The following is a 230,686-nucleotide window of genomic DNA, read 5'->3' as shown; positions in this document are numbered from 1 at the left end:
CACCCGATGGAGGCGAGCTGCTCATCGCTCAGCGGCTCCGTCATCAGGACGTAGTCATACACCGGGACCGTGTGGAAGCGGTAGCGCTTGAGGAGCGACGGGAACACGTTCGTGCACAGCGCGACGCGCTCAGCGGTGACGGTGCCGCGCTCGGTGCCGAGCTGGATCGGGGTGTCCGCGCCGCCGTCGAGCCGCTTCACGGGGGTCTGCTCGTGGATCTCGACGCCGATGCTGGCGGCGTGCCGTGCGAGCTCCGCCGCAAGCTTTGCCGGGTGCAGGTTGGCGTTCTCGTGCGGGGAGAACTCGCCGCCGAGGAAGGTGGGCGAGGCGATGCGATCCTGCACTTCGGCGGCGTTCAGGGTGACCACCGAGGGATCGTCGCTCTCCCCGAGCCACGCGACCTGGTGCGGCGCGTTTGCCACGGACAGTTGCCCCGTGCGTTCGAAGTCGACGTCGAGCTCATGCTCCGCGATGAACGCTTCCATCGCGTCGAGGTTTTCGTAGCCGAGGCGGCGCAGCGTGCCGGTCTCTTCGGGCCAGCGCGCCTCGGCGTTCGGCTCACCGTGCGTGATGCTCGCCTCGCAGAAGCCGCCGTTGCGGCCGGATGCCGCCCAGCCGATGCGCATCGCCTCGAGCAACACGACGCGGCGTTCGGGGTGCTCGGTCTTGAGCTTGATCGCGGTCCAGAGCCCGGCGTAGCCGCCGCCGACCACGGCGTCGTCGACCCGAGTGTCGCCGGCGAGCGGCGGGTAGGTGGCCGCGGTGCCGGCCACGTCGTCGATCCAGAAGCACTCGAGCTTCGTGTCGGCGAGCGCATCCTCGACGATCTTCGCCGCCGGGCGGTTGGTTTCAAAAATAGTGGGGTGCATGGGGTCCTCGTCTTCGATGTCCTGCTCGATCCTCGCACAATTTCACGCGGATGTAAATGCCCATGTCAACGCCATTGACATGGGCTTGTGTCAGAGTGCAGGATCGGCACCTCACCGCCCCGGTCCGGGCAGGACGCAGCGCCCCCGCTCACCGCCCAGGGCACCGCGCCACCGCGAGGCGCTACTCCGCCGGCGGCTTCATGATCGCCCCGGCCGCGAGGCCCACCGCCAGGCCCGCGGGCAGCCACAGCCAGAACTGGCTGATCGCGCTAATGACGAGGCCCATCACGGCACCCATGATGAGGCCGACAATGATCTGCTTCCGCCGCGCCTTCGGTGAGGGCTCCGGGGTCTTGCCCGCGCCACGACCGCCCTGCGGCCCGCCGGATTTCGCTCGCTTACTCATGCGTCCAGCCTACGCGCCGCTGCCTGATCGGCGGCGTCAAGCGCTTCGAGGGCCGCGAGCTGCGCCGCGTCCGCCCCGCGAGCCCGGGCAAGCCCGACGAGCCGCCCTGTGGCGCGAGCGATCTTGGCCGGGCTGGCCGACGGAACGGCACCCGCGCCCCGCAGCGCCGGATCCACCGCATCGAGTTCGGCCTCCGCGGCCCCCGGCAGCAGCTCCGCCTCCCACTCGCGCCATGCCCGGCGCACGCCGGCCGCGAGATCCGCGGCGACCACGCGATCGTCGGCGATCTCGATGCGCGCCGCCCCGGCGGCGTCCCGCAGCACCACCACGGTGCGCTCGGTGGCCATCGTCGCGCGCGGCTCGACCCGATCGGCCGCGTCTCCGACGAGCGCTCGCAGTTCCGCGCGCAGCGGGTCCGGGAGCTCCTCGGACAGCGGCCATTGGAGCTCGCGCACACCGCCCGGCTGTCGCACCTTGATGTGCCATCCGGCGTCCGCTCCGCCCTCACGCACGCGCAGCGCGACGCCAGCCCGGGCCAGTTCCTCGTCGGTGGTGTCGAAGTAGCGCGCCCGGAGTCCGAACGTCGCCGCCGGATCGGCGACAAAGCCGACCGCCAGGAATTGCTCTGGCGTCGGCAGCTGCGCCGCCACATCGACCTCGTACTTGCGCTCGATCTCGAGCGATTCACGCGCTGCGTCTGAACTCACGCTCTCAGCCTACGCCGTGGGCGGCGGATCCTCGGCGGGCGCGGGTTCGGGTGCGAGCGTTGGTGTGGGCTCGGACGCAGGCCCGGGCTCGGGCTCGGGCTCGGGTGCGGGCGCCGCCGCCGGCCCGTGTCCCCCGGACAGCCACACGATCCCGGCCCCCGCCCCCACGACGAGCACGATGCCGAGCACCGCGATCGGCGTCAACAGCTGGTTCAGGAACAGCGCACCCAGGATCGTTCCCACGACCGGGTCGAAGGCGAACAACACCCCGAGAACACGCGCCGAGGTCAGCTTTCCCGCGATCGTATCGACGGTAAACGCCAGTGCGGTGCCGAGCACCGCGGACGTCAGCAGCGCGAGCAGGTGCTCGGGTCGCACGAGAGGCATGACGGGCACGGAGAACGGCAGCGTCAGGATCGCGGCGACGGTGACCGAGAGGGCGACGCTCGGCAGACCGCCGTCGGACTGGCCGACCTGCGCCGCGAGCAGGGTGTACAGCCCGAAAGCCGTCCCCGCGAGCGCCGCGAAGAGCAGTCCCAGCGGGTCGAGCGCCCCGCCGAAGCCGGCGATGAGCGCCACCCCGAGCAGCGCCACGACGGCGAGCGCGCCCTCGCGTGCGCGGCGGGACGCGAGCAGCGCCACCATGCACGGTCCGAGGAAGTCGATGGTGGTGGCGATGCCGAGCGGCAGGCGGGAGAACGCGAGATACAGGAACGCATTCATGGCGGCCATGGCCACACCGTAGAGGATGATGCCCACCCACTCGCGCCGCGTGCGCCCGCGCAGCCGGGGACGGAAGATCGCGAGGAGGATCACCGCCGCGATCACCATGCGGAGCGCACTCGTACCGAGCACCCCGAACGCCGGAAACAGCCCCACCGCGATCACGGCGGAGAACTGCATCCCCAGCGACCCGACCAGCACCAGCAGCATGGCGCGAATCGTTGCGGACCGAGTGAAATGCTGCGCTGTCGACGATGAGCTCATCAGACCAACTCTAGTGCCGGATACACTGTCCGAGTGACCGCTGCGCAAGACTTCGAGGCGGCCCTCTCCCGGGCCACGGATGCGTGCGCGGACACCGCCGCGGGTCTCGCCGCCGCCGGGATCCCGCCCGAGCATCTCGCCCGCGTCGTGACGCCACGCAAGATCTTGCTCTGGGCGCGCCCGGACACAATGCAGGAGTTCGGTTCCGCGTGGCGTCTGGGCACCGTTCTCCTCGGCACCGACGCTCGGCTCTACGCGGCGGGCCGCGCCACTCGCGCCGCCGAGCGCGGACGTCCCGGCTACCAGTCTGTGTCGCGCGAGGAACGCCGCGAAATCGCGGCGGCGGCGCTGCGGGGCGGCATTCCCGCGGGCGAGCCCGTGAACTTCGATGCCACACCGATCCCGCTGCGTGACAGCGAGATCCTCCCCGACGCGCGCCTCGCCGAGCTCCTCGCGGATCCGGAGCTTCCCGTCGGCTACAGCGCGGGCGAGATCCGGGTGCGCTGGCGTGCGGGTGCCCCGCTCGAGGGCGCACCGAGCCTGGCGGATTTCCTCCGCGAGCGCGCCGAGTTGCTGCGGCACCCGCGGCCCGAGTAGCGCCGCCGCGGCCCACCTCACCACCCAGCTTGCCCTGCTAGCATCGCTCCCCGGAAGCCAGACGGGCCGGGAAAGGGGGCAACATGCGCGCACGATCGTTGCGAGTTCCGCTGCTCCTGCTCATCATTTTTTCCCTGTTCATGCCCAGCTTCTGGATGATTGACATCATGCAGGCCCAGGGCGCGCTGCGCGATCCGGATCCGACGCAGTTGACCCTGCGCTTCGATGAGTCCCGGTCGAAGCAGGAAACGCTTGAGGACGCCGACGTCGACGCTCTGCTCGAACAGGCAGCGTTCGCCCCGGTCGACGAGATCGACGAACCCGACGGCGTCATGACCGTATTGGCACCCGCCTTCGGTCCCGGCTCCGCCATTGCCGCACTTGAAATCCGGCTCCCCGCACTGACCGCGGGCGAACTGCACCGGATCACGCGCTGCGTGCTCCCACCCGATCCGTTCCGCGAGGTCCCGACCACTCCCCCGTTGATCGCGGCCTGAGCGCCCCGTACGGGACACCCGGTGTCCCGTGCCCCGCGGCGCTCGACCGCTGCCCGGCACGCCCCTCGCCGCCCCAGTCTTGGGGGGCGTCTCGCGTGCGCGGGCTTTTCCGATCAGCTCCTCACGGGATGGACCCCCATGCTTACTCCCCCACGCACCCCTCGTTCGCGGCGTCGCCGCCTGATGACCACCCTCGCCGTTACCCTCGCCAGCGTGCTCCTCCTCACGGGGGTGGGCATCGCCATCGCCTACCACGCCGTGACGAGCAACATCGTCCGCTCAGACTTCACGTTGCCCCAGGTTGACGACCTGGAGACCGATCCGGGCGAACAAAACATCCTGATCATGGGCATGGATAGTCGCGTCGATCAGAATGGCCAGCCCCTCCCCGAGGAGATCTACGATGCCCTCCACGCGGGCACCGCGGATGACGGCGGCTACAACGCAAACGTGCTCATGCTGCTGCACATCCCCGAGGACCGCTCGCAGACGGTGGGAATCTCGATCCCCCGCGACGACTACGTCGAGCTCGCCGGAGCGCCGCTCGGGATCACGCACTCGAAGATCAAGGAGGCCTATGGGCTCGCCATGCAGGAGCGCATGAGCGAGCTCGTGAACGACGCATCGATGAGCGATGCCGAGCGGTACCAGGCGGCGCGCAGCGCTGGTCGGCAAGCCCAGATCGAAACCGTGTCCCACTTCCTCGGCGACGTCAGGATCGACCACTTCGTCGAGATGACCATGGGTGGCTTCGCCTACATCTCGCAGGCAGTTGCCCCGATCACGGTGTGCCTGAATCAGGCGACCGAGGACGTGTATTCCGGGGCGAACTTCGTCGCCGGCGTGCAGGAGCTCGATGCGGCGCAGGCCATGAGCTTCGTGCGGCAGCGCCGCGACACGGGCTTCGACGGCCCGTACCTCACGGATCTCGACCGCTCGCGCCGCCAGCAGGCCTTTCTCGCGAGCGTGGCCCACGAGCTGACCCAGCGGAGCACCCTCACGAACCCGAAAACCGTGTCCGCGCTCGTCGACGTGACCCAGAATCACGTCGCGCTCGACACGGACTTCAACGTGCTGGAGTTTCTGCGGATCGCCGTGGAGGCCTCGAAGTCCGGGGCCCGGTTCGTCACGCTGCCGATCGTCGACTTCGAGTTTGTCGACGGGGCCTCGGTGAACACGGTGGACCTCGATGAGGTACAGGGCGTGGTCGCCGCGATCTTCGCGGGAACGTACTTCGCGGCACCTGATGCGGGGGGCGATCCAGATTCGGGCGAGGGTGCGGGCTCGCAGGCGGGCGCGGGCGAACCGGGCGCGGAGCTGCCGGACGCCGGCGAGCCGGACGCGGGCGAGCCGGCGGAAGCCCCGGTCGATCGTCCGGAGCCCCCGGCCCCCGGCTTCGCCGTGGTCGAGACCTGGGACGAGCCGATCCTTGCGGGATCGCTCCCGTGTGTGAACTAGGGCGACCGTGGCAGCTCGGTCGAGCCGCCTCCGCCTTCCCGCGGCGCGGCCGACCGGCTTCGGTGGGGTCCCCACCGAAGCCGGTCCTCTCCGGAGTCTCACCACGGTGCTCCTCGCATCGGTGTGCCTCCTCGTGGGGCTCGGCATCCTCATGGTGCAGTCCGCCAGCCAGGTCACCGCGATCGCCGCGGGCGGAAGCCCGTTCTCCGGGCTGATCCGGCAGGGCGGCTACGCGGTCGTCGGGATCGCGCTGCTGCTGGTGCTGAGCCGCACCCCGACCGCGCGGCTTCGGCGACTCGCCTGGCCGCTGCTCGGCGTCGGGCTCACACTGCAGCTGCTCGTGTATACCCCGTTGGGCTACGAGGCCGGCGGGAACCGCAACTGGTTGCGGCTCGGCCCCCTCTCCGCGCAGCCCGCCGAGTTCATGAAGTTCGTGCTGCTCGTCTGGGTCGCCACGATTCTCGCGGCGAAGCGCCCACTCTTGCGGGAATGGTGGCACGTGGCGATCCCGATCCTCCCCGTCGTGGCCCTTTCGATGGGCATCAATGTGATCGGCGGGGACCTCGGAACACTCATGATTATCGCCGCGCTCGTGTTCGGCTGCCTGTACTTCTCGGGGGTGCGCTTTCGGTTTCTCGTGACCATCGCGGCCATTGCCGCCGCAGGCATCGCCGTCATGACGCTGATCAAGCCGAACCGGGTGATCCGGATCGTGCAGTTCATGGAGATCGACTGCCTGACCGACGCGGAACACGCGCAGGGCATGTGCTGGCAGTCACTGAATGGATTCTGGGCGCTGGCGCACGGCGGGATCTTTGGCGCGGGGCTCGGCAACTCCACCGCGAAGTGGGCCTGGCTCCCGGAAGCCGACACCGACTTCATTTTTGCGATCACCGGGGAAGAGCTGGGGCTGCTCGGGGCCGCGGCGGTCCTCGCCGCGTTCGTCGCCATCGCGCTCGCCCTGGTCGGCCTGATCGGCCGCCTGGACGACCCCTTCGCCACCGCCGTGCTCGGCGGGGCGACCGCGTGGATCAGCGCGCAGATGGCTGTGAACGTGGCCGTGGTGCTCGGGTTCATTCCCGTCCTGGGAGTGCCACTCCCCTTTGTTTCCGCCGGCGGCACCTCCCTGATCTCCACGCTCATGGCCGTGGGCGTGGTGCTCGCGTGCGTCCGCGAACAGGCGGAGCGGGAGGCCGCACCACCCGAGCGCACCTAGCGGTGCGCGGGGAGACCCACCTTCGGCTTCGCCCAGGAGCGGCCCTGCGTGTCCTTCAGGATGTCGTACTCGACGTCGACGTGGGGCTCGATCGCGCTGTACTTGTCGTTCGGCGCGCCGATGATGAGCTGGAACCCGAGCCCGCGCCACGCCCCGATCGCGCGCTTCGTGAAGTGCGCGTCCGCCTTGATGAGCGCCTCGTCGAGGAACACCGGGGCGTAGCGCGGGCGCTCGGCGTCCGCATCGCCGAGCTGGTAGCGCAGCGCCGCCCCGACGATGAAGGCGATGAGCTCCTGCGACTCGCCACCGGACTTCTCACCGATGTGATCGTAGAGCGCCGCGTGCTGTCCGGTCTGGGCGTGCACCTTTTCCGCGCTGACCCGCACGTGGTTGCGCACGTCCACGAGTTCGGCGAAGTCGGGGGCGGTGCGCCGGATCCGGCCGATCAGCCGGGCCATCCGCTCATAGGCGAGCTCGCGCTCGGCGTCGCTCTGCGCCCCCGCGATGAGGGCCCGGACGTCCCGGAGTTCGGCGCGGAAGCGCCGCCGCGTTTCGGACTGCGTCTCGCGCGGCGTGATCTGCAGGCGGTGCTCGTCATCGTAGAACGGCAGATCCCGCATGATGCGGTTGATCGGTTCGATGCGTTCCTTGATCTCGCGCAGCGCGCGGCTCAGCGTGGAATCCAGGTTCGTCAGGTCGTTGCCCGAGAGCTTCAGGAGGCTCTGCTTCCACTCGGCCTCCAGCTCGTGCAGGCCGCTCGTCTCGAGCTCCGCCAGGATCCGTTCGAAGTCCTTCAGGGAGGCATCCGGGTCGGCCCGCAGATTCGGGTTGGGCCAGCTTTCGAGGAAGCCTTCCAGCGCGCGACGCAGATGCCCGCGCTGCTCTTCGAGGGTCGCCTGCGCGGCGGCCTGGTCCTCGTGAAGCAGCTTCGCGGCCGTGTCGAGCGCCGCGTCGAAGCGGGAGAGGGCGTCCGTCCGGTTCCGGGCGCGGCCCGTAGCCGGCGTCTCGAACCGCTCGCTCAGATACGCGGCGTGCGCGTCCCCGAGTTCGCGGCCCGCATCCTCGGCTTCGTCGACCGACTGCTGCGCCGCGTCCACCTCGTCGGTGATCTCCGCCCACTGCCGCGCGATGCTCTCCTGCTTGGCCTCCGCCCGGCCCACCTTCTTCTGCTGCGCCTCGATCTGCGTCTTGAGCGCGGCGATCTGGCTCTGCAGGTCCTCGATCTCGGGATTCCCCTCGACCAGGCCCGCGACGATCCGCTCCCAGTTGTCACGCTCCTGCTCCACCGCGGCGACGTCGATCTGCTCCCAGCTCAGCTCGACGAGCTTCCCGTAGGCGGTGTGCCGCGCATCGATCGTGTCGAGCGCTCGTGCAGCCTCCTGCTCGGCCTCGGCGGCGGCCTGCAACCGTCGCTCGCAGTCGGCGACCTTGTCGCCGAGCTCGGCCAGGCGGCGCTGGTTCGAAAACCCGAGCACCGAACTGCGCCCGTGCCCACCGTGCGCGCCCCGGCTTCCCTGCGACATCTGACCCGTGATGCTCAGCGCCATGCGATGCTCCGCAAACGCCGTCGCGTCATCCACGCACACGAACCCGAACTGATCCGCCAGGCGCTCCTGGAGCCAGGCGGTGAACGGGCCTTCGCGATAGTCGAGCCGGCCCGGCAACTGCTGCGCGTCCAGGCGGGGCTTCCCCGCGGTGCCGAGCCGCACCCCCTCGTACCGCAGCCGGGACGGCACCCGCACCTCGTTGATCGCGGCCCGGAACCGCGGCAGGTGCTCGGCGTCGATCAGCAGCGTGGTCGCGAAGCCGCCGAGCGCGAGCCCGAACGCATCCCGCCAGGGTTCGAACTCCGTGCGCACCTCGACAAGTTCGCCGACAAAGGGCAGGTCCTCGGCCGAGAGCCCCGCCGCGTGCGCCAGCAGTTCACGCGACTCGTGCAGGGCGCTCGGGATGTTTCCGCGCAGTGACTCCGAGCTGCGATGCTCCGCTTCGAGGCCGGTCAACTCCGCGCGGATCGCGTTCGTCGTGCCCCGCGCATCCGCGTACGCGTCGCGCACGGCCGATTTCGCCGCCGGATCCGCGAGTTCCGCCCGGGCCCGGGTCACGAGCGCGCGGAAGGCCTTCTCATTCGGGATCTCCTCCCCGAGCCCGAGCAGGAGCGATGCGAAGCGCTCGCGGGCCGCTCGCGCCTGCTCGAGGCGCGTCTCGACCAGGCCGAGATCACGCTCCGCCCGCTCGATGCGGTCGCCGCCCGAGTTTCGCAGCACCTCGACGAGCCCGGCGCGCTCGGCTTCCGCGGCGGCGGCGAGCGCCTGCTGGGCGCGCACCTCCGCGTCGGCGGCCCCCTTCTCCTGCTGCAGCTCGGCCTCCACCTCGCGCAGCAGCGCGAGCCGGCGGTTCGCACGCCACAGCGCGGCCAGCGAATCGGGATCTCCGAAACGGCCGATCTCGTCGAGCAGGCGGAGCTGATCCGCGGCCGCCACGATCCGCTCCCGCATCTCACGAATGGGCCGGAGCGCCCGGACCTGCTTCTGCGCGGTCACCATGCGCTGCCGGGTGCTCTCAAGCTCGTCGAAGTGCCCCACGACCGCGTCCGCGGTCGCGAGCGAGTCGGGTTCTTCGAGCACCATCCGCTTGTACAACTCGTCAACGGTGGTGATCTGCTGCCCGGCCTGGATTCGGGCGAGCAGGCTCATGGCCTTCGCCCCGGCCCCGGCCGCCCCGATCCCGAGCACCGTGTGAATTTTCGCCGAGAACTCGCGGTCCGTCGCGTAGGTGTCGAGTCCCGCGGCCTTCACCGCGGCGTCGGAGAGGCGGTGGGCTGCCGCGGTCTCCAGCGCGCTCAGATCGAAGGGTCCGTCGATCGTGGCGCGCACCTTCACGGCGTCATCAAGCAGGCGGGCGGACGCCGGGAAGTACCAGGCGCGCACAGCGGTGAAGCGCGAGCCGTCGTGATCCAGCCAGGTCATCGCGAGCGCCGTCCAGGTGTCCTCACCGTCGCCGCGCAGCACGCGCACCCGGGTGCCCTCGTCGGTGCGTGACTCGTCGAGCTTGCCGCGACCGTAAGACAGGATGTTGCGCTGCTCCTCGCCGCGCGGCCGGCCCGTGACACCGCCGTTCGAGGCCCCGTTGAACGGGGTCGTGTGGGGCATCATCAGCGCGATGTAGCCGTCCATCAGGGTCGACTTGCCGGATCCCGATCCACCGCACAGCAGCGTCGCGTTCGAGGAGAACCGCACCCGGTGCGCGCCGTCGTAGCCACCCCAGTTCACGAGCCGCAGTTCGTCCGCTACCCACTGCTGCCCGCGCGAGGCCGCGGGAATCATGCCGAAGAGCGTGTCGATCATGGTCATGCGGTGGGTTCTCCCTGATCGGTGTGGCGGGGCTCGGCGGCGTGGTCACGGGCGGGCTCGGGCGTGGGACCGGAGGTGGGATCGTGCGGGTCCGGGGCCACCTGCTCGCGCAGCCAGCTCAGCAGTTCCCGCAGGCGATCCGCGCTCAGCACGATCTCGATCAGCGGCGTGATGCGGTAGCGGCCCTCGGATTCCTCATCGATGATGCCCTCCTGGCGGAGACGCCCGAGCGCGCTCTTGATCGTCTTCTGCCGCGCGGCCGGACTTCCGTCGCCGTCGGTGAAGTAGCTCAGCACGGTCTGCTCGATGTCCTCGACATCGACCCACACCGCACGCTCCCCCGCCGTTGACTCGCGCTGGTACACCGTGCGCAGATACACGAGCACAAGCGTTTCGGCGCGATTGTACGACTCGTCGCGCAGCAGCACGGGCACGTCCAGCTCATCGGAGCGCACCTGCTGCTTGTACGCGACCCCGCGTTCGAGGTCGACGATGAGCCGCACGAACAGGTCGTGCAGCCGCGACTCGATCACCTGCTGGTTGTCGAGCAGCACGGCCCACTCGTCCGCGTTGCGGTCCGCGAACACCACGCGGCGCTGGAGCAGCCGCACGAGCACGCGGCGCACCGCCGGCTCGAGCACGCCGCGGTCCCCGGCGAAGCTTCCGTCCGGGTCGTTCTCCATCGCCACGGCCTCGATGAACGGGGCCGCGGCGTCCGGGGCGGGCGTCGAGTCGGGCACGGCCGGGGTCTCGGGCTCAGTCAACATCTGCGTCTTCCTTCAGTGTGCGCGCGGTCACGGCCGCGAAAGCGAAGCGGCGGGAGGTGCCGTCCGGGCGAATCGCCTCGACCACCGACACGGTGTCCCCCTCCAGGCTGCCGTTGCGGTGGGCGAGTTCCAGGAGGCCGAGCAGATCGGCGGGGCGGCGCGCGCCGTCCGCCGCGATCCCCTCGAACGCGGTGGCGAGGTCGAAGCGTTCCGAGTCGAGCCCGGCGAGGTATTTCTCGAGGTCCCCGTAGTTGGGTCCGCCCCACGCGCGCGTATCCGCGTCCACGAACTCGGCGTCGGCTGCGGCATCGCGCAGCGGGGCGGGCGGGTTCGGCGGCCGCAGATCGTTGAGCGACTGACGCAGGTGACCGATCCCGCCGGTCGGGAGGCTCCGCAACGGCTCCACCCGGTCGCCCGCCTTGGATTCCGGCATCCACGATTGCAGCCCGGCCATGACGCCGCGGAGCAGATCGTCCACCTCGCGATCCCGGATCGGGTCGTGCGTGCGCACCTGGGTCGTGATCACGTGGGAGGCGCGCCGTTGCGCGTTCAGCACCTCCTGGACGCCCTGTTCCACGCGCTTCGCGATCGCGCGCAGGTCGCCGCGCTGCTCGGCCGACATGAGCCGGGTGAAGGGCTGGGCGAGGATCCCCTGAAGTTGATCGGTGAGGTGATCGATGTGCTCCGGGTCGCCGATCAGCTTCAGCGCGCCGGAAAACGCGCGGCCCTCGGGGGTCGCGTCCATGACGTGTTCACCGCGCTGCAGATATTCGCGCAGCACCTCGCCCGCGGGGCGCTCGTCGCGGCGCAGCTCCGCGATCACATCGCGCTGCATCGCGTTGATCGACTCCGCGACGCGCACGAAGTCGGCGGGCAGTTCCCGGGACAGGTGCAGGATGTTCTCGGTGTCTTCGAGCAGCTGGTCGTCGTCGATCGGCTCGAACGGCACCTCATCCCGCTCCAGCCGGGCGATCTCCGCGTCGATCTCGTCCCGCTCCGCGCGGAGCCGCGCGAGCCGCTTTCCGGGGTCGGTCTCCGCGCTCTGCGTCAGCTGCTCCACCGATTCCAGCAGGGTGCGCACGCGAGAGCGCGACACCTTCGCCCGCCCGCCGCCGGCACGGCCCGCCACCTCGAGCGCGCCGACCGCCTGCGCGGACAGCCGGTACAGTTCGATGCCCTCGTGGATGTGAGGCACCAGCCAGCCGACCCGCACCCAGTAGCGGCAGATCTCGCGGCCCGATCCGGCCGGGATCTGGCGATCCTCGGTGGCCACGCCCGCCGCCCGTATCTCCTCGACAAACGCGCCGACCTCCACGTGGGCGTCGGCCACGGGGACGGACGCGCGCTCGGCCGAGAACATGCGGGTGAGCACGGCGACGACAAAGGGGGCGTACCTGCCGTGCAGCAGATCCAGCGTCGGGTTCTTGAACGCTGCAACGGCGCGCAGATATGCGGCCTCGGCCGGGGAGTGTGTCACCGATCAAGGATACCGCTGCGTGGCTCCCGAACCTGACGGCCGGCGGGGCGCGGGCCCGCGCCCGGCGGACACCGCGCGCACCCCGTTACCAGATCGTAATGTCCACGGCAAGGGCCTCACCGGGACATTCTCCCGGCGGTACCGTGAGGAAACACACGCGGGAACCCGCGCTGGTTCGACCCAAGGTACAGACGAATGAGGGGGAATGGGAATGGCACGTGTCGCAGTTTTGCCCAGCGATGTCTCAGACCATATCGGTGTGTTCGATCGGTTCGCGGAACGCGCGTCCGGCCTCGCAAGCCGAGCCTGGTTCTTTTGCTTCTGCGTCCTCTTGGTGGTCCTGTGGGCCCCATCGATCATCTTCATTCGCAGCGTCGATACGTGGCAGCTCATCATCAACACCCTGACGACCATCGTGACCTTCTTGTCCGTCGCGCTCTTGCAGAACAGCCAGACCCGAGCGAACCAGGCGGTGCAACACAAGCTCAACGCCATCGCGGACGGACTGAGCGACTGGATGGCCGCGAACGGCCACCCGCGTGACGCCGAGGAACTGCGAACCGCCGTGGGCCTCGAGGATCTCGAGAGCACCAGCAAGAACCTCGTACGCCCGGCAAACGCGGATGCGAATGCGAATGCGAATGCGAATGCGAATGCCGAGCGTGGCGCGCCCGTGCGCGTGGGGCCGCGCGCCGGGGGCTAGGCGCTACCGGCCGCCCGCGGCCGTGCGATGCACCGCGTCGACACCGCAGAGCGCACGCCCGGGTCACACCGCCCCCGGCATGCGCCACGGCACACGATCCACTCCCTCGACCCGAGGGACGCACCTGGACGGTCGCCCGTCCCTGACGAACTGGAGGAACACATGTCTCAGCACACACTCGACACCCCCGAAGCGCTGTTCCACTACGCGCTGCGGAGCGCGCTCATGATGGAGCAGCACTCGCTGGAGGCGCTCGACGATCTGCATGCGGCCGCGCGCGACCAGAAGATCAAGAAGCTGTTCACCCACCACGCCGACGAGACCCGGGAGCAGATCGACAACCTGGAGCGGGTCCTGAAGGATCTGGGCTACGAGGCGACGACGGCCCCGTCGCAGGCGACGACCGGGATCAAGACACAGGCGGCAAGCCTGCTCGAGAAAGCCGATCCGAAGCTCCACAACCAGATCGCGCTCATGAGCGCGCTGGGAAACGAGCACTTCGAGATCGCGAGTTACACCGGGCTGATCATGCACGCAGAAGCGCTCGGCGCGGCGGAGTCCGGCAAGCTCCTCTCCGCGAACCTCGACCAGGAGGTGCACACGAGCGAGGAGCTGCGCACCACCCTGCAGGAGATGCTCAGCTCAAGCTAGCACTCGCGCACACCTGGGCCCCGTCGCTCGCCACTACGGTGGCGAACGGCGGGGCCCAGGTGTGTGCGCACATGCGCCCCAACCGACCTTCCCGGGGATGCCCGAAGCTGCGGTCCGCGGCGGGTGGTGACCGAGGAAAGCACCGGGGCGGGAGCTGTTGTGCCCTGGAGAGGAATCGAACCTCCGACACCTTCTTTAGGAGAGAAGTGCTCTATCCACTGAGCTACCAGGGCGGGATCGCGGGAAGGCGACCTTTGGGAGTCTAGCGCACCGGGGCCACCGTGCACGGCGCGTTCGGCGCCGCAGGCGCAGCCCGGAAACGCAGAACGAGCGGGACCGAAGTCCCGCTCGTTCTGGGTGAAAGCTCTTAGCCGAGGCGGACGACGTCGGGCGTCGCGCTCGGGGAAGCGTAAGTGTTGACCACCGTCTGGTTGCCGCCCCAGCCACCGTGCACGGCCTGGCCGTTGCCGATGTAGATCGCGACGTGCGGTGCGCCGGCCCAGATGAGGATGTCACCGGGGGCGTAGTTGCCGTCGGTCACCGGGGTGCCGTAGCGGTAGAAGTCGGAGACGCCGTGGTCGTAGCCGCCCATGTCGCGGCGCTCGGTGAGGCCGATGCCCGCGAGTGCGTTCTGGACCAGGTCGGTGCAGTCCTGCGAGACGCCGACCTGCGCGAGCGCTGCGGCGACGAGGCCCTCAGCGCCGACACCGGCGGGGACGTCTGCCGAGCTCTTGCCCGCGGGACCGGCGGTGGCCGTCGCTGCCGACGCAGCGTTCTGGCCTGCGGCGAGCTGAGCGGCCGCAGCGGCGGCAGCCTTCTCTTCCTTTTCCTTCTCCTTGCGCTCCTGCTCAAGGATGTCCGCGCCGACCTCGCCATCGAGGGACACGACCGGGGAAATCTGGACGTCCGTCATCGGGGTGACGAGCTGCTGCTGCGTGATGTCCGCGTCAGGCGCGCCCTCGACCGTCGGCGCGACGGCGTAGGCGGGAAGCCCGAAAGCGCCGACCAGTCCGAGGCTCAGTGCGGCAGCTCCAGCCATCTGTCCGATGCGCTTGGCCTGCGAACGTGCGGGCTTCGCAGCGTCGTTCGCAACCGCGACCGCCGTGCTGGGGTTCTGATTCACGAGAATAATCTGCCTCTACCTTGGTTGGTGGTCATCGTGTGCACCCCTTCCGGGACGCGACCGTTCAAGAGTAACCGATGATTACGGGAATGTCACGCTCAGGTCACGAAGCTCTCAGAAACCCTGTCCACGACTCGGAAAAACACCAAACCGGGCCGGTCGTTTTGCTTCACGTGAAGCAAAATGACCGGCCCGGTTCCCGGCTCCGCGGCCTAGATCACGCCCTGCGCCAGCATCGCCTGCGCCACGGTGACGAAGGCCGCCGAGTTCGCCCCGAGCACGTAGTCGCCCGGGCGACCGTAGCGCTCCGACGCGTCGAAGGTTGACTCGTGCACATCCCGCATGATGCCGTGCAGCCGGGACTCGCTCTTGTCGCGGTCCCAGCGGGAACGCGCGGCGTTCTGGCTCATCTCGAGCGCTGAGGTGGCGACGCCGCCCGCGTTCGCAGCCTTGCCCGGCGCGAACAACACTCCCGCGTCCTGGAACATCTCGACCGCGCCCGGGGTGGTGGGCATGTTCGCGCCCTCGGTGACGGCGCGCACCCCGTTGGCGATGAGGGTCTTCGCGTGGGCGTCCGTGAGCTCATTCTGGGTCGCGCAGGGGAATGCCAGCTCGGCCGGCACGTCCCACACGGAGCCGCCGGCGACGTAGCGGGCGCTCGGCCGGCGCTCCGCGTACTCGGAGATCCGGGCCCGCTCCACGCCCTTCACCTGCTTCAAGAGATCGAGGTCGATTCCTGCCTCGTCGACGATGTAGCCGCTCGAGTCGGAGGCGGTGATCGCTTTGCCGCCCAGCTGCTGCACCTTTTCAATGGCGTAGGTCGCGACGTTGCCGGATCCGGAGACCACCGCCCGGCGCCCCTCGATGCCCTGGGAGGCGCGCGCCAGCATCTCCTGCGCGAAGAACACCGCGCCGTACCCGGTGGCCTCGGTACGCACCTCGGCACCGCCCCAGCCCACGCCCTTGCCGGTGAGCACGCCAGCCTCGTAGCGCTGCGTGATCCGGCGGTACTGTCCGAACAGGTATCCGATCTCGCGTGATCCGACACCGATGTCGCCCGCGGGGATGTCGGTGTCCTCGCCGATGTGGTGCACGAGCTCCGTCATGAAGCTCTGGCAGAACCGCATCACCTCTGACGCGCTCTTGCCCGCGGGATCAAAGTCCGAGCCACCCTTTCCGGCACCGATGCGCTGGGAGGTGAGCGCGTTCTTGAAGATCTGCTCGAAGCCGAGGAACTTGATCACCGACAGGTTCACGGTGGGGTGGAAGCGGAGTCCCCCCTTATAGGGGCCCAGCACCGAGTTGAACTGCACGCGCATGCCACGGTTCACCTGCACGCGATTCTGGTCATCGGTCCACGGCACGCGGAAGATGACCTGCCGCTCGGGCTCGACCAGGCGGTCGAGGATCCCGGCCTCAATGAACTCGGGGTGTTCGGCAAGCACCGGCCCCAGGGTGTCGAGCACCTCGCGAACGGACTGCAGGAACTCTTGTTCACCGGCGCTCCGGTGCTCGACGATTCTGGTCACGTCCCGTAAGTGTGTTTCGGGGGTGGGCAGCGTCACGGTCGACTCCTCTGTCTATCAACTCCTGTGGTAGCAGCCCGGAATTGGGCACGCTTAATACCATCGACTCCGCGGAGCCATACCCGCTCACGCGGGCACTCGCTCTACTGTGAGACGAAAATGTGCGCGGCGACCTCGGCGGGGAGGTCGATCGCTTCATGTGATCCTTCGACCTCGACGTGCACGGTGTGCCCGCGTCGAACGAAGGAAGCCTTGTTGCCGGGCACGACACCGGCGTCCGCGAGCTGATCCAGCAGCTCCGGATCGACCTGCAGCGGCTCCGCGAGCCGGCGGATCCGCGCGGTCATGGTGACCTCGGGCTCGATCAGCAGCTCCGTGAGGCCGCTCACCCCGGTCTGGAAGGACCCGGCGCGCGTGGACCCGAGCTCCTCGAGCCCGGGAATGGGGTTGCCGTAGGGCGACTCCGTCGGGTTGCCGAGCATCCCGAGCAGCTTGCGCTCGACGCGCTCGCTCATCACGTGCTCCCAGCGGCACGCTTCTTCGTGCACATACGCCCACTCCAGGCCGATCACATCGGCGAGCAGCCGTTCGGCGATGCGGTGCTTCCGCATGACGCGCACCGCCTTGGTGCGCCCGGTCTCGGTGAGTTCGAGGCGGCGGTCGTCGGTGACCACGACAAGCCCGTCGCGCTCCATGCGCCCGACCGTCTGTGAGACCGTGGGACCCGAGTGGCCGAGCCGCTCAGAAATGCGCGCGCGCAGCGGCACAATCCCTTCCTCTTCGAGCTCCAGGATCGTCCGCAGGTACATTTCCGTCGTATCGATCAGATCTGTCATCAGCAATCCTCTCGTTAGCCCAGATTCCAGCTTAGGGCATGACCCTGGGTCGTTCCCACGCCCGGTAGAATCTCGCTATGGCCGATATCTCACTCCCCGCTGCCCTCCTGCCCGCCGATGGACGCTTCGGTTGCGGCCCCTCGAAGGTCCGCGACGAGCAGCTCACCTTCCTCGCGTCCCTGCAGCCGAGCGTGCTGGGAACCTCCCACCGCCAGGCACCGGTGAAGGACCTGGTCGGCAGCGTCCGCGCCGGCCTTGCGGAGCTGTTCCGCGCCCCCGAGGGCTACGAGATCCTGCTCGCCAACGGCGGCGCGACCACGTTCTGGGATTCCGCAGCGCACTCGCTCGTGGAACGCCGCAGCCAGCACCTCGCGTTCGGCGAGTTCGGCGCGAAGTTCGGCAAGGCGACCGGCGCCGCCCCCTTCCTGGAGGCCCCGGATATTCGGAGCGCGGATGCCGGATCGCGCTCGCAGGCCGAGGCCGTTGCCGGGGTCGACGTGTACGCCTACCCCCACAACGAGACGTCCACGGGGGTCATGGCACCCGTGGTCCGCGTGGCGGGCGACGCCGGTGCGTTGACGGTCGTCGACGCGACGAGCGCGGCCGGTGGCATCGACTTCGACGCGAACGAGGCGGACGTCTACTACTTCTCCCCGCAGAAGAACTTCGCCTCGGACGGCGGCCTCTGGTTTGCCCTCGTCTCTCCCGCCGCGATCGAGCGGATCGAGCGCGTCACGTCGTCGGGTCGGTATATCCCCGAATCGCTGAACCTGGCCGGGGCGATCGAGAACTCCCGCAAGAACCAGACGCTGAACACCCCGGCACTCGCGACGATCGCGATGATGGACGAGCAGCTGCGCTGGATCAACGGGCAGGGCGGTCTCGCCTGGGCGTCGGCCCGCACCGCAGAGTCCTCGCAGGTGCTGTACGACTGGGCCGAGCGCACCCCCGTCGCGACCCCGTTCGTTGCGAACCCGGAACACCGTTCGCAGGTCGTTGTCACCATCGACTTCGACGACAGCGTCGACGCCGCCGCGATCTCGGCCGCGCTGCGCGCGAACGGCATCGTGGACACGGAGCCGTACCGCAAGCTCGGCCGCAACCAGCTGCGTATCGCGACCTTCACCGCGATCGATCCCGAGGACGTACGTACCCTGACGGGCGCGATCGACTACGTGCTCGAGCGCCTGGTCTAGGCCGGATCACCCGCGGCGTGTGCGGGCCGCCGCTTCGCGCGGCCCGCATCGCTCGCGCGCGTACGCACCCGGCACGACGCCACGACATAGCCGGTGATCCCGGTCAGCGCGAGCGCGGACCATACGGCCCACCACGGGAACCCGGGGACGGTCGGATCTTCCCCGGCGGCGTTCAGATCGCCGATCGGCGTCGGGGTGACCCGCTCCCCCGTGACCAGGATCCGGTGGGTGTTGATCCCGAGCGGGGTGCAGGTCACGAGGGTCGCGAGGTCCTCCCCCAGGACGGGGTAGAGCGACTGCGTCTCATCGGGTTTCACCACCTGCGTCTCGGTCACCCGGTAGGTGAGCACCTCACCCCACGTCTCCACGGTGAAGGTGTCCCCCTCCTGCACCTGATCGAGGTTGTCGAAGAGCGCGGCCTTCGCGAGGCCGCGGTGCGCGGTGAGCACGGTGTGCGTGGTGGGGCCGCCGACCGGCAATGCCGTGCCCTCGAGGTGCCCCACACCCTGTTCGAGGACGTCGTCGCTCGTGCCGTGGTAGATCGGCAGGTCGACGTCAATCGATGGGATCTTGATGCGCGCCATCAGGCCCGTGCTGTCGGCCGCCAGCAGCCGCGTGTACTCCTCGTCGGCCGAGCTTTCCACGGCCTGCGGGATTCGCTGCCCCGCGGCGACCACTGCGGCCCCGGTGAGTTGTTCGTTGTATGCCCGAGCTGCGGCAAGGGCCGTCTGACGCCGTGCTTCATCCGCGCTTGAGCTTTCACGGTTCAGGCCCATGATCTCCTGGGAGTAGTCCCGCTGCGAGAACCAGGTGGCGATGCTGGGAAGCTGGAGCAGCACCACGCCCGCGAGGGCGAGGAGCGCGACGAGGATGACCACCGGGCTCGGCCGCCGCCATCGGCGGGCCGAGCCCGGTGTCCCGGGAGACGGCGGATCCGAGACTGCACGTTCTGCCGCGTGATCAGGCTGGGGTGGCGTGACCAGGGTCTGTGAGTTCGTCACCGTATCTCCCTTTTTGTGGAGGATGGGTGAGCGCTACGGGGGGACGCGCTACTCACCCACCCAGCTGTTACTCTGCGCCGGCCGTGCGGCGGCGAGAGAGCAGAATCGCGGTGCCCGCGGCTGCGATGAGCAGTGCGCCGCCCGCGACGGAGAGCATCAGGGCCCCGGAGGAGCCGGTCAGCGGCAGGCCGGGCACGTTCTGCTGAACGTTCTTGACCGTGACGTCCAGCTCAGCCGAGACGCCGGTCTTGACCGCGACCGGGGTGAAGGCGGCATCGCCGGTCGGCGTGACGTAGCCCGCGGGTGCCGCGGTCTCCTTCAGCACGTAGCAGCGCTGCGCGGCGTTCTCCGGCGCGTTGCTGCTGTCGCTCACGAAGAGGCCCGCGATGGTGACGCGGCCGTTGGCACCGGTGGTGAACACCGTCTCACCCGAGACCGCAATCGCAGCGCCGGTCGGCGTCGCCGCCGAGCAGTCAGCGGCGTAGGGCTCAGCCGCGGCGTACACCTCGAATTTTGCGCCGGCGAGCGTATCGCCAGGGGTCCGGGCGTTCACCTTCTCGATGAGCACGTCGCCCCAGTTGGTGGTGACGGGGTTCGAGGTGATGCCGTTGTTCCGATCCGGATCGTTCACGAAGCTGGTCGCCTCGTTCACGATCGAGCCGTTGCCGAGCGAGGTGACGGTGCCCTGGAAGGTCACCACCACACTCTTGCCGGATCGGGTGGCAAGCCATGGGAGGCCCGGCGTCGCGGTGAAGGAGACGTCGATGGTCTGTCCGGTCACGGACACGGTGTAGTTCTCCGCGGGAACCTCGGTGCCGTCCACCGTGACGGTCTTCACGCCACCCTGCACGCCGAACGAGGCACCGGTCGGGGTGAGGCGAGGATCGAGCGTGTCCGACACGGTGAAGCTCGTCAGGCTGCGCCCGGCGGCGAGCGCGGGGATCTGCGCGCTCACGGGGAACTCGACGATGCTGCCGAGGCCGAGCCCGGTCGGGGTGTTCACGGTCTTCGTGATGCCCGTGATGCCGTTCTTCGGGTACACGTTGACGTCGTACAGCCAGCCGTCCTCATACGGGTACGGGATCGTCACGATGAAGGGGGCCGCACGGTCCACCACCGTCGCGGGCGCGGCGGTCTCGCAGACCACGTAGACGCCGACGGTGGCGGGGATCGTGGCCTCGCCGTTGGCGTCGGTCGTGACGGTCGGCAGCGCGGTGCCCAGCGTGTACCCGGCCGGCGCGGTGCACTCGGCGCCGGGCTGCAGATCTTCCAGCGCGTCCCAGGCAGCGGGGTCGCTCAGGTCCACCGGCTGACCGTCCTTGAGGAGCGGGGCGGCGGTGAACTGTACGTCCTTGATCCCCGGGCTGGGGATCGCGGGGCCGGATCCGTCCGGATTCTGGGTGACCGGGCTCGTGCCACTCTGGTGCTCGTGCTTGTGGACGATGATCGAGCCTGAGGCGTCAGGGTCGATCCCGCCGAAGCTCGGCGCGGCCATGGCCGGCGAGCTCGCGGCGACAGCACCGAGCAGTGCGATGGCTGCCGCCGCAAGCGCGCCGATAACGCGCTTGGGGCTTCTCCCGTATCCGGTGTGACTCATGGTGGGGGTCCTCTCTTGGTGGTGCGTGGTGGCGCGTTCCGGGTTTCGGAACGGCAGGAGACGCGCGCGCGGGGCGAGTCTCCGGGTCAGTGGGGCGCGCATCAGGCGCTCGTTTCGGCGCGGCGGCGGCGCGACCAGCTCAGGCCGCCGACGAGCAGCGCGAGAGCCGCGAGGCTCGCGCCGGCGATGCCGAGCGCGTCGGAGCTGAGGCCGCCGGTCAGCGGAACCTGGAGGGCGGGTGCCGGGCGATTCACAAAGCGGTAGATTCCGTGCTGCCCGAGCCCGACCGTGACGGGCGCGCTTTCGTCGATCGCCACCCAGGTGCAGGCACCGGGGTTCCCCGGCTGCGGTTCGCACCGTTCGACGCGGTTCAGCAGGTAGGACAGTGGTGCGCTCGGATCGCTCGCGGCCTCGGACAGCGCGTAGCCCTGGTCCGGGGTGACGCCGAACGTGTTGGCTGCGGATCGGGTCGTGGCACCGGACACGGTGAACGGGGTGCCGCCCTGACCCGGGTCCGCGGTGAGCTTCCAGTTCGCTGGGCTCGCCGTTCCATCTTCGACGGTCTTCAGCAGGGTGAGCTGCGAGACGCAGGTCACGACGTTCGTGATCTCGAAGGTGTTGGCCCCCGGCGTGAGCGTCGCCGAAGCGGGCAGCGGGTCCGCGGCGCTCGCCGCACCGCGCTTCGTCAGCGTGTTCGAGGTCAGGGTGCACCCGGGCACGAGCGCGGCATCGATCGTGACCCGCTCATCGATCCCGACGGTTGCTCCGGTCGTGTACCCGGCGCGCGGCGTGCCCCAGTCCTGCGGCGTCGATCCTGCCGCGCCGGGCCCGCTCAGCGAAAGCTGGCCGCTCAGCCCCGCGGGGAGCTCGGACTCGTCACCCGGCTGGCGGTACGTTCCCAGATTCGTGCCCGAGGCGTCCTGGATCTTCCAGACCTTATCGACCTGCACGGTCGCCGCCCGGCTCGGGGCCCGGTTGTACACGATGCAGTTGATCGTTTCCCCGTTGGGGACTGCCACGCGCACCCCGTTCGTGGGGTTTCCGCTCGGTACCGTTCGCGTCCCAGTGTTCAGGTTGGTGCACACCGCGTTCTGCCCGTTCACGGGCTGCAGGGTGTACCCGGGCTGTTGGGTCTCGGTCACGGTGACCTCGGCGCTGCGGGTCGTCGGCGTGAAGGTGAACGGGAAGGCGATCGTCCCGGTACCGTCGTCCTCCGTGGTCCGCACGGGCGGGTTCGGCAGGGTCGCCCCGGATCCGGGGTTCGCGACTGTGAACTCCCAGCCGGCACCTGCCGGCTGGGCGCCGGCGATGGATCCGGCCGGTGCCGAGTCCGGGACGATCATCTTGGTGACCGTGAGCTGCCCGGCGCAGTTGCCGAGCGCGAGCGCACGGAGCGCCTGCCCCGCAGCCTCATAGTTGGAGGTCTGATAGTAGTCGCTGCCCTTCGTCGGGCCCGAGATTGCGCTGAGGTTGAGCGCGCTATTCGCGTCGGTGACGCCGCTGCCCACACCGAAGGCGATGATCCGGGAACCTGTCGCTTTCAACGCGTTCGCGGAGAAGACGCCGTTCTCCGTCTCGATGAGCCGGGTGCTGCTGCCGGGGCCGGAGGTGCCCGGCCCATAGAACGTGGGGTTGCCGTCCGTGATCACCACGGTCACGTCGTAGGGCGTGGGGTTCGTGGCGGAGGCCTCCGCCGCCACCCCGATCCCGCGGTCCCAGTTGGTTCCGCCCGAGGGCTGGAGCCCCGCGTAGCGGGTCTTGAACGTGTTGGCTTGCGCCTGTGTGGATACGGGCGTGAGCGCCGGGTAGTTCGGAGCCCCGGTCTCGGGCGAGTTTCCGGCGAAGGAGAACAGCGCCATGCGCGATTGGGTCCCCACGAGCGCGTTCACAAAGTTGTCGGCCGCCGCCTTGAGATTCGGCATTGACGTGCCCACCGAACCGGAGCGGTCCAGCACGAGGGCCACGTCGATGCCACAGCTCTGCGGCAGCTGCGGGTTATTCCGGGACACCGCCCAGGTGCCCCCGGAGGAGGTCTCCGTGGAATTGTCGGGCGCGGTCATAAAGTCCTGGCCGGAGCGGTAGGTCGCGTCGGCACGGAGTTGGCTGCCCAGCCGGAACTGATACGTGGTTGCGGTGCCGCCGCTGGCACCGCCGGTGCGCAGCGACGCGTTCGCGAACCAGCCGCTCGGCGCGCTGCTCGCGGCGGGTACCACCCAGAGCCGCTTGTCCCGGTTCGCGCCGTTGCGTTCCGTGTCCGGCACCTCGAAGATGCACTCGCCATTTGAGTCGGAGACGCAGCGTGCCCAGCCGGCGCCATCGCCGCTCACCCCGTCGGGCCTCGTGGCTGTCGGCGCGGGAGTAAACCAGCTCCCGTTGTCGTTCTTGAGCAGCAGCGTCACCCCGGCCAGCGGCGTGACGCCGGTCGTCCCGGTCCGGTCGCCGCCGGTCTTGACGATGATCCGCGCGGTCGGCGTCGCACGGGCCGCCACGTCCGCGCGCTGCGGGCTCGGCTTCGCGGCGGGCGGTGCCGTGGTCTCGGGAATCGTCGGAGCTTCGGGGGCCGGGTTGACCTCGGGAGCGGGATCTTCCTCGGGAGCCGGCGCTGCGGGGTCGACAGGCGCTGCGGGCTCTGCGGGCACGCCGGGCTGTTCGGGGACCTCGGGGGCCACGGCGGCCGGGTCAATCGTGACCACGGGAACCGCGTCGTCGCTCGTTGCTGGCGCAACAACGCTCTGCCACGCCGAGTCGGCCGCGGGTCCCTCGGACGTCGCTACGACCCGGAGCTGCAGCGTCTCGCCCGGCGTAATCGTGTGGCTTCGAGCTGGATCGTTCTGATCCACCAGCGTGTCAACGGCGAAGGCTCCGGGAGTCGGGTCCAGATCGATACCTGCATCGCCCGGCTGTCCCCCGTTGTCCACGATACGCGCGGTCACGGGCGGGAGCCCGGTCGCCGCGGAGGTGGCGTCCTGTGCGGCCCGCACCTCGAACGAGAGTCCCGCCTGCAGGGTGCTCGTGGCATCCTCGGCACGCCAGCTCAGTCCGGCCGGCGCGGGCGTCCCCGCGTCACCCGGCGCGGTGGCCGGTGCCGCCCACGCGGGCACCGCGCCGAAGAGTCCCATCGCGAGCACCGCTGTGGCGGCGGGCACGCTCACGCGCGGTCCCCCCAGTGCTCTTCGACTGCGCTGATGCAGTCTGCGGTCGCGAAATTCCGCGTGCCTCATTGCGTTCCCCATCCCCAGAAAATCGCGGGGACGCACGGCAATCAGCTGAGATTCCGTGTACGTTCCCCGCCCCGGGAATAGGCTATGAATCCGGTGTGGAGGTGGGATCCGGGAAAACTACGTATCTTGTGTCCCCAAATGGGTACGCACAGAAAAACACCAACGGCCCGGAGTCCGGGCCGTTGGTGTTGGTGTGACTACTGGCGGTCGTCGCCGTCTTCGTCGTCCGTGTCATCATCGAGGTCGTCGGGATCGTCGTCGAAGAGTTCCGTCTCGTCGGACTCATCGGTGCGATCCTCGTCCGAATCCTCGTCCACATCGTCGTCATCGTGGGCACTGAGCTCATCGATGTCAACGCCGTCGAGCTCATCGTCGAAATCGTTGTAGTCGTTGTCCATCAGCTCGTCGTCGTCCTCATCGCCGAGCTCCGCAGCCGCCGCGGCGTCCGCCGCGCTGTCTTCTTGCGCCTGACGCGCCTGCGTTTCCCGATACTGCGCGAGGCGCTCGGACCACGGCACCCACTCCGGTGCCGTCACGGCCCCCGGCCCGGGCAGCAGTTCAACCTCGAGGACGGTCACCGCGGCGGTCTCATCGACGCGTGCGAGCGTCGCGGCCCACCGCCACCCGGGGTAGCCCGGAAGCCGGCACTCAAACAACAGGGTGAGCACGTGGGCCTCGTGGACCTCATGCCCGTCCTCGGCACCGATGGTGTCGGCCGGGGTGATCTCTTCAAGCGCGGCGCGCGCCTGATCCCGGGCCGCGAGCAGCACGGGATCAGCGCCGAGTTCGTCGTGCGTCGGCACGTTCACATCCTCAGGCATCGAAGTCATCCGCCACTCGGCGCAACATCGCCGCCACCTGCCGGGACTGCGCGCGCTCGGGGTACTGCCCGTTCTTCAGCCGTCCCCCCAGCCCGTCAAGCAGCTTCACCAGATCCTCGATGATGATCGCCATCTCGTCGGCAGACTTCCGGTTGCGCTTGGCCGCTTTGGGGGCGTCAAGGACGCGCACCGACAACGCCTGCGGCCCGCGGCGACCGTCCGCCACGCTGTACTCCACGCGTGTGCCCGCCTGCACCTCGACGCCGTCAGGAAGCACCGACGCGTGCAGGTACACCTGCGCGCCGTCTTCGCCCTGAATGAAGCCAAAGCCTTTGTCTTCGTCGTAGAACCTGACCTTGCCGTTCGGCATGCCTCGTCCCTTTCCGTCTCGGCGGGTGCGCACCCAGCCCACCGCGCTTCGGTGCAGCCTGCCGCACCCGCATATCCTCACCAGTGTAGTGCCCGATCTTCCACCCACTGAGAGGCAGAAGGCGCTAAAATGGAGCGGATGTCCACAGAACCCAGCACCCCATCACTTCTGGAGCGGATCCTCGCGATCAGTTCGCTCTCGATCATCGCGGTCGCGCTGCTCTCGTTCTTTGCCACCCTCATCGTGGGAATGAACGACCGCCAGGCCATGGCAGAGGGGCTCTGGCCTTTCGTCTACGGCGTCTCGCTGATCGGATTGCCGATCGGGTTCGTCCTCCTGATCTTGCTCCTGATCCTGACGCAGGCCCGCCGTCGGCGCGAGTTCCGACGGAATAACGGGAAGTAGAGCGGCCGTCACGATGAGCGGCACACTCGCGCTCGCCTCCGCCATCGCCGAGATGGATCGGAGTGCGCTGCGCGGTGTGGTCGCGCAGCGCCGCCCCCAGGCGGCGGCGAGCATCACCGATCCGATCGGGCTCGCAACGGATCTGCTCCGCAGCGACTCCATCACCCGCGCCATCCTGCCGCTCGACCGCGCGGCGCTCCGCGCGCTCCTACTCCTCGCGGAGCGGCCCGGCACCGCCGATGCGGCGACCGTGGCCACGCTCTCCGCGCGCGGTCTCGTCGGCACCGATGGCGGTGCCCCCGCCGCGCTGCCCGAGGTCACCGCGGTCGTGAGCGAGACGCTCGCCGCTGCGGGGCTCGCCCCTGCCGCGCTCATGGCCGAGGAAGCCGACCGTCCCGGTGGCGGTCCGGCGGCGGACCCGGCAGCGTCCCCGCGCGACACGGATACCTGGTACTCGCCAGCATTCACCGCGGTGGGGCAGGCCGCCGAGTGCCTCCGCGTCCTCGCCCTGCGCCCGGGCAAGCTCAACCGCAACGGCACCGTCGCGGTCGTATCCCTCCGCGCTCTCGCCGATGCGACGAGCATCGACGTGACCTCGGTGTCGCGCATCCTGACCGCGCTCGGACATGCCGGCCTGACCGTGCCCCGGCGCGACGATCATCTGCTCGTTGTCGGCGATGCGGCCGCGACCTGGCTGGCGAGCGATAACCGCGAGCGCTGGCGTGTGCTGGGTGAGGCTGTTATGCGGGCGACGCCCCCCTCGTTGCGCGCCGTACTGCGCGCCACGCCGAACGATCTCGCGGCCGGCGCCGCGGCGATCCCTCATTTTTTCCCGCTTCTCCCCGAGGCCGAGGTCGAGGCGGCAGCGGCCTTCGTTGCCGTGGCCGAGCAGCTCGGACTGACCGTGGGCGGCCGGCTCAGCACCCCGGCCGCAGCACTCGGGGCGGGCGAGCTCGCGACCGCACGCAGCCTCATCGCCGAGCAGACCCCGGGACAGGCGCCCGGCGTCTACGTCCAGCCCGATCTCTCTGTGGTGGTGCCGGGCCCGCTCGACCCCCGCGACGAAGCGATCTTGAGTGCGATCTCGCGCGCCGAGCAGATCGGCGTGGCCTCCACCCGGCGGATCACCGACGGAAGCATCGCCGAGGGGATCGAGCAGGGGGTCTCCCCCGACGCCGCCCGCGAACTCTTCGCACGGATCTCACTCACCGGGATCCCGCAGCCGCTCGAGTATGTGCTCGCCACGCGGGCGCAGCGTCTCGGGGATCTCGTGGTCGACGAGGTCGACGACGATGACGGGCGCACCCGGATCACGGTCGGGCGCCCGGATCTCGCTGAGACGCTCCTCGTGGACCGTTCGCTGCAGCATCTCCAGCTCACCCGGCAGGCGCCGACCCCCCTCACGCATTCGGGCACCGTCATTCTGCGGTCTCGGCTGCGCGCCGATCACGTGATCTCCGCGCTCACCGACGCGCGCTATCACCCCATGAGCGGCACGGCGCTCACCAGCACCCGCCGTGCCCCGCTCCCGAGGCACCCAGACCTCCCCACCGCGGCGATCCCGATCGTCTCCGCGGACCCGCCGCCTTCGCCGCCCGAGGATTCGGAGCCGCTCGCGGAGCACTACACCGCGCTCGTCGAGCGGGTCCACGAGGCGGCCCGTGCCGAGCCCGGTACGGGCGACTTCACCCGTCGTCTCGAACTCGCGATCCGGGACCGGAGCCCGGTGCAGGTGACCGCGGAGGCCCGCGGCCAGCAGCACACCTTTACGCTGCTCCCCGTCTCCGTCACCGGCGGCCGCCTCCGCGCGACCGATCAGCACGCGGGGGTGGAGCGCACGCTCCCCGTGAGCATGATCACCGCAGTGGAGCCGGTCTAGCCCGCACGAACTGTTTTCATCCTCGCCAGCTACACTGGTTCGCTATGACACTCGGCCCACTCATCGTGCAGAGCGACCACACCGTCCTTCTGGAGGTCGCTCACCCGGACGCCGAGGACGCTCGGCACGAGCTCGCCGTGTTTGCGGAGCTGGAGCGCGCGCCCGAGCACATCCACACCTATCGCGTGACCCGGCTCGGGCTCTGGAACGCGCGGGCCGCCGGGCACACCGCCGAGGAGATCCTCGAGACCCTGAACACGCACGCAAAGTTCCCGGTCCCGTCCGGCGTCGCCGAGGAAATCGCGGACACGATGCGGCGCTACGGCCGGCTCACGATTGAGCGCGATGCCGAGGGCGAGCTGATCCTGCGCTCCGAAGACGCCGCCGTGCTGCGCGAGGTGACGAGCGCGAAGAAGATCGCACCCCTGCTCGGCAACCGGCGCGACGAGTTCACCTACCCGGTCGAGGCGTGGGCGCGCGGCGAACTCAAACAGCAGCTCGTCGCCCGAGGCTGGCCTGCCGAGGATCTCGCCGGGTATACGCCGGGCGAACCCTACGACATCGCCCTCGCCGAGGAGGGCTGGGAACTTCGCGACTACCAGGCGAAAGCCGTGGAAGCCTTCCAGCGCGGCGGCTCCGGGGTGGTCGTGCTGCCCTGCGGCGCGGGGAAAACCATCGTGGGCGCGGCCTCGATGGTGGCCGTCGGTGCGAAGACGCTGATCCTCGTCACGAATGCCGTCTCCGCGCGGCAGTGGCGCGACGAACTTCTCCGCCGCACGAGCCTCACCGAGGACGAGATCGGCGAGTATTCCGGGCAGGTGAAAGAGGTGAAGCCGGTCACGATCGCGACGTACCAGATCCTCACGAGTCGCCGGAAGGGCGAGTACGCGCATCTGTCGCTGCTCGACGCCGAGGACTGGGGCGTCATCGTCTACGACGAGGTGCACCTGCTCCCCGCGCCCGTGTTCAAGCTGACCGCGGACCTGCAGGCGCGCCGTCGCCTGGGGCTCACGGCGACCCTCGTCCGTGAGGACGGTCGAGAGGGCGACGTCTTCAGCCTCATCGGGCCGAAGCGCTACGACGCCGCGTGGAAAGACATCGAGGCGCAGGGCTTCATTGCCCCGGCCGCCTGCTTCGAGGTGCGCGTGGGGCTCACCGAGTCCGAGCGCATGGAGTACGCGATCGCGGAAGATCAGGACCGCTACCGGATCGCGGCGAGCGCCCCGGTGAAGGAGCGGGTCGCGCGCCGGATCATCGACAACCACCCCGGCGAGAGCGTGCTCGTCATCGGTCAGTACATCGACCAGCTCGAATCCATGTCGGAGGCGCTCGGGGCCCCACTGATTACGGGGCAGACCCCGGTGGACGAGCGCGAACGACTCTTCGGGGCGTTCCGTTCCGGCGAAGAGAAGATCCTCGTCGTGTCCAAGGTGGCGAACTTCTCCGTAGATCTCCCGGATGCGTCCGTCGCGATTCAGATCTCCGGATCCTTCGGGTCCCGGCAGGAGGAGGCGCAGCGCCTGGGCCGCCTGCTGCGCCCGAAGGCGAACGGGGCGACCGCGTCGTTCTACACGCTGATCACTCGCGACACCGTCGATCAGGACTTCGCCCAGAACCGGCAGCGGTTCCTCGCGGAGCAGGGCTACGCGTACACGATCCTCGACGAGGATCAGGTCTAGCGAGTCTGCCGCCGGCCCCCACGGGCCCCGGCCCCGCAATCGCGCCGCCGCGACCACCACATCCACAGGAGATCCTGCGCCCAGGCCCGATTTCGGGAGAAAATCTCCGCGGATTTCGTGAATCTCCTGTGGTTTGTGCGACGCGCGAAATGGGTGCGCCGCGCAATGCGACAGACCCGCCGCGCCTCCGCTCCCGTCCCTAGACGCGGGAGGAGAGCACCCACATCACCCGCGTCCGCTCGGTCTCCGAGGGGTTGCGCCAGATGTGGGCGTGCCGCGCGTCGAAGCTCATGGTGTCCCCCTCGGCGAGGAGGAACGTCTCGGCCTCGATCCGGAGTTCCAGTTCGCCCGCCAGCACGACCACGAATTCGCGGTCCACGGGAAGCCGGTAGGGCTCAGGCTCGAAGCCGCCACCCGGCTCGACCCAGGTCTCGATGACCTGCACGTCGCTCTGCCCGGGCGGGGTGAGGATCGTGTCGGCCACGCCGTCGCCCATGAGCATGGCCGGCTTCCGCTCCGCCAGGCGATTGACGTAGATCTTCGGCGGGTCGAAGAGCCGCCCCATCGGCATGGTGAGCGCGTCGCAGATCGCGGCGAGTGAGGAGATCGAGGCCGAGGCGAGGCCGCGCTCGACCTGCGAGATGAAGCCCTTGGTGAGGCCGGTGAAGTCGGCGACGCTGCTGATCGTCATGCCCCGTTCCTCGCGGGCGACGCGCAGCCGGAAGCCGATCTGCGCCAGCTGTTCAGACGCGCCCGTGTGGGGCTGACGCACCGTGGTACTTCGTTCGGTCATGCACGGAGTCTACCGTTGACGAAAGCCGCGACTGCTGTTTAGTATGACCTCACAGAGTATTGTCACATAAAACACGGCGCGGACGACGAGGTCCGCAGAAGGGACGCAGCACATGCGGCTCGGCCAGGCCATCAGCTCACTGCTCAGCGAATACGGCATCTCGCAGGTCTTCGGAATCCCCGGGGTGCACACGCTCGAACTCTTCCGCGATATCGACCGGAGCGGGCTCAGCGTCACCATCCCGCGCCACGAGCAAGGTGCCGCGTTTATGGCGGACGCCTACACGCGCGTCTCCGGCACCCCCGGCGTGTGCTACCTGATCACCGGGCCCGGGGTACTCAACGCGCTCACACCGATCGGGCAGGCCTGGCACGATTCCATCCCCATGCTCGTCATCGGGTCCACGGTCACGCGCGAACAGCTCGGCGCCCACCGCGGCACGCTGCACGACACCCCGGACCTCGCCGAGGTGCTCCGCCCGTTCACCCTGTTCAGCGAAACCGTGACCACGGCCGAACGCGTGCCCGAGCTCATCGACGAGGCCTTCACCCGCTGGGAGCGGGAGCGTCCGCGCCCCGTCTACATCGGGATCCCGCGCGACCTCCTTGCGGAGGAGGTGGGCGAGCTGCACCGGCCCGCGCCGAATCCCGAGGCCGCACCCGATGCCGCACCCGCGCCCCGCCTCGCGGCGGAACTTGCACGACTTTCGGCGGCCAGCTCCCCCGTCATCATCGCGGGCGGCGGAGCACGCCACGACGGCCCCGCCGTGCAGGCGCTCGCCGAGCGCCTCGCGGCCCCCGTCATCCTGACCGGCAACGCCAAGGGGCTACTGCCCGAGGCGCACCCGCTGAACGCGGGCATCAGCATGCCGTTCCCGCGCACACAGGAACTCGTCAGCGCCGCGGATCTCGTGATCGGCCTCGGCACCGAACTCTCCGATTTTGAGGTGTTGTTCACCGGCACCCCGGAACCCCGGCTCGCGGACGTCCTCCGCGTGGACATCGACCCCGCGGTGACCCACCCGGACCAGCACCAGCCGACGCTCGCGCTCCGCGTCGCCGCGTTCGCCGAGGCCGCACTCGCGGCACTCCCGGCACCGGACGCTGCGGCGAGCGCCGCCGGAACGGCACGAGCGGCGGCGGCCCGCGCCGGTCTCGCAGCTGAGCGCGCCGCGGATCCGCACACCCCCTGGATCGACGCGGTGGCCGATGCCCTCCCGGAGGGCGCCATTCTCACCGCGGACTCCGCGCAGCTCGCGTATCAGGCGCACCACTTCCTCCCGCTCGACACCCCGGGACGGTGGCTCGCACCCTACGGCTACGGTACCCTCGGCCCCGCGCTCCCCATGGCGATCGGTGCCGCCATCGCCGCCCCGGACACGCCCGTCGTGGCGCTCGCCGGCGATGGCAGCGCACTCTTCACGCTGCCGGAGCTGGCCACAGCGCGCGATCTCGGTGCGAACATCACGTTCGTGATCTGGGACAACGGCGGCTACCGCGAGATCGAAGTCTCGTTCGCCCGCACCGACATCCGTCCCGCGGGCGTGCGCACCACCGCACAGGATCTCGGCATGATCGCCGCGGGTTTCGGTGCCGAGATCGCGCGCCCCACCAGCCCGGCCGAACTCACCGCGGCGTTGCGCGCCGCGACCGCTGAGCCAGGCCTCTCCGTCATCGTGGTGCAGGCCCCGGCCGAGCACCGCGTCGAAGCCGATGCACTCCAGGAAGGCACCCCCGCATGACCCTCGAACTCCCCTACACCACCGGCGTGAGCCGCGACGGCCGCCCCGTCACCGGCCAGGTCGATTTCTCCCAGGTGCCCCGCTTCGCGGGCCCCGGCACCTTCGCAGGCCTGCCCAGCCTGGCCGAGGTCGGCGAAGCGCAGGCCGGGGTGATCGGCATCCCGTTTGACTCGGGCGTCACCTTCCGCCCGGGCGCACGCTTTGGCCCCGAGGGCATCCGCGGGGCCAGCCACCTGATCCGCCCCTACAACGTCGAACTCGATTCGTTCCCGTTCGCCGCGCACCAGGTCGCCGACGTCGGGAACCTGGCGGTCACCCCCTTCGGCGTGGACCGCGCCGTCGATGCCATGCTCACCGGGCTCGCCGCGGCCCGCGAGCGCGCCGGCAAGCTGGTGCTCCTGGGCGGGGACCACACCATCGCCTACCCCTCGATCAAGACACTGGCGCGGCACCACGGCCCCATCTCCGTCCTCCACTTCGACGCACACATCGACACCTTCGGGACCTACTTCGGGGCCGCCATGCACCACGGCACCCCCTTCCGGCGGGCTTCGGAGGAGGGCCTGCTCGACCCCGAGGGCTGCATGCACATCGGGATCCGCGGGCCGCTTTACGGTCCGCAGGATCTGTCGGAGGATCGCGCGCTGGGCTTCCAGACCGTGCACTCGAGCGAGTTCTCCACGACCGGGCTCGAGGGGATCCTCGACCAGATGCTGCGCCGACTCGATGGCCGGCCCGTGTACGTGTCCGTCGACATCGACGTGCTCGATCCGGCGTTCGCGCCCGGCACCGGCACCCCGGAGCCCGGCGGCCTCACCAGTCGCGAGCTCCTGTACCTGATCCGGGGCCTGGCCCCGTTGAACATCGTCGGCGCCGACGTCGTCGAGGTCGCCCCGGCCTACGACCACGCCGACGTCACCTCGCTCGCCGCGGCGCACGTCGCGTACGAGTTCCTGTCCCTCTGGGGGCGCTGACCCACCCCATCCCGCGGGTGCCCACGGGCACCCGCACGACGAAACGGAAGAATCAATGACGACCCTCTCCCGCTCACTCACCCGCCCGCTCTCCGCGGTCGCGCTCCTCGGCGCCGCGGGGATCCTGCTCGCCGCGTGCGCGAGCCCGGCCGCCGAGCCCGCGGCCGACCGCGACTTCGGCACCCCCGTCGTCGGCGAGATCCCCGAGGGAATCCTCGCCGGCACCACCCTCACCTACGCCGGACCCGGCGGCATCTTCCAGGAGGGCCAGGACGAAGCGATCTGGCAGCCGTTCGCGACGGCCTCGGGCGCGACGATGCAGATGGACGCATTCGACTCCGGCAAGCTCAAGGCCATGGTCGACGGTGGCAATGTGGTCTGGGACATCGTCGACACCTCGCAGGTCGACACCGCGCGCGGCTGCGGCACGCTCTACGAGAAGATCGACCGTTCACTGATCGACACCTCGGAGCTCCCCGAGGGCACCATCACAGATGAGTGCATGATCCCGAACGTGATGTACGGCTTCGTGATCGCGTACAACACCGAGGCGTTTGGGGACAATCCGCCGAAGAGCGCCGCCGACTTCTTCGACACCGAGAAGTTCCCGGGCAAGCGCACCGTGCCCCAGACCACCTACGTCGACCCGCAGAACCTCGAGTTCCCGCTGCTCGCCGACGGCGTGGACCTCGACAATCTGCAGCCGGAACACATCGACCAGGCCATCGCGAAGTACGAGAGCCTCGGCAGCGACATGATCGCGTGGTCTACCGGCGCCCAGGCGCAGCAGCAGCTCGAAAGCGGCGAGGCCGTCATGGGCTTCGTGTGGTCCGGTCGCGGCTACGGTGCCGCGGAGGCCGGGGCCCCGATCGCCCCCGTGTGGGATGAGTGGCTCGTCGCGATCGACTCGACCGCGATCCCGAAGGGAGCGAAGGATCCCGCCGCCTCGCACGCCGCGATCAACTACTTCCTCGGGGCGGAGCAGCAGGCGGGGATGACCGAGCTGAACTCGATGTCGCCGGTGAACGTCAACGCGGAGCCCCAGGTTGACGACGTGCTCGCCGAGTGGCTCGCGAGCACGCGCTTCGAGACCGGCCACGTCCCGAACTTCGACTTCTGGGTCGAGAACTACGACGCGATGTCCGATGCCTGGGCGAAGTGGGTGACCGGGGCGTAGGCCGATCCTGCGCTGCGTGTCGCCGGGGCCGGTGCCCGCTCCGTCCTGGGCCCGGCTCCTGCTCCGGCTCCGGCTCCGGTCCAGCTCCGGCTCCGGCTCCGGCGACACGCGGACCTACCTTCCAGCTAGTTCATAGCAAACAATCAGAGACTGGGAACATGAACACTCAGCCAAAGGGACCCCGGATTCTGATCGTTGACGACGAGCCCAACATCCGCGAGCTGCTCAGCACGAGCCTCCGGTTCGCTGGGTTCGGTGTGCGCGCCGTCGCCAACGGCGCGCAGACCATCTCCGCCGTACTGGAGGAGGAGCCCGACCTGATCGTGCTCGACGTGATGCTGCCCGACATGAACGGATTCAGTGTCACGAAGCGGCTCCGCTCCGCCGGCTATACCGCACCCATTATCTTCCTCACCGCGAAGGACGACACCGAGGACAAGATCGAGGGCCTCACGGTCGGCGGCGACGACTACGTCACGAAGCCGTTCAGCCTCGACGAGATCATCGCGCGCATCAAGGCCGTGCTCCGCCGCACCATCCAGGAGGACGAGGACTCGGTCCTCACGGTCGGCCCGATCACCATGGATCAGGACACCCACGAGGTCTCCGTCGGGGGCGCCTCCGTGGAGCTCTCCCCCACCGAGTTCAAGCTGCTGCGGTACCTGATGCAGAACGCGAACCGCGTCTTGTCGAAAGCGCAGATCCTCGATCACGTGTGGGAATACGACTTCAACGGCGACGCCGGCATCGTCGAGTCCTACATCTCCTACCTGCGCCGCAAGCTTGATCCGCTGACCGAGGAATCGCTGATCCAGACGAAGCGCGGCTTCGGGTACATGCTCAAGACCGAAGCAAAGTAGCGTGGCCCGGCAGAGCTTCACCGACCGATGGGCCGACATCTCGCTGCGCGCGAAGATCACCGGGGTCACGGTGTTCATCCTGTTCCTGGGACTCGTCGTTGCGGGAGTCGGCACCCTCTCGGTGCTGCGGCCGATGCTGCTCTCCAATCAAACCTCCTCCCTGCTGCAGCTGCGCAAGGATCCGACCGCCGCACTCGCGGTTGACGCGAACGGTTCGCAGCTCAGCCCGGAGGACATTCGCTACGCGAACCAGCAGTACTACGTGGCGCTCTTCGACTCCTCAGGCGCGCTGCAGTACGACAACACCCTGGGGCTGCGGCCCTCCTCCGTGCCTGAGCTGCAACACCCGATGACCCTCGACTCGGTCACGCAGGATCCGGCGCAGATCATCCAGATGACGAGCCCGGACCGCGTCGATTGGCGTGCCATTGCGATCCCGATCCTGGTACCGGGCGAGCAGAGCGCCATCCTGCTCATCGCCTCTTCCATGGCGGGGATCAATCAGGTCGTCGCGCAGTACGTCATCATCTTCACGGGCTTCGGCATCGCCGTGATCCTACTCGGTGCGGCGCTCACGCGGCTCCTCGTCACCACCACGTTCCTACCCCTCGCGGAGGTCGAACAAACGGCGCTCGAGATCGCCCGCGGCGACACCTCGAAGCGGATCATGGTGGCAAGCCCGCACACGGAGGTGGGGCACCTCGGGGAATCCCTGAACATCATGCTCGATCGGCTCGACGGGTCCATCGAAGAGCAAGCGCACACGATCGACCGGATGCGCCGCTTCATCGGTGACGCGAGCCATGAACTCCGCACGCCCCTCGTGTCCGTCCGCGGCTACGCCGAGCTCTACCGGATGGGCGCGCTGCAGGACACCGAACAGGTCGGACAGGCGATGGAGCGGATCGAGAAAGAAGCGATCCGCATGACCTCCCTCGTGGAGGATCTTCTGGCCCTCGCGCGCCTCGACGAACGCCGGCCGCTGCAGCTTACGTCCCTCCCCCTGAACCAGCTTGCCCGGGACGCCGCCCTCGACGCCCGCGCACAGGCACCCGACCGAGAGGTCACCGTCGTCGAGGACGCGGCCGACCCCACCGTGACCGGCGACGAGCACAAGGTGCGACAGCTCCTCACGAACCTCATCGGCAACGCCATGCGGCACACCCCCGAGGGCAGTCCGATCGAGATCGTGGTCTCCGCGCCGCCCGTGGCGGAGGGCGCACCCACGATCGGCCGCTTCGAGATCGTCGACCACGGCGAGGGCGTGCCCGAACAGATCCGGGACAAGATATTCGGCCGCCTCTGGCGCGCGGACTCCTCCCGCAACCGGGAGACGGGCGGCTCCGGGCTGGGCCTTGCGATCGTGCAGTCGATCGTGGAGGCGCACCGCGGCACCGTGAGCGTGCACGATACCCCGGGCGGCGGCGCAACCTTCCGCGTGGACCTGCCGGCGCACGAGCAGCCCGCCACCGGCTCCACCCCGCTCCCCGCGGGCGACTAGCTGCGAGGTCTGGGGTCGGGCCTGGGGTTGGACCCGAGCCTAGGCCTAGGCCTGGGCCTCGGGCCCGCGCTTCAGTCGAGCGGGGAACCCCGGTCCTCCCGCGCCCGAGTCTCATACACCGTGGCTTTGGCTCACCAAAACCACGGAGATTCACGAGTCCGCAGGAGATCTCCAAGGGCAAACGTCCCCTGGCCGATGGATCTCCTAGGGACCTGTCACCGCACGACGCACCGCGCCGTGGGCTGACGGGCACCCGGGGCACCCCGGGGTCCCGGGTGCCCCGGGTGCCCGCGTGTTTGCGCACCAGCGAGCCCGAAGCCTCGGGCACCGTGGCCCTGGCTCACCAAAACCACGGAGATTCACGAGTCCGCAGGAGTTTTTCTGGGGCAAATGCCCCCTCGCCGAAGGATCTCCTAGTGACCTGTCACCGCACTCGAAGTCTCATGCGCCGTGGCCCTGGCTCACCAAAACCACGGAGATTCACGAGTCCGCAGGAGTTTTTCTGGGGCAAATGCCCCCTCGCCGAAGGATCTCCTAGTGACCTGTCACCGCACTCGAAGTCTCATGCGCCGTGGCCCTGGCTCACCAAAACCACGGAGATTCACGAGTCCGCAGGAGTTTTTCTGGGGCAAATGCCCCCTCGCCGATGGATCTCCTAGGAACCTGTCACCGCACGACGCACCGCACCGGGGCAAGTGGGCACCCCGGCACGCCCGTGCGCTCAGGTGCTCGTGTGCTCAGGTGCTCGTGTGCTCAGGCACCCGTGTGTTCGGGTCTCCCGGGCTCGGGCCTCCTGCACTGGCTCACCAAAATCACGGAGATTCACGATTCCGCAGGAGATTTTCAGAGGCAAACTTCCCCTCGCCGAAGGATCTCCTGGGCGAACGTCGCTGCACCGAGGCAAGCACCGCACACCCGAGCGAGCACCGCGCACTGGCCAACGCCGCGCGCGGACGAGCACTGCGCCGACGTCAGCCCGGGAGCTGCGGGCGGGCACGCAGCTGCGACAGCGCCGTCATAATGAGCCGTTGCACCTCGGGCCAGTCGCGCTCCACTTGGCGCGAACTCACACGGATCGTCACGTACCCGTTCACTGCGAGTTCGGCGTCCTGAAGGTTGTCGGCGTCGCGCTGCGGCCCGACGTGATGCCCGCCGTCGATCTGCAGTACCAGGGCGCGCTCAATGAGAAAGTCCACGCGGTGCCCCAGCACCCAGGCCTGCGGCACCACGTGCAACTGGAGTGAGCGAAGTCGGTGGCCCACGTAACTCTCTAGACCCGAGTCCGAGAACTCACTGCAGGCGTCCAGAAGCCCCCGCTCACGCCGGTTGAGCGCGAGCAATGCGAGTCTCGCCCGTGTCGTCGCGCCCCGCCGCAGTGCCGACTCCCACACGGCGAGCGCGTGCTCGGTTGGGAGGCACGCGGCGGCGAACACGAGTGCGTTCTCCAGGTGATCCACTACTTGGAAGGGTGCGCGGCGCAGCTTCGGCATCGCCCAGTGACAGACGTGGTCGCCAGGAATGACCTGTGATTTTGGGGTGCGCGACGCGACGTGGGGGCGCACCAGGGGTGTCGGCATCCATAGGCCACGCAGTTCGACAACCGACATGCAGCTCAGCACGGCACCGTGTTGTACCGCGTGTACGAGCTGCGGGGCGACATCGGGAAGCGCGATCCACCCGTGTGCAGGGCGCACCAATTGCGCACGAGCCACGAGCGCTCGGATGCTGTGGGCGCTCAGGCCGCGCTCGATGAGCCTGCGGGTGCGCGAGATACCGTCATTGCGCTGGAGGTACCGTATGGGGTTCATCCCTCCAGTGTTCGACACGCTCGCGCTCCGCGGTGACCCCACCGCCTCACTGTGGATAACTATCGCAGCCAGCGCTGTATCCCCACCCTGGTCCGCCAGGCTTACTCGGGCCGCCGACGTCGCGCGCCCGACCTGGCAACGACGAACCCACAGGAGATTCGCGAACGCCTAGGAGGTTGCACCCCCGAACAGGGTCGAGGGCGAAGAATCTCCGAGGTATTGGTGATCCGGGATCACGCCGCGGTCGCGTCGCCGGATCCGCAGGGATCACGCCGGATTCGGGCCGCCGCTGGACCCCGCGCACACGCGCACATGTACCCCGCACCCTCGCACACCCCGCGCCCTCGCCTAACCGCCCCAGGCAACCGCCGCACCCCGTACAAGCCACACCCCTGAAAACGCCACAGGGGGCCGCGCCCGAAGGCGCGACCCCCTGTGAAGGTGCAGGACTTAGAAGTCCATGCCACCGGTCGGGTCACCAGCCGGAGCGGCAGCAGCCGGCTCGGGCTTGTCGGCAACGACGACCTCGGTGGTGAGGAACAGGCCGGCGATCGACGCGGCGTTCTGCAGCGCGGAGCGCGTCACCTTGGCCGGGTCGAGGATGCCCTGCGCAGCAAGGTCACCGTACTCGCCCGATGCAGCGTTCAGGCCGTGGCCGAGGGGCAGGTTTGCCACGCGATCGACGACAACGCCCGGCTCCAGGCCCGCGTTGAGCGCGATCTGACGCAGCGGTGCCTCGATGGCAGCCTGGACGATCTTCGCGCCGACGGCCTCGCCCTCGGTGAGCTCCAGCGAGTCGAACACGTCCTTGCCCGCCTGGATCAGCGCGACGCCACCGCCGGGGAGCACGCCCTCTTCAACGGCTGCCTTCGCGTTGCGAACGGCGTCCTCGATGCGGTGCTTGCGCTCCTTGAGCTCCACCTCGGTTGCGGCGCCAGCCTTGATGACGGCAACGCCACCGGCGAGCTTCGCGAGACGCTCCTGGAGCTTCTCACGGTCGTAGTCGCTGTCGGTCGACTCGATCTCACGACGGATCTGGGTCACGCGGCCCTGGATCGCCTCTTCTTCGCCGCCACCCTGAACGATGGTGGTCTCGTCCTTGGTGATGATGACCTTGCGAGCGGTGCCGAGCATGTCGAGGGTGGTGTTCTCGAGCTTGAGGCCCACCTCCTCGGAGATGACCTGGCCGCCGGTGAGGATCGCGATGTCCTGCAGCATGGCCTTGCGGCGATCGCCGAAGCCCGGGGCCTTGACGGCTGCGGACTTGAAGATGCCGCGGATCTTGTTCAGCACGAGGGTCGCGAGCGCTTCGCCCTCGACGTCCTCAGCAATGATGAGGAGCTGCTTGCCCGACTGGATGACGGGATCGACGACGGGGAGCAGGTCCTTGATGTTGGAGACCTTGCCGTTGACGATGAGGACGTAGGGGTCCTCGAAGACCGCTTCCTGGCGATCAGCGTCGGTGACGAAGTAGGCGGAGAGGTAGCCCTTGTCGAAGCGCATGCCCTCGGTCAGCTCGAGCTCGGTGCCGAAGGTGTTCGACTCCTCGACGGTGACGACGCCTTCCTTGCCGACCTTGTCGATCGCCTCAGCGATCAGGGCACCGATCTGCTCGTCGGCTGCGGAGATCGAAGCCGTTGCGGCGATCTCGGAGGTCGTCTCGATCTCCTTGGCGTTGGCCAGGAGCTGAGCGGTCATCGCGGCAACAGCCTTCTCGATGCCCTTCTTGATCGCGATGGGGTCGCTGCCCGCAGCAACGTTACGGAGGCCCTCGCGGACCAGCGCCTGTGCAAGAACGGTTGCGGTGGTCGTGCCGTCGCCCGCGACGTCGTCGGTCTTCTTCGCGACCTCCTTGACCAGCTCAGCACCGATCTTCTCGTACGGGTCGTCGAGCTCGATCTCCTTGGCAATGGAGACACCGTCGTTCGTGATCGTGGGGGCGCCCCACTTCTTCTCGAGGACGACGTTGCGGCCGCGCGGGCCAAGCGTCACCTTCACGGCATCAGCGAGAATGTTCAGGCCTCGCTCAAGCCCACGACGTGCTTCCTCATCAAACGCAATGATCTTTGCCATGTAATTCGCCTCTCCTGGACGTTCTCGGTGTGGTGAGCAGCGCATCAACACGGAGCATCGATGCGCGAAGCTTTAGCACTCAGTCGATTCGACTGCTAACACCAATCTTGGCACTCACGCGGGGTGAGTGCAAGCGGTATCGCTCGCGTACAGCGAACAAGGAGCGAGGGTCCGGGAGGCCTACCGACTAGGGAGTGGCTGCGGCAGGATCCACCGCGAGGCCCGTCGCCGGGTCCACGGGCAGCCCCGTCGCCGGATCGATCGGGAAGCCGGTTGCCGGATCAATTTCCCAGCCGGTCGCCGGATCGATCTCGGGTTCCTCGCTCGCACCGTTCCCGGCACCGCCCATGGAGATCGACCCGTCAGTTCCAGGGTCGGTGTCCGCGGCGATCTGCGCCGCTTCGGTGAGCCCCGGGCCTTGGTAATCCGCGCCGATCAGCACCACCAGCTGGGCCCCGTACTGCTCGTAGTCCGCGGTCGTGTACGTCGAGAGTCCACCGAGTTTCGCGGCGAGCCCGGCCGCGGCCCCCTCGTCCGCAGGGTCCGAGTAGAACACCGCCGAGATCTGCACGTCCGACGCGGAGGCGCTGCCCGAGAACAGGATCTTGCCCCAGGCCTCTTCCGTCACGATCTTGTCGACCGCGGCCGCCAGATGCTCCGTGGTGGTCCCGTTGAGCACCGCGATCGTCGCATCCGGGTTAATCTCAGCGTCGGGCTTCTCCTGCGTGGCCGAGGAGGTCAGGCTGTCGCCACGGATGGGCAGCTTCCCCGCATCGCCGATCGCGTGCACCGCGAGCACGCCGAGCGTCGTCAGAATCGCAAACCCCAAGAGCCCGGCAATGACGTACTGCCACGTGTATCGCGGCCGCGCGGTCACCCGGTGGGCCCCCACTCGCCCACTCCGCGAAATACGGTCGAACCGATCCTCGGGGTAGTCCTGACGGCCCCCCGGACGCGCCCCTGCGTCTTCGGTTCGTTTCGCCACGCGGTTCTCCTCGGTCAGTCTGCGGTGGATCACCACGATGAAACCGCAGGATCAGCCCCTAGAGTACAACGTGATTCCTGCCAGGACGGTGGATCCGGCACCGAATCCCCATGGTCATGGGCGAAAGCTTCGCGCGGGAACGGCCCGCGGGCCCTGGCGCGTCACGCACAAACGCGCTCACGCGCGGTCGGTCGAGCGAGGCGCTCAGGCGCTCAGGTACTCCGTCAGCGAATCATCCCCCGGGCTACGCCCGTCGGCTGGGCGCGCACGCGCACCCAGCACCGGATCGCATACCGTGACAGGAGCCCCGGCGCGACCCGCACGAAAACGCTCACGCGTTTTCATGTGAGCGGGACGCGCACGTTACCCCAGCGAATCCGGTGCATACACCGCGCGGGCGAGGCCGTCGATCACGTCCGGGATCCGCGTGCCGCCGGCGAACAGCAGGGTGTCGTCCACGTCGATGATTCGGCGATTCTTGCCGGCCGTCGTCAGCGCGATACTGGGCTGCGCCTCCAGCAGGCCGTCTACCCCGCCGGCGCTCTCCAGGCCCTTGGTCATGACGAGAATGACATCGGGATCGATCGCGATGAGCGCCTCGTCCGTCATCGGCTTTTCGCCCTTCCACCCGATCTCCGCGGCGACGTCAACGGCGCCGATCGACCGGATCAGGCTATCCACGCCGCTGCCCTCACCAAACAGGTAGTAGATCCCCGAGGTGCCACGAACGTAGAGGAATGCCACGCGTGGGAGCTTCTCCGGGTCCTCGGGAAGGAGCGTCGCGACCTCCGCCTCCTTGGCTGCGATCGCCGCCTGCAGCGTATCGATCAGCGGCGGTGCCGAATCGGGCACCCCCAGCGCGTCAGCGACCTGCTGCGCCGTCACGAAGGTGCTCTCCGCGTCGACCGCGCGATCCACGGTGATCACGGGGATCCCGGCGTCACGCATTTGCAGCACCACGTCCGTCGGGCCGATCGACCCGTCCGTGAGGATCACCGTCGGGCTCAGCCCCAACACGCTCTCGGCATCAATCGAGTGCCCGTCACGGGTGACGATCGGCAGATCCTCCGAACCGGGGAAGTTGGTCGAGATGTCGCGACCCACCAGCTGATCCGAGAGGCCGTAGGCGTGCACAAGCTCGCCGAGCGAACCGCTCAGGGACAGCGCGAGCACGCGGGAGGTGTCGGTCACCGTCACCTCGGTGTCGCCGGATCGGTCGTGCGAGGTCACCGTTGCGGGCAGCTCCGGCGTGGGTGCCTCGGCGACGGGCGCGATCGAGGGGCCCCCGATCAGCGCGGTCGTGGGGCCTTGAATGTTGCTCGGATCCGGCGCGGGGGTGAGGTCCGAAATCGGGGGCAGCTCCACCGTCTCGGCGGACTCCAGGCCACCCGGGGCACCAACGCTCTGGCACGCCGTCAACCCCAGCCCCAGCAACGCGACGGTGGCGAGTGCGAGAGCGCGACGCGTGCGCCGACCGCGGAACGTGTGCATGGGGTCCCTTCGATTCTGCGATGCGTCCCGGGACCGATGGTGCATCAGGCATCACACGCCCCTGCGCATTTCCCGTACGCCAGCGGGGGTAAGTCTAACCTAGTGAAGGTATGATGAAGCTACAGGGTCGTCGCGGGGACGTGGCACTCGGCGCGTGCGCGCGCCCGGGATCCTGACCCACGAACTCTCACGAAAGCTGTCCTTCGCACGCATGACTGCCCTTCAGAAACGGACCGGTTCCCGGCACGCCGCGAAGACGACGATCCTGTTCACGTCGCTCGCGGTCGCGCTCATCGTCTCAGTACTCGTTTCCGCCGGCACCGGCCAGCTCGGGGTGCCCCCGCAGGAGGTCCTCGGATCCCTGCTGCACCGCGTCGGGATCGACTGGCTCCCCATGCCGAGCCACCCCGCCGGCGATCAGACGCTGTGGGCGATCCGGTTCCCACGCGTCTCGATGGCAGCGCTGGTCGGCGCCGGGCTTGCGGTCTCGGGTCTCCTCATGCAGGCGATCTTCGGGAACCCGCTCGCGGAACCCGGCGTGATCGGCATCTCTTCGGGTGCCGCTGTGGGCGCGGGGCTCGCGATCGTGTTCGGGCTGACGCTGTTCGGCGAGTGGACCACGGCGATCCTCGCCTTCATCTTCGGCCTCGGCGCCACCCTCATCGTGTACGCGATGAGTCGCGCCGACGGGAAAACCGAGGTGGTCACGCTCGTCCTCACCGGTATCGCGGTGAACGCGATCGGCGGTGCCGGGATTGCGCTCCTGACGTTCCTCGGGGACACGCAGTCGCGTGAGCAGATCGTGTTCTGGCAGCTCGGCAGCCTCGCTGGCAGCCGCTGGTCGCAGGTCCTGATCATCGCCCCGATCATCGCGGTGGGGCTGCTCGCGGCCTATATCGCGGCACACAAACTCGATCTGCTGGCGCTCGGCGAGCGCAACGCGCGGCATCTCGGCGTCAACGTCGAAGCACTCCGGATCGTCATGATCTTCGTCGTCGCCCTGCTCGTCGGTGCCGCCGTCGCGTTTGCGGGCATCATCTCCTTCGTGGGGCTCGTGATCCCGCATCTGATGCGCATGATCCTGGGCCCGGCGCACCTCCCCCTCGTCACGGCGAGCGCCCTCGGCGGTGCGCTCCTGCTGACCCTGGCGGATCTCGCCGCCCGCACCCTGGTTCCCATGGCGGACATGCCGATCGGCATGCTTACCGCCCTCGTCGGCGGCCCGTTCTTCTTCTGGCTGTTGCGACGAACCCGCAAGCGAAGTGGAGGTTGGGGATGAGCGCGCGACACTTGGCGCTCCCGACTCGCGCCGCCGTCGGCGAGGTCGTCTGCGCCGCAGAGAACGTGGGCCTGAAGCGCGGCGGCCGCGCACTGCTGGATCAGGTTTCGCTCGAGGTCCGCGCGGGCGAGGTGCTCGCACTGCTCGGACCGAACGGTGCCGGGAAGTCAACGTTGCTGAGCGTGCTGTCCGGTGACGTCGCGGCCGATTCGGGCGTCGCCCGCTTCGGCGGTCGTCCGATCGCAGAGTGGTCGCTCGGCGAGCTATCACGCCGGCGCAGCGTGTTGCTCCAGGACAACCAGTTGCTCTTCCCCTTCACGGTGCACCAGGTCGTCGAGATGGGCCGCGCGCCCTGGCGGAAAACCCCGTTCGAGGACGAAGACAACGAGGCGATCTCCGAGGCCATTGCGTCCGCCGACATCGCCCACCTCGGCAACCGCCGCGTCCCCTCGCTCTCGGGTGGGGAGCGCGCCCGAACCGCGTTCGCTCGGGTGATCGCGGGCCGCACCGGCGTGCTGATGCTCGACGAGCCGACAGCCGCGCTGGATCTCGGGCACCAGGAAGCGGTGCTCGGACTTGCGCGGGAGCGCGCGGCTGCCGGTGACGCGGTCCTCGTGGTCCTGCACGATCTCAATCTCGCCGCGGCGTACTCGGATCGGATCGCGCTGCTGCGCGACGGCAAGATTTACGCCTGCGACGCCCCCGCAGAGGTGCTCACCGCGGAGATCGTCAGCGAGGTGTACCGCACCCCGGTCGAGGTGATCCCGCACCCCGTCACCGGGCAGGGGATCGTCATGCCTAAGCGCGCGTAGCGCGACGCACCGATACCGGCACCGGGCACCAGCACCCGGCACCAGCACCGGCACTCGGCGCCCCGCACTGCCACCGCCCAGAACCGACCCGCTCCTTGCATCACGGCCCCGAACCCACGGAAATTCCGTCGGTTTCGGGGCCGCTGTGCCAGTTCGGGGTCGGATCTCCGAGCGCCGGACTAGGGTGCGTCGTTTCCGGGGTCGGTCTCGGACGGCTGAGCGTTCGGCCGCTTGCGTCCGCCAAGCAGCATCCCGCCGGTCACTCCGATGACGAGGAGCGCGACGGCACCGATGCCGATCGGCAGCCACGGGATTGCCGGGGCGGCGTTCTCGGTGTCGGTCGCGCCTGGAGCCGGCGTCGGTGCGCTCGGCATCTCCGTCTCGGGCATGACCACCGCGGTACTCTCCCCCAGCTCGCAGCCGGACACGGTTGCGGTGAGCGCGATCGGGTCGAGCTCCTCCCCCGCGACATAGCTGCCGTACTCGCCGTTCAGGGCGGCAGCCCCCTCGGCGGTGAGGCGCGGGATCGCGCTCTCCAGGGAGAGCTCGGTGCCGCCCGCGGTGACCGCATCCGTCAGGTCGATCTTCGCGGCGCGCAGCGTCTCGGCTGTCGCCTCGCCCCCAGCATCCGCGGCATCGGTCGCCCCGATCGTGAGCGTCAGGTAGGCCGTGTCGTCACCGGTGAACTCGAGCTTCGGATCCGACAGATCCAGCTCCATCGCGCCGCTATGCCCAGTGAAGTGGATCGCCCCGGTGAAGGCGATAGTTCCCTCGGCCAGGTCGCTCGAGACGGCCCCAGTCACCTGGTCCCAGATGAAGCTCGGGGTTTCGTAGCGCATGTCGTCGCTCACGGTCCACTCGCCGTTGGCGATGGATCCGCTGATGTACGAGCGGAAGCTCTCTTTCACGCCCCAGGTGAGCGTCCCGGAGCTCACCGTGCACGTTGGGTCCGCGGTGGTCGCGGTCGCCGAGAGCGGCGTTGCCGGCACCGGGCCCGCCGGTGCCGCGGTGGCGGCCGTCGGGACGAACAGCGCCCCCGCTGCGATGAGACCTCCGCCGACCAGAGCGAGCGCGCGTCGCGGGTGTCGACGCCCGAGGTCCTGAGGGTTCTGCACGATTGAGTCTCCTTGTGTTCCTGGGACGGGATAGTGCCCGGTTCGGGCGGGGGCGCTCCAGTTCTGGAGCCTCGCCCACCCACGATACGTGATGGTCCTACGATCCGGATCCGGGTGTGTGGGCCGCGGCGGCGTTCCGACGCTGCGCGACAACCAGTCCGCCCATGACCCCGGCGACGAGGAGCAGGCCGAGCGAAGCCGCCCACCACATCCAGGTCGCCTGCGCCTCGGCGGCGGGAAGCACTCCCGCCGCAGCTGGCTCTCCGGCCTCCGCCTGCGCCGCGAGTTCGGCCACGCGCTGCTGGTTCGCCGCAGCCTTCGCCTTCGGCTCGGGCTTGCGCACTTCCATGACCGCGCCAGCGTCGGTGCTCCCCTGCACGGTGATCACGTACTCACCGAGGGGCAGGTCTTCGGGGATCGTGCCGATCCAGCGCACGGTTCCGGAGGCGTCAGCACCTGCGGCCTCATCCAGAACGATCACGCCGGGGTACAGCACCACGAGGGCCTCTCGTTCCTTCGCAGTGAAGCCGGGCGCTTCCAGCTCGATCTCGCCACCGGGAACGATCTTCTTCGTGTCGGTGAGGATCCGGATCCCGCTCGTCGTGGGCGCGCTTGCCGCGGCCGTCCGCTTCAGCGAGTCGTTACTCACCGCGGTGGATCCGTAGCTGACTCCGCTCGCGGTGCCCACGGTGAACGTCAGGGGGTCCGCCGCGAGGGTGTACTGGCTGCCGCCGGACGCTCCGCCCGAGAAGCCGCCGCTCACCGGAACGCCGCTCCACGTGACCTCACCGTTCGGTCCCACCGATTTCGAGGCTGCCGCGAGATTGAGCGTGCCCCACTGGGCGCCCCCGTTGTAGATCACTCCCGTGTCGGGGCCAGTGACCTGAATCGTCGGGTTGCTCATGCTTTCGCTCAGCAGACCCTTGTGGCCGGTGAACGAGATCACACCCGAGTACTGCACGGAACCGGTCTGAGTGGCGGTGTCCCAGCTCCCACCCGCGGCCTGCGGGAAGAGGTAGCCGCCGCCGGAGCTGCCGACCCCACTGGTCGTGACGGCACCCTTCGCGATCGGACCCGTGACGTAGCTCGAGAACGCGCTCGAGACCCCCCAGCTCAACGAACCCGCGGCCTGCGCACCGGTTGCCCCACCGTACACGGTGGTGGGCGGCAGCGGCTTCGGGACAGGCTTGGGGGTGGGCTTGGGCTTGGACGTCCCAGGTTTCGTTGTCGGGGGCTTCACGGGTTGCTCGGTCTTCGAATCCGCACCCACCGTGAAGGTGAGCGGCGCAAGCTCCATGTCCGCCGACATGTACTCCTCGAAATACACGTCCCGGCCGTCCGCGGTCAAAGTCACTTGTGTGTTGCGGAACTGCACCGAACCGTCGGGAAGCACATTCTTCGACGCAGACTTCGCGCTGAGGTCGATGGTGGCAATCTTCAACATCTTGCCCGCATAGGGGACGTTGAGTTCCGCGCTATTCGCATTGCGGACCGTGACTTCGGGGTTCGCAAGGTTCAGGTCGAGTACACCGTCGTGTCCCCAGAAGTTCACGAGACCGGCATACTTCACCGTTCCGGTGAGTGTCTTGGGGTCCCAGGTGTTCGAGGTCTGCGGAAAGCGGTACACACTGCTGCCGGTCGCCGGCTTCTGAACGGTGATCTTCCCTTTGGCGATTCCGCCGGTCACATACTCGCGGAACTTATCCCGGAGGCCCCAGTCAAAGCTGCCCACCGCGGCCTTCTCGTTCCAGTCCGGCTGCGGTGGGACACCCAGGAGCTGCTCCCACTGGGCTGCGGTCACCGCGGCGTCCGCGCGGGCAAGGATATTTGCGGGTTCGGGCTTCGCGTTGTTCGGCCACAGCACCACGACGTACTGCGTTCCGCGCGTGAGCCGCTCGACCGGAGCAATCAGAGGGAAGCTCGCCTTGCCGTCCTGCACCTGCGGCTTCGGCGACGCCAGCGCCGGGATCTGGTTTTCAGGGCCGAGCAGACTCGCTTCATCACCGGTCGGAATCAGCGCAGCTGAGACTTCGGCAAAGTCGGCCGGGAGCCCGGTGGCCGTTACTTGCACGCTCAGGCTCCGTTTGGCCTTGACCGTGGTCGTCAGTTTGAGGGCAATGTCCAGGGGTGCCTCCGGCTGCTCCGAGGGCACCGCGGGTTCACTGGTTGCGGCAGACGCTTCGGGCGTGGGCTCCACCTGATTTGAGTGCTCCCCCGGAACCTCGCTCGCCCCCTGAGGCCCTTCAGGTGCGGTGTTAGAGGCCGGGTCCGGTGTGTGTTCGGACCCCACCGCACCGGATTCGCTTGCAGCAGTGTCTGCGTCCGGGTTCTCTACCGATGCACTCAGATCCGTATTCTGAGGCGCAACGTGCTCCGACGCATCGGCCACCGGAATCGCGGATTCTGTCTGCTGCGCTGCGGTGTCGACCGACTCTTCCGCAAAGGCGGGTGTGCCGAGTGCGCCGCCCACGACAAGTGCTGCAGACAACGTCGCTGCTGCGAGCCCCCGGAACACATTTCGTGTACGCATCTGTTCAGTCTCCCTGCGTGTGACGCATTCTCTGCGTCGGTCTTCTCGCGGCGTGAGTACCCGAGTTCACTATCGTCTCGTGCAGTATTTCCAGTCTGCTGAACATCATCTGATGTTGCAACTTGATGCGGAAATTTCGTCCAGCACCAACGGGTTCGGGCGTGAGTGCGACCGAAGTCACCCTCACGCCCGAGTCCGAATTTCCTTACGGCTGTGCGCGGTAGAGGAACGCCGCCATCGCCTCACGCGTCACGTTCGACTTCGGCGCATACGTCGGCTTGCCACTGGGCTGCTTGATACCCGTCGACAGACCGCTCGAGTGCATCCACGCGATTTCCTTGAAGAACTTATCGCCCGGCTTCATATCGGAGAACGGGGACACCTTTGGCGTCGCCGGCTTCGAGCCCTCGTCGATCCGGTACATGAACGCCGCCATCGCCTCACGGGTGATGCTCGACTTCGGCAGGTACTTCACCGTGCCGTTGGCCTGCTTCACGCCCGTCGAGATCTTCGCGTCCTTCATCCACGCGATCTCCTTGTAGAACTTGTCACTCGTCTTCACGTCCGTGAACGGCGACTTCGCGGGTGCCTTGTAGCCCGGTTTCGCGTACTGGCGGAACAGGAACGCGGCCATCGCCTCACGCGAAACGTTCTGCTTCGGCGCGTAAATCACGGAACCGTCAGGCTGCTTCATGCCGGTCGAGAGCTTGCTCGTGTACATCCACGAGATCTCCTTGTAGAACTTGTCGCCCGACTTCATGTCGGTGAAGGGAATCTTCGGGGCGACCGTCGGGAACACGGTGTCCCACTGTGCCTTGGTCACGTTGAGCTTCGTCTGAGCAAGCAGGTTTGCAGAGTTCGGGAACGACTTCGACGGCCACACGATCACTTCGTACTGCTTCTTGCGGTCAAGCTCAGCTTTCGGGAGGGTCAGCTTCACTTTCGCGGCCCCCTCAGAGAATGCGCTTCCGCGCACCCATTCTGCGCCGATTCCCATATCCTGCTGGTTGACATCGCCGATCTTTCCAGCCTCAATGACAGTGATATACGCACCATCTGCATTAAAGACATTCTTGATCTCAGCGTCCAAGGTAAGCCCGGTCTTAGTTGCGGAAACCTGAGCGGTAACGCTTGAGGCAGGTGCGACAACAGGCGGGAACACTGCATCCCACTGGGCTGCCGAAACGACAAGCGGCGCAAGACTGAGCGTTGTGTCGGCACCAGGCATCGTGTGCCCCTTCCACACGAGCACCTCGTAGTTCTTCGTGCGATCAAGCCCGGCAGAGGGGACCTCGAGAGAATTCTGGGCTGCCCCATCGACGAGATCCGCAGGACGCACCCACGCAGAGGCGACTCCCATGTTGTCACGGGAGATGTTCCCCGAAGTACCGGCCTCAATAACCGCAACGTATGCGCCGTTCGGGCCAGGAATATTCGCCAGGTCGGTAGCAACAGTCAAGCCCGCCGTGGTAGCCGCTGCAACCGTTGACACAGCCGAAGGAACCGCAGCCTCAGCAGCGAAGTTCAGGACCGCCTTTGCATCCTGCGAACGGTCCTGCATCGCCAAATGGTTGGCGATAGTGAAGACCGCGGTGGACTCAGCTCCGGCCTTCGGTGCGACCTGCAAGGTCGTCGAGAAGGTGCCATCGGTCTGGAACGCATCGGTCCCCGGCGTCGACTCCGCTCCCAGCTTGATCTGCTTCGCCCCGCTGGTGCACCCCTTGTTGATGTAGGTGAAGTCGAGCTGCTCCAGGGCGATATCCGCGCATGTCGTCACATAGATCGGCTTGTTCGGGTCATAGCCCGAGCCAGAAACAGTCACCGTAGCGCCGGAACGGTCGAGATCAACGTTCGGCGTAACCGTAATTGTGGGGCCGGCGGGTGCCTCCTCGGCGAACGCCGCGGCCGGAGCCATCAAGGCGCCGCTGGCGGCGAGGAGTACCGCCGTGGCGGTGGCCAGCACCGAGGCGGAGCGCCTCCGCCAGCTCGTGTGTGCAGTCATGACGATTGCAGTCCTTTACGCGTCGGTGGCCTGCACGCTGTCGTGGAGGCGCTCATCGGATCGAAGTGAGGTGCACCTTACCTCAGCACCGTCCTATAGTCTGACGAATATCGTCTGACGATGCAAGTTCGCTGAGCATACCGGGCTTCCGGAGCGCCTGATTTGGGTACTTTCCCTCCCTGCTTTCCAGGATTTCTGACGTCACCGCATACCCCAAAAGGGTTCGACCCCCAATGCCACGAATATGAGCATCGGGGGTCGAACACGTCACTCGCTAGCTATACAGCGCGTTCCGGTACAGGAACGCCGCCATCGCCTCTCGGGTAACAACGGTGCCGCCCTGGTAGTTGCGTTTGGTGCCTGAGCGCACCCCGGTGGACAAACCCGAGTCGTACATCCAGGAGATCTCCGTGAAGAACTTGTGAGAGGTTTTCACATCGTCGAAGCGTGAGTACCCGGGTGCCCGGTACGACGATGGCGCGTACTGACGGAACATGAACGCCGCCATCGCTTCACGCGAGACCGGCTGCGTGGGTTGATATGTCCGCCCCGCCGGCGTCTTCACGCCGGTTGAGAGCCCCGACGTCGACATCCACGCGATCTCCGTATAGAACTTGTGGGAGGTCGGCACGTCGATGAACGGTGACTTCGCAGGGGCGCGATAGTTCGCGGGAGCGTTCATACGGTACATGAACGCGGCCATCGCTTCCCGGGACACCCCCGTCTTGGGGAAGTAGTACCGTCCGTCGGATCGCTTCGTTCCCGTGGAGGTCTTGGAAACGTACATCCACGCGATTTCCTTGTAGAACTTGTGGTTCGACTTCACATCAACGAACGGGGAAACTTGGCCTGAGCTGCCCGTCCGCAGAGTCCCGTTGATCCCCCTGGCGATGTTGCTGCCCGTGAGGGTGATCCGCGTCGAAGCCTCACGCGAGGCCTGCGTGTTCCACCATTCGCCCTTGGCAACGTCACGCCCAGTCTTGGCCGTAAACTCCACCGCGTACTCACCCTGAGCGAGCGCGATCCCGGTGTATTCGGGAGAGTTCTGCCATGCGTAGTACGTGGGGAACCAGTTTCCGTCCACCTTCTGGAAGACGTTCGCCGCACGCAGGAAATCTTTCGGCAGCCCACCTGCAACATCGATGCGGCCCTGGATCTGAGATTTCGCCGCGGTTCCGGCCAGGTTGCGGGTTGAGCGGACACCGAGCGGGAGCGTGTGTTTCGTTGAGCCACCGGTGCGGAGGAACTGCATCATCTGCAGGTTGTACTGGGCGTCGAACGTCACTACCTGGAACCAGGTCGGTTGCACGGGGAGCCGGGAGAAGGTGTACGTGCCATCAGCACCGAGGTAGTAGACATCCACCGGGGTCGCACTCGCGTCGAGCGCGTACACGCGGCTCCGATTCAGCGCGAATCCCGACGGCAGCGATACTTTCCCGGAGATCGTTGCCCCGGGCTTCACCGAGGCGTTGATCCCCGAGGCGTTTCGCGAGCGCAGGTCGACGTAGCGGCCTTCGCTGAGCGACTGCGCATTCGGGAACCAGTTCGTGACGGTGATACGGGTGTCGTACGCCGGGGGCTCGGAGCTGAACTGCACCTTGTACTGCGACGGCGCGACCGTGGCTTCCCAGGCTCCCGTCGTCGGGTTCACGTTCACCAACCGGGAGTTTCCGGACACGTTCGGGTCGTAGACGAACACCTTCATAGTCGACAGCCATGACGTTTGCGCCGCGGGGAGGGTGACCTTTCCGGAGATGGTGCGTGTTGTCCCTGCGGCTGCGGCATACACGGGTTCGCCGACTCCGCCCCAAACTGACGTGACGGGCTTTGGCCCGTCAACGGCACCTTGCACGTGTGGATCGTTCGGGTTCTGCTCGGCCGTAGCCTGCTGCAGCCGCTCGCTCGCGCTCTCCTCGGTCTGCGCACGCAAGAGCAGGTCGGCGAGCAGCTGCTCATCCTCGGTGTCATGGTCCGAGAGCCCGGTCGGCTCAGATGCTTCGGGGGCGGGCGCTACTGAGGGCGACAGGACCGTCGCCTCCGCGGGCGTAAGCTGTGCCGGATCCTGCGCAACCGCGTCGGCGTCAGGTCCACCGAGGCCCCTGGCCCCGGCACCGTCAGCGCGGGTGAGCACCACATCCACGTTCGACTGATCCGCAGCGAGGACATCGACGGAGGCACCCGTCGGCAGCACCGCACTCTGGCCGTGGAATGTCGTCGCAACGTGCGCAGCCGCATCCCCCTGGGTCTCGGCGACGACGCGATACGTCCCGGGCTCCAAGCCCGAGATCATATACTCCCCGGACTCAGCGATCGAGCCAGGCACCCCCTCGGTGACCGCTTGTCCGTCGGCCAGGGCACGCAGCTGTACACCGCTCAACGCCGTGGTCGGCACCTCGTCGGGGAGTACCACCGTGCCCGAGATGGTGCGCGTGCCGTCAGCCGCCCGGGCGCTCGGGACCCCTCCGGGCAGGAGCGTGAGAATGGAGAGCACCAAGGTCGCGCCGAGAGCGAGCGCTACAGCTCGCTTCGGCAGCCCGGTGAGTCTTCTGACAAGAAGCTGCATAACCGTCCGTCCAGTGTGTCCGATGTGCTGCGCAACGCGCAAAACCTGATCGTACTGCGCACAGAACCCTGCGTTGACGGGCCCCAGACAATGCCGGTGGCTTCCGCTAGCTCTGCCGTGCCTGGGCACCCAGCAGAGAGGGCTACGCTGGGCCCTGCAGTACTCGTTGCGCAGACTACGGAGGCACTCATGACGAAGCCCATTGATTCTCCCGAGTATCCGGTGCAGCTCTCCCAGAGCGACTGGCGTGAGCGGTTGAGCCCCGACGAATATGCGATCCTGCGCGAAGCCGCGACGGAGCGTGCCGGGACCGGGGCTCTCCTGAATGAGGAGCGCGACGGCCTGTACCGCTGCCGCGCCTGCGGGAACGAGCTCTTCGTCGCCGGGACGAAATTCGACTCCGGGTGCGGCTGGCCCAGCTTTTACGAGAGCGTCCGGCCGGAAGCCGTCGAACTGCTCGAGGATTCGTCCCTGGGCATGGTCCGCACTGAGGTCCGGTGCGCGGACTGCGGCTCGCATCTGGGCCATGTCTTCCCCGACGGCTTCGGCACACCCACCGGTGACCGGTACTGCATGAACTCGCTGGCGCTGACCTTCGACGCGGGCGCGACGCCCGAAACCGACGAGTGAACGAGTCTGCACCGGCCGCCGCCGCGGTCCGGGACCGTCGTTCCCACTCGAAGGTCACCGATACTGCACCCAGCCGCGCAGAGCTGAGAGATCTGATCGCTGCGCTCGCGAGCATTGCCGATCATTCGGGACTCCGCCCCTGGCGGATCATCGAGATGCGCGGTGACGCACGTCTTCGGCTCGGCGAGGGGCTCGCCGCCGCGGCCGGAGGCAAGCGGGAGAAGTACCTCGCGAAGGCCACCCGCGCCCCACTCGTCTTGGCACTCGTCGTTTCCCCTCGGCTGAAACACAAGGTCCCGGTGTGGGAGCAGGAGGCCGTGGCCAGCGGTGTGGCCCACACGCTGGGCTTACTGCTGCACGAGGCGGGGTGGGGCACGTTCTGGCGCACCGGCTCGCTCACGCGGACGCCCGAGGTCCATGCGGCCCACGAGCTCAGCCCCGACGAGTATCTCCTCGGGTGGCTCTACGTCGGCGGCGTCCCTGAGCGGGATCGGAAGCCGAAGCCGCGGAAGCCGCTCGATCCGGATCGATATCTCACCGAGCTCGAGCCGAGCGCCCCGGCAGGGCCGCAATAACGACCGCGAGGAGGGCGACCGCGGTGCCGGCGATCATCCCCTGGCTCAGCCCGCCGCTCAGTGGCGCGCCCGCATCAAACGCGAGGGCTGCGAGGAGCTGACCCGCCACGTTCGACATGCTCAGGAGCAGCACGCCCGCGGTTCGCACGAGCATCGCCGCGACCGCGATGAAGATGGTCCCGATCACCCCGCCGAGATAGTAGAGCGGCGACGACGGCCAGCTTGTCGGCCACCCGGACACGAGCACCGAGACAACCGCGATGATCCCGAGCAGCGTGGTCCCCACCACGAAATTCACAAACGTGGCCGTGATCGCGCTCTGCGCCGCGGAGCGCACGAGCCCATTCACCATCGACTGCGCCGACACGAGCACCCCGACGATCACGGGAAAGACCACGAGCCACAGCACGCTCCCTTCCGCTGCGCCACCGCTGAGGCCCACCGAGACGAACACCGCGACCACCGCGAGCACGGTGCCCACGATTCGGGTTGGTGTGGGATCGATCCGTCCGCCCGGGCCAAGCCCGATGCGATCGAGCACCAATCCGCCGAGCACCTGGCCGGCGACGATCCCCACAGTGAACAGCGCCAGGCCCGTGAGCGGTGCGACGAGCCCCTGGCTCAGCACGAAGAACGCCCCGCCCGCTCCGCCGACCAGCGTCCATGCGGGAAGCCGCCCGGCCCGAACCTCGGCGCGGACCTGCGTGAGTCCTGCCCGCCCTCGCCGCGAGAGCAACAGCACCACCGTCATCACAATGAGGCCGATGCCAAAGGAGACTGCCGCGGTGACGTAGCCGTTGCCGAGCTCTTGGCTGAGGCCCCCGTTAATGCGGGATTGCAGGGCCACGAGGACGCCCGCCAGTCCCGAGCCCAGCAGCGCGGCCCACACGGGGAAGGATCGAGAACGGTTCACCCCGCTACCCTACTCGCCTCCGGCAATCCGCAGGCACCCGGGCCGGCCATCGACGCCCAACCGGACGAGTGCCCTCCCCCACCCCTCAGGCGGCTGCGCCGAGAACGCAATAGAGCACCCGCGCCGCTGAGAATACGCGCGTCTTCCCGCCCGACAACGCAATTGCGCACCATTCGCGCGGCAATAACGCGCACCATTGCCATCTCGGCTGGGTGCGGCGCACCGAGCACAGCGAGTGGAGCCGGACGCTCCGCGACAGTGCTCATCTGCACGTGCCGCAGTGGCGGCACCGACTCCGGTCGAAAACGCTTCGCGTTTTCTTACTGGAAACCGGACGCTCCGCGACAGTGTCCATCTGCAAGTGCCGCAGTGGCGGCACCGACTCCGGTCGAAAACGCTTCGCGTTTTCTTACTGGAGCCGCCTATCGGACTTGCTTGACGCGCTCAGGGCAACGCGAAGCGTTGCGCGCGGCAAGCCGGCGAAGCGTGCTTCGCCGGGATCGGTTCAGAGTCCGATAGGCGGCGACACGCAAAAGGCCCCGCGAAGCGGGGCCAGCGTGGAGCCGCCTATCGGACTCGAACCGATCACCTGCGCTTTACAAGGGCGCTGCTCTACCAGATGAGCTAAGGCGGCACTGTGGGGCGGCCGCATGCGGCCGCCCCATGAGTAGTCTACTCAGATTTCTTGGCGTCGGACTTCTCCTGAGCCTGCTCGTACTCGCCCTTCACCTTCAGGAGGTACGACTCGAGGTCGCCGTCGCGGGCCTGGTTCCACTGCTGGCCGTTCACGATCACGGTGGGCGTGGAGACCAGGCGCTGCGGGCCGTCCGCGGGCTGCGGGGTGGCGCCGTCGCTGCTCAGCATCAGCGCGCCCTCGGCGAGCCCCTTGATGCCGGTCTCGCTGGCGGACTTGTAGTTCGCGGAGATGAAGCTTCCGAAGGTGACGTCCGAGACGCAGGAGCGCAGTTCGGGGGTGACCTCAGCGCCCGCGGCCTTCGCCTCTTCGAGGAGCTGCTCATCGCTCAGCCCGGTGGTGCCTTCCTTCGGCTGCACCTCGGGGCTCAGGAGTCGGGTGTGCAGCGAGAAGGCCACGTCGGGCTGCTCCTCGACCACGCAGGCGAGGAGGTTCGCGGCGCGGGTCGAGTACTTCGAGCCGAGCGATGCGCCGTCGAGGAAGTTCAGCGGGTAGATCTCGAGCTCGATATCGCCGGCACCGACGTAGTTCTCCAGCATGGTGCCGTACTGCTGCTCGAAGGCGCCACACGCGGGGCACATGTAGTCGGCGTACACGGTCACGTCGAGGGGCAGCTCATCGCGGTTCACGGTGCGCGCCTGACGCTCCGCGCCGGATTCGAGTGCGGGACCCTCCACGACCTTGAGGTCCTTGCTGAACACGACGCCACCGGACGCCATGTTCTCGGGGCCGGGGCCCGCGGGCTTCATGGTCTGCGTGAGGACGAGCGCCACGATGCCGAGGATCGCGAGGACACCGATGACGATGCCTCCCTGCAGGAAGAGGCGATTGCGCTTCTCCCGCTTCTTCTCCTGTTCCCGGGCCTTGCGCGCCTGTTCGCGCGCCTGCGTGCGTCGCTCGTTCTTGGTCAGACGACCGGTGTTCTCGCTTGCCATTCGGTATATCTCCCCATCGGTCCGCGAGTGCGGAGCACGGTCTGGTGCGGGCGGGTCGCCCTACTTCTTCTTGCTTGCGCGGCGCTCGGCGCGGTTGCCCGCAGCCCCAGCCCCGTCCGCGGGAACCTGCTGCCCAAACGCGCCGCGCTGAGTGGCCTGGGCCGCCTTCGCTGCAGGATCGGGAGCACCGCTCACCGCCGGAGTACCATCTTCGTCTGGCGCGCTGTATGAAAGCTTGGACTGATCCGGGCTCTGCTGTTCCTCAAGGCCGCCACCCTCCAGGTGGACGTGCCCCTGATGCTCAACGTCCTCACGAACCTTGACCTCGAGGTTGTAGAGCAGCCCCATGGACTCTTCCTTGATCTGCCCCATCATGCCCTCGAACATGGTGTAGCCCTCGCGCTGGTACTCGACGAGCGGATCGCGCTGGGCCATCGCGCGCAGCCCGATGCCCTCCTTGAGGTATTCCATCTCGTAGAGGTGATCGCGCCAGCGGCGGTCGATCGTGGCGAGCACCACGCGGCGCTCCAGCTCACGCATCGCCTCGCTGCCGAGGGTCTTTTCGCGGGTTTCGTAGGCGACGATCGCGTCGGAGAGGATCTCGCGGCGCAGGAAGTCGCGGTCGACGCGGCGGCCGCCGGTCTCGGCGAGGAGCTCGTCCACGGTGATGCCCACCGGGTACACCTGGCGCAGGTCGTTCCAGAGCGCGTCGAAGTCCCACTCGCCATCGGTGCCGTGCGAGTCGAGGATCGCGTCGATCGTCTGCTCACGGAACGCAACGATCCGCGTCTCGATCTCTTCGCCGTCGAGGATCTGCTGGCGGTCGCCGTAGATTGCCTTGCGCTGACGATCCAGAACGTCGTCGTACTTGAGGACGTTCTTGCGGATCTCGGCGTTGCGCTGCTCGACCTGGCTCTGCGCGCTCTGGATGGCGCGGGAGACCATCTTCGACTCGATCGCGACGTCGTCGGGGAAGCCGTCGCGATTCATCAGCGCTGCGGCGGCACCCGAGTTGAAGAGGCGCATCAGGTCGTCGGCGAGCGACAGGTAGAAGCGACTCTCGCCGGGATCGCCCTGACGGCCAGATCGGCCGCGCAGCTGGTTGTCGATACGGCGCGACTCGTGCCGCTCCGTCCCCAGCACGTAGAGACCGCCGACGGCGGCGACCTTATCGGCTTCCTCCTTGACGGCGTCCTTGACGGCCGCGAAGACGTCATCCCAGGCCGCCTCGTAGGCGTCCGGATCGTCCTCGGTCGAGAGGCCGCGGGCGGCCATCTCCTGCACGGCGAGGAACTCGGCGTTGCCGCCGAGCATGATGTCCGTACCACGGCCGGCCATGTTCGTAGCGACGGTCACGGCACCCAGGCGGCCGGCCTGCGCGATGATCGCGGCCTCCCGCGCGTGGTTCTTTGCGTTGAGCACCTCGTGCCGCACCCCGGCCTTTGCGAGCAGGCGCGACAGGTACTCGCTCTTCTCGACGCTGGTGGTGCCGACGAGCACGGGCTGCCCCTGCTCGTACCGCTCCGCGATGTCCTTGACGACCTGCGCGAACTTCGCCTCTTCGTTCTTGTAGACGAGATCCGGCTGGTCCTTGCGCTGCATGGTCCGGTTGGTCGGGATGGGGACGACCCCGAGCTTGTAGGTGGACATGAACTCGCCCGCCTCGGTCTCGGCGGTACCGGTCATGCCGGAGAGCTTCTCGTACAGGCGGAAGTAGTTCTGCAGGGTGACGGTGGCGAGCATCTGGTTCTCGGCCTTGACCTGCACCCCCTCTTTCGCCTCGATGGCCTGGTGCATGCCCTCGTTGTAGCGGCGCCCGGCGAGAATACGGCCGGTGTGCTCGTCAACGATCAGCACCTCGCCGTTGAGCACGACGTAGTCCTTGTCGCGCGTGAACAGCGCGTTGGCCTTGATCGAGTTGTTCAGGAAGGAGATCAGCGGGGTGTTCACGGACTCGTAGAGGTTCGTGATCCCGAGGTGGTCCTCGACCTTTTCGATACCGGGCTCGAGCACGCCGATGGTGCGCTTCTTCTCGTCAACCTCGTAGTCGACGCCGGGCTTCAGCTTGCGCGCGATCCGCGCGAACTCGGTGAACCAGCGGTTCGCCTCGCCCGAGGAGGGGCCCGAGATGATGAGCGGCGTTCGCGCCTCATCGATGAGGATCGAGTCGACCTCGTCGATGATCGCGAAGAAGTGCTCGCGCTGCACGCGCTCCTCGGCGGAGGATGCCATGTTGTCGCGCAGGTAGTCGAAGCCGAACTCGTTGTTCGTGCCGTAGGTGATGTCCGCGCCGTACTCTTCGCGGCGCTTCGCCGGGTCCTGGCCCGCGACGATGCAGCCGGTGGTCATGCCGAGCGCGCGGAACACGCGCCCCATGAGCTCGGACTGGTAGCTCGCGAGGTAGTCGTTGACCGTGATGATGTGCACGCCCTTGCCCGCGAGGGCGTTCAGGTAGGCGGGCATGGTCGCGACGAGGGTCTTGCCCTCACCGGTCTTCATCTCGGAAATGTTGCCCATGTGGAGGTTCGCACCGCCCATGACCTGCACGTCGAAGGGGCGGAGCCCGATAGTGCGCTTCGCGGCCTCGCGGACCGCGGCGAACGCCTCGGGGAGCAGATCGTCGAGCGTTTCGCCCTGGGCGAGGCGGCCGCGGAACTCTTCGGTTTCGCCGCGCAGCTCCTCGTCGCTGAGTTCCGAGAACGAGTCTTCGAGCTGGGCGACGAGTTTCGCCTGCCGCTCGAGCTTCTTCAGGGTGCGACCCTCGCCGACGCGAAGGAGCTTTTCGAGAACTGTCGCCACGTTGTCTCTCCTGTAGGTTGACACGCTGCGCCGCTCTCGGGGAGCTCGCACAGCGCCGTTGTCAAATTGTGACAACTGCCTCAGCTTAGCAACGCGTCGAGACGACCCGCTGGGAATGTCGCTTTTTTGAATGATTCAAAAAAGCGATACACTGGAGGCATGACCCCCCGCGCACCACGCTCCGCCACGGACGCTCAGCTGAGCTCCGCTGGCCTGCGTTCGACGGCGCCGCGACGTGCGGTGCTCGAGATGCTCGAGCCGGGTGGTCATCTGGACGCGAGCGGCGTTTATGAGCGCCTGCGCACCACACTCCCCGGCACCTCGCTCCAGGCGGTGTACGGGGTGCTCGGCGCACTCACAGACGCGGGGCTCGTGCGCCGCGTCGCTCATGACGGCGGGCCCGCCCATTACGAGGCTCGGGTGGACAATCACCATCATCTGGTGTGTCGCTCCTGCGGGCGCATCGAGGATGTGCCCTGCGTCATCGGCCGCGCCCCCTGCCTCACCCCGGCGGAAGACCACGGCTTCACGGTCGATACCGCCGAGATCACGTTTTACGGAGTGTGCGCAGCCTGCACTGCGGCGTCGCAGTAGCCCGCGCCACGGGCACCTCGTCCCGCACGCACTCCCCACGGACCACCTTCCCGACCCGACCCTGAAAGAGGCACGATGTCTGAAAAGCAGCCCACTACCACCCAGACCGGCACGCCGGTCGCGAGTGACGAGTTCTCGCTGACCGTTGGGGCCGACGGCCCCACCGTGCTCCACGACCGCTACCTGGTCGAGAAGCTCGCGTCCTTCAACCGTGAGCGCGTGCCCGAGCGCAACCCGCACGCCAAGGGCGGCGGCGCGTTCGGCGAGTTCGTGGTGACCGAGGACGTGTCCCAGTACACCCGTGCTGCGGTGTTCCAGCCCGGCGCGAAGAGCGAGACGCTGATCCGTTTCTCCTCCGTCGCGGGCGAGCAGGGCTCCCCCGACACCTGGCGCGACGTGCGCGGCTTCTCGCTGCGCTTCTACACGACCGAGGGCAACCTCGACATCGTGGGCAACAACACCCCGACGTTCTTCATCCGCGACGGCATCAAGTTCCCCGACTTCATCCACTCGCAGAAGCGCCTCGGCGACTCGGGTCTGCGCGACGCGGACATGCAGTGGGACTTCTGGACCCTCTCCCCCGAGTCCGCACACCAGGTGACGTACCTCATGGGCGACCGCGGCCTGTCGAAGAGCTGGCGTCACCTGAACGGGTACGGCTCGCACACCTACCAGTGGGTCAATGCCGCGGGCGAGCGGTTCTGGGTGAAGTACCACTTCCTCTCTCAGCAGGGCGTCGAGCACCTCTCCCCCGAGGTTGCCGAGCAGCTGGCCGGATCCGACGCGGACTACTACCGCCGCGATCTCTTTGACGCGATCGCGCGCGAAGAGTACCCGTCGTGGGACGTCTACGTGCAGATTATGCCGTACGAGGAGGCGAAGACCTACCGCTTCAACCCGTTCGACCTCACGAAGACCTGGCCCAAGGCGGACTACCCCCGCATCAAGGTCGGCACCTTCACGCTGAACCGCAACCCGGAGAACTTCTTCGCGCAGATCGAGCAGGCGGCATTCTCGCCCGGCAACCAGGTCCCCGGCACCGGTATCTCGCCGGACAAGATGCTGATGGCGCGCGTGTTCTCCTACGCGGACGCACACCGCTACCGGATCGGCACGAACTTCAACCAGCTGCCCGTGAACCAGCCGCACGCGGCCGAGGTGCGCAACTACATGCACGAGGGCAACATGCAGTACCGTTTCAACGGCCCCGAGCACCGCACGTACACGCCGAACTCCTACGGCGCTGCCGGCGGTCCCGCCGCCGACCCGCAGGCGGGCGTGGAAGCGAGCTGGGAGTCGGACGGCGAGCTGGTGCGCAGCGCGTACACGCTTCGCGCCGACGACGATGATTTCGGTCAGCCCGGCACCCTGTACCGGGATGTGTTCGACGCCGCGGCCAAGGAGCGCTTCCAGGCGGTCCTCGGCGGCCAGGCCAAGGCGATCACGGTGGATGAGATCCGCGAGCGCTTCTTCCAGTACTGGTCGAATGTGGACGCGGAGCTCGGCCAGATCCTGCGCGCGAACTACGCCGCGTAGGTGCATTCGCTGACGGGAGGTCGCCCTGCGGGGCGGCCTCCCGTGTGCATTCCCCACCGTCCGCGGGGTCGCGAACCTCACACACTCTGACAGGATGGAAGCGATGGATCGCACCGAGACGCCGCCCCGGGACGCCCCGCGTGGCGAGGTGCTCGTGCTGCTCCCGACCTACAACGAGCGCGCGACGCTGCCCGCCACGGTCGCCGGAATCCTGCATCATGTTCCTGACGCGCACCTGCTCATCATCGACGACGGCAGCCCCGATGGGACCGGGCGGATCGCCGACGAGCTCGCCGCAGACCCCCGGGTCAGCGTGCACCACCGCACCGGCAAGCTCGGGCTCGGCACCGCGTACTCCTGGGGCTTTCAGGCGGCGCAGGATCGCGGCTACCGCTACGCCGTCGAGATGGATTCCGACGGCTCACACCTCGCCGCAGAGTTGCCAGCGCTGCTCGCGGCGGCGCGGGCGGGAGCCGGGCTCGTGATCGGCACGCGCTGGATCCCGGGCGGTCGGATCGTGAACTGGCCCTGGTATCGGCGCTGGATCTCCCGCACGGGCACTTCCGTGGCGCGGCTCGCGCTTCGTTCCTCGCTGCACGACCTCACGAGCGGGTTCCGCGTGCTGGATACGCGGTGGCTGCAGCACCTCGACCTGCGTGAGCTCGATTCGCAGGGGTACGCGTTTCAGGTGGAAACGGCCTGGTCGCTCGAACGTCTCGGGTGCCCGATCGCCGAGGTTCCCATCACCTTTGTGGAGCGGACCGAGGGGCGCTCGAAGATGAGCGTCGGCATTGTGTGGGAAGCGCTGGCAGGCGTGCTGCGCTGGGGCTGGCGATTGCGCTTCCCCCGTCGGGAGCCGTAACCCCGGGCGCGGCCGCACTCGTGTGCCTTCCCGCGGTGCACGCAGAGAACTGCCCCCGGCCCCGCAGATTTCACGGGGTCGGGGGCATGCCATCCTGTGGCGTTCAGAGCCGCTCAGGAAGGCTACACCTCCGCGAGCGAGATGACGCCGTAGTTCCATCCCTTCCGACGGTAGACCACGCTCGGCTTCCCGCTTTCGGTCTCCACGAACAAGAAGAAGTCGTGACCCACGAGCTCCATCTGGTCGACGGCATCCTCAACGGAGAGCTGCTCAGCGGGGAACTCCTTGCTGCGGATCACCACGGGCGAGTACTGCTCTTCCGCACCATCACCGCCCGCGGGCTCGCTGCCGTTCGCGACCGCCTCCAGCACCTCGAGCGGTGCCGGTTCGATATCGACCATGCCAAAATCATTCGCGGTCGCATCTCCCAGCGACACTCGGCCCCGCCCGCGTCGATCCTGCAGTCGGTCCTTCATTCGCCGGATCCGCTCGAGCACGCGCCCGTAGGCGATGTCGAAGGCGGTGTACTTGTCGCTCCCGTGGGACTCCGCACGAATCACGGGTCCCGGTCCCACCAGGGTGATCTCCACCTGGTCGCCGTTTTGGGGGCTCCGGTCGGTTTGCCGGGACACCCGAATCTCAAGCGACTGCGCCTTCGGCAGCAACCCCGCGACCTTCTCGGCCCGCGACTCGACATACTGCTCGAAGCGATCGGTGATCCCGACGTTCTTTCCGCGAATGTTGACGTCCATGGTGACCTCCCAGGGGACTCAGGCGGGTGGGCCAGTGCGGCGCACCGCTACGCCTTTCCCGAACTCTACTCCACTCCGCGATCCGGTTTCCACCCCCTCATCTGAGCATTTTCCCGACGCCGGTGGTCTGCGCTCCGCCACGCAGAGGACCGCGGTCGCGACGACTCGGGCACCCGCCGTTTCGAGGCATGCCCGCGCTGCTCGCAGGGTGGCCCCCGTGGTGAGGACGTCATCGACGAGCACGATCTCCCGTCCCCGGAGTCGGGCGCGAGCCCGCGCTCGCACGGCGACTCGCGCCGCATTCTCCGCACGCTGTGCCGGGCTGAGTCCCACCTGGCTCCGGCGCCCACGACGTGTGCGGAGCGCACGGACGGGCCGGTACGGCCGTCCGAGCCGCGCCACAGTGACCGCGGACCGCACCAGCACTTCGACGTGGCGATACCCGCGTTCGCGCGTCCGAGCCGGGCGAGACGGCGCGCACACGACAAGCGGCGGCGCCGGACCGGCCGCGGCGGCAATCCCGGCACCGAGCGGCCCCACGAGCTGCCGTCCCAGTTCACGCGCAAATCGCACGTGACCTCCGTGTTTGAACGCGACCAGCAGCGCGGCGATCGGCCCCTCGTATCTCGCGCGGGCGAAGCACGAAATCTCCTCCAGCATGCTCCGGAGCAGGACCGTCTCGCGCACCACTTGCAGGCACCGCGCGCAACAGTCACGGTCCGGGGTGCCGCAGCTCACGCATGCCGTCGGCCACAGCACGGCGAGCAGGTCGAGGCCGAGTTCTCGCAGCCACGGGAGGATTCGCATATCCCCAGTGTCCGCCCTTCGCGCGGCAGCCCCACACCGGGTGCGCCAGGTGTGGAAAACCTGGCGGCGTTGCCCGATGCCGCACGGGTTGTGAGCGACGCTACCCGCGCTTCGCGAGTACCTCGATCTCGTCCTCGCTGCGTTGCCACCCCGCGCCCTGCGGCGAGAAGAGGTCCCCATCAGATCCCAACACCCGCAAGGCGGAACGTCCGCCGCCGCCGCTCACGTGGATGCCCCCGGGGACCGACGTCCGTTCGATCCCGAACAGACCGACACCGCCCACCGTGACCTTGCCCGCGGATCCGACGCCCGTCAGCGCCGCAAAGCTGAGCTGTCCCACCCAGTCCAGGTCACGCGGGGTTCCCGCCGCCCAGAGCTTCGTGTCCGCGCCCTCCACGGTGCGCAGCGGCAGGCCGCTCTCGTCTCGGATAACGCCCGAGACGAGCACGTGGGATTCCTCCCCATCCGCGACCAGCGCGGCGACCCTGCTGCCGTCCGGCGACAGCCGCACCGCGGCGGGCGAGCGCCCGGCAAGCCAGGGCGTCGGCACCTCCGTTGCCGTTCCATCCGGGGCGGTCGCCAGCAGCGCGGCGGAGTCCGAGCGCGACACGGTCCACACATAGCCGAGCGGATCAAGGCTTGGATCCAACAGATCTTCGCGTCCGTCGACGAGAATGGCACCGTTGGCGTCCACTCGGGTCACGCCGGATTCGTTCAGCACGGCGGCCGTCTGCTCGTCGGCAGACAGCGTGATCGATTGCGGATCGAAGTCGTGCAGGCTCGCGCCCAGGCCCTGCCAGGCGGAGAACTCGCCCGAGACCACCGTGCCGAACTCGTCGCCGATCATGACGGCGGGGGCCTGGGTCAGGGTGACCGGGCGGGGTGCCGTGGCGTCCTCCTCCGGGGTCGGCCGCAACGGTGTTCCCTCCACCAGCAGCTCGAAGCCGGTCACTCCAGGTACGGTCTGCAAACTCGTCTTCAACTGCTGACGGATCTGCCCCATCGCTTCGGGGCCGGCTTCGAGGACCGTGTTGGTGAGGTCGATACGCGCTTTCCCGTCCACGACCGGCACCGAATTCGATGCGAGAGACGTGCCCGCGGGGAAGCCGCTGCGGACGACCTCGCGCATGCGCTCCCCGGGCCCTTCAAGAAGCGCGCCGACGATCTCGGTCACCAACGCGGTTCGCGTGAGGAACCAGCGGGTCTCGGGCACCAACAGGTTCCCTGCCCCCACGAAGTACAACTGGTGAGACGACCAAATCGTGGAGAACGTGTTTGCGTCGAGGATGATCCCGCTGGGGGCCGATGAGATCCGCCACTCCCCCGCAACGCGCTCGAACTCGAACCGCATCTCCATGCTGGGCCCGGGGGCGACGGGCAGCATGTCCCCCGCGGAGTCCAGCTTGGCGGTGGTCGACAGCGAGAGTACGCCCGCGGTGTTCCCATCCTGTCGGTACGGCCGGGTGCCCTCGTCGATGAGCACGCCGTAGTACGGATCCCACTGGCTCGAGTACTCCGCGGTCAGGAACTCGCGCGCGGTGGCGTAGTCGTCGACCGACGAGGTCGCGGCGAGAACAAACCCGCGCACGAGGTCTTCCTGGCTCGCCCCGGTAATCGGCCCGGAGGGCTTGTACTGGTACACCTGATCCACCTGCTGCAGGTCTTTCAGGCCCCCCTGCACCGGACCCGAGTTCGGGATCGCGGTGCACCCCGCCAGGAGCATGCCGCCCGCGAGAAGCGCCGCAATCGCGCGTGCTCGGGGGCGTCGGGACTGTGCAGGAGTCGTCATCGCCGCTTGTCCTTCCGAATCCGTCGCCCGGGCCGGCGCAGCCAGCCACCGGACGGCCGCGGGTCGCCCGCTTCCACTTCAACGCCCTCCGGCACCAGGGGCAACGGCGACACGAAACTGGTGATGTGTTCGTCGCGCGGGAGCGTCAGCCGGAAGTTGGTGCCCACACCCGGGCGCGACCACGCCTCGAGAATGCCTCCGTGCACGGCCGCATCTTCCTGGGCGATGGCGAGGCCGAGCCCCGTGCCCCCGAGCGTGCGTTTGCGGGATGGATCGGCGCGCCAGAACCGGTCGAAGACCTGCTCGAGTTCGGCCGCCGTCATCCCCACGCCCCAGTCTCGAACCGACAACGCAATCGCGGACGCGTTCGAGTCGATCGTGATGTCGATCGCCTGATCCTCACCGTGCTCGATCGCGTTCCCGACCAGATTCGAGATGATTCGCCGCACGCGTCGCGGGTCCACTTCGATCGGGGCATACCCGCCCAGCGCGTGCACCTCGATGGGCCCGGGTGAGAGGGTCCGAAGGCTGTCGACGACCTCGGTGGCGAGCGCAACCAGGTTCACCGACTCCGTTTCCAGCGTCACTCGACCCGCGTCGTAGCGGGAGATCTCGAGCAGGTCGCCCAGCAAGACCTCGAACCGCTCGACCTGCGTTCCCAACACTTCCACCGCGCGCTGCTGGCCCGCGGGCAATCCACCCGCGGTGCTCTGCAGGACCTCGCTCGCGAGCCGGATCGTGGTGAGCGGTGTCCGTAGCTCGTGCGACACGTCCGAGACGAAGCGCTGCTGCATCTCGGAGAGCGTGTCGAGCTCTTGAATGCGCGCCTGGAGCGTGTCGGCCATGTCGTTGAAGCCCTCCGACAGCACGTCGAAGTCCTCGTCGTTCTGCTGCGGCATCCGCGCATCGCTCTCGCCCGCCGCGAGCCGCCGGCTCGCCGCGGCCGCGGCCCGGAGCGGGCGGAACACGATCCGGGACATGATCCACACCAGGATCCCGATGAACGCCATCATCGCCGCGGCGGTAATCAGGAGCGTGCGCTGCACGAAGCTCAGGGTCGACTGGGTGTCCGCGAGGTTGTAGCCGATGAACAGGTCGTAGGTTCCCGCGCCGGCCGGAAACTCCAGCGTGGACCCCACGATGATGCCGGGCGAACTCGAACCGTCCTCCCCGAGGAACGTGACCGCCTGCCAGTGCTGCGGTTCACGCTCGGACACGAGCGCCTCCGAGAGTTCCGGCGTGACCGTGTCGATCAGCATGTTCGCCGTGGTGGTGGGGGGCGGAGCCTCCGGAAACGCCGCCTGTCCCGGCTGGCGGCGCAGGTACATGAGCTGACTCGATGAGGTGTCTTGCACCATGCGTCGCACCGTGGTCGAGAGGAGCGAGAGACCGCCGCGATCCGAGGCATCCGAGGCGTCAATGTGCCGTTGGGCCGCGAGGGTGGCGCGCGCCGAGTCCTGCAGCGCCTGCTCTTTGCGCGAACTGTACAGATCGTTCCCGATGCTCGTGAGGATGAAGACCCCCGCGATGAGCACCATGAAGCCGGTGACGAGCCCCGTGATCGTCATGGTCCGCACCATCAGGGAGCGGCGCCACCGCGCACGAAACGGCCCGAAGACGGGCTGCGACCAGCGCGTCCAACGGAGCTGCAGCCGGCGCAGGGCGATCGCGAGGCGCGAGCGGCGGGTGCGCACGGTGCCCGCGTTACTCGACAGGCGCACCGGCGCGGTACCCCACGCCACGGACCGTCGTCACGATGGTCGGATGGTCCGGATCCTGCTCGATCTTGGCGCGCAGCCGCTGCACGTGCACGTTGACGAGCCGCGTATCGGCCTTGTACTGGTAGCCCCACACCCGTTCGAGCAGCACCTCACGGGTGAACACCTGCTGGGGTTTCCGCGCGAGGATGGTGAGCAGGTCGAACTCCAGCGGCGTCAGCGGGATCGCCTGCGCGCCGCGGCGGACCTCGTGCGCCGCGACATCGATCGTCAGGTCGCCGATGCGCAGGGTCTCCGTGGCCTCCTGTTGCGGCTCACGCAGCCGGGCCCGGATCCGCGCGATCAGCTCCACCGGGTTGAACGGCTTCACCACGTAATCGTCGGCACCGGCCTCGAGTCCGCGGACCACGTCGCGTGTGTCCGTCCGAGCCGTCAGCATGATGATCGGGGTGCCAGATTCAGACCGGATCTTCTCGGCAACCTCGATGCCGTCGAGGCCCGGGAGCATCACATCAAGCAGTACCAGGTCTGGCCGCATCTCACGAAATCGCTCTACGGCGTCCGTGCCGTCGAAGGAGAACTCGGTCTCGAAGCCCTCGCCCTGCAGCACCATGCCCAGCATCTCGGCAAGCGCCCTGTCATCATCAACCACCAAGATGCGCGCACTCATGCTCCCATTATGGCGGTGCCACCTGAAGATTGTGGGGTTCCACCGTGTCGTGCAGTGTTTTGTCATAATAAAATTACCTGTGGAAATGCCCGGGATTCTCAGAAAGAGAGCTGTTATGACTGGAACCGCCCGCAGTGCGGCGGCGGAAGCACTCGCCACCTTCTTGTTTGTGTTTGTCATCGTTGCGGCGGTGAACAACGCTGGCGGCCTCACGCCCATCGTCATCGGCTTCGCGCTGATGTCACTGATCTTCGCCACCGGCCATATCTCGGGTGGCCACCTCAACCCCGTCGTCTCGCTCGCAGCGCTGATGCGCGGCGTGATCTCGGGCGGGGAATTCATCGCCTACGTCATCGCTCAGTTCGTGGGCGGCGTGCTCGGCGCCCTGCTGGCGTCGACGATCTGGCCAGCACCCGAGGCGGGCCCCATGCAGATCGAGGTGGGCCCCGCGTTCCTCGTCGAGGCCATCGTCACGTTTGTGCTCGTCTACGTGATCCTGAACGTCGCCACGTCGAAGGATCACCCTGACAACTCCTTCTACGGCCTGGCCATCGGCTCGACCATCGTCGTGGGTGCCGCGGCCGCCGGCCCCGTCTCCGGCGGCGGCTTCAACCCCGCGGTCGCGCTCGGCCTCGGGTTCTCGGGCCAGTTCGACTGGGCCAACATGTGGCTCTACTTCCTCGCTCCGCTCGTCGGCGGCGTGCTCGGCGCGCTCGCGTTCCGTCTCCTCAACAGCGACGACGTGATTCAGCGCCAGAAGCGGGTTGCCGCGTAGTCGCGGCACACCACACGCGACGCGCGGGTGCGGCCCCGAGGGTGGGGCCGCACCCGCGCGCGTGTCTCCGCGGCGCGCACGTGCCGGTCACGCGCGCCGCAGGCCCAGCCGCGCCGACCAAGACTTCGGGGCCACCCCAGCCGCCCCGGAACCAGCCGCGCCTACCAGCCGCGCCCACCAGCGCCGGATCCAGCCGCGCCCACCAGCCGCACCTACCAGCGCCGGATCCAGCCGCGCCCACCGAAACCTCGGAGATCCTGCGCCCAGGGTCCGTTTTCGGGGGAAAATCTCCTCGGATTCCGTGGATCTCCTGCGGAATGATCGACGCCCGAAGTGCTCAGACCGGGCTCCGCTCCCGAGACCCGTGATTCCGGAGCGTCCGAGCGGAGCGGGAACCGCGACACGTCGCCGACGGCACCACGCTGCTCCGCCGAGGCGAGCTAGTAGTGGTCGAAGCGGCCGGGAAGCAGTTCCCAGGGCTCGCGCCCCAGGTACTCGCACACCGCAAGATAGACGCAGTGCTCGACAAAGTAGCGCCGATGCTCGTCGTCGTCGACGTGCAAGCCGCGGGCACGCTGAATGGGCATCCGGAACAGCATGATGGTCCGCGCCGCGCGATCGACGGTGTAGAGCAGGGGGTTCCCCCCACCGCCGTCACCCGTCGGGGCGGTCTGGAAGCCGATGCGTACCCCGTCGAGTTCCTCGGGAAAGTGCGCCTGCAGGAGCGACACGACTCCCCGAGCCTGCACCTCGAAGCGCGCGATACGGCTCGCCGGATCCGGCAGGCCGGGCCCGACAATCGATGATCGGATCGGTCGCCGCCCGTGACGACGGGAGTGACGCACGCGACCAGACATGCTCCCAGTCTACGGGGCCGCGACTCCCGTCACGCGAGCGCGGCGCTACCGCGTGAAGACGGTGAGCTCGCCGTCGCGCGGATCCGGCGCCACCACGGGGTACCCGGCGAGGTCCCCGCCCTGGAGGAACCGGACGCCCGCGTGCACCGGCTCGGAGCTCGTCACCACGGCGTCGCTCGGCGCGGAAACGGTTGCCGCGGCACCCGATGCGACGGTCAGCGTTCGCGGCTTCCCCTTCCCGCTCGCGGCGGCGACCTCCACCTTGGCGGGTTCCGCGCCCACGTTTGCGATCACCAGTTGCCCACCGGAGACCACCGGGGCCGCGGTCGGAGTGTCCGCGGCGATCGCTGGGGCCGGCACGAACCACTCGTTGTCGTGGTGCTGACGCTTGGTCACCGAGCCGAGGGCGCTAGCGATGACCGGCACGTCCGAGTCCACCACCAGGGCGTGCGCGCCCTTCGGCCAGACGGGGATGCTGAGTTCGCCCACCGCACCGGGGACGAGGTCGATGACGCCGAGCTCGGTGGCCGTTCCGGACGCGTCGATCGCTCGGGCGCGCAGCTGGCCACCCGTGTCTCCGGATGCGAGCGCGCGCAGCAGAACGGGGAATTCGTCCCCCTCACCGGAATCGGAGGGGCCGTGCTCGTGGTCGCTCTCGTTCGCGATCGCCGGGATCACCAGCTGCGTCTCGGGTGCGGCCTGCCGGGACACGGAAGAAATCGCGAACGGCTCGATCCCCAGGCTCTGCCCCACGCCCAGGCTCGCCGTGACCGGCGCGCCGGTGCTCACGACTCGCACCGCGAGGCGTTCCCGGTCTGGCGCATAACCGTTGACCGAAACCGTTTGCTCGGACCCCGCAGGGACGAGCACGCTGGCCATCTGGAGATCGTCGACCGGCCCGTTCTCGTCGAACACCGACACGACCACGGTCGCGGGCACTGTGCCCGGGTTCGCGAGGCTCAGGGTGGTCGAGACGCCCAGCGAGCTCGCGCCGCCGAGGACCCACTGTTCATTCACCGGTTCCGCGCAGGCACTGCCCACCACACCGCGGAGGGTTTCCGTCTGCACGGACTGGAGCTGCGCGGCCGCAAGCGGCTCGGACATCGGGGCGGTCAGCGCCGCCGTCAAGCCTTCGCCGCCCTCGGGCCGCGTGACGCTCACCGCATTGCTCGCCGTGCCCGAGACCACGACCTCCGGCGCCCCGATGGGGATGGTCACTCCGGGCCGGTCCGGATCCGCGCCGAGCACACCGAACGCACCTGCGCACACGAGGGTGCGGTTCGCGTTGTGGGTGGTATCCACGACCACGGGCTCCGGGGCGCTCGTGACGCCGGGCAGCGTCATATTGCCAATCAGCACCGAGGCCGTTGCGGCGACGCCGACCACGAGGAGGCCGGTGACCGCCCGCGCGCTCCCGCGCAGGATCCGAGATCGATCACTCATCGCTTCGCTCCCCCTGTGGGATCGGTGCCCGGGTCAGTGTCCGGGCTCGGGTCGGCATCGGTGTCGTGACTCGGGCCCGGATCCGTGTCCGGGTTCGGCTCGAGATCCGCGCTGGGTTCGGGGTCAATGCCGGTCACGGCTGTCGGCGCTGGCTCCGCGTCGGGCACCGGGTCGACCTCGGGTGTCGGCGCCACCTCGTGCACCGGCTCGGACGCCGGCTCCGCCTCGGACACGGGCGCAAGCTCGGGCTCGGGCACGGGCACCGCCTCGAGCGCCGGATCCACCTCGGGCTCGGGCACCGCCTCGGACGCCGGAGCCACTTCAGGCGCGGACTCCGCCTCTGGCGCGGGCGCCGCTGCGGGTGCCGGCTCCACCACGGGTGCCGCCTCCACCTCGGACGCTGGCTCGACTTCGGCCGCCGGATCTACGGCGGGTTCCTGCGCTTGCGCTGGCTGCGCCGCCACGTCCTCGGGTTCGGGGACCGGGGCCGGCGCGACGACCACGGGGGCCGGGCTCCCCGCCGCCTTGCGTGCCGCCCGAGCGGCCGCGCGCTGCTTCCGACGTGAGGGGCGGATCCGGCGTTCAGGCCGGTAGGTCACCTCGCCGGTCGGGAGAGCGAGCAGCAGCACGCCGAGCAACACGACGAGCTGGATCGCCCAGATGGTTTGGCCGCTCAGCGACGTCCCGCCCACGCGCTGGGTGGCGTCCCCGGGTGCCTCCTGCTCGGTCTCCGGGTCCACCACACGCCACAACAGCCCCTGATCGGTGAGGCCCGCGCTGGCGAGCGCATCGTGCTGATCGAACATCCGCTGCAACTCGGCGCGCTCGGTGTCGCTCCCCGTGCTCGGGAGCAGCACGAAGCCGATCCCGGCGTCGCGGAGCTCGCCGCTCAGATCCGGGCCGCCGACGCTCGCCAGGCCGCCCACGAGCTCCGCGAGTGCGCGGTCCGCGGCGGTGCTCTCCGGGGTGCGTTCCGCGCTCCGGATTTGGTCGAGTCGGAGCCCGGATCCGGTGATCACCTGGGCACGCACGGCGTGCGGGGCCTCGGCGGTGATCGTGAGCGTCTTGATCCCGGGCTGCTGTTCTCCCGCTGCCTGCACCAGCGCGGGCATTTGCGAACTCGCGGGACCGAACGGCACCTTGGCGAGCAGCAGCTGAGCGCCGACCGGAGTGACCGCGAGGAGTGCGGCGACCAGGGCAACCGCCACGAGCGAGCCCGCAGCCCGGCGGAGCGTGCCCGCCCCGACCGCGGCGAGGCTCAGGATCGCGAGCCAGTACACCGCGAGGCCGGATCCGGTCCAGAGCGCGACGCTCTCGTCGCCGACCACCACGAGCCGGAGCTGCGAGGCAGCAAGTGCCGTGAGAATTCCGAGGCCGCCGAGCAGCGCGCTGAACAGCGTGACGGCGACGCGACCCGTGAACATGCCGAGAATCGCGAGCAGCGCGATCGGGAGCATCAGGACGCCGACCACCAGCGTTGCGGGAACACCCGTCACGCCCGCACCGTCAAGGATCGTGCCCCAGCCGTCGAGGCCAAACTCCGGGAAGCCCAGCAGCAGGTGCCACGGCGTTGCCGCCGTGAACGGCGTCACGATCCCCGGATCCAGCAGAATGTCGAGGGGGCGTCCCGCGAGCACGCTCGTCACGATCTTCGGCGCGAAGAGCACCACCGGGACGAGCGCGGTGGTCAGGACCCGAGCGGCACCTCGCAGCGTCGTGCACAGGCCCACCACGAACAGCACGGCCGCTGCGGGCAAGAGCACGGGGGCCGCGGCCAGCGCCACCCCGGCGAGCAGCGACGCCGTACCCGCCCAGCTCCAGGATTCGCGTGACCGGGTCGCCGCAAGCAGCAGCCACGGCAGCACCACGGTGAGCACGAGGGTCGGCAGCATCCCGCTCGCCATCGACCCGAGCAGGACGGGGCTGAGCGCGAATCCGAGTGCAGCGAGCGCGCGGCCCGCCTTCGACTCGGTGAGCTGGGCCGCCCAGATCCATGCGCCCAGCGCCGTCAGCGGGATCGCCGCGACCAACAGCAGCACGACCGCGTGTGAGGGGTTCCAGAACGTCAGGGAGCCGAGCAGCGCAAGGACCCAGGTGAAGGGATCAGCGGGGACCCCGTCGAGTGCGCGGGTGTTCCACCACAGCTGACCGATGTCGCTCAGCGGTGCCAGGCTTCCGCCGGCCAGGTTCGTGCGTGGCAGCGCCCACCAGCTCAGGGCGATCGCTGCGACGACGGCGGCCACCAGCACGGCGAGGCCGCCGGAGGAGATGAAGTGCAGTTCGTGGCGCTGGCGCCCGGTCGAGGCCAGGATCGCCTCGCGGTCGATCATGCGCGCGGTGCGCACGCTCTTCGGATCGATCCTGAGCTGTCGGAGCGCGGCCCAGCCCGCCGTATTATGCGCCTTGATTCGGCGGCGCGACGCGAGGATCGCGTGGGGCCGGAAGAACACGCTCATGGCCGACACGAACTCGCCGAGCATATTTCCCGGTTGTTCCCGGATCAGGGCCCAGGCGACCCGGAACAGCGCAAGCAGCGGAAGCCCGAGCCACGCCAGGAACGCGAGCGGGGCCGGAGCGTAGGCGATCCGGCGATGGAGATGGGCCGTCCGGGCTTGGCGGTGCGCCTGCCGCAGTACGGAACGCTGGCGATCAATGCGCGGGCCAGCCACCCCGCTCTGGGCGAAGCGAACGCGTGACGCCGGGGCGACCTCGACGCGGTGTCCCGCGAGACGCGCGCGCACGCAGAAGTCGAGTCCGTCATCGTAGACGGGAAGCGCCGGATCGAAGCCGCCCAGCTGCTCCCACACGTCACGGCGCACCAGCATCCCGACCGGCCCCACGCCCAACACGTCCTGCATATGGTCGTACTGCTGCTGGTCGAGTTCCTGACGACGCAGGGTCCACCGCGCACCGGTCCGCGTGAGGCTCTGCCCCAGTTCGATGATGTACTCGGGACGGTCCCAGTCCACAAGCTTCGGACCCGCGACCGCCACCGAAGGGGCGCGCTGCACCGCGCTCAGAATGCGTTCGAGCGCCTGCGGCTCAGGGCAGGCGTCCTCGCTCAACAGCCAGAGCCACTCCGTGGTGTCCGGGTCGTCATTCGGGGTGCCCGCGGCCTGCACGCCCTGCGCCACGGCCTGACCGAATGAGACGCGGGAGCCGACGCCGATCACCCGCTCCGCACCGCTGGTCAGGAGCTGCTGCCCGACGCTCTCTGGGCCGCCGTTATTGACGGCGACCATCGCCGAGGGCGCGACGGATTGCGCCGCGATGCCGGCAATGGTCTGGTCTAGCCACTCCCCGCCCTGTTGGGCGACCAGGATGACAGTTACTCTCGTGCGCATATCGCGCCCAGTCTAGGCGCGCCCGAGGTCCAGAGCCTGGAGCCTGGCCGCGTGGTCTGGGATCCGGCGATTACATCGCCTCGCGCCGCAGCCGGCGGCGCTCTCGTTCCGACAGGCCGCCCCAGATACCGAAGCGCTCGTCATTCTCCAGCGCGTAATCCAGGCACTCGGACCGGACCTCGCAGCTTTCGCAAATGCGCTTCGCCTCCCGCGTCGAGCCGCCCTTTTCCGGGAAGAAGGCTTCGGGATCCGTCTGCGCGCACAGCGCGTCACCCTGCCAGGCCAATGCCTCGTCATCATCGCGGGTGCCAGGGACCCCCAGGAACACCGGGTCGACGAACCAGTTACTGGGAACCGGAGTGTGCGGTGATTCGCTCAACTGACGCTCCTTTCCGTACTGCTTCCGCGTGTCGCGCCGTCGGCGGCAACACAATGCATTAATTACACCGTTGTGATTCGCCCAAGTCAAGCCGAAGATTCTAAACCCTCAAGGCCAACTTGAGGCTATAGACACGCTTCCGCCCGTCATGTGCCACTCGCGGAATGTACCGCCGAGGCGCGGTGCCGCTGCGACGACCCCGGATTCAGCCCCAGATCACCAGCATCCGGTAGACCATGACCGCGACCGCGAGGTGCGCAACCGCGAGCACCAAGTTGGCCCACCTCGTACGATCGACCAGCGCCCAGAAACCCGCTCCGATCGGGAGCGCAAACGCCACGATGAGGTACATCCAGAACTCCAGCAGATCCCCCGTGGCGTGGTTTCCCGCGAACGGGGCCACGATCGAAATGACAACTTGCGCCAGCAACATGAGCGCCACAATCAGCGTGGCCCCCATCGTAAAATCGTTCGGCCCGCGCTTCCGAAGCGCCTCCACGAGGCACAGCACGCCGCCGAGCACGCCCGCGGCGATCACTGCGATCGCGTACCCGAGAATCATGCGTCCCCCTCCGCCGCAGCAGCCGTGTCCGGCGTCGGGAAGTTCGTGACGACCCGCGTCCGCCCGCGCGCCACCGACACCAGCCCGAGCAGCGCGCCATCCGGCCCGGTCGCCGCGGCGAGCTTCGCATCCGGCACCTCGCCCACCGACACCCGCTTGCCATGCCCGAGATCCCGTGCCTGCGCCGTGTCAAGCCGCAGTTCGGGGAACAGGCGCGTTGCGACGCTCGCCGGGGACAGCAGTTCCGCCCGATCCCCCGACACCAACTGCTCGATCGTGCCCGCGTCCGCGACATCGAACGGACCCACCGCGGTGCGCCGCAGCGCGGTCAGGTGCCCCCCGAGCCCGAGGGCCGCCCCCAGGTCCCGTGCCAGCGCGCGAATATAGGTGCCGGTCGAGCAGCGTACGGTGGCATCCACGTCGATCACCGCGGTCCCGTCAGCCGCGACCGCCGCGACCGCCGCGGAAGCTTCAAACGCGTGAATGGTCACCGGTCGGCGCTGCAACTCGACGATTTCCCCGGCGCGCACCCGATCGTACGCGCGCTGCCCGTCCACCTTGATCGCGCTGACCGCGCTCGGCGCTTGCTCGATATCCCCGGTCAGCGCACGAACCTCCGCCGCGATCCTGGCAGGATCCGCGAGCACCGCCGCGACCGCTGCCGGATCGGCCGCCGAGATTCGCTCGCCCTCGCGGTCGTCCGTCACGGTCGCCACGCCCAAGCGGATCGTGGTCGTGTAGGTCTTGTCGAGGCCCACCAGGTGCGTGAGCAGGCGCGTCGCCGGACCCGTCCCCAGCACGAGCAGCCCCGTCGCCATGGGATCGAGCGTCCCCGCGTGCCCCACCTTTCGCGTGCCCAGCGCGCGGCGCGACTTCGCCACGGCATCGTGGCTCGTCCACCCCTCCGATTTATCAAGCAGCAGGATTCCGCCGTGCGGAGGCAGTGAGACCGAAGGATTGGACACCAGACCAGCCTACCGCCCCGTCGTAGACTGGGAGACGATGGACAAGATCGGGATCGTAGACGCAGTGAACTCCTGGTTCGGCACCGCGGCCCGCGACCTGCCGTGGCGCGATCCGGCAACGCCCGCCTGGGCCGTGCTCGTGTCGGAGTTCATGCTGCAGCAAACCCAGGTCGAGCGGGTACTGCCGCGTTGGACCGCGTGGATCGAACGCTGGCCCACCCCCGCTGCGCTCGCGGCGGATCCCCCAGGGGAAGCGGTGCGCGCCTGGGACCGGCTGGGATACCCGCGCCGGGCGCTGTGGCTCCACCAGGCCGCCGTGGAGATCGCCGAGCGGCACGGGAACCGCGTCCCCTCGGCCGTTGACGACCTCCTCGCCCTCACCGGCGTCGGACCGTACACGGCGCGCGCCGTTGCCGCATTCGCGTTCGGGGAGCGCCACCCGGTGGTCGACACCAACACGCGCCGCGTCATCGCGCGCGCCGTCCACGGACGCGCCGCGGCGGGGATGCCCGCCGCCCGCGATCTCGATGACATGGCGAAGCTGCTCCCGGACGATCCCGCCGCAGCCGCGGTCTTTAACGCCGCGGCCATGGAGCTCGGAGCGATCGTCTGCACCGCGCGCGCCCCGCGCTGCGACGTCTGCCCGATCGCCGAGTGGTGCGAGTGGCGCGGCAGCGGCTATCCCGACAACGCGCCGGCCAAGCGACCCAAGCAGGCTCGTTTCGAGGGCAGCGACCGTCAGGCGCGCGGCCGCGTCATGGCCGCCCTGCGCGCCGCACACGGCCCGGTGACGCGCGCGGCCGCACTGGCCGCAGCCGCGCCCGACCCGAGCCCCCGGGATCCCGCGCAGGCAGAACGTGCCGTCAGCTCGTTGCTCAGCGACGGCCTGATCGTGGCCGCGGGAGACGCGCTGCGCCTGCCATAGGCAGCGGAACTACCGCTCGTCGTCCTCGTCGCGCGGCTTCGTGTAGGGATCCGCGTCCCCGGCGAACGTGGCGTTCGCCGCCAGCGCTGCGGACTCATCGTCGCGCCGCTTGGCTTCCGCGAGCAGCTCGCTCAGATGGTTCGCGCTCTCGGGCAGCTCATCGTGGATGAACTCCAGGGTCGGCGTCAGTCGCGTGCCGAGCTGCTTGCCCACCTCGGTGCGCAACATTCCGGTCGCCGCCTTCAACGCCGCGGCAGTATCCCGCTGCTCCTGCTCGTCGCCCAGGACCGTGTAGAACACGCTCGCCTGCTGCAGATCACCCGTGACCCGCACATCCGTGATGGTGACGAACCCGAGCCGCGGATCCCGCAGCCCCTTCTCCAAACGCCGTGCGATGATCTGCTGGATCCGCTCGGCGACCTTCCCCGCACGTGGATTACTCATACCTCTATCCTAGCCGGGACCGGCTCGCGTGGCCCGCGCCCACGGGATCGCCGGTAACGTGGAGGTCACCCCGTCCCGCTGACGAAAGTGGTCTCGTGAACGATCATCCTTCGGATCCAGTGCCGCCCCGCGATCCCGCCGCGGGCACGCCGCCCGAACCGCGGTACGCCGCACCGCAGTACGCGACACCGCAATACGCGGCACCGCAGTACGCCGCACCGCAGTACGCCGCACCGCAGTACGCGGCACCGCAGTACGCAACGCCAGCTTCTTCCGGATACACGCGACTCCTTCCGGGACCCGGGGAGCCCTTCGACGGCGCACAGGATCCGCGCGAGCTGCACCGCCCCCGCTACGGCGCGACATTCGGGCAAGCGATCGGCCGGTTCTTCCAGGGCTACGCGCGATTCAGCGGACGCGCCTCGCTCAGCGAATACTGGTTCTCCCGGCTGTTCTGCGTCCTCCTCGTCGGCGCGTGGGGCGTCGCCGCCGGGATCGTGCTGAGCCTGCCTGATTCCCTGGCGGAGCCCCTGGCCGCCGCGCTCTTCATCCTCGGGGCCCTCGCACTGCTGGGCTTCGTGCTCCCCACCCTCGCCATCACCTGGCGTCGGCTCCATGACGCGAACCTGCCCGGACCGCTCTGGTTTCTCGCGCTCGTGCCCCTCGGCGATCTCGCCGTGCTCGTGCTGCTCCTGCTGCCCTCGCGGCCGGAGGGTCGTCGCTTTGACCTCCCGCACGCGGCACCGCATCCCTCGGCCGCGCACCCGGGCCCCGCAGGGCGATGAACACCGCGGCGGACGAGCCGCGCCTCCGGACGCTCCGTCTGCTGCGACGCGTGCGCGACCGGATCGACCGGGACTACGCCGAGCCGCTCGACGTCGCCGAGCTCGGACGCGGCGTGGGCATGTCCGCGGGACACCTCAGCCGGGAGTTCAGCGCCGCCTACGGCGAATCGCCCTACAGCTACCTCATGACGCGCCGGATCGAACGCGCGATGACGCTCCTCCGGCGCGGCGATCTCTCCGTCACCGAGGTGTGTTTCGCCGTGGGCTACGGTTCGCTCGGCACGTTCACCACGCGGTTCACGGAACTCGTCGGGATGCCACCCGGGCGGTATCGCCGCGAGGGCGGCGGGCCGCTCACGGGGCTCCCCGGGATCGTGACGCTGCGCGCCACCAAACCGGTCAGGAATCGAGAAGTTCCCGGAGCAGAGCCGGAGTAGCGTGGCCGGCATGAACATCAACATTCACGTGACCTTCCTGCCGCACACCGACGCCGAGGCGTCACTCACCTTCTACCGCGACGTCCTCGGCTTCGAGCTGCGCAACGACGTCGGCTACGGCGACATGCGCTGGCTCACGGTCGGCCCGACGAACCAGCCGGACACCTCGATCGTGCTCAGTCCGCCCGCGGTCGATCCGGGCCTCACCGACGACGAACGGCGCGTCATCGCCGAGCTCATCGCGAAGGGTTCCTACGCCTCGATCGTGTTCGCCACTGACGAGCTCGAATCGCTGTTCGCACGAGTCGAGGCCGCGGGCACCGAGATCCTGCAGGAGCCCATGGACCAGGACTGGGGCACCCGCGACTTCGCCTTCCGGGACCCGGCGGGCAACACGGTGCGCGTGCAGCAGCTGTGAGCTCCGCCCGGCGGGCGCCGCAGGCGGCTCACCCAACGGAAACGGCCCGGGCAGCGTGCGCTGCCCGGGCCGTTGTCGCCTCGCATTAGTCGCGCGGCTTCTCCACCATCTCGGTCGTCTCGATCTCGTCGCCGATCTGGATGTCGTTGTGCTTGCCGAGGCCAATGCCTGCCTCGAAGTCCGTCTTCACCTCGGTGACGTCGTCCTTGAAGCGGCGCAGCGACTCGATCGCCAGGCCATCGGCCACGACGACACCCTCGCGGATGACGCGGGCCTTCGCGTTGCGCGTGATCGTGCCGGAGCGAACGATGACACCCGCGATGTTGCCGAACTTCGACGAACGGAAGACCTCGCGGACCTCCGCAACACCGGACTGCTTCTCCTCGTACTCGGGCTTGAGCATGCCCTTGAGCGCACCCTCAATGTCATCGAGTGCGTTGTAGATGACGTTGTAGAAGCGGATGTCGATGCCCTCGCGCGCGGCGCGCTCGCGAGCCTTGACGTCGGGACGCACGTTGAAGCCGATGACGATCGCGTTGTCGATCGTGGCGAGATCCACATCCGACTCGGTGATCGCACCCACACCGCGGTGCAGGATCCGGAGCTGGACCGAATCGTCGACCTCGATCTTCATGAGCGATTCCTCGAGTGCCTCGACGGCACCCGACACATCACCCTTGATGATGAGGTTGAGCGACTCAACCTTGCCATCCTCAAGCGCCTTCGTGAACTCTTCGAGGCTGATCCGCTTGCGGGCCTTCGCCAGCATCGCGTTGCGCTCGGCGGCTTCACGCTTCTCAGCGATCTGACGAGCCGTGCGGTCCTCGGGGGTCACGATGAAGTTGTCACCGGCGCGCGGGACGCTGGACAGACCCTGCACCGACACGGGGCGCGAGGGCAGCGCCTCGAGCACGGGATCGCCGTTCTCGTCGTGCATCGCACGGACACGCCCGTAGGCCGTGCCCGCAACGATCGCGTCACCCACGCGGAGCGTACCCGACTGGATAAGCACGGTCGCAACCGAGCCACGACCCTTATCGAGCTTCGCCTCAATGGCGACGCCGCGCGCGTCCTTGTCCGGGTTGGCGCGCAGGTCGAGCCCTGCGTCAGCCGTCAGCAGAACCGCGTCGAGCAGCTCGGTGATACCGATGTTGTTCTTCGCCGAGACGTCGACGAACATGACGTCGCCGCCCCACTCCTCGGACACCAGGCCGAACTCGGTGAGCTGCTGGCGCACCTTCTCCGGGTTCGCGTCTTCCTTATCGATCTTGTTGACCGCGACCACGATCGGCACGTTCGCCGACTGTGCGTGGTTCAACGCCTCAATGGTCTGCGGCATGATGCCGTCGTCTGCCGCGACCACGAGGATCGCGATATCGGTGACCTGAGCACCACGAGCACGCATGGCGGTGAACGCCTCGTGACCCGGGGTATCGATGAAGGTGAGCGCGCGGTCGATGCCGTCGTGCTCGGTGTGGACCTGGTAGGCACCAATGTGCTGGGTGATGCCGCCGGCCTCACCGCTGCCCACGTTCGCCTTACGGATCGCGTCAAGCAGTCGGGTCTTACCGTGGTCGACGTGACCCATGACCGTGACCACGGGCGGGCGGGGCTGCAGGACGTCGTCGCCCTCTTCCTCAAGCTCCGACTCGATGTCGATGTCGAAGCCCTCGAGCAGTTCGCGGTCCTCGTCCTCGGGCGAGACGACCTGGATCTTGTAGCCCAGCTCCTCACCGAGGATCTGGAACGTCGCCTCGTCGAGCGACTCCGTTGCCGTTGCCATCTCACCGAGGTGGAACAGCACGGTCACGAGGTTCGAGGCGCTCGTGTTGATCTTGTCGGCAAAGTCCGAGAGCGATGCGCCACGGCGCAGGCGGATCTGAGTCGATCCGTCGCCGCGGGGTACGCTCACGCCGCCCAGCGACGGCGCCTCGCGCATCTCGAATTCTGCCCGCTTCGCCCGCTTCGACTTGCGTGCCTTGCTCTTGGAGCCGCCACGACCGAATGCGCCAGCGGTGCCCGCGCCACGGCCGCCGCGCCCGCGGCCAGCGAAGCCGCCGCCGGGACGGGGACCCGCGAAGCCGGTGCCGGGAGCACCCGCGCCACCGCCGCCGGGACGGTTAAAGCCACCGCCACCGGGACGACCGCCGCCGCCCGGACGACCGGGACCGCCGGGACGCCCCGCACCGGCTGCGCCGGGTGCCGGACGCGGCGAAGGCCGCGGGATGTTGCCCGGGTTCGGGCGGCCTGCGCCGCCACCGGGACGGGGCATGCCCTGGTTGGAGTTGAAGGGGTTGTTGCCGGGGCGCGGCGGGCGAGGAATGCCCATGCCCTGGCTCGAAGCGAACGGGTTGTTCCCGGGGCGGGGGCCGCCCGGCTTCGGTGCTGCCTTGCCGCCGGGCTTTGCCGGGGTGGCCGGCTTTGCCGCGCCAGGCTTGGCCGGGCTCGCAGGCTTCGCCGCGCCGGGCTTTGCCGGGCTCCCGGGCTTCGCATCCGTGGGTGCCTCCGCGGCCGGCGTTGCCGGGGCAGGGCTCGGAGCAGCCGGAGCCGCGGGTGCTGCCGGCTCCGGAGCGGGGGCCGCGGGCTTCGGGCCGGGCCGGGGGCCGGGCTTCTGAGCACTCGGGCGCTTGGGGGCGGCGGGGGCCGCCGGCGCGGCGGGTGCGCCACCGGCAGAGCCGGTCGCGCCATCAGCAGCCAGTGCTGCCTTGACCTTGCGTGCGACCGGGGGTGCAACGCTCGACGAGGACGCTTTCACGAACTCGCCCATTTCTTTCAGCTTGGCCAGAACGACCTTGCTGTCGACACCGATCTCCGCAGCGATCTCGTGTACGCGTGGGTTAGCCACTTTTCTCCTGTCTGGGTTCACGCCAGACAGGCGAGAACCAAAATTACTGGACGGGTCTCATCGTGAGCCGCTCATTAGTTGTCCATGAGTGTTTTCAGCCTGTTCTCTAAAGGGCTTGCGTCGGGCTTCCCCGACACACGCAACGCCCGCGGAAAGGCTCCGCGAGTCACTGCCAGTTTCAGACACTCGGCCGTGGGATGTACCCACGAACCTCTTCCGGGAAGCGCCGCACGATCGTCAACGCAGAGTTGCCCATCGTGCATCACCACCCGAAGGAGTGCCCCGCGCGATTCACGCGCGCGGCACGCGACACAGGTCCGAACCGCATCCATCTTACCAGCTTCCCACTTCTTCATTGCGCCGTTCGCTCAGCGCGCGTACAACGCTCAGCAAGTCACCGCGTGTCGCGGGCGCTCTGCACGCGTGTCGCGCTCCGCCGCGGTGCGCCACCTCCCGCACGCTCCCGACCGAGACACCAATCTCGCACCGTTCTCGTGTGAAGAAGGTGCGAAATTGGTGTCTCGGTCGGGTTCGGGCGGAGCGTTAGTCGTTCATGATGTGACGCAGAAGCGTCACCGCGGATCCCGCGAGAACGCTGACGCGTTCTCGCCCTAGGAATCCGCGCGGGCTGGATGTCGGCAATACGGACGTTCCACGTCAGGGCTCCGCCCTTCCGTGAAACGCGCGAAGATCGACATCCAGAGAGCGTTAGTCGTTCATGATCGAGTCGGGCTGGATGTCGATCTTCGCGCCCGTCAGCTTCGCGGCGAGGCGGGCGTTCTGGCCCTCCTTGCCGATAGCCAGCGAGAGCTGGAAGTCGGGGACGAGTGCGCGCACCTGCTTCAGCGACTCGTTCAGCATGAAGACGTCGGTCACCTTCGCGGGCGACAGGGCGTTCGCGACGAACTTCGGCAGTTCCGGCGAGTAATCCACGATGTCGATCTTCTCTTCACCGAGCTCAGCCATGACGGCGCGCACACGGCTCCCCATCTCGCCGATGCAGGTGCCCTTCGCGTTGATGCCAGCCTGCTTCGCGCGCACCGCCACCTTCGAGCGGTGCCCCGCCTCACGGGCGAGCGACACGATTTCGACGAGCCCCTCGGCAAGCTCCGGAACCTCCCGTTCGAAGAGCTTGCGCACGAGGCCCGGGTGCGTGCGGGAGACGACAACCTGCGGGCCCTTCGTGCCCTTGGAGACGCTGGTCACGTAGACGCGGATGCGCATGCCGTGCGGGTACTTCTCGCCGGCGATCTGCTCCTCGGGAGGGAGGATCGCCTCAAGCTCGCCCAGGTCGATGTGCACCATCCGCGGGTTCGGGCCCTGCTGCACGACGCCCGAGACGATCTGACCCTCGCGATCCTTGAAGGTGCCGAGGACGGCGTCATCGCTCAGGTCGCGCAGCCGCTGGTTGATGACCTGCTTCGCGGCGCTCGACGCGACGCGTCCAAACTCGTCGGTGGTGACGTAGGCCTCGCCGATCACCTGACCGTCGTCGTCGAGTTCGGGCACGAGCACGGAAATCTCGCCGGTCTTGCGGTCCAGCGTCACCCGCACATCGGATTCGCGGGGCACCGGGAGATTCTGGTTTTCCGCGTGACGCAGGTACGCGGTCTGGATGGCCTGCTCAATAATCTCGACCAGTTCGTCGAACGGAATCTCTTTCTCACGTTCGATCTGTCGTAGCGTTACCAGCTCGATTTTCATCGCAGCCTCCTCTGTATTGAACTGTCTATTCAGCTGTCACGCCTTCCGGCGCGGAGAAGTGACCAGCGTACTCTAGCGGTCTGGATCTCGCCAGAGCGGTGCGGATCCCGGCGGTTCGCGGCGACGCGCCCCATACAGGACCCGGCATATACGTCCTAGCGCATGTAGCCGTCGCTGACGGCGGCAACTCCGCTCGGGGCGTCGATGCCTTCGCCATCTTCCTCGCTCGCAAACTGGGCCAGGTCGCGCACATTCTTCTGCACCGCCACCGAAGCGAACAGGCTCATCGCGAAGCTGATGCCGTAGAACCCCTTCTCGCTGAGCGTGATGCTGCCGGCGTTCCACAGTCCGATGGCCAGCATCGCGAGGGACACCACCAGCGCGAACCACGCAATCCCCGTATAGAGGTTGGTGACGGGGAGCCCGTCGGCGCGATCACGCACGGTCTTCTGCAGCGACACCGCGGCGAACAGGCCGAACATCAGGAGGGTGAAGTAGTAGCCCTTCTCGTTCAGCTCCATGCCGGCGTTGAACAGGCCGATCAAGTACGCGCCCATGCCGAGCAGGAGTGCCACCCACGAGGCCCCCACGAATGCGGGGGTCGGCTTCGCTGCCTGGTCAGTCGTCTCGGTCATGGCGAACTCCTTCGTTCAGGGATGTGTCGTTCGGGTTCCACTCTCGCAGGCGCACATCTCGAAACCGGAATATACCCAGATCGTCGTGTCAAGGAATTCCGTTTCAGGAATGCAAACATGAAAAACGGGGCGGGGCCGTCGCATCGTGTGCGACGGCCCCGCCCCGTTCAGGTGGCGATGACTACGCGCTGAACAGCGCGGCCACGTCGGTGAGCGCGACCCGCTCCTTCGTGCCAGCTGCGCGGTCCCAGACCTCAGCGAAGCCCTCCGCGGCATCGCGGCCGACCACCACCACACGCGGCACACCCAGCAGCTCGGCATCGCCGAACTTCACGCCCGGGGACACCTTGGGCCGGTCGTCGAAGAGCACATCGAGACCGGCAGCCTCGAGCTCAGCGCCGAGGTTCTCGGCGACCTCGGCGACCACCGGATCCTTGCCCGTGGCGACGAGGTGCACATCGAAGGGCGCGATCGAGCGCGGCCAGACCAGTCCGCGCTCGTCGTGGTTGAGCTCTGCGAGGATCGCCATGATGCGCGTCACGCCGATACCGTAGGAGCCCATCGTGACCGTCACGAGCTTACCGTTCTCGTCGAGCACCTTCAGGCCCAGGGCCTCGGCGTACTTGCGGCCCAGCTGGAACACGTGGCCAATTTCCATGCCGCGCGCGGTCTCGATCGGACCGGAGCCGTCGGGCGCGGGGTCGCCATCCCGAACCGTGGCGATATCGATCACGCCGTCGGCCGTGAAGTCCCGCCCGGCGACGAGATACGCGACGTGCTTTTCGGCCTCGTTCGCGCCGGTGATCCAGGACGTGCCGGACACCACCCGCGGGTCAACCAGGTACCGCACGCCGGTGCTGCCCTCGGTGCCGAGCACGGCTTCGCCGCCGCGCACAGGCCCGATGTACCCGCGCACGAGGCCCGGGTGCTGCTCGAAGTCCGCCGCGGTCGCAGGCTCGATGTCCGCGCCGCCGAAGGCGACCTCGGCGCGCTTCAGGTCGGCGTCACGGTCGCCGGGCATCCCGACGACGACCAGCTCGCGCTCTCCCCCGATCGGCGTCACCGCGAGCACCACGTTCTTGAGCGTATCCGCGGCGTTCCACTCGCGCCCGTCCTGGCGGGGCAGCTCGGCGTTCACGAGCGCGACCAGGGTGTCGATGGTGGGCGTATCGGGCGAATCGAACACGACCGCTGCCGGGGCGTCGTCGAACGGGATCTCCTCGGGCACCGGCGTCGCGTACGCCTCGACGTTGGCCGCGTAGCCGCCCGCGGAGCGCACGAAGGTGTCCTCGCCGATCGGAATGGGCAGCAGGAACTCCTCGCTGCGCGAACCGCCCATCGCCCCCGCGTCGGCGGAGACGATCACGTAGTCGAGCCCGAGCCGCGTGAAGATCCGCTCGTAGGCATCGCGCTGCTTCTGGTACGCGGCCGCGAGGCCCTCGTCGCTCACGTCGAAGGAGTACGCGTCCTTCATCGTGAACTCGCGCCCGCGGAGCAGCCCGGCACGCGGCCGCGCCTCATCGCGGTACTTGTCCTGGATCTGGAACAGCTGCAGCGGAAGATCCTTGTAGGAGTTCACGATGTCCTTCACCATCAGGGTGAAGGCTTCCTCGTGGGTGGGCGCGAGCAGGTGGTCCGCGCCGTGTCGATCCTGCAGGCGGAACATCGTCTCGCCGTACTCTTCCCACCGGCCCGTGGCCTCGTAGGGCTCACGCGGCAGCAGGGCCGGGAAGTGCACCTCGTGCGCCCCCGCGGTCGCCATCTCCTCGCGGATGATCTGCTCGAGCTTGCCCTTGACCCGCAGGCCGAGTGGCAGCCACCCGAACACACCCGGGGACTGGCGCCGAATATATCCCGCCCGCACCAGCAGTCGGTGGCTCGCCACCTCGGCGTCGGCGGGATCCTCGCGCAGGGTCTTCAGAAAGTAGTTGCTGAGCCGTGTCATCACCCCACCATCGTAGCCCTCTCACCAGGCCCTGAACGCCTAGTCTGGACACATGCGCACGCGGCAGCTGAGATGGGTGGCACCGGTCATCGTGCTCGGGATCGCCGCGGCGCTCCGCTTCTGGGCGCTCGATCGGCCCGGCACGCTGGTCTTCGACGAGCTGTATTACGTCCGGGATGCGATCAGCCAGCTGAGCCATGGCTTCCCCACCATCTGGCCCGACAGCGAACCCGATATGTCGGGAGATCGCGCCACAGCGTTCACGGCGGATCCGACAAACGCGGTGCACCCGCCGCTGGGGAAGTGGCTCATTGGGCTCGGCGTGCTGCTCTTCGGACCGGAGAGCGGCTGGGGCTGGCGCAGCGCCTCGGCCTTTGCCGGTGTCGCTACCGTCGGGATCGTCATGCGGCTCGGCTGGCTGCTTTCGCGCAGCATGCTTGTGGCGTGCCTGGCGGGGCTGCTGCTCGCGATCGACGGCGTCAACGTCGTGCTCAGCCGGGTCGGGCTGCTCGACGGATTCCTCGCGATGTTCATCGCTCTCGGTGCCCTGTTCGTCTGGCAGGATCAATTGGCGCTCGCGCAGCGCTTCCGCGACGCTGCGGTGGATCCGAAGCGCCCGCTCCCGGTCGTGTGGGCGCGGCCCTGGCTCGTCGCGGCGGGCCTCGCGTTCGGCGCCGCCGCGGCGGTGAAATGGTCGGGCCTGTACCCGCTCGCCGCGTTCCTCATCTTCGTGACGATCCGGGACCTCCTGCTGCGGCTGCGATCCCGCACCCCGCGGCCGTGGTCCCGCGCCGTGGGCCAGGCGGGCGTCGCGGCACTGCTCACGCTCCCCCTCACGGCGCTCACGTATCTCGCGAGCTGGATCGGCTGGATCCTCGCGCCGGGCGGCTGGGGCCGGACTCCGGGCGAGCACTGGTTCCCGGCGCTCGTGCGCTACCACCGCGACATGCTGGAGTGGCACAGCACCCTCAGCGCGCCGCACCCGTACCAGGCGCACCCGCTGACGTGGCCGCTCGCGCTCCGTCCCACCGCCATGTACGAGCACCGTTGGGCGGACGGCTGCCCGTGGACGGAATGCGTGTCCGCGGTCTCCCCCCTCCCGAACCCCCTGGTGACGTGGGGTGGCGTGTTCGCGCTCGGGGTGCTGTTGTGGTTCGCGGTGCGCTCGGTCCGCGTGCGGCGGGCCAGTGCGGTGCTGACCACCGCCCGGCACGCCGTGCCGCCACGGCTTGGCCCGGCCCCCGCCCCGGCACTCGCGATCCCGCTCGGCACCGTGAGCGGGTTCGTGCTGATCGGGTATCTGTCGGGCTGGCTGCCGTGGGTGGCCACGGTCTCCCGTTCGGCAGTCTTCCAGTTTTACGCGGTCGTCTTGACGCCGTTCGCCGCGCTCGCCCTGGCACTCGTTCTCGGCGTCGCCTGCCGGATCGGCGCGCTCAGTCGCGCCGCGGACGAGCTCGGGTTCCGTGCGCCCGCCGCGGCTGAGCTCCAGGGCCGCCGGATTGCGGCGGCCCTCTTCGTGGCGTGTGCGCTCGCGCTGGCCCTGTTCTTTTTCCCCGCGTGGAGCGGACAGCCCATCGCGGACTGGTTCTGGCGCGCACACCTGTGGCTCCCGGGCTGGGCCTGATCCGGCACCGCCGCAGCCCTCGGCCTCGAGTTCCCGAGCACCGCGCCCCAGTCCCCTCAAGAAGCCAGTTTCGCGCGCTCCCAGGGGCCGAGAACGCACGTTTCTGAGGGTTCGACGCCGGTCGTGTGCCCGGACATCCCCGGGGGCAGGCCTGAGAGGCACAGCCCGGGAGTGCGGGAGCTACAAGAGGCGGCGGGACAGCGCCCAGGCGGTGAGTTCGTGCCGGTTCGAGAGTTGGAGCTTGCGGAGCACCTTCGACACGTGGGTTTCCACGGTCTTCACGGACAGGAACAGCTCAGCGGCGACCTCTTTGTAGGCGTAGCCGCGGGCGATCATGCGCATCACTTCCTGTTCACGCGCCGAGAGCCTGTCGAGCTCGTCGTCGGCCGCGGCGATCTCCCCGCCGCCCGCCCCGAAGGCGTCGAGCACGAACCCCGCAAGCCGGGGCGAGAACACCGCGTCGCCGCCGTGCACCCGCACGACCGCGGCGGTGACCTCGGCCCCAGAAGCGGTCTTCGTGAGGTAACCACGCGCCCCCGCCCGGATCACGCTCACCACGTCGTCCGCGGCGTCGGACACGCTCAGCGCCAGGACTCGCGTGGCGGCCGGCGCGAGCAACCGCAGCACCTCGGCGCCGCCACCGCCGGTTCCGCCCGGGAGGTGCACGTCGAGCAGCACCACGTCGGGCGCGGTCGCGGCAATCACGCTCACGGCTTCGTCCACGGTGGCGGCCTCGCCCACAACGTCGAGTTCCGGACCGAGTTCGGCGCGGAGTCCGGTGCGGAAGATCTGGTGATCGTCGACGATGACCACACGAATCGGGGGGTTCGCGGATGTCGGTTCGCTACTCATCGCTGCTGGGCTCCTCGGTGGGGACGGGCGGGGGTGCGGGATCTTCGCGCGGGATTCCGAGCCGCACCGAGGTGCCGCCACCCGGTCCCGGCACGATGCGCGCGGTGCCACCGGCGCGCTCCATGCGGCCGAGAATCGACTCCCGGACCCCCATGCGCCCCGGCGGAAGCTGGGCGAGGTCGAGACCCGGACCGCGGTCCGTGACGTCGATACTGATCCGCGCATCCGTGGCTTCAACGTACACGGTGACGTCGCCGCCCGCGTGCCGCGCGGCGTTGAGCATCGCCTCGCGCGCTGCGGCCAGGAGCGGCTCGGGCACCTCGCCGAGCGCGCCGACCTCGACGATCTCGAAGCGCACCGCGTGCTCATCCTCAAGGGCGGCGGCGTGCGCGCGCAGCTCCTCGCCGACCGCCTCGCGCGCAGGGTGCGGGATCCCGTCCGCGGCACGGAACAACCATTCGCGGAGTTCGCGCTCCTGCCCGCGCGCGATCCGCGACACCTCGCTCCCGGGTTCGGAGCGCTGCTGAATGAGCGCGAGCGTCTGGAGCACCGAGTCGTGCAGGTGGGCGGCGATGTCCGAGCGCTCCGCCTCGCGAGCGCGGGCGGCGCGCTCGGCGATCAGTTCGCGGTTGAGTCGGAGCAGCCACGGCGCGATCGCCAGCGCCACCCCAGCGAGCACCGCGAACGCCGCCGTGATCACGGTCCAGGCGCTCGGCTCGCGGGACGTGACGAAAAAGAGCAGCACGCCTGCGGCGACCAGCGCGAGCGCCCCGAGCACCCGGGGCACCTGGTTGCGGTCGGGACGGTCACGGTCGGCGATCTGCCACCAGGTGAGTCCCACCCCGACCAGCACGGCCATGGCGGGGAGGACCACCGCGAGATTGAGTTCCACGCCCAGCCGCACCAGCACCAGGCCGAGTCCTGCGACGAGCAGACACGCACCCAGCAAGAGTTCCGCGATCGGCCACCGGGTCCGTCGGGGCGCGGCCGCTGCGGCCGCGTCCGATGTCCCCTCCGGAGCGGGTGCCGGGGCGGGCGTGGGCGCGAGCGCGGCCGGCTGCGGCACGGCGGGATGGGACGCGGCCGCCTGCCGTGAGGCGGTCGACGCGCGCCCTGACGCCGCCCTCGCGCCCTGGTCCGGGCTGTCCACCCGGGCGGCCGTCGTTCCGGGTTCGCGCTCGTGCTGCCCCGCAGCCGGGCGGGTCAGCGCGCGGCGCATCGGCACGATCGGGTCGGTCTCCCCCGCGCGCGGGATCGTCGCCCACAACCACAGATACAGCAGGCCGCCCGCACCACCGAGCAGGGCGAGCGCCAGCATGATCCCCCGCACCACGGTGGCGGGGAGGCCGAGGTGTGCCGCGAGCCCGCCGCACACGCCGGCAAGCAACCGGTCGTCGGTGGTGCGCAGGAGCGGGGGGCGGGTCATGGTTCCATCCAAGCACCTGCCCCGGCGACTCGGGGGTCGAATCGGTGAAAGTCAGGGTCGGGTCAGGGGGAACCCGCATAGCCGCCACCCGCGGGGTCCGGCAGACTCGAAGACATGAACCACACTCCTGACGCCGATCCCGCGGGGCAGTCGTCCCCGGAACCTCCCCCGCCCGGGACCACGCCCCCGCCCACCGGGAGCGCGTTTTTCACCTGGCTGCGCAACCTCGGCGTGGTCCGGGGCCGCGATCGCTGGTTCGCGGGTGTCGCGGGCGGCATCGCCGCGCGTACGGGCCTCGATCCGATGCTGGTGCGCGGCATCTTTGTGGTGCTCGCGCTCCTCGGTGGCCCCGGCATCCTGCTCTACCTGCTCGGCTGGCTCCTGCTCCCCGATTTCACGGGCCGCATCCATGTGGAGGAGATCTTCCGGGGGCGAGCGAGCGCCGGGGTCCTGACCACCGCGATCATCCTCGCGGTCGTGGTCTTTATCCCGGCGGTGCTTTCGATCGTCATTCCGGGCGTTCACACGCCGTTCGCGGCCTGGGGATGGGGCGCATGGGGCGTCCTCGGACTCCCCGACTGGTTGAGCGCGACGCTGAGCTGGATCGCGTGGATCGCGATCCTGGTGTTCGGCGGGCTGTGGCTGCGCAAGGTGATGCTCGAGCGCGGACGCGCCCAGCAGAGCGGCTCGACCACCGCGCCAGGACCGGCGCAGGGCGAGGCCCAGCCCGGATCGGCTCCGCACGGGGCGACATCTGAGGCGCAGGGGTCGGCTCCCGGACCACACGGGTCGACGCCGGACCCGGCGGCGCCGACGCCGCCGGGTGCCGCGGGGTTCACCGCACAGACGACGGCGTTCGCGGACCGCAGCGAGGAGTTTGCGCACCGGTTCGGCGAGCAGGCCGGCGCCTGGGGGCAGCGCGCCGGTGAGACGGCCGCCCGCTGGGGCGACGAGGTGGGCAAGCAGGCGGACGCGTGGAGCGCCCGGTACGCGGAGCACCACGACGCCACCAAGTTGGGCGCAGGGCACACCATCCTCACCCTGGCGCTCGCTCTGCTCGCGGCGGGCGGCGCGGCGGCGTGGGCATTCAGCACGGAACCGCTCCTTCCCTTCGCGAGCGGGGTCCACCCGGCCGCGATCGCCGCGATCGCCGCTGGACTCGCGGTGCTGGCCATCTCCCTGATCGTTGCCGGTATTCGAGGCCGCCATACCGGTTGGGTCGGCTTCCTGTCGTTCCTCGGCGTGCTCGCCCTGCTCGTGACGGTGGTACTCCCCTGGGGCACCCGGTTCCAGCCCTTCGGGACCATGCACGTGACCGGCGGGAGCCTCCCCGGCGCGGTGCTGCTCGCGGGATCCTCCGAGGTCGACCTCACGACCCTGCGCCCCGGCGACAGCGACCTGGTGGTGTGGCAGCTCGCCGGGCGCAGCGAGATCGAACTTCCCACCGACACTCCCGCTCTGGTCACGGTCCGGATGCTCGCGGGCCAGCTCGCTGACGCGGACGGTGACGGGGAGCACATGGCCGGGCCGTTCCTCAACCGGACCGTCGCCGTGAACGTGCCGGATCGCGGCACGCAGCGCGGGATCCCGCGGGTCACCGTGTACATGCTCGCCGGAAGCGCGACGCTGATCGGGGCCGTCCCGGGAACCGATGAGGACCGGGAACAGCTGAAGCTCGATGCCCAGCGCGAGGCGCAGCGCGAGGCCGAGCGTCAGGCTCAGGAAGACGCGCGGCGCGCCGCCGAAGCGGACGCGCGGGATGCGAGCTCCGAGCGTGCCACCGAGCTCGAGGCCGAGATCGCCCGAGTCGACTGGCTGCTCGAAAACCCCGACATCACCGAGGGGAAACGTGAGGGGCTTGAGCGTAAGCGTGAGGCGCTCACGCTGAAACTCGACCGCGAACTGGAGGGGGCACGATGACCACCACACCGAACGCTGGCGGGACCGGGCCACAGCCGGCGCCGGGGCGAGAAAGCACGGCCGGCGCAGAGCCCACTGGCGCAGAGTTCCCCGGCGCAGAGCCGACCGGCACAGCGCCCACCGCGGCGGAGCCGACCGTCGTGCTCCCGACGCAGAGCGGCACCGAGCCCACCGCGGTACTGCCCGCGCAGCCCGTGACTCCCGGGCAGTCCGCAGGACCTGCGCAGTCCGTGACTCCCGGGCAGCCCGCAGTGCCCGCGCAGCCCGGAACTCCCGCACGGACCGCGCCGCCTGCGCCGGGCACCGCGCCCGGCAGTGGCGGCCCGGCACCGTTTCCCCCCGATCCGGCACCGGCAGCCCCCGCAGGCACGTCGCCGGCACCCGCGGCGGTTGCCCCGAGCCGCGCCCGACCGTTGCCGCGCACCAGCCCGATCGTGTGGGGCGCGCTGATCCTGGTGTTCTGCGGCTACGTGGCGCAGCGTTCGTTTGGCCCGGGGCCGCTCGACGGCGACGCCTGGATCATCGCGACGATGCTGGGTCTGGGTGCGATCCTGCTCGCGGTGAGCGCCGCGGTGATCGTTCGGAATCGCCGCCGCTGAGCCGCGCCCGCCCGCCACGCGCGCCGTGCCCCGTCGCTGAGTCAGCTGCGGGGCACGGCGCGTCTGGCACGCCTCAGGGCAGCGGTTCCAGCTGTGCCCGGGACTCCATGTCCGAACCGTCCGGCATGTCCCACCCCGAGGCGTAGAGCATGCCGGCGGGGCCATACACGAGCTGCACCTGCGCCGTGCTGGCGCAGGCCTGATCCGGATCCTGCGTCACGGTCTCCGTGATGCGTGCTCGGATCCCGCGGGGCCCCGGCTGAGGCTCCGAGACGTCCTCCGCTGCGGGGGCCGACCAGGTTCCGCTGCACCCCAGCTCGACGTAGGTGAAGGTCCCCGTGACCTCGCACCCCCGATCCTCGACGGTGGCCTCGAGCCGGTAGCTCTTGCCGCCGTGTTCCCGAATCGTCCCGCCCCACCGCCCGTTTGGACTCGCGTCGGTGAACCGCATCTCTCGCGGCGTCGAGCCGTCGGCGCATACGTTGGCGGCGCGCTTCGGGGCTGCCGGGGCCGTTGCTTCGGGTTCGGGGGCGCTCGAGGGCTGGGGCGCGGGACCCGGAACCTCGGCGGGAGCGGAGGTGGCCGGGACCGAGAGCGACAGGGTGAACGGCGCACACGCGGTGGCCGTGGCGGTGAGCGCGGCGGCGAGGGTCACCGCCGCACGGGCTCGCCTGCGTGTCGTTCGGGGCCGGCCTCGCTCGCCGGACGCGCGCTTCAGATGCACCATCGGACCTCACAGCTTCTCGTTAACTGTGTGAATCCTATCAAATACCCATCCGGGCCGTTCGCGAGTGGGGCCCGCGGCCCGCGGCCCGCGGCCCGCGCGGGACTACACCCGTACGCGCGGCATCTCGCGGGTCTGCGTGGAAATCCAGTGCAGCGGGAACTGAATCGCCACCCGCGTGCCGCCGCCGGCATCCGGGGCCCACTCGATCGTGCCGCCCAGCTCGCCCTCGATCAGGGTCCGCACGATCTGCGTGCCCAGGCCGTCACCCACCGTGCCTCCCGGGAGCCCCGTCCCGGTATCGACCACCTCGACCGCCAGGCGCTGATCGTTGCGGTCGGCCCGGATGAACACCTCACCCTCACGACCGGCAAGGCCGTGCTCCACCGCATTCGTCACGATCTCGGTGAGCGCGAGCGCGAGCGGCGTCGCGTACTCCGAGGGCAGTTCGCCGAACGAGCCCTCCTTGTGCGGGTGCACGGTGGTGCCGTGCAGGCTGGCCACCTCAGCGGCGAGCCCGAGCACACGGTCGAACACGTCGTCGAAGTTCACGATCTGAGAGAGCCCCGTCGCGAGCGTGTCGTGCACGACCGCGATGGCGGCGACGCGACGCATCGCTTGCCCTAGCACTTCCTTGGCTTCCTCGCTGCGGGCGCGGCGGGCCTGCACACGCAGCAGCGACGCCACCGTCTGCAGGTTGTTCTTCACCCGATGGTGGATCTCGCGGATCGTTGCGTCGCGGGTAATGAGCTCCTGCGCCTGCTGCCGCAATTCGGTGACGTCGCGGGTGAGGACGATCCCACCCACGCGAGCGCCGTCGCGGAACACGGGAATCGATCGCAGGGTGACGGTGCGGCCCCGCGCATCGATCTCCACGCGCTTCGCGATTTTCCCCTGCGCGATGAGCGGCAGCGACTCGTTGGTGTCGAACTGCCCCTTCACGATCTCGGCGATCACCTCCGCGAAATTCTCGCCCTCGATCTCGTCGCGGAAGCCCAGCGTCGTGAACGTCGTCTGGGTGTTCGGGCTCGCGAAGGTTGCCTCACCCTCAAGGTTGACGCGCACGAGTCCATCGGAGGCGCGCGGCGAACCCTGCTCGCCGCCGCGCGAGTCGCTCGGCGTGGGGAACAAGCCGTCCTGGATCATCCCGAACAGGTCCTCGGCCACCTCGCGGAACGCGGCACCGATCCGCGAAGCAGGCTGCGTGTCCGCCACGCTCGTGTGCACGGTCAGCACGGCAAAGGGGCCCTGCAGCGCGCCCTGCGCGTCGGTCCGATTCACGGAGTAGGCGGTGAGGCGCATCGGGTGTTCCTCGTACCACGCGGGCGAGGTCGACACGGCCCGCTTGCCGGTGGTCATCGCCTGATCCACGAGTCCGCGCCAATCGGAGCGCAGGAAGTCCCCGATCACGTCTCGGTAGAACAGGGTGACCGATCCCGCGGGGCGGCTGTGCGCCACCGCAAGGTACTCGTCGTTCTCGGTGGGCACCCACAACACCACGTCGCTGAGCGCGAGGTCGGCGAGGAGCTGCCAGTCGAGGGTGAGCAGCTCAAGCCACTCGATCTCTTCTTCGCTGATCGAGGAGTACTTCGTCGCAAGATTCCGCAGTGTAGCCACGTCACCAGCGTAGAGCACACCGGGCAGGATTCTGGCACCCGGGACACGCTACCAAGCACCTGGACGAGAAAGGTCGTTGACCCCGATTGGGTGCATTTTTCTAGGGTGGGCACCACACATTTCGATCCCGGGCTCCCCAGGGCGACGGTGGGGGAACTCGCACAGCATCGTTCTCGGGAACACCGAAGGGATCCCCTGTGCCTGAGCCGACGCCCGCGCGAACCATGCCCGAACCCGCCACGGAGACGACCGGGCGTCCCGCCGCGCACCTCCATCATCGCGCGCACACGGGCGGTGCCGCACGGCTCCGGCTGGTCACCGCACCGCCCCCGGATGCTCCGGACCCGGGAACGGTGCACCGTCCGGTCCCGCTCCCGCCGCCGATGCCGGCGTTGCAGCGCCTCGCGCTGTACGCGTTCGAGGCGGTCGAGGGCACCCGCACCGTCTCACAGCTGGCGGGCACCGTCACACCGGACGTCGCCCGCGAACTCCAGGCGCGCCGCGCGCTGCGCACGGAGCGGCGGACCATGCTGCACGATCATCGCCGGATCGTCGCGATCCCGGGCCCCGTGCACAGCAGCCGGCCCCACCCCGAGGCGATCGAAGCGGCGGTCGTCCTGCATGCCCGGGGCCGCACCAGCGTGGTGGCGTTCCGAATCGAGTGGAACGCGGAGCGCTGGCGCGCCACCGAGCTGACGGTGCTCTAGTCGACGTCAGCGGCCGCCGCCGCGGCACCGCGCAGGCGCGACACCTCGTACAGTGCGACGCTCGCCGCGATGCCGGCGTTCAGCGACTCCGTGACCTCGTGGATCGGGATCGAGACGATCGCGTCACAGGTTTCCGTGACGAGCCGGGACAGGCCCTTCCCCTCGCTGCCGATCACGATCATGAGCGGCCGATCCGCAAGCTCGAGACCCGGCAGCATCACGTCGCCGTCGCCGTCGAGCCCCACGATGAAGACGCCCTGCTTCTTGAACTCCTTGATCGTCTGCGTGAGGTTCGAGGCCATCGCGACCGGGATCCGCGCCGCAGCCCCCGCGGAGGTCTTCCACGCGGCCGAGTTCAGGCCGGCGGAGCGGCGCTGCGGCACCACCACACCCTGGCCGCCGAACGCGCCCACGGAGCGAATGATGGCGCCCAGGTTGCGGGGATCCGTCACCCCGTCGAGCGCGACGATCAGCGGCGTATCGCCGCGATCGATGATCTGATCGAGCATCTCCATCGGGTGCGCGTACTCCATGGGCGGCACCTTCAGCACCACGCCCTGGTGCACGGTGTCGCGCTCCGTCATGCGGTCCAGCTCTTGCCGCATGACCTCAAGCACGGGGACGTTGCGGTTGGTCGCGAGGCGCAGGATCTCTCGCATGCGGTCGTCCATCTCGACCTTGGACGCGATGTACAGCGTCGATGCCGGGATCCGAGCGCGCAGTGCCTCGACGACGGCGTTGCGGCCGGTGACGAGCTCCGACTCGTCCTTCTTGCGCGGACCGCCCGAGGACCGCCCGCGGTCCGTGGACTGGCCCGTGCGCGCGGCGTGCCGTTCCTTCGCGGCGACAAACCGCTCGCGCGCCTTCTTCGCCTTGTATGCGGCGTGGTACTCGCGATCCTCGGCCCGCGGCGTGGGGCCGCGGCCCTCCAGCGCCTGCCGGCCCTGACCCCCGGAACCGACGGCCTTGCCGAGCCCCTTCTTCCGGATCGCTCCGGTACGGCTCTTCTTGTTACTCATGTCAGGCTCCAGCGGGTTCCGGTTGGGGTGTCTTCGAGCGCGACGCCTGCATCCTGCAGGGCGTCGCGGATCTCGTCGCTCTTCGCGAAATCTCGGTTCGCGCGCGCCTCGGATCGCTGCGCGATGAGCGCCGTGACGAGACTGTCGAGCGCGGTGGTGCGCTCCGCGCCTGCCCAGTGCGGGTCTCTCGGATTGAGACCGAGCACCTCGAGCATGCCGAGAACCTGATAAGTATACGTGGCGATGGCCGCCGGATCCTGCGCGTTGCGATCGTCCAGGAGCGAATTCCCGGCCCGCACGGCCTGGTGAATCACGGCGAGGGCCTGCGGGATCGCGAAGTCGTCGTGCATCGCCGCGACAAACTCCGCGGGCAGATCCGCCGCCTGCACGTTGCGCGGTGCCGCGGCGTCAGCGTCGATCCCCGCGTCCGCGGCCCGCGCGAGAAAGCCCTCGATCCGTGAGAACGCGGCCTCGGCCTCCGCGAGGGAGGTGTCCGAGAAATCGAGCACCGAGCGGTAGTGCGCCGAACCCAGGTAGTACCGCAGCACGACGGGCCGGGCCTGCGCGAGGAGGTCCGACGCGAACAGGGAGTTCCCGAGCGACTTCGACATCTTCTGCCCGCCGGTGTTCACGAGCCCGTTATGCACCCAGTGCCGTGCGAACGCGTGGCCGGCAGCCTGCGACTGGGCCAGCTCGTTCTCGTGGTGCGGGAAGCGCAGGTCGAGCCCGCCGCCGTGAATGTCGAACTCCTCGCCCAGGTACCGGTGCGCCATCGCCGAGCACTCGATGTGCCAGCCGGGGCGACCGCGCCCCCACGGCGACGGCCAGGACGCCGACTCGGGCTCGGTGTCGCGATACGCCTTCCACAGCGCGAAGTCGCGCGGATCTCGTTTGCCCACGGGCTCGGAATCTGCCGCGTCCTCCATCTGGTCGCGGCGCTGCCGAGTGAGCGCGCCGTACTCCGGCCAGCTCGCCGTGTCGAAGTACACGCTCGCCGAGCCGTCGGCGGCCGGGTACGCGTGACCACGCGCAATCAGCTGCTCGATCAGCGCGATCATCCGATCAACGTTCGCCGTGGCCCGCGGCTCGTAGGTGGGCGGGAGCACCCCGAGTGCCTCGTAGGCCGCCGTGAACTCCCGCTCGACCCGGTACGCGAGCGCCCACCACTCTTCGCTGCCGCCGGCCTCCTGGCCCAGCCGCGCGTTGTCGAGGACCTTGTCGTCGATGTCCGTCACGTTTCGGATCAGGGTCACGTCGTGTCCGGTGGCCGCAAACCATCGCCGCATCTGGTCGTACACGAGCGCGCTGCGCAGGTGCCCAATGTGCGGTGAGGACTGCACGGTCGGCCCACACACGTACAGCCCGACCCGGCCCGCCTCGCGGGGCTCGAAGTCGACGACCGACTGGGTGCGAGAATCGTAAATGCGCTGCTTCACAGTGCCTAGCCTACTGCCAGAGCCCACCCGCGCCAGGGGCACGGATGGGCTCTGTGACGTTCGGATTCGCCGATCAGTCCAGCGATCCGCTGAGGAAGAACTGCATCTGCTTGGCCACACCCACGGCGTGATCGCCGAAGCGCTCGTGATACCGGCTCGCGAGGGTCGCGTCGACCACCCCGGTCGGGTTGTCCGCCAGCTTGTCGCTGAGCACCTTCTCGAACACCTTCGCGTGCAACTCGTCAAGGTCGTCGTCGAGATCGCGGATCTCGTCGATCACCTTGGCGTCCTGCGTGCGGAGCAGCTCGACAAGTTTGGAAGCCATCTCCACGTCGAGGGCGGCCATCCGCACGAACGTCTTCGACAGGCCCTTCGGGATCGCGCTCTCCGGGTAGCGGTACCGCGCGAGCTGCGCGATGTGCTGCGCGAGATCGGCCATGCGCTCCAGCGAGGAGCTCATGCGGAGGGCCCCCACGACGAGTCGCAGATCCGATGCCACCGGCTGCTGCCGCGCCAAGATATCGATCGCCTGCTGGTCGAGCTCGCCGGCGAGGGTCTCGATCTCCTCGACGCTGTCGATCACCCGCTCAGCGACGGCGACATCGGAGTTGCCGAACGCGCTCGTGGCATCCTCGATCGCAATCTCTACGAGCTCGGCAATCTTGACGAGCCGATCCTGCACCTCGCGTAGCGACTGCTGAAACACTTCACGCATGTCGTTTCCTCTCTTCGTATCCCGCCTCCGGGCACCCTCACCAGTGTGAGCGGCCACGGTGAACCGTGCCGCACCGGGAGGTGAACAACAGTTGAACTCTGCTGGTTCCTGAAATCGTCACTCTACGATGAGAGTCATGGACCCGGCTTTGCTTGTACTTGCCTCGATCACACTCGGCGTGCTGATCGGCGCTGGTACCACGGTAGCAATCGTGGGCGCCCGGCGGGCGGGCGTGCGCCGCGCGGCCGAGATGCGGCCCGAGCTGCCCGAGGTGGCGACCTCGATCCTCGACGAGATCGACACGTTTGCGGTGATTCTCGACTCCGCGCTCGCCCCCGTGTACGCGAACCCCACGGCGCGCGAGGAACGGCACATTGGTGACGCCGAACTCGCCGAGCCGGAGCTGCTGGGCCGCGTCCGCCGCGTCATGTCCAGCGGGGTGCCGGACACGCACGAGCCGGATCCCAATAACCCCGCGGACACCGTCCGGATCCACATTGTTCGGTTCCAGCGCCGCTTCGTGCTCATCCTCGCCGAGGATCTCGGGGAAGAACAGCGGGTGAACGCGATGCGCCGCGACTTCATCGCGAACGTCAGCCATGAACTGAAGACGCCGATCGCGGCAATCGGGCTGCTCGCCGAGGCGACGCAGCAGGCAGCGGAGGATCCCGAACTCGTGCGCGAGTTCACCAAGAGCCTCGTGAAGGAGTCGCGGCGCCTGGGCGAGCTCTCCCGCGACATCATTCAGCTCTCCGAGGCGCAATCCGCGTTGCGTCCCGAGGACCGCGAAGCCATTTCGCTCCGCGACCTCGTGCGCGGAGAGGTCGATTCGCATCGTTCGTTCGCGGGGCAGCACGGGGTCGAACTCGTCGTCACCGACGAGTCCGCGGCCGGGCAGGAGGACACGATCCTGGGCCGCCCCACCGCGCTTGCCTCCGCCGTCGCAAACCTGTTGAGCAATGCCGTGCGCCACTCGCCCGAGGGCGGTCGTGTCGGCGTCGGCATGAGCTCGGACCGGGATCGCTTCACCGTGACCGTCACCGATCAGGGCGAGGGCATCGCCGCCGAGCATCTCCCCCGCATCTTCGAGCGCTTCTACCGCGTCGACGGGGCGCGCACCCGCGGTGACGGCGGCACCGGCCTCGGCCTGAGCATCGCCCGTCACACGATGCGGGCGCACGGCGGCGACGTCGACGTGTGGTCGCAGCCGGGCGTGGGTTCCAGCTTCACCCTCACCTTCCCGCTCCACGAGACCCAGAAGTCCGCGAAGGGCGCGAAGCGCATGAAAAAGGCGAAGCGCGCCGTGCGCACCGCCGCCGAGCGCACCCAAGCTTCCCGATCCACCCCGGCCGCGAAGCCGGCCCGTTCCCCGAAGGGATCTCACTAGTGGCACAGCACATCTTGCTCGTCGAAGACGAGGAATCCATTTCTCGCCCGCTCGCGTTCCTGCTGGAGCGCGAGGGCTACCGGGTGACGGTGGCGAACGATGGCACGGAGGCGCTCAGCACCTTCTCCGAGGCGCAGCCCGATCTGGTACTGCTCGATCTCATGCTGCCCAGCCTGCCCGGCACCGAGGTGTGCCGGGCGATCCGGCTCACCTCGCAGGTCCCCATCATCATGCTGACCGCGAAGGACAGCGAAATCGACATCGTCGTGGGCCTCGAACTGGGCGCGGACGACTACATCACGAAGCCGTACTCGACTCGCGAACTCCTCGCCCGAGTGCGTGCCGCGCTGCGCCGTTCGGGCCCGGTCGAAGAGGAGCGTGAAAACCTCGACGCATTTGTGCTCGACGAGCTCGGGATCCGGCTCGATTCCGAGCGCCACGCGGTCACCGTGCGCGGCGAGGAAATCGCGATGCCGCTGCGCGAATTCGAGCTCCTCGAAATGCTCATGCGTCACTCCGGGCGGGTCCTCACGCGCGGCCAGCTCATTGACCGGGTGTGGGGCAGCAACTACTACGGGGACACCAAAACGCTCGACGTCCACGTCAAGCGCATCCGCGCACGGATCGAGGAAGAAGCGTCGCAGCCCAAGCTCATCTCGACCGTCCGGGGCGTCGGCTACCGCTTCGGCTGAGGCGGCGTCCCTCGGGCGCACGCGGTGTCGGTGGCGGGCACTACGCTGAGCCCGTGCCCACTTCCGACGCCCCCGAACGCCCGCGCGCCGCACCGCGGTGGTGGATCCTCGGCACCGCCGAGGTGGGCGCCGCGGGAGCAGCGACCTGCCTCGCGATCCCGGTTTCGGACAGCGGCGCCGCGGGCACCGCGATCCCCCTGGCCCGATCCGAACTCCCGAGCTTCGTTGCCGAGCAGGAGCGCCGCGGCACGGTCCGGTGGGTCTGGAGCGACACCCCGCACTGGGTGCGGCCGTTGCTCGACGCCGGCGTCCGCGTGGCACGCTGCCACGATCTGCGACTCTGCCACGCGATCCTCACCGGTTCAGCGCACGTGGCGGATCCGGCACCGCTCCGGGCCGCGACGGCGTGGGCCGTGGGCCCCGCACTCCCGGTCGCCGAAGCGGCCCCGGAGGCCACGCTGTTCGAACTGGGCGCCGCCCCGGAGCAGGCTCACAGCGTGCCGCACACCGCCGCCGCCGCGCTCGCCGAGTTCACGCGCCAGCGGGCCGCGAGCCAGGAACACCACGGCCTGCGGATCCTCCTCGCCGCAGAATCCGCGGGGGCCCTGATCGCGGCGGAAATGTCGGCCGCGGGCCTCCCCTGGGATGCCGCAGAGCACAACCGGATCCTCGAATCCGAGCTCGGGCCACGGCCCGCCCCAGGCGCGAAGCCCGCGCGCATGATCGCCCTCGGCGAGCAGGTGCGCGCCGCCCTCGGGGACCCGCACGCCAGCCTCGACTCACCGCCCAAACTGGTGCGCTCGCTCCGCAGCGCCGGCATCGACGTCGCCTCAACGTCGAAGTGGGAGCTCATGGAGCACGAGCACCCGGCAATCGCGCCGCTCCTCAGCTACAAGAAGCTCGCCCGGCTCCTGTCGGCGAACGGCTGGGCCTGGCTCGACGAGTGGGTCCGCGACGGCCGCTACCGACCCGTCTACGTGCCGGGCGGCGTGGTCACCGGGAGGTGGGCTTCGAGCGGGGGCGGCGCGCTGCAACTCCCCCGGCAACTCCGGCCAGCGCTGCGCGCCGACCCCGGCTGGCGGCTCGTCAGCGCCGACGTGGCCCAACTCGAACCGCGCGTCCTCGCGGCCACGGCCGGCGACCGCGCGCTGGCCGCCGCCGCCCGCGGCTCGGACCTCTACACCGGGATCGTGGCCTCGGGCGCCGTCGCGACGCGAGACGAAGCGAAGTTTGCGATGCTCGGCGCGATGTACGGTGCCACCACGGGCGAGGCCGGCCGGCTCGCGCCACGCCTGCGGCGCAGCTACCCGGCCGCGATGGGGCTGCTCGACCGCGCAGCGGCCACCGGGGAACGCGGCGGGCAGGTGTCCACGCGGCTCGGCCGCACCTCCCCGCTCCCCTCCGCCGAGTGGCGTGCCGAGCAGGGCCGCGCGAGCCTCCCGGGAGCCACCCCCGCAGAGGAGGCGCGCGCCCGGCGCGCGGCGCGCGAGCAGGGACGGTTCACCCGCAACTTCGTCGTGCAGGGCACCGCCGCCGAGTGGGCGCTCGCCTGGCTCGGGGGTCTCCGGGGCCGCCTGGCCGCGCTCGAGCCGATCGCGCCCGGCGAGCCCGCCGCGGGAAGCTCGGGGCGCACCTTCGCCCACGCGGCGCACCTCGTGTTCTTCCTGCACGACGAGGTCATCGTGCACGCCCCGGAATCGCGGGCCGAACAGGTCGCAGCCGCGATCACCGCGGCCGCCGCTGACGCCGGCGCACTGCTCTTTCCCGGAGCACCCATTGATTTCCCGCTCGACCTGCGCATCTCGGAACGATCCGACGCGAAGTAGACGCGGCAGCCCACCAGACGACGCAGGCCCCCAGCACCTCTCGGTGCTGGGGGCCTGCGTCACGCCGCGGGTGCGGGAAGCGTTAGTTCTCGGGGTCGTTGACCGTGGACTGCGCGGCCTCGGCGTCCTCCGCCTCGGTCTTCTTCGCGTCCTTCGAGACGTCCGCCTCCTGCGAGAAGTTCGCGGGGAGCACGTAGTCGCGGTACTCCTCGAGCGTGCCGTCGAGCACGGGAATGCGGTGGTGCACCTCGTCGCTGCCGGCCTGCTGGAAGTACGCGTCGACGGTCGCGCCCGGCTTCAGGCCCGGGATCGAGACGAGCACGGGGGCTTCCTCGCCGGCGGGGTTCCCGAACAGGGTGTTCCCGGTCGGCACGGTGAACTCGGCACGCGCCTGCTGGCTGCCCTCGCCCATGAAGTTGATCGCGATGTCCTGCGGCTCCTCAGAGAGGTTCACCGCGCCGAAGACGACGTTGAAGTTCTCGCCGCTCTTGTCCGCGATCAGCAGGATGTTGCGCACATCCACGCTCCCGAGGTTCACTTCCACGCCATCGCTCGGCGCGTAGTGCTCGAGCGTGCCCTGCGGCGCAATCAGGCTGCACCCGGTAGCCCCGAGGGCAAGAGCTGCCGCGATCGCAATAGACGAGGCAATCCGAATCTTCAAGGTGGTCCTCCGAGCCGTGGATGTATCGGTGTGTGCCGCGCCACGAACCGACGCGCACAGTCAGTCTCAATCATAGCCGCCCCCACACTGCGGATGCAGCTTAGGTAAACCTAACACTGGGGAAACGCGGTGTGGTATTCTAATGGTTGGACTGTAAAGGAGCCACTCGATGCAATTTGAGGTCGGAGAGACCGTCGTCTACCCCCACCATGGCGCCGCCAAGATCATCGAGGTGAAGAAGCGCAAGCTGGGTGGCGAAGAAAAGCTGTTCCTGAAGCTGCAGGTCAACCAGGGCGATCTCACCATTGAGGTCCCCGCGGAGAACTGCGATCTCGTCGGTGTACGCGACGTGATCGATCAGGAAGGCCTCGAGCGCGTGTTCGAGGTGCTTCGCGCCCCCTTCACCGAAGAACCGACCAACTGGTCACGTCGCTACAAGGCCAACCTTGAGAAGCTCGCCTCCGGTGACGTCATCAAGGTGTCCGAGGTTGTGCGCGATCTGTGGCGTCGCGATCAGGAAGTCCGCTCGCTGTCCGCGGGCGAGAAGCGCATGCTCGCGAAGGCGCGGCAGATCCTCGTCTCCGAGCTCGCGCTCGCCGAGAAGACGGACGAAGAGAAGGCCGGCGCGGTCCTCGACGAGGTCCTCGCGTCCTAGCCGGAACGCCCGCAGGAGTTCCCTGCCCGCGAAGCGCCCCCGCACCGAGTGCGGGGGCGCTTCGCGTGTGTGGCGCACGGCGGTCCACGGGCGCGATTCGCCGCTCCCCGCTACCCTGAGAGCATGAGCGCACACTCCTCAGACCCGCGGCATTCGCTTCCCACGCTGGGCGTGGTCCTCGTCGGCGCGGGATCCGGCACCCGGTTGGGTGCGGGAGTGCCCAAAGCCTTCGTGGAGCTCCACGGCCGCACGCTGATCGAGTTCGGCATCAGCGTCGTGACCTCGCTCCCCCACAGCGGACACCTCGCGATCGTCGTCCCGGACGCCCGCGCCGCGCAGACCCTCGCGCTCATCGACGCGATCGTCCCCTCCGACTCGGCGTGGGACGTGTCCGTGGTGGGCGGAGGGCGCGAGCGGCATGAATCGGTGCGCTTCGGCCTCGAAGCACTGCCCGACACCGTGGACACCGTGCTCGTGCACGACGCCGCACGCCCGTTCGCGAGCGCCGCACTGTTCGAGCGGGTCATCATGGAAGTCCGGCGAACGGGCGACTCCGTGGTGCCCGCACTCCCGGTCGCTGACACGCTGAAGCGCGTCGACGAGGCCGGGGTGATCCACGAAACCGTCGACCGCGCACCGCTGGTCGCCGTGCAGACGCCACAGGGGTTCCCCCGCGAACTCCTCGCCACGGCGCACGGCGCACGGCCCGACGAGCACGCGACCCACCCGCCCACGGACGACGCGGAGGTCGTGCAGCGCGCCGGGGGGCAGGTCCGCACCGTGCCCGGCGAGCTCCGGGCGCACAAGCTCACCACTCCGGAAGACCTGCCGCTGCTCGAGTACTTCCTTGCCGCGAACGTCGCGGGATTGGACGTCGAGGCGTGATCCGGGTCGGCAGTGGCTTCGACGTGCACGCCTACGATCCCGCGTCCCCGCTGCGCCTCGCCGGGCTCGACTGGCCGGGCGAGCCGGGGCTCTCCGGCCACAGCGACGGCGATGCGGTGTGCCACGCGGTCGTGGACGCCCTGCTCTCCGCCGCAGGCCTCGGGGATATTGGCGGACTCGTGGGCGTCGACGAGCCCGGCACGGAGGGGGCCGCGAGTACCGGCTTTGTGCAACTGGCGCTGGCACGCCTCGCGGAGCAGGGCTGGGAGCCCGTCAACGTGACCGTGCAGATCGTCGGGAACCGGCCGCGCTTTTCTGCCCGGCGGGAGGAGGCGCAGCGCGTGATGAGCGAGCTCGTCGGCGCACCCGTGTCCCTCGCCGCCACCACGACGGACCACCTGGGCTTCACGGGACGCGGCGAGGGGCTCGCCGCGATCGCGACCGCCCTGATCCAGCGCGCGGCATCACCCGGCACCCCCGAACGCGGGTAGGCACCGGGGCGGGAGAACGCGAACGGGGTGCGCCCGGATTCCCGGCGCACCCCGTGCTGACGCGTGTGGCGTTTAGGAGGCGAAGTTGCCGGTCAAGCGCACGGCACCGCCGTCGACGCCCTTGGCCCCCTGCTCGAACCCGGTGAAATCGCGATCGGCCATCGACACCGTTCCCGCGACCCAGGTCTGCAACCCCTCGGCAGTCAGCGCCGCGGCAACCTGCGGGGCCTGCGCGGCGGACACGACCGCGAACATGCCGATGCCCAGGTTCCAGGCACCCTCGAGCGACTCGAGCGTGTGCCCGCCCAGTTCCGCGAGGTGGCGGAAGACCGGCAGCGGCGACCAGCTGGAGCGCTCGACCTCAACCCAGGCACCCTGCGGCAGGACGCGCGCAAGGTTCGCGGCGATGCCGCCGCCCGTGACGTGGCTGAGCACGTGGATCGCGCCGTCGAGCGTCGGATCCTCGAGCACGCGCAGCAGCGGTGCCGTGTAGAGCGCGGTCGGGGTCAGCAGGGCCTCACCGTAGCTCGCCCCCAGATCGGCGCTGTGATCGGTGTAGCTGATCCCCCGCTCCGCAAGAATGTGCCGCACGAGCGAGAAGCCGTTCGAGTGCAGGCCCGAGGCCGCCATCGCGAGCACCACGTCGCCGTCCTGCACGAGGCCCGGCTGCAGCATCTTGTCGGCCTCGACCACGCCGGTCGCCGCACCCGCCACGTCGTAGTCATCGACACCGAGCAGCCCCGGGTGCTCGGCGGTCTCGCCGCCGGTCAGCGCGGTGCCCGTGGCCTCGCACGCCTCGGCGATGCCGCGGACGATGTCCGCGATGCGCTCCGGGACGACCTTGCCGCAGGCAATGTAGTCGGTCATGAAGAGCGGCTTCGCGCCCACCACCACGATGTCGTCAACGACCATCGCAACGAGATCCTGGCCGATGGTGTCGTGCTTATCCATCGCCTGAGCGATCGCCACCTTCGTGCCGACGCCGTCCGTGGAGGACGCAAGCAGCGGGCGCTTGTACCCGAGCAGCGCGGAGGCGTCGAACATGCCGGCGAAACCGCCCACACCACCGAGCACCTCGGGCCCGTGGGTACGGGATACGGCGGACTTCATCAGTTCGACGGCAAGGTCACCTGCCGCGGTATCCACTCCGGACTGGGCATAGATCGACGCGTTTTCGCTCACAGCACCCAGTCTACCGTGCCCGCGCGGGCGTTCCTCCCGCTCACGTGCGCGTTCGCACACGCGGGGTGTGGGAGAATAGCGGGGCGTCGGCCTGGCGCACCACCCACCCTCAGGGAGCACCTCCACAGCATGTGCGGCATCGTCGGTATCGTTTCGTCCGAACCCGTCAACCAGCAGATCTACGACAGCCTGTTGCTGCTGCAACACCGCGGTCAGGACTCGACCGGGATCGCCACACTCGAGGGCGACTTCTTCCACATGGTCAAGGCCAAGGGCCAGGTTCGTGAGGCGTACCGCACCCGCGACATGCGCCAGCTGCAGGGCACCGTCGGCCTCGGCCACGTGCGCTACGCCACTCGGGGCGACGCGTCCCGGGAAGAAGAGGCGCAGCCGTTCTACGTGGGTGCCCCGTACGGCATCATCCTGGTGCACAACGGCAACCTGACGAACACCCGGGAGCTCACCGCCGAGCTCTACAACGTGGACCGCCGCCACCTGAACACGCACTCCGACACCGAGCTGCTCCTCAACGTCCTCGCGAACGAACTCCAGGCCAGCATCGCGGGCCTGTCGCTCGACGAGGACCAGATCTTCGACGCCGTGAGCCGCGTCTACGAGCGCGTCGAGGGGTCCTACGCCAGCATCGCGCTCATCGCGGGCTACGGCCTGCTCGCGTTCCGCGACCCGTTCGGGATCCGTCCGCTCGTGCTCGGCAAGCGCACCGGCAAGACGGGGCGCGACGAGTGGGTCGTCGCGTCCGAGTCGCTCGTGCTCGAGTCCGGCGGTTACGAGATCGTTCGTGATGTCCGCCCGGGCGAGGCCATCCTCATCACCCCGGACGGGGCAATGACCTCGCGGATGTGCGCGCAGACGTCCGAACTGGTGCCCTGCGCCTTCGAGTACATCTACCTCGCGCGTCCCGACTCGGTGCTGAGCGGCATCTCGGTCTACGATGCCCGGCTGCGTCTCGGCGAAACGCTCGCCGAGACCGTCGCCCGCGAGATCCCGACCGGCGATATCGATGTGGTCATGCCGATCCCCGATTCGGGTCGCCCCAGCGCCATGCAGCTGGCTCAGAAGCTCGGCGTCGACTACCGCGAGGGGTTCTTCAAGAACCACTACGTGGGCCGCACCTTCATCATGCCCGGCCAGGCGGTGCGCAAGCGCAGCGTCCGCCAGAAGCTCAACGCGATGAGCACCGAGTTTGCCGGGAAGAACGTGCTGCTCGTGGACGACTCCATCGTGCGCGGCACGACCTCGAAGGAGATCGTCGAGATGGCCCGCGCGGCCGGTGCGCGCAGCGTGACCTTCGCCTCCGCCGCCCCGCCCGTCCTGTTCCCCCACGTCTACGGCATCAACATGCCCACGCGCACGGAGCTGATCGCGCACAACCGCACGAACGACGAGATCAACGCCGCGATCGGGAGCGACCGGCTCGTGTTCCAGACCGTCGAGGGCATGAACTCCGCGATCCTGGGCGGCCAGTCCGAGGTCACGCGTCTGGAGCAGAGCTGCTTCACCGGCGAGTACATTGCCGGCAACATCGATGAGGAGTACCTCGCCTGGGTCGAGGCCACACAGGAGAGCTAACCCCGGAGCAACGCATCAGGCCCTGAGAACCGAAGTTCTCAGGGCCTGATGCGTTGCTCCGGGCTAGGAGCGGGCGGTTCCGTCCCCGTCGGTGGGCTTCCCCGGCGTCGGCTCGTCGGCGGCACTCGGCTCTGAGGCGGCCGGCTTCGCCGGAGTGCTGGGCGCGGCGTCGGCATCGCTCGACTCAGTGCTGTCGCTGCGCACTTCCTTCTTCAGGATGCGCATCGACTGCCCCAGGCTCTTCGCCAGGCCGGGCAGCTTCGGTGCGCCAAACAACAGCAGCACGATGAACAGGATGACCAGCAGCGTGGGGCCGGACAGGTTGCCGAACATACGGGGGAACTCCGATCGAAAGGGTGTCGCTAGGGAGCGTCGGTGCCGCGCGGCTGCGCGGGGGACGTGGTCGTGGGCTCGTCGGAGCCGGAATCGTCGCTGCGCACTTCCTTCTTCAGGATGCGCATCGACTGCCCCAGGCTCTTCGCCAGGCCCGGCAGCTTCGGCGCGCCAAACAACAGCAGGATCACAAAGAGGATGGCGATGAGGTGTGCGCCACTGAGGTTACCCAGCATGAGTGTGCTCCGATCGTACGGTGTGACGTGATTATCGCACGTCCGACTGGATTGCGACCCCGCGCCCGCTCGAACGGCGAGCGACGCCCCCGAGGATCAGGGCGAGCAGGCCGCCCAGGAACAGCCCGATCGCGCCCCCGATGAGCGCCATGAACCCCGCAGCCTGTCCGAGGGTGTAGTCCGCATCCTCCCCGACCGGGAACAGGAGCGAGGCAAGCATGGCGACCACGGCACCGAGCACCAGACCGCCGATCAGGAGCCGCCCGTACCGGACGGAACGCTGCAGCACGACCTCGCGTTCGGCGGCGACGATCACCGGCTCGGCAGCCTCCTCAGCCGCCTCGGGTGCCACCGCGGCCTCCGGGGCGGGCGGCGTGGTTGCCGCGTCCTCGGTGCCAGCGGCGGCTTCGGGCTGCGCCGCATTCTGCGATGCGGGATCCTGCTGCGGCTGCGCGGCCGCAGCGTCGGGAGTACTCATACGTCTATTGTCTCAGGCTCGGACTGTGGATCGTGTCAGCGCGGCGAGGTCGGGTCACCGGCCGGTGCGAACGAGCGGGAGTAGTCCGTCAAGTGTCGCGCGAGACCCGGACGCGACGATGCGCGCCGCGGCAACCGCCGCGTCCCAATCGAGTTCACCGGTCGCGACGCCGAGCCAGGTCGCCCCGTCCATCTCGACGACGTTCGGTGGCGTGCCGCGCGTGTGCCGGGGCCCTTCCACGCACTGCACCGCGCCGAACGGCGGCACCCGTACCTCGACCGAGTTCCCCGGTGCCCGCTCGGCGAGCTCCTCGAGGAGATACCGTATCGCCGTCGCTTGCACGGCGCGGGGGGCTTCCGCGCCGAGGCCAGCCGCCAGCGCCGCGGTCAGCGCCGCTCGGCCGTCCGCCTCTGAGATCCGTCGTTTCGCCACGATCTCAGCCTAGCCGCGTCCCGAATCCCACTCGACCGCCGGTAGGCTGGTGCCCGTGAAGATCCTCGTCCTGGGGCCCGGTGCCCGCGAACACGCCATCGTTCTTGCCCTCCTCGCAGAAGAGGCCGACCACGAGATTGTCTGCGCGCCGGGCAATGCCGGAGTTGCCGCGAGCGGGGTGGAGACGCCCGCGCTGGCGTTCACCGATCCTGCAGCCGTGTCCGCGTTCGTGAGCGAGCGCGGTTTTGACCTCGTCGTGATCGGCCCCGAGGCGCCGCTGGTCGCCGGGGTGGCGGATCCGCTGCGCGCCGCGGGAGTGCCCGTGTTCGGCCCGAACCAGGACGCCGCACAGCTCGAGGGGTCAAAGGCATTCGCGAAGCGCATCATGGACGCGGCGAACGTTCCCACCGGACGTGCGGCACGCGTCACCTCGGTCGAGGACGCCGGCCCCGTGCTCGATGATTTTGGCGCCCCCTACGTGGTGAAGGCTGATGGTCTCGCCGCCGGCAAGGGCGTGCTCGTGACGAGCGACCGCGCCGCCGCGCTGGAACACGTCGCGACGTGGGCCCCCCACGGAGACGTCCTCGTCGAGGAGTTCCTCGACGGCCAGGAAGTGTCGCTGTTCTTCTTCGCCGACGGGCACAACGTCGTTCCGCTCAGCCCGGCACAGGATTACAAGCGCATCTTCGATGGCGATGAGGGCCCGAACACCGGCGGCATGGGCGCGTACTCGCCGCTGCCCTGGGTCGCCGACGACTTCGTCGCGGAGATCACCCGCACGGTCGCGCTGCCCACCGTGCGGCAGCTCGAGGCCGAGGGCACCCCGTTTATCGGTCTGCTCTACTGTGGGTTGATCGTCACGTCCCGGGGGGTGCGGGTCATCGAGTTCAACGCCCGCTTCGGCGATCCCGAGACACAGGTGGTGCTCGCGCGGCTGGAGTCGCCGCTGAGCCAGTACCTGCTCGCCGCCGCGAACGGTGTACTCGCCGATCAGCCGGCCCCCGAGTTTTCCGCGGACCCGGCCGTGATCGTCGTGATCGCGAGCGAGGGCTACCCCGGGGACGTGACGACCGGCCGTCCGATCGCCGGGCTCGATGCCGCCGCCGAGGTGCCGGGCGTGCACGTGGTGCACGCCGCGACCGAGCGTGACGCCGCGGGCGGGTGGGTCTCGACTGGCGGGCGCGTGCTCGGGGTGGTCGCTCGCGGCACGAGCTTCGGCGAGGCGCGGGATCGCGCCTATGCCGGGGTCGACGCGATCACCCTCGAGGGGTCGCAGCACCGCACGGACATCGCGGCGCGCGTCGCCGAGTAGCGCTCACCCCTCCGGCGCAGAACCGACCCCTTCGTCCAGAAACGACCCGTACATCACGCGGCTACCCGCGGTGTGCGGGTCGTTTCGCGCGGAACGGGTCGGTTCTGTGGTCTGCCCCACAGCAGCCAGCACCGCCCAATGTGGCCAGCACGGCGCAATGCGGCCAGCACGGCGCATTGGGGCCAGCACGGCTCATTGGGGCCAGCGCGGTGAGCGCGGCCCGGCGCGGTGAGCGGCACTCAGGCTGGTCGCCCGGTGCCGGCACCGCTAGCGGCGCTCGGGCTGGTCGCCCCGAATGAGGGCGTCGAAGTCGAGCTCCGGCGCGTCTCCGGGAGCTTCCGCGGCTGCGGGATCCTGCGCCTCGGGCGCAGGTGCCGCCGCTGGCGCTGCGGGCAGGCGTTCGATGCGCACGGTATCGTTCAGCTCGTCGTCCAAGCCGGTGAGCTCCTCCGCATCGGCAGGCTCCGCAGGCTCGGCAGCCTCAGCAGGCTCCGCCTCAGCAGACTCGGCACCCGCCGCCTCAGCAGCAGGCTCAGCCTCAGCACTCGCCGCCGCAGCGGGCTCGGCCGCCGGGTTCTCGAATTCCGGGGCGCCGGCCTCGTGCTCCGCGGGGGTCGCGTCTGCGGCAGCGTCGAGCGCGGGGGCTTCGCCCGTCTGATCCACCGCGTGGGCGCTCGCGGTTGCGGGCTGCGGCTCGGCATCGCCCGGATCCGTCGACCCGGCGCCGGCGGCAGGAGCCGGTTCGCCCGGTTCCGCCGCTGTGAGGTGCGTGACGGCAGGAAGCGTCCCGGACTCGGCCGCCGCGGTCACGGCGAGGCTCAGGTCGCGCAGCAGCACCTGCCAGCCGTCCTGCGACCCGGCCGCGCGCGCCGCCGAATCCGGCAGGCCATCGAAACCGGTTTCCGTGACCGTGATCCCGGTCTCGTCGCCCTGCGAGCGCAGCGTCAAGAGCACCGCGGTGTCCCGCTGGTCGCCGGCCTCGCGCCAGGTGAAGCCGATCGCGTGCCCGTCAACCCACACGTCCACGGTTCCGCTCGCGTCCCGGCTGACCGACGTCTCGCCGGTGTCTTCACTCCAGCGTTCGCCGATCGCGCCACCGACCTGGGGTTCCAAGCGCAGCTCGGGCCACCATTCCGCTCGGCGATCCGCGTCGGCAAGGTACACCCATGCCGCGGCTCGCGTCGCCTGCAGCCGGGCTCGCGCCACAACCGGCCCCAGTGGGATCATGGTGTTCCTCCGCGTATGTCGAGTTGAGCGATTCGGATGACGTGCGCCGCGCTCTCGTTCACGGATGCTCACTCACGCGGACCAGACCGTGGGCACACATCGCCCGACCTACTCACGACCTTAACCGCACCCCCTGACATCACGATCCGATTCGCTCGAATGTCGCAGAACTGATGCATACGAGCCCGTTTCCACCCCGAGCTCGCTCGGGTTCGCGCCGACTGTGGGGTCAGCGTCCACAGGCCCGCCGGAGAGATGGGAGAATGGGCGGGTGACGGATCTCACCTCTCCCCTGCACCTGCCCGGCTGGACGCACACCTACTCCGGAAAGGTGCGCGACCTCTACGTCCCGGAGGACGGGAACGATTCCGTGCTTCTCGTGGTCGCCAGCAACCGCGTCAGCGCGTTCGATCACGTCCTCGAACCGCCGATCCCGGGCAAGGGCGCGCTGCTCACGTCGCTGTCGAACTGGTGGTTCGCGCAGCTCGACCGCCCCAATCACCTGATTGCGCCCGCGGCGGGAATCCCCGAGGTGCCGGCCGAGGTCGCGGATCGCGCCATGCTGTCGCGTCGCCTGGAGATGTACCCGATCGAGTGCGTGGTGCGCGGGGCGTTGACCGGCTCGGGCTATGCGGAGTACGCACGCACGGGTGCGGTGTGTGGGATCGAGCTGCCCGAGGGCATCGTCGACGGTGATCTGCTCGACACCCCCATCTACACCCCCGCGTACAAGGCCCCGCTCGGGGAGCACGACGAGAACATCACCTTCGAGCGCAGCGTCGAGCTGGTGGGCGAGGACGTCGCCACGGCGCTGCGCGATGCGGCGCTCGAGATCTTCACCTTTGCCCGCGCCCGCGCCGCCGAGCGTGGCGTCGTGCTCGCTGACACGAAGTTCGAGTTCGGCCGCGATCCACAGACCGGCGAGCTGGTGCTCGCCGACGAGGTCCTGACGAGCGATTCGTCCCGCTACTGGGATGCGGCTGCATACGAGAACGAGGCGTTGCCCCGCGCAGAGCGGCTCGCGTCGTTCGACAAGCAGATCGTGCGCAACTGGCTCGCCGCGAATTGGGATCGCACGGGTGAGCCCCCGGTGCTGCCCGAAAACATCGTGGCCCAGACGCGTGCGCGGTACCAGGAACTGTCGGACCGGCTGACAACGGGAGCGTAACCGCCGCGGAATAGCGTGCGGGGAGCGGGCGTTACTCCCCACATGCCGACCGCAGCTGACCTCCTGCCCGACGCGACCGCGATGGGCCCCGTGACCCTCGCGGTCGCGGACCTCGATCGCATGATCGCGTTCTATCACGGTGGCGTCGGGCTGTCCGTTCTCGCGCAGGATCGAGGGACCGCCGTGCTCGGCCGCGGCGGAATCCCCACCCTGCTGCTCGACCAGGACGGCACCCTCGCCCACGCTCCCGCCACGGCTGCGGGGCTGTACCACACGGCGTTTCTCTTCGACACCGCGGCGAATCTGGCGTCCGCCGTGAACTCGGTCGCCCGGCAACCGCGGGCGGTGTTCCAGGGGTCCGCCGATCACCTGGTGTCCGAGGCGTTCTACTTCGCGGATCCCGAGGGCAACGGGGTAGAGCTGTATGTGGATCGGCCGCGCGACGTGTGGCGGATCGAACCCAGCGGGGATATCGCGATGGCAACGCTCGCCCTCGATCCCAACGCGTACCTGCGCGAGCATCTCACCGAGGCCGGCGCCGCCGCGGTCGCCGATTCGCCGGCCCGTGTGGGGCACGTACACCTCAAGGTGGGCGACCTCGCGGCCGCACGCCAGTTTTACGTGGACACCCTGGGCTTTGCGGTGACCGCGAGCTACGGCCAGCAGGCCCTGTTCGTGTCCGCGGGCGGGTACCATCACCACGTCGGCATGAACACGTGGGAGTCACGTGGTGCCGGGGAGCGGAGCCCCGCGCTCGGGCTGGGCGAGGTCACGATCGAGCTGCCGGATCACGACGCGATCGCTGCGCTCACTGAGCGCGTGCACTCCCGGGGGATCACTCACGCGTTCGACGGGGCGGAGCTCACCGTGCACGATCCCTGGCGCAACCGCATTCGGGTCACGAGCGCCACGGACGCCGGGTAGACTAGTGCGCGGGCGCGGTTCGTGCACACGAGCCCCCGCACCGCCCACAGATCCTCGAATCGCGAAACCGGAGTCGCCAGTGCCCACGATTGTTGTTGATGTCATGCCCAAGGCCGAGCTGCTCGATCCCCAGGGCAAGGCCACTACCGGCGCGCTGGCTCGCCTGGGCCACGGCAAGTTCGAAAACGTCCGGATCGGAAAGCGCTTCGAGCTGACCGTCGAGGGCGAGGTCACGGACGCCGTGCTCGCCGAGGTGCGCAAGGTCGCCGACGAGATCCTCTCGAACTCCGTGATCGAGGACGTCGTCGCGATCACCGTTGACGGCGTTCCCGCCGCAGAGGCCAAGTAATGGCACCCCGGATCGGCGTTGTCACCTTCCCGGGCTCGCTCGATGACCGCGACGCGCAGCGCGCGGTGCGGATCGCTGGCGCGGAGCCGGTGGCGCTCTGGCACGCGGATCACGACCTGCAAAGCGTTGACGCGATCATCCTGCCCGGCGGCTTCAGCTACGGCGACTACCTGCGTCCCGGCGCGATCGCAGCGATTTCGCCGATCATGACCGAGGTCGTGGCGGCCGCGAACCGCGGCATGCCCGTGCTCGGGATCTGCAACGGCTTCCAGGTTCTCGTCGAGGCGCACCTGCTGCCCGGCGGCCTGATTCGCAACGCCCACCAGCAGTTCATCCGTCGCGACCAGCGTCTCGTGGTCGAGAACGTCGACACCGCGTGGACCCACCAGTTCCAGCCGAACGAGGAAATCGTCATCCCCCTCAAGAACGGCGACGGCGGCTACGTGGCGAACGACGAGACGCTGAAGCGTCTCGAGGGCGAGGGCCTCATCGCCTTCCGCTACGCCGAGGTGAACCCCAACGGTTCGCTCAACGACATCGCCGGCCTGAGCAACGAGCGCGGCAACGTGGTCGGCCTGATGCCGCACCCCGAGCACGCGGTCGAGGCCGGCTTCGGCCCGGACACCCCCGAGGCCATGAGCTCGGGCACCGACGGCCTGCGCCTGTTCCAGAGCGCGATCGAGGCGCTGACCGCACGCGTCTAGCCTCCGAAAACGCCGCGAGCCGCGCCCTTCCGGGGGCGCGGCTCGCGGCGTTTTCGGCTCTGACCGGGCTAGGCTGCCCGGGGCGCGGGAGCCTGCGGGGCCAGGTTGGGGTCGATCCCGTAGGCGAGGAGCCGGAAGCTCGTGCCGTCCTCGCGGGTGATTTCCGCTTCCCGGTCCCAGAGCCGCGAGAAGCCCATCCGGTCGTACATCTCGTAGGCCGCGACCATCTCCGTGCTCGTGTTCAGCACGACCTGAGTCACCGCGCGGATCCGGCCGAGCCGGAGGCCGTGGCGCATCATCAGCGAGCCGATGCCTCGACCGCGCGCAGCCGCGGCGACGCCGAGCAGGCGCAGGTCCATTTCCCCGGGTCGCGCGACGTCGCTCAGCACTTCGCCGGGACGCGGCGTGGTGATCGTCGCGAGCAGCGTGCCGTCCGTCGCGTCCTCCGCGACCCACACCCGGTGCCGGGCGGCGCGTGCGGCGACGTCGGCGATCTCGGCAAGGTATTCCTCCGGCAACCGGGCGTAGTCGTCGCGGTACGCCGCGAGGACGAGCCCGCTCACCTCGGGGATCTCCTCGTCCCGGATCTCGCGGACGCGGACGTCGGCGCGTTCCTGGAGCGCGTAGCTGAAGCTCACCGACGCACCGAATCCCGCGCCGTCGAGCTCACGGTCGCGCTCCGGGGTCCGGACGAACCCCAGCCGCTCGTACAGCCGCGCGGCAGGATTCCGCGTCCCCGTGTCGAGCCGCACCTCGCGGGCCCCCCAGCGCAACGCCTCTTCGATGCCCGCTCGCGCGAGGGCCGCGCCGATCCCCGCGCCCCGCGCCCCGGGTGCCACCACGAGCAGGCGGAGTTCGGCCTCTCCCGCGGCCGCGAGCTTCGCGTACGGGGCACCCCCGCGCAGCACCGTGACGGCGCCGAGCAGCTCGGTGCCGCGGGCCGCGACGAGGATCCGGCCCTGCGCGTCCCGGCCGGCGGAGTCCCGCTCGAGCGCACCCCAGTCCGCGTCTTCGGCGAGCTCCGCGCCGTAGGTGCTCACGGCGTAGGCCGCGTGCACCAGCGCCGCCTCCGCGGCGTATTCCTCCTGCGTGATCGGTCGGATCACGCAGGCGGGCGCTGCGGAGGCGGCGGGTGCGGTGGGTTCGGGCGTCAGATCTGTCTCAGGCACCCGAGCATTTTACTCTCGTCCGGTGAACGCCACCTCTCGACGACCACGTCGAGCGATCGTCAGGGCGAGCAGGAGCGCACCGGCACCGAGCAGCCCAGCCCCGCCGAGCATCCAGGGGAGCATGCTCGATCCACCGGTCTCGGCGAGCGGAGGCTTCGGGATCGGCTGCGCGGGATCCATCGGGATCACCGGGTTCGCCGTGCACGGCAGCTGCGCGGGATCGCAGACCTCCGGCGTCGGATCCCCGGGCTTCACCACGAAGTTCGCGAGTACTCCCGCACCGTCGGCGGCGCTCGGGAGCACCTCGACCGTGTAGCTCACCGTGGCACGCTGCTTCGGGGCGAGCTCGCCGGTGATCGTGAGCACATCGCCGTCGAGCGTTGCGGTCACCCCACCGCCCTGCACGGTCGGCCCGGAGATCAGTTTCGCGTCGTCGAGGACATCGGCGAGCCGATCCTCGAAGTCGACCGGCCCGGCAGCAGTCCCGAAGTTCTCGAAACCGAGCGTGTAGCTCAGCCGCTCACCCGCCGCGACCGCCGTGCCACTCTCGGGATCCACCGACTTCGTGACCTCGAGATCCGGCTTCGTCTCGATCGGGTGCACCGTGCAGTTCGGGGCCGCCGGCTCACACACCGTCGGCGGCTCCTCGCCGGATCCGAGCACGACGTTGCCGAGCTGGTGCGGCGTCGTCCCCTCAGCCGCGGGAGACGCGGGGCGCTCACGATCCGGCAGCACGCGCACGGTGTAGCTCACCGTGGCATGGGTACCGGGCTTGAGCGAGCCGCGGATGTCGATCCGGGCCTCACCGTTCGCGCCGCGGGCGAGCACGGCCTTCAGGGTGCCGTCGCCATCGATCGCGACGGTGGGCTGCCCCACCAGCTCGGCGTCATCCACCACGTCGTTCAGGATGTCGCGGTGCTGCACCGCGGCACGATCCGGGCCCCACGCGTCGAACGACAGCGTGTAGGTGACCTCGTCGCCCTCGCGCACCTCGGTTCCCGAGGCAGGATTCGCGCGCTTCGACACATCCAGCCCAGGCATCACCGCGGGGTGATCTGTGCAGATGATCTCGTCATCGGGGAAGCAGCCGGCGATTTCGAGCGACTCACCTTCCGCGACGAGGTAGTTGGTCACGCGAGCGCCGTGCGGCAGCTCCGCGTGCATCCGCATCGTGTAGGTCACCGTGGCGGTCTGGCCGGCGGCAAGCACGCCGCCCACGTCGATCCGTTGCTCGTCCGCGGCGAAGCCCGCCGTGACGCTCGATCCCGCGCCCTGGTCCACGGTGATGTCGCCCTCGAAATCGGCGTAGCGCAGCACATCGCGCAGTCCGTCCCAGTACGCAACCGGGCCCGCGGCTTCACCATCGTTCGTGAACGTCAGCGTGTAGGTGATTGCCTCCCCGGCGCGCACCCAGCTCTCGCCGCTCTCCGTCGTCGCAGCCTTCGCGGGCGCGATGGCGGGCAGCGGGGTCGTGGTGCACTCGGGGTCGCCCGGTTCGCAGACCTCCGGGGGCTCCGTGACGCCCGGCGGCAGCAGGAAGTTCACGGCCAGGCTGTTGCCCTGCGCCGCGGCTTCCTTGACCCGCACGGTGTACGTCACCGTGGCGGTCGCCCCGGCGGCGAGCGTACCGTTCATCGTGAACGCATCGTCCGCGATCTCCGTCACCTGTACCGAGTCGGTGTCCGACACCGGCTGGCTCACCACGGTGGCGTCGTCGAGCACGTCGGAGAGGTCGTCCGTGCGGTCGACCGTGCCGGTCGCAGCCCCAGTGTTCGTGATCGTCACGGTGTAGCTCAGCGTCGACTTCCCCGCCACGATCGGGTCGTCGGAAGCCGTCACCTCCTTCACGTAGGAGATCTCGGGCACCGGGTTCGTGGTGCAGCTGGGGTCCTCGACCTCACAGGTGACCGGCGGCTCCGTGACGCCCGGGGGCAGCAGGAAGTTCGCGAGCACGTTGTCGCCACGCTCGCCATCAGCGAGCACCTCAACCTGGTAGCGCACGGTGAGCGTCTTCCCCGCGGGGACCGAGCCGGTGATGCGCAGCGCGTCATCGCTCGGGCCGGCGACCGTGAGCCCGGTGTCGGCGGTCAGCGAGTCCGGCAGGAAGCTGGCGTCGTCGAGCACACCACCCAGGTCGTCGCGATGATCGACCGCCGCGGGCGCGGTGCCCGTCGCGTTGTCGAAGCTCAGCGTGTAGCTCAGGGTCTGCCCGGCCTCAACCGTGCTGCCCGACTCCGGGTCGACCGACTTCTGCACCTGGAGGTTCGGCACGGGGTGCACCGTGCAGGGATCACCCGGCTCGCACACCTCCGGCGTCTCGTCGCCCGCGAACAGGAAGTTTGCGAGCGAGTTGTTGCCGCGATCCGCGTCCGCCTTCACCGTGACCTGGTAGGTCACCGTGCGCTGCTCACCGGCGGGCACCTCGCCCGTCACCGTGATCTTGCTGGCCTCCGGGCCCGTTGCGGTGAGGCCGGTCTCCGCCTGCAGCGAGTCAGCGACGAACGTCGCATCGTCGAGCACGTCGGACAGGTCGTCCGTGTGCTGCAGCGCGGCGGGTGCCTTGCCCGCGCGGTTGTCGAACGTGAGCGTGTAGCTCACGGTGTCCCCCGCGGCCACCGGATCGCCCGTTGCCGGGTCGGCGGTCTTTGTGAGCACCAGCGCGGGCACCGGGTTCGTGGTGCACGTCTCCTCCGGCGTACAGACCGTCGGCGGCTCCGTCCCCTCCTCGAAGAGGAAGTTGACGAGCTCGTTGTCGCCACGCTCACCGTCGGGCAGCACGGTCGCCACGTAGCTCACCGTGAGGGTCTGGCCCGCGGGCACCGTCCCCGTGATGGTCAGCGTCCCGTCCGCCTCGGAGAAGTCCACGGACAGTCCCTCGGGGATCTCGAGCGATGCGGGATCGAACGAGGCGTCATCGAGAATGCCGCTCAGGTCGTCGACGTACGACACCGTGGCTGGTGCCTTCCCGTTCGAGTTGTTGAACTCGAGACCGTAGCGCAGCTCGTCGCCCGGCGCGACCGGCGTGGTCGATCCGGCATCCACGAGCTTCGTGACCGTGAGATCAGGAAGCGGTGCCGGGTGTTCGGTGCAGAGCTCCGACTCGGGGGCGCACGTGGTGGGCGGGTTCGTTCCCGCGGGGAACAGGAAGTTGCCGAGGCTGTGGTCGCCGCGCTCGCCCTGCGGGAGCACGCGCACCTGGTAGGTCACGGTCGCCTTCGCGCCCGGGGCGAGTGTGCCCGAGATCGCCAGTGCGCCATCCGCAATCGCGCCGGTGAGCGCGCCGGCAGGCGTCACCGTCGGATCCTGGATCAGCTCGGCATCGTCGAGCACGCCGGAGAGATCATCCGTGTAGGCCACGGCCGCGGGAGCGCTGCCCGTGTTCTCGAACGTCAGCGTGTACGTGAGCTCGTCGTCCTCGAACACCTCGGTGCCCGACGCGGGATCCGCGCTCTTCGTCACCTGCAGCTCCGGCTTGGTGCCCGGGTGCACGGTGCACGGCTGGTTCGGCTCGCACGTTTCGGGCTTCTCGTCGCCCGCGAACAGGAAGTTCGCGAGCTCAGCCCCGTCGGCAACCGGGTCCTTCACGGTGACCTGGTAGCTCACGGTCGCCTTCTCGCCGGCCGGTACCGTGCCGGTGATGCTGATGAGACCCGAGCCGTCGGGCCCGGTCGCGGTGAGGCCTGAACCGGCGGTGAGCGAGTCGGCGACGAACGTCGCGTCGTCGAGCACGTCAGACAGATCGTCGGTGTGATCGAGCGTCGCGGGCGCGGTGCCGCCGGTGTTGTCGAAGCCCAGCGTGTAGGTGACGGTCTGGCCGGCCACCACGGGCTTTCCGCTCGCCGGATCGGCGGTCTTTGTGAGCACGAGCTTCGGATCCCCGGCCGGGTGCGTGGTGCACGGGGCTTCCGGGAGGCACTCGCCGGGCGGCGTGCCGCCCGCCTCGAGCAGGAAGTTCGCGAGCACGCTGTCCTTGCGATCGGCCGCTTCCTTGACGGTCACCGTGTACGTCACGGTCTTCACCGCGCCAGCGGGCACAGTGCCACTGATCTGGAGCTTGCCGCCGGTCGGGCCGGCAACGGTCAGCCCGCCATTGTCCGTCACCTCGCCGAAGGCTGCGTCGTCAAGCACGCCGGAGAGGTCGTCCTCGTGCGCCACGGGTGCGGCCGCCGCACCGTTCGAGTTGTCGAAGGTCAGCGTGTACGTGAGTACGTCGCCCGCGGACACGAGCGTGCCGCTCTCGGGGTCAGCGCTCTTCGCGATCTGCAGATCGGGCAGTTTGATCGGGTGGGTCGTGCACAGCTCGGCACCGGGTGCCGGCGCCACCGCGCACTCCTCGGGCACCGGATCGCCAGTCTGCACGAGGAAGTTCGTGAGCGTGGGATTCGGTTCGCCGGCGGCCGGCGGCGCGACGGTCTCATTGACCTTCACGACGTATTCAACGCGGCCCGCGTTGCCCGGGTGCATCACGCCGTCGATGATGAGCTTCTTGTTCAGCTCGTCAAATTCAACGTCGATCGAGAACTCTTCCGGAGCGGGCGGGGGCGGGGAACCCGGCACGTGCGCGCCAATGATGCGGATCGAGTCTTCCTGCAGTTCCGCGTACTGGAGCACCTTCGTGAGATCATCGACATACTTCACGGTTGCTTCGCCGGTGCCCCAATTCTCGAAGTCGAGGTGGTAGGTCACGAGCTGCCCCGGCCCGACCGCCTGCCCGTCGCCCGGCAGCGTGCTCTTACGCACCTGGAGATCGGGGGCGAGCACGTCGTGCGAGGTGCACCGCGGGTTACTCTCGAGGCACTCCGTGGGAACTTCCTCGAGCGGGTTCCCGGTGTCGTCGGTGTGCAGGAGGTAGTTCTCCAGCAGGTCGCCCGCGGTCTCGCTCGTCACGGTGACGCGATATGAGATGTTGACGACCTGCCCGGGTTGCAGCTGACCGCCAATATCGATGCGTGCGGGGGTGCCCGCCGGGCCCTCCGCCACGATGCCGTCGATCGGACCGTTCGGCGAGGTGATCTCGATGGAGTTGTCGACGAACTCCGCCTTGTCGAGCACATCCGCCAGGAAGTCGTCGTACACGATGTAGCCAGCCGCCGCGCCGCGGTTGTGGAACGTCAGCGTGTAGGTGATCTCATCGCCGGGGCGCACGTGGGTGCCGGACAGTGGGTCGGACTCCTTGTACGCCTCGATCAGGGGAACGCCCAGCGCGTAGTCCTCAACCTCGCCGGCCGAGCCCACGCCGGTGGGCACCAGAACGCCGGTCGGCACGAGGCCATCGGCGGACGCCGCGATCCGCAGGCGCAGGTACACGAGCGGGTCGGCGTCGGCCGGCAGTACCAGCTCCGTAAGGTTCGGCCACGTCAGCGTCGCGGTGCCCGCGTCGCACGTGACGATCTCCGAGCGTTCGCTCGCGGGGTCGAACGTGCCGTCCTGGTTCCAGTCGAGCCAGCCGGCGACGTAGCCGTCGCCGCGGCATTCCACGGCCAACGGCGCGCCGTCGTTGAACAGCTTGCCGTTCTCGACCAGGGGAAGATCGTCAAGCGGCAGAGCGTCCTCGTCGCTCCCCGCCAAGTCAGTACCGGGGCCGGGGGTCCCTTCGTCGCGGCCGCTCTCGTCGTCAAGGAGCGCGTCCCAGCTGTACAGGTGTTCCGTCTCAGCATCAATATGCGTGCCCAGCGTCAGCGGGGATTCGCCCGGGTAACCGAGCGCGAAGTCGTCCGCGAACACGTCCCGCGGTCCGCCGGCGGGATCGATGACGCCGCCCACCCACTCGGGCTGGAACACCGCGCCGGCGGCACCATACGACTCGGGCGCATCGCCGAAGTCGACGCTCATCACCATGCCCAGCGCGACCGCGCTGTGCGCGCCGCCGTTGACGGTGATGTGCGCGGAGGTCGCACCCTCCATAAAGGCGATCGCCATCGGACCGTACCCGCCGGGGCCCCAGGCCACACACTCGAAGCGGTTCGGCGCGAAGCGCAGGCCCCCCTCCGCGGTCGGCGTCGCGAGCGTGGTGTCCTCGGGCGCACACTCCGGGCTCTTCATCCGGTCGATGATGCGCCAGGTCACGTCGGTACCGGCCGGCCTCGGGTCAGCCTGCAACCACTCGTCGCCCTGGGTGTTACTCGACTCCGCGTCGGCGACCACGAGGCCCTGCAGCGGAATTTCCGCGCGCTGGCCATCCGCGGTGACGTACTCAGCGGTACACGAGATCGTGAACGTCGGCGCGGTATTGCGCACGGTGTTCGTGATACCGGTCACCATCGTATTCGCGGTACCTTGCCCGCCCTTGTAGTACAGGTACGGGAGCGCATCGCCCGCGAAATCGCCGGAGCGGTACGTGCTGATCTCGCCTTCGACGTCCGTGATCAGACAGGTCGAGACGATCGAGTCGTCGCCGATCGCACGCTCGTTGGTGTACTCGGTTCCCTCGGCGATCGGTTGCGCCTCCTCGCCGAAGGAGAACCAATCGATCGAGGAACGATGCGTGCCCTCGCCACCCTCAGCGAACTCGGCATGCGCCGGGGCCACCGGTGCGAGACCCGGGAAGAACGAGATTCCGCTCGCCGCCACGGCGGCCGCGGCGACGAGCGCGAGCGCGCGCCGTACCCCGCTCCGTTTCGGACCCGATCGCGCGTCTAGACTGCCTGGCATCGCCCATCCCTCCACGGGCGCAGCACTCTCTGCGCGCCCTCCCCAACATCCATCACATTGTTGTGATCATGCTATGCGTGTGAGGGGTTTCTGAGTAGAGGTTTTTTCGCTCCACACTCAGTCGAGGGAATTTCACACCCAAAGTTGTGCGCTCAGCATGCGCGATCGCGGGGAAGGGGCGCGTGACTGAGTAGGGCGGCGCTGTGAGTGCCGCCCTACTCCCCTACTGCGGAGGGAGCGGGGCCCCGGGAACGCTAAAGTCCGGCTGCCCGTTGGGCAGCGCGGGAATCGGCCGCCCGTCAGCGAAGGTCGGCCACGGCAGCAGCGGGCCGGCACCGGGGGCCGCCGGCGCCGCGGTCAGACTCCCCGGCTGAGCGGGCTGGGCCGGCGGGGCCGCCTGAGCGGCCGGTCCGGCGAGCGGCACCGCACGGTACGGCTCAGCCGAGACCGCGCGATCCGGCGTTGCGGGACGGAGCTTCGCACGGGCCGCGTCGCGATCCGGCGCGGCGTAGAACCAGCGCAGCAGCAGCGTGATCGCGAGACCCAGCGCAGTGAGGATCAGCGTGGCGACCGCGATCTTCCAGTACAGCTCCGGGATCGTCACGTTGAACGTCTCGATCGCGATCGGCGCGGTAAACAGGATGCCGGCGAGGACCGCGAGCATGCTCGTGATGAACGCGAAACGCGCAATCGACTCGGGTTTGCCCTCGCTCATCGAGAGCAGCCCCTGGCAGCACAGCAACACAAGGCGCGTCACGCCGATGACCACAATGCCCTTCCACAGCAGCGACCACCCCAGGCTGAACGGGTCGTACGGCGTCATCCACGTCACGATGAGGAGCAGCGCGAGGATGTATGAGTTCGCAATCAGCGCGACCGGCGCGTACCACTCCGACTTCAGCTCACGTCGCGTGTCGAGGGCGGTCAAGCCGACAAACACCGCGAACACGAAGAACGTCGCGAAGACCCGCTCGAACTTGCCCTGGAAGTCGCCGATGAACAGCAGCGAGATCGACGCGACCGTGAGCGCGGCGAGCAGGATGATGCTGACCTTCAAGAAGGTGGACAGCTGTCGCTGCGGGGCAGTGCCCCGCGATGCCCCGGCGTCCGGGTGGGGCTCAGCGGCGGCGGGTCGCTCGGGCACAGCGTTCGGGGTACTCATGACATCAGTTTCCCGGTTTCACCTGGAAAAGACCAGAAACCCGGCCGAGCAACGCAGAAATTCCACAGAATCTCGCGGGTTCCGGCGGCGGGCTCGGGCGGGGGAAATACGCCGTAGACTAGTGGGGTGAGCGCTCTGCCGCTTGCGTTCGTAAGCCGCACCGCCCCCGAGCCCACGGAGCCCACCAGCGTGAGTGAAACCACTGCCCCGATCCACGTCCCGGATACCGTCTCTGACGCGATCGCGACACCCGACAAAGAGCAGCCGTACGACGCGCTCGGCCTGAAGGCCGACGAGTACGCGAAGATCCGCGAGATTCTTGGCCGCCGCCCCACCTCGGGCGAGCTGGCCATGTACTCCGTGATGTGGTCCGAGCACTGCTCGTACAAGTCGTCGAAGATCTACCTGCGCCAGTTCGGCCAGAAGGTCAACGACAAGATGAAGGAGCGCCTGCTCGTCGGCATGGGCGAGAACGCCGGCGTCGTTGACATCGGCGAGGGCTGGGCCGTCACCTTCAAGGTGGAGAGCCACAACCACCCCTCCTACATTGAGCCGTTCCAGGGCGCCGCGACCGGCGTCGGCGGCATCATCCGCGACATCATCTCGATGGGCGCACGCCCCGTCGCGGTCATGGACCAGCTGCGCTTCGGCGACATCGATCACGCCGACACGCCCCGCGTTGTCCACGGCGTGGTCTCCGGCATCAGCTCCTACGCGAACTGCCTGGGCCTGCCGAACCTCGGCGGCGAGACCGTGTTCGACGCGGTCTACCAGCAGAACCCGCTCGTCAACGCCCTCGGCGTCGGCGTGCTGCGTCACGAGGACCTGCACCTCGCGAACGCCTCGGGCGCGGGCAATAAGGTCGTGCTCTTCGGCGCGCGCACCGGCGGCGACGGCATCGGCGGCGCCTCGATCCTCGCCTCCGACTCCTTCGACGAGGGCGGCCCCACCAAGCGCCCCGCCGTCCAGGTCGGCGACCCGTTCGCGGAGAAGGTGCTTATCGAGTGCTGCCTCGAGCTGTTCCGCGGCGAACTTGTCGAGGGCATCCAGGACCTCGGTGCCGCCGGCATCTCCTGCGCCACCTCCGAGCTCGCGGCCAACGGTGACGGCGGCATGTTCATCGAGCTCGACAGCGTGCTGCTGCGCGATCCCTCGCTCACGGCTGAGGAGATCCTCATGTCCGAAAGCCAGGAGCGCATGATGGCCATCGTGCACCCCGACAAGCTGGACGCGTTCCTCGCGGTCACCGCGAAGTGGGACGTCGAAACGAGCGTGCTCGGCGAGGTCACCGACACGGGCCGCCTTGTCATCAACTGGCGCGGCGAGGAAATCGTCAACGTCGATCCCTCCACCGTTGCCGTCGACGGCCCGGTCTACGAGCGCCCCGTCGCCTACCCCACCTGGATCGACGCGCTGCAGGCCAACTCCGTGAACGCGGCCGGCCTCGAGCGCAGCGACGCAGCCGACGACCTCCGGGCCCAGATGATCGCCGTGGCGGCCTCGCCGAACCAGGCGGACGTCTCCTGGGTCACGAACCAGTACGACACCTACGTCATGGGCAACACTGCACTGTCCTTCCCCGACGGTGCCGGCATGATCCGAGTGGACGAGGAGAGCGGCCTCGGCGTCGCCATCTCGACCGACGCGAACGGCCGCTACTGCCAGCTCGACCCCTTCGTGGGCTCGCAGCTCGCCCTCGCGGAGGCCTACCGCAACGTCGCCACCTCCGGCGCCGTGCCGACCGCGGTGACCGACTGCCTGAACTTCGGCAGCCCCGAAAACCCCGAGGTCATGTGGCAGTTCTCGCAGGCCGTGGCCGGCCTCTCGGACGCGTGCCTCGCGCTCGAGGTCCCCGTGACCGGCGGCAATGTCTCGCTCTACAACCAGACCGGCGACACCCCGATCCACCCCACCCCCGTAGTGGGCGTGCTCGGCATCATCGACGACGTGGCACGCCGCATCCCGAGCGGCTGGCAGGACGAGGGCGAGCACCTCTATCTGCTCGGCGTCACCCGCGACGAACTCGACGGCTCGGCGTGGGCCGGCACCGTGCACGATCACCTCGGCGGCCGCCCGCCGGTCGCGGATCTCGACGCGGAGCGGAGCCTTGCCGAGCTGCTGCACGCGGCCTCGCAGGCGGGGATCCTCTCGGGTGCCGTTGACCTCTCCGAGGGTGGCCTCGCGCAGGCGCTCACGGACGGCGCGCTGCGCTTCGGCGTGGGGGCCCGGGTCTGGATCGAGGAGATCATCTCCCGCGACGGTGTTGACGCGACCGCCGCGATGTTCTCGGAGTCGCAGGCCCGCGTGCTGGTCGCGGTGCCGCACGAGGAAGACGTGAAGTTCCGCGGGCTGTGCGACGGCCGCGACTACCCGGTGCTGCGCATCGGCGTGACGGACGGGAAGGGCGCGGCCGCGGCGATCGAGGTGCAGGATCGCTTCACGCTGCCCCTGTCCGAGCTGGGCGCCGCGACCCGCGCGACCCTGCCCGAGCGTTTCGGGCCCGTCATCGGCTAGTTCGCCGCTGTGGCGCGAACGCGGCCCGGGTGAAGCTCACGCTTCACCCGGGCCGCGGCTTTGTCATTGATGATTGGATTTTGGTTGCTTCCGGGGGCCTGAAACAACCAAAATCCAATCATCAATGGGGTCCTTGGGCTCGGGGGCTCGGGGGCTCGGGGCAAGGGGCGGGGGCTCAGGGGCTCGGGGGCTCGGGGGCTCGGGGCAAGGGGCGGGGGCTCAGGGGCTCGGGGGCTCGGGGTTCACAGGGGGAGGATCTTGGGTGGGGGCGGGGAGTTATTCACAGGCGGGGGGTGGTGGGGCGAGTACGTCCTTCCGGAGTTCAGGGTGGTCACATGCCACGTCCCCGAACCCCCCTCCCCGCACCCGCCCGCACACGGCCGTTCCTCGCAGCAGAGGCCGCAGCTCTCGGCATCACCCGTCAGGTGCTCCGGCACCCCCGCTTCGCCACGCCGTTCAACGGGATCCGCGTCCTCAGCGCTCAGCTCACGTCCGCGGCCTACCCGAGCGAGGCGGCACGCAACTCAGCTCTGCACTATCGGCCGCGCCTCCGGGTGAACGAGATGTTCAGCCACAGCACCGCGCTCCTCCTGCATGGCTGCCCCATCAGGACGAGCGCGGCCCCGCATGTGTCAATCCTCCGACCCGGGAACAAGACCTCGGTTCGGGGAGCCCAAGGGCACACACACCTGAGCCCCATCGCGCCGTGGCGGCACCATCCCAGCGGTGCGCCGATCGCCCCACCCGCGCTAGCGCTCACCCAGGCTGCCGCGGAGCTCCCCTTCCGGGAACTCGTCGTGGCGGCCGACCACCTGATCCGGCCACGGCGTGAGCGCGGGGGCACCCCACTCGTACCGCTCGCGGAGCTCAAAGCCGCTGCCGCCACGGCGCAGACCCGAGGCGTCCGGAAACTGCGCACCGCGCTCAGCGTTGCGCGAGCCGGGGCGGAGTCTCGGATGGAAACCCTGCTCCGGCTGGTTTTGGTGGGGTACGGGCTCCCCGCGCTCCCACTGCAGGTCGAGATCCATGATGCGCGCGGAGCGTGGATCGGGCGGTTCGACATGGCGGATCTCGCGCGGAAGCTCATCGTCGAGTACGACGGCGAGCAGCACCGGACCAGCGACCGGCAGTACGCGCGAGACGCGAGCCGGCTCGAACGCGCGCGGGACGCCGGGTATCGGGTGCTCAGGTTTCGTCACGCCGACGTGCTCCAGTCCCCGCGGGACACCGCGCGGCGCGTCGCCGACGCGCTCGGCATGCCGCTGGCGCTCCCCCCGGAACCGCTGCGAGGGTACCTACGCGACGCGGGGGACCTCGCAGACCCGAGTTAGCCCGCGAGCTCCGCGAGGATCGCGTCGGAGAACACCGGCCACGCTTCGGCGGACCAGGTGCTGAAGTTCCGGTCGGTGAGCGTCACGCACGCGACCTCGGCGATGGGGTCGACCCACAGGAAGGTGCCGGCCTGGCCGAAGTGCCCGAAGGTCTGGGGACTATTGCGGCTGCCCGTCCAGTGCGGGTGCTTGCCGTCCCGGATCTCGAAGCCCAGGCCCCAGTCGTTGGGGTTTTGCCGCCCGAAGCCGGGCAGCACTCCGTCGAGGCCGGGGAACGCGACCTGCGTGGCGAGCGCGATCGTGTCCGGGTGCAGCACTCGCGGGTTTTGCAGCTCCGCCGCGAAGCGCGACAGGTCGGCGACCGTTGAGACGCCGCCCGCCGCGGGCGCGCCCTCGAGCCGGGTCGAGGTCATCCCCAGGGGCTCGAAGATCCCCTCCCGCAGGTAGTCCGCGAACGGCATCTCGGCACGCTCGGTGAAGGTTTCCGCGAGCACGTTGATCCCCAGGTTGGAGTACACCCGGCGATGGCCGGGCCGCGCCCGGATCAGGTCCTCGGAGAAGTCGAGGCCGGAGGCGTGTGCGAGCAGGTGCCGCACCGTGGATCCCTGGGGCCCCGCCGGGTCATCGAGCTCCAGGGCTCCCTCCTCGACGGCGAGCAGGATCGCGGCCGCGCTCAGCAGTTTCGTGACCGAGGCGAGCGCGAACTCGCGGTCCTGATCGCCGTGCTGGCCCAGGATCCGCCCGTCACGGGCGATAACCGCGGTCGCGGCGTTCTTCACGGGCCAGGTGTCGATGAGGCTGAGGCTCTGCATGCCTCCACGCTACCCTGCCGCCGATGCCCGACACTGCACGGGCACCGTACGTTCCCCTACGGCCGGTAGTAGACCGCCACGCGGCGCCCCTCGTGCTCCAGCACCTGCACCGGGGTCTCGAAGACCCGCTCCAGCACGTCCGGCGTGATGATCTCCTCGGGGGTGCCGGAGGCCACCACGCGCCCGTCGGCAAGCGCCACGATCCGGTCCGCGTAGGCGGCGGCGAAGTTCACGTCGTGGATCACGAGGATCACGGTCTTGTTCAGCGCGTCGGCCGCGGCCCGCACCTGCGACATCATCCCCACCGCGTGACGCATGTCAAGGCCGGTGAGCGGTTCGTCGAGCAGCACGTAGTCCGTGTCCTGTGCCAGCACCATCGCGACAAAGGCGCGCTGGCGCTGGCCGCCCGACAGCTCGTCGATGAAGCGATCCTCCATCCCCGCGAGGTTCAAGAAGGCGATCGCCGCGTGGATCGCGCGCTCATCGGTTTCCGTGAGCCGCCCGGCCGAGTGCGGGAAACGTCCAAAGGTGACGAGCTGCCGCACCGTGAGCCGCGCCATGAAGTGGTTTTCCTGCTTGAGGATCGAGACCACCTTCGCGAGATCCCGCGATTTCGCGACACGCACGTCAAGCCCGCCGACGGTCACCTGGCCGCTGTCGGCCTCCAGCAGGCGGCCGATGATGGTCAGCATGGTCGACTTGCCGGCACCGTTCGGGCCGATCAGCGCGGTGACACCGCCACGCTCAATGGTGAGGTCGATCGGCCCGAGGACGCGGGTTCCCGCGTAGTGCTTGTCGACGCCGCGGAGTTCGATCACCGCATGCCCTTTCTCAAGATGACGATCAGGAACAGCAGACCGCCCAGGAATTCGATAATGACGGTCACCAGTCCGGCGGCCGCGAAGACGTGTTTCAGGATAAAGGTGGCCCCGAGGAGCGCGACCAGGCCGATCCCGATCGCGAGGGGCAGGATCTCGGCGTGCCGGTCCCCCCGAGCGAACTGGTAGGCGAGCGTCGCGACCAGGAAGCCGTAGAAGGTCATGGGGCCCACGAGCGTCGCGGACACCGACACGAGCACCGCCACGAGGACGAGGATCGTCACGACCTCCCGGCGGTAGTTGAGGCCGAGCCCCACGGACACGTCGCGCCCCAGCGCGATCACGTCGTAGCGCCGCCGTCGCGCCCAGACGAATGCGAGGATCAGTGCCACGATCACGGCGGCGATCGGCAGGTAGTCCACGTTTGCTTTCCCGATGCTGCCGAAGAGCCGGGCGGAGAGCACGTCGAACTCGCTGGGCGTCAGGAGCCGCTGCATGAAGGTGGAGACCGATCCGAACCCCATGCCGAGCACCACGCCCACGAGCAGCAGCAGGTGCAGGTTGGCGCGTTTGCCGGAGAACAACCAGCCGTACAGGATCGTGGCGAACACGATCATCAGGCCGCTCTGCGCGAGAATCTTGGGGATTCCGTCCATGCCGCCCGCAGACGCCCCGAAGAAGAACACGAGCGCGGTCTGGGTGAGGACGTAGAGCGCGTCGAATCCGAGGATCGACGGGGTCAGGATCCGGTTCGAGGTGGCCGTGTGGAACAGCACGGTCGCGACGGCCTGACAGACCGCGACCAGCGCGATCGTGCCCAGGGAGGTCCCCCGGCTGCGCACGATCGTCCAGAATCCGCTGCTCCCGGGCGCGGCCGGGTTGTCGTACACGAGGATCAGCACGGCGAGCACGAGCGCGACGGCGAAGACGATCAGCGTGGGCAGCGCGCGCCGCAGCCAGCTGGGCCCGCTGACGGGGTCGAGCGGCGGGAGTCCGGTGTCGGAGAGTCGAACGATGCTAGCCACGGCGCTGCCTCAGGAGCAGGGTGATGAAGACCACCGATCCGACGAGCCCGAGCACCATCGACACTGGGATCTCGAAGGGCATGCGAATGGTGCGCCCGATCAGGTCGCAGGCGATCACGAGCGCGATCCCGCCGAGGCAGACCCACGGCAGGTTGCTGCGCACGTTGTCGCCGCGGATCATCGACACCACGTTGGGGACCACGAGTCCGAGGAACGGGAGAAAGCCGACGACCACGGTCGTCACGCCCGCGGCGACCGCGACAAGCGCGGTCCCGGCGATGAGGATGACGGTGTAGGGCACGCCCACGCTCGTGGCGACGTCTTTCCCGAGTCCGGCCACGGTGATGCGGTCGGCGAGGAGGAACACGAGGATCGTGACGACCCCCACGATCCAGAGCACCTCGTAGCGGCCACGCACGACCGCGGTAAAACTCCCCATAAACCAGGTGCCCACCAGCTGCAGCATGTTGAATTGCGCGGCGAGGAAGGTGGTGAGGGCGCTCACGACCGCGCCGAGCATGATCCCGATGAGCGGCACGACCAGCATGGTTCGGATGGGGATCCGCTGCAGGATCGCCATGAACAGCATCGCGCCCACGAAGGCGGCGCAGCTCGAGAGCACCATTTTCGTGCCGAGCGTCGCGCCGGGCACCAGGAGCACGGTGAGCAGCAGGCCGAGGGCCGCCCACTCGGTGGTGCCGGAGGTCGTCGCGTCCACGAACCGGTTCTGCGTGAGCATCTGCATCACGAGGCCGCTCGTGGCCATCGCGGCCCCCGCGAGCACGAGCGAAAGCGTGCGCGGGACACGGGTGATCCAGAACATCTCCGCGCCGAACTCCTGCCCGGCGATGTCGTACACCCCGACCAGTAGCGAGGCGAGGACGAGGGCGGCGACGATGAGGGACGCGATGAGGATCGGCCAGGGGCCGCGGCCGCGGCGCGGGGCCGCGGTTGCGGGAGACGCCGAAGCGGGGAGCCCGCGCTGTCGCGTGGGATCCCCGCTGGTGCGGCCAGGCTGGGCCGCGGGAACGGGCGAGATCATGCTGCGGCGAATGCCGCCTTGATCTGCTCGATAAGCGCGGTGTAGGCCTGGATGTCCTCGGTGAGGTAGAAGTTCGGATCCAGGTAGATGATCTGGTTCTTCTGCACTGCGGGGACGTTGGCGAGCGCCTCGGAGCCGGCAATCAGCTCGTCCGCGGGGACCGAGCCGGGCTCGGGCTCGGCGAAGGACGCGTCACGGTCGAGCACGATCAGCCACTCGGGGTTCGAGTCCGCGATGGCCTCGACGCTGATGTCGTCACCGTGGGAGGTGTCCTCGGCGGCGCGGTCGATGGCGGGCTTCAGGCCGAGGGCCGGGAACACCGGGCCCACGCTGCGGCCGGTGCCGGCTGCAGCGAACTCGATCTTGCCGCCCGAAGTGATGAGCCCCATGACGGTGTCGGTCCCGTTGTACTCCGCCTTCGCGCCCTCGACGGCGTCATCCAGGGCGTCGTTGAGCTGCTTCGCCTCGTCCTCGTGGGAGAAGATCTGGCCCAGGATCGTCGTCTCGCGCTGCAGTTCCTCGAGGAGGTCCTCGCCGTCGCGCGGGGCGATCTCGATCACGGTCGCGTCCGGGTTCTGGGCTACCAGATCGTCGTAGGCGTCGCCGAAGCGGTAGCCGCCGATGATCAGGTCGGGCTCGGCGGCGACGACCGCCTCGAGGTTCGGCTCGCGGTGGGTGCCCACGTCGGCGACCGAGTCGTCCTCGATGTAGTCGGTCCAGACCGTACCCATCAGGCCCTTGGGGGCGGCGACGAGCGGCACGTCCCAGGAGCTCAGCGTCTCGAACACGTGGTTATCGAGCGCCACGACCCGCTCGGGGTTCGACTGCATCTCGACCTCACCGTGGTTGTCGGTGAAGGTGATGGTCTGTGCGGCAGCGGGTGCCTCGGGCTGTTCCGCGGCGGGTTCCCCGCTGGAGCAGGCGGAGAGCAGCAGCGCAGCGCCAATGGACAGCGCTGCGGCGGCGGTGACTCGGGAAGAACGGAATGACACGATGATTCCTCAGGTCGAAGGGGCACAGGAAAAACGCGCTATCGCATGGGGGTGCGACGGCGCGAGCGTGTGCCGCGGGAGTTTCCTCGACGGAAGCCCTCGGCACACCCTTCAGCCTATGCTTACATTCATCTGATGTTCAAGTCCCGGCCTCGAAACCGCTGCTCACTTCCGTGATTCTCGTGCTCGCGGGGCCAGCGCCCGGCTAGGCGTGGTGCAGCGTGGGGAGGTGTTCCGCCGGGAACCTCGTCTCGGTGTCCCCCAGCTGCTGGGCGAGGAGCGTGGCTTTCGCCGCGTCTTCGAGATTCAGCGCCCGGCGATACGTCATTTCGAGCGTGTCCCCCACCACGGTGCACCCGTGGTGGCGCATCACCACGCAGTCATGCATCGCGAGCTCGGCGGCGGCGGTGTCCGCAAGTTCATCCGAACCGTTCGGATAGAACGGGGTGAGCCCCAGCGAGCGGACGTAGAACGCGTGGTCGAGGGTGAGCAGCCGGATCTCGATCCCGAGCGTCGCGAGGAGCACGGCGTGCTGGGGGTGCAGGTGGATGACGGTCGCGATATCGGGCCGGGCGGCATACGCGCGCTGGTGGAGCTTCCACTCGCTGGACGGCCGGGGGCATCCCGCCTCCACCGTCCCGTCGTGGCGCATCACGGTGAAGTCCTCCGGGGTCAGCCGATCCAGCCAGGTGCCGGATCCCGTCACGAGGAACCGGTCGGCGTCCAGGCGGGCGGAGAGGTTGCCGCCGCTGGCGAGCACCAGGCCCCGCCGCACCGCGTCCGCCCCCACCGCCGAGAGCTCGTGTGCCAGTTCGGTCGCTTCGTGCGTCAGTGCCATCAGCTGCGTTCCCCTCATCACACGCGCCCGGTCCTGGGCTGCTTCAGTGGTCTCCACGCCGCGGCGTGTGGCGCGGCGGGAAGTGATCACATTCTTGCGCCCGGGGAGGCTAGTTGTCAAACAACTAAGCGGAGGGAGGTGCAGATGTCACACAGACACGACCGCGGCACCGGCTCGCACAGGTACGCCAGCTACCCCGAGCGGCGGATCGTGAAGGCGTACCGGCCCTCGAGGAAATACGTCCGAGAGTACAGCAGCGGCCGATCCGAGCGGTCAAAGTGCACCTGGTCCAGGAGCACGTAGAGCGCGGAGCGGCCGGCGGGCGCATCCCAGCCGATGCGCTCCGACTGCACGGCGTGCACCTCGGCGACCGCGTGGTGCGGGTGCATGTCCCGCTGTTCGCGGAGATACGCGAAGAGCGATCCGACCACGGATTCGGGATCCGCCCCCGCGGGAAACACCCCGACCGGCATGAGGTCGTAGGAGTAGGCCACGACCTCGCCGTCCGCGAGGATCGTGCGCCGCAGCTCGAGCGCGTGCGCGTCGCCAGAAACTTGGAGTTTTTCGGCCTCATCAGGCAAAAGCGGCCGGAGTACCCGCCCCTTGTACACCATCCCAGGCTCGCGCCCGGTGTTGCGGATCGATTCCGTGATCGAGTCGAGCCGCTCGAGCCCGGCGGTCACGGCGGGACTCTCGGAGACAAACGATCCGACCCCGTGTTGCGTGCGCACGAGCGAGATCGTCTCGAGCTCGCGCAGGGCCGCCCGCACCGTGGGGCGCGAGACGCCGTATCGGCTCGCCAGTTGCGCCTCGGTGGGGAGCCGCTCGCCCTCCGAAAACTCGCCCCCGCGTATGGCGGCGCGGAGCCCATCGGCAACGAGTGCAACGCGCGATCCGGTCCTCGCCATTCACGGCCTCCTTTGTGTGCGGGCCACTACGCCCAGGAACATGCGCCCCCAGTCTATGGCACCCATGAATCTCAAATATCTGATCTCACTTGACAAGTTGTCAGTCAACCGATTAGCTTTCCAGCGACAGGTCGCATCACGCGAGAAGACACAGCCGTCGAAAGGATCGACAACACATGGTTCGCGCTATCGAGTGGGTTGACGCCGCCGCAGACTCCCACATCCGCCTGATCGACCAGACCAGACTCCCGAGCGAAGAGGTGACCCTCGAGATCTCGGCCGTCGAAGACCTCATCGCCGCCATCCAGTGCCTCGCGGTGCGCGGGGCCCCCGCCCTCGGTGCCGCCGGCGGCTACGGGGTCGCCCTCGCCCTGCTCGAGGCGGAGCGTAAGGGCTGGGACGCCGAGACCCTCACCGCCACGATCGACGCCATCGCCAACGCCCGCCCCACCGCGGTCAACCTCGCGTGGGGCGCGAACCGCGTCGCCACCGTGCGCGCGGATGGATTCGAGCGGACCCTCGCCGAGGCACACGCGATCGCTGCGGAGGACGAGCAGTCCAACCGCGAGCTCTCCCGCCTCGGCGCCGACTGGCTGCTCGCCCGCGTCGGCGACCGCCCGCTGCGCGCCGTCACCCACTGCAACACCGGGGCGCTTGCGACCACCGCCTGGGGCACCGCGTACGGGATCCTGCACGAGCTCCACAACCGCGGCAAGCTCGAGCTCGTCTACGTCGACGAGACCCGCCCGCTGCTGCAGGGCACGCGCCTGACCAGCTGGGAACTGCACCAGGACGGCATCCCCCACCTCGTCGAGGTCGACGGCGCCGCCTCCAGCACGATCCTTCGCGGCCTCGTGGACTTCGCCGTGATCGGCGCGGACCGCATCACCGCCAACGGCGACACGGCGAACAAGGTCGGTTCCGTCGCATTGGCGCTCGCCTGCGAGCGGCGCGGGATCCCGTTTGTCGTCGCGGCCCCGTATTCCACGATCGACGAGGCCACCGCGACCGGTGACGAGATCGAGATCGAGGAGCGCGGCGACGAGGAGGTGCTCGCGTTTGGCGGCGTCAGCGTGGCGACCCCCGGCGTGCGCGCGTTCAACCCCGCGTTTGACGTCACCCCGAACGATCTCATCTCCGCAATCGTCACCGAGCGCGGCGTCGTCGAACCGAAGGTCGACGCGCAGCCCCTGTTCGGCTCCTCCGCGCTGTAACCGCAGCACCCCACCTCCTCCGAAAGGAACGCAATGATGCGAAAGACCACCACGGCGGCGCTCGGCGCCGCGGCCATCCTCGCGCTCGGCCTCGCCGGGTGCACCCAGGGCGCGCCCGCCGAATCGGCCGGCGCGGGATCGAGCGAGTCGGGCAAGGTCGCCGAGGCGAGCGCCCCCGCTCCCGCACCGTTTGACCAGGACGGCGTGAAGATCGCGATCGTGCAGCAGTCGGGCCAGGGCGATTACTTCCAGCAGTATCTCAACGGCACCCGCCAGCAGGCGGACGCGCTCGGGGTCGAGCTGTCGGTGTTCGACGCGCAGGGCGACAATGCGACGCAGGCCACCCAGCTCGACCAGGCGATCGCCTCCGGCGTCTCCGGGATCATCGTGCGCCACGGCCTCCCCGACACCCTCTGCGCCGGCGTGAACAAGGCCATCGACGCGGGGATCGTCGTCGCGGTCTACGACGTCGAGATCCAGCAGTGCGCTCCCGAGTCCGTGCAGACCCAGCAGTCCGACGCGCTGATGGCGTCGCTGGTGCTGGACCAGATGGCCAAGGACATCGGCACGGACGCCCAGGTGGGCTACGTCAACTACGACGGGATCGCCCCGCTGGACCGCCGCGATGTGGTCTGGCAGCAGTACGTGAAGGATCAGGGCTGGGATCAGAAGTTCAAGACCGGCAACTTCACGAACTCTTCGGCGACGGACTCGGCCCCGATGGTGACCGCGGCCGTGCAGGCGAACGCCGAGATCACGGCGATCTACTCCCCCTACGACGAGTTTGCCAAGGGCACGCTGACGGGCCTCGACCAGGTTCCCGGCACCGAGGACATCCTCGTCTACGGTGCCGATATCTCGACCGCTGACATCGAGCTCATGACCGCCGAGGGCAGCCGCTGGACCGCGACCGGCGCGACCGACCCGAACGCGATCGGCGCGGCCGTGATGCGCACCCTCGCACTGCAGATGGCCGGCGAGCTCGAGAAGTCGACGGTGGAGTTCCCGCCGGTCCTTGTCACGCAGGAGATGCTGCGTGAGAAGAAGATCACGAACATGGACGATCTGCGCGCCGCGCAGCCGGAGCTCAACATCTCCGAGGTCTCGGGTTCCGACTGGATCCCGGTCGTCTCCTTCTAACCCTTCTGTGGGGGCCCGGGCCGGGCCCCCACCCGCTGACGTTTACCCCATCCCGAGGAGATTGCACACATGCATTCGACGGACACCTCGCAGGCTCCCGCGCTGCGCCTCGTCGGCCTGACGAAGAACTTCGGTGCCAACCGGGTTCTCAAGGGCGTCGAGCTCGACCTGTTCCCGGGGAGCGTGACCGCGCTGCTCGGGGCCAACGGTGCGGGCAAGTCCACGCTGATCAAGATCCTCGCGGGGGTGCACGCGCCGACCGGCGGTGAACTGCGCCTGTCCGGATCCCCCGTCGACTTCGACTCTCCGATGGCCGCGGCCCGCGCCGGTGTCCGCACGGTGCACCAGCGCATCGATGACGCCATCGTCCCCGGCCTCAGCGTCGCCGAGAACCTCCTCTTCGAGGAGATCGCGCTGAAGGAGGTCCGCCCCGTCGCCTCGCTCCGCTCGCTGCTGCCGCGCGCGCGGGAGATCGCCGCGACCCTGGATCTGGGCTGGGACGACGCGTTCCTCCGCCAGGACGTGCACGAGCTGGGGATCGCCGACTGCCAGATGCTGCTCCTCGCCCGTGCGCTGTCGACCACGCCGCAGGTGCTGATCCTCGACGAGCCCACCTCGACGCTGTCCCAGAGCGAAGCGGAGCGGCTCTTCGCGCTCGTCACGAAGCTCCGCGATCGGGGCGTCGCGATCCTGTACGTCTCGCACCGGTTGAGCGAGATCAACGCGTTGGCGGATCGCCTTGCGGTGCTCCGCGACGGCCGGATCGTGAACGCCCAGCAGCTGCCCTTCGACCTGCAGGGTGCCGTAGCCGCGATGCTCGGCGAGGGCGTGCTCGCCGACGCCGCCGAGCTCGAGGAGCTGCGCGGCTCCGACACCGCGCTGACCGTGCGCGGCCTCCGGGTGCTCCCCGAGAGCGCGCCTGTGGACCTCGACGTCAAGTCCGGCGAGGTGACCGGGATCATCGGCCTGATCGGGGCCGGGAAAACGGAGCTCGCGGAGACCGTGTTCGGTGCGCGGAAGCTCACCGTCGGCGAGATGCGTCTCGACGACGCCCCGTTTGCACCGAAGAACCCAAAGCAGGCGATCGCACGCGGCGTCTACCTCGTTCCCGAGGATCGCGCGGCCCAGGGCATGCTCCCCGGCTGGTCCGTGATGCGGACGCTCTCGCTCCCCTTCCTCACGGACTTCGTGCGTGGCGGGATCCTGCAGCCCGGCCGCGAACGCGCGGCCGGCACCCACGCGATCGACCGCTTCTCGGTCGTCACGACGGGCCCCGAGCAGTCGCTCGACGCGCTGTCCGGCGGCAACCAGCAGAAGGTCATGGTGGCCCGGTGGATGCAGCGCTCCCCGCGCGTGCTGCTCCTCGACGAACCGTTCCGCGGCGTCGACATCGGAGCGCGCCGCGTCATCTCCCAGCGCGCCCGCGAACAGGCCGCCGAGGGTACCGCCGTCGTCATGATCTGCAGTGACGTCGACGAGATCCGCGAAATGGCGGATCGCATCATCGTCATGGTCGAGGGCTGCATCACGCTCGACGGCCGGGCCGCAGACATCAGCAACGAACAGATCATCAACAGCATGACGGAGGTGGCCTGAGATGGCCGATACGACAGCAATCCCAGCACCCGTGCGGATCTCCGCCGGGGACCGCATCCGTGACATCGTCGTCAAATACGGCTTCCTCGCCGTGACCGTCATCGCGTTCGCGTTCTTCGCCATCACCGAGCCGGCCTTCGCCACGACGAACTCGATGTTCTCGATGCTGAAGTTCGCCTCCGTCACCGCGATCCTCGGCCTCGGCGTCATGTTCAGCATGATCGTCGGCGGACTCGACCTCTCGATCGGTTCCGTCGCGGGGCTCAGCGTGCAGCTCGCCGCGATGACGATGGTGTTCTACAACCTGACCGCGGGCATGGCGATCACCTTCGTGCTCATCGCGGGGCTCGCCGTTGGCCTCCTCAACGCCTTCCTCATCGTGGTGTGCAAGATCCCCGACCTGCTCGCGACCCTCGGCATGATGTTCGTGATCCAGGGGGCCAAGATGATCCCCGTCTCCGGCCAGTCGGTCTCCTCGGGAATGACGCTGCCGAACGGCTCCCAGGCCCCCGGCAAGTTCGATCCCGCGTTCCTGCTCATCGACCGCGGCACGGTGGGTCCCGTGCCCATCCCGGTCATCGTCATGCTCGTCCTGGTGACGGCCTGCTGGTTCATCCTCACGAAGACGTCGTGGGGCCGGATCCTGTACGCGATCGGCGCGAACCCTGAGGCGGCCCGCCTCTCCGGGATCCGCGTCGGCTTCCACCGCGGTGCCGCCTACGTCGTCTCCTCGCTCTTCGCCTCCGTCGCCGGCATCATCCTGGTGGCGCGGATCGGGCAGGGCGACGTGAACGCCGGCGCGTCAAGCCTGCTCGAAGCCGTCGCGGTCGCCCTGGTCGGCACCTCGGTGCTGGGACTCAACAAGCCCAACGCCTGGGGTACGCTGCTGGGCGCGGTCCTCGTGGTCATCGTCCTCACCGGCATGACCATGATGGGCTTCGAGTACTACTACCAGGACACCGCGAAGGGGCTCGTCGTGATCGTCGCACTCCTCTTCTCCTTTACGCTCTCGCGCAAGAAGGCCCGGTACACGCCTGCCACGTGATCGTGCGGCCGCCCACAGCATCGTGGGCGGCCGCACGCCCCCGGACCCGCTCTCTTTCTGAAAGGCCACCCCATGTCTCACGAGTACACCTTCCTCGACGCCGACAACATCGCCGAGTACCTTCGCTCGCGCCCCGAGACGCACGATCGCATCGACGCGGATCGCATCGCCTCGATCCGCGAGATCGGCGACGGCAACCTCAACCTCGTCTTCCACATCCTCGATGCGGACGATCGGGGCATCATCCTGAAGCAGGCCCTCCCCTACGTCCGGATGACGGGTGCCGGCTGGCCCATGACGCCGGAGCGCGCCGCGCGCGAGGCGGACTCCCTGCAGACCCACCACGCGCTCACCCCCGAGCTTGTCGTCGACGTGATCCTCTACGATCCGGAGCGGTACATCCTCGCGCTGGAGGATCTGTCGGATTACGCCGTGTGGCGTGACGCACTCAACCGTTCGGAACGGCACGAGGACGTGGCGCGCCGCCTGGGCGAGTACGTCGCGGCGCTCGCGGTGGGCACCTCAATCCTGGGGCAGGATCGGCAGCTCGTCGCGCAGCGGATCGCCGAGACGCAAAACCCGGAGCTGTGCACCATCACCGAGGACCTCGTCTTCACCGAGCCGGTGTTCGACACGGGCCGCAACGAGGTGCTGCCCGAGAACGCCGCGGACGCCGCCGATCTGGCCGCCGATCCGGCGTTTGCCGCGGCAATGGCCGAGGCGAAGTGGCGGTTCATGACCCAGGCTGAGGCGCTGATCCACGGCGACCTGCACACGGGATCCGTCATGGTGCGCGGTGCCGAGGGGGCCGTCGCCGAGTCCGTGAAGGTGTTCGACTCCGAGTTCGCGTTCTACGGCCCGATCGCGTTCGACCTGGGCGCGCTGTTTGCCAACTATAGCTTCGCGTCCGCGCGGGCGACCGCGCTCGGCGAGCACGAGCGGGCCGCCTGGGCGCTCTCGCTCGTGGCGGAGACCTGGGACGCATTCGAACGCGAGTTCCTCGCGCGCGCAGAGACCTGGCAGGAGACGCAGCTGTTCGGCTCCGCCTTTGCACGCCAGCGGCTCGACCGGATCCGCCGCGAGGCGTTCCTGTTTGCGTCGGCGAAGATGGCGCGGCGCATCGTCGGTGCCGCCAAGGTGCGCGACATCGAGTCGCTCGAGCCCGCGCTGCGGGCGCCCGCGGCCCGGTCGGTGCTTGCCGCCGCCCGCGCCCTTGCCGCGAGCTGGGACAGCGTGCAGGACATCGCGGAGTTCGCGCGAACCGTGGGCGCGGAACTGCTCCGCGCGTAACCACGTGCCGCCGCGTGCGGCGCGCAACACAGGCCGGGGTGCGGGCAGGCACCCCTCGAAACCACCACACCCTCGGGGTGAAGATCAGACGATGGGGATCGGCTCTTCACTCCGAGGGTGTGGTGTTTCCCCGCGCTGAACGTCGGACCGGACGCTATGCCTGCGGACTGCCCTGCCCCGCGTCGAAGACGGGGCCGCCGTCCCACCCGGTCATGGCGGCAACGCGGCGGGTGATCTCGATGTGGAGCTCCGTGAATGGGCGAGCCGCGTCGAGAACGAGATAGCGGTCGGGCTCCGCCGCGGCAAGGGCGAGGAACCCGTCGCGCACGGCACGATGGAACGCGTCCGCTTCGGCCTCGAGCCGGTCGGCCGCGCCGCCACGCGCTGCGCGGCGCTCGGCCGCGACCCCGGGCTCGATGTCGAGCAGCACGGTGAGATCGGGCCACAGCCCGCCCACGGCCCACGCGCTGAGCTGGCGCACCTCCGCGACGTCGAGGACGCGGCCGGCCCCCTGATAGGCGAGGGACGAGTCGATGTAGCGATCCTGCACCACCGCCGCGCCGCGGGCCAGCGCCGGGCGCACCACCTGCGCCACGTGCTGGGCGCGGTCTGCGGCGTAGAGCAGGGCTTCCGCGCGCGGGTCGACGGCACCAATCTCGTCGCCGCCGTGCAGCAGGATCCGGCGCACCTCGACTCCCAGCGGCGTGCCGCCGGGCTCGCGCGTGCGCACCACTTCCCGGCCCTGCGCAACGCACCAGGCCCCGAGCAGCTCGGCTTGCGTGGTCTTCCCCGCCCCGTCGCCGCCCTCAAAGGTGATGAACATCCCCGGTGAGGGCGACGCGGGTGCCGGAGCCACGTCTGGCGTGTCGCGCACGCGCGGCTACTCCGTGGCAGCCGCCGCGGCCGCAGCCTCGGCAGCGGCCTTGTTCGCGGCGCGAGTGGCGGCGGCCTTCTTCGCGGCCGCTGAGCGCGCAGGATCCACGGCGGTGTCGCCCGCGGCCTTCTTCGCGGCGGGCTTCTTCGCTGCAGCTTTCTTCGCAGCGGGTTTCTTCGCGGCAGGTTTCTTCGCAGCGGCCTTTTTCGCGGGGGCCTTCTTCTTCGCCGGGCCCTTCGCACGCTTGATCGCGAGCAGCTCGATCGCGCGCTCGAACGTGATGTCTTCGACGCTGTCGCCGCGCGGGATCGTCGCGTTCGTCTCACCATCGGTCACGTACGGCCCGAAGCGCCCGTCACGGACCTTCACCGGCTTGCCGCTGACCGGGTCGGCGTCGAACTCCTTCAGCGCGCTCGACGCCTTGCGGGCCCCGTACTTGGGCTGTGCGAACAGCTCCTGGGCGCCGGCGAGGTCGATCGTGAAGATCGCGTCCTCGCTCGTGAGCGAGCGGGTGTCCGTGCCCTTCTTCAGGTACGGGCCGTAGCGACCGTTCTGCGCGGTGATCTCGGTTCCCGTCTCGGGGTCGGTGCCGACCACGCGCGGCAGATCCAGCAGCGCGACCGCCTGATCCAGCTCGATCGTCGCGGGATCCATGCTCTTGAACAGCGAGGCCGTACGGGGCTTCTGCCCCTTCGGGAGTTCCTCGCCCTCGTCGAGCAGCTCGGTGACGTAGGGGCCGAAACGCCCGTTCTTCGCCACGATCTGCTTGCCCGTGCTCGGGTGCGTGCCGACCACACGGTCTTCCGCGGGCTCGGCGTCCGCGAGCTCGTGCGCCTTCGCGACCGTGAGTTCGTCGGGTGCGAGGCCGTCGGGGATGTTCACGGAGCGCGGCTTCAGCTCGCCGTTCTCGTCAACCTCGCTCTTCTCGTCGTACACCTCGAGGTAGGGGCCGTACTTTCCGTTGCGAAGCGAGATCTCATCATCGATCCGGATCGTGTTGATCGCGCGTGCGTCGATCTCGCCGAGGTTGTCGACCACGCCACGCAGGCCCGGATGGGAGTCGCTGCCGAAGTAGAACTCGCCAAGCCACTTCCCGCGATCGGCGTCGCCTGCGGCGATCCGGTCGAGATCGTTCTCCATTTCGGCGGTGAAGTCGTAGTTCACGAGCGCGCTGAAGTGTTCCTCCAGCAGGCGCACCACGGAGAACGCGATCCAACTCGGGACCAGCGCCTGCCCCTTCTTGGTCACGTAGCCGCGATCCATGATGGTGCTGATGATCGCCGCGTAGGTCGAGGGTCGGCCAATGCCGAGCTCCTCGAGGCGCTTGGTCAGGCTCGCCTCGGTGTAGCGGGGCGGCGGGCTCGTCTCGTGGCCCTTGGCCTCGGGATCCACCACGTCGAGTCGCTGCTCGGCCGTCAGCTGCGGCAGGGACACGTTCTGCTCCGCGTCGCCCCGCTTCTCGTCGCGGCCCTCTTCGTAGGCGAGGAGGAAGCCGGGGAAGGTGATGACGGTGCCGCTCGCGGTGAACTCGGCCTGCGTCGGTGCCGGGCGATCCGCCTCGGTCACCGAAACTTCCAGGGTGACCGTATCGGTCGAGCCCTTCGCGTCAGCCATCTGGCTCGCGACGGTTCGCTTCCAGATCAGCTCGTACAGCGCGTGCTCACCCTGGGTGAGCTTGCCCTTCAGCGCGGTCGGGCGCTGGAACGTGTCACCGGCGGGGCGGATGGCCTCGTGCGCCTCCTGCGCACCCTTCGCCTTGCCCGTGTACACGCGCGGCTTCTCGGGGAGCGTTTGCGCGCCATACAGATCCGCGGCCTGCGAGCGCGCCGCCTGGATCGCCTGCTGCGACAGCGTGGGCGAATCGGTACGCATATAGGTGATGTAGCCGTTCTCGTAGAGCGACTGCGCGTAGGACATGGTCTGGCGCGAGCTATAGCGCAGCTTGCGCGAGGCTTCCTGCTGCAGCGTCGACGTCGTGAACGGGGCGGCGGGGCGGCGGGTGTGCGGCTTCGTCTCGACCGAGCGCACGGTGGCCTGGGCATTCGGGGTCAGCAGCGCGGCGAGGCGCTCGGCGCGCTCCTGCGCGAGCGGCACCGCGCCGGCCTTCTCGGCCTTCGCGGTGAGCTTGCCGTCGTCACCGAAGTCGCCGCCCGTGGCGAGGCGCTGGCCGTCGAGGCGCACGAGGCGCGCGGCGAACGCGGTCGGATCGGCGGCGTCCGCGGCCGGGCGGAACGTTGCGGAGAGGTCCCAGTACTCGGCGGCGGTGAACGCCTGGCGCTCACGCTCCCGGTCCACGACCAGGCGGGTGGCGGCCGACTGCACGCGACCCGCCGACAGCTTCGGAGCGACCTTGCGCCACAGCACGGGCGAGATGTCGTAGCCGTAGAGCCGGTCCAGGATGCGTCGCGTCTCCTGCGCGTCAACGAGCGCGGTGTCGAGGTCGCGCGTGTTCTGCTTGGCCTGCTCGATGGCTTCCTTCGTGATCTCGTGGAAGACCATCCGGCGCACGGGAACCTTGGGCTTGAGAACTTCCAGGAGGTGCCACGCGATGGCTTCACCTTCCCGGTCCTCATCGGTTGCGAGCAGGAGTTCGTCGGCGCCCTTGAGCGCACGCTTCAGCTCGGTGACCGTTTTCTTCTTGTTGTCGTTCACGACGTAGTACGGCGCGAAGTTGTTCTCGACATCGACCGCGAAGCGCCCAAACGGGCCCTTCTTCAGCTCGGCGGGGAGCTCCGACGGTTCCGCGAGGTCGCGGACGTGTCCGACGGAGGCGATGACCTCATAGTCATCACCCAAATACGCGCCAATGGTCTTTGCCTTGGTCGGTGACTCGACGATCACCAGTTTCTTCGTACCCGCCACGGGGTCTCCTTCGTTGCTTCGAGCTGTCGGCGAGCGCACTCGCCCGGCCTCTCAGGGTCTGCTCCGAAACGATACACAGTGTCGCGTGGGAATCCACCATGTCATGCGGGTTCCCCCGATACTGCGGGGCCCCACCCTCGATTCGGCTTGCCGTACTCCTCTCTATTATGGGGCCCTCGTCCGCCTGCGCGTTCATCGGCCGTTTCGCGCACCGTCCCCGTCCACGGGGCTGGCGTTCACCGGAGGCTCACCCACCTCCGCCACGGTGTGCCCGCTGCAGGCTGTTCCGGTGACCGTGGCCCGCGCGATCCGCGACACGGCAAACCAGCGCATGGCATCTCGCAGCCGGCACCAGGCAATCAGGTACCACTGACCGTGCGTGGAGGCGAACAGTACGGGCTCGACGTCTCGCGCCGTGGCCGCGCCGTCCTGGGCGGTGTACCGGATCCGCACCACCCGTTGCTCGGCCATGGCCTGTTCGAGCGCCGAGCGGACCGCGCGCGAGGGCGGCAGCGGCGCATCGACCCAGACGCGCTGCGCGAGCTCTCGCGTCTGGGCGCGTGTGACGGGATCGAGCACGTCCAGGATCTTCTGCACGCCGGCCGCGGCGAGATCGCTGTATGGCGCGTCCGGCGCGGCGGAGACTGCAGCGAGCAGCGCGACGGCCTGCGCCGGGGACAGTGTCACCGGGGGCAGCGTCGTCGCCTCGGCGAGCCCGTAGCCGCCGCCCGGGCCGGGGCGTGACCAGAGCGCGGCACCGCTCTGCGCGAGCGAGGCGAGGTCTCGCTTCACAGTGCGCACGGACACGTCGAACTCGCGCGCAAGCCGCTCGGCGGTGACCCCGCGTGTCCCGCTGCGGCGCAGCATCTCCGACAGCGCGTGCAACCGCTCAGCGCGTTTCACCGGACGCTCGTCATGACGTGGATATTCATGCCATAAATAGTGACATACCGCTGTCCTCCAGCGCTGCGAGGGTGTGAGCATGACCACGCACACGCAGACACCGGCGCACACGCACACACCAGCACCAGCACCAGCACCAGCACCAGCACAGGCACAGGCACAGGCACAGGCACACACGCCATCACCAACAGCAACAGCAGCGCCAGCGCCAGCACCAGCACCAGCACCAGCACCGACACTCACACGCGCCCCGGTCCTCATCCTGATCGGCGGTCACTGGCTGGGCGATTGGGCCTGGGACGACGTCCTCGCCGCGTTGCCAGCTGGGGCAGAAACTGCGGCGGCTCGGGCAACGGCTGCGGACGCAGCTCCGGCGGCACCGACAGCGCAGGCAGCACCAGCTGCGCAGGCAGCACCGGCAGCGCAGGCAGCACCGACTGCGATCGCGATGACGCTGCCCGGCTTCGACCCGGCGGACTCACTCCGCACGACGCGAAGCCTTGAGGATCAGGCCAGGGCCATCCTTGCGCTGATGTCGGGATACGGCGATCGACCCGTCGTGCTCGTGGCCCACAGCGGTGCCAATGGCCCCGTCAGCATGGTGCTCGATCGCCATCCCGAGCGCGTCGCACGCATGGTGTGGCTGGATTCCGGTCCGGTGGCCCCCGGCACCGTCTTCGCCCCGGATTTCTCGGAGATTGAGTCGGAGTCTCCGCTTCCCCCGTTCGAGACGCTCGCGCAGCACGCAAGCCTCGAGGGGCTGCGGCCCGCGGTGCTCGATCGGTTCCGAACGCGCGCAGTCCCGGTGCCCGGGCCGGTGCTGCGGCAACCAGTGTCCTTGCACAACGACGCCCGCCGAGATGTTCCGACCACGCTGATCTGTTGCTCGCTCCCGAGCGCGCAGGTGCGCGAGCTGGCGTTGGCAGGGCACCCGATGTTCGCCGAGACCGCGCAGCTGACGCGCGCCGAGTTTCTCGACCTGCCCACAGGGCACTGGCCGATGTGGAGCGAACCGGAACGACTCGCCCAGCTCCTCCGGGCAGAAGCGGCGCGGCTCGGTTGACATCGCGGCACCGGCGCGGGCGCGGCGGGACGGAGACTGTGCGAACCAGCGCGGTCACGGGGACCCCAGGAAGTCGAACGGGTTGAGGTCCGGGAAGGCGTTGGTGGGGCTCGTCGCCAGGGTGAAATGGGAGTGCGGCCCGGAGGTGCAGCCGCTCATTCCCGCGACTGCGAGCGGCTGCCCCGCCGCGACCCCGACGCCCGGGACGATGCCCAGCGCGGCCGACGACCCCGGAGCGACGTGGTTGTGGGAGCTGTACACGGGACCCGCCGGCCGATCGTGGCGCACGATGACGGTGAAGTTTGGGCCACGCCACCAATCGGGATTCACGCGGCACGCCTCCGGGAGGCTGGCCTCGTCCGACCCGGCGAACACCACGACCCCGCGAGCCGGGGCGGTGAGCTGCGCCCCGGCGGGCACGGCGAGGTCGATGGCCAGGCCGTCGTGGAGCCCCTGCGACACCGCACGGACCGCCGCCGGCCACACCCACCCGTCCTCCGCCGGATCGCCGCCCTGAGCCGGCAGGCCGGGCGGGGCTGCCCGGGCAGCGGCGTGGGCACGCATCGGCGGGAGGCCCACTGCGACCCGTACCCGAGCTTCCCCGCGCTGAGCGGCCAGCTCGCACTCCCGCAGTTCTCCCCCGGCCGCAGCCACCACTTCGGCGGCGAGCGCACAGGGTTCGCCCTCGACCCAGCCGGTCAGGGCGTCGGCTGCGGCGAGCGCCGCGGCGTCGGCCGCAGCGGCGGCACGGTGGGTGCTTTCGAGGTGCGCGGCTGCGGCCACGACGGGCAACCCGAGCAGGACCGCGGCCACCGCTACCGCGCCCGTGCTGGTGGCGCTCATGAAGCGAGTCCCGTTCGCACGGCGCAGGATTCGGCATGGATCGTGATCGCCCGCAGTAAGCCGCCCATCGGTGTCGCACTGAGTTCGATGCAGTGCAGCGATCCGGCTTCTCGCCGCCCCACCCCGGTCGGGTCCGGGACCCGGCCGAGTGCGGCCTCGGCCTCCGCCGTGTCTCCGCGCGCCTCGAAGCGGGCTATCTCCGCGGACAGCGACACGAGGGCGATGCGTTGGGCCGCAAGTGTGATCGCCCCGATAACGAGCCCCAGGACTGCCACGACGACGGGGAGCACGATCGCGAACTCCGCGGTCACCGCGCCCCGATCGCCGCGCAGCCCGGCGAGACGTGCGGCGATCGGGGGTGCAGCCCCAGGGGTCATCGTGACGCTCCGATCACGATCCGGCCCCGAGCGCGTTCTCGACGAGTTGCACGAGCATTGCTCGGATCTCGGCAGACTGCATGATCGCCACGAGCAGCCCGGCAAACGCGACAGCGGCCAGGATCACGATGGCGTACTCGGCGGTGACGGCGCCGCGTTCTTCGGTGCCGAGTCTGGCGGCCGAGGCCCGGAGGGAACGCCTCGCGGAGCGACCCCAGCGCCGCAGCGGGCTCGGGGGCGCTGGAGCGCGATTGGGGCGCTCGGGGACCAGTGTGAGGTGTGAGTGCATGAGGGTTCCTTTCTCGTCGGGAGCCACCGGCGGGTGCCGGTGGGATCAATCGTGCGGCGAGCGCGACCCCCGGAGGGGCACCGCGTGGACTCTGTGGAGAACCGGCCTCAGTTCCCCGCGAATCCCAGCCTGTGGACAACTCCGTCGCGCCCGTTCACACGCCGCCGACCATGGCGAGCACGACGGGAGCCACCCCGAGCGCAATAAAGGCGGGCAGCACACAGAGCCCGAGCGGCACCAGCACCACCACCGCGAGCCGTTCTGCGGCCTGTTCCTGCGCGGTGTGCGACCGCGCGCGAGCGCCGTCGGCTTCCTCGAGTAGCAGGGGCCGCAGGGCAACCCCGGTCGCGGTGGCGGTGACGACCGTGCGCGAGAGCGGAGCGTCGTCTCGGAACCGTTGCAGTGGCACCCAGCTCGCTCCGAAGCTATCCACGGCGTCGACCACGCGCACGCGCGCCCCGGCGGGTGCCACCCCACCGCCGGTTGCGATCCAGAGCAGCTCGTACTCGATCCCGTCGACGCGGTCCGCACGTTCCACACGCCGTCGCAGTGCGCCCGCCCACGCAACCCCAGTCCAAAGCAAGAGCACCCCGGCCAGACCGAGCACGGCACCGGGGCCCGTGAACAGCATCGCGAACGGGTCGAACCCGAGCAACGCCCCGAGCCCGAAGGTGCCCACGGGGAGGGCGGCGACGAGGCGAACGGTGGCCCGTGGGCCTGACAAGAGCACGGCACGCCGCTCACTCAGGCGTTCCAGCGCGTGTAACGCGCCGCCGATGCGATCGAGCGCGGGTGCGAGCGGCGCACCACTCTGCGCGGCAAGCCGCCAGGCGACCGCGAGCACCCGCCACGGTGGATGGTCTTCTGCGGCGAGCGCCTCGGGGATCTGCAGCCCCGCCGAGACCCGAGCGGCCACACGGGGAAGTGCGGCGGTTTCCGCCGCAGCCCGGGCACGCGATTTCTCGCGACGCCCCTGCCTGGGCCGCGTGTGCGCGGGCGGTGCGCGATCATCGGTCCCCGGCGCTCGGAGGTGCGTTGCCCCGCGGGTGGGGCTCTCTTCGGCGAGCACGGTGATCGCACGCTCCGCGGTGACCCCGCCCCGAAGCAACGCCGCCGCTCGCACGGCGAGTTCCCCGGCCGCGGCTGTCTCCGATGTGACGGCCCCGGCCAGGCGGTTGCCGGACCCCCGATCGCGAGCTGGCCACCGATCACGCACGGACCCCCGATCGCGCACGGACCCCCGATCGCGCGCTGACTGCCGATCGGGCGCGCGCCGATTCAGCACTGCCCGACCTCGATCGCGAGCCCGTGTCTCCCGTCATGTCGAAGCCGCCCGACCCCGGTGATTCGCGGCAGCCCGGCCACGCGACTCAGGTGAACGACCAGGTCGAGCCCGGCCGCGGCCTGCCGTCCGAGCGCGGCGGGCCCCATGCCTGCGAGCGCTCCCAGGGCTTCGAGCCTGGCCGGCACCTCGGCGAGGCTGCTCGCGTGGAGCGTCCCCGCGCCCCCATCGTGCCCAGTATTGAACGCGGTGAAGAGCGTTGCGATCTCCGGGCCTCGGCACTCGCCGAGCACCACGCGATCGGGTCGCATGCGCAGCGCCTCACGCAGGAGTTCGCCCACCCCCACCTCGCCGACGCCTTCGGAGCTGGCCTGCCGCCCTTCGAGTGCGACCACGTGAGGGTGTTGCAGCCGCGGCTCGGCCAGATCCTCGATGGTGACGATCCGCTCGTGCGGGGCCGCGAGGTCCATGAGCGCGGCGAGCAGCGTCGTCTTGCCGGTTCCCGTGCCCCCGGTAATGAGCAGGTTCTTCCGCGCGCGGACCACCGCTCGAAGCCGCGCGGCGGTGTCTTCCCGGCACAGCCCGCTCGCGACAAGTTCGGGGAACCCCAACGGTTCGAGCCGGGGCACCCGGATCGACACCGAGGTGCCCGCCACGGCGACGGGCGGGAGGACGGCGTGCACCCGGATCCCGTCCCCCAGGCGGACGTCCGCGGCGGGAACGAGTTCGTCGAGGTGACGCCCGCCCGCCGCGACCAGGGACGTGGCGAGCTGGTGCACCGCGTGGGGTGTGGCCTGCCATCCCGGGACCCACTGAGTCTGTCCACCGCGGTCAAGCCAGAGCGTGCCGGTTCCGTCTCGCACCTGGACGAGCAGGTCGCGGAGCTCGGGATCGTCCAGGACGGGCAACAGGCCGCCGAGCGCCCGCCGCGCCGCCAGCGGAAGCTGTGCGGTTCGCGAACCCACCGGGGCCGGAGGCACCGCGCGGCTCGGCACCGGAGGCGGAGGGACCCCGTGCGCACCCCAGACGTGATCCGGCACGTGCGTGCGTTGCGGCACCGCACCGCTGCCTGGCACGGCACCGCTGCCCGGCACAGCACCGCTGCCCGGCACGGCACCGCTGCCTGGGGCGATGCCACGCGGACCCGACGCTCCGGATTCGCGCCCGGCCGTCACCGACCGCACCTCGGTTACGGCGTGTGGCTCGTCGGAAAAATGCAGTACCCGCTGCAGCGACGCCGGCCCCGGGGGCGCATCGGGGAACGAGTCCGGTCCGGCATGCAGCGCGCCCGGGGACGCCCGACTCGATCGTGCCGTTCGTGGTCTCAGGCGGGCTCGAGGTTTCGATGAGTGCGTCATGCGGCCATCCCAGCGTGTCCCTGCGCTGCCCGGGGCGCTGGGTGCCGAACTGTGGATAACCCTCGGAGCAGTCTCCTCCGCCGCAGGATGTGCACCGGGCGTCATCTCGGTGGGAATCCGCCCCGGTCGCGGTATACCCTGGTGGTGCACTTGGCGCTCCGAGCACCCGTCACTCGGCAGCGTCCCACCCAAGAACACGGATAAGGGCGTCCATGACTGACCAGCACGGCACCATTGAAAGCCATCCCCTGCAGCACGCCGGAGGCACGGAAAGCTACCCGCCGAGCGCGCAGTTCCGCGAACAAGCGAACCTCACCGACCCGTCGGTCTACTGGCGCGCGGCCGAGGATCCCGAACAGTACTGGGCCGAGGAGGCACAGCACCTCAGCTGGACGAAGCCGTTCACCGAGATCCTCGACTGGACCAACCCGCCGTTCGCGAAATGGTTCGCCGACGGTGAGCTGAACGTGTCCGCGAACTGCCTCGACCGGCACGTCGCCGCGGGGCTCGGCGACCGCGTTGCAATCCACTTCGAGGGCGAGCCCGGCGATACCCGCACCATCACCTACGCGGAACTCACCCACGAGGTCAAGCGCGCCGCGAACCTGCTCACCAGTCTCGGCGTGACGCAGGGCGATCGCGTCGCGATCTACATGCCGATGATCCCGGAAACCGCGATCGCGATGCTCGCCGTCGCACGCCTGGGCGCCGCGCACTCGGTCATCTTCGGCGGATTCAGCGCGGACAGCCTGCGGAGCCGGATCGATGACGCCGCGGCGAAGGTCGTCATCACCGCGGACGGCGGGTACCGGAAGGGCCGGGTCTCGGCGTTGAAGCCGACCGTCGACGACGCGCTCGCGCTGCACGGCGGCGGAAGCTCCGTCGAAAAGGTGCTCGTGGTGCAGCGCACCGAGAACGAGATCGAGATGGAGGCCGGCCGCGACCTGTGGTGGCACGAGGAGATCACCGCCTTCGACGGCGAGCACACGGCCCAGGGTTTCCCGGCGGAGAACCCGCTGTTCATTCTCTACACCTCCGGCACCACGGGTACCCCGAAGGGCATCTTGCACACCTCCGGCGGCTACCTCACCCAGGTCAGCACCACGCACCGCAATGTGTTCGATCTGAAGGCTGACACCGATGTCTACTGGTGCACCGCGGACATCGGGTGGATCACCGGCCACAGCTACGTGGTCTACGGCCCGCTCGCCAACGGCGCGACCCAGGTCATGTACGAGGGCACCCCGGAGACCCCGGACTGGGGCCGCTGGTGGAGCATCATCCAGAAGTACGGCGTGACGATCTTCTACACCGCGCCCACCGCGATTCGCGCGTGCATGAAAATGGGCCGGCAGATTCCCGAGCAGTACGACCTGTCAAGTGTCCGTCTCCTGGGTTCGGTGGGCGAGCCCATCAACCCCGAGGCGTGGCGCTGGTACCGCGAGGTCATCGGCGCGGGCGTCGCCCCGATCGTCGACACCTGGTGGCAGACCGAGACCGGCGCGCTCATGATCTCTCCACTGCCCGGCATCACGCAGCTCAAGCCCGGCAGCGCTCAGGTCCCCCTGCCCGGCATCTCCGCGGCCGTGGTCGACGAGGAGGGGAACCCGGTCGAGCGCGGCCAGGGCGGCCTGCTCGTGATCCAGCGTCCGTGGCCGTCGATGGTCCGCGGGATCTGGGGCGATCCGGATCGTTTCGTGGACACGTACTGGTCCAAGTTCGGCGATCAGTACTTCGCCGGTGACGGGGCGCGCCTCGACGAGGACGGCGATGTCTGGTTGCTCGGCCGCGTCGACGACGTCATGAACGTGTCGGGGCACCGGCTGTCGACCGCGGAGATCGAGTCCGCGCTCGTCGAACACCACGCCGTCGCCGAGTCCGCGGTGGTCGGCGCAGACGACGAGACCACCGGCCAGGCCGTCGTCGCGTTCGTGATCCTCAAATCGCAGCAGACCATCCTCTCGGTCGAGGACGCGGAGGTCGAACTCAAGAAGCACGTCGCCGGGCAGATCGGCGCGATCGCCCGCCCGCGCCAGGTGTTCATCGTGAACGAGCTCCCGAAGACCCGATCCGGCAAGATCGTGCGGCGGATCCTGAAGGATCTGGCCGAGGGCCGGGAAATCGGCGATACGACCACGCTCGCGGACACAATGGTGATGTCCACGATCCAGTCGAAGATCACGGGCGGCAAGTAGCCAAGAAACACCCCTACCTTTCGCCGGGATCCGCACCTGAGGGGTGCCGGATCCCGGCGAACGACTGTTCGGACTTGTCCGGAAACGCGAGAACCACCCAGAATTCGATCCGCCTCGTCCTAGGCTTTTTCTCATTCAGCAGACGTGTGTAACCCGCCGCACTGCCTCATGGAGAAAGGCCTCTGATGACGAATTCGAAGCGCGTTTCCGCGCTCATGATCGGGAGCACGATCGCGCTCCTCCTCGGCTCCGCGGTGCCCGCGGCGGCCACGGTGCCCGGACCCTCACCCGAGGGACCCGGCGTGACTCCGGAGCTGCTCGTTCCTCCGGCCGAGGATCCCGCGGCCTCGCCCACCGGTGATGAGCCGGGGCCCGCCCAGGATCTTCCGAGTACTGCCGGGGATGAGGCCGATCCGGCCGCCCCCGCCGTTCCCACCACGCCGGCACCCGACTCCGCAGAGGGATCCCCGGCCGCGCCGTCGGTGAACGACCCGCTACCGCCCGACGATGGGCGCGCAGACGAATCCCTCGCGCCGGCTCCGGGCGCAGGCGGCCCGGTGAGCAACGCGGTGCCTGGCGCCCAGCCGGCCACACTGCCCGCGAACCGCACGGTGGGCGGGACCCTCACCTTCCCATCAGACTTCCCCGCGTCGCTCAAGAGCACGATTACCGTGCAGGCGCGCTGGGTGAATAACACCTGGCCGCACCCCCAGGAGAAGGACTGCGGCGGGATGGACATGCACCGCGGCAGCTTCAACACCACGACACACGAGTGGAGCATCACGGGGCTCGGTGACTGCATCTACACCGTCTGGGTGTCAGTCCCCCCATCCCCCACAACGAACAACTGGTACTGGGAACTCTTGTGGGATCCTCGGACGCAGCGCGATACACAGGTCGACCTGCGTGCGGGCAACCGTACCGGACTGACACACACGGTTCAGAACCGCGGAAGCGTCGTGCTGAAGAACCTCCTCGTCGCGACAAAAACACGCGACTTCGAAGACGTGCATCAGTTCCGCGCCATCAACATGGCGACGGGAAAAGAAGTGACACCTGAGCTCGTTCGGAACGGAGTATCACAGTATCGGGAGCCAGCGAACGGCTACCTCTACACGGCCGCGGACTACGCGGGAGCGGCGCTGCCCCCCGGCACGTACAAACTGGGCATCGTCGACCCCGCCACCAAGCTGAAGCTCTGGTACGACGGTTCCAAGGGCGGCACCACCAACGCGCAGCGAGCGAAAACCCTCACGGTGAAGGCGTTCTGGGGTGAGGAGTTGCAGTTGCCGGGCAAGGCTTACTTTGAGTTTGATTTCCAGAAACTCGCACACTCGGGCAACGCGTTCGCCGATGTCCCGAAGAGCCACAAGTTCTACACAGACATCTCCTGGCTCGCCGATCGCAAGATCACGACCGGCGTGAAGCAGCCGAACGGCACCGTGAAGTTCCTGCCGAAGCAGAGCGTCACACGGGAGGCCATGATCGCGTTTCTGTACCGCGCAAACGGGGTGAAGAACTACCGCCCGAAGGGCGCCTCGCCATTCATCGATGTCCGCCCCGGCGACCAGTTCTACACGCAGATCATGTGGGCCTACGACACCGGGGTGACCACGGGAACGAAACTCCCCAATGGGCAGCGCCGATTCGCCCCGAAGGACTCGATCACCCGTGAAGCCATGGCCGCGTTCATGTACCGGCAATACGCTTCCCAGATCCCGGTGGGAACGGCATCGACTCGATTCGCCGACGTGCCCGGCAGCCACAAGTTTGCTCGGGAAATCCGGTGGATGGCGTCGAACAACATCACCACGGGTACGCGGCAGGCGAATGGGAGCGTCCGTTTTGAGCCGAAGGGTGCCACGAGCCGCGAAGCCACGGCCGCGTTCCTGCACCGGGCCGAGCTGAAAAAATAGCCCCCTGATGTATGGGGCAGCTGGGGCCGGGTGCACGCCGATGCGCTCGGCCCCCAGTATCTCGGCCGCCCCGCCCGGTTTGTCAGTGGGTGTCGGTACCCTTATCTCTATGAAGAACGTCACCCCCATTCGCGCCGCGCGACCCAAAGTCCTGGAGTTTTTCGCGGGCATCGGGCTGGCACGAATGGGGCTCGAAGCGCAGGGGTTCCACGTGGCCTGGGCAAACGACTTCGAGCCCGATAAAAAGGCGCTCTACGACGCACAATTCGCCGAAACCGCGGACCACGCCTTCGCGCTCGGCGACATCGGACAGGTCGAAGCCGCGACGCTCCCCACGGACGCCGCGCTCGCGTGGGCGTCTTCGCCGTGCACGGACCTGTCCCTCGCGGGCACTCGAGCCGGGCTCGACGGCGCGCAATCGGGCACGTTCTGGCATTTCATCCGGTTGCTCGACGAACTCGGCGACGACCGCCCCGAGGTGGCTGTGCTCGAGAACGTCACGGGACTCGCCACCTCGCACGGCGGCGATGATCTGTCCGCCGCGATCCGGGCGTTCAACGATCTCGGGTACTCCGTGGACGTGCTCGCCCTCGATGCGCGGCGCTTCCTGCCGCAGTCTCGCCCCCGAATCTTCCTGGTCGCGGCGCAACATCCCCCCGAGGACGTGGCGGATCCGAACTCCGAGCTCCGGCCCGACTGGCTGCAGTGGGTGTTCAGCGACGACAGCCTGCGCACACACCGAGCCGCGCTCCCGGCACCCCCGGCCCCGCAACTGCAGGGTCTCGGCACCCTCATGGAAGCGATGCCGCTCGACGACGAACGGTGGTGGGACGAGGCGCGCACGGAGGCCTTCGTCGCGTCCCTCTCCCCGCTGCAACGCGACCGCGTCACGCAGTTGCGCCGCGAGTCCGGGGTCAAGTACCGCACCGCCTACCGGCGGACCCGCAACGGCGTTGCCGTGTGGGAGGTTCGCCCCGACGACATTTCCGGCTGCCTTCGCACCGCCCGCGGTGGATCCTCGAAGCAGGCCGTCGTTCGCCTCGGCAACAAACGTCTGCAGGTGCGCTGGATGACGCCGCGGGAGTACGCCCGTCTGATGGGTGCCGGGGACTTTAACCTCAGTGCGGCCCGGAACAACCAGGCGCTCTTCGGATTCGGGGACGCCGTCGCGGTGCCCGCGGTCTCCTGGCTGGCCGAGCACTACCTGCTTCCGCTCGTGACCGGACAGCTCGCCCCCGCGGCCCCCGCGCGGGCCACGCAGGCGGTGTCGCATGGCTAGTCGCGGCGTCGCGAGCTACAGCGAGGCCGACGGCGAAATCCCGAGCAAGCGGTCCATGCCGACCCGCTTCGTGCAGGGGTTTCGCGAGTTGCTCGCCGCCGCACTCAAAGAGGTCGACGCGGCGAGCGGCAAGAAGGTGGGCCAATGCATCGGCGTGTACGCGTTCTACGACTACGACGGCGAGCCGATCTACGTCGGCCAGACCTGGGAGAACTTCGGCACCCGCGTCGGGCGGCACCTCACCGGCCAGCGCTCAGACACGCTCGCCTACCGAATCCTCGACCCGTTCGAGGTCGCCGAGTTTGAGCTCTACCCCGTCGAGTACCTGCGCAACGATCCCGAGAAGAAGTCGAAGCTCGACGCGATCGAGTACTCCGTCTACCTCGACGCGATCGCGAATTCCAAACACCACGCGATCCTGAACGAGAAGATCCCGCCGCTGTCCACCCCCGTCCCGCTCCCCCGCGCGTACCGCTTCCCGCTCGTTCCCGAGGGGATGCGCGAGGACCGCGAGCACCCGGATGTGCGGATCGCGCGCCGCGCGGAAACGCTGTCCCGGCTCGCCGCCGTGGCGCACGAGCGCGGCGAAGTGTCCCCGGGGCTGCGCCGCGTGATCGTGATCCAGGCGCTCCGCCTCGCCGACCTCGCCGCCGCCCGGCTCGCCTACGCCGAGGGCCGCCGCCGCCCACCCGCCGACGCGATCGACGTGCAGGCGCTGGTCGGCAGCGTGACCGCGGAGTCGGTGGTCGTCTCCGACGAGGAGTAACGCGCGTTCCGATCCTCCCCTCTTGGGCCTCGTGTCCTCTGTGCGCTGGGCCTCGCGTCTTCGGACCTCGCGCCTGGGCCTCGCGCCCTGCGCTGGCCTCTCCGAACCGTCGAGACAACATGCTTTGGAGCTATATCGCGCACATAGGCCCCAAGTTCGTCCCCTCGGGGGTCGCAGTGCGCGGCGCGGACACGGCACGGCACGGACACGAACCTAGGTTCGACTTGGCGCGGCACGAACCTCTGGGGAGCACCCCAGACACGTCAGCGGGGGCGGATCCACTCGGATCCGCCCCCGCTGACGGGTACGGTGCAGAGCGCCGGAGCGCTCGGCACGAAGTCCCGCTAATCCTCGATCTTGAAGACGAACTCGATCTCCACGGGAGCGTCGAGCGGCAGCACGGCAACGCCCACGGCCGAACGCACGTGGATGCCGAGGTCGCCGAAGACGCGCCCCAGGAACATGGAGGCTCCGTTGGCCACGGCGGGCTGCCCCGTGAACGAGGGATCCGAGGCGACAAACGCAGTCACCTTGACGACCTGGGCGATGCGGTCGAGCGAGCCCACGACGCCACGGACCGCGGCGAGCGCGTTCAGCGCGCACAGCTGCGCGAGTTCTTCCGCGCGCTCCGGGCTGACGAGGCCTTCGCCCACGCCGACCTTGCCGGTCTCGGGCAGCGCGCCCTCGACGAACGGGAGCTGCCCGGCCGTGTAGACGTAGTTCCCGTCGCGGAGGGCGGGGACGTAGGCGGCAACCGCCGCGGGGACCTCGGGAACGGTGAGTCCGAGCTCGCTCAGGCGATCCTCAATCACAGACGACATAGGTGTTAGGCCTTCTTTCGCTTCATGTATGCGACGTTTCCGCCAGCGGGTCCCTCGATGATCTGCACGAGCTCCCAGCCCTGCGCACCCCAATTGTTCAGGATCTGCGCTTCACTGTGCAGCAGCAGCGGCGTCACAAAGTACTCCCACTGTGCCATGTCGGACGTTTCACTCACGTACGGATCTCCCTCGGGATTCAGCCGGATTGGTCCGGTTCGGTCAGGTATGCGACAGATTTTTCCGCGCAATACGCGGATTATCAGTAAATTCGCTTACGGTCGATTGTATGACTAGGACGTCTTCGGCGTACGAGCGCGTGCGCACGGTGAAACCCCGCAGTGCGGGTGGTGCGCTCGGCGGGCTCCTCGGTGCCGTCGCGATGAGTGCGATCGCCGGCGTGCTGGTCACCGCAGCCGTGACCCCGGTCGTGGCGCTCAGCGGCACCGCCGCGAACTCCGCGATCGAGATTTTCGAGAGCCTCCCCAACCATCTGGAGCCGGGCCGACTCGCAGAACCCTCCACGCTCTGGGCCACCGGCGCGGACACCACCGTGTACAAGCTCGCCGAGTTCTACGATCAGGATCGCGAGATGGTCGGCTGGGATGACATTTCCCAGTTCGTGAAGGATGCCGCCGTCGCGGAGGAAGATCCGCGGTTCTACACCCACGGTGGCGTCGACATGCTCGCGACCGCGCGCGCGGTGCTCCAGAACGCGGCCGGGAAAGACCTCTCCGGCGCTTCGACGATCACCATGCAGTACGTCCGTAACGTGCTGATTCAGGAGGCCTACGCCATCCCGGACGAGGACGAGCGCAAGAAGGCGTACAAGGACGCCATGCGCCAGGACGTCGACCGCAAGCTGAAAGAGATGAAGCTCGCGATCAGCATCGAGAAGAAGTACCCGAAGGACGAGATCCTGCTCGGCTACCTCAACATCGCGCTGTTCGGCCGCACCATCTACGGCATCGAGTCCGCCGCGCAGTACTACTACAACGCCTCGGCCAAAGATCTCTCGCTCGCGCAGGCCGCGAGCCTCGTCGCCATCGTGAACAACCCCTCGATCTATCAACTCGACGTGCCCGAGAACATCCCGGCAAACCAGGAGCGCCGCGACAAGATCCTCGGCAGCATGCTGAAACACGGCAAGATCACCCAGGCCCAGCACGACGAAGCGGTCGCGACCCCGATCGAGACGGTGATTACCCCGCGGGTCGCCGGCTGTGTGGTCGCCGAGCAAAACTTCGGCGTGGGGCACTTCTGCGACTACGTGCAGCGCTACATCAAGCAGGACCCCAACTTCGGTGAGACCCCCGCGGAGCGTGAGTTCAACTTCAGCCGCGGCGGCTACCAGATCTACACCACGATCGATCTCGACATGCAGGCCGCCGGCATCGAGGCGACGCGCAATACGGTTCCGCCGCTCATGGACGGCATCGATGTCGGATCCGCGTCAAGCAGTGTGCAGGTGGGAACGGGCCGCGTGCTCACCATGGTCCAGAACCGCGCCTTCAGCAACGACCCCGCGGTCCTCGAAACGGATCCGGCGTTCTCCGCGATCAACTACAACACCGACTTCGAGTACGGCGGATCCGGTGGGTTCCAGGTCGGCTCGACGTTCAAGGCGGTGACGCTCGCGAACTGGATTCAGGACGGCTTCTCCGTGCGCGACATGGTGAACGTGAACAGCCGTACCGTGCAGGAGAACTCGATCCGAGCGTCCTGCATGCCGGACGGCGTCTACGGTTTCGGGTCATTCCCCTTCACGAACGATAACGAGGGCACGCGAGGCAACCAGACGGTCCTCACCGCAATCGCGAAATCGGTGAACGGCGGCCTCGTATCCATGCAGCAGAAGATGGATCTCTGCGACACCTTCGAGACCGCGAAGAAGCTCGGCATCCACCGCGCTTCCGACCAGACCAACGAAGACCTGCCCACCTACGGCACCCGCGAACTCTCCATGGTCCCCTCGAACGTCTACGGCGGCATCGACGAGATCGCCCCCATCACCATGGCCGCCGCCTACGGCGCCTTCGCGGGCGACGGCACCGTGTGCACCCCGGTCCCGATCGACCAGATTGTGGGCCCGGATGGCGAGGACGTGCCGTTCCTCGGCAGCACGTGCACGCAAGCGCTGACCCCGGAGGTCGCGGCGGGCGTGGCATACGCCCTTGAGTACACCGTCAACAACGGTCTTGCGGGCCACGCACGCTCCGCCTATGGCACCCCGCACCTCGCGAAGACCGGCACCACCGACTTCGTCCGCGACAACTGGACCGTGGGCGCGAGTAGCACCGTCTCGACGGCGACCTGGGTCGGCAACGCCGGGCCCGTGCAGCTCTGGGACGGGACGTGGGACCGGGTCTCCACGCAGGGCTTTGGCGGCCTCATGTACGCGGACCAGCAGATTTGGCCCGCAATCATGAATACCGCGGATGCGAAATACGGCGGCGAAGCATTCGCTGAACCCGTCGCGTCCTCCGTGCAGCAGAAGATGGTGACGGTGCCCGAGGTGCGGGGCAAGTCCTACGAGGAAGCCATCAGCATGCTCACCCAGATCGGTTTCGACGTAATGGAGGGCGGCGAGGTCGACTCGTCGGTGCCCCGCGGCCAGATCGCGACCTCCGACCCGGGGGCGGGCGCCTCCGTGCCGCAGGGCTCAGCGATCACGATATTCCGCAGCAACGGGGACGCGGCACCGATCCCCGCCGGCCTGGTCGGCTCGACCGGAAACGCGGCAAAGTCCACGCTCAACGGCGCGGGGTTCCCGTCGGTCGACTTCGCCTGCGAGGCCGGCGGGAAGGCCGATCCGAAGAAACACAGAGTGGTGTCCTCGGTTCCGGAGAGCGGCGCTGAGGCCCGATTGAGCGGCACCGTGACGCTGAATCTCGACTGCGGGAAACGCTAAACAGAGCCTGAACGGGGGCGGATCCGGCAGGGATTTTCAGCTACATCGCATACGCTTGGATGTTATGACCCGACAGACCCCCCAGTTCTCGCGTGTGCGCTCGCTGAAGCCTCGCAGCGCGGGTGGAGCCCTCGGAGGCATCCTCGGCGCCGTCGCAATGAGTGCGATCGCCGGCGTGCTTGTCACCGCAGCTGTGACCCCGGTCGTGGCACTCAGCGGCACCGCCGCGAACTCCGCGATCGAGATTTTCGACAGCCTCCCGAACCATCTCGACCCCGGCCAGCTGGCCGAGCCCTCGACGTTGTGGGCCACCGGATCGGATGGGGTCGACTACAAGCTCGCCGAGTTCTACGACCAGGACCGCGAAACCGTCGCGTGGGATGACATCTCTCAGTTCGTCAAGGACGCCGCCGTCGCGGAGGAGGATCCGCGGTTCTACACCCACGGCGGCGTCGACATGCTCGCGACCGCGCGCGCGGTGCTCCAGAACGCGGCCGGCAAGGACCTCTCCGGTGCCTCGACGATCACGATGCAGTACGTCCGCAACGTGCTCGTCCAGGAGGCGTACGCCATCCCCGACGAGGACGAGCGCAAGAAGGCGTACAAGGACGCCATGCGCCAGGACATGGACCGCAAGCTCAAGGAGATGAAGCTCGCGATCAGCATCGAGAAGAAGTACCCGAAGGACGAGATCCTGCTCGGCTACCTCAACATCGCGCTGTTCGGCCGCACCATCTACGGCATCGAATCCGCCGCGCAGTACTACTACAGCACCTCGGCAAAGGACCTCTCGTTGGCCCAGGCTGCGAGCCTCGTGGCGATCGTGAACAACCCGTCGGTGTACCAGATCGATGTGCCCGAGAACATTCCGGCCAACGAAGAGCGCCGCAACAAGATCCTCGACAGCATGCTGGGACACGGCAAGATCACGCAGGCCCAGCACGATGAGGCAAAGGCCACCCCGGTGGAGCCGGCGATCAAGCCGCGCGTGGCTGGCTGTGTGGTCGCCGAGCAGAACTTCGGCGTGGGCCACTTCTGCGACTACGTGCAGCGCTACATCAAGCAGGACCCCAACTTCGGCGAGACCCCGCAGGAGCGTGAGTTCAACTTCAGCCGCGGCGGCTACCAGATCCACACCACCATCGATCTCGACATGCAGGCCGCCGGCAACGAGGCGACCCGCGCGAACGTGCCCGCCATCATGGACGGCATCGATGCCGGGTCCGCCTCCAGCAGCATCGAGGTCGGCACGGGTCGCGTGCTCACGATGGTGCAGAACCGGCCGTTCAGTAACGTGCCGGAGGTACTCGAGTCCGATCCGACGTACTCCGCGATCAACTACAACACGGACTACGAATACGGCGGTTCGAGCGGCTTCCAAGTCGGCTCGACGTTCAAGGCGGTCACCCTCGCCGAGTGGATCCGCACCGGCCACTCGGTCCGCGATGTGGTCAACGTCAACAGCCGCACCGTGCAAGAGAACTCCCTGCCTGCCAAGTGCATGACCGATGGGGTGTACGGTTTCGGGTCATTCCCGTTCACGAACGATAACGAGGGCACGCGAGGCAACCAGACGGTCCTCACCGCAATCGCGAAGTCCGTCAACGGTGGTCTGATCTCGATGCAGCAGAAGATGGATCTCTGCGACACGTTCGAGACCGCGAAGAAGCTCGGCATCCACCGCGCCTCCGACCAGACCAACGAAGACCTGCCCACCTACGGCACCCGCGAACTCTCCATGGTCCCCTCGAACGTCTACGGCGGCATCGACGAGATCGCCCCCATCACCATGGCCGCCGCCTACGGCGCCTTCGCGGGCGACGGCACCGTGTGCACCCCGGTCCCGATCGACCGCATCGAGGACACGAACGGCAAGGAGGTGCCCTTCACCAAGAGCACCTGTTCCGAGGCCCTCGCCCCGGAGGTCGCAGCGGGTGTCGCGTACGCCCTCGAGTACACCGTCAACAACGGTCTCGCGGGCCACGCACGCTCCGCCTACGGCACCCCGCACCTCGCGAAGACCGGCACCACCGACTTCGTCGTGGACAACTGGACCGTGGGGGCGAGCACCCGCGTCGCCACCGCGACCTGGGTCGGCAACGCCGGCCCCGTGCAGAAGTGGGACGGGACGTGGGGCCGCGTCTCCACCCAGGGCTTCGGCGGCCTCGACAAGGCCGACACCTGGATCTGGCCCGCCATCATGAACACGGCCGATGCGAAGTACGGCGGAGACGCCTTCCCCGAGCCCAACACGAGCTCCACCCAGGCCACGATGGTTGCCGTTCCCGAGGTGAAGGGGAAGACCTTCGACGAGGCATCCTCGCTGCTCGCGCAGCAGGGCTTCAACGTGAGCGACGGTGGCGAGATCGATTCCTCGGTCGCAAAGGACCTCATCGCGTCCTCCGATCCGGCTGCCGGCTCGTCGATCCCCCAGGGATCTGGCGTGACCCTGTACCGCAGCAACGGAGAGGCCTCCCCCATCCCGGACGGGCTGGTCGGGGCGACCGGAAACGCGGCAAAGTCCACGCTTGAGGGCGCAGGCTTCTCGAACGTTGACTTCACCTGTGAGGCCGGCGGCAAGGCCGACCCGAAGAAGCACAAGGTGGTCTCGGTCAGTCCCGAAAGCGGGTCTGAGGCCCGCGTCAGCGGCACCGTGACGCTGACCCTCTCGTGCGGGAAAGACAAGGACTGACCCCCGTGGCACAGCGCGGAGCACATCCCGCCGCGGTCGCTCTCGGAGCGGCCGCGGCGGGGGTCGCGGTCTGGTCAACCCTGATCGAACGCCGCCTGTTTACGGTGCGCCGGCATACCCTGCCGGTGCTGCCCGAGGGTGCCGCGCCGCTCCGGGTCCTGCAGCTCTCTGATCTGCACTTGGCGCCGTGGCAGGCGAACAAGATCGACTGGGTGCGTTCGCTCGCAGAGCTGCGTCCCGACCTCGTGGTGCTCACGGGTGATCTGATGGGCCACCTCCAGGCCCGGCACGCACTGCTGCACGCGCTGCGACCGCTGCTCGAGCAGAGCCCCACCGTGTTCGTGCACGGCTCGAACGACTACTACGGGCCGAAGTTCAAGAACCCGGTGAAGTACCTCCTCGAGCCGAGCCGCCTCAGCACCCGCACCCCGGACATCGACAATGCCGCGCTCACCGCGGGCCTCGAGTCGCTCGGGGCGATCAGCCTCAACAACACGGCGACCCGACTCGAACTGCGCGGCACCAGTGTGGAACTGCTGGGCCTCAACGATCCGCACATTCGCTACGACGACGCCGACGCGATGCGCGCCGCCCGGGCGATACTCGACGGGGCGACCCCCGGGCTCCGTCTCGGCGTGGTGCACGCGCCGTATCAGGAGCCGCTCGGGGCGCTGCTGAGCGAGGGCAGCGACGTGATCCTGGCGGGGCACACGCACGGCGGTCAGGTGCGCGTTCCCGGCGTGGGCGCGCTCACCTCGAACTGCGATCTGCCGACCGTGCAGGCTCGCGGGCTCAGCGTCTGGTACGACGCGCACCGTTCCGCGTTCCTCAACGTGAGCGCGGGCCTCGGCAACTCGATCTACGCGCCCGTGCGCTTCGCCTGCCGCCCGGAGGCGTCGCTCCTCACACTCGAACCGCCCCGCTAGGCGAGCCCGCTTGCCGGGCCGTCCGGGTCAGGCGTGGCCGGGGTTAGCCTGGGTTGGGCCGCTTGGGGTTGGGCATGGCCGGGGTTGGGCTGGGTTGGGCCGTTCGGGGTTGGGCTTGACCGGGGTTGGGCTTGACCGCTTTGGTCAGCCCGGGTCTGGTGCCGCACGATGCCCGGGTCTGGTGCTGCGCCGCTCGGGTCAGCCCGGGCTTGGTGCCGTGCCATCCCCCGGTGTGGTTCTGCGCCATGCTCGGAACGAGCCGAGCGCCGCACATCCGGCAGGAGATTCACAAACCCGCAGGAGATTCTCGCCCGAAAACGGGAAATCCCCGTGAATCTCCGTGGGATTCGTGACTCGGCGGAACGCGCGAAGCGCGCACGCCCGCGGCCAGCGCACGCAAACTCGCAGCCGCCCCGCACCACCGGCGAACCCAGCACACAACAGAACGGAGATTCACGAACGCACAGGAGATTTTCGCCCGGAAACGGGAAATTTCCGTGAATCTCCGTGGCGCTCGTGACTCGGCGGAACGCGCGAAGCGCGCACCCCCGGGGCCAACGCACGCAAACTCGCAGCCGCCCCGCACCACCGGTGAACCCAGCACACAACAGAACGGAGATTCACGAACGCACAGGAGATTTTCGCCCGGAAACGGGAAATATCCGTGAATCTCCGTGGGATTCGTGACTCGGCGGGAGCCTCCCGAGAGTGGACCGGAGGTCCTCCCCGGGGGTCTCGCGGCGAGCATCGAGCGGCAGGCCTCGGGGCGGGCAACAGCGCGAGCCGAGCCCGCGGGCGACCTCTCCGAGTACGCGAACCACGGACTGCGAAGCGCGCACCCCCCGGGGCCAACGCACCCAGACTCGCTGCCGCCCCGCACCACCGGCGAGCCGGGCGCCGCACATCCGGCAGGAGATTCACGAACGCGCAGGAAATTTTCGCCCGGAAACGGGAAATATCCGTGAATCTCCGTGGCGTTCGTGACTCGGCGGGAGCCTCCCGAGAGCCTCCCGGAGTGCCTCCCCGTGGGGGGTCTCGCGGCGAGCCTCGACCGGCAGGCCTCGGGTCGGGCAACAGCGCGAGCCGAGCCCGCCGGCGACCTCGCCGAGTACGCGAGCTGCGAGCCGCGCACTGCGAGTCGCGTAGCGCACGCGGGCCTCAGGCCTCAGGCCTCAGGCGGCAAGCCGCAAGCCGCAGGCCCAGGCCCCGGCCCCGGCCCCCCGGCCCGGACCTAGCCGAGCACGCGGGCCACGAGGGCCTGCGCGGCCTCCTGGACACGGGCCAGGTGCTCAGGGCCCCGGAAGGACTCGGCGTAGATCTTCATGACGTCCTCCGTGCCCGAGGGGCGCGCCGCGAACCAGGCGTGGTCGGTCTGCACCTTCAGCCCGCCGATCGCAGCGTCGTTGCCGGGCGCCCGGGTCAGGATCGCGGTGATGGGGTCCCCGGCGAGCTCGGTGTCCGTCACGTCCTCCGGGGCGAGGACCCCCAGCCGGGCCTTCTGCGCGGGGGCGGCGGGCGCGTCGATGCGGGCGTAGCTCGGCTCGCCGAAGCGCGCAACGAGCTCCCGGTAGCGCTGCGCGGGCGACTGCCCGGTCACGGCCTGGATCTCGGCGGCGAGCAGCGCGAGCAGGATGCCGTCCTTGTCGGTGCTCCAGGCGCTGCCGTCGAAGCGCTGGAACGAGGCCCCGGCGCTCTCCTCACCCCCGAACACCACGGTGCCGTCCGAGAGCCCGGGCACGAACCACTTGAAGCCCACGGGGACCTCGAGGAGCTGCCGGCCGTGCGCGGCGACGACGCGGTCGATGAGGCCGGAGGACACCAGCGTCTTCCCGATCCCCGCGGTGACCGGCCAGTCCGGGCGGTGCGTCAGGAGGTAGTCGATCGCAACGGCGAGGTAGTGGTTCGGGTTCATCAGCCCGTCGGCGGTCACGATGCCGTGCCGGTCGGCGTCCGCGTCATTGCCCGTGATCAGGTCGAACTCGCCCCGGAATGCGTCGACGGTGCTCATGACGTGCGCCGAGGAGGGGTCCATCCGGATCTTGCCGTCCCAGTCGAGGTGCATGAACCCCCACTGCGGGTCGACGCCGTCGCCCAGCACCGTCACGTCGAGGCCGAGCCGGTCGCGGATCGCGGCCCAGTACGCCACGCTCGCGCCGCCGAGCGGGTGCGCGGCGAAGCGGATGCCGGCATCCCGGATCCCGGCAACGTCGATGACGGCGCCGAGGTCGTCCACGTAGGCGCCCAGGAAGTCGTAGCTGGCCGCGGCGGCGACCGCCGCGCCCGTGGCCCGCGGAATCGTGCCGGTGCCGAGGGCGAGAAGCTCGTTCGCCCGCGCTGCGATCCAGTTCGTCGCGTCGGTGTCGGCCGGCCCGCCGTGGGGCGGGTTGTATTTGAAACCGCCGTCCGCGGGCGGGTTGTGGCTCGGCGTGACGACGATCCCGTCCGCGCGGGCGGGATCCGACGCCGAGAGGCCGCGGTTGTGGCGCAGGATCGCGTGGCTGAGAGCGGGGGTGGGCACGAACCAGGCGTCGCCCGCCCCGGCGGCTCGCTGGACGTCGACATCGGCGGCGAGCAGCACCTCCACGGCGGTGCGCTCGGCCGGCGCCGACAGCGGGTGCGTGTCGGCCCCGATGAAGAGCGGGCCCCGGATTCCCTGGGCCGCGCGGTACTCCGCAATTGCGGCGCTGATCGCGGCGATGTGCGATTCCGTGAAGGCCCCGGTGAGCGCGGAGCCTCGGTGCCCCGAGGTGCCGAAGACCACGCGCTGTGCGGGATCGGCGAGATCCGGCGTCGTTTCCGCGTAAGCGCGCAGGAGCCCCGCAACGTCGATCAGGTCGTCAGGCAGAGCGGGAGTTCCGGCGCGTTCGTGCATGCTCCCATCCTCCCACGCCACCGGACGCCACCCGCTGTTCACGCGTGCGGAGTACGCTGTGAGTATGACCGAGAGTGTGATCCACGCCCGTCGCAACGATATTGAGTGCTGGTTGACCGACATGGACGGGGTACTCGTCCACGAGAATCGGGCGATCCCGGGTGCCGCGGAGCTGCTGGAGTCGTGGCGCGAGACCGAGACGCCGTACCTCGTGCTGACGAACAACTCGATCTTCACGGCCCGGGATCTCAGCGCCCGGTTGAAGAGTTCCGGGATCGACGTCCCCGAGGACCGGATCTGGACGAGCGCACTCGCGACCGCGGCGTTCCTGAAGCAGCAGCAGCCGGGTGGTTCCGCGTTTGTGATCGGTGAGGCCGGGATCCTGACGGCGTTGCACGACGCGGGCTACGTGATGACCGAGTCGAACCCCGATTTCGTCGTGGTCGGTGAGACCCGCAATTACTCCTTCGACGCGATCACCAAGGCGATCCGGCTCATCAATCAGGGCGCACGCTTCATTTCCACGAACCCGGACGCCACGGGGCCGAGCCCCGAGGGGCCGCTGCCCGCGACGGGGGCGATCAATGCCCTCATCACCAAGGCGACCGGCCGTGAGCCCTACATTGTGGGGAAGCCGAACCCGATGATGTTCCGTTCGGCGCTCAACAAGATCGGCGCGCACTCGCACAACACCGGCATGATCGGCGACCGTATGGACACCGACATCGTCGCGGGCATGGAGGCGGGGCTGCACACGGTGCTCGTCATGACCGGGATCGCGGATCGCGCCGAGATCGAGCGGTTCCCGTTCCGGCCGGACGAGGTGCTCGGCTCGGTGGCGGAGCTGCTCGGCTAGCTGAGACGTTACCCGGACGCTCTACCGGTACAGGTTACCCGGACGCGCTACCGGGACGCGCCCCCGGCGGCGGGCAGCACGACGTCGCTGCGCTTGTAGTGGCTGAGCACCGGGCTCGCCGTGATCCGCGTGGCGACTGAGGCGAGCCTGTGTTCGAGTTTCCGCAGCGTCTCGTGCAGTTCGACGTGCGACTCGAGGGTGAGCATCGCGTGCACGGCGCGATTGCCCGGAGCTTCTGCGGCCCAGCGCGTGCGCCAGTCTTCCGCAACGATGGTCGCGACCTCGTCGAGCCGCGAGATCGGTGCCTCGACGGTCAGGCTCGCTTCCAGCGGGAAGCCGAGCAGCGCCGGTTCGATGACGGCGCGGATGCTCAGATAGTCGGACTGCTGCAGCTGGAGCACGCGGCGCCGCACGGTGGGCTTCGCGATCCCCACCTCCGCGGCGATCGCGTCGATGCTGAGGCGGCCGTCGATGCTGAGGAGGCGCACGATCTCCCGGTCGGTGTCGTCGGGGACGGTGATCGGCGCGGTGCCCAGGTTTCGTGACGCGAGGAGCGCCCGTGCCTCATTCTCTCCGAGCTGGTCGAGTTGCCCCGCCGTCAGGATGTTGGGATGCCAGCCGCGGACCGTGCGCCGGTAGCGGCCGATGTACGCGAAGGAATACCCGGTGATTGGCTGTTGCGCGAGCTCCAGCTCGATGAACGCGGCGCGGTTCTCTTCCGAGAGGAAGCACTCGGAGATGATCGCGCTCTGATCCGATACGGTCGCCACCCACAGCGTCTCCGGTCGCCGGGCGAACCACTGGGCGACGCGCGTCAGGTCGGCGGGCGCGCATTCGAGGCGCACGAAGTGCCCGTTCCCTCGGTCCGTGAACAGCACCTGAGGCAGCGCGCGGACGTGGACGAGGCCCTGGTCGAGGAGCCGCGCGCCGCGCCTGGCCACGGTGCGCTCCTGCATGCCCGTCACCTGCGCAATCTGGCGCCAGGAGGCGCGGCCGTTCCGCAGCAAGGCCGCACAGATTTCCCGATCAGCACTGTCCAGAGGTTCGTGCATCGCCATCCTTTCCTCGTGAGTGGAGCCTACCCTGCCAGAGTTCACTTTCTGGCCGCTCTGATTTTGTGAGGTTGACAAAGTAGCCAAAGCTGACGATCATGTATTCCATATTAGGCAAGTCGGAAAGAAAAGTTTTCTGATTTTGCTCATTCGAAGAGGAATGGGTGACCGTTTTGGACATGGACCTGTGCCGCGCCAGCGCGCGCGACCAGCTTGCCGCTCTGCGGCAGGGCACGCTTTCGGCCGTTGAGCTGCTGCGCGAGACGCGCGCGCGATACGAGGCGGTGAACCCGCAGATCAACGCGGTGGTCACCACCGACTTTGCCGCGGCCGAGCACGCGGCCGCAGCGTCGGACCGACGCCGGGCACACGGACAGCCGGTTGGGCTCCTCGAGGGGCTTCCCGTCGCGGTCAAGGATCTCGAGGAAACGGCCGGGATGCGCACCACGTTCGGGTCGGCGCTCCACGCCGATCACGTCCCGAGCCACGACAGCCTGGTCGTCGAGCGCCTCCGCGCCGCGGGGGCGGTGATCTACGGCAAGACCAACACCCCCGAGTTCGGCACCGGATCCCACACCTTCAATCGGGTATTCGGCACGACGACCAACCCCTACGCGCCGGATCGGAGCGCTGGCGGATCCAGCGGCGGTGCCGCGGCCGCCCTCGCCGCGGGCCTCAGCTCGGTGGCTGACGGGTCCGACATGGGCGGGTCGCTCCGGAACCCGGCCTCGTTCTGCAACGTGGTGGGGCTGCGCCCCTCGGCGGGACGCGTCCCCAATTGGCCGGTGCGCGACGCCTGGGACACCCTCGCCACGAACGGCCCCATGGCTCGGACCGTCGGTGACACCGCGCTGCTCCTCGCGGTGCTCTCGGCGGGGACCGAGCGCTCCCCCCTCAGCCTCCCGGACCCCACGCCCGCCGAGCTCGCCCCGCTCGAACAGCCCCTGCGGATCGGGTGGAGCCGCACCCTCGATGGCCTGGACATCCTTCCCGCGGTCACCGAGGTCCTCGAAGCGGCGGGACTCCCCACGCTCGTGGGCTTGGGCCACCAGGTGACGGACGTCGAGCCCGAGCTCGCGGCGGCCGACCGGGTGTTCCGCGTCATGCGCGGCATCAACTACGCCCAGAACTACGGGCATCTCGTTGCGACGCATCGCGAGCAGCTGGGGGCCGAGCTCCTCGTCAATACCGAGGCCGGCCTGGCCTTTACGCTGAGCGACTACCTGGACGCGCGAGATCAGCGCACCCGCGTGTTCGCCCGCATGGCGGGGCTGTTCGAGCGGGTCGACATCCTCGCCGCTCCGGTGGTCGCTGTATTGCCGTTCCCCGCGGATCAGCGCTGGCCGGAGGAGATCAACGGCGTGGCGCAGCCGGATTATTTGGAGTGGATGCGTGCCAGCTGGCGGATCTCCGTCACCGGGTGCGCGGCGATCAGCGTGCCGTGCGGGTTCAGCCCCGAGGGGTTGCCCGTGGGGATTCAGTTCATCGCCCCACCCCGGCACGAGGCGCGGCTCCTCGCGCTCGCTGCACAGTTTGAACGCGCGCGCCCCGCCTGGCGGGAAACCCCTCGGGTGCTGGCACCGCTTTTCCCCACCCGCTCACCCCTCGAAGAAACGGAGGCGCTGCGATGAACACCCCTGCTGGCGCGACCCTGTCCGTCCACCATCTCACCAAGGAATTCACGACCCCCGAGGGCACGAACTTCGTGGCCCTCAACGGGGTCAATCTGGAGATCCGTCACGGCGAGTTTTTCGTGCTGCTCGGCCCGTCGGGCTGCGGCAAGACCACGCTGCTGCGCTCGATCGCGGGCCTCGAACAGCCCACGGACGGCGAGATCTGGCTCGGCGAGGAGCGGATCGATCAGCTGCCGCCCTACCGTCGACGGGTCAACACCGTGTTTCAGGCCTATGCCCTGTTCCCGCACCTGACCGTCCGCGAGAACATCGCGTTCGGCCTGGAAATGGAGGGCAAGAAGGCGAAGTCGCCCGAGGTCGTGGCGCGGGTCGACGAGATGCTCGCGCTCGTCGGCCTCAGCGAGCAGGGTTCCCGGAAGCCGTCGCAGCTCTCGGGGGGCCAGCAACAACGCGTGGCGCTTGCACGCGCGCTCGCGAAACAGCCCGATGTGCTGCTGCTCGACGAGCCGCTCTCGGCGCTCGATCTGAAGCTCCGGCGCGAGATGCAGACCGAGCTCAAGCGGATCCAGATCGAGTCCGGCATCACCTTTGTGTTTGTCACCCACGATCAGGAAGAGGCGATGAGCATGGGCGACCGGATCGCCGTGTTCAACCGCGGCGCGATCGCCCAGCTCGGTGAGCCGCGCGAGCTGTATGCCGAGCCCGCAAACCGCTTCGTCGCGGAGTTCATCGGCGAGATGAACTTCCTCGAGGCCGCGCCGGATCCGGCGGGAGTCCGCACCACGGCGGGTGCCGTGATCCCGCACGCCGCGCTCGCGGCGCCGCTCAGCGGCCGCACTCCCGTGACGCTCGGGATCCGCCCGGAACACCTGCGCGTCTCGGCTGACGGCCCGCTCGCCGGCGAGATCGTCGCATCGCAGTACATCGGCACGGACCTCCGGCTCGGGATCCGCGCGGGCGCGGGCGCGGAGGTGTGGGCGCGGGTCGACGCCAATTACGCCGGCCCGAACCGGATCGGCGACCGCATTGCGTTCGACGTGCTCCCGGGCACCGCACGGGAGGTGCGGGCATGACCGCGCCCACGCACCACACGGTTCCGGTGGATCTGAAGACCGCCGAGCAGTTCCGAAAGACCCAGTGGCGCCGGCCCGGGAGTGGGTCCACCGCACTCGCCTGGCCGGGGATCGTCCTGGGGATCGTCTTCGTCGCGATCCCGGTGCTCCTGGTCGTCGGCTACTCGTTCATGAGCAAGGCACCGGGCGGCGTGGGCGTCGCCGGACCCATCTCCTTCGAGAGTTGGAGCAAGCTCCTGTTCGAGGAGGACTTCGCGGGGAATCGGAGTTTCAATCCGCAGTACCTCACGATTCTGTGGCGCTCCGTGTGGATGGCCGCCCTGACGACCGTGCTGGCCATGCTCTTGGCGGTCCCCACCGCGGTGTGGATCGCCACGCGGCCCGCGCGCATACGCAATGCGCTGGTCCTCGCGGTCACCATTCCGTTCTGGACCAACACGCTGATTCGCACCTACGCGTGGATGATCCTGCTCAACGATCAGGGCCTCATCAACACCGGGATCTCGGCGCTCGGGCTGACGCCGCTGCCGCTGTTTCCCAGCCCGTTCGCCACGGTCATCGGGCTCGTGTACGTGTTTGTCCCGTTCATGATCCTGCCCATTTACACGAGCGCCGCGAAGTTCGACTTCCGTCTCGCCGAGGCCGCCTACGATCTCGGGGCCACGCGGTGGCGCGTGATCACGCGGGTGCTGGTCCCGAGCCTGCGTTCCGGGATGCTCGCGGGCAGCCTGCTCGTGTTCGTGCCGGCGCTCGGGGCGTTCATCCAGCCCATGTTGCTCGGCGGGGCGAAGCTCGACCTCATCGGCACCGTGATCCAACGGCAGTTCAAGGACTCCATGAACTGGCCCTTCGGCGCGGCGATCTCCGTCGCGCTCCTGCTCCTCACCCTCATCGCGCTCCTGGGCTTCGCATTCGCCGCGAAGCGGCTCTCCGCCCAGGGCGAGAAAGCGAGCCTGCTATGACACAGCGCGCGTTCAAGGCGCTCAACGCGTTCCCCGGCTTCGCTGGCATCGGAATCGCCCTCCTGCTTTTTCTCTACCTCCCCCTCGTGGTGGTGATCGGGTACTCGTTCAACGCCAACAACATCGTGATGGTGTGGGACGGGTTCAGCCTCGACTGGTACGCCCGGGTCTTCGAGTCCGAGCCGATCCGGCGGGCGTTCATGAACTCGCTCCTGATCGCCGTGTGGTCCACGCTGCTCGTGCTGGTGCTCGCGATCCTCGCGGCCGTGGGGCTCGTCGGCATGAAGCGGCGCGGGGCGGCGCTCGTGAACGGCCTGCTCTCCGCACCGCTGATCCTGCCGGAGATCGTGCTCGCGATCGCGATCCTCAGTCTCTTCGCCTTCGTGAAGGTGCCGCTCGGCATCCCGGCGATGATCGTCGGTCACGCGGTCGTGGGCCTTCCCTTCGCCCTGATGACGATCCGCTCCAGGCTGTCGGAAGCCGACTGGAGCCAGTTCGAGGCCGCGGCCGATCTCGGGGCGAACGAGCGCCAGATCTTCCGCCGCATCACCTTCCCCATGCTGACCCCGGCGATCGTCTCCGGCGGGATGCTCAGCTTCATCGTGTCGATGGACAACTTCATCATGTCCTTCTTCACCGCCGGTCCCGGCTCCACAACCCTGCCGCTCTACATCTGGGGGTCTCTCCGAGTGGGCCTCACTCCGGAGATCAATGCACTCTCGACGATGATCTTGGCCGTCTCCGTCCTGGTCATGATCCTGTCGCAGGTGATCACCCGAAAGAAAGGTTGACCCATGAATCCTCCCAAGTACGGCGCGACGCTGCGTCGCACGGCGTTGGCCGCAGCCAGCATTGCGCTGCTGGTCGGGGCCAGCGCGTGTAGCGCGGCCCCCGCCGCGAACACGGACGCGCAGAACGACGCGCCATTCCCCGAGTCCGGGTCCGGCGAGGTGAACTTCTTCAACTTCACGAACTTCGTGAACCCTGATGCGCTCGCCAAGTTCACGGCGGACACCGGGATCACCGTCAATGTGGACACCTTCTCGTCGGCCGAGGAGATGGTCGCGAAGGTGAAGACCGGGTCCGCGACCTATGACGTCGTGGCGCTCACGGACTACGTCGCCGAAGACCTCATCGACAGCGGGCAGCTCATGCAGATCGATGTTCCCAGCTGGCCCAACGGCGGGAACATCGAGGACGACTTCATCGACGTCCACTTCGACGAAGGGCGCAAGTTCACGACGCCGTACGCGGAGATCTACAACGGGATCGGGGTGAACACGTCGGTCGTGACCACGCCGATCACGAGCTGGGCGGACTACTTCGCCGCACCGCAGGAGGCCCGCGGCAAGATTGGCCTGCACGACGATCAGACGTTCATCATCGACGGCGCGCTTCTCGCCACCGGCGGGGAGCCGTGCACCACGGACGGCGAGGCGTATCAAAAAGCTTACGAGCTTCTGGAACAGTTCTCTCCGAACATCAAGATCATCAGCTCCGACGGCACCATTGATCGCCTGGCCGGCGGTGAGACCACGCTCTCCACGATGTGGAACGGTTCGTTCTCACGGGCTCAGGCCCAAAACGCCGATCTTCAGTACGTCCTCCCCGCGGAGGGCTACCTTTCGGGTGGCGACAGCCTCGCGATCCTGTCCAACGCGAACAACCCGGACAACGCCAAGATCTTCATGAACTGGTTGCTCGACCCGGAAAACGCCGCGCTCAACGCGAACTGGATCAAGTACTACGTCCCGGTGAAGGGCCTTGAGGCGGAGCTCGACAAGCTCCCGGACGATGGCGCGTCGGTCATCGTTCCCACGGCCGAAGAAGCGGCCCGCGCGATCGTGCAGGTGCCCTGCTCCGCCGACGTCAAAGAGCAGTACGACAAGCTCTGGACGATGTTCAAGGGCTGATCGCGCAGGTGCGCGGGCACCGGCGCGGTCCCGCACACGCCACGTCATTCCCGCATCACTCTGACCCGCAGTATCTCCTCCCTTGTTGTCGCATGAAAGGTTTCTCATGTTGTTTTCACACACCCGCGCACCGTTGCGCGTGACGCTCACCGCGGCCGCGGGCATCGCCCTCCTCGTCGGCGCAAGCGCGTGCAGCGCCGCCCCGGCGGAGAGTGCCGGTGGCTCCTCAACCGCCGCGTCGTTCCCGGAGTCGGGGTCCGGGGAGCTCAATCTCTTCAACTTCACGAACTACATCAACCCGGACGCGCTCACGAAGTTCACCGAGGAGACCGGGATCACCGTCAACGTCGACACCTTCTCGTCCGCGGAGGAGATGGTGGCGAAGGTCAAGACCGGGTCTGCCACCTATGACGTGGTGTCCGTCTCCGATTACGTAGCCGAGGACCTGATTGCGAGCGGTCAGCTCCTCGAAATCGATGCGACGTCGTTCCCGAACGGCGGCAACATCGAGGATGCGTTCGTGAACTCCTACTTCGACGAGGGCCGGAAGTACACGACCCCCTACGCCGTGGTGTACCAGGGGATCGGTGTCAACCCGGACGTGGTCTCCGCTCCCGTGACCTCGTGGAAGGACTACTTCTCCGTGCCGGCGGGATCCGCGGGGAAGATCAACCTGCACGACAGCCAGACGATGGTGATCGATGCCGCGCTGATGGCCACCGGTTCGGAGGCGTGCACGAGCGACGGGGAGGCCTATCAGAAGGCCTTCGATCTGCTCGAGGAGTTCAAGCCCAGCATCAAGATCATCAGTTCCGACGGCACGATCGACCGGCTCGCCGGCGGAGAGACGGTGCTCTCGTCGATGTGGAACGGATCGTTCGCCCGCGCGCAGGCCCAGAATCCCGCCCTCGAATACGTCTTCCCCGAAGAGGGCTTCATGATGGGTGCCGATAACCTCGCGATCCTCACGAACGCGAAGAACCCGGACAACGCCAAGATTTTCATGAACTGGCTCCTGGAGCCCGAGAACGCCGCCCTGAACGCGGACTTCATCAAGTACACCTCGCCGATCACCGGCATCGAGAAGTTCCTCGCCGAGCCGGGCGAGGGGGACGCCGCCGTGATCGTCGCCGATGCGGCAACGATGGAGCGCGCACACGAGCAGAAGCCCTGTTCCGCGGAGGTCAAGGAACAGTACGACAAGCTCTGGACGATGTTCAAGGGCTGATCGTCACAGCGTGGTGGTGCCCGGGAACCCTGCGGCACCACCACCTCCGCCCGGGGCTCTGACCCCGGCCCATCGTTCCACTCACGAAAGGATCACCCACGATGCAAGGTTCGCTGGATGGTGTGGTCGTGATCGACCTCAGCCGCGCGCTCGCGGGACCACACGCCGCGCAGATGCTCGGCGATCTCGGTGCCCGCGTCATCAAGATCGAGTCTCCCGGCAGCGGCGACGACACCCGCTCCTGGGGTCCCCCCTTCGTTGCGGGGACCGACGACCGCTCCTACTCCACCTATTTCTTGTCGTGCAACCGCAACAAGGAATCCATCGCCCTCGATCTCAAGAGCGCGGACGGCCAGGACACGCTCCGCCGCCTCATCGCACGCGCCGACGTGGTCATCGAAAACTTCCGTGCCGGGGTGATGGAGCGGCTCGGCTTCAGCACCACCGCCCTCGCGGCGCTGAACCCCGGCCTCGTGCAGCTCTCCATCACCGGGTTCGGACACGACGGCCCCGAGCAGGACCGCGCCGGCTACGACCAGATCGTGCAGGGCGAGGCCGGCCTGATGTCGCTCACCGGCGCGAGCCCTGCCGACCCGCAACGTGTGGGCACCCCGATCGCCGACCTCCTGGCGGGCATCCACGGCGTCGTCGGCGTGCTCGCCGCGCTCGTGGAACGCGCCCGCACCGGGGCCGGCCGAGTGGTCCGCACCTCGCTGCTGTCCTCGATCGTCGGCGTCCACGCGTTCCAGGGAACCCGCACCACCGTCGCGGGCCAGACCCCGCACGCGCAGGGCAACCACCACCCCTCGATCGCGCCGTACGGGCTGTTTCCCTGCCGCGACGGGAACGTGCAGATCAGCGTCGGCAGCGAGCGACTCTGGGCCACGCTCTGCGCCGAATTCGGCCTCGACCCCGACACCCCGGGGCTCGCCACGAACCCGGAGCGCGTCGCGAACCACGCGCGCACGCTCGCGTTCGTCACCGAGGCGTTCGCGGACCAGGACGCCGCACCGCTCCTCGATCGGCTGCGCGCCGCGGGGATCCCGGCAGGGAAAGTGCGCACGCTCCCCGAGGTGTACGCGTGGGACCAGGTGCATTCCCAGGGCCTCCTGGTGGACGTCGAACACCCCGCGCTCGGGACGATCACCCTGCCCGGCCCGGCCATCCGGTTCTTCGACAACGACGGCACCCACGAAACCGAACGCTCCCGCACCACCCACACCGCGCCCCCCACGCTCAACCAACACGACGCCCAGATCCGGGCCTGGCTGGAGGAGTAACCCATGGCCACCCCCACCCCGGCGGAGGCGCCGGCACGCCGCCCCCGCCTGTCCGCCCACGAACTCATCGCGATCACCGCGGACCCCGGCAGCTACCTCAGCTGGGACACCACCCCTGCCGAGCCCGAGCTCGGCCCCGACTACGCCGGGGAACTCGCCGCGGCCGCGGCCCGATCCGGCGTCGACGAATCTCTCATCACGGGCGAGGCCCTCCTCGACGGGCGCCGCGTGGTGCTCATCGCCAGCGAGTTCCGCTTCCTCGCGGGATCCATCGGTGTCGCCGCCGCCGAACGGTTTGTCCTCGCCATGGAACGCGCAACCGCCGAGCGTCTCCCGGTCCTCGCCGCGATCGCCTCCGGTGGCACCCGCATGCAGGAGGGCACCGTCGCCTTTGTCGCGATGGTGAAGATCGCCGCCGCCGTCGCGGCCCACCACGCCGAAGGCCTGCCCTATCTCACCTACCTCCGCCACCCGTCCACCGGCGGCGCGCTCGCATCGTTCGGGTCCCTGGGGCAGGTCACCGTCGCCGAACCCGGCGCACTCGTCGGGTTCCTCGGCCCCCGCGTCTACGAGGCGCTCTCCGGCGAGCCCTTCCCCACCGGCGTGCAATCCGCAGAGAACCTCGCCCAGCACGGGATCATCGACGGCGTCCTCCCCCCGGAAGAACTCCGCGACGTGATCGCCCGCACGCTCCGACTCCTGGAACGCCCCACCCACGCGGAGCTTGTCGCCCGCGCGGACACCCCGGGCACCGCGACCGTGAGCCCGGCCGGCTCCACCGCGCCCTGGGATTCCATTACCCGCACCCGCAACCGGGCAAGGCCCGGCCTCCGCGAACTCCTCCGTTACGCCGCCACCGACGTCGTTCCCCTCTCCGGCACCGGCCAGGGCGAGCGAGATCCCGGGCTCGCGCTCTGCCTCGCCCGGTTCGGCGGGATCCCCTGCGTCGTCGTCGGCCAGGACCGCCGCGCACAACGCTCCCACGCACCCCTCGGCCCCGGCGCGCTCCGCGCCGCACGCCGCGCGATGCACCTCGCCGAGGAACTGCGGCTCCCCCTCGTCACCGTCATCGACACCCCCGGTGCCGCGCTCTCGCAGACCGCCGAGGAGGGTGGCCTCGCCTCCGAGATCGCGCACTGCCTCGCCGACCTCGTCACCCATCACAGCCCGACCCTGTCCCTGCTCCTGGGCGAGGGCACCGGCGGCGGCGCGCTCGCCCTGCTGCCCGCGGATCGCACGCTTGCCGCCGAGCACGCGTGGCTCTCGCCGCTTCCCCCCCCGAGGGGGCCTCCGCGATCGTCTACCGAGACACCAGCCACGCCCCCGAACTCGCTGAGCAACAGGGCGTCGCCTCCGCGAACCTGCGTGACCGTGGCATCGTGGACCGCCTCATCGCGGAGGATCCCGACGCCGCAGCGGAACCCCGTGCGTTCTGCATCCGGACCGGCGACGCGATCGCGCAGGAACTGGCCGCCCTCAGCGTTCAACGCCCGGAGCACCGCCGCCTCCTGCGGCACGAGCGCTACCGACGCCTCGGGTTGGCCTCCCCCACCCGCACCGACCCGTAGGCCGCGTCGGTGCGGCGCGCCGGGAACCCCCGCGACACGCGTGCGTTCCGCGGATCGCACCGTGGGTGTCGGTGGTTCCCGGGATACTCGTCACGACGCCCAGGTCCGGGCACGGAGCCGAGACGAGAGTATCTGTGATGAGTATCGAAATCACCCATGTCCGTTACGGGAGCACCCCGAAGAGCGAGCAGACGATCAGTCAGGTGCAGTGGCGCGATACCGCTTCGAGCGCCTCGGGCGAGATGGGCAAGCACGCGCTGATCGTGTGGCTCGAGTCCCAGAAGGGTGCCGCATTCGTGGGGAACGGGGCGAGCCGTGCGGCCGTCGATGTGGTGCAGGGTTCGCCGAAGTACGTCCGGGCGCGCGGCAGCAATGCCCAGGCGGCGACGCTGACGGGGTTGCCGGAGTTCTAGGCGGAGCTGCCGAGCGCACCCTGCAACACGCTCACGGCGGCCCGGACGCCGGTGCTCAGCGTCGGTTCCAGGTCCGGGAGGAAAAACGGCGAGTGGTTCACCGGCGGGCCCACCGTTTCCGCCGGGTACGCTCCGAACACCCAGTACACATTCGGCACGCCCGCCGCAGCCGCGAGCCAGCCGAAGTCCTCGGACCCCATCGCGGCGGGCAGTTCCGCAAGCTGCGTCTCTCCGAGCTCGCCGCGCAGGGCCGAGACCACCCGTGCGGTCGCATCGGGGTCGTTGAAGAGCAACGGGAACCGGTACAGCTCCTCGATTTCGGGGGCCGGCGCTCCCGCGGCCATCGCCTCGGCGTCGAGGATCCGGGTGATCGCCGAGAACACGCGCTCACGCGTGGCGTCGCCCAGGGTCCGAATATTGAGGGTGAACTCCGCCCGATCCGGGATGATGTTCTCCTTCAGCCCGGCGTGGAACGTGCCGCAGGTCACGACGGCGGGCTCCTGCGGCGAGAGTTCGCGGGACACGATCGTCTGGAGCCGCACGACCATGTGCGCCCCGAGCACGATGGGGTCGATGGAATCCTGCGGCTGGGACCCGTGCGACTGCCGACCGCGCACCGTCACCCGGAGCGAGTCCGCCATTGCCATCGCGTTCCCCGAGGCGATCCCCACCGTTCCGGTGGGCACATCGGAGACGACGTGCTGGCCGAACACGATCTCGGGCACCGGGGCCCGGTCCCACAGACCGTCAGCCACCATCGCGGCGGCCCCCGCGGCGGTCTCCTCCCCCGGCTGGAAGATCCACACGATCGTGCCCCGCCAGGCGGCTTCCTCGCGCTGCATGATCCGGATCGCGGTGAGGGCCGCCGCCACGTGGCTGTCGTGGCCGCAACCGTGCATCACCGGAACTGCCGTGCCGTCCGGCAACACCCCGGTGGCGGTCGACCGGTACTCGGCCGACGTGTCCTCCTGAATGGGCAGCCCGTCCGTGTCGGCGCGGAACGCGACGACGGGGCCCGCGCCGTTGCGCAGAACCCCGACCACGCCGGTACCGCCGCAGCGGAAGTGTTCCACGCCGAGCGTTTCCAGGCGCCGCTCGATGAAGGCGGCCGTCTCGTGCTCCTGCATGGAGAGTTCGGGGTGCTGGTGCAGGTGCCGATAGGTGTCGTGCAGCTCGGCCAGCTCTGGTTCCAAGATGTGCGTGGGAGACACGGGCCCTCCTGAGGGGTCCGGGCTGGTGTCGGAACGCGCCGCGCCGCGCGGCCGCGCCAGCCCGGACGCGGAGCCGCGACCTCGATGGCACGGGCCCTTCTGTGGTGCCAGGCTATCCGCTGGTGTCACCGACCCGCCAGACTCGGCGGGTCGGTGCCGTGCGGCTCGAACGTGTGTCGAGCCGCACGCAGGCTACGACTTTTTCCGCCCCTGCACCGTCTTGAACAGCATCTGACCCAGCACAAACGCGAGCAGTAGCGAGAACGCCACGTTCGACCAGAAGGGTGGGATGTGCGTGGCGATCACCGAGCCGAGCGGGGACAGCACGCTCGCCGCGATCCCGAGCACGGCAGCGGCGCGGAGATCGACGTTGCGGCGTCGCGCGTTCCCGATCGTGCCGGAAATCGACCCGGGGATCAGCATGATGAGGGAGGTCCCCTTCGCGATCAGATCGCTCGCCCCGAAGAAGAACATCAGCACGGGGACCACGACGACGCCGCCGCCGACTCCGAGCAGCCCGGACAGGATGCCCGTGATGAGGCCGGTCACCACGAGCAGGGTCAGGACCAGGGCGTTCTTGTCGATCTCGGCGTCGCGCTGCGGGACCACAAACCACAGGCTCACCACCACCGCGGCGAGGAACACCATGAAGAGCCAGCGCAGGAACCCGGTCGGCACCCGCGACAGCAGGTAGCTGCCGATCTGCGCCCCCACGATCACCCCGAGCGCGAGGGCGATTGCGGCGATCCAGTCGACGTTGCCCTGCAGGGCGTAGCCGATGCCGCCGACCACCGCGGCCGGCAGGATGGCCGCGACCGAGGTTCCGGCGGCGAGCCGCTGCTGGAAGCCGAGGAACATCACCAGCATGGGGACGAGCACGACGCCGCCGCCGATGCCGAACACTCCGGAGAGGAGGCCGGTCAGGGCGCCGAGGAGGGCGAGAACGAGAATGCTGGAGCGGGGAGGGGTCTGAGTCATGAAGCGTCGATTCTGCGAGTGCGTGCGTGGAGCGAGGCGGGGGTGAGGCGGGACGCGTCGTCCCGCCGCGCTCAGCTCGGGGCCTGCACGATCACGGCGGAACCATCGGAACGGGGATCGCTGGCGGCCTCGTATCCAGTCGGGGTCACCCGAATGAGGTTGGAGTGGCCTAGGTCCTCGGTGACGGGCGGCACCACGGTGAGCGGGAAGCCGGCCGCGGCGATCGCGCGCTGGGCTTCCACCGGGACATCGGCCTCGGCCATCACGGTGGCGGGGCCGTTGCCGGGCCACTCCTCGACCATCCAGCGGGGCGCGTGGGTGGCCTCGTGCGGGGTCGCCCCGGCGAGCGAGCGAAGCAGCAGCTGCGCGTGAATCTGCGGCTGCGCCGCCCCGCCCATGGTGGCCGGAACCCAGGCGATCTCGTCGCCGCGCAGGATCAGCACCGGCATGAGCGTGTGCCGCGGCCGCTTCCCGGGCGCGAACGCGTTCGGCGATGCCGGATCCAGCGCGAAGGAGGTGCCCCGGTTCTGGAACAGGATCCCGGTCTCGGGCTCAACGATGTGCGCACCGAAGCTCCAGTACACGGAGTTGATGAAGGACACCGCCCAGCCGTCGTCGCTGATCGCGGCGAAGCCGACCGTGTCTCCGCTGGCTTTCGCGGCCGCGGGCACCGGCCACTCGGGCGCGGGCAGCTTCACGAGTTCCTGCCCGGTCGCACCGCCGTGCCGCGGGTCGGCGAGGTGGCTCGCGCGCAGGGAGTTGGCGTGGTGGAACGCGAGCGCGAGTTCCCCCGCGCCGGTGCCGAGCGGATCCTCGATTCCCGTGGCGACCGCCTCAAGCGCGCGCAAGAGCATGAACCCGGACGTGTTCGGTGGCCCGGTGACCACCCGGTAGCCCTCGAACTCACCCTCGAGCGGGTCCGCCCAGTACCCCTGATAGTCGATGGCGTCCTGCTTCGTGATCTTCGAGCCGAGCGCCTGCAGGCCCGCGATCCAGCGGTCCGCGGTCTCCCCCTCGTAGAACTCGGCGGACCCGCCCGCGGCGATCCGGCGCAGCGTGCGCGCGAGCGCGGGCTGCACGAGCGGCGCGCCCTCAGCGAGCGGTTCGCCGCCCGGGTAGAACACGTCGCGGGCCCCGGGATCCTGCGCAAACGTTGCCTGGTCCTCGATGAGCGCAGCGGCCACGGACTTCGAGTTCGCAATCCCCTGCTCCGCGTGGCGAATCGCGTGCTCGAAGTGAGCGGCCCAGGGCCGAGTGGCCCCGTACTCGTGCAGCGAGTTCCAACCGCAGATCCCGCCCGGCACCGTCACCGTGTCGATCCCGCGCAGCGGGAGTGCGTCCCCGTGCTTCTCACGCAGCGCCTCGAGCGTCTGCCCGGCGGGAGCGGCCCCGGTGGCGTTCAAGAAGCGGATCTCCCCCTCCGGGCTGCGCACGAGCGCGACGAGGTCGCCGCCGAGCGCCACGTTGTTCGGGTACACGACGCAGAGGGTCGCAGCCGCGGCGAGCGCCGCATCGATCGCGTTGCCCCCGGCTCGGAGCGCGGCGGCCCCGGCTTCCGTGGCCAGGTGGTGGGAGGTCGAGATCGCGCCTCCGGTGGCGTGTGTGTGCTCAACCAAGATTGTGTCCCCTCACCGTTGAGTTGTTTTCGGATGCGCGCGCGATCTCCCGACTGATGTCGTACACGTGTGCTCGCGCTTCGTCTTCAGCGCGAGCACCGTCGCGTGCAGCGATCGCCTCATAGATGCGCCGATGAGCAACACTCGAGGCCTGGCGTCGCGCCTTTGTCTGGTACCGGCTCGCACGGCTGGGTGCGATTTGGTTAGCGATCTGCTCATTGATCAATGAGAGCAGCGGGTTATGCGTGTATTGCGCGATTGCTTGATGAAACGCCCGGTCCAACTCCGCATAACGTTCCTTCGTCACGTCAACCTCCATGGATTTCACGAGCTCTTCCAGTTGGATCACGTCTCGGGGCTGCGCTCGCGTGGCGGTGATGCGCGCAATCGGGGGCTCGACGATGGCACGAAGCTCCATGATGTCCGTGAGCTCGGTACGCATCGACGCGAAGGCTTCGATCACGTCATCCGAGGCTTTCGAGACTTCCCCGGGAGCGAGAATAATGGTGCCGCGACCCGGTCGACGATCAATCAGCCCGCGGTTCTCGAGCTCTCGAAGGGCTTCACGAATGGAGACGCGAGAAACGCGCAGAAGTTGAGCAAGTTCTCGCTCTGCCGGGAGCTTCTCCCCCGGCGTAAGCTCTCCCTCAAGAATCAGCCGTTCCAGGTCGACCGACAGGCGGTCAGGCACGGAGAGTGTCTCTCCCCTGCTCATCGAACCCCAGTCCATATCGTTCACCAATCTCGCGTTGTCCCACATTGCAGCAACACCGCGCCATCGTGGCGCAGCTAACTTGCCGTTCCAGGACTCTTCCCAAAGTAGGCTTCGTGGAGACGCTCGTCTTCAAGCATCACACGTGCATCGCCGCCGCCAGACAGAGTCCCGGTTTCCATCAGGTACCCCCGGTGCGCGATTGACAGCGCCATCCGGGCGTTCTGTTCAATGAGCAACACACTCGTTCCTGCAGCATTGATCTCACTAATGATCTCAAACATTTGGGCAACAATCTTCGGAGCGAGCCCCATCGATGGTTCATCGAGCATCAGTAGTCGCGGTTTTCGGATGAGTGCGCGTGAAAGCGCCAGCATCTGCTGTTCACCGCCAGATAGAGTTGCGGCGGTTTGGTGCTTGCGCTCATCAAGCCTCGGAAAGCGTGCGAAAGCATCCGCAATCTCAGCCGTAAGGTCAGTCGAAGCGCCCCAGTGCGCGACCTGGAGATTTTCGAGGACGCTCATGCGCCCGAAGATGTGCCGCCCTTCTGGGACCAGCGCAACACCTCGTTTCACTCGTTGCTCGGCACGCAGCACTCCGATGGAATTTCCCTCGAGCTCGACGTCTCCTCGGTGTTTATTGAGCCCCGCAATCGCACGGAGCAGACTACTCTTCCCGGCCCCGTTGGCACCCACCACGACCACGAGTTCCCCGTGATCGACGTGCAAATTGGCGTCCAACACTGCCCGCACCACACCGTAGCGGACGTTCAGATCGCGAACCTCAAGCATTCTCATGCTGCATCACTCCCCAGATAGGCTTCGAGCACGGCGGGATTGGTCCGGATCTGCGCCGGGGTTCCGTCCGCGATTATGACCCCATGGTCGAGCACCACAATTCGATCGGACACCCCCATCAGCAGGTCCATGTCGTGCTCAATCAGGATCACATCGATCCCGTGTTCTCGGACCCGGGCAATGAGCGTGGCCAGGTCCCTGGTTTCGCTCTCGTTGAGCCCGGCAGCTGGCTCGTCGAGGAGCAGAATCTTTGGTCGTGTCATGAGTGCACGGGCAATTTCGACCTTGCGCTGCTGATACGCGTCAAGTGAGGACGCTCGCCGGTCTCGACATTCCCACGCATCGACGAAGGCGAGCGCTTCTTCCGCTTCTGCCACGGTGAATCGTTCGCTACGCCGCACGAAAGGGAATGGTGAAAGAAACTTCGGAACGAAACCAGCGAGGCGTGAGTGCCCGCCGACCAGCAAGTTCTCGAGCACTGTCATATCCCAGAAGAGACGGACTGTCTGGAACGTGCGCGCAATCCCACGGGTCGATACAGCACTCGATTCCAGCTTCTCAGTGCGTTCGCCGTAGAGTTCCACCGTTCCGGAAGTTGCCCGGGTGACCCCTGAAATAGCGTTGAGAAGTGTCGATTTGCCCGCTCCGTTCGGCCCCATAAGCCCCAGCACTTCGCCGTGTCGCAGGTCAAAGGTCACGGATTCGAGCGCGGTGAGGCCGCCAAACACCTGTTTCATCTCGCGGACCTCAAGGACCGGGCTGCCTGTGGCGACAGTCTCGAGCCCCGGGGCCTGTGTCAGTTCGCCCACAGGTGGGACGGAACCGCCGCGCGCACGGGTGAGTTCCAGCCGTTTCGACACGATGCCGCCAGGGCGGAGGATCATCAGAACCACCACAATCAATGCGAGAAACCCAGTGCGGAACTCAGGGTGGGCTTGAATGAGAGGGATATCTTTTGCAACCGCCTGGAAAAAAATCCACAGCGCCGCACCGGTGATCGGCCCCCACAACGTGCCAGCCCCGCCCAGAATCACCAGGCTCAGCACAATGAAGTTATCCTCCAGCGTAAAGCTATCGGGATTCACGAACTGGTTCATGTGGGCGAAGAAGACCCCGATCACACCGGCGGTGGCCGCACCCACGACGTAGGCTAGGAGCTTGTACCTTCGCGTACGGATTCCGATCGACGCAGCGACGAGTTCGTCCTCCCGAATCGCGACCCAGGCACGACCCACTGGGGAAGCGATCAGCGACGCCAGCGCGACCACGAGGATCACCACAACGGCGAGAATGATGTAGTAAGTCGTGGTGGGAGGCACCATCCCCCCGTCGACGAAATTCAGCGGCGGGATGTTGCGAATACCGACAGCGCCTCCGGTGAACTCTGTCCAGTTGATAGAGACGATCCGAACGATTTCCCCGAACGCGAGTGTCATGATCGCGAGATAGTCGCCCCTCGCTCGCAACGTTGGGTACCCGATAATCGATCCCGCGATGCCAGCGAACACGATAGCCGCGACGACGCTGATGGGGAGCACCCACGCAAGCGCGGCAGGGTTCTCCGCAAGTATCGGACCAAAGGTACTGACCGTAAATATTGCAGCCGTGTACGCCCCGACGATGAAGAACGCGATGAACCCTAGGTCGAGCAGCCCGGTGAGTCCAACGAGAATGTTGAGACCTGAAGCCAATGCGACGTAGACCAGAGCAAGAGCAGCTACGCGGACCCATTTGTCGCCCGGAAGCACCAGCGGCGCGATCAGGCCGAGGATCAGGAATACCGCGGGCCAAAGCCAGCGATGGAGCCCCAGCTCCGGTTTGATGACCACGATGGGTGTGGTGTGTGTGTTTGACATGATTAGACCTTCTGAACCTCTCGTCGGCCGAGCAGGCCCTGTGGCCGCAGCCACAGGATGATCACGAGAATTCCGAACGCGATAACGTCACGGTACGCTGACCCCTGGGGCACGTACGCCGCAGCGAATTCTTCGCTGATTCCGAGCACGAGCCCGCCGATGAACGCACCGGGAATGCTTCCAATCCCGCCGAGTACAGCAGCAACGAGCGCTTTCAGGCCTGGCAGGAATCCCATAGTTGCGGCAGCAAAACCGTACCGCTGCGAGTACAACAAGCCTGCGATCGCGGCCATTGCGGAACCGAGCACGAATGTCGTTGAGATCACACGGTCAACGCCGATTCCCATGAGACGCGCAGCATCCTTATCTTCAGCCGTGGCCCGGATGGCCCGTCCGATGGGTGTGAACCGTATCACTGCCCAGAAGGCGAGCGTCACGAGCACCGCAACGACCAACACGACCACATCGATTCGCTGGACTCGTGCGCCCAGCACCATGATCGGTTCACCAAGATCTGGTCTCGCGACCGGGATCTGAGCGGCACCGAACAGGAAGGTTGCGACTGCGCGGAGCAACATCGATACCGCAATTGCGGTGATCAGCATTGAAAGAATGGGAGCGTTACGCAATGGCCGATAGGCGATCCGTTCAATCGCCCACCCGATCAGCGAACCGACGAGCACGCCGATGCCGATCGCTAGCCAGGCGGGAAGTGCCGCACCGTCGATCGCGTTGCCCGCGATCATACTGTTCGTCTGTCCAGCCACCAGGGCACCGAACGCGCCAAACATGAAGATCTCGCCGAACGCAAAGTTGACCATTCCCAGCACGCCGTACACGACGCTGAATGCGACTGCGAGAAGGCCGTAGATCCCACCGACCGCGAGTCCATTGATGATTTCCTGCATCACTTGTCTCCGTAGTGAGTAGTAAAGGGAGAACCGCAGCGGGTGCCCACTTAGGACACCCACTGCTCGCTCTATTCGGTGATAACGGCGAACTTGCCGTCTTCAACCCGCTGGAAGGTCAAATCGCCGACACGGTTGCCCTCGTCATCAAAGCTGATGCTCCCAGAGACCCCAGCAAAGTCCTGAGTCTGTCGAATTGCATCCGCGACGGCGGCCCGGTCTGTGCTGCCCGCGGTCTCAATCGCGTCGGCGACAACATAGGTTGCGTCGTAGGCAAGCGCCGCCCATGAACTCGGTTCCTTGTCGTACTTCGCGGTGAAACTCTCCACGAACCCGGACGACTCGGCACGCGGATCACTCGCTGAGAACGCGGCGTAGACCTCCACACCCTCTGCGTTTTCGCCCGCCAGATCGATAAAGAGCGGGCTCGCTGCACCATCTGAAGCGAAGATCGGGAGCTCAGATCCGGCATCCCGGATCTGCGTGACGATCTTGCCTGCTTCGGTGTAGAAACCCCCGATGAACACGGCGTCGGGATCGCCCTTCAGGGCGGTGTCCACTGTGCTTCCGAAGTTGACGGTGCCCAACTGGTAGGCCTGCGAACTCGTTACTTCTCCGCCCGCTGCCTCGATTTCCTCGGAAAACGCGTCGGCGACGCCTTTGCCGTAGTCATCTTGCTGATACAGCACGGCGACCTTCTTCACGCCACGATTCTCCGAGATGAACCTCGCGGCTTCGGCCCCCTGATAGGCATCAGTGAACACTGTGCGGAAGAACACGTCACTCGCACCGCTCAGCTCAGGCGAAGTGACCGCGGACGCGACCACCGGAAGGCCGCACTGTGTGTAAATCGGAAGCCCAGACAGTGCCACGCTCGAGAAGCTGAATCCGAGCACCGCCGGCACGTTTGCATCGTCGCACAGTTCTTGGGCGATTACCGGGCCATTCGCAGGCTTCCCTTCATCGTCGATCACCTCGGTGGTGAGGTCCCGTCCGAGCACACCACCATCTGCGTTGATTTCTTCGATCGCCAGATCAATTCCCTCACGCATTTCCAAGCCGTAGCTCGCAAAGTCACCCGACAGAGTCGCCGTGTAGCCCAGTGGGATCGCGCCTTCCGCTGCGGTCCCTCCCGATTCTCCGCTGTCTCCGCCACCGGAGGAGCATGCACTCAGCACTAGCAGTGCAGCTCCCGCGGCGAGCGCAAGACCGGCGGTCTTCCTACTTCCCATGATGATCACGTCCGCCGGTAATCGATCAGTCGATCGTCTCGATCGTCATCCAGTTCTCGAAGCAGTGGTTCGCTGCGAGAGAGGTGACACCGATCGTTGCACGGCCACCGAGCCCGGCTTCGTCGCCGAACACGTCACGGAAGAGATCCGTCGCGCCGGACGATACGAGGTTGACATCCACAAAGTCCGGGGCGGACACCACGAAGTTGAGCGAGTTCACGAGACACTTCACCTTGTCAAGCGAGCCAAGTGCAAGGCGCATCGTCCCCAGGCAGTTGAGCGCGGTGCGCCGCGCAGCTTGGTAGCCTTCCTCGATGGTCACCTCGGCACCCAAGCGGCCCGCGTGAATCGGCTGACCATTCTTGCCAAGTGCGTCCTCGACGTGCCCCGAGATAAACAGCAGGTTCCCGGTCTTGTGAAAGGCCTTCATCGAACCATAGAAGGTCCCGTGGTAGCCACCCTGGCTGTAGTCGGGGATATCCAGGCCGAGCTCTGCAACACGGGCTTCAAACGAAACAGACACCATTATCTCCTTCATACATCTCTACATTGAGTGTTGTGGGTCGGCCCCGCTTAGCCAGTTGGTCTGACCAAATGACCGACTGATGATGATGCTAGCAATGACTCCACCGAGAGGGAAGAGGTCTGGGCAAGAAAGTTCTCGACGGGGATCTTGTCGGGTACCAACAACACGCGAGGCCCGGACGCCAGAGCGTCCGGGCCTCGCGCACGGGAGCGACAGTCGATGCCGCGTGGTGCGTGTTACTGGGGCAGCAGCCCGAGATCCTCCAGGCCAATGGCGTAGCGGTACTCGTAGCCCGCCGCCTCGATCCGCTCGCGCGCGGGGGCCTGGCGGTCGACCACCACAGCGACCGCCGCAACGATCGCGCCGACCTTCTCCAGCGCCTCGATAGCCTGCAGCGGCGATCCGCCCGTCGTCGAGGTGTCCTCCACCACGATCACACGCTTGCCCTCGAGATCCGGGCCCTCGACCTGGCGGCCACGACCGTGATCCTTCGGGGCCTTCCGCACCACGAACGAGTCGTAGACCTCACCGCGGGCGACGCCCTGGTGCATGATTGCGGAAGCGATCGGGTCGGCCCCCATCGTGAGGCCACCGACCGCGACCACGCCGTCGACGTCGGCGATGAGATCGAGCATGACCTGCCCAATCAGGGGTGCCGCCCGGTGGTCGAGGCTCAGCTTCCGGAGGTCAATGTAGTACGTCGCCTTCTTCCCGCTCGTGAGCGTGAAGTCGCCGTGGAACACGGCCTCGCTGGTAATGAGGTCGATGAGCTGTTCGCGCGCGGTCGTCATACCCGCAATTCTATCCGGCACCCGGCGGGCCACGGCGCGGGCACGGCGCGGGCGGCGGGGCGTGGGTGGCACGGTGCGGACGGCGGGGTGCAGGCGGCGGGGTAGGCACCACCGCGCCCGCACCGCCGCCGTCCCGCGTCAGCGCGCGTCAGCGCGCGTCAGCCTCGCGGGCCGCCTCGATGGCGGGCGCGTGCAGGCGCAACAGGTCCTCGTAGGTCTCGCGGCGCGCCACCACACGGGCCTCGCCGTCCGCGACGAACACGATTGCGGGCCGCAGCGCACCGTTGTAGTTGTTCGCGAGGGTGTAGGAGTATGCACCGGTGGTCGCGAGCACCACGAGGTCCCCGACACGAGCGGCCGGGAGCGGGGCGCCGTCGACCAGCAGGTCCCCCGATTCGCACTGTCGCCCCACGAGCTGCACGGTTTCTTCCCACGGCTCCGTGACGCGGTTTGCGAGCACGGCCTCGAAGCGCTGGTCGGTGAGCGCCACGTCGAGCATGTCGGCCATACCGCCGTTGACCGCGACGAACGTGTCTCCCGTGTGCTTCACGGAGAGCACGTCATACAGGGTGACCCCCGCACGGGCCACGATCGAGCGGCCCGGCTCGATCATGATCCGCGAGCCCTCCGGGAGGTGCTCGCGTGCCGCGGCAACGATCGCGTCGAGGTAGTCCCCCACCGACGGCGCATCGTCCGCGTAGGTGTACTTCACGCCGAGGCCGCCGCCCACGTCGTAGGTGCGGAACGTCCCCGCGGTCGAAATCTTCTCCACGGCCTGCGCAAACTGCGCGGTGTTCAGAATCTGCGAGCCGATGTGCAGGTGCACGCCCTCGAAGTCCATGAGCGGGTGCGCGTTCATGCGCTCGATCGCGCGCAGCGCCTGATCCATCGGCAGGCCAAACTTCGACTTGTCGCCGCCCGTCGCCTGCGAGGCGTGCGTCTCAGCGTCCACACCGGGGATCACGCGCAGCAGCAGCGCCTGCGGCTTCGTCAGGAGCCGCTCGAGCCGATCCAGCTCGTCTTCGTTGTCGACGATGATCGCACCGATCCCCGCGTCGAGGGCCATCCGCAACTCGGCGTCCGACTTCGCGTTGCCATGGAAGTGCAGCTTCGCCGGGTTCACCCCGGCGGCGAGCGCGAGCTGCAGTTCGCCGCCGCCCGCGATATCGACCGAGAGGCCCTCCTCGTGCGCGAGGCGGTACATGCCGACGATGGGGAGCGATTTCGAGGCGAACAGCACCTCGGAGTTGGGCCAGCGCTCGGCGAGGCCGTCAACGAAGCGCCGGATCTGGCGACGCAGGCCTGCCTCGTCAAAGATGTGCAGCGGGGTGCCGTAGCGCGCCGCGAGTTCGGTGACGGGAACGCCACCGATCGTCAGCACGCCGTCACCGGTGACACCGGATTCCTCGGGGAGCACATCCCACAGCTCACCCAGGCGGGTCCCCTCGGGTGCGGGCTGCGTTGCGGGGGTGTTCTGGGGCATGGTGCTCTCCTCGGTCGTGATGCGTCGCGTCCAGCCTACGAAACGCCCGCTCCCAGCGCATTGGAGATTTCGGATATATTAAGACAATGGAGCAAGCGATCTCTCCAATCCTTCCCGATCCCGCCGCGCGGATCGGACCGCTCACCCTCGGCGACGTGCTCGAGGCGGTCGGCCCCGACGCCGTCACCCCGCTCGGGGCATATGATCCGGCTCGGCCCGTGTCCGGGGCGGAATTCTACGACGCGAGCGAGGGCTTCCCGCCGGAACCCGGCGTGATGCTCCTCGCCCCCTCCGCAGGAACCCGTTCGGACGCAGAATTCAGCGAGCTTGCGTGGGCTGCGGCGCAGCACGGGACGAGCGCGCTGCTCCTCAAATGCACGGACGCTGAGGTTCCCACCCTCGCCGCCGTCGCGGAGGCGAGCGGCGTCCCGCTCGTGCGCGTGCCCGATCACGTGAGCTGGCGGATCTGCGACGCGGCCCTGTCTCAGGCCTTCGGCTCGCTCGAACCGCACAGGGACACGCCCCGTGATCGCGGATCCGAACCGCTGTTCGCGCTCGCCAACGAACTCGCCGCAACCTTTGGCGGATCCGTCGCCATCGAAGACCTGGGCCGCCGAATCGTCGCCTACTCCGCCATCCCGGGGCAGCTCATTGACGGGCTCCGCACGCAGGGCATCCTCACGCGCCGCGTCCCCGACTCCCCCCTCAACGACGATCAGTACCGCACCGTGCTCCGCACGGACGGGCCCGTCGTGTACCCGCAGCAGGACGATGACGCCCCCCGTATTGCGATCGGGATCACCGCGGGCACACTCCCCCTGGGCACGATCTGGATCATCACCGCGCACCCGGCCACCACCCTCGCGCCGGAGCAGGACGCGCGGGTGCGAGCGGCGGCGGCCGTCGCCGCGGGGCACATGCTCGACGATCTGCGCACCCGCCAGGGGAGCCAACTGCCCCGCGAAGAGCGCCTGCGCACCATGCTCGCGGGGACGCACGTCACCGGGTCAGAGTTCGCTGAGCTGGGGCTCCCCGAAGATCGGGGGGCCTCGGTGCTCGCGTTCACCATCGAGGGGGACCGCGGACCGCTCGCCCTCGCGCAGCTTCGATCCGCCGTTGCGCGGCATCTGACGCTGCGGCATCCCGAGACCGTCACCGCGATCCACGATCGCACCATCTACGCCCTCATCGCCCGCGACGAGCGGACCGACCCCGCGGTGTTCGTCGCCCCGCTCCTCCCGCTGCTCGATCGGCTCATCGGACTCGGCACTCGGGTCGCGATTCCCGGCACGGCGCACCGTCCCGGGGATGTCGCCGAGCTGCGGCAGCTCGCGGAGCGGCTACTCGCGACCGCCGCACGCGCCGGTGCCGAGCTGAGCGAACGCATCGTGACGCTCCCGGCGCTGCGCCCCCGGCTCCTCCTGGAACGCCTCGCGAGCGCGCTCGAGGACGCGCCCGAGCTGGCCGCCCCCGAGGTCGCGCGGCTGTGCGCCGATGAGCCCAGCTACGCCGCCACCGTGCTCGCCTGGTGCGAGCACTCGGGAAACGTCGCCCGCACGGCGCGCGAACTCGGCGTCCACGAAAACACGGTCCGGCACCGCGTACGCCAGGCCGAGGACCACTTCGGGGTGCCGCTGCGGTCACCCGACGATCGGCTCACCACCTGGGTGCAGCTCCGGATCGCGTTCGCTGAGAGCACGCCGCACCGCAGGAATGCGGCGGCGCGCACAGCGTTGACCTCAGAGGTGCCACACCCGCGCGCGCTCGGCGCGTAAGCTGCACACCACAACGAAGGGGAAACGGATGCACCAGATCGCAGATCTCGCCGCACTATTCACCGAGGGCCCCGTGGCGGTCCTCACCGGTGCCGGCATCAGCACGGACTCCGGGATCCCGGACTATCGCGGGGCAGGCACGCCCCCGCGCACCCCCATGAGCATCGCGCAGTTCACGGAAGATCCCGCGTACCGGCAACGGTTCTGGGCCGGCGCCCGGCTCGGTTCCGGCCCGATGCAGGCCATCGAACCCAACGCGGGGCACCGTGCCCTCGCGGCGCTCGAGGCGGCCGGCCGGGTGGAGGGCGTCATCACCCAAAACGTGGACGGCCTGCACCGCAAGGCCGGATCGCGCACCGTCGTCGAACTGCACGGCAGCGGCACGGCGATCCGCTGCGTGGAGTGCGCGGCCCGCTGGACGCGCGCCGAGGTGCTGCACTGGTTCGACGTCGCGAACCCCGGCTACGCCGAGGCTCACGCGGGCGCACCCCTCAACCCGGACGGCGACGCCGAGGTCGGCGATCTCGCGGGCGTTCGTGTGCCGCGGTGCCCCGCCTGCGGCGGCATGCTCCGCCCCGACGTCGTGTACTTCGGCGAGGTCGTGCCGAGCGCCGTCTTCGCCCGGGCCGAGTCGCTCGTGAACGCGGCGAGCGCGATCCTGTTCGCCGGGACCTCCCTGGCCGTCAACACGGGCGTGCGCCTGCTCCACCGGGCGGAGCGGCGCGGAATCCCGATTGCCGTGATCAACCGGGGCCCCACCGCCGCCGATTCCCGCGCGGCCGTGCGCATCGAGGGCGGCACCAGCGAGCACCTCAGCGAGCTCGCCGAGCTGCTCGGCGAGCCGCCGGCCGGCCGTTCCTAGAGCGCGCCGGTCAGCTCCCCGCCAGCGCGCCGGTCAGTTCCCCGCCAGCGCGCCGGTCAGTGCCATGACGCCGAGCGTCGTGGCGGCGACCAACACGGAGAGGATCCCGCCGAGGATCAGCGGGCGCAGGCCTGCCGAGCGGATCGCCCGCAGGTCCGTGGACATCCCGATGCCCGCAAGCGCCATCGCGACAAGGAACACGCTCACCTGCGTCAGCACGTCCGCGGCCACGGCGGGGACCGCCCCGACACTCGTGAGCGTCGCCACCACGAGAAACCCGACCAGGAACCAGGGCACCAGCTTCAGCACGCGGGCCGGCGTCATGCGTTCGGCGGTGCCGGATCGGCGCCCCTCCATCACCGCGAGCCCCACACTGATCGGGATGATCATGAGGGTGCGCACGAGCTTCACCACCACGGCGAAGCCCAGGGCCGAGGCACTGAACACGCTCGCGGCCGCGACGACCGAGCTGGTGTCGTTCACCGCGGTCCCCGCAAACAGGCCGAAGGCGTGCGGGCTCATACCGAGGGCGTGCCCGATCGCGGGGAACGCAAGCACAGCAAGAATATTGAAGAGGAACACCGTGGAGATCGCATAGGCGATGTCCGCGCTCTTCGCCCGGATCACCGGTGAGATCGCGGCGATCGCGGACGCCCCGCAGATCCCCGTCCCGACGCCGACGAGCACGCGCAGATCCCGCTCAACGCCGAGCGCGCGGCCGATCAGCCAGGCCCCCAACAGGCAGACGGTGAGCGAGGACAGCATCACCGGCAGCGACTCGAGCCCCACGCTCACAATGCTGGCGAGCGACAGCTGCGCGCCGAGCAGGACCACCGCGCACTGCAGGACAAACTTGCTCGAATACCCGATCCCGGGGCTCAGCGCGGCACCCGGCTTCCGCACGAGCGCCACGAGCACGCCGATCACGACCGCGGGAATCGCCGACCCCACGAGCGGCACGAAGCCGCCGATCACCGTGGCCACGGCGGCGATCGCCGCGCACAGGAGCGCCCCCGGGAGTACCTCGACACCGCGGGCGGCGAGGCGATGGGGCAGGGTGGGCAGTGGTGCGAGCTTCATGCCTCCAGTGTGGCGCGTCACCGCACGCCCCAGGAACGGGCGGCTCGTGAGGGGACCCAAGCTGGCGTTGTATCCTGTGGACATGCGTTCGCCGGACCTGATCGACCTCCGCTGCTTCGAAGCCGCGTTGCGACTCGGGAGCCTGTCGGCCGCCGCCCGTGAACTCGGCATCACCCAGCAGGCCGTCTCCGCCCGACTGCGCGGGCTCGAACGTCTCACGGGCGGGCCGCTCGTGCATCGTTCCCCCGCCGGGGTGACCCCCACACCCGACGGCGACGCGCTACTCGCCTGGGCTCGCGAGGTCCTCGACGCGGCCGCCCGCCTCGACGAGGGGATCGCGAGCCTCGCGGGAGGCGCCCGTCGCACCCTCCGCATCGGTGCGAGCCAGACGATCGCCGCCCACCGTCTGCCCGGCTGGCTTCTGGAGCTGCGCCGCGCACAGCTGGACCGCGGGTCGGCCCCGAGCGACGTCGCGCTGCGCACGGCAAACAGCACCGAGATCGTGGCCGCGGTTCGGGCCGGCGAGCTGGACCTCGGTTTCATCGAAACGCCCGATACCCCGGACGGGCTCGGCAGCGCGGTCGTGGGGCGGGATCAGATGGTGGTCGCGGTCACCCCGGACCATCCCTGGGCCAGCCTGCCCAGCGTGCCGCTCACGGAGATTGCGGCGACGCCACTCGTCACCCGCGAAGCGGGCAGCGGCACGCGGGCCGCCCTCGACACCGCCATCGCGCACCTGAGCGTTCCCGCACCGCCGCCCGCCCTGGTCCTCGCGACCGAGGCGGCCGTGCGCAGCGCCGTCGCCCAGGGGGTCGCGCCCGCGGTGCTCAGCGAACTCACCGTGCGCGACGACGTGCGGCTCGGGCGTATCGTGGCCCGCCCGCTCGGGCCGGTGCCGCTCCGCCGCCCGTTCACCGCGGTGTGGCGAGGCGGGCCGAGCGATCTGAGCGGCGCCCGGCGCGAACTCGTGGCCCTCGCGGCCCGCGCCTGAGCCCGGCCGCCTCTTCCCCGGGTTCGCGCGCGCCCGCGGCCCGGGCTCACCCGCGCCCGCGCTCCGGACTCACGCGCGCCCGCACCCAGTCTTGGCGCGGCGATCCACAATCCCACAGGAGATTCACGAACCCGCAGGAGATTTTTGCCCGATTTCGGCCCGCGACTCGTGAATCTCCGAGGGATTCTGCGGGCGGCATCGAGCGGCGCGGGCCTCGCCGAGACCACCCAGGCGGGACCACCCAGGCGAGACCGGTAGCCGGCTCTTCGGCCAGCAAGCGAGCAGCGCGAATACGAGCAGCGCTTCTGCGCCGCGCGCTTTGCGCGTCCCCGCGCTCAGGCTTGGCGGGGAGGTCGACGATCCCGCAGGAGATTCAGGAACCCGCAGGAGATTTTTGCCCGATTTCGGCCCGCGACTCGTGAATCTCCGAGGGATTCTGCGGGCGGCAGTGTGGGCTTGAGCCAGAGCGTTGCGGATCCGGAGCACCGCGGCACTCAGCACCGAATCATGCGCGTACCCAGCGCCCGAACGCAGTGCGGCACCCCTCCAGCGAAGGGGTGCCGCACTGCGTTCGAGGCCCGAGGTTACTCGGCGCGGGAAATGCGCGTCATCTCGTCGCGCGGGACGACCTTGATGCGGGTCCGTCCCTCTTCGGCACCCAGCGCGAGCTCATGCTCGTCCAGACGGTGCCAGCCGTCGATCGTCGTGTAGGGCACGTCGCGCTCATGCAGCAGCGCGGGGATCGCGTCGAGCTCGGGCACCTCCGGCTGCCACCAGCTCGCCTGGTCCTCGATGAGGCACTCCAGCGTCTCCATCGCGTCAGACTTCGTGTGCCCGATGAGGCCGACGGGACCGCGCTTGATCCAGCCGGTCGCGTAGATGCCGGGGATCTGCTCGCCCTCCAGATCGAGCACGCGACCCTGGGTGTTCGGGATCACGCCCTTCGCGTCGTCGAACGGGATCTCGTCGAGCGGGGAACCGAAGTACCCCACGGCGCGGTAGAGCGCCTGCATCGGGATGACCTCGAACTCACCGGTGTCGACGACTCCGCCCTCGCCGTCCGGAGCGGTGCGCTCGATCTTTAGGCCCGCCACGCGACCGTCTTCGACGACCACCTCGACCGGCTTCGACCAGAAGTGCATGTGCAGGCGCCGGGAGGCGCGCTCGCCGCTCGCCTCGCGCTCGGCCTGCTCGGCACGCCACTTATCCATAATGCGGGTGATCACGGTGATCTGCTTGTTCTTCGCGAGCACCTCGTCGGCGTAGGCGTCCTCGCGGTCGAAGTCGCGCTCGTCGACGATCATGTCTACGTCCCGGACCTCGCCGAGCTCGCGCAGCTCGAGCGGGGTGAACTTCACGTACTTCGGGCCGCGGCGGCCGAAGAGGTGCAGTTCCTGGATCGGGTTCTCCTTGAGCCCCTCGTACACGTTCTGCGGGATCTCGGTGGGCAACAGGTCATCGGCGTGCTTGATCAGCATGCGCGAGACGTCGAGCGCGACGTTGCCGTTGCCGATCACACCGACACTCTCGGCTTCGAGCGGCCAGGTGCGCGGCACGTCGGGGTGCCCGTCGAACCAGCTCACGTAATCGGCCGCGCCGTAGGAGGCCTCAGCGTCGATGCCGGGGATGTTCAGGTTCGCGTCACGGATCGCGCCCGTGGAGAAGATCACGGCGTTGTAGTGCCGCTTCAGGTCCTCGAGGGTGATGTCGCGGCCATAGCGGACGTTGCCGAAGTAGCGGATCTGCCCGCTGTCGAGTACGTCGCGGAGCGCGGAGATGATGCCCTTGATGCGCGGGTGATCGGGAGAAACCCCGTACCGAACCAGCCCGTACGGTGCGGGCAGCTGCTCGAACAGGTCAATCTCGACCTCGAAGTCGCGTTCGGCTTTCAACAGCAGATCCGCCGCGTAAATCCCGGCGGGACCAGCCCCGACAATTGCCAGTCGCATCTTGCTCATCGCACTCCTATGTTCATTCATGCCGCTGCCGGTATCATCCGCGCGGCCCTTCACCATGCCGGTCCCGCGAACTCGTGCGGGGCGCGGCGAGCCTAGCCCTCGCGCGTGACGATGGACTCGGCCATGCGCTCAAGCGCGCGCTTCACCGAAGACTTCGGCAGCACATCGAGCGCTGCCACGGCCTCCGCCGCCCAGCGCCGAGCGGTCGCTTCAGTCTCCCGCGTGACCTCGTGGCCGCGCAACGCTTCCACGGCGTCATCGAGCACGCCGGCGTCCGCGCCGCCCTCGATCGCGGCGACACCCGCCTCGATCTGAGCGAGCAGCTCGGCGTCGTCGCCGCCCGCCGCGGCACGCTGCTGCAGCAGGAGGAGCGGGAGCGTCGCCACGCCCGCACGGAGATCGGTGCCGGCGCGCTTGCCGGTCTGCTCCTTCTGCGGGGAGAGATCGATCACGTCATCGATGAGCTGGAATGCCACACCGATCCGCTCGCCGTATTCGGTCACCGGATCGGCGAACTCTGCCGGGCCCTCACCGAACATGACGCCCATCCGCGCGGCGGTCGCGATGAGCGCCCCGGTCTTGTCCGCAAGCACCTGAATGTAGTGCGCGATCGGCTCGTCCTCGGGCTGCGGGCCCACGGTCTCGTGCAGCTGCCCCAGGCAGAGCCGCTCGAAGGTCTGCGCCTGGAGCAGGATCGCTTCCTCGCCCATCCCGGACACGAGCGACGAAGCCCGGGCGAACAGCAGATCGCCCGCGAGAATTGCCACCGAGTTGTTCCACACGGTCTGCGCGGCGGGCACGCCCCGGCGCAGCTTCGCGTCGTCCATCACGTCGTCGTGGTACAGCGAGGCGAGGTGCGTCATTTCGACAGCCTGCGCCGCGCGTCGCACGAGCTCGTTCGGGCCGCCGCCGAGCTCGCTCGTGAGCAGCGTCAGCATCGGCCGGATCCGCTTCCCGCCCGCGCTCATCAGGTACCGGGCCGGCGCATCCGCGACCGGGGAGGCGAACCGCAGGTGTTCCATCAGGCCGGACTCGATGAGCTCGAGCTGTTCCTGCAGCAGCTTCGCGTGCTTGCGATCCTGCGCGCCGCGGAACAACCGCATCGGGAGCGCCTGGGTAGCGGTGTCTTCCGCGAGGGGGCGGATCACGGGGTACCTCCGGTAGCGTCGGACGATCCGGTCTCGGTCGTCGAGGGCTGGGATGAGGCTGCGGGTTTCGACGCGGCCGACTTCTTCGGTGCTGCGGGGCGCTCTGCAGCGGCTGACTTCTTCTCGGCCGCGGGCTTCGCTCCGGCGGCCTTCGGCTTCGCTCCGGCAGCCTTCGTGCCGGGGGCCTTCGCCCCGGCAGATTTCGGCCCGCCGGATTTCGCCCCGCCGGATTGCGGTTCCGCCTTCGCAGCCGCGGGCTTCGCAGCCGCGGGCTTCGCCTCAGCAGACTTCGCTGCTGCGGGCTTCGCCGTCGCAGGCCCGGCCGCTGCGGGCTTCCCCGCTGCTGACTTGGCCGCTGCGGACTTCTTCGCTGCGGGCTTCGTCTCGGCGGCCTGCTTCGTCTCAGCCGCCTGCTTCGTCTCGGTGGCCTGCTTCGCTGCGACGGGCTTCGCGCTCGCCTGCGTCGCGTCGGCCGCCGTTGGTGCGTCCGCCTGCGTCGCGGCAGCCGCCGCTCGAGCCGCGGCCGCCTCGCGCGGCACGAACCCGCGGTGCAGCGCGACAATCCCGAACGTCAAGTTGCGGTACGCCACGCGTTCGAAGCCGGCCTCGCGCAGCCAGGCCGCGAGCTCATCCTGCGTGGGCCACGCCTCGATGGACTCGTTGAGGTAGCGGTACGCCTCGGCGGCCTCCCGGTTGATCGCGCCCGCGATCCGCGGCAGCACGTTGCGGCCGTACCAGGTGTAGGGGCCGCGCACGATCGCGGCAGGCGGGGTGGAAAACTCGGCGATCACGATTCGGCCCCCGGGCTTCACCACCCGGTACATTTCGGCGAGCGCGGCGCGCGGATCGCTAATGTTGCGCAGCCCATAGGAGATCGTGGCGGCGTCGAAGCTGTTGTCCTCGAAGGGCAACGCCATCGCGTCCGCGTGCACGAACTCGATGAGCGGGTTCCCCGAATGGCGCTTTCGCCCCTCCGCGAGCATTCCCTCGGAGAAGTCCGCGGCGACCACGTGCGCCCCGTGTGCGGCAAGTGCGGCAGACGAGGTGCCGGTGCCGGCCGCCAGATCGAGGACGCGCATCCCCTTCCGCGGCGCAACGGCCTTCGTCGTGGCCACACGCCACAGCCGGTCGTTGCCCACAGTCAGCACATCATTAATGAGGTCGTATCGCGGGGAGACCTCATCAAACATGCTGGAAACGTCGGCGGCGTGCTTGGTCGCGGTGTCGGGTCGGATCACCCCCCTATGGTAGCCCGTCTCCCCTGTACGCCGGGCGGATCGCACGGACGGCATGCCCGGATTCTCCCCGGGCACTCAGGCGGACAGGCCCTGATCAGTACAGAGGAGTAGATTGGTGGGGTGACGAGTGAAACCGCCGTACCCCGCTTGCGTGCGGTCACGCGACCCCTCGCCGGCGCGCCGGATCTCCTCTCCCTGGCGGATCCAGCCTCGCCACTCGTGTGGCTGCGTGGCGATCGCGGTTGCGTGGGGATCGGCGAGGCGCTGCGACTCACGTTCCGTGGCCCGCATCGGTTCCGCGAGGGGGCGGAAGCCTGGCGTGAAGTCGCGGCGGCCGCAACGATCGACGATCCGGTGGCTCTGCCCGGGTCCGGCCTCGTCGCGCTCGGAACCTTCGCGTTCGACGACGCGAGCGCCGCGGAGAGCGTCCTCGTCGTGCCTCGAATCCTGGTAGCCCAGCACCGCGACCGGTGGTGGATCACCGAGGTTACGGAGCAGTCGGACGCGGCGGATCGCACCGCAGACCGCACCGCGGGCAACGCGCTCGGGGATCCGGCGCTGCCGCAGCCCGCACCGCCGGGGTCGTGGCCCGGGGTCGCGTTCGCGCCACGCTCGCCCTCGGGCGACGCGGAGCCCGACCCCGTCGAGGCCTACCTCGCGGGGGTGCGCGAGTCGGTGCGCCGGATCGCACGCGGCGAGGTCGAGAAGATCGTCCTGGCCCGGCAGATTGAGGGCGAGCTCCCCGCGGGGTCCGATCTCCGCGTCCCGCTCGCCCGACTCGCCGGGCGCTACCTGGATTGCTGGACGTTCGCGGTCGACGGCATGGTGGGCGCGAGCCCCGAAACGCTGATCCGATCCACCTCGGGCGCGGTGTCCGCTCGGGTGCTCGCGGGCACGCGGGCCCGGCACGCCGACGCCCCCGGGCGCGATGCGCAGGCACGGGACGAATTGCTGACCAGCGATAAAGAGCAGCACGAGCACGTCTTCGCGGTGCAGAGCGTGGTCACGGCGCTCGCCCCGCACGTCACCGCCCTGCGCACCAGCGAGGAACCGTTTCCGCTGCAGCTCCCGAATGTGTGGCACCTCGCCACGGATCTCGGGGCGACCCTCCGGGAACGCAGCTCAGCGCTCGAGCTGGTGGGCGCACTGCACCCCACCGCCGCAATTGCCGGGACCCCCACCGCCGACGCGGTCGCCGCGATCGCCGAGCTGGAGCCGTTTGACCGTGGCCGCTACTCGGGTGCCGTCGGCTGGATCGACGCCGCAGGCGACGGCGAGTGGGTGATCGCCCTGCGCTGCGCGCAGATCGACCCCGTACCGATCGACCCCGCGCAGGAGACGGGTCACGCGGGGCCCCGTCGCATCACCGCGAGTGCGGGCGGCGGCATTGTCGCGGGATCCGATCCAGCGCACGAGTTTGGTGAGACCGTGTCGAAGTTCCGCCCCATCACGGAGGCGTTCGCCGCGTAACCGGCGGGCCCTGCGGCCCCGCTAGCTGGGCCAGCGGAGCCCGGCGGTCCCCGCCAGGCGCACTTTCTCCGCCTCGACGTCGAACTCGACCTCGGGCCACTCCGGCCGCATGGCCTGCAGCTCGGAGATCACGATCCGCTGCACGGCGGCGCGGGCATACCACTTGGCGTTCGCGGGCACCACGTACCAGGGCGCGTGTGGCGCGACGGAACGGTCGATCGCGATCTGGAACGCCTCCATGTAGTCGGCCCAGAACACGCGTTCGTCAACGTCGCCCGTGTTGTACTTCCAGTGCTTCTCCGGTTCGTCCAGGCGCGAGCGGAGGCGTTCCGCCTGTTCTTCCGGCGAGATGTGCAGCATGATCTTCACGATGCGGACCCCCGCGGTCGCGATCCGCTGCTCGAAGTCGGCGATGGCCCCGTAGCGGCGCTCGATTTCTGCGGGCGGCGCGAAACCACGGACGCGCTGGATCAGCACGTCCTCGTAGTGCGAACGGTCAAACACTCCGATCACGCCCGGCCCCGGCACGCGCGGCTCCACCCGCCACAGGAAATCGTTGGCGCGTTCCTCCTCCGTGGGCGACTTGAACGCCGTAAGCGCGAGCCCATAGGGCTCCACCTGGGAGAAAACGTGGTTCACGATCCCGCCCTTCCCGGCGGCGTCCATCGCCTGGAGCACAACCAGGAGACGCTCGGGTGCCCCGATGCGGCTCTGGGCGAAGAGCTTTTCCTGCAGCCCGCGCAGTTCCTGGGCGGAACGCGCGAGCTCGGCCTGGCCGCCCTTCTTGTCGGCAACCGTGCCCGGCGTCGCGTCCGGGTCCACGGAGCGCAGATCGAAGCCCTCGCGCACGCGGAGCAGCTCGGTCACGTCTTCGGTCCAGAACTGCTGCGCCATCGTCATCCCCCTGTGCGAGCGGGCAGAGTTCCCGCTGATCGTGGGTTCTACTGTAGGGCCTGCACGGGTCTGACAGCCAGCAAACGGCTACGCTACATGGGTGGTATACCCAGCTCACTCCCCCGTGCTCGGCGCGAAGGCGCTCGCGCTCTCCGCAACGGCCGCGGTTGCGCGCAACGCTCGGCTCGACCGCCTGTATGCGCGGGCAAACCGCCCCCTGATGGAGCTCGCGGAGATGCAGCCCGTGACCGCGGCGTGGTGGCGGGAGCGCCGCAAGGTGCGCGGGGATTTCTGGTACCTGGCGCTGGGCGATTCAACCGCGCAAGGCATCGGCGCATCCACGCCCGGCCGCAGCTACGTGGGGCAGCTGACCGATCGGATCGAGGCGGAGCTCGGCCGGGCGATCGCCGTCACGAACCTGGGGGTGTCCGGCGCCCCGACCCGCCTCTGCGTGCGGGACCAGCTGCCGCGGGCCGAGAAGCTCCTCGCCCGGCGGGTGCCGGCACTCGTCACGCTCGCGATCGGGGCGAACGACATCGCCGAGTGGGATGCCCGAGCCTTTCACACCAATATCCGCACGATCTTCGACGCGCTCCCGGCGCACACCATCGTGGGGGAAGTGCCGTGCTTCCACCTGCCGTGGAACGACCGGAAGGTGCGCGAGGCGAACCGGATACTGCACACGATCGCGGCGGATCGCGGCCTCACCGTGGTCCCGCTGTACGAGGCGACGCGGCGGCGCGGGATCCGCGGAATCCTCACCGAGTTCGCCCCCGATGCGTTCCACCCGACCGATCGGGGGTACGAGGTCTGGGCCGACACGTTCTGGCCCGCCGTCCGGGCGCAGATCCTGCGCGAGAGTCTGGTGCCCGCGCCGGGCGCGGGCCCCGCGGACCCGGGCCCCGCAAGCGTGGACCCCGCAAGCCCGAACCCCGCAGGCCCGGACCTCGCAAGCCCGGGCCCCGCGGCCATCGATGGGTGAGTTTCCGGGGCTTCGCGCACGGGAAGCCCCGGAAACTCACCCATCGATGTCGTGTGGGGAGCCAGGGCAGGGCAGGGCAGGGCAGGGTCGCGCTAGCGGGTGCGGTTCGCGTCCACCGCGGCGCGGATCAGCGCTGAGAACGCCGTCGCGTCGAGCACGTCGGACTCGCGCACGTCGACGGCGCGGCGCGTGCCCGCATCCAGGCTCGCGTTGAACACCCCGGCCGGATCCGGTAGGGAGGCGCCGCGCGCGAAGGTCACCTTCACCTTGTCCTTGTAGGTCTCGACGGTGCACACGAGGCCGTCGAGCGTGAACGTGGGGACGCCGGCCGGGTTCGTCGGCTTCACCCACTTGGCTTCCTCGGTGATGCCGGGCGCTGCCGCCACGATGAGGCCCCGGATTTCCGCCACGCGCTCAGCGCGCCAATTCTCGCTCATGGCGCGATCATACTCCGGCATGGCGAATCGCCGGAAGGCCCGATCCGGGCGCGAATCAGCGCGGTTAGGCCGCCCGCGCGAGCGGTGCCTCGACCAGGCACGGCCCCGTGACTGGCTCGGTGAGCAGCCGCTCGAGCTCGCTGCGCGTCTCGACCCGGCGATATTCCCAGCCGTAGGCCGCGGCGAGCGCCGCCAGGTCCGCGCCCTGGGGCGTAAACATCACGCGATCGAACGCCTCACGGTTCGCGCTACCCGCGACCTCGAGGCCGTCGAAGATCGTCCCGCCGCCGTCGTTCCCGACAAACACCTGAATCCGCGGGGCGGCCTCGCTCTCGGGAAGCAGCAGAGATCCGGCGTCGTGGAGCAGCGCCAGGTCGCCCAGCAACACCCGGGTCGCCCCCGCAGCGCGCGCGGGATCCGCGGCCGACTGACTGGCGATGGCAACGCCGAGCGCGGTCGCGACCGTGCCGTCGATCCCCGCCAGCCCGCGATTGGCGTGCACCGTGAGCTTCCGGCCGGGCGCGAGGGCATCGAGTACCCGCACCAGCCGCGAGGCGCCGAGCACGATCCGGTCGTGCGGCCACGTCGCGCGCCACACGGACTCGGCGAGCAGGGCCCGCGTCACGGGCTCGCGCATCGTCGCGACCTCGGACCGGGCGTACGCGTTGCGCTCCTTGTACCCGCTCGCGGTCGCTGCGGCGAAGTCCGGCTCGTGCACCGTGCTGCGCTCCCGCAGCAACTCGCGGTCGGGCAGCACCCACAGGCCCAACCACCGGTGAAGCGTGCGCGGCGCGTATGTTTCCGCGACCCGTGCGGCGCGGACGATGCGGGCGCGGCGGCCGGGATTGACGTGATCCACCCGCGGCCCGTCGTGCGGGTCCACCACGATCACCTCGACGTCGTCGCGCAGCATCACGGCCGACGCCTGCCGCGTGAGGGTCGGGTGCCCGAACACGACCACCCGCTCGATGAGCCCACCGATCCGGGGATCGTCGAGCAGCGTGGCGTATCCCGCAATGGTTTCACGGCCGTAGCGGGAGCCGCTCACTACCTCGGCGAGCAGCGGGGCACCGACGGCGTGCGCAAACTCCTCGGCCTCGGATCCGGCATCCGCCCCGGCGATCACGACGGTGAGTGCGTCTCCGTCGTGAACGTAGCACTCGGCGTCCGCAAACCCCGCGTGGCTCAGCCAGCCTCGATCCGTGACCCGCGTGTGGGGGCTCACGATTCCCCGGGCGTCGGACGCGAGCAGCTCGGCCGCCTCCGCGCGTGCCGCGGCGAAGCCCTCCGCGATCATCGCGTCGAAGCCGGCCGTCCCGGAGAGCGGCTCACGGAACGCGAGGTTCAGCTGCACCGGGCCCGCCGGATCGCCCCCGAGAAACCCGGTTGCCGCGGAGAGCGCGCGCTGGGCGAGCAGGCTCGGGTCGCGTGATCCGTCGCGTCGGAGGTCGCCGTCAGGGCCGAACTCGGGTGCGGGCACATCGATCGCGAGCCGCGCCGCGGGACCCAGGATGCCGGGCTGCGCGGTGGTCTGGTTGCTGCGGATCCCGCGCAGCTCCTCGGGGCGGTCCGCCGTGAGCAGCAGCAGGGGAACGCGCGCCTCGTGGGCCTCGAGCGCTGCGGGCAGCAGGTTCGCCACGGCCCCGCCGCTCGTCACGATGACCGGGGCCGGGAGCCCCGTCTCGCGCGCAATGCCGAGGGCGAAGAATGCCGCGCTCCGCTCGTCCACGCGAACGTGCAGCCGGATCGCCTCAGCCTGCTCGGCCGCCGCCGCCGCGAGGGCGAGGGCTTGCGAGCGGGAGCCCGGACACACGACCACGTCGCTCACGCCGTGCCGGATCAGCTCCCCGAGGAGCTCCACCGCGAAGATCGATGCGGGGGCGGGGGCAGGCGCCTGTGCTGCGGCCCCGGTCACGGCTGTGCCGCGTCGCCGTCGGGGCGCTTCCCCGGTTCGCTCGGGTTCGAGCCGTCCGGTGTGCCGTCCTGCTTCGGCTGCTCTCCGGGGAAGGTTTCGCTGTCGAGCTCGCGGAGGCGCGCCTCGAGGTCCTGCATGTGCGCATCTAGATCCCGCGACGAGATGCGGTTGCCACTGAACCGCGGGTCATCGTCGGGCGCGGCGGGCCGCGCCGCGGGGGTGTCGCCCTTGCCGATCAGGAACCACAGCACGCCACCGATCACGGGGAGCAGCACGATGAGAACCACCCACACCGGCTTATTCACGCCGCGCGCGCGGGCACCATCCGTCATCGCCGCGTCGACCAGCGCGTAGAGCGTGAACGCCACCGCGACGACGATACCGATAATGATGAATCGCACCATGCCCCCATCGTACCCATCCCGGATCACGGTCGGCTGGGCACCCACGCGCCGCCTCAGACTCGGCGCAGTTGGCACGGGTAGACTCGACGACGTGAAAAACCCCCGCACCGTCTGGATTGTGTACTCCGCGCTTCGACTGCTGTTCTTCGCAGTGCCCTTCGCGGTGCTCTATCTGCTCGGCATTTGGCCATGGCTCTCGGCCATCTTCGCGGCGCTCATCGGCTTCTCGCTCTCCATCATCTTCCTGTCCCGGCCGCGCGACGCGGCCTCGGAGAGTATCTACGAGTGGCGCAACCGCGACCGCACCCCGGACAGCATCGTCGAGGACGATGCCGCCGACGCCGCCGAGGCGGCCCAGGCCGAATCGGGCGCTCCGGCCACGCCTGAGGCCCCGGCGGGCACCGAGGCACCCGCGCCGCAGCCGGCCGAGCCGGAGCAGCCGTCGCCGGGACGCCCCGGCGCTGACACCCCCGGAGCGCCGGCGACCCGCTAGACCGCCGCGGGGAAAGCGGCCCTCGGCCCGCCCGGGCACAGATCCGACCCGCAAGTTGACAACCGACCCGTTACGCGCAGGAAAATCCCGGGAAACCGGGGGTGCTGCACGTAACGGGTCGCTTGTGTGGTGGGGGCCGGGAACGCGACCCGTCGGGCCCCGGCCCCGTCACCCGGCCCATCGGGCCCCGAGGCCCGAACCCGCCCGGAACCCAGCCCCGGGGCCCGAACCACGCCCGGCCCCGTCGCCCCGCTACACCTGCGAGGCCTCCCAGCCGTCGTGCAGCGCGGCATAGCGCCCGCCCGCCGCCACAAGCTCGGCCGGGCTCCCGTCCTCGACGACCCGGCCGGCCTCCATCACCAGCACGCGGTCGGCGATCGCCACCGTCGACAAGCGGTGCGCGATGATGATCGCCGTGCGGTCGGCGAGCAACCGCTGCAGGGCGTCCTGCACGAGTCGCTCGCTCGGCAGGTCGAGCGAGGCGGTGGCCTCGTCGAGGATCAGCACGCGCGGATCCGCGAGGAACGCGCGCGCGAACGAGATCAGCTGACGCTGCCCCGCGGACACGCGCCCGCCGCGCTTGTTCACATCCGTGTCGTAGCCGTCGGGAAGCTCCGCGATGAAGGCGTGCGCCCCCACTGCCTCGGCCGCGGCACGGATCTCCTCGGCGGTCGCGTCGGGCCGGCCGATTGCGATGTTCTCAGCGACGGTACCGCTGAAGAGGTAGGCCTCCTGGGTGACCATCACGATCGCACGGCGCATGTCGGCCGGGGCCAGCTCCCGCAGGTCCACGCCGTCGAGCGTGATGCGCCCCGCGCTCGGGTCGTAGAATCGGGCGACGAGCTTCGCGAGCGTGGATTTGCCCGCCCCCGTCGTGCCCACAAGCGCGATCGTCTGCCCGGCGGGGATCTGCAGGGAGGTGTCCGCGAGCACGGTGCGCCCGCCCGCGTAGCCGAAGCTCACGTCCTCGAACGCGAGCTCACCCCGCGCTTCCGGCAGGTGCGCGGGGGTGGCGGCCTCCCGCACGGTCGGCTCCTCCTCCAGCACGCCCGATACCTTCTCGAGCGCGGCGGTCGCGGACTGGTAGGAGTTCAGGAACATCGCCACCTCCTCGATCGGGCCGAAGAAGTTCCGTACGTACAGCACCGCCGCGAGCAGCACGCCGATCGCGAGTCCGCCGTCGGCGACCCGGAGTGCACCCCAGAACAGGACGACCGCGATGGTGACGTTGGCGAGCAGGATGAGCCCCGGATCGAGCACCCCGAACAGCCGGAACACGCGCAGGTTCGCGCGGCGGTAGTCGTCCGAGGCCGTGCCGAAGGCGACGCGGTTCCGGTCTTCGCGGCGGAAGGCTTGCACCGCGCGGATGCCCGTCATCGTCTCGACGAACTGCACGATCAGCTTGGCGCTGACCACGCGGGTCGCCCGGAACCCCTTCTGGGATTCCACGACAAACCAGCGCATCAGGATCACGAGCGGGATGCCCATCCCGAGCAGCAGCAGGCCGCTGCGCCAGTCGATGAGGAACAGCATCAGCAGCGTGAATCCGCCGAGCAGGATCGCGTCGATCAGTTCGTTCAGGCTGCCGTCGAGCAACTCCTGGATCGATTCGAGGTCGCTCGTCTGGCGCGCGATGATGCGGCCCGAGGTGTAGCCCTCGTGGAACTCGAGGCTGAGCCGCTGCGTGTGGCGAAAGATCCGGGTGCGCAGCTCCATCATGACGGCCTGCGTGAGCCGGGCGATCAGCACGACGTACCAGCCGACGAACCCGGCGCCCACGAGCCCCGAGACGAGGAAGGCCCCGCCGACCCCGATCGCGGGCCACCAGTCGCCGTGGTCGACGGCGCGCGGCAGCGCCACGTCGATGCCGAACGCGAGCAGCGTGGGGCCGATCGCGCGCATCGCGGTCGAGATCACGATCACCACCGCGGTGAGCAGGATCAGTTTCTTGAGCGGCGCCAGGATCGATCGGAGCAGGCGCAGCGACCGTTTCCGGATCGCACGGCTCTCCTCACGCGTGTACTCATCGCGGTCCTCGCCGCGCGTGCCGCGGACGGTTTCGGGGCTCATGCGCGGTCCTCCGTCTCGGGGTGTGCGGCGGCGGGTTCTGGGCTTCCGGGCGGTGCCGGATCACCGGAATCCTGGGGCGAATCTGGCTGATCACCGCGATCGAGCGTGGCGATGAGGTACCGGTAGTGGGCGTTGTCGCGCAGCAGTTCGGCGTGGGTCCCGACCGCCTCGATCCGGCCGTCCCAGAGCACCGCGACGCGATCCGCCATGGCCACGGTCGAAGGCCGGTGCGCGACGATGAGCGCGGTCGTGTGCGCGAGCACCCGGCGCAGCGCCGCCTCGACGAGTGCCTCGGTGTCGACGTCGAGCGCCGACAGCGGGTCGTCGAGCACGAGCACGTCCGGCGCGGCGGCGACCACTCGCGCGAGGGCGAGGCGCTGGCGCTGACCGCCGGAAAGCGACAGGCCTTCCTCCCCGACCTCGGTGTCGACGCCGTCCGGGAGGTCGTACGCGAAGCCGGCCTGGGCCACGTCGAGGGCTTCGGCGAGCACGGCGTCCGCGTCCGGGCTGTGCGGGTCGAGGTCGTCGCGGCCCAGCAGCACGTTGTCGCGCACCGAGGCCGAGAACAGGATGGGGTCCTCAAACGCGACGCCGATCCGGCGGCGCAGTTCTGCGAGCCGGAGTTCCCGCACATCGATGCCGTCGAGTTCGACGGCTCCGCCGCTGACGTCGAACAGCCGCGTCGGCAGCGTGGTCAGCGTGGTTTTGCCGCTCCCGGTCGCGCCCACGAGCGCCAGGGTCTCGCCCGGGCGCAGCGTGAGGGTGATGTCCGCGAGGAGCTCGGGGCTGTCCGGGGCCGAATCCGGGTAGTGGAAGCGCACGCCTCGGAAGGCGAGCTCGCCACGCGGCTCGGTGATCGTGCGCGGTTCCGCGGGGTCGGTGATCGTGACGGGGGCGTCGAGCACCTCGAAGACGCGATCGGTCGCGGTGCGCGTATCGATGAGCAGTGAGTACAGGTAGCCGAGTGAGGCCATCGGCCACTGCAGGGCCGCCGCCATCGCGAAGAACGCGAACAGCTCGCCCACCGTGAGGCTGCCCGTTGCGGCCAACCACACGCCCGTGAGGAAACTCGCGCCGAGGGCGAGCACGGGTACAAGCTCGTGCCAGTACCACAGCTGCCCCACGGCGCGGGCCTTGCGCATCTCGGTATCGCGCAGGGTTTCGGCCCGCCGCGTGAACTGGGAGAGCGCGTGCCCGCCCCGGCCAAACGCCTTGAGCACGCGGATCCCGTGCACGCTCTCCTCCACGGAGGTCGCGAGGTCCCCCGCCTGGTCCTGGCTGCTGCGCGAGAGCACGCCGTAGCTCTGCTCGAAGCGGTAGCCGAGGATCCAGAGCGGCAGCGAGCACACCACAAACACGGTGCCGAGCGCCCAGTGCCAACGGAACAGGAGCGCCGAACCGATCACAATGGTGAGTACGTTGATGAGCAGCAGGATCAGTCCGAACGCGAGCCAGCGCCGGATCGCACCAATGTCCTGCATCATGCGGCTGAGCAGCTGCCCCGACTGCCACCGGTCGTGGAAGGCGACGGGCAGGCGCTGGAGCCGCTCATAGAACGCTTGGCGCACCGAGTATTCGATGCCCGCGGCGGGGGTGAGCACAAACCGCCGGCGCAGGAACACCATCAGCGCCTCGGCGACGCCAAGCGCGAGCACCGCGAGGGTGCCCCACACGATCTGGGTGCGATCCCCCGTCGTGATCGGGCCGTCGACGGCCCACTGCAGCACGAGCGGGATCATCAGGCTCGCGACGGCGGCCCCCAGCCCGACCAGGGCACCGCCGATGAGGCGCGGCAGCGCCGGCTTGGCGAAGGGGTACAGGCGCGCGAGTGCCCGCGCGGTCGACAGGCGCGGGGCGGCAGCCGCCGCGGCAGAGGGGGGCGTGGCGTCGGGGGACGCCGGAATATCAGTGGCTGAAGCGTTCATGATTCCTGATCGGAAAGCGCACACCGGAGCGTGCGGAAAAGCTGGAAGCGGAAAGGGGCGGCGGGCCAGAGGGGCGGGCCGCGAGGAACCTAATGTCCGGTCAGCGGGGTGCCCGGACGCGGCAGATCGAATGCGATTCGATTGATTTTTTGCATGATCTGCTCCTTTCCGGGTTGATGAACTACCAGAGACCACCCTATCCGCGGTGTCGAACGGCGCGCAAGGACGAGTTTTCACGGCGTCCGCTGCCGGAGCCGCTACGGTGGGGGCATGGTGTCCCCCTCCCGCCCCGCAACCATCGGCGATGTTGCCGCGCGGGCCGGCGTCTCGAAGGCTGCCGCGAGCCAGGCGTTGAGCGGGAAGGGCCGCATCTCCGAGGCCACACGTGCCCGCATCGCTGCGGTTGCAGCCGAACTCGAGTATCGCCCGAATAGCACCGCACAGAATCTGAGTTCTGCGCGCGCGGGAATTGTGGGCGTGCTGCTCCCGGCACACTCCGAGCACCTCCCGTTCTCGCATCAACTGGCGCTCGGCGCGCTCGTCGCGAGCGAGCCGTTCCGCTCGACCGTGCGGATCTTGACGCCGGATCTGGTGGCCCCGCACACGCCGCCGCTCCGGCTCGACGGCTGCGTGATCGTGGATCCCGTCGCCGCGGATCCGCACGTCAGGACGGTCCTGGGCTGGGGCGTTCCGACGGTCTGCATCGAGCCGCCGCTCGACGACGCCCTCACCCCGGACGCGGCGCTCACGAGCCGGCACGATCGCGCCGTGCGCGAACTCCTGGAGCACCTGCGTGCGCGCGGGGCGCGCAGGATCGCGCTGCCGGTGCCGGAGCTCGGCACCCGCTGGACCGCCGACTACCTGCGGGGTGCGGCAGAGTGGGCCGCGCAGACGGGGATCCCGGTGACCCACATTCCGATCGCACCGGCGGCGGAGGCGGCGGGCCCCGAACTGACCCACGAGATCGTGGCCCAGAGTTCGGGCTATGACGCTGCCATTTTTGTCTCCGACCGGGCGGCGATCGCGGCGGCCTTCGCCGCGGCCACGGCCGGCCGCCGCGTGGGAGAAGATTTCCTGCTCGCGTCATACCTGGACAGCGACTATCTCACGGCGGCGGAGCCCCGCATCACGGCGATGCACCTCGATCCCGCGGGCCTCGGTCGCGCTGCGATCGAGCTGCTGCACGAGGTCATCGCGGCGCGCGAGGCGGGTGCGGCTTCGGTTGCCGACCGGGCACGAGAGCTGGTTCCGCACGTCCGCGCGCGAGCGTCGACCGCGGGTACCACGCGGGCGTAGGACCGCTCCCGGGGCATCTCCTGAACAGAGCCCCGCACCACCGGGCGAGCCCCGAGGCGTCTCCCGAGCGGAGGCCCGCACCCCCGGACAACCCCCGAGGCTTCACCCGAGGCCTCGACCCGCACCGCGAGCATCACGCGAGCATCACGCGGACGGAGGCCCGCACCGCGGACGGCTACGAGCGCATCCGCCCGTGTGACTACCACGCGGGCGTCGGACCGCACCCGGGCCATCGACCCCAGGCCTCGACTCCGCGCCTCGGTCGACTCCCGGGTCATCGCCCGAGGCCTCGATCCCGCGCCGCGGACGGTCACGAGAGCATCCGCCCGCGCCGCAGGCAACAGCCGACCCTCGCCCCGCACGAGCCCGGCACCGCTGCGGCCCGAGAATTACCAGAGGCCCGACGCCACACTTGCGTTGGTTAACCGGTTAACCTACACTCGAACTGCCACCGCACCCGCGGCCGCCGCACCGCAGCGGCACCGGCCGGATCGCGCCACATGCGCGGCCGTTCCCGACAACGTCTGTCTGGAGGACCCCGTGTCTCACACTTCCCTCGCGCGACTCACCCCGGCCACGGTGCTCAGCTTCATCGGCACCTGGGTCTTCGCCCTCGTCGCGGCGAGCATGGTTCCGGTGCTCATCACCGCAATGATCGTGCAGCTCCAGTTCTCGGTCGCCGCCGCCGGGGGCGTTGCCACCGCGATGACCCTCGCGAGCGTCATCGCCATGGGGGCCACCGGCCGCGTGGTGCACCGCTTCTCCCGCCCGAGGATCGCCCGCACCGGCCTCGGCGTCATGGCCCTCGGATTCGGCTTCGCGGCCGCGTTCAGCCCCACGCCCGCGCTCGTGGCAACTGGGATCATCGTGGGCGGGGTGGGCGTGGGGCTCGTCGTCGGCGCTGCGATCGCCGCGTCCGCGGTCACCGAGAACCCGGATCGCACCACGGCCGTCGTCATGGTGGTCAACCGCGCCGTCGCGGCAGCGATCCTCCTCGCCACCCCGATCTTCCAGAACGACATCCGGGTGCTGCTCGCCGCGCTCACGTGCATCGCCCTGCTCGGCATGTTCTGTGCACGGGGACTCCCGAACCTCCCGGGCGAGGCTCACGAGCGGGGGGCCGTGCTCGCCCGCCCGCGCAACCTCGCCGTCGGGCTGGTCGTGGCGGTGCTCGCCTTCGCGTGGTCGGCGACAGAAGACATGGTCTACGCGATGGCCCTGCTGCTCGGCGAGTCCGCCGGGATCGCCCCGGACGCCGCGGGCTTGCTGCTCGCCCTGCAAGTGTCCGGGGGCATTCTGGGCGGCCTGCTCGCTCCCGCTCTCATCCGCTGGCTGGGCCGCGGCTGGGCGCTCGTTGCGGTGGTCCTCGTGTCGACCGTCGGGAAGTTCCTGCTGGTTACGACCGAGACGCCCGCGGTCTACGCGGTCAGCATCGTCGCGTGGGGCATCACCTACGGGGCGGCGCTCGTGCTCATTCTCGGCCTCGCGGCAAAGCTCGACGTGACGGGCCGAATCGGGGTCTTTGTGTCCACCGGCCAGCTGCTCGGCGTCGCCGTCGGCCCCGTCGCCGGCGGGATCCTGTTCGAATCCGTGCCGCCCCTGGTGTTCGGCCTGGTCGTCGCGATCCCCAGCCTGATCGCCGGCGGCTGGCTCTTCGCGATCAGCCGCCGCAGCCGCGAACTCGATCGCTACGCCGACCGATCCTTCACCACCGCGGTCGCCACCGTCGTGGAGGGACCGGAACTCACGGCATCCGCCACGCTCCCCCACCACACCACTCACACCGAGGAACCACGATGAGCCGCCCCGCACTCTCACTCGAACGCTACCGCGCCCTCGACGCGACCGGCCTCGCCGCGCTCCTCCGCTCTGGCGCGGTGACCCCCACCGCCGTCCGGGAGCTCGCGCTCGAGGCCGTCGCGGCACACCCCGCCGCCCGCGCCGCGGTGCTCGATATCTCCACGCCTCTGCCTCCCGCCCCGCTGGCGCCGGATACCACGCCGAACATGGCCTTCGCCGGCGTCCCCACGTTCCGCAAAGACCTCGGCGCGGGCGAGGCCGGGCAGCCCACGACGAACGGCAGTGCGGCGGGCACCCCGGTCGTCTCGCGGGAGTCCGCCCCCTACTGGCGCGCGCTCGCGAGCGCCGGGATCACGAGCCTCGGCCGTTCCCGCAGCGCCGAATTCGGCGCGCTGCTCACGATCGAACCCCCGGGCGAGGCCCCCGTGCACAACCCGCACGCCGCCGCGTACACCGCCGGGGGATCGAGCGGCGGTGCGGCGGCGCTTGTCGCGGCGGGTGCGGTTCCCGTGGCGCACGCCAACGACGCCGGCGGATCGATCCGGATCCCGGCCGCTTACACCGGCACGATCGGTTACAAGCCCGCCCGCGCGCACCCGGCAGCGCCCGCTGCGCCCGCTGCGCCCGCCCCGCTCCCCCGGGACCTCGTTGCCGAGTTCGCGATCACCCGGTCGCTGCGCGACACCCGTGTTCTCGCGCGTGTGCTCGGCACACAGGCCGCGTCCACGCGTCACCACGCAACCGGGGTGGCGTCCGCACGCCCACGCGTCGGCGTCGATGTTTCCGCGTGGCAGGGCGGCACCGTGCACCCGGACGTGCTCGCGGCCACGGCACGCGCGGCGGCCCGGTTGGAGGACGCGGGATACACCCTCGTCCCCGTTGCGCTCTCGGCCGCACTCGACTGGGACGCGTTCGGGACCGCGCTGCTCGACACCTTTGCCTGGCTCACCGCCCGCAGCCTCGAGGAGGCCGTGGGCCCCGATTGGGACGCGGGATACGCCCTGCTGCAGCCGGGCACCCGCCTGTGGGCGACGCACGGCCGTGCCCTGGGCAACGCCGAACTTGTGGCCGCCGAGGCCGCGTTCGCGGACACGACCGCAGCGCTCGACCTCGCCACCGCGGGGCTCGCCCTCCTCCTCACCCCGGCGACGGCGCAGCCCGCCCGCCCGCTCGGGGACCTCGACGGGGCACGCTTCACGAATGCCCGCGATTTCAGCGCCCACATGGAGCAGGTCACGCAATACAGCACGCTGTTCAACGTCAGCGGCCACGCCGCGATCGCGCTCCCCCAGGGCACGACCTCCGCCCCGGAAGCGCTCCCGGTCGGCGTCCAACTGGTGGCCCTCGCCGCGAGCGAGGCCGAGCTGTTCGACGCCGCCGAACACGTGATCGGCGCGGACCCCCTCGCGCCGGCACCGATCCCCCACACCCCTTCTCCGGCCCCCTGAAAGCGCACCATGTCACACCCTCCCGCACCCGCCCCGCACGACCGGCCGCTTCTTCTCACCAACGGCGCGGTGCGGGTGACCCCCGACGCCGCACTCACCGATGCGATCCTCCTGGCCGAGGGACGCGTTGCGGCCCTCGGCAGCGCGGCCCGCGCCGCCGCGGCCGACGCGGGCGCCCGCGTGGTCGACCTGGATGGCGCGACCGTCGCGCCCGGGCTGATCGACACGCACCCGCACCTCCTGCACTTCGCCGCGGAGGCCGACGGGGTGCTCTCCCTCGCCGACGCCGCGGACCACACGGAGATCCTCCGCCGGATCGGCGCCGCGGCACAGTCAGCGCGGCCGGGCGAGTGGGTGTTCACGACCCCCGTGGGTGAACCGTTCTACGGCGTCGCCGCCTCTTCCCGATCGCTCCCCGAACGGCAGCTTCCCGACCGCGCCGCGCTGGATGGCGTCGCCCGCGAGGTGCCCGTCATGATCCAGGCATACGCCCCCGCCGACCCGGGCGTCGCGGTGTTCAACACCGCGGCGCTCACCGCGCTCGGGATCACCGAAGCGCTACCCAGCGATCTCGGGACGGTGTTCGCCGAACGCGGCTGGGACGGCACCCTCACCGGGCGGTTCTACGGTGAGGTCCAGGAGCTCTACGTCGACAACCCGTTCTGGGCGGAGCTGCTCACCCGGATCCCCCGCCCGTCCCCCGAACTCCAGAACACCACCGCCGCGGCGATCCGCGCCGCGCATCGCCGGGGCATCACCGCAATCTACGAACCGCACGAGACCACCCTGACGGAGCTCGCCGTGTTCCGGGCGCTGCGTCAGGCGGGCGTGCGGCTTCGGGTTGCGGTCTCGCCCGAGTACCTCGGCGGGGCGTCGGCCGACGGTATCGCGGCGCTCCCCGCGTTCGTAGCAGCCGTGGCGGACGCCGCGCGCGCGAACGACGACTGGATTCGCGTGCTCGGCCCGGCGCTCTCCCTGCACAGCGCGTTCTCGATCCCGCCCCGGCGGCTGCCGTCCGGCGGCTTCGCTCAGGGCGCCCCCGGCACCCTGCCTGAGCTCCTGCGGACCTTCACCGCGTCGGTCGTCGCGGCAGGCCTCCGCGGGAGCCTCCTCAGTGCCTCGCCCAGCCAGCACGACCTGCTGGTAGACGTGTTGCAACACACCCCGGGTTTCGCCTCGACACCCGACGCACCCTGGATCGTGCAGCACCTCCCGGTGGTCACCCCGGCGCAGATCCAAGCCTTCCAGAGCCTCGGCCTGGCGGGCACCACCTCACCCGGCTTCGCCCGCGGTCTGCCCGAGGCGATGCTGGGTCTCAGCACCAGCCTGGGCGCTGAGCGTCAGGATCTCCTGCCGCTCGGCCGTTTCGTGGACGCGGGATTCCCGGTGGCGGCAGGATCCGATTGGGGCCCCGCCAGCCCCTTCGCGCAGATGGGCCTCGCGCTCGCACACGCCGCGGCACACCACCGCGACGGGGCCGCACCGTTCTCGCGCGCGGACGCGCTCGCCATGTGGACCACGCTCGGCAGTCGCGTGCTCGGATGGCGCGAGCTTGGCAGACTCACGCCGGGCAGCTCCGCCGACCTCATCGTTCTCCCGGATGACCCGCTCCGGATCGACCCGGCACGGCTCGACACGATCGCGCCCCTCGCGACGCTCGTCGGCGGGGCACCCGTGTTCGACGGCGGCGAGGTGTTCTCCTAGCCCCGGTCGGGGTCGCGGACGGTACCCTTGCCGCATGACCCGTTCCCGTCGCGCCGCCATCTGGACCTGGAGCGTGTTCGGCGGGGTCGCCGTCACGCTGCTCGCCGTCGCCGCGTCGCTCGGGGCGACGGTCTACCAGCAACAGGTCGGCGAGGCCCTCACCCTCGCGCTGCTGCAGTCGCTCGCCGTGCTGCTCGTGCCCTGGCTGCCGCGCTGGGCCGTCGGCATCGTCGCCGTCGCCGCGGTCTCCGGCATGTACGCCGGATCGGCGACCCCGGATGCGCCCTGGCCCGTCCCCGTCGCGACGCTGCTCGCCCTGCTCGTGGTGTTCGGCGTCGCCTCCGTGCACGGACGGTGGATCATCTCGAGCGCCGCCGCTGCCGGGGTCGGCCTCACGGCGGTGGGGCTCACCGCGGGGGCGGGTGGTGAGCTGCCGGCGGGATCCGTGATCTCCAACCTGATCGTCACGGTCGTCCTGAGCGGGATCGCGATCGGTGTGGGCACCCTCATCCGCTCGATCCGCACCGCGCGCGGGGCACTCGCCGAGGCGCGGGAACTCACGGAACTCGAACTCGCAAAGCGGCAGATCGCCGAGGAGCGCACGCGCATCGCGCGCGAGATGCACGACGTCGTGGCGCACGGCATGTCCGTGATTCAGGTGCAGGCGGCGAGCGCGCGGTACCGCTACCCCGAGCTGCGGCCCGAGGTGGCTGACGAATTCGATGAGCTCGCCGCGACCGCCCGCGTCGCGCTGGGCGAGATGCGGGCGCTGCTGGGCGTCCTGCGTGCCGACGACGACGCCGAGCACGCCCCGCAACCGAGTCTCGCCGAGCTGCCCGAGCTTGCGGCCCGATCCCGCGCCGCGTTGGAGGATCAGCTCCCGGTCGCGCTCCGCACCCGCATGGACCCCGTGTGCCAGCTGGCCGTGTATCGGGTGGTGCAGGAGTCACTCGGGAACGCGGCCCGCCACGCTCCCGGAGCCGCCGCCAGCGTCACGCTCACGGGCCACTCCGAGCCGCGCAGCGGCGGCCCCGGGTCGGCGCGGGTCACGATCCGCAACGCGTCCCCGTCCGCAAGCGCCGTCGCTGCCGCGCCCGCCGCGGACCCGAGCGGCCACGGCATCCGGGGGATGCGCGAACGGGTCGGTGCCCTGGGCGGCTCCCTCGCCGCGGGCCCCACCCCGGACGGCGGCTTCCAGGTTGTCGCGCTCGTTCCGATCATCCCCGACGCCCCCGGCGCCGGTCACCCACCCGCCCCCGAGGAGTTCCCCGCATGACCGTCTCCGTGCTCATCGTCGACGACCAAGCCATGGTGCGGGCGGGCTTCGCCGCGATCCTCGACGCACAGCCCGACCTCACCGTCGTGGGCCAGGCCGCGGACGGCGCGGAGGGGGTCGCGCTGGCGCAGCGGCTGCGCCCCGACGTGGTACTCATGGACGTGCGGATGCCCGAGCTGAACGGGCTCGAGGCGACCCGGCAACTCATGTCGCCCCCGCCGCGCGTCGACCACGTCCCCCGGGTGGTGATCCTCACCACGTTCGACCTCGACGAGTATGTGCACGACGCGCTCGCCGCGGGCGCGAGCGGTTTCCTGCTGAAGGACGCGACCCCGGACGAGCTGATCACCGCGGTGCGCGTGGTCGCCGCGGGGGACGCGCTCCTCGCCCCGAGCGTCACGAAGCGGCTGCTGCAGCGCTTCGCGGAACAGCGCCCGGCGAACGATCAGCACGCGCTGCGGCTGGCGGATCTCACGGAACGCGAGCGCGAAATCCTCGTGCTGATCGGGCGCGGCCTCGCAAACTCCGAGATCGCGGGCGAGCTGTTCATCGCGGAGCAGACCGTGAAGTCGCATATCACCCGCATCTTCACGAAGCTGCACCTGCGCGACCGGGTGCAGGCCGTCATCCTCGCCTACGACGCGGGGCTCGTGTCGCCAGACCGCTAGGGCGCGGGCCCCGAGGCACTGGGCAGCGAGCCCGAGACAGGAGCCCGGGCCCCGGGTAGCACCTGGGTAGGGGGCAGGTCAGGACCGGGGAGGGACGCGCGGCGCGCGTTCGTCACGGGAAGGTACTTCCAACACTCGGGAAGGACCCTCTCATGACGCTCGTTGTCCCCGCGCACACCCCGCTGCCGGATCCACCACAGCCCCGGTCGCGGCGCGATCCCGCCGTCGACCTCGTGCGGGCCGCATGCCTGATCGCGGTCGTCACCGTGCACGCGCTGATGGTGGGCGTGAGCCTGACGAGCGGTGATCCGGCCGGCGCAGCGACCGGCACCGCAGGGGGCGTCGTCATCGAGAACGCGCTCGAGTCGTGGGGCGGATTCACCGTGTTCTCCTGGGTGGCCCAGATGATGCCGCTGTTCTTCGTGCTCGGCGGCTTCGCCTCGGCGACGCACCTGCGCGGGCTTCGGCGTCGCGGCGTGCGCGCAGACGCGTACGTGGCGCTCCGCCTCCGACGCTTACTCCCGGTGCCGCTCGCCGCGGCCGGTGCCGTGGTCGCGGGGCTGACCGCGCTCACGCTGGTGGGTCTGGACGCGTCCCTGGTGGCGGAGGCGGGGTGGCGGATCAGCCAGCCGCTCTGGTTCCTGGGGGTGTACGTGCTGTGCAGCGCGCTCGTTCCCGCCGCACTGCGGCTGCACGAGCGCGCCCCCGGACGCACCCTCGCGGCCCTCGGTGCGGCGGTGCTCTGCGTGGATGCGCTCCGCGCGGCGAGCGGGGTCGATGCCCTCGGTTTCGCGAACCTGCTGTTCGTGTGGATGTTCGTGCAGCAGCTGGGCTTCTGGCTCGCCGACGGGCGTGTGCCGAGCCTCCGCACGGCGGGGTGGGCCGTGGCGGGCATCATCGCGCTCATGGCGCTCGGGGCGAGCCCCGCGAACCTCTTCGCGGCGCTGAACCCGCCCACCGCGGCGCTCGCGCTGCTCGGCGTGGTGCAGCTCGCGCTCTTCGCCGCGGCGCGGGATCGCTTGCGCGCCTGGGCCGCGCTCCCCGGGATCGCTCGCGCCTCGAACGCGATCAACGGGGCCGCAATGACGATCTACTCCTGGCACATGCTCGTCGTGATCGCGCTCACGGGGCTGCTGCTCGCGACGGGCGCGCTCACGGGTGCCACGATGCTCCTGCCGGTGCCGCTCACCGCCGAATGGTGGCTGAGCCGCCCGTTCTGGATCGCCACCGCGAGCCTCGCGGTCGCGGCCGTGGTCGCCGTCGTCGCGCGGATCGAGCGTCGGCCGGACCCGCACCGCGCGGCCGCGTCCGGGGCTCCGGCCGGGGCACAGAACCGGGAGCATGCGCCCCAGCCGGGCCCGTTCCGCACCGTCGCCGCGGTCCTCACGGGTGCCGGCGGCGTCCTCCTGATCCTCGTCGCGACCGGGGCCCTCTGGGCGTGGCTGGCCGGCATGCTCCTTCTGGCCGTCGCGGTTCGCCTCGCGTCTCCGGGCCCCCTCGCCCCGGCGGTTATCCGCGCAGGCCGTGCCGCAGCGCCGCGAGCGCTCGCTCCCCGTCCCCAAGGGTCCTGATAAACACCGACCCTCTCGCGGACTCGTCGTCATCCATGGGTGAGTTTCCGGGACATCACGAAGCCGAAGCCCCGGAAACTCACCCATGGATGCCGGCCGAAGCACGGGAGCGACGGCGGGCTGTAGCTAGAACGCGAAGGCGATGCCGAGCAGCACGCCGTAGGCGAGCGCGGCGAGGCTCGTGAGCTGCAGCACGAGGATCAGCTCGCGCGGGGTTCTTGCGGTGAGCACGATGACGATGCACGGCACCACGATGAGCAGCACGAGCCACACGAGCACCATGCCCGAGTGCGCAAAGCCGAACATGCCCGGCACCACAAAGGGCAGCAGCAGGCACACCACAAACAGGATCCGCGAGGGCAGATCCCCGATCCGGACCGCGAGCGTGCGCTTGCCCGCGAGGCGGTCCGTGGGGATGTCCCGGATATTGTTGACGATCAACACGGCGACCGCGAACAGGCCCACCCCGGCCCCCGCGAACCAGGCCTCCTGGGTGCGGACGTCGGTCTGCAGCCAGACGGTGCCGACCGTGGCAACGAGCCCGAAGAAGATGAACACCACGACCTCGCCGAGGCCGGCGTACCCGTAGGGGCGCTTGCCGCCCGTGTAGAACCAGGCCGCGATGATCGCGACGACCCCGAGCGCGAGGAACCACCACCGGCCGCTCAGCGCCACCGCGACGATGCCCGCAACCGCCGCGAGTCCGAAGAACGTCAGGGCGAGCAGCAGGACCCGCTTCGGGTTGACGAGCCCAGAGCCGGTGAGGCGTGCCGGGCCGACCCGGAACTCGTCGGTGCCGCGCACCCCGTCCGAGTAGTCGTTCGCGTAGTTCACGCCGATTTGCAGGAACACCGCGACGGCGAGCGCGAGCAGCGTGAGCGGCCAGGAGAAATCCTGGACCATGTGCGCGATCCCCGCGCCGGCCGCGACCGGTGCGACCGCGAGGGGCAGGGTGCGCAGCCGCGCGCCGCCCACCCAGTTGCGCCAGGTGATGCGCGGTTCGCCGCCCGCGGCGACGATCGTTTCCGCCGCGGCGCGCACCGCCGGATTGCCCGACCGTCGCCGATCCTTCGCCTGGTTCACGCCTGGTCCTCTCCTGCGGCTTGCCGCGTCTCACGGAAGCTGTCGCGTACTCGCCCGATCCACTCGCCGAGCGCGGCGAGGTCCGGTTTGCCTCCGGGGAGGCGGGGCATCTGCGCGGTCTCGGTCACCCATTCCGGCACGGCGGCAACGCCGAGCTGGGCGCGGACGGCGTCGCGGACGGCGTCGAAGCCGAGGGCGTCCGCGGGTGCCGGATCCGGCGTCTCGATCACGAGCGTCACCCGCTCCCCCCACTCGGGGTGGGGCGCCGCGAGCGCCACGGCCGTGTCCCAGCCGGCGAGCTCCCGAACCACGCGTTCGACCTCGTCGAGGGAGACGTTGATGCCCCCGGAGATCAGGACGCGGTCGAGGCGCCCGGTGACGGTCAGCATGCCGCCGAGCAGTTCGCCGGCGTCGCCCGTGCGATACCACCGGATCGGTGCCCCCTCGCGGTCGGTCTCGGCGAGGAAGCGGTCCGCGGTCAGCGCGGGATCCCCCACGTAGCCGAGGGCGAGCGAGCTCCCGGCGAGCTGCACCTCTCCGGCGCGGATCCGCACCAGGGTGTCGCCGATCTCGACCCCGTCGTAGACGCAGCCGCCCGCGGTTTCGGTCATGCCGTAGCTGCGCTTCAGCGCGACGCCGAGCTCGTGGCAGCGCTGCCGCAGGGCGACCGAGATGGCTTGGCCGCCCACGAGCACCGCGTCGAAGCGCCGCAGCACCTCGGCCGCTGCGGGATCCGCCGCGGCGTGATCCAGCACGCGTGCCAATTGCACCGGGACGAGGGAAATATAGCGCCGCTCAGCGGTCATCGTCTCGGCCGCGGCGAGCACCCGTGCGGGATCGAAGGCGCCGTCCACGAACACCGGATCGCACTCGGAGAGCGCGCTGCGGATGAGCATCTGCAGCCCGGAGATGAGGTGCACGGGCAGCGTCACGAGCCACTGTCCCGGTCCACCGAAACGCTCGTGGGTCGCGGCGGCGCTCGCCCGGAGCGCGTCCGCGGAGAGCGCGACGGCCTTCGGGATCCCGCTGGAGCCGGAGGTGCGCACGACCACGGCGGTGCCCTCGGGCAGGGGGGTGTGCTGCAGTTCGTGCACGGCCGCGGCGTCGGCCCCCTCGCCGCCTCCCGGGGGGAGCGGCAGGACGGGGGCCCCGCCGGCCAGGGCGTCCTGCAGCGCGGCCACTAGCCAGGCACGATCCTCGGTGGGAATAGCGCGAAGTCCGTTGGGCGAAGTCACCCCTCCAGGGTACTCCGTGCGTCGCTCCTTATTCTCCGGCCAGCTCGTGCGCGGCCCGGGTGAGCTCGGCGACGGCCCGCTCCACGATCGCGTCCGTCATCCGCGCCGAGGGCCCGGAGATGGACAGCGCCGCCGGCGGCACGGCACCGGGGATCGCCACCGCGATGCACCGCACCCCGACCTCCTGCTCGCCGTCGTCGATCGCGAAGCCGCGATTCCGCGTGGCCTGCAGATCCTCGATCAGGGCCTTTGCGGTCGTGAGCGTGGTCCCGGTGTACGCCGGCTGACCGGTGCGCTCCAGGATCGCGCGCACGCGGCGCTCGGGCAGCGTCGCGAGCATCGCCTTCCCGACTCCGCTCGCGTGGGGCAGCACGCGCCGCCCCACCTCGGTGAACATCCGCATCCGGTGTCGCGAGGGAACCTGCGCGACGTAGGCGACGAGGTCCCCCTCGAGGATCGCAAGGTTGGCGGTTTCCTGCGCGATCTCTTCCAGGGCGATGAGGGTGCCCCGTGCGGACTCCGCGAGCGGCGGCGTGGCCCGCTCCCCCAGGCCGATGAGCTTCGGGCCCAGCGAGTAGTCGCGGTTCTTGAGTTGCCGGGCGGCCCCCAGGTCGAGCAACGTCCGCAGCAACCGGTGTGCGGTCGGCACCGCGAGGCCGGAGCGCGCGGCGACCTCGGTCAGCGGGAGCGGTGAATCCGCGTCGGCGAGCACGTCGAGGACGTTGAACGCCCGGGACACCGACTGCACCTGACCCGGCGTCTCTGAGAGTTCACGTACGGATGAATCGTCCATGACTCCACTATACGGAATGGATACTCCATTTTCGGCAATAGGCTCCTATGGTGGACAGTAGTTCCCCATTGGACCCGCAGCATTGGAGCTCGCATGACCACCTACGTCTCTCGCGCCGACCTCTCCGTCGCCGAGCCGATCGTCGCCTTCGCCGAGGAAAGCCTCGACCGCCACCGGCTCGACGCCGCGACGTTCTGGACGGGCGTGAGCGCGATCGTGCACGACCTGGCACCGCGCAACGCGGCACTGCTCCGCACGCGCGAAGAGCTCCAGACGCAGATCGACGCATTCCACCAGGCACAGCCCGGGGTGCCGGATCCCGCCGCCTACCGCGCATTCCTCACCGAGATCGGGTACCTCGCCCCCGAACCCGGCGCGGTCCGCGTGACCACCGAAAACGTCGCCCCGGAGATCGCGCAGCTCGCGGGCCCGCAGCTCGTGGTCCCGATCCTCAATGCACGCTTCGCGATCAACGCGGTCAACGCGCGCTGGGGCTCCCTGTACGACGCGCTCTACGGCACCGACGCGATCTCGCAGGAGGGGGCGCTCGCCCCCGGCGCGAGCTACAACCCCGAGCGCGGGGCCGCCGTGATCGCGCGCGGCCGCGAGTTCCTCGACACGGTCGCACCGCTCGCCGGATCCGGCACCGCCTCCCACGCGGGCAGCACCGGCTACGCGATCCAGGACGGGGCGCTCGTCGTGACCCTCGCGGACGGCGCGACGGCCGGTCTCGCCGATCCCGCTGCGCTCGTCGGATACACCGGTGCGGCCGAGGCCCCCGAGACCATCGTCCTGGTGCACCACGGCATCCACGCCGAGATCGTGATCGACCGATCCGGCACCATCGGCGCAAGCGACTCCGCGGGCGTGCAGGACATCGTCATCGAAGCCGCCCTCACCACGATCATGGACCTCGAAGACTCGGTCGCTGCCGTGGACGCGGAAGACAAGGCGCTCGGCTACCGCAACTGGCGCGGCCTCATGGCCGGCACCCTCACCGAGGAGATCAGCAAGGGCGGCAAGACGTTCACGCGGCGCATGGCCGCGGACCGCGTCTACACCGCCCCCGACGGCGGCACCGTCACGCTGCCCGGCCGCTCCGTGCTGTTCGTGCGCAACGTGGGCCACCTCATGCTCGGCGATTCGATCCTCGACCGCGACGGGGCGGAAACGCCCGAGGGGATCATCGACGCGATCATGACCGCGCTCGGATCCCTCGAGGACCTGCGCGGCGACCTCGCGAACTCGCGCACCCCCTCCATGTACATCGTGAAGCCGAAGATGCACGGGCCCGACGAGGCCGCGTTCACCGCGGAACTGTTCGGGCGGGTGGAGGAACTGCTGGGGCTGCCCGCGCTGACGCTGAAGGTCGGCATCATGGACGAGGAGCGCCGCACCTCCGCAAACCTCGCCGCGTCGATCGCCGCGGCCGCGGACCGGGTCGCGTTCATCAACACCGGGTTCCTCGACCGCACCGGCGACGAGATCCACACCTCCATGCACGCGGGCCCCTTCCTCTCAAAGGACGCGATCCGCACCGCGCCGTGGCTCGGCACCTACGAGGCCCGCAACGTGATCATCGGCGTCGCGAGCGGCCTCGACGGGCACGCGCAGATCGGCAAGGGCATGTGGGCCATGCCGGACCTGATGGCCGCGATGCTCGAGCAGAAGATCGGGCACGTTCGCGCCGGAGCTTCGACCGCGTGGGTGCCGTCGCCGACCGCCGCGACGCTGCACGCGATCCACTACCACCAGGCTGACGCGTTCGCCGCGCGGGCCGAGGTGACGGCGGCGGCCCCCGCGGGCGATTCCCTCGACACGCTGCTGCAGATCCCGCTCGCCGGGGACGGGGAGCTCGACGCCGAGACCGTCGCCGCGGAGCTGGAGAACAGCGCGCAGTCGATCCTCGGCTACGTGGTGCGCTGGATCGACCAGGGCATCGGCTGCTCGAAGGTGCCGGATCTGCGAGACGTCGCCCTTATGGAGGATCGCGCGACGCTCCGGATCTCCGCACAGTTGCTTGCCAACTGGCTGCTGCACGGCGTGATCACCGAGGCCGAGATCGACGCCGCGCTGACGCGCTGCGCGGCAATCGTGGATCGCCAGAACGCCTCCGACCCGCTGTACGAGCAGCTGCTCGGGGCCGACGGGGCCACGCCCGGCCTCGCCTTCACGGCGGCCCGCCGCCTGATCGTGGAGGGCGCGGCGCAGCCGAGCGGCTACACCGAGCCGCTGCTGCACGAGCTCCGCCGCGCGAAGAAGGCCGAGCAGGCGTAACGCCGCGCCGCCGGTGCCGAGGGGGCGCCCCGCCCCGCGCGTGCGCGGTCCGCGCCCCCTCGCCCAAACCGAGGCGTTTTATCGAGAATGACCCAAATTCCCTAGAAATTCGGTCGGTTTCGATAAAACGCCTCGGTTTCGACGGTCCTGGGGTCGGCTCCCGCGCCCGCGCGGGCTAGTAGTGGTACGGGAACGGGCTCCAGTCGGGATCCCGCTTCTCGAGGAACGAGTCGCGCCCCTCGACGGCCTCGTCGGTGCCGTAGGCCAGGCGGGTGGTCTCCCCGGCGAAGAGCTGCTGCCCGACGATCCCGTCGTCGACCGCGTTCATCGCGTATTTCAGCATCCGGATCGCGGTCGGCGACTTGCCGAGAATGGTGCGCGCCCACGCGATGCCCGTGCGCTCCAGCTCCTCGTGCGGCACGACCTCGTTCACCGCGCCGATCTCGCGGGCGCGGTCCGCCGAATACTCCTCCGCGAGGAAGAAGATCTCCCGGGCAAACTTCTGGCCCACCTGACGCGCGAAGTACGCGCTGCCGTAGCCCGCATCGAATGACCCCACGTCGGCGTCGGTCTGCTTGAACTTTGCGTGCTCCCGAGAGGCGATGGTCAGATCGCACACCACGTTCAGCGAGTGTCCGCCGCCCGCGGCCCAGCCGGGAACGAGCGCGATAACCACCTTCGGCATGAACCGGATGAGGCGCTGCACCTCGAGGATGTGCAGCCGCCCAGCCCGGGCCGCCGCCTCCGGGCCCACGGCCGTCTCATCGTCGGAGTACTTGTACCCGTCGCGGCCCCGAATCCGCTGGTCCCCGCCCGAGCAGAACGCCCAGCCGCCGTCGCGCGGGGACGGCCCGTTCCCGGTCAACAGGACCACACCGACCCGCGGGTTCACTCGCACGCGATCCAGCGCGTCGTAGAGCTCGTCGACGGTGTGCGGCCTAAAGGCGTTGCGCACCTCGGGCCGGTTGAACGCGACGCGCGCGATCCGGCCGTCCAGGCTCAGGTGCGCGGTGATGTCGGTGTAGCCCGCCGCCCCTGGGGCGACCTCCCACTCGGACGGATCGAAGATCTCAGAAACCTGCTGCGTCATGCCCTCAGCCTATTCGGCTGCCCCCGCTCGCGGGCATCAGGACACTGCGACACCGAACAGCATGCCGATCAGATAGGTCGCGGCCATCGTGGCTCCGCCCATGATGATGTTCCGCAGGATCGCGGGTCCGCGCGGGGACTTGCCGAGCGTCGCGCTAATCCAGCCGGTCAGGAACAGGCCGATCAAGACGGCCACCACGGCGACCCACACACGGTTCTCGCCCACCGGGAGCAGGATCATGGCGAGGGGGATCAGCGCGCCGACCGTGAACGCCACGAAGGAGGAGAGCGCCGCGGCCCAGGGGCTCGTGTATTCCTCCGGATCGATGCCGAGCTCGACCTCCGCGTGCGCGGCCAGCGCGTCGTGCGCGGTCAATTCCTCAGCGACCTGCTGCGCGAGCTCGGGCGACAGCCCGCGATCCTCGTAGAACCCGGCAAGCTCGCGCAGCTCTGCCTCGGGCATCTCCGCGAGTTCGCGCTTTTCCTTCGCGATCATCGCGCGCTCGGTGTCCCGCTGCGTGCTCACCGAGACGTACTCGCCGCCCGCCATCGAGAAGGCACCGGCGACCAGCGCCGCAAGCCCCGCCGTGGCGATCGCGAGCACGTTGCCCGGCGTCGCACCGGCGACGCCGATGACCACGCCCGCGGTCGAGACGATGCCGTCGTTGGCCCCGAGCACCCCGGCGCGCAACCAGTTGAGGCGCTGCCCCAGGTTCTCGTGTGGCTCGTGCGGGTGTTGTCCGGGCGTGGGTTGCGTGGTGTTCGCCATGCCCCGATTCTGCTCCCGCATGTGCCGGAACGCAAGCGAGGACAGGCTGTCCTTTCTCACGCTCACCAGCGGTTTTTGCGCCGTTCATCCGCGCCGTCCAACCGACTGCCTAGACTCGAAGCATGAGTCCCGCCGCGGCCGCCCCGCCCATGCCCAGCTCCCTGCCGCCGCTTGCCGAGGTTCTGGATTCGATGCGGGTCGTCGCGATTCCGACGCGCACCCGGTTTCGGGGCGTCACGGTCCGCGAGGCGGCGATCTTTGATGCGCCGGCCGGACCCAGTGAGTTTTCCCCGTTCACTGAGTATGACGATGCCGAGGCCGCCTCATGGCTGGCCGCCGCCCTCGACTACGGGTGGACCGCGCAGCCCGCGCCACGGCTGGACCGGGTCGAGGTCAACGCGACGGTGCCTGCGGTGGCACCGGACGAGGTCGCGAGGATCCTTGATCGATTCCCCGGCTGTCGCACCGCGAAGGTGAAGGTCGCCGAGCGCGGGCAGGTCCTCGCCGACGACGTGGCGCGCGTGCGCCGAGTCCGGGAGCTGATGGGGCCGGACGCGCGCGTCCGGGTGGACGCCAACACGGGGTGGTCGGTGGCGGAGGCCGTCACCGCTCTGACCGCGCTCGCGGAGTTCGAGTTGGAGTATGCCGAACAGCCGTGCGTGAGCGTGCCGGAGCTTGCCGACGTGCGGGACCGGCTGCGTGCCGCGGGGGCCCAGGTGCGGATCGCCGCGGACGAGAGCGTCCGCAAAGCCTCGGACCCGCTCGCCGTGGCCCGGGCTGGGGCCGCGGATCTGCTCATCATCAAGGCGCAGCCTCTCGGCGGCGTCGCGCGCGCACTGGGCATCGTGCGCGAGGCGAACCTCCCGGTGGTCGTTTCCAGCGCGCTCGATACCTCGGTCGGGATCTCGATGGGCGCACACCTCGCCGCTGCGCTCCCCGAGGGGATGCTCGCCGGGGCGTGCGGGCTGGGCACGGTCGCGCTCCTCGCGGATGACGTCACCGATACGCCGCTCGTCCCCGTGGAGGGTGTCATTCCGGTGGGCCGGCCGGCGCTCAGCGAGGCGTCACTCACACGTACTGCCGCGAGTCCGGAACGCACCGCGTGGTGGGTGGAACGCGTGACCCGCTGCTACGCGCTTCTCGCCGCCGAGGCTGCGTAGGCCGAACGAGCAGCGCGATCGGTTCGAGCAGCGTGAGCGCAGGGGAACCGGCGTTCGCGACCTCCAAACCGAGGCATTTTCCCGCAACCGTGTCATTTTCGTGCACATTTGGCTCGTGCCAGAGAAAATCGCTCGGTTTCGACGGGAGCGCTACGAGGGTGCCAGCGGGAGCGGGCGGGCACCAGCACACGCGAGCGGGCGAGCAGGCGCGCACCAGCACACGCGGGCGGGCGCTCAGGTGCCGGCGTAGACACGTCGGCGGGCCCGGGCACACGCGCGCCTGGGCCCGCCACGCTCCACGGGCCCTACACCCGCACGCGGCGCGCGCCCTCGCCGAGGGCCTCGAGCTTCGCCCACGCGATCTGCGGGTGGACGCGGCCACCCAGGCCGCAGTCCGTCGCGGCGATGACGCGCTCCGGGCCGACGATCTTCGCGAAGCGTTCGATGCGCTGCGCGACGAGGTCCGGGTGCTCGACGAGGTTGGTCGAGTGGCCGACGACGCCGGGAACCAGGATCACGTCGTCCGGGATCAGGGCCTTCTGGTCTTCCCAGACCGCCCACTCGTGCTCGTGGCGCGCGTTCGCGGCCTCGAAGGAGATCTGGCCGACCTTCGCGCCGAGCACGGTCTTCAGGATGTGCTTCAGCTCGATGTCCGTGGTGTGCGGACCGTGCCAGGAGCCCCAGCACAGGTGCAGGCGGATCTGCTCCTTCGGCAGGCCCTCGATTGCGGCGTTGATCGCGTCGATCCGAATCTGCGTGAATGCGAGGTAGTCCTCCACGCTCGGCTCCGGGTTGATCTGGTCCCAGTTCTCGGCGAGCGAGGGATCGTCGAGCTGCAGGATCAGGCCCGCATCGGTGACCGCGCGGTACTCCTCGCGCAGGGCCGCGACCCACGCGTCGATGTGTTCCTGCTCGGAGCCGTAGAACTCGTTCTCGATGCGCGCCGCGGAACCGGGGGCGATCGCGGTGAGGAAGCCCCGTTCGCCCGCCTCGAGCGCCGCGTTCAGGTTCCGGGTGTCCGCGGCGATCGCGTCGTGCCCGGTGTAGCTGATGGGGCCG

General features: G+C 69.1%; 189 protein-coding genes, 2 tRNA genes and 1 pseudogene (2 of these 192 cut by a window edge). 83 read left to right on the top strand and 109 right to left on the bottom strand.

The genetic code is table 11. The features are described 5' to 3' along the window. The 4 genes from D3230_RS05495 to D3230_RS05480 form a co-directional block, all read right to left on the bottom strand. Positions 1–869, bottom strand: the 5' portion of a protein-coding gene (locus D3230_RS05495) for an NAD(P)/FAD-dependent oxidoreductase (RefSeq protein WP_202343998.1). The gene continues 553 nt to the left of window position 1, outside the view; the window shows 869 of its 1,422 coding nt (coding positions 1–869); its start codon is at positions 867–869; its stop codon lies beyond the left edge, outside the window. A gap of 181 nt (positions 870–1,050) precedes the next feature. Beyond that, positions 1,051–1,275 (bottom strand): HPP family protein, encoded by a 225-nt coding sequence (locus D3230_RS05490; protein WP_202343997.1) that lies wholly within the window; start codon positions 1,273–1,275, stop codon positions 1,051–1,053. After that, a complete protein-coding gene (locus D3230_RS05485) occupies positions 1,272–1,982 on the bottom strand; it encodes a CYTH domain-containing protein (RefSeq protein WP_202343996.1) in 711 nt (236 codons plus the stop codon). The genes D3230_RS05490 and D3230_RS05485 overlap by 4 nt, the downstream gene beginning before the upstream one ends. A gap of 9 nt (positions 1,983–1,991) precedes the next feature. Next, the gene (locus tag D3230_RS05480) at positions 1,992–2,969 is read right to left on the bottom strand and encodes an EamA family transporter (protein ID WP_237466957.1); all 978 of its coding nucleotides are present in this window, start codon (positions 2,967–2,969) and stop codon (positions 1,992–1,994) included. 33 nt (positions 2,970–3,002) lie between these two features. On the opposite strand from D3230_RS05480, the gene D3230_RS05475 reads away from it, so the two are divergent. The 4 genes from D3230_RS05475 (at position 3,003) to D3230_RS05460 (ending at position 6,737) form a co-directional block, all read left to right on the top strand. Then, complete coding sequence (locus tag D3230_RS05475) at positions 3,003–3,566, top strand: hypothetical protein (protein ID WP_202343995.1); 564 nt, start codon at positions 3,003–3,005, stop codon at positions 3,564–3,566. An 83-nt stretch (positions 3,567–3,649) separates the two neighbouring features. Next, a complete protein-coding gene (locus D3230_RS05470; RefSeq protein ID WP_202343994.1) occupies positions 3,650–4,063 on the top strand; it encodes a hypothetical protein in 414 nt (137 codons plus the stop codon). A 138-nt stretch (positions 4,064–4,201) separates the two neighbouring features. Continuing rightward, positions 4,202–5,521: an LCP family protein gene (locus tag D3230_RS05465; RefSeq protein ID WP_202343993.1), complete on the top strand. Its 1,320-nt coding sequence runs from the start codon at positions 4,202–4,204 to the stop codon at positions 5,519–5,521. Positions 5,522–5,627: 106 nt separating this feature from the next. After that, positions 5,628–6,737, top strand: a complete 1,110-nt coding sequence (locus D3230_RS05460; protein ID WP_202343992.1) for an FtsW/RodA/SpoVE family cell cycle protein — start codon at positions 5,628–5,630, stop codon at positions 6,735–6,737. Here D3230_RS05460 and D3230_RS05455 read toward each other — a convergent pair. From D3230_RS05455 to D3230_RS05445, 3 genes are read right to left on the bottom strand one after another with little or no spacing between them, the layout of a single operon-like run. After that, positions 6,734–10,090: an ATP-binding protein gene (locus D3230_RS05455; protein WP_202343991.1), complete on the bottom strand. Its 3,357-nt coding sequence runs from the start codon at positions 10,088–10,090 to the stop codon at positions 6,734–6,736. The two genes, D3230_RS05460 and D3230_RS05455, sit on opposite strands and share 4 nt — an antisense overlap. Beyond that, positions 10,087–10,857: a DUF4194 domain-containing protein gene (locus D3230_RS05450; RefSeq protein WP_202343990.1), complete on the bottom strand. Its 771-nt coding sequence runs from the start codon at positions 10,855–10,857 to the stop codon at positions 10,087–10,089. The genes D3230_RS05455 and D3230_RS05450 overlap by 4 nt, the downstream gene beginning before the upstream one ends. Further along, complete coding sequence (locus tag D3230_RS05445) at positions 10,847–12,334, bottom strand: DUF3375 family protein (RefSeq protein WP_202343989.1); 1,488 nt, start codon at positions 12,332–12,334, stop codon at positions 10,847–10,849. The genes D3230_RS05450 and D3230_RS05445 overlap by 11 nt, the downstream gene beginning before the upstream one ends. A gap of 259 nt (positions 12,335–12,593) precedes the next feature. Between D3230_RS05445 and D3230_RS05440 the strand changes: the two genes are divergently transcribed. Both D3230_RS05440 and D3230_RS05435 read left to right on the top strand, forming a co-directional pair. Beyond that, positions 12,594–13,037 (top strand): low affinity iron permease family protein, encoded by a 444-nt coding sequence (locus D3230_RS05440; RefSeq protein ID WP_337249100.1) that lies wholly within the window; start codon positions 12,594–12,596, stop codon positions 13,035–13,037. Between the two features lie 162 nt (positions 13,038–13,199). Beyond that, a complete protein-coding gene (locus D3230_RS05435) occupies positions 13,200–13,688 on the top strand; it encodes a DUF892 family protein (RefSeq protein WP_202343987.1) in 489 nt (162 codons plus the stop codon). 160 nt (positions 13,689–13,848) lie between these two features. On the opposite strand, the gene D3230_RS05430 is transcribed toward D3230_RS05435, so the two are convergent. The 4 genes from D3230_RS05430 to D3230_RS05415 all read right to left on the bottom strand — a co-directional run bounded on the left by D3230_RS05430 (position 13,849) and on the right by D3230_RS05415 (position 17,173). After that, positions 13,849–13,921 (bottom strand) — tRNA-Arg (locus tag D3230_RS05430). Between the two features lie 134 nt (positions 13,922–14,055). After that, a complete protein-coding gene (locus D3230_RS05425) occupies positions 14,056–14,811 on the bottom strand; it encodes an NlpC/P60 family protein (RefSeq protein WP_202343986.1) in 756 nt (251 codons plus the stop codon). Between the two features lie 212 nt (positions 14,812–15,023). Then, positions 15,024–16,376, bottom strand: a complete 1,353-nt coding sequence (gene gdhA, locus D3230_RS05420; RefSeq protein WP_202343985.1) for an NADP-specific glutamate dehydrogenase — start codon at positions 16,374–16,376, stop codon at positions 15,024–15,026. A 104-nt stretch (positions 16,377–16,480) separates the two neighbouring features. Continuing rightward, a complete protein-coding gene (locus D3230_RS05415; RefSeq protein WP_202343984.1) occupies positions 16,481–17,173 on the bottom strand; it encodes an iron-dependent transcriptional repressor DtxR in 693 nt (230 codons plus the stop codon). Between the two features lie 77 nt (positions 17,174–17,250). On the opposite strand from D3230_RS05415, the gene serC reads away from it, so the two are divergent. Then, positions 17,251–18,369 (top strand): phosphoserine transaminase, encoded by a 1,119-nt coding sequence (gene serC, locus D3230_RS05410; protein WP_202343983.1) that lies wholly within the window; start codon positions 17,251–17,253, stop codon positions 18,367–18,369. On the opposite strand, the gene D3230_RS05405 is transcribed toward serC, so the two are convergent. The 5 genes from D3230_RS05405 to D3230_RS05385 form a co-directional block, all read right to left on the bottom strand. Continuing rightward, a complete protein-coding gene (locus D3230_RS05405) occupies positions 18,366–19,370 on the bottom strand; it encodes a class C sortase (protein ID WP_337249099.1) in 1,005 nt (334 codons plus the stop codon). The genes serC and D3230_RS05405 overlap by 4 nt on opposite strands. A gap of 67 nt (positions 19,371–19,437) precedes the next feature. After that, complete coding sequence (locus tag D3230_RS05400; protein WP_202343982.1) at positions 19,438–20,967, bottom strand: SpaH/EbpB family LPXTG-anchored major pilin; 1,530 nt, start codon at positions 20,965–20,967, stop codon at positions 19,438–19,440. Positions 20,968–21,068: 101 nt separating this feature from the next. Next, the gene (locus tag D3230_RS16335; RefSeq protein ID WP_202343981.1) at positions 21,069–24,119 is read right to left on the bottom strand and encodes a VWA domain-containing protein; all 3,051 of its coding nucleotides are present in this window, start codon (positions 24,117–24,119) and stop codon (positions 21,069–21,071) included. A 266-nt stretch (positions 24,120–24,385) separates the two neighbouring features. Then, positions 24,386–25,009 carry a DUF3027 domain-containing protein gene (locus D3230_RS05390; RefSeq protein ID WP_202343980.1) on the bottom strand — a complete coding sequence of 208 codons (624 nt, stop codon included), beginning with the start codon at positions 25,007–25,009 and terminating at the stop codon, positions 24,386–24,388. After that, on the bottom strand, positions 25,002–25,379 hold the full coding sequence (locus tag D3230_RS05385; RefSeq protein ID WP_202343979.1) for a cold-shock protein: 378 nt from the start codon (positions 25,377–25,379) through the stop codon (positions 25,002–25,004). The genes D3230_RS05390 and D3230_RS05385 overlap by 8 nt, the downstream gene beginning before the upstream one ends. Before the next feature lie 138 nt (positions 25,380–25,517). Between D3230_RS05385 and D3230_RS05380 the strand changes: the two genes are divergently transcribed. Genes D3230_RS05380 through D3230_RS05370 form a run of 3 tightly spaced genes read left to right on the top strand, consistent with a single transcriptional unit; the run spans position 25,518 to position 29,342 of the window. After that, positions 25,518–25,784 carry a hypothetical protein gene (locus D3230_RS05380; RefSeq protein WP_237466953.1) on the top strand — a complete coding sequence of 89 codons (267 nt, stop codon included), beginning with the start codon at positions 25,518–25,520 and terminating at the stop codon, positions 25,782–25,784. A gap of 13 nt (positions 25,785–25,797) precedes the next feature. Then, on the top strand, positions 25,798–27,663 hold the full coding sequence (locus tag D3230_RS05375; RefSeq protein ID WP_202343977.1) for a helicase-associated domain-containing protein: 1,866 nt from the start codon (positions 25,798–25,800) through the stop codon (positions 27,661–27,663). Between the two features lie 44 nt (positions 27,664–27,707). Beyond that, positions 27,708–29,342 (top strand): DNA repair helicase XPB, encoded by a 1,635-nt coding sequence (locus D3230_RS05370; protein ID WP_202343976.1) that lies wholly within the window; start codon positions 27,708–27,710, stop codon positions 29,340–29,342. A gap of 199 nt (positions 29,343–29,541) precedes the next feature. Here the strand turns inward: D3230_RS05370 and D3230_RS05365 are convergent, their stop codons facing one another. Then, entirely contained in the window at positions 29,542–30,135 is a 594-nt protein-coding gene (locus D3230_RS05365; protein ID WP_202343975.1) for a helix-turn-helix domain-containing protein, read from the bottom strand. Positions 30,136–30,247: 112 nt separating this feature from the next. Here D3230_RS05365 and D3230_RS05360 point away from each other — a divergent pair, with 112 nt between their 5' ends. From D3230_RS05360 to D3230_RS05340, 5 genes are all read left to right on the top strand, one after another. Beyond that, positions 30,248–31,876 carry a 5-guanidino-2-oxopentanoate decarboxylase gene (locus D3230_RS05360; RefSeq protein ID WP_202343974.1) on the top strand — a complete coding sequence of 543 codons (1,629 nt, stop codon included), beginning with the start codon at positions 30,248–30,250 and terminating at the stop codon, positions 31,874–31,876. Continuing rightward, complete coding sequence (gene speB, locus D3230_RS05355) at positions 31,873–32,850, top strand: agmatinase (protein WP_202343973.1); 978 nt, start codon at positions 31,873–31,875, stop codon at positions 32,848–32,850. Before D3230_RS05360 ends, speB begins: the two co-directional genes overlap by 4 nt. Positions 32,851–32,905: 55 nt before the next feature. Beyond that, on the top strand, positions 32,906–34,027 hold the full coding sequence (locus D3230_RS05350) for an ABC transporter substrate-binding protein (RefSeq protein WP_202343972.1): 1,122 nt from the start codon (positions 32,906–32,908) through the stop codon (positions 34,025–34,027). A 158-nt stretch (positions 34,028–34,185) separates the two neighbouring features. After that, the gene (locus tag D3230_RS05345; RefSeq protein ID WP_202343971.1) at positions 34,186–34,887 is read left to right on the top strand and encodes a response regulator transcription factor; all 702 of its coding nucleotides are present in this window, start codon (positions 34,186–34,188) and stop codon (positions 34,885–34,887) included. 1 nt (position 34,888) lies between these two features. Then, complete coding sequence (locus D3230_RS05340; RefSeq protein ID WP_202343970.1) at positions 34,889–36,388, top strand: ATP-binding protein; 1,500 nt, start codon at positions 34,889–34,891, stop codon at positions 36,386–36,388. A 971-nt stretch (positions 36,389–37,359) separates the two neighbouring features. Here D3230_RS05340 and D3230_RS05335 read toward each other — a convergent pair. From D3230_RS05335 to D3230_RS05320, 4 genes are all read right to left on the bottom strand, one after another. Further along, a complete protein-coding gene (locus D3230_RS05335) occupies positions 37,360–38,196 on the bottom strand; it encodes an endonuclease domain-containing protein (protein ID WP_237466951.1) in 837 nt (278 codons plus the stop codon). A 450-nt stretch (positions 38,197–38,646) separates the two neighbouring features. Then, on the bottom strand, positions 38,647–40,269 hold the full coding sequence (groL, locus tag D3230_RS05330) for a chaperonin GroEL (protein ID WP_202343969.1): 1,623 nt from the start codon (positions 40,267–40,269) through the stop codon (positions 38,647–38,649). 187 nt (positions 40,270–40,456) lie between these two features. Next, a complete protein-coding gene (locus D3230_RS05325) occupies positions 40,457–41,254 on the bottom strand; it encodes a LytR C-terminal domain-containing protein (RefSeq protein WP_202343968.1) in 798 nt (265 codons plus the stop codon). 363 nt (positions 41,255–41,617) lie between these two features. Continuing rightward, a complete protein-coding gene (locus D3230_RS05320; protein WP_202343967.1) occupies positions 41,618–42,745 on the bottom strand; it encodes a heme/hemin ABC transporter substrate-binding protein in 1,128 nt (375 codons plus the stop codon). A gap of 211 nt (positions 42,746–42,956) precedes the next feature. Here D3230_RS05320 and D3230_RS05315 point away from each other — a divergent pair, with 211 nt between their 5' ends. Together D3230_RS05315 and D3230_RS05310 are read left to right on the top strand one after the other, a co-directional pair. Further along, complete coding sequence (locus D3230_RS05315; protein ID WP_202343966.1) at positions 42,957–44,024, top strand: FecCD family ABC transporter permease; 1,068 nt, start codon at positions 42,957–42,959, stop codon at positions 44,022–44,024. After that, positions 44,021–44,836: a heme ABC transporter ATP-binding protein gene (locus tag D3230_RS05310; protein WP_202343965.1), complete on the top strand. Its 816-nt coding sequence runs from the start codon at positions 44,021–44,023 to the stop codon at positions 44,834–44,836. Before D3230_RS05315 ends, D3230_RS05310 begins: the two co-directional genes overlap by 4 nt. Before the next feature lie 179 nt (positions 44,837–45,015). On the opposite strand, the gene D3230_RS05305 is transcribed toward D3230_RS05310, so the two are convergent. The 4 genes from D3230_RS05305 to D3230_RS05290 form a co-directional block, all read right to left on the bottom strand. Next, a complete protein-coding gene (locus D3230_RS05305; RefSeq protein ID WP_337249098.1) occupies positions 45,016–45,951 on the bottom strand; it encodes an HtaA domain-containing protein in 936 nt (311 codons plus the stop codon). Positions 45,952–46,048: 97 nt separating this feature from the next. Next, entirely contained in the window at positions 46,049–48,148 is a 2,100-nt protein-coding gene (locus D3230_RS05300; RefSeq protein ID WP_202343964.1) for an HtaA domain-containing protein, read from the bottom strand. A 538-nt stretch (positions 48,149–48,686) separates the two neighbouring features. Further along, positions 48,687–50,483, bottom strand: a complete 1,797-nt coding sequence (locus D3230_RS05295) for an S-layer homology domain-containing protein (RefSeq protein ID WP_202343963.1) — start codon at positions 50,481–50,483, stop codon at positions 48,687–48,689. Positions 50,484–50,757: 274 nt separating this feature from the next. Continuing rightward, a complete protein-coding gene (locus D3230_RS05290; protein ID WP_202343962.1) occupies positions 50,758–53,046 on the bottom strand; it encodes an S-layer homology domain-containing protein in 2,289 nt (762 codons plus the stop codon). 189 nt (positions 53,047–53,235) lie between these two features. On the opposite strand from D3230_RS05290, the gene msrB reads away from it, so the two are divergent. Both msrB and D3230_RS05280 read left to right on the top strand, forming a co-directional pair. Then, positions 53,236–53,676, top strand: coding sequence for a peptide-methionine (R)-S-oxide reductase MsrB (msrB, locus tag D3230_RS05285; RefSeq protein ID WP_202343961.1), 441 nt, complete (start codon positions 53,236–53,238; stop codon positions 53,674–53,676). Beyond that, positions 53,673–54,251, top strand: coding sequence for a nitroreductase family protein (locus D3230_RS05280; RefSeq protein WP_202343960.1), 579 nt, complete (start codon positions 53,673–53,675; stop codon positions 54,249–54,251). Before msrB ends, D3230_RS05280 begins: the two co-directional genes overlap by 4 nt. On the opposite strand, the gene D3230_RS05275 is transcribed toward D3230_RS05280, so the two are convergent. From D3230_RS05275 to secA, 4 genes are all read right to left on the bottom strand, one after another. Then, positions 54,211–55,164, bottom strand: a complete 954-nt coding sequence (locus D3230_RS05275) for a DMT family transporter (protein WP_202343959.1) — start codon at positions 55,162–55,164, stop codon at positions 54,211–54,213. The genes D3230_RS05280 and D3230_RS05275 overlap by 41 nt on opposite strands. 558 nt (positions 55,165–55,722) lie before the next feature. Beyond that, positions 55,723–55,798, bottom strand: a tRNA-Thr gene (locus D3230_RS05270). A gap of 38 nt (positions 55,799–55,836) precedes the next feature. Further along, positions 55,837–56,793, bottom strand: coding sequence for a DsbA family protein (locus D3230_RS05265; RefSeq protein ID WP_202343958.1), 957 nt, complete (start codon positions 56,791–56,793; stop codon positions 55,837–55,839). Positions 56,794–56,853: 60 nt separating this feature from the next. After that, positions 56,854–59,592 carry a preprotein translocase subunit SecA gene (gene secA / locus D3230_RS05260; RefSeq protein ID WP_202343957.1) on the bottom strand — a complete coding sequence of 913 codons (2,739 nt, stop codon included), beginning with the start codon at positions 59,590–59,592 and terminating at the stop codon, positions 56,854–56,856. Between the two features lie 159 nt (positions 59,593–59,751). On the opposite strand from secA, the gene D3230_RS05255 reads away from it, so the two are divergent. The 3 genes from D3230_RS05255 to D3230_RS05245 all read left to right on the top strand — a co-directional run bounded on the left by D3230_RS05255 (position 59,752) and on the right by D3230_RS05245 (position 62,584). Further along, entirely contained in the window at positions 59,752–60,186 is a 435-nt protein-coding gene (locus D3230_RS05255) for a Fur family transcriptional regulator (protein WP_202343956.1), read from the top strand. 75 nt (positions 60,187–60,261) lie between these two features. Next, positions 60,262–61,722, top strand: coding sequence for a catalase (locus D3230_RS05250; RefSeq protein ID WP_202343955.1), 1,461 nt, complete (start codon positions 60,262–60,264; stop codon positions 61,720–61,722). Positions 61,723–61,825: 103 nt separating this feature from the next. Beyond that, entirely contained in the window at positions 61,826–62,584 is a 759-nt protein-coding gene (locus tag D3230_RS05245) for a polyprenol monophosphomannose synthase (RefSeq protein ID WP_202343954.1), read from the top strand. Between the two features lie 122 nt (positions 62,585–62,706). Here the strand turns inward: D3230_RS05245 and hpf are convergent, their stop codons facing one another. From hpf to mtrA, 5 genes are all read right to left on the bottom strand, one after another. Continuing rightward, entirely contained in the window at positions 62,707–63,336 is a 630-nt protein-coding gene (hpf, locus tag D3230_RS05240; RefSeq protein WP_202343953.1) for a ribosome hibernation-promoting factor, HPF/YfiA family, read from the bottom strand. 18 nt (positions 63,337–63,354) lie between these two features. Further along, positions 63,355–64,143, bottom strand: a complete 789-nt coding sequence (locus tag D3230_RS05235) for a ComF family protein (protein WP_202343952.1) — start codon at positions 64,141–64,143, stop codon at positions 63,355–63,357. 100 nt (positions 64,144–64,243) lie between these two features. Next, positions 64,244–65,932, bottom strand: a complete 1,689-nt coding sequence (locus D3230_RS05230; RefSeq protein WP_202343951.1) for an LpqB family beta-propeller domain-containing protein — start codon at positions 65,930–65,932, stop codon at positions 64,244–64,246. Then, positions 65,929–67,674 (bottom strand): MtrAB system histidine kinase MtrB, encoded by a 1,746-nt coding sequence (gene mtrB / locus D3230_RS05225; RefSeq protein WP_337249097.1) that lies wholly within the window; start codon positions 67,672–67,674, stop codon positions 65,929–65,931. The genes D3230_RS05230 and mtrB overlap by 4 nt, the downstream gene beginning before the upstream one ends. After that, a complete protein-coding gene (gene mtrA, locus D3230_RS05220; RefSeq protein ID WP_202343950.1) occupies positions 67,637–68,320 on the bottom strand; it encodes an MtrAB system response regulator MtrA in 684 nt (227 codons plus the stop codon). The genes mtrB and mtrA overlap by 38 nt, the downstream gene beginning before the upstream one ends. A 115-nt stretch (positions 68,321–68,435) precedes the next feature. On the opposite strand from mtrA, the gene D3230_RS05215 reads away from it, so the two are divergent. After that, positions 68,436–69,095 (top strand): MIP/aquaporin family protein, encoded by a 660-nt coding sequence (locus D3230_RS05215; protein WP_202343949.1) that lies wholly within the window; start codon positions 68,436–68,438, stop codon positions 69,093–69,095. Between the two features lie 440 nt (positions 69,096–69,535). On the opposite strand, the gene D3230_RS05210 is transcribed toward D3230_RS05215, so the two are convergent. From D3230_RS05210 to truB, 6 genes are all read right to left on the bottom strand, one after another. Then, the gene (locus D3230_RS05210) at positions 69,536–69,952 is read right to left on the bottom strand and encodes a metallopeptidase family protein (protein WP_202343948.1); all 417 of its coding nucleotides are present in this window, start codon (positions 69,950–69,952) and stop codon (positions 69,536–69,538) included. Between the two features lie 45 nt (positions 69,953–69,997). Then, on the bottom strand, positions 69,998–71,395 hold the full coding sequence (locus D3230_RS05205; protein ID WP_202343947.1) for a DUF5719 family protein: 1,398 nt from the start codon (positions 71,393–71,395) through the stop codon (positions 69,998–70,000). Beyond that, positions 71,392–74,739, bottom strand: coding sequence for a glycosyltransferase family 2 protein (locus D3230_RS05200; RefSeq protein WP_202343946.1), 3,348 nt, complete (start codon positions 74,737–74,739; stop codon positions 71,392–71,394). Before D3230_RS05200 ends, D3230_RS05205 begins: the two co-directional genes overlap by 4 nt. Positions 74,740–74,809: 70 nt before the next feature. Further along, positions 74,810–75,067: a WhiB family transcriptional regulator gene (locus D3230_RS05195; RefSeq protein WP_420029017.1), complete on the bottom strand. Its 258-nt coding sequence runs from the start codon at positions 75,065–75,067 to the stop codon at positions 74,810–74,812. A gap of 256 nt (positions 75,068–75,323) precedes the next feature. Further along, positions 75,324–75,680: a hypothetical protein gene (locus D3230_RS05190; protein ID WP_202343944.1), complete on the bottom strand. Its 357-nt coding sequence runs from the start codon at positions 75,678–75,680 to the stop codon at positions 75,324–75,326. Then, entirely contained in the window at positions 75,677–76,645 is a 969-nt protein-coding gene (truB, locus tag D3230_RS05185) for a tRNA pseudouridine(55) synthase TruB (RefSeq protein WP_420029014.1), read from the bottom strand. The genes D3230_RS05190 and truB overlap by 4 nt, the downstream gene beginning before the upstream one ends. A 37-nt stretch (positions 76,646–76,682) precedes the next feature. Between truB and D3230_RS05180 the strand changes: the two genes are divergently transcribed. Then, positions 76,683–77,570 carry an A/G-specific adenine glycosylase gene (locus D3230_RS05180; RefSeq protein WP_202343943.1) on the top strand — a complete coding sequence of 296 codons (888 nt, stop codon included), beginning with the start codon at positions 76,683–76,685 and terminating at the stop codon, positions 77,568–77,570. Positions 77,571–77,579: 9 nt separating this feature from the next. Here D3230_RS05180 and rbfA read toward each other — a convergent pair whose 3' ends face one another. Further along, on the bottom strand, positions 77,580–78,014 hold the full coding sequence (gene rbfA / locus D3230_RS05175) for a 30S ribosome-binding factor RbfA (protein WP_202343942.1): 435 nt from the start codon (positions 78,012–78,014) through the stop codon (positions 77,580–77,582). A 95-nt stretch (positions 78,015–78,109) separates the two neighbouring features. Here rbfA and D3230_RS16330 point away from each other — a divergent pair, with 95 nt between their 5' ends. From D3230_RS16330 to D3230_RS05160, 3 genes are read left to right on the top strand one after another with little or no spacing between them, the layout of a single operon-like run. Then, on the top strand, positions 78,110–78,799 hold the full coding sequence (locus D3230_RS16330; RefSeq protein ID WP_202343941.1) for a DUF805 domain-containing protein: 690 nt from the start codon (positions 78,110–78,112) through the stop codon (positions 78,797–78,799). Then, complete coding sequence (locus tag D3230_RS05165) at positions 78,796–79,236, top strand: helix-turn-helix transcriptional regulator (RefSeq protein ID WP_202343940.1); 441 nt, start codon at positions 78,796–78,798, stop codon at positions 79,234–79,236. Before D3230_RS16330 ends, D3230_RS05165 begins: the two co-directional genes overlap by 4 nt. Before the next feature lie 10 nt (positions 79,237–79,246). Then, a complete protein-coding gene (locus D3230_RS05160) occupies positions 79,247–79,654 on the top strand; it encodes a VOC family protein (RefSeq protein WP_202343939.1) in 408 nt (135 codons plus the stop codon). 85 nt (positions 79,655–79,739) lie between these two features. On the opposite strand, the gene infB is transcribed toward D3230_RS05160, so the two are convergent. The 5 genes from infB to D3230_RS05135 form a co-directional block, all read right to left on the bottom strand. Then, positions 79,740–82,499 carry a translation initiation factor IF-2 gene (gene infB / locus D3230_RS05155; protein ID WP_202343938.1) on the bottom strand — a complete coding sequence of 920 codons (2,760 nt, stop codon included), beginning with the start codon at positions 82,497–82,499 and terminating at the stop codon, positions 79,740–79,742. Positions 82,500–82,573: 74 nt separating this feature from the next. Further along, positions 82,574–82,831, bottom strand: coding sequence for a YlxR family protein (locus D3230_RS05150; protein WP_202344089.1), 258 nt, complete (start codon positions 82,829–82,831; stop codon positions 82,574–82,576). Positions 82,832–83,207: 376 nt separating this feature from the next. Then, positions 83,208–84,203, bottom strand: coding sequence for a transcription termination factor NusA (gene nusA, locus D3230_RS05145; RefSeq protein ID WP_202343937.1), 996 nt, complete (start codon positions 84,201–84,203; stop codon positions 83,208–83,210). A gap of 155 nt (positions 84,204–84,358) precedes the next feature. Then, positions 84,359–84,838: an inner membrane protein YiaA gene (yiaA, locus tag D3230_RS05140; protein WP_202343936.1), complete on the bottom strand. Its 480-nt coding sequence runs from the start codon at positions 84,836–84,838 to the stop codon at positions 84,359–84,361. Between the two features lie 181 nt (positions 84,839–85,019). Beyond that, the gene (locus tag D3230_RS05135; RefSeq protein WP_202343935.1) at positions 85,020–86,786 is read right to left on the bottom strand and encodes a proline--tRNA ligase; all 1,767 of its coding nucleotides are present in this window, start codon (positions 86,784–86,786) and stop codon (positions 85,020–85,022) included. Positions 86,787–86,835: 49 nt separating this feature from the next. Between D3230_RS05135 and D3230_RS05130 the strand changes: the two genes are divergently transcribed. After that, entirely contained in the window at positions 86,836–88,407 is a 1,572-nt protein-coding gene (locus D3230_RS05130; protein ID WP_237466945.1) for a phospholipid carrier-dependent glycosyltransferase, read from the top strand. Positions 88,408–88,587: 180 nt separating this feature from the next. On the opposite strand, the gene D3230_RS05125 is transcribed toward D3230_RS05130, so the two are convergent. Beyond that, positions 88,588–89,259 carry a LuxR C-terminal-related transcriptional regulator gene (locus tag D3230_RS05125; RefSeq protein ID WP_202343934.1) on the bottom strand — a complete coding sequence of 224 codons (672 nt, stop codon included), beginning with the start codon at positions 89,257–89,259 and terminating at the stop codon, positions 88,588–88,590. Continuing rightward, positions 89,252–90,685: an ATP-binding protein gene (locus D3230_RS05120; protein WP_202343933.1), complete on the bottom strand. Its 1,434-nt coding sequence runs from the start codon at positions 90,683–90,685 to the stop codon at positions 89,252–89,254. The genes D3230_RS05125 and D3230_RS05120 overlap by 8 nt, the downstream gene beginning before the upstream one ends. Positions 90,686–90,799: 114 nt before the next feature. Here D3230_RS05120 and D3230_RS05115 point away from each other — a divergent pair, with 114 nt between their 5' ends. Both D3230_RS05115 and D3230_RS05110 read left to right on the top strand, forming a co-directional pair. Continuing rightward, a complete protein-coding gene (locus D3230_RS05115; protein ID WP_202343932.1) occupies positions 90,800–92,605 on the top strand; it encodes a PspC domain-containing protein in 1,806 nt (601 codons plus the stop codon). Then, a complete protein-coding gene (locus D3230_RS05110) occupies positions 92,602–93,204 on the top strand; it encodes a hypothetical protein (RefSeq protein WP_202343931.1) in 603 nt (200 codons plus the stop codon). The genes D3230_RS05115 and D3230_RS05110 overlap by 4 nt, the downstream gene beginning before the upstream one ends. Before the next feature lie 73 nt (positions 93,205–93,277). Here the strand turns inward: D3230_RS05110 and D3230_RS05105 are convergent, their stop codons facing one another. After that, positions 93,278–93,859: a hypothetical protein gene (locus tag D3230_RS05105; protein ID WP_202343930.1), complete on the bottom strand. Its 582-nt coding sequence runs from the start codon at positions 93,857–93,859 to the stop codon at positions 93,278–93,280. 174 nt (positions 93,860–94,033) lie between these two features. Next, positions 94,034–95,545 (bottom strand): histidine kinase N-terminal domain-containing protein, encoded by a 1,512-nt coding sequence (locus tag D3230_RS05100; RefSeq protein WP_202343929.1) that lies wholly within the window; start codon positions 95,543–95,545, stop codon positions 94,034–94,036. Between the two features lie 197 nt (positions 95,546–95,742). Between D3230_RS05100 and D3230_RS05095 the strand changes: the two genes are divergently transcribed. Further along, a complete protein-coding gene (locus D3230_RS05095) occupies positions 95,743–96,252 on the top strand; it encodes an Rv3235 family protein (RefSeq protein WP_202343928.1) in 510 nt (169 codons plus the stop codon). Here the strand turns inward: D3230_RS05095 and rlmB are convergent. From rlmB to phoU, 3 genes are all read right to left on the bottom strand, one after another. Continuing rightward, positions 96,249–97,271, bottom strand: a complete 1,023-nt coding sequence (gene rlmB / locus D3230_RS05090; protein WP_202343927.1) for a 23S rRNA (guanosine(2251)-2'-O)-methyltransferase RlmB — start codon at positions 97,269–97,271, stop codon at positions 96,249–96,251. The two genes, D3230_RS05095 and rlmB, sit on opposite strands and share 4 nt — an antisense overlap. Beyond that, a complete protein-coding gene (gene cysS, locus D3230_RS05085; protein WP_202343926.1) occupies positions 97,268–98,707 on the bottom strand; it encodes a cysteine--tRNA ligase in 1,440 nt (479 codons plus the stop codon). Before cysS ends, rlmB begins: the two co-directional genes overlap by 4 nt. Positions 98,708–98,780: 73 nt before the next feature. Next, positions 98,781–99,422: a phosphate signaling complex protein PhoU gene (phoU, locus tag D3230_RS05080; protein WP_202343925.1), complete on the bottom strand. Its 642-nt coding sequence runs from the start codon at positions 99,420–99,422 to the stop codon at positions 98,781–98,783. 136 nt (positions 99,423–99,558) lie between these two features. On the opposite strand from phoU, the gene D3230_RS05075 reads away from it, so the two are divergent. From D3230_RS05075 to D3230_RS05065, 3 genes are read left to right on the top strand one after another with little or no spacing between them, the layout of a single operon-like run. Then, the gene (locus D3230_RS05075; RefSeq protein WP_202343924.1) at positions 99,559–100,809 is read left to right on the top strand and encodes a sensor histidine kinase; all 1,251 of its coding nucleotides are present in this window, start codon (positions 99,559–99,561) and stop codon (positions 100,807–100,809) included. Then, a complete protein-coding gene (locus tag D3230_RS05070) occupies positions 100,809–101,501 on the top strand; it encodes a response regulator (protein WP_202343923.1) in 693 nt (230 codons plus the stop codon). The genes D3230_RS05075 and D3230_RS05070 overlap by 1 nt, the downstream gene beginning before the upstream one ends. Before the next feature lie 53 nt (positions 101,502–101,554). Beyond that, positions 101,555–103,327 carry a bifunctional 3'-5' exonuclease/DNA polymerase gene (locus tag D3230_RS05065; protein ID WP_337249096.1) on the top strand — a complete coding sequence of 591 codons (1,773 nt, stop codon included), beginning with the start codon at positions 101,555–101,557 and terminating at the stop codon, positions 103,325–103,327. 82 nt (positions 103,328–103,409) lie between these two features. Here the strand turns inward: D3230_RS05065 and D3230_RS05060 are convergent, their stop codons facing one another. Beyond that, positions 103,410–103,988: a DNA modification methylase gene (locus D3230_RS05060; protein WP_202343922.1), complete on the bottom strand. Its 579-nt coding sequence runs from the start codon at positions 103,986–103,988 to the stop codon at positions 103,410–103,412. 169 nt (positions 103,989–104,157) lie between these two features. On the opposite strand from D3230_RS05060, the gene D3230_RS05055 reads away from it, so the two are divergent. The 3 genes from D3230_RS05055 (at position 104,158) to ispF (ending at position 106,019) form a co-directional block, all read left to right on the top strand. Continuing rightward, positions 104,158–104,643 (top strand): CarD family transcriptional regulator, encoded by a 486-nt coding sequence (locus D3230_RS05055; protein ID WP_087013543.1) that lies wholly within the window; start codon positions 104,158–104,160, stop codon positions 104,641–104,643. A 123-nt stretch (positions 104,644–104,766) separates the two neighbouring features. Next, positions 104,767–105,528: a 2-C-methyl-D-erythritol 4-phosphate cytidylyltransferase gene (gene ispD / locus D3230_RS05050; RefSeq protein WP_202343921.1), complete on the top strand. Its 762-nt coding sequence runs from the start codon at positions 104,767–104,769 to the stop codon at positions 105,526–105,528. Beyond that, a complete protein-coding gene (gene ispF / locus D3230_RS05045) occupies positions 105,525–106,019 on the top strand; it encodes a 2-C-methyl-D-erythritol 2,4-cyclodiphosphate synthase (RefSeq protein WP_202343920.1) in 495 nt (164 codons plus the stop codon). Before ispD ends, ispF begins: the two co-directional genes overlap by 4 nt. A 72-nt stretch (positions 106,020–106,091) precedes the next feature. Here the strand turns inward: ispF and purM are convergent, their stop codons facing one another. Beyond that, positions 106,092–107,201, bottom strand: a complete 1,110-nt coding sequence (gene purM, locus D3230_RS05040) for a phosphoribosylformylglycinamidine cyclo-ligase (RefSeq protein WP_202343919.1) — start codon at positions 107,199–107,201, stop codon at positions 106,092–106,094. Between the two features lie 129 nt (positions 107,202–107,330). Between purM and purF the strand changes: the two genes are divergently transcribed. Further along, a complete protein-coding gene (purF, locus tag D3230_RS05035) occupies positions 107,331–108,791 on the top strand; it encodes an amidophosphoribosyltransferase (RefSeq protein ID WP_202343918.1) in 1,461 nt (486 codons plus the stop codon). Positions 108,792–108,854: 63 nt separating this feature from the next. On the opposite strand, the gene tatA is transcribed toward purF, so the two are convergent. From tatA to D3230_RS05015, 4 genes are read right to left on the bottom strand one after another with little or no spacing between them, the layout of a single operon-like run. Further along, positions 108,855–109,124: a twin-arginine translocase TatA/TatE family subunit gene (gene tatA / locus D3230_RS05030; protein WP_202343917.1), complete on the bottom strand. Its 270-nt coding sequence runs from the start codon at positions 109,122–109,124 to the stop codon at positions 108,855–108,857. Positions 109,125–109,153: 29 nt separating this feature from the next. Continuing rightward, a complete protein-coding gene (locus tag D3230_RS05025) occupies positions 109,154–109,360 on the bottom strand; it encodes a twin-arginine translocase TatA/TatE family subunit (RefSeq protein ID WP_087014460.1) in 207 nt (68 codons plus the stop codon). A 31-nt stretch (positions 109,361–109,391) separates the two neighbouring features. Beyond that, positions 109,392–109,838: a hypothetical protein gene (locus D3230_RS05020; RefSeq protein ID WP_202343916.1), complete on the bottom strand. Its 447-nt coding sequence runs from the start codon at positions 109,836–109,838 to the stop codon at positions 109,392–109,394. A gap of 54 nt (positions 109,839–109,892) precedes the next feature. Next, entirely contained in the window at positions 109,893–110,270 is a 378-nt protein-coding gene (locus D3230_RS05015) for a sterol carrier family protein (RefSeq protein WP_202343915.1), read from the bottom strand. 55 nt (positions 110,271–110,325) lie between these two features. On the opposite strand from D3230_RS05015, the gene purD reads away from it, so the two are divergent. After that, on the top strand, positions 110,326–111,582 hold the full coding sequence (gene purD / locus D3230_RS05010) for a phosphoribosylamine--glycine ligase (protein ID WP_202343914.1): 1,257 nt from the start codon (positions 110,326–110,328) through the stop codon (positions 111,580–111,582). 267 nt (positions 111,583–111,849) lie between these two features. On the opposite strand, the gene D3230_RS05005 is transcribed toward purD, so the two are convergent. Continuing rightward, complete coding sequence (locus D3230_RS05005) at positions 111,850–112,809, bottom strand: SRPBCC family protein (protein WP_202343913.1); 960 nt, start codon at positions 112,807–112,809, stop codon at positions 111,850–111,852. A 271-nt stretch (positions 112,810–113,080) separates the two neighbouring features. On the opposite strand from D3230_RS05005, the gene D3230_RS05000 reads away from it, so the two are divergent. The 4 genes from D3230_RS05000 (at position 113,081) to purQ (ending at position 115,954) form a co-directional block, all read left to right on the top strand. Then, positions 113,081–113,977 (top strand): phosphoribosylaminoimidazolesuccinocarboxamide synthase, encoded by an 897-nt coding sequence (locus D3230_RS05000; RefSeq protein WP_202343912.1) that lies wholly within the window; start codon positions 113,081–113,083, stop codon positions 113,975–113,977. Positions 113,978–114,019: 42 nt separating this feature from the next. Continuing rightward, positions 114,020–114,901, top strand: coding sequence for a VOC family protein (locus D3230_RS04995; RefSeq protein ID WP_202343911.1), 882 nt, complete (start codon positions 114,020–114,022; stop codon positions 114,899–114,901). A 79-nt stretch (positions 114,902–114,980) separates the two neighbouring features. Beyond that, the gene (gene purS / locus D3230_RS04990) at positions 114,981–115,250 is read left to right on the top strand and encodes a phosphoribosylformylglycinamidine synthase subunit PurS (protein ID WP_202343910.1); all 270 of its coding nucleotides are present in this window, start codon (positions 114,981–114,983) and stop codon (positions 115,248–115,250) included. Next, positions 115,250–115,954 (top strand): phosphoribosylformylglycinamidine synthase subunit PurQ, encoded by a 705-nt coding sequence (gene purQ, locus D3230_RS04985; protein WP_202343909.1) that lies wholly within the window; start codon positions 115,250–115,252, stop codon positions 115,952–115,954. The genes purS and purQ overlap by 1 nt, the downstream gene beginning before the upstream one ends. Positions 115,955–116,022: 68 nt before the next feature. On the opposite strand, the gene D3230_RS16180 is transcribed toward purQ, so the two are convergent. The 3 genes from D3230_RS16180 to D3230_RS04970 all read right to left on the bottom strand — a co-directional run bounded on the left by D3230_RS16180 (position 116,023) and on the right by D3230_RS04970 (position 124,936). Then, the gene (locus D3230_RS16180; protein ID WP_202343908.1) at positions 116,023–117,123 is read right to left on the bottom strand and encodes a GNAT family N-acetyltransferase; all 1,101 of its coding nucleotides are present in this window, start codon (positions 117,121–117,123) and stop codon (positions 116,023–116,025) included. 9 nt (positions 117,124–117,132) lie between these two features. Further along, positions 117,133–123,774: a CshA/CshB family fibrillar adhesin-related protein gene (locus D3230_RS04975; protein ID WP_202343907.1), complete on the bottom strand. Its 6,642-nt coding sequence runs from the start codon at positions 123,772–123,774 to the stop codon at positions 117,133–117,135. A gap of 223 nt (positions 123,775–123,997) precedes the next feature. Beyond that, on the bottom strand, positions 123,998–124,936 hold the full coding sequence (locus tag D3230_RS04970) for a hypothetical protein (RefSeq protein WP_202343906.1): 939 nt from the start codon (positions 124,934–124,936) through the stop codon (positions 123,998–124,000). Between the two features lie 189 nt (positions 124,937–125,125). Between D3230_RS04970 and purL the strand changes: the two genes are divergently transcribed. Together purL and D3230_RS04960 are read left to right on the top strand one after the other, a co-directional pair. Next, on the top strand, positions 125,126–127,450 hold the full coding sequence (gene purL / locus D3230_RS04965; RefSeq protein ID WP_202343905.1) for a phosphoribosylformylglycinamidine synthase subunit PurL: 2,325 nt from the start codon (positions 125,126–125,128) through the stop codon (positions 127,448–127,450). A 335-nt stretch (positions 127,451–127,785) separates the two neighbouring features. Continuing rightward, the gene (locus tag D3230_RS04960) at positions 127,786–128,781 is read left to right on the top strand and encodes a DUF559 domain-containing protein (RefSeq protein WP_202343904.1); all 996 of its coding nucleotides are present in this window, start codon (positions 127,786–127,788) and stop codon (positions 128,779–128,781) included. Here the strand turns inward: D3230_RS04960 and D3230_RS04955 are convergent. The 7 genes from D3230_RS04955 to D3230_RS04925 all read right to left on the bottom strand — a co-directional run bounded on the left by D3230_RS04955 (position 128,778) and on the right by D3230_RS04925 (position 135,216). Continuing rightward, a complete protein-coding gene (locus tag D3230_RS04955) occupies positions 128,778–129,593 on the bottom strand; it encodes a serine hydrolase domain-containing protein (RefSeq protein WP_202343903.1) in 816 nt (271 codons plus the stop codon). The genes D3230_RS04960 and D3230_RS04955 overlap by 4 nt on opposite strands. A gap of 56 nt (positions 129,594–129,649) precedes the next feature. Then, positions 129,650–130,411 carry an ATP-binding cassette domain-containing protein gene (locus D3230_RS04950; RefSeq protein ID WP_202343902.1) on the bottom strand — a complete coding sequence of 254 codons (762 nt, stop codon included), beginning with the start codon at positions 130,409–130,411 and terminating at the stop codon, positions 129,650–129,652. After that, on the bottom strand, positions 130,408–131,436 hold the full coding sequence (locus D3230_RS04945) for an iron chelate uptake ABC transporter family permease subunit (protein WP_202343901.1): 1,029 nt from the start codon (positions 131,434–131,436) through the stop codon (positions 130,408–130,410). The genes D3230_RS04950 and D3230_RS04945 overlap by 4 nt, the downstream gene beginning before the upstream one ends. After that, positions 131,429–132,478: an ABC transporter permease gene (locus D3230_RS04940; RefSeq protein WP_202343900.1), complete on the bottom strand. Its 1,050-nt coding sequence runs from the start codon at positions 132,476–132,478 to the stop codon at positions 131,429–131,431. The genes D3230_RS04945 and D3230_RS04940 overlap by 8 nt, the downstream gene beginning before the upstream one ends. Then, positions 132,475–133,470, bottom strand: coding sequence for an ABC transporter substrate-binding protein (locus D3230_RS04935; protein ID WP_202343899.1), 996 nt, complete (start codon positions 133,468–133,470; stop codon positions 132,475–132,477). The genes D3230_RS04940 and D3230_RS04935 overlap by 4 nt, the downstream gene beginning before the upstream one ends. Before the next feature lie 205 nt (positions 133,471–133,675). Continuing rightward, a complete protein-coding gene (locus D3230_RS04930; RefSeq protein WP_202343898.1) occupies positions 133,676–134,308 on the bottom strand; it encodes a class II aldolase/adducin family protein in 633 nt (210 codons plus the stop codon). Positions 134,309–134,499: 191 nt separating this feature from the next. After that, on the bottom strand, positions 134,500–135,216 hold the full coding sequence (locus D3230_RS04925; protein ID WP_202343897.1) for a GntR family transcriptional regulator: 717 nt from the start codon (positions 135,214–135,216) through the stop codon (positions 134,500–134,502). Between the two features lie 176 nt (positions 135,217–135,392). Here D3230_RS04925 and mtnA point away from each other — a divergent pair, with 176 nt between their 5' ends. From mtnA to mtnK, 5 genes are all read left to right on the top strand, one after another. After that, positions 135,393–136,430: an S-methyl-5-thioribose-1-phosphate isomerase gene (gene mtnA, locus D3230_RS04920; protein WP_202343896.1), complete on the top strand. Its 1,038-nt coding sequence runs from the start codon at positions 135,393–135,395 to the stop codon at positions 136,428–136,430. A 33-nt stretch (positions 136,431–136,463) separates the two neighbouring features. Next, entirely contained in the window at positions 136,464–137,570 is a 1,107-nt protein-coding gene (locus D3230_RS04915) for a substrate-binding domain-containing protein (protein WP_237466944.1), read from the top strand. 69 nt (positions 137,571–137,639) lie between these two features. Next, positions 137,640–139,166, top strand: coding sequence for a sugar ABC transporter ATP-binding protein (locus D3230_RS04910; protein WP_202343894.1), 1,527 nt, complete (start codon positions 137,640–137,642; stop codon positions 139,164–139,166). A 1-nt stretch (position 139,167) separates the two neighbouring features. Further along, positions 139,168–140,211 carry an ABC transporter permease gene (locus D3230_RS04905; RefSeq protein WP_202343893.1) on the top strand — a complete coding sequence of 348 codons (1,044 nt, stop codon included), beginning with the start codon at positions 139,168–139,170 and terminating at the stop codon, positions 140,209–140,211. 72 nt (positions 140,212–140,283) lie between these two features. Beyond that, on the top strand, positions 140,284–141,501 hold the full coding sequence (gene mtnK, locus D3230_RS04900; RefSeq protein WP_202343892.1) for an S-methyl-5-thioribose kinase: 1,218 nt from the start codon (positions 140,284–140,286) through the stop codon (positions 141,499–141,501). A 154-nt stretch (positions 141,502–141,655) separates the two neighbouring features. Here mtnK and tmk read toward each other — a convergent pair whose 3' ends face one another. From tmk to D3230_RS04885, 3 genes are all read right to left on the bottom strand, one after another. Next, complete coding sequence (tmk, locus tag D3230_RS04895) at positions 141,656–142,324, bottom strand: dTMP kinase (RefSeq protein ID WP_202344086.1); 669 nt, start codon at positions 142,322–142,324, stop codon at positions 141,656–141,658. Positions 142,325–142,381: 57 nt separating this feature from the next. Further along, positions 142,382–145,237 carry a type I DNA topoisomerase gene (gene topA, locus D3230_RS04890; RefSeq protein ID WP_202343891.1) on the bottom strand — a complete coding sequence of 952 codons (2,856 nt, stop codon included), beginning with the start codon at positions 145,235–145,237 and terminating at the stop codon, positions 142,382–142,384. Positions 145,238–145,429: 192 nt separating this feature from the next. After that, a complete protein-coding gene (locus D3230_RS04885; protein ID WP_202343890.1) occupies positions 145,430–146,140 on the bottom strand; it encodes a WYL domain-containing protein in 711 nt (236 codons plus the stop codon). Between the two features lie 79 nt (positions 146,141–146,219). Here D3230_RS04885 and D3230_RS16325 point away from each other — a divergent pair, with 79 nt between their 5' ends. Further along, positions 146,220–147,203, top strand: coding sequence for an alpha/beta fold hydrolase (locus D3230_RS16325; RefSeq protein WP_202343889.1), 984 nt, complete (start codon positions 146,220–146,222; stop codon positions 147,201–147,203). Positions 147,204–147,257: 54 nt separating this feature from the next. Here the strand turns inward: D3230_RS16325 and D3230_RS04875 are convergent, their stop codons facing one another. From D3230_RS04875 to D3230_RS04855, 5 genes are all read right to left on the bottom strand, one after another. After that, positions 147,258–148,046, bottom strand: coding sequence for a M23 family metallopeptidase (locus tag D3230_RS04875; RefSeq protein ID WP_202343888.1), 789 nt, complete (start codon positions 148,044–148,046; stop codon positions 147,258–147,260). After that, positions 148,043–148,423, bottom strand: a complete 381-nt coding sequence (locus D3230_RS04870) for a pilus assembly protein (protein WP_202343887.1) — start codon at positions 148,421–148,423, stop codon at positions 148,043–148,045. Before D3230_RS04870 ends, D3230_RS04875 begins: the two co-directional genes overlap by 4 nt. Positions 148,424–148,436: 13 nt before the next feature. Beyond that, the gene (locus D3230_RS04865) at positions 148,437–148,712 is read right to left on the bottom strand and encodes a DUF4244 domain-containing protein (RefSeq protein WP_202343886.1); all 276 of its coding nucleotides are present in this window, start codon (positions 148,710–148,712) and stop codon (positions 148,437–148,439) included. 154 nt (positions 148,713–148,866) lie between these two features. Then, positions 148,867–149,928 (bottom strand): type II secretion system F family protein, encoded by a 1,062-nt coding sequence (locus D3230_RS04860; RefSeq protein ID WP_337249095.1) that lies wholly within the window; start codon positions 149,926–149,928, stop codon positions 148,867–148,869. 62 nt (positions 149,929–149,990) lie between these two features. After that, positions 149,991–150,959, bottom strand: coding sequence for a TadA family conjugal transfer-associated ATPase (locus D3230_RS04855; protein ID WP_337249094.1), 969 nt, complete (start codon positions 150,957–150,959; stop codon positions 149,991–149,993). A 605-nt stretch (positions 150,960–151,564) separates the two neighbouring features. Here D3230_RS04855 and acs point away from each other — a divergent pair. From acs to D3230_RS04835, 4 genes are all read left to right on the top strand, one after another. Continuing rightward, the gene (acs, locus tag D3230_RS04850) at positions 151,565–153,547 is read left to right on the top strand and encodes an acetate--CoA ligase (RefSeq protein ID WP_202343884.1); all 1,983 of its coding nucleotides are present in this window, start codon (positions 151,565–151,567) and stop codon (positions 153,545–153,547) included. Positions 153,548–153,732: 185 nt separating this feature from the next. After that, positions 153,733–155,463 carry an S-layer homology domain-containing protein gene (locus tag D3230_RS04845; protein ID WP_202343883.1) on the top strand — a complete coding sequence of 577 codons (1,731 nt, stop codon included), beginning with the start codon at positions 153,733–153,735 and terminating at the stop codon, positions 155,461–155,463. Positions 155,464–155,572: 109 nt separating this feature from the next. After that, positions 155,573–156,742, top strand: coding sequence for a DNA cytosine methyltransferase (locus D3230_RS04840; protein ID WP_202343882.1), 1,170 nt, complete (start codon positions 155,573–155,575; stop codon positions 156,740–156,742). Then, positions 156,735–157,508: a GIY-YIG nuclease family protein gene (locus D3230_RS04835; protein WP_237466943.1), complete on the top strand. Its 774-nt coding sequence runs from the start codon at positions 156,735–156,737 to the stop codon at positions 157,506–157,508. The genes D3230_RS04840 and D3230_RS04835 overlap by 8 nt, the downstream gene beginning before the upstream one ends. A gap of 344 nt (positions 157,509–157,852) precedes the next feature. Here the strand turns inward: D3230_RS04835 and D3230_RS04830 are convergent, their stop codons facing one another. Continuing rightward, on the bottom strand, positions 157,853–158,329 hold the full coding sequence (locus tag D3230_RS04830) for a RidA family protein (protein ID WP_202343881.1): 477 nt from the start codon (positions 158,327–158,329) through the stop codon (positions 157,853–157,855). Between the two features lie 5 nt (positions 158,330–158,334). Then, positions 158,335–158,487 carry a Sp36 family protein gene (locus tag D3230_RS04825; protein WP_140393289.1) on the bottom strand — a complete coding sequence of 51 codons (153 nt, stop codon included), beginning with the start codon at positions 158,485–158,487 and terminating at the stop codon, positions 158,335–158,337. Between the two features lie 128 nt (positions 158,488–158,615). Between D3230_RS04825 and D3230_RS04820 the strand changes: the two genes are divergently transcribed. From D3230_RS04820 to D3230_RS04810, 3 genes are all read left to right on the top strand, one after another. Beyond that, a complete protein-coding gene (locus D3230_RS04820) occupies positions 158,616–161,237 on the top strand; it encodes a transglycosylase domain-containing protein (protein ID WP_237466942.1) in 2,622 nt (873 codons plus the stop codon). Positions 161,238–161,301: 64 nt separating this feature from the next. Beyond that, positions 161,302–163,929, top strand: a complete 2,628-nt coding sequence (locus D3230_RS04815; protein WP_237466941.1) for a transglycosylase domain-containing protein — start codon at positions 161,302–161,304, stop codon at positions 163,927–163,929. Between the two features lie 5 nt (positions 163,930–163,934). Then, the gene (locus D3230_RS04810) at positions 163,935–164,855 is read left to right on the top strand and encodes a metallophosphoesterase (RefSeq protein WP_337249093.1); all 921 of its coding nucleotides are present in this window, start codon (positions 163,935–163,937) and stop codon (positions 164,853–164,855) included. A 1,231-nt stretch (positions 164,856–166,086) separates the two neighbouring features. Here D3230_RS04810 and pgm read toward each other — a convergent pair. Continuing rightward, positions 166,087–167,727, bottom strand: a complete 1,641-nt coding sequence (gene pgm, locus D3230_RS04805; RefSeq protein WP_202343880.1) for a phosphoglucomutase (alpha-D-glucose-1,6-bisphosphate-dependent) — start codon at positions 167,725–167,727, stop codon at positions 166,087–166,089. 64 nt (positions 167,728–167,791) lie between these two features. On the opposite strand from pgm, the gene D3230_RS04800 reads away from it, so the two are divergent. Then, the gene (locus tag D3230_RS04800; RefSeq protein WP_202343879.1) at positions 167,792–168,583 is read left to right on the top strand and encodes an HAD-IIA family hydrolase; all 792 of its coding nucleotides are present in this window, start codon (positions 167,792–167,794) and stop codon (positions 168,581–168,583) included. Between the two features lie 47 nt (positions 168,584–168,630). On the opposite strand, the gene D3230_RS04795 is transcribed toward D3230_RS04800, so the two are convergent. Continuing rightward, a complete protein-coding gene (locus D3230_RS04795) occupies positions 168,631–169,635 on the bottom strand; it encodes an Lrp/AsnC family transcriptional regulator (protein WP_202343878.1) in 1,005 nt (334 codons plus the stop codon). Positions 169,636–169,799: 164 nt separating this feature from the next. Here D3230_RS04795 and D3230_RS04790 point away from each other — a divergent pair, with 164 nt between their 5' ends. The 9 genes and pseudogenes from D3230_RS04790 to D3230_RS04750 all read left to right on the top strand — a co-directional run bounded on the left by D3230_RS04790 (position 169,800) and on the right by D3230_RS04750 (position 179,706). Then, a complete protein-coding gene (locus tag D3230_RS04790; RefSeq protein WP_202343877.1) occupies positions 169,800–171,266 on the top strand; it encodes an amidase family protein in 1,467 nt (488 codons plus the stop codon). After that, entirely contained in the window at positions 171,263–172,342 is a 1,080-nt protein-coding gene (locus D3230_RS04785) for an ABC transporter ATP-binding protein (RefSeq protein WP_202343876.1), read from the top strand. The genes D3230_RS04790 and D3230_RS04785 overlap by 4 nt, the downstream gene beginning before the upstream one ends. Continuing rightward, entirely contained in the window at positions 172,339–173,304 is a 966-nt protein-coding gene (locus D3230_RS04780; RefSeq protein WP_202343875.1) for an ABC transporter permease, read from the top strand. Before D3230_RS04785 ends, D3230_RS04780 begins: the two co-directional genes overlap by 4 nt. Beyond that, complete coding sequence (locus tag D3230_RS04775; RefSeq protein ID WP_202343874.1) at positions 173,301–174,095, top strand: ABC transporter permease; 795 nt, start codon at positions 173,301–173,303, stop codon at positions 174,093–174,095. Before D3230_RS04780 ends, D3230_RS04775 begins: the two co-directional genes overlap by 4 nt. A gap of 3 nt (positions 174,096–174,098) precedes the next feature. Continuing rightward, positions 174,099–175,217, top strand: a complete 1,119-nt coding sequence (locus D3230_RS04770; protein WP_202343873.1) for an ABC transporter substrate-binding protein — start codon at positions 174,099–174,101, stop codon at positions 175,215–175,217. 106 nt (positions 175,218–175,323) lie between these two features. Beyond that, positions 175,324–176,445 carry an ABC transporter substrate-binding protein gene (locus D3230_RS04765; RefSeq protein WP_202343872.1) on the top strand — a complete coding sequence of 374 codons (1,122 nt, stop codon included), beginning with the start codon at positions 175,324–175,326 and terminating at the stop codon, positions 176,443–176,445. 101 nt (positions 176,446–176,546) lie between these two features. Further along, positions 176,547–177,725, top strand: a complete 1,179-nt coding sequence (locus D3230_RS04760) for a CaiB/BaiF CoA transferase family protein (RefSeq protein WP_202343871.1) — start codon at positions 176,547–176,549, stop codon at positions 177,723–177,725. A 3-nt stretch (positions 177,726–177,728) separates the two neighbouring features. Further along, a pseudogene (locus tag D3230_RS04755) lies at positions 177,729–179,293 on the top strand (carboxyl transferase domain-containing protein). A gap of 137 nt (positions 179,294–179,430) precedes the next feature. Continuing rightward, the gene (locus D3230_RS04750; protein ID WP_202343870.1) at positions 179,431–179,706 is read left to right on the top strand and encodes a hypothetical protein; all 276 of its coding nucleotides are present in this window, start codon (positions 179,431–179,433) and stop codon (positions 179,704–179,706) included. Here D3230_RS04750 and D3230_RS04745 read toward each other — a convergent pair. The 11 genes from D3230_RS04745 to lysA all read right to left on the bottom strand — a co-directional run bounded on the left by D3230_RS04745 (position 179,703) and on the right by lysA (position 191,816). Continuing rightward, the gene (locus tag D3230_RS04745; RefSeq protein ID WP_337249092.1) at positions 179,703–180,917 is read right to left on the bottom strand and encodes an amidohydrolase; all 1,215 of its coding nucleotides are present in this window, start codon (positions 180,915–180,917) and stop codon (positions 179,703–179,705) included. The two genes, D3230_RS04750 and D3230_RS04745, sit on opposite strands and share 4 nt — an antisense overlap. Before the next feature lie 192 nt (positions 180,918–181,109). Next, positions 181,110–181,895 carry a sulfite exporter TauE/SafE family protein gene (locus tag D3230_RS04740; RefSeq protein WP_202343869.1) on the bottom strand — a complete coding sequence of 262 codons (786 nt, stop codon included), beginning with the start codon at positions 181,893–181,895 and terminating at the stop codon, positions 181,110–181,112. A gap of 71 nt (positions 181,896–181,966) precedes the next feature. Beyond that, entirely contained in the window at positions 181,967–183,511 is a 1,545-nt protein-coding gene (locus D3230_RS04735; protein WP_202343868.1) for a gamma-glutamyltransferase family protein, read from the bottom strand. Further along, a complete protein-coding gene (locus D3230_RS04730; RefSeq protein ID WP_337249091.1) occupies positions 183,504–184,202 on the bottom strand; it encodes a FadR/GntR family transcriptional regulator in 699 nt (232 codons plus the stop codon). Before D3230_RS04730 ends, D3230_RS04735 begins: the two co-directional genes overlap by 8 nt. A 98-nt stretch (positions 184,203–184,300) precedes the next feature. After that, positions 184,301–185,020, bottom strand: coding sequence for an ABC transporter ATP-binding protein (locus tag D3230_RS04725; protein WP_202343867.1), 720 nt, complete (start codon positions 185,018–185,020; stop codon positions 184,301–184,303). After that, on the bottom strand, positions 185,017–186,876 hold the full coding sequence (locus tag D3230_RS04720) for a branched-chain amino acid ABC transporter ATP-binding protein/permease (protein WP_202343866.1): 1,860 nt from the start codon (positions 186,874–186,876) through the stop codon (positions 185,017–185,019). Before D3230_RS04720 ends, D3230_RS04725 begins: the two co-directional genes overlap by 4 nt. A gap of 2 nt (positions 186,877–186,878) precedes the next feature. Beyond that, entirely contained in the window at positions 186,879–187,784 is a 906-nt protein-coding gene (locus D3230_RS04715; protein WP_202343865.1) for a branched-chain amino acid ABC transporter permease, read from the bottom strand. A 71-nt stretch (positions 187,785–187,855) separates the two neighbouring features. Then, positions 187,856–189,016 (bottom strand): ABC transporter substrate-binding protein, encoded by a 1,161-nt coding sequence (locus tag D3230_RS04710; RefSeq protein ID WP_237467018.1) that lies wholly within the window; start codon positions 189,014–189,016, stop codon positions 187,856–187,858. Positions 189,017–189,041: 25 nt separating this feature from the next. Next, a complete protein-coding gene (locus tag D3230_RS04705) occupies positions 189,042–189,539 on the bottom strand; it encodes an Atu1372/SO_1960 family protein (RefSeq protein ID WP_202343863.1) in 498 nt (165 codons plus the stop codon). A gap of 239 nt (positions 189,540–189,778) precedes the next feature. Further along, entirely contained in the window at positions 189,779–190,333 is a 555-nt protein-coding gene (gene pyrE / locus D3230_RS04700) for an orotate phosphoribosyltransferase (protein ID WP_202343862.1), read from the bottom strand. Positions 190,334–190,481: 148 nt separating this feature from the next. After that, entirely contained in the window at positions 190,482–191,816 is a 1,335-nt protein-coding gene (gene lysA, locus D3230_RS04695) for a diaminopimelate decarboxylase (RefSeq protein WP_202343861.1), read from the bottom strand. An 86-nt stretch (positions 191,817–191,902) separates the two neighbouring features. Between lysA and D3230_RS04690 the strand changes: the two genes are divergently transcribed. Together D3230_RS04690 and D3230_RS04685 are read left to right on the top strand one after the other, a co-directional pair. Beyond that, on the top strand, positions 191,903–193,591 hold the full coding sequence (locus D3230_RS04690; protein WP_202343860.1) for a PucR family transcriptional regulator: 1,689 nt from the start codon (positions 191,903–191,905) through the stop codon (positions 193,589–193,591). Between the two features lie 28 nt (positions 193,592–193,619). Further along, on the top strand, positions 193,620–194,453 hold the full coding sequence (locus D3230_RS04685; protein WP_202343859.1) for a Sir2 family NAD-dependent protein deacetylase: 834 nt from the start codon (positions 193,620–193,622) through the stop codon (positions 194,451–194,453). Positions 194,454–194,486: 33 nt separating this feature from the next. Here the strand turns inward: D3230_RS04685 and D3230_RS04680 are convergent, their stop codons facing one another. Further along, positions 194,487–195,533, bottom strand: a complete 1,047-nt coding sequence (locus D3230_RS04680; RefSeq protein WP_202343858.1) for a YeiH family protein — start codon at positions 195,531–195,533, stop codon at positions 194,487–194,489. Between the two features lie 82 nt (positions 195,534–195,615). Between D3230_RS04680 and D3230_RS04675 the strand changes: the two genes are divergently transcribed. Continuing rightward, entirely contained in the window at positions 195,616–196,524 is a 909-nt protein-coding gene (locus tag D3230_RS04675; RefSeq protein WP_202343857.1) for a LysR family transcriptional regulator, read from the top strand. Positions 196,525–197,108: 584 nt separating this feature from the next. Here the strand turns inward: D3230_RS04675 and D3230_RS04670 are convergent. From D3230_RS04670 to ubiE, 3 genes are all read right to left on the bottom strand, one after another. Further along, positions 197,109–198,482 (bottom strand): FAD-dependent oxidoreductase, encoded by a 1,374-nt coding sequence (locus D3230_RS04670; protein WP_202343856.1) that lies wholly within the window; start codon positions 198,480–198,482, stop codon positions 197,109–197,111. Positions 198,483–198,574: 92 nt separating this feature from the next. Continuing rightward, positions 198,575–199,585, bottom strand: coding sequence for a polyprenyl synthetase family protein (locus D3230_RS04665; RefSeq protein WP_202344078.1), 1,011 nt, complete (start codon positions 199,583–199,585; stop codon positions 198,575–198,577). 41 nt (positions 199,586–199,626) lie between these two features. Continuing rightward, complete coding sequence (ubiE, locus tag D3230_RS04660; RefSeq protein ID WP_337249090.1) at positions 199,627–200,868, bottom strand: bifunctional demethylmenaquinone methyltransferase/2-methoxy-6-polyprenyl-1,4-benzoquinol methylase UbiE; 1,242 nt, start codon at positions 200,866–200,868, stop codon at positions 199,627–199,629. Positions 200,869–200,988: 120 nt separating this feature from the next. Here ubiE and D3230_RS04655 point away from each other — a divergent pair, with 120 nt between their 5' ends. Further along, positions 200,989–202,338, top strand: a complete 1,350-nt coding sequence (locus D3230_RS04655; protein ID WP_202343855.1) for an isochorismate synthase — start codon at positions 200,989–200,991, stop codon at positions 202,336–202,338. 21 nt (positions 202,339–202,359) lie between these two features. Here the strand turns inward: D3230_RS04655 and D3230_RS04650 are convergent, their stop codons facing one another. Next, positions 202,360–203,232 carry a PPK2 family polyphosphate kinase gene (locus D3230_RS04650; RefSeq protein WP_202343854.1) on the bottom strand — a complete coding sequence of 291 codons (873 nt, stop codon included), beginning with the start codon at positions 203,230–203,232 and terminating at the stop codon, positions 202,360–202,362. Between the two features lie 100 nt (positions 203,233–203,332). Here D3230_RS04650 and D3230_RS04645 point away from each other — a divergent pair, with 100 nt between their 5' ends. Further along, entirely contained in the window at positions 203,333–204,214 is an 882-nt protein-coding gene (locus D3230_RS04645) for a GDSL-type esterase/lipase family protein (RefSeq protein WP_202343853.1), read from the top strand. A gap of 92 nt (positions 204,215–204,306) precedes the next feature. On the opposite strand, the gene D3230_RS04640 is transcribed toward D3230_RS04645, so the two are convergent. The 3 genes from D3230_RS04640 to D3230_RS04630 all read right to left on the bottom strand — a co-directional run bounded on the left by D3230_RS04640 (position 204,307) and on the right by D3230_RS04630 (position 206,970). Continuing rightward, the gene (locus D3230_RS04640; protein WP_202343852.1) at positions 204,307–204,651 is read right to left on the bottom strand and encodes a DUF1801 domain-containing protein; all 345 of its coding nucleotides are present in this window, start codon (positions 204,649–204,651) and stop codon (positions 204,307–204,309) included. 64 nt (positions 204,652–204,715) lie between these two features. Continuing rightward, positions 204,716–206,566, bottom strand: a complete 1,851-nt coding sequence (menD, locus tag D3230_RS04635; protein WP_337249089.1) for a 2-succinyl-5-enolpyruvyl-6-hydroxy-3-cyclohexene-1-carboxylic-acid synthase — start codon at positions 206,564–206,566, stop codon at positions 204,716–204,718. Continuing rightward, on the bottom strand, positions 206,563–206,970 hold the full coding sequence (locus D3230_RS04630) for a PLD nuclease N-terminal domain-containing protein (RefSeq protein WP_202343851.1): 408 nt from the start codon (positions 206,968–206,970) through the stop codon (positions 206,563–206,565). Before D3230_RS04630 ends, menD begins: the two co-directional genes overlap by 4 nt. Before the next feature lie 91 nt (positions 206,971–207,061). Between D3230_RS04630 and D3230_RS04625 the strand changes: the two genes are divergently transcribed. Beyond that, positions 207,062–207,463 carry a DUF4229 domain-containing protein gene (locus D3230_RS04625; protein ID WP_337249088.1) on the top strand — a complete coding sequence of 134 codons (402 nt, stop codon included), beginning with the start codon at positions 207,062–207,064 and terminating at the stop codon, positions 207,461–207,463. Between the two features lie 252 nt (positions 207,464–207,715). Here the strand turns inward: D3230_RS04625 and D3230_RS04620 are convergent, their stop codons facing one another. Continuing rightward, positions 207,716–209,533 carry an ABC transporter ATP-binding protein gene (locus D3230_RS04620; RefSeq protein WP_202343849.1) on the bottom strand — a complete coding sequence of 606 codons (1,818 nt, stop codon included), beginning with the start codon at positions 209,531–209,533 and terminating at the stop codon, positions 207,716–207,718. Continuing rightward, positions 209,530–211,458 (bottom strand): ABC transporter ATP-binding protein, encoded by a 1,929-nt coding sequence (locus D3230_RS04615; RefSeq protein WP_202343848.1) that lies wholly within the window; start codon positions 211,456–211,458, stop codon positions 209,530–209,532. Before D3230_RS04615 ends, D3230_RS04620 begins: the two co-directional genes overlap by 4 nt. Before the next feature lie 270 nt (positions 211,459–211,728). Here D3230_RS04615 and D3230_RS04610 point away from each other — a divergent pair, with 270 nt between their 5' ends. The 7 genes from D3230_RS04610 (at position 211,729) to D3230_RS04580 (ending at position 221,221) form a co-directional block, all read left to right on the top strand. Then, positions 211,729–212,754 (top strand): LacI family DNA-binding transcriptional regulator, encoded by a 1,026-nt coding sequence (locus tag D3230_RS04610; protein WP_202343847.1) that lies wholly within the window; start codon positions 211,729–211,731, stop codon positions 212,752–212,754. A 540-nt stretch (positions 212,755–213,294) separates the two neighbouring features. Next, complete coding sequence (locus D3230_RS04605) at positions 213,295–214,554, top strand: MFS transporter (RefSeq protein ID WP_202343846.1); 1,260 nt, start codon at positions 213,295–213,297, stop codon at positions 214,552–214,554. Beyond that, positions 214,551–216,002: an amidase family protein gene (locus D3230_RS04600; RefSeq protein WP_202343845.1), complete on the top strand. Its 1,452-nt coding sequence runs from the start codon at positions 214,551–214,553 to the stop codon at positions 216,000–216,002. Before D3230_RS04605 ends, D3230_RS04600 begins: the two co-directional genes overlap by 4 nt. A gap of 9 nt (positions 216,003–216,011) precedes the next feature. After that, positions 216,012–217,706 carry an amidohydrolase family protein gene (locus tag D3230_RS04595; RefSeq protein ID WP_202343844.1) on the top strand — a complete coding sequence of 565 codons (1,695 nt, stop codon included), beginning with the start codon at positions 216,012–216,014 and terminating at the stop codon, positions 217,704–217,706. 34 nt (positions 217,707–217,740) lie between these two features. Then, complete coding sequence (locus D3230_RS04590) at positions 217,741–218,982, top strand: sensor histidine kinase (RefSeq protein ID WP_202343843.1); 1,242 nt, start codon at positions 217,741–217,743, stop codon at positions 218,980–218,982. Then, complete coding sequence (locus tag D3230_RS04585; RefSeq protein WP_202343842.1) at positions 218,979–219,650, top strand: response regulator; 672 nt, start codon at positions 218,979–218,981, stop codon at positions 219,648–219,650. The genes D3230_RS04590 and D3230_RS04585 overlap by 4 nt, the downstream gene beginning before the upstream one ends. 152 nt (positions 219,651–219,802) lie before the next feature. Next, the gene (locus D3230_RS04580; protein ID WP_202343841.1) at positions 219,803–221,221 is read left to right on the top strand and encodes an acyltransferase family protein; all 1,419 of its coding nucleotides are present in this window, start codon (positions 219,803–219,805) and stop codon (positions 221,219–221,221) included. Positions 221,222–221,347: 126 nt separating this feature from the next. Here D3230_RS04580 and D3230_RS04575 read toward each other — a convergent pair whose 3' ends face one another. From D3230_RS04575 to D3230_RS04565, 3 genes are read right to left on the bottom strand one after another with little or no spacing between them, the layout of a single operon-like run. Beyond that, entirely contained in the window at positions 221,348–222,304 is a 957-nt protein-coding gene (locus tag D3230_RS04575; RefSeq protein ID WP_202343840.1) for a 1,4-dihydroxy-2-naphthoate polyprenyltransferase, read from the bottom strand. Continuing rightward, positions 222,301–223,539, bottom strand: coding sequence for an AMP-binding protein (locus D3230_RS04570; protein ID WP_337249087.1), 1,239 nt, complete (start codon positions 223,537–223,539; stop codon positions 222,301–222,303). The genes D3230_RS04575 and D3230_RS04570 overlap by 4 nt, the downstream gene beginning before the upstream one ends. 28 nt (positions 223,540–223,567) lie before the next feature. Then, on the bottom strand, positions 223,568–224,332 hold the full coding sequence (locus D3230_RS04565; protein WP_202343839.1) for an IclR family transcriptional regulator: 765 nt from the start codon (positions 224,330–224,332) through the stop codon (positions 223,568–223,570). 93 nt (positions 224,333–224,425) lie between these two features. Here D3230_RS04565 and D3230_RS04560 point away from each other — a divergent pair, with 93 nt between their 5' ends. Next, positions 224,426–226,609 carry a malate synthase G gene (locus D3230_RS04560; protein WP_202343838.1) on the top strand — a complete coding sequence of 728 codons (2,184 nt, stop codon included), beginning with the start codon at positions 224,426–224,428 and terminating at the stop codon, positions 226,607–226,609. 175 nt (positions 226,610–226,784) lie between these two features. On the opposite strand, the gene D3230_RS04555 is transcribed toward D3230_RS04560, so the two are convergent. Continuing rightward, entirely contained in the window at positions 226,785–227,699 is a 915-nt protein-coding gene (locus D3230_RS04555; protein WP_202343837.1) for a 1,4-dihydroxy-2-naphthoyl-CoA synthase, read from the bottom strand. A 36-nt stretch (positions 227,700–227,735) separates the two neighbouring features. After that, the gene (locus tag D3230_RS04550) at positions 227,736–228,467 is read right to left on the bottom strand and encodes a VIT1/CCC1 transporter family protein (protein WP_202343836.1); all 732 of its coding nucleotides are present in this window, start codon (positions 228,465–228,467) and stop codon (positions 227,736–227,738) included. A 122-nt stretch (positions 228,468–228,589) separates the two neighbouring features. Between D3230_RS04550 and D3230_RS04545 the strand changes: the two genes are divergently transcribed. After that, complete coding sequence (locus tag D3230_RS04545; RefSeq protein WP_237466939.1) at positions 228,590–229,627, top strand: o-succinylbenzoate synthase; 1,038 nt, start codon at positions 228,590–228,592, stop codon at positions 229,625–229,627. 305 nt (positions 229,628–229,932) lie between these two features. On the opposite strand, the gene D3230_RS04540 is transcribed toward D3230_RS04545, so the two are convergent. Then, a protein-coding gene (locus D3230_RS04540; protein ID WP_202343835.1) for a cobalamin-independent methionine synthase II family protein crosses the window boundary here: on the bottom strand, positions 229,933–230,686 show its 3' portion. Its footprint extends 449 nt past the window's final position; the window shows 754 of its 1,203 coding nt (coding positions 450–1,203); its start codon lies beyond the right edge, outside the window; the stop codon is at positions 229,933–229,935.

This window comes from Leucobacter chromiireducens subsp. solipictus (genome assembly GCF_016758195.1).
In the GTDB taxonomy this organism is placed as follows: domain Bacteria; phylum Actinomycetota; class Actinomycetes; order Actinomycetales; family Microbacteriaceae; genus Leucobacter; species Leucobacter solipictus.
The sequence above is the reverse complement of the archived record's forward strand: the minus strand, read 5'-3'. Positions and strand labels throughout refer to the sequence as shown.

Excerpts from the sequence above, each read along its gene's own strand:
- D3230_RS05360 (WP_202343974.1), top strand. The coding sequence starts at position 30,248 with ATGCGGCTCGGCCAGGCCATCAGCTCACTGCTCAGCGAATACGGCATC.
- msrB (WP_202343961.1), top strand. The coding sequence starts at position 53,236 with ATGACGAAGCCCATTGATTCTCCCGAGTATCCGGTGCAGCTCTCCCAG.
- D3230_RS04905 (WP_202343893.1), top strand. The coding sequence starts at position 139,168 with ATGGCCGATACGACAGCAATCCCAGCACCCGTGCGGATCTCCGCCGGG.
- D3230_RS04765 (WP_202343872.1), top strand. The coding sequence starts at position 175,324 with ATGTTGTTTTCACACACCCGCGCACCGTTGCGCGTGACGCTCACCGCG.
- D3230_RS04915 (WP_237466944.1), top strand. The coding sequence starts at position 136,464 with ATGATGCGAAAGACCACCACGGCGGCGCTCGGCGCCGCGGCCATCCTC.
- D3230_RS05370 (WP_202343976.1), top strand. The coding sequence starts at position 27,708 with ATGACACTCGGCCCACTCATCGTGCAGAGCGACCACACCGTCCTTCTG.
- D3230_RS05165 (WP_202343940.1), top strand. The coding sequence starts at position 78,796 with ATGAACACCGCGGCGGACGAGCCGCGCCTCCGGACGCTCCGTCTGCTG.
- D3230_RS04845 (WP_202343883.1), top strand. The coding sequence starts at position 153,733 with ATGACGAATTCGAAGCGCGTTTCCGCGCTCATGATCGGGAGCACGATC.
- D3230_RS05020 (WP_202343916.1), bottom strand. The coding sequence starts at position 109,838 with ATGAGTACTCCCGACGCTGCGGCCGCGCAGCCGCAGCAGGATCCCGCA.
- D3230_RS04780 (WP_202343875.1), top strand. The coding sequence starts at position 172,339 with ATGACCGCGCCCACGCACCACACGGTTCCGGTGGATCTGAAGACCGCC.
- D3230_RS04580 (WP_202343841.1), top strand. The coding sequence starts at position 219,803 with ATGACGCTCGTTGTCCCCGCGCACACCCCGCTGCCGGATCCACCACAG.
- D3230_RS04595 (WP_202343844.1), top strand. The coding sequence starts at position 216,012 with ATGTCACACCCTCCCGCACCCGCCCCGCACGACCGGCCGCTTCTTCTC.
- phoU (WP_202343925.1), bottom strand. The coding sequence starts at position 99,422 with ATGCGTGAAGTGTTTCAGCAGTCGCTACGCGAGGTGCAGGATCGGCTC.
- D3230_RS04550 (WP_202343836.1), bottom strand. The coding sequence starts at position 228,467 with ATGGCGAACACCACGCAACCCACGCCCGGACAACACCCGCACGAGCCA.
- purF (WP_202343918.1), top strand. The coding sequence starts at position 107,331 with ATGTGCGGCATCGTCGGTATCGTTTCGTCCGAACCCGTCAACCAGCAG.
- D3230_RS04670 (WP_202343856.1), bottom strand. The coding sequence starts at position 198,482 with ATGAGCAAGATGCGACTGGCAATTGTCGGGGCTGGTCCCGCCGGGATT.
- D3230_RS16325 (WP_202343889.1), top strand. The coding sequence starts at position 146,220 with ATGACCACGCACACGCAGACACCGGCGCACACGCACACACCAGCACCA.
- hpf (WP_202343953.1), bottom strand. The coding sequence starts at position 63,336 with ATGGACGTCAACATTCGCGGAAAGAACGTCGGGATCACCGATCGCTTC.
- D3230_RS05230 (WP_202343951.1), bottom strand. The coding sequence starts at position 65,932 with ATGACGACTCCTGCACAGTCCCGACGCCCCCGAGCACGCGCGATTGCG.
- D3230_RS05235 (WP_202343952.1), bottom strand. The coding sequence starts at position 64,143 with ATGCGAATCCTCCCGTGGCTGCGAGAACTCGGCCTCGACCTGCTCGCC.
- ispD (WP_202343921.1), top strand. The coding sequence starts at position 104,767 with ATGAGCGCACACTCCTCAGACCCGCGGCATTCGCTTCCCACGCTGGGC.
- D3230_RS04620 (WP_202343849.1), bottom strand. The coding sequence starts at position 209,533 with ATGAGCCCCGAAACCGTCCGCGGCACGCGCGGCGAGGACCGCGATGAG.
- D3230_RS05455 (WP_202343991.1), bottom strand. The coding sequence starts at position 10,090 with ATGACCATGATCGACACGCTCTTCGGCATGATTCCCGCGGCCTCGCGC.
- D3230_RS04600 (WP_202343845.1), top strand. The coding sequence starts at position 214,551 with ATGAGCCGCCCCGCACTCTCACTCGAACGCTACCGCGCCCTCGACGCG.
- D3230_RS04840 (WP_202343882.1), top strand. The coding sequence starts at position 155,573 with ATGAAGAACGTCACCCCCATTCGCGCCGCGCGACCCAAAGTCCTGGAG.
- D3230_RS04615 (WP_202343848.1), bottom strand. The coding sequence starts at position 211,458 with ATGAACGCTTCAGCCACTGATATTCCGGCGTCCCCCGACGCCACGCCC.
- D3230_RS05265 (WP_202343958.1), bottom strand. The coding sequence starts at position 56,793 with ATGGCAAGCGAGAACACCGGTCGTCTGACCAAGAACGAGCGACGCACG.
- D3230_RS04835 (WP_237466943.1), top strand. The coding sequence starts at position 156,735 with ATGGCTAGTCGCGGCGTCGCGAGCTACAGCGAGGCCGACGGCGAAATC.
- D3230_RS05400 (WP_202343982.1), bottom strand. The coding sequence starts at position 20,967 with ATGAGTCACACCGGATACGGGAGAAGCCCCAAGCGCGTTATCGGCGCG.
- D3230_RS04675 (WP_202343857.1), top strand. The coding sequence starts at position 195,616 with ATGCGTTCGCCGGACCTGATCGACCTCCGCTGCTTCGAAGCCGCGTTG.
- D3230_RS05120 (WP_202343933.1), bottom strand. The coding sequence starts at position 90,685 with ATGACCCGCCCCCCGCTCCTGCGCACCACCGACGACCGGTTGCTTGCC.
- D3230_RS05150 (WP_202344089.1), bottom strand. The coding sequence starts at position 82,831 with ATGGATGCGGTTCGGACCTGTGTCGCGTGCCGCGCGCGTGAATCGCGC.
- acs (WP_202343884.1), top strand. The coding sequence starts at position 151,565 with ATGACTGACCAGCACGGCACCATTGAAAGCCATCCCCTGCAGCACGCC.
- D3230_RS05390 (WP_202343980.1), bottom strand. The coding sequence starts at position 25,009 with ATGCCTGAGGATGTGAACGTGCCGACGCACGACGAACTCGGCGCTGAT.
- D3230_RS05180 (WP_202343943.1), top strand. The coding sequence starts at position 76,683 with ATGGACAAGATCGGGATCGTAGACGCAGTGAACTCCTGGTTCGGCACC.
- D3230_RS05075 (WP_202343924.1), top strand. The coding sequence starts at position 99,559 with ATGGACCCGGCTTTGCTTGTACTTGCCTCGATCACACTCGGCGTGCTG.
- mtnA (WP_202343896.1), top strand. The coding sequence starts at position 135,393 with ATGGTTCGCGCTATCGAGTGGGTTGACGCCGCCGCAGACTCCCACATC.
- D3230_RS04565 (WP_202343839.1), bottom strand. The coding sequence starts at position 224,332 with ATGGACGATTCATCCGTACGTGAACTCTCAGAGACGCCGGGTCAGGTG.
- D3230_RS05385 (WP_202343979.1), bottom strand. The coding sequence starts at position 25,379 with ATGCCGAACGGCAAGGTCAGGTTCTACGACGAAGACAAAGGCTTTGGC.
- D3230_RS04955 (WP_202343903.1), bottom strand. The coding sequence starts at position 129,593 with ATGCAGAGCCTCAGCCTCATCGACACCTGGCCCGTGAAGAACGCCGCG.
- D3230_RS04930 (WP_202343898.1), bottom strand. The coding sequence starts at position 134,308 with ATGGCACTGACGCACGAAGCGACCGAACTGGCACACGAGCTCTCGGCG.
- D3230_RS04775 (WP_202343874.1), top strand. The coding sequence starts at position 173,301 with ATGACACAGCGCGCGTTCAAGGCGCTCAACGCGTTCCCCGGCTTCGCT.
- serC (WP_202343983.1), top strand. The coding sequence starts at position 17,251 with ATGGCCGATATCTCACTCCCCGCTGCCCTCCTGCCCGCCGATGGACGC.
- D3230_RS04560 (WP_202343838.1), top strand. The coding sequence starts at position 224,426 with ATGACCACCTACGTCTCTCGCGCCGACCTCTCCGTCGCCGAGCCGATC.
- D3230_RS05335 (WP_237466951.1), bottom strand. The coding sequence starts at position 38,196 with ATGAACCCCATACGGTACCTCCAGCGCAATGACGGTATCTCGCGCACC.
- D3230_RS04690 (WP_202343860.1), top strand. The coding sequence starts at position 191,903 with ATGGAGCAAGCGATCTCTCCAATCCTTCCCGATCCCGCCGCGCGGATC.
- D3230_RS05350 (WP_202343972.1), top strand. The coding sequence starts at position 32,906 with ATGACGACCCTCTCCCGCTCACTCACCCGCCCGCTCTCCGCGGTCGCG.
- D3230_RS05345 (WP_202343971.1), top strand. The coding sequence starts at position 34,186 with ATGAACACTCAGCCAAAGGGACCCCGGATTCTGATCGTTGACGACGAG.
- D3230_RS05415 (WP_202343984.1), bottom strand. The coding sequence starts at position 17,173 with ATGACAGATCTGATCGATACGACGGAAATGTACCTGCGGACGATCCTG.
- D3230_RS04995 (WP_202343911.1), top strand. The coding sequence starts at position 114,020 with ATGCCGACCGCAGCTGACCTCCTGCCCGACGCGACCGCGATGGGCCCC.
- D3230_RS05005 (WP_202343913.1), bottom strand. The coding sequence starts at position 112,809 with ATGATCCCACTGGGGCCGGTTGTGGCGCGAGCCCGGCTGCAGGCGACG.
- D3230_RS04740 (WP_202343869.1), bottom strand. The coding sequence starts at position 181,895 with ATGACTCAGACCCCTCCCCGCTCCAGCATTCTCGTTCTCGCCCTCCTC.
- D3230_RS05450 (WP_202343990.1), bottom strand. The coding sequence starts at position 10,857 with ATGTTGACTGAGCCCGAGACCCCGGCCGTGCCCGACTCGACGCCCGCC.
- speB (WP_202343973.1), top strand. The coding sequence starts at position 31,873 with ATGACCCTCGAACTCCCCTACACCACCGGCGTGAGCCGCGACGGCCGC.
- D3230_RS05110 (WP_202343931.1), top strand. The coding sequence starts at position 92,602 with ATGACCACCACACCGAACGCTGGCGGGACCGGGCCACAGCCGGCGCCG.
- tatA (WP_202343917.1), bottom strand. The coding sequence starts at position 109,124 with ATGTTCGGCAACCTGTCCGGCCCCACGCTGCTGGTCATCCTGTTCATC.
- D3230_RS05160 (WP_202343939.1), top strand. The coding sequence starts at position 79,247 with ATGAACATCAACATTCACGTGACCTTCCTGCCGCACACCGACGCCGAG.
- D3230_RS05250 (WP_202343955.1), top strand. The coding sequence starts at position 60,262 with ATGTCTGAAAAGCAGCCCACTACCACCCAGACCGGCACGCCGGTCGCG.
- D3230_RS05315 (WP_202343966.1), top strand. The coding sequence starts at position 42,957 with ATGACTGCCCTTCAGAAACGGACCGGTTCCCGGCACGCCGCGAAGACG.
- D3230_RS04665 (WP_202344078.1), bottom strand. The coding sequence starts at position 199,585 with ATGCGGTTGTTCCGCGGCGCGCAGGATCGCAAGCACGCGAAGCTGCTG.
- D3230_RS04650 (WP_202343854.1), bottom strand. The coding sequence starts at position 203,232 with ATGGCGCAGCAGTTCTGGACCGAAGACGTGACCGAGCTGCTCCGCGTG.
- D3230_RS04545 (WP_237466939.1), top strand. The coding sequence starts at position 228,590 with ATGAGTCCCGCCGCGGCCGCCCCGCCCATGCCCAGCTCCCTGCCGCCG.
- D3230_RS05115 (WP_202343932.1), top strand. The coding sequence starts at position 90,800 with ATGAACCACACTCCTGACGCCGATCCCGCGGGGCAGTCGTCCCCGGAA.
- nusA (WP_202343937.1), bottom strand. The coding sequence starts at position 84,203 with ATGAAAATCGAGCTGGTAACGCTACGACAGATCGAACGTGAGAAAGAG.
- D3230_RS04720 (WP_202343866.1), bottom strand. The coding sequence starts at position 186,876 with ATGTCAAACACACACACCACACCCATCGTGGTCATCAAACCGGAGCTG.
- D3230_RS04960 (WP_202343904.1), top strand. The coding sequence starts at position 127,786 with ATGCCACGTCCCCGAACCCCCCTCCCCGCACCCGCCCGCACACGGCCG.
- D3230_RS05205 (WP_202343947.1), bottom strand. The coding sequence starts at position 71,395 with ATGAGTGATCGATCTCGGATCCTGCGCGGGAGCGCGCGGGCGGTCACC.
- groL (WP_202343969.1), bottom strand. The coding sequence starts at position 40,269 with ATGGCAAAGATCATTGCGTTTGATGAGGAAGCACGTCGTGGGCTTGAG.
- D3230_RS05215 (WP_202343949.1), top strand. The coding sequence starts at position 68,436 with ATGACTGGAACCGCCCGCAGTGCGGCGGCGGAAGCACTCGCCACCTTC.
- D3230_RS05190 (WP_202343944.1), bottom strand. The coding sequence starts at position 75,680 with ATGATTCTCGGGTACGCGATCGCAGTGATCGCCGCGGGCGTGCTCGGC.
- D3230_RS05245 (WP_202343954.1), top strand. The coding sequence starts at position 61,826 with ATGGATCGCACCGAGACGCCGCCCCGGGACGCCCCGCGTGGCGAGGTG.
- D3230_RS04680 (WP_202343858.1), bottom strand. The coding sequence starts at position 195,533 with ATGAAGCTCGCACCACTGCCCACCCTGCCCCATCGCCTCGCCGCCCGC.
- D3230_RS04630 (WP_202343851.1), bottom strand. The coding sequence starts at position 206,970 with ATGGTGCGATTCATCATTATCGGTATCGTCGTCGCGGTGGCGTTCACG.
- D3230_RS04910 (WP_202343894.1), top strand. The coding sequence starts at position 137,640 with ATGCATTCGACGGACACCTCGCAGGCTCCCGCGCTGCGCCTCGTCGGC.
- D3230_RS04800 (WP_202343879.1), top strand. The coding sequence starts at position 167,792 with ATGACCGAGAGTGTGATCCACGCCCGTCGCAACGATATTGAGTGCTGG.
- D3230_RS04585 (WP_202343842.1), top strand. The coding sequence starts at position 218,979 with ATGACCGTCTCCGTGCTCATCGTCGACGACCAAGCCATGGTGCGGGCG.
- D3230_RS05320 (WP_202343967.1), bottom strand. The coding sequence starts at position 42,745 with ATGCACACGTTCCGCGGTCGGCGCACGCGTCGCGCTCTCGCACTCGCC.
- D3230_RS05055 (WP_087013543.1), top strand. The coding sequence starts at position 104,158 with ATGCAATTTGAGGTCGGAGAGACCGTCGTCTACCCCCACCATGGCGCC.
- rlmB (WP_202343927.1), bottom strand. The coding sequence starts at position 97,271 with ATGAGTAACAAGAAGAGCCGTACCGGAGCGATCCGGAAGAAGGGGCTC.
- purQ (WP_202343909.1), top strand. The coding sequence starts at position 115,250 with ATGGCACCCCGGATCGGCGTTGTCACCTTCCCGGGCTCGCTCGATGAC.
- D3230_RS04925 (WP_202343897.1), bottom strand. The coding sequence starts at position 135,216 with ATGGCGAGGACCGGATCGCGCGTTGCACTCGTTGCCGATGGGCTCCGC.
- D3230_RS05470 (WP_202343994.1), top strand. The coding sequence starts at position 3,650 with ATGCGCGCACGATCGTTGCGAGTTCCGCTGCTCCTGCTCATCATTTTT.
- D3230_RS05465 (WP_202343993.1), top strand. The coding sequence starts at position 4,202 with ATGCTTACTCCCCCACGCACCCCTCGTTCGCGGCGTCGCCGCCTGATG.
- lysA (WP_202343861.1), bottom strand. The coding sequence starts at position 191,816 with ATGCCCCAGAACACCCCCGCAACGCAGCCCGCACCCGAGGGGACCCGC.
- D3230_RS04870 (WP_202343887.1), bottom strand. The coding sequence starts at position 148,423 with ATGACCCCTGGGGCTGCACCCCCGATCGCCGCACGTCTCGCCGGGCTG.
- mtrA (WP_202343950.1), bottom strand. The coding sequence starts at position 68,320 with ATGAGTGCGCGCATCTTGGTGGTTGATGATGACAGGGCGCTTGCCGAG.
- D3230_RS04865 (WP_202343886.1), bottom strand. The coding sequence starts at position 148,712 with ATGCACTCACACCTCACACTGGTCCCCGAGCGCCCCAATCGCGCTCCA.
- D3230_RS05130 (WP_237466945.1), top strand. The coding sequence starts at position 86,836 with ATGCGCACGCGGCAGCTGAGATGGGTGGCACCGGTCATCGTGCTCGGG.
- D3230_RS05125 (WP_202343934.1), bottom strand. The coding sequence starts at position 89,259 with ATGAGTAGCGAACCGACATCCGCGAACCCCCCGATTCGTGTGGTCATC.
- D3230_RS05210 (WP_202343948.1), bottom strand. The coding sequence starts at position 69,952 with ATGTCTGGTCGCGTGCGTCACTCCCGTCGTCACGGGCGGCGACCGATC.
- D3230_RS04970 (WP_202343906.1), bottom strand. The coding sequence starts at position 124,936 with ATGAGTACCCCGAACGCTGTGCCCGAGCGACCCGCCGCCGCTGAGCCC.
- D3230_RS04770 (WP_202343873.1), top strand. The coding sequence starts at position 174,099 with ATGAATCCTCCCAAGTACGGCGCGACGCTGCGTCGCACGGCGTTGGCC.
- D3230_RS05290 (WP_202343962.1), bottom strand. The coding sequence starts at position 53,046 with ATGCAGCTTCTTGTCAGAAGACTCACCGGGCTGCCGAAGCGAGCTGTA.
- D3230_RS05490 (WP_202343997.1), bottom strand. The coding sequence starts at position 1,275 with ATGAGTAAGCGAGCGAAATCCGGCGGGCCGCAGGGCGGTCGTGGCGCG.
- D3230_RS05480 (WP_237466957.1), bottom strand. The coding sequence starts at position 2,969 with ATGAGCTCATCGTCGACAGCGCAGCATTTCACTCGGTCCGCAACGATT.
- D3230_RS04820 (WP_237466942.1), top strand. The coding sequence starts at position 158,616 with ATGACTAGGACGTCTTCGGCGTACGAGCGCGTGCGCACGGTGAAACCC.
- D3230_RS04750 (WP_202343870.1), top strand. The coding sequence starts at position 179,431 with ATGAGTATCGAAATCACCCATGTCCGTTACGGGAGCACCCCGAAGAGC.
- D3230_RS05200 (WP_202343946.1), bottom strand. The coding sequence starts at position 74,739 with ATGCGCACGAGAGTAACTGTCATCCTGGTCGCCCAACAGGGCGGGGAG.
- D3230_RS04975 (WP_202343907.1), bottom strand. The coding sequence starts at position 123,774 with ATGCCAGGCAGTCTAGACGCGCGATCGGGTCCGAAACGGAGCGGGGTA.
- D3230_RS04725 (WP_202343867.1), bottom strand. The coding sequence starts at position 185,020 with ATGAGAATGCTTGAGGTTCGCGATCTGAACGTCCGCTACGGTGTGGTG.
- mtnK (WP_202343892.1), top strand. The coding sequence starts at position 140,284 with ATGTCTCACGAGTACACCTTCCTCGACGCCGACAACATCGCCGAGTAC.
- D3230_RS04815 (WP_237466941.1), top strand. The coding sequence starts at position 161,302 with ATGACCCGACAGACCCCCCAGTTCTCGCGTGTGCGCTCGCTGAAGCCT.
- D3230_RS05435 (WP_202343987.1), top strand. The coding sequence starts at position 13,200 with ATGTCTCAGCACACACTCGACACCCCCGAAGCGCTGTTCCACTACGCG.
- D3230_RS04640 (WP_202343852.1), bottom strand. The coding sequence starts at position 204,651 with ATGAGCGAGAATTGGCGCGCTGAGCGCGTGGCGGAAATCCGGGGCCTC.
- D3230_RS05380 (WP_237466953.1), top strand. The coding sequence starts at position 25,518 with ATGTCCACAGAACCCAGCACCCCATCACTTCTGGAGCGGATCCTCGCG.
- pgm (WP_202343880.1), bottom strand. The coding sequence starts at position 167,727 with ATGCACGAACGCGCCGGAACTCCCGCTCTGCCTGACGACCTGATCGAC.
- D3230_RS04610 (WP_202343847.1), top strand. The coding sequence starts at position 211,729 with ATGGTGTCCCCCTCCCGCCCCGCAACCATCGGCGATGTTGCCGCGCGG.
- D3230_RS04760 (WP_202343871.1), top strand. The coding sequence starts at position 176,547 with ATGCAAGGTTCGCTGGATGGTGTGGTCGTGATCGACCTCAGCCGCGCG.
- D3230_RS04830 (WP_202343881.1), bottom strand. The coding sequence starts at position 158,329 with ATGTCGTCTGTGATTGAGGATCGCCTGAGCGAGCTCGGACTCACCGTT.
- rbfA (WP_202343942.1), bottom strand. The coding sequence starts at position 78,014 with ATGAGTAATCCACGTGCGGGGAAGGTCGCCGAGCGGATCCAGCAGATC.
- D3230_RS04825 (WP_140393289.1), bottom strand. The coding sequence starts at position 158,487 with ATGGCACAGTGGGAGTACTTTGTGACGCCGCTGCTGCTGCACAGTGAA.
- yiaA (WP_202343936.1), bottom strand. The coding sequence starts at position 84,838 with ATGACCGAGACGACTGACCAGGCAGCGAAGCCGACCCCCGCATTCGTG.
- D3230_RS04715 (WP_202343865.1), bottom strand. The coding sequence starts at position 187,784 with ATGCAGGAAATCATCAATGGACTCGCGGTCGGTGGGATCTACGGCCTT.
- D3230_RS05295 (WP_202343963.1), bottom strand. The coding sequence starts at position 50,483 with ATGACTGCACACACGAGCTGGCGGAGGCGCTCCGCCTCGGTGCTGGCC.
- tmk (WP_202344086.1), bottom strand. The coding sequence starts at position 142,324 with ATGTTCATCACCTTTGAGGGCGGCGACGGGGCGGGGAAGACCACGCAA.
- D3230_RS05255 (WP_202343956.1), top strand. The coding sequence starts at position 59,752 with ATGACCCCCCGCGCACCACGCTCCGCCACGGACGCTCAGCTGAGCTCC.
- D3230_RS04785 (WP_202343876.1), top strand. The coding sequence starts at position 171,263 with ATGAACACCCCTGCTGGCGCGACCCTGTCCGTCCACCATCTCACCAAG.
- D3230_RS05310 (WP_202343965.1), top strand. The coding sequence starts at position 44,021 with ATGAGCGCGCGACACTTGGCGCTCCCGACTCGCGCCGCCGTCGGCGAG.
- D3230_RS04875 (WP_202343888.1), bottom strand. The coding sequence starts at position 148,046 with ATGAGCGCCACCAGCACGGGCGCGGTAGCGGTGGCCGCGGTCCTGCTC.
- D3230_RS05365 (WP_202343975.1), bottom strand. The coding sequence starts at position 30,135 with ATGACCGAACGAAGTACCACGGTGCGTCAGCCCCACACGGGCGCGTCT.
- D3230_RS04710 (WP_237467018.1), bottom strand. The coding sequence starts at position 189,016 with ATGGGAAGTAGGAAGACCGCCGGTCTTGCGCTCGCCGCGGGAGCTGCA.
- D3230_RS05375 (WP_202343977.1), top strand. The coding sequence starts at position 25,798 with ATGAGCGGCACACTCGCGCTCGCCTCCGCCATCGCCGAGATGGATCGG.
- D3230_RS04555 (WP_202343837.1), bottom strand. The coding sequence starts at position 227,699 with ATGACGCAGCAGGTTTCTGAGATCTTCGATCCGTCCGAGTGGGAGGTC.
- D3230_RS04795 (WP_202343878.1), bottom strand. The coding sequence starts at position 169,635 with ATGCACGAACCTCTGGACAGTGCTGATCGGGAAATCTGTGCGGCCTTG.
- pyrE (WP_202343862.1), bottom strand. The coding sequence starts at position 190,333 with ATGACGACCGCGCGCGAACAGCTCATCGACCTCATTACCAGCGAGGCC.
- D3230_RS04685 (WP_202343859.1), top strand. The coding sequence starts at position 193,620 with ATGCACCAGATCGCAGATCTCGCCGCACTATTCACCGAGGGCCCCGTG.
- D3230_RS04940 (WP_202343900.1), bottom strand. The coding sequence starts at position 132,478 with ATGATCTCGCCCGTTCCCGCGGCCCAGCCTGGCCGCACCAGCGGGGAT.
- D3230_RS05025 (WP_087014460.1), bottom strand. The coding sequence starts at position 109,360 with ATGCTGGGTAACCTCAGTGGCGCACACCTCATCGCCATCCTCTTTGTG.
- D3230_RS04590 (WP_202343843.1), top strand. The coding sequence starts at position 217,741 with ATGACCCGTTCCCGTCGCGCCGCCATCTGGACCTGGAGCGTGTTCGGC.